180 protein-coding genes and 2 pseudogenes are annotated in these 213551 nt (G+C 73.7%); 96 read left to right on the forward strand and 86 right to left on the reverse strand.

Features of this window, described 5'->3' with window-relative positions:
• Positions 1-91: 91 nt before the first annotated feature.
• The 3 genes from ABZ449_RS03575 to ABZ449_RS03585 form a co-directional block, all read right to left on the reverse strand.
• Positions 92-646, reverse strand: a complete 555-nt coding sequence (locus ABZ449_RS03575; protein ID WP_360339488.1) for a hypothetical protein — start codon at positions 644-646, stop codon at positions 92-94.
• 5 nt (positions 647-651) lie between these two features.
• Positions 652-1911, reverse strand: coding sequence for an extracellular solute-binding protein (locus tag ABZ449_RS03580; RefSeq protein WP_360339491.1), 1260 nt, complete (start codon positions 1909-1911; stop codon positions 652-654).
• A gap of 367 nt (positions 1912-2278) precedes the next feature.
• Positions 2279-3064 (reverse strand): DeoR/GlpR family DNA-binding transcription regulator, encoded by a 786-nt coding sequence (locus tag ABZ449_RS03585; protein WP_360340006.1) that lies wholly within the window; start codon positions 3062-3064, stop codon positions 2279-2281.
• 214 nt (positions 3065-3278) lie between these two features.
• Between ABZ449_RS03585 and ABZ449_RS03590 the strand changes: the two genes are divergently transcribed.
• Genes ABZ449_RS03590 through ABZ449_RS03605 form a run of 4 tightly spaced genes read left to right on the forward strand, consistent with a single transcriptional unit; the run spans position 3279 to position 6842 of the window.
• On the forward strand, positions 3279-4151 hold the full coding sequence (locus ABZ449_RS03590) for a sugar isomerase (protein ID WP_360339494.1): 873 nt from the start codon (positions 3279-3281) through the stop codon (positions 4149-4151).
• Positions 4148-5062 (forward strand): ROK family protein, encoded by a 915-nt coding sequence (locus tag ABZ449_RS03595; RefSeq protein WP_360339497.1) that lies wholly within the window; start codon positions 4148-4150, stop codon positions 5060-5062. The genes ABZ449_RS03590 and ABZ449_RS03595 overlap by 4 nt, the downstream gene beginning before the upstream one ends.
• Positions 5059-6009, forward strand: coding sequence for a 1-phosphofructokinase family hexose kinase (locus ABZ449_RS03600; protein WP_360339500.1), 951 nt, complete (start codon positions 5059-5061; stop codon positions 6007-6009). Before ABZ449_RS03595 ends, ABZ449_RS03600 begins: the two co-directional genes overlap by 4 nt.
• Positions 6000-6842 carry a class II fructose-bisphosphate aldolase gene (locus ABZ449_RS03605; RefSeq protein WP_360339503.1) on the forward strand — a complete coding sequence of 281 codons (843 nt, stop codon included), beginning with the start codon at positions 6000-6002 and terminating at the stop codon, positions 6840-6842. Before ABZ449_RS03600 ends, ABZ449_RS03605 begins: the two co-directional genes overlap by 10 nt.
• A gap of 148 nt (positions 6843-6990) precedes the next feature.
• Here the strand turns inward: ABZ449_RS03605 and ABZ449_RS03610 are convergent, their stop codons facing one another.
• Positions 6991-8181, reverse strand: a complete 1191-nt coding sequence (locus tag ABZ449_RS03610) for a CapA family protein (protein ID WP_360339506.1) — start codon at positions 8179-8181, stop codon at positions 6991-6993.
• Between the two features lie 457 nt (positions 8182-8638).
• Between ABZ449_RS03610 and ABZ449_RS03615 the strand changes: the two genes are divergently transcribed.
• A complete protein-coding gene (locus ABZ449_RS03615) occupies positions 8639-10690 on the forward strand; it encodes a histidine kinase (RefSeq protein ID WP_360339509.1) in 2052 nt (683 codons plus the stop codon).
• Positions 10691-10905: 215 nt separating this feature from the next.
• The gene (locus ABZ449_RS03620) at positions 10906-11667 is read left to right on the forward strand and encodes a hypothetical protein (protein WP_360339512.1); all 762 of its coding nucleotides are present in this window, start codon (positions 10906-10908) and stop codon (positions 11665-11667) included.
• A gap of 52 nt (positions 11668-11719) precedes the next feature.
• On the opposite strand, the gene ABZ449_RS03625 is transcribed toward ABZ449_RS03620, so the two are convergent.
• On the reverse strand, positions 11720-12586 hold the full coding sequence (locus ABZ449_RS03625; protein ID WP_360339515.1) for an SAM-dependent methyltransferase: 867 nt from the start codon (positions 12584-12586) through the stop codon (positions 11720-11722).
• A 311-nt stretch (positions 12587-12897) separates the two neighbouring features.
• On the opposite strand from ABZ449_RS03625, the gene ABZ449_RS03630 reads away from it, so the two are divergent.
• From ABZ449_RS03630 to ABZ449_RS03660, 7 genes are all read left to right on the forward strand, one after another.
• Positions 12898-13350, forward strand: a complete 453-nt coding sequence (locus ABZ449_RS03630) for a hypothetical protein (protein WP_360339518.1) — start codon at positions 12898-12900, stop codon at positions 13348-13350.
• Positions 13351-13540: 190 nt separating this feature from the next.
• The gene (locus ABZ449_RS03635) at positions 13541-13813 is read left to right on the forward strand and encodes a DUF2087 domain-containing protein (protein WP_360339521.1); all 273 of its coding nucleotides are present in this window, start codon (positions 13541-13543) and stop codon (positions 13811-13813) included.
• 87 nt (positions 13814-13900) lie between these two features.
• Entirely contained in the window at positions 13901-14227 is a 327-nt protein-coding gene (locus ABZ449_RS03640) for a PadR family transcriptional regulator (RefSeq protein ID WP_360339524.1), read from the forward strand.
• Positions 14224-15132 (forward strand): hypothetical protein, encoded by a 909-nt coding sequence (locus ABZ449_RS03645; RefSeq protein ID WP_360339527.1) that lies wholly within the window; start codon positions 14224-14226, stop codon positions 15130-15132. Before ABZ449_RS03640 ends, ABZ449_RS03645 begins: the two co-directional genes overlap by 4 nt.
• Positions 15133-15282: 150 nt before the next feature.
• Entirely contained in the window at positions 15283-16140 is an 858-nt protein-coding gene (locus tag ABZ449_RS03650) for a DUF4184 family protein (protein ID WP_360339530.1), read from the forward strand.
• A gap of 161 nt (positions 16141-16301) precedes the next feature.
• Positions 16302-16949 carry a 2'-5' RNA ligase family protein gene (locus tag ABZ449_RS03655; protein ID WP_360339533.1) on the forward strand — a complete coding sequence of 216 codons (648 nt, stop codon included), beginning with the start codon at positions 16302-16304 and terminating at the stop codon, positions 16947-16949.
• A gap of 143 nt (positions 16950-17092) precedes the next feature.
• Positions 17093-18415, forward strand: coding sequence for a hypothetical protein (locus ABZ449_RS03660; RefSeq protein WP_360339536.1), 1323 nt, complete (start codon positions 17093-17095; stop codon positions 18413-18415).
• Positions 18416-18677: 262 nt separating this feature from the next.
• On the opposite strand, the gene ABZ449_RS03665 is transcribed toward ABZ449_RS03660, so the two are convergent.
• On the reverse strand, positions 18678-18845 hold the full coding sequence (locus ABZ449_RS03665; protein ID WP_360339539.1) for a hypothetical protein: 168 nt from the start codon (positions 18843-18845) through the stop codon (positions 18678-18680).
• Positions 18846-19470: 625 nt separating this feature from the next.
• Here ABZ449_RS03665 and ABZ449_RS03670 point away from each other — a divergent pair.
• The 4 genes from ABZ449_RS03670 (at position 19471) to ABZ449_RS03685 (ending at position 25903) form a co-directional block, all read left to right on the forward strand.
• On the forward strand, positions 19471-21405 hold the full coding sequence (locus ABZ449_RS03670) for an ABC transporter ATP-binding protein (protein WP_360339542.1): 1935 nt from the start codon (positions 19471-19473) through the stop codon (positions 21403-21405).
• A 275-nt stretch (positions 21406-21680) separates the two neighbouring features.
• Positions 21681-22475 carry an ADP-ribosyltransferase gene (locus tag ABZ449_RS03675; protein ID WP_360339545.1) on the forward strand — a complete coding sequence of 265 codons (795 nt, stop codon included), beginning with the start codon at positions 21681-21683 and terminating at the stop codon, positions 22473-22475.
• Between the two features lie 513 nt (positions 22476-22988).
• A complete protein-coding gene (locus tag ABZ449_RS03680) occupies positions 22989-23981 on the forward strand; it encodes a zinc metalloprotease (RefSeq protein ID WP_360339548.1) in 993 nt (330 codons plus the stop codon).
• A gap of 638 nt (positions 23982-24619) precedes the next feature.
• On the forward strand, positions 24620-25903 hold the full coding sequence (locus ABZ449_RS03685; RefSeq protein ID WP_360339551.1) for a DUF4241 domain-containing protein: 1284 nt from the start codon (positions 24620-24622) through the stop codon (positions 25901-25903).
• 107 nt (positions 25904-26010) lie between these two features.
• Here the strand turns inward: ABZ449_RS03685 and ABZ449_RS03690 are convergent, their stop codons facing one another.
• Positions 26011-27165 (reverse strand): hypothetical protein, encoded by a 1155-nt coding sequence (locus tag ABZ449_RS03690; protein WP_360339554.1) that lies wholly within the window; start codon positions 27163-27165, stop codon positions 26011-26013.
• Positions 27166-27380: 215 nt separating this feature from the next.
• Between ABZ449_RS03690 and ABZ449_RS03695 the strand changes: the two genes are divergently transcribed.
• The 3 genes from ABZ449_RS03695 to ABZ449_RS03705 all read left to right on the forward strand — a co-directional run bounded on the left by ABZ449_RS03695 (position 27381) and on the right by ABZ449_RS03705 (position 30894).
• The gene (locus ABZ449_RS03695; protein WP_360339557.1) at positions 27381-27551 is read left to right on the forward strand and encodes a hypothetical protein; all 171 of its coding nucleotides are present in this window, start codon (positions 27381-27383) and stop codon (positions 27549-27551) included.
• 96 nt (positions 27552-27647) lie between these two features.
• Entirely contained in the window at positions 27648-29039 is a 1392-nt protein-coding gene (locus ABZ449_RS03700; protein WP_360339560.1) for a carotenoid oxygenase family protein, read from the forward strand.
• Between the two features lie 361 nt (positions 29040-29400).
• On the forward strand, positions 29401-30894 hold the full coding sequence (locus ABZ449_RS03705) for an SDR family oxidoreductase (RefSeq protein ID WP_360339563.1): 1494 nt from the start codon (positions 29401-29403) through the stop codon (positions 30892-30894).
• An 826-nt stretch (positions 30895-31720) separates the two neighbouring features.
• On the opposite strand, the gene ABZ449_RS03710 is transcribed toward ABZ449_RS03705, so the two are convergent.
• Positions 31721-32644: a helix-turn-helix transcriptional regulator gene (locus tag ABZ449_RS03710; protein WP_360339566.1), complete on the reverse strand. Its 924-nt coding sequence runs from the start codon at positions 32642-32644 to the stop codon at positions 31721-31723.
• A 229-nt stretch (positions 32645-32873) separates the two neighbouring features.
• On the opposite strand from ABZ449_RS03710, the gene ABZ449_RS03715 reads away from it, so the two are divergent.
• Together ABZ449_RS03715 and ABZ449_RS03720 are read left to right on the forward strand one after the other, a co-directional pair.
• A complete protein-coding gene (locus tag ABZ449_RS03715) occupies positions 32874-33575 on the forward strand; it encodes a CHAP domain-containing protein (protein WP_360339569.1) in 702 nt (233 codons plus the stop codon).
• 494 nt (positions 33576-34069) lie between these two features.
• A complete protein-coding gene (locus ABZ449_RS03720) occupies positions 34070-34543 on the forward strand; it encodes a DUF6623 family protein (protein ID WP_360339572.1) in 474 nt (157 codons plus the stop codon).
• Between the two features lie 418 nt (positions 34544-34961).
• Here ABZ449_RS03720 and ABZ449_RS03725 read toward each other — a convergent pair whose 3' ends face one another.
• Positions 34962-35810 carry a hypothetical protein gene (locus ABZ449_RS03725; protein ID WP_360339575.1) on the reverse strand — a complete coding sequence of 283 codons (849 nt, stop codon included), beginning with the start codon at positions 35808-35810 and terminating at the stop codon, positions 34962-34964.
• 228 nt (positions 35811-36038) lie between these two features.
• Positions 36039-36452 carry a helix-turn-helix domain-containing protein gene (locus tag ABZ449_RS03730; RefSeq protein ID WP_360339578.1) on the reverse strand — a complete coding sequence of 138 codons (414 nt, stop codon included), beginning with the start codon at positions 36450-36452 and terminating at the stop codon, positions 36039-36041.
• A 53-nt stretch (positions 36453-36505) separates the two neighbouring features.
• Between ABZ449_RS03730 and ABZ449_RS03735 the strand changes: the two genes are divergently transcribed.
• A complete protein-coding gene (locus ABZ449_RS03735; RefSeq protein ID WP_360339581.1) occupies positions 36506-37318 on the forward strand; it encodes an SAM-dependent methyltransferase in 813 nt (270 codons plus the stop codon).
• A gap of 64 nt (positions 37319-37382) precedes the next feature.
• Here the strand turns inward: ABZ449_RS03735 and ABZ449_RS03740 are convergent, their stop codons facing one another.
• Positions 37383-38048, reverse strand: a complete 666-nt coding sequence (locus ABZ449_RS03740) for a LuxR C-terminal-related transcriptional regulator (protein WP_360339584.1) — start codon at positions 38046-38048, stop codon at positions 37383-37385.
• A gap of 182 nt (positions 38049-38230) precedes the next feature.
• Between ABZ449_RS03740 and ABZ449_RS03745 the strand changes: the two genes are divergently transcribed.
• Positions 38231-41410: a cytochrome P450 gene (locus ABZ449_RS03745; protein WP_360339587.1), complete on the forward strand. Its 3180-nt coding sequence runs from the start codon at positions 38231-38233 to the stop codon at positions 41408-41410.
• A 93-nt stretch (positions 41411-41503) separates the two neighbouring features.
• On the opposite strand, the gene ABZ449_RS03750 is transcribed toward ABZ449_RS03745, so the two are convergent.
• The 6 genes from ABZ449_RS03750 to ABZ449_RS03775 form a co-directional block, all read right to left on the reverse strand.
• Positions 41504-42403: a S1 family peptidase gene (locus ABZ449_RS03750; protein WP_360339590.1), complete on the reverse strand. Its 900-nt coding sequence runs from the start codon at positions 42401-42403 to the stop codon at positions 41504-41506.
• A gap of 229 nt (positions 42404-42632) precedes the next feature.
• On the reverse strand, positions 42633-43916 hold the full coding sequence (locus tag ABZ449_RS03755; RefSeq protein WP_360339593.1) for an MFS transporter: 1284 nt from the start codon (positions 43914-43916) through the stop codon (positions 42633-42635).
• Positions 43913-45004 carry a PLP-dependent cysteine synthase family protein gene (locus ABZ449_RS03760; RefSeq protein ID WP_360339596.1) on the reverse strand — a complete coding sequence of 364 codons (1092 nt, stop codon included), beginning with the start codon at positions 45002-45004 and terminating at the stop codon, positions 43913-43915. Before ABZ449_RS03760 ends, ABZ449_RS03755 begins: the two co-directional genes overlap by 4 nt.
• Before the next feature lie 61 nt (positions 45005-45065).
• Entirely contained in the window at positions 45066-45422 is a 357-nt protein-coding gene (locus ABZ449_RS03765) for a hypothetical protein (RefSeq protein WP_360339599.1), read from the reverse strand.
• A gap of 122 nt (positions 45423-45544) precedes the next feature.
• Positions 45545-45973 (reverse strand): hypothetical protein, encoded by a 429-nt coding sequence (locus ABZ449_RS03770; protein WP_360339602.1) that lies wholly within the window; start codon positions 45971-45973, stop codon positions 45545-45547.
• 317 nt (positions 45974-46290) lie between these two features.
• Positions 46291-47016, reverse strand: coding sequence for a phosphoribosyltransferase (locus ABZ449_RS03775; protein WP_360339605.1), 726 nt, complete (start codon positions 47014-47016; stop codon positions 46291-46293).
• A gap of 341 nt (positions 47017-47357) precedes the next feature.
• Between ABZ449_RS03775 and ABZ449_RS03780 the strand changes: the two genes are divergently transcribed.
• The 5 genes from ABZ449_RS03780 (at position 47358) to ABZ449_RS03800 (ending at position 55526) form a co-directional block, all read left to right on the forward strand.
• Positions 47358-47807: an STAS domain-containing protein gene (locus tag ABZ449_RS03780; protein ID WP_360339608.1), complete on the forward strand. Its 450-nt coding sequence runs from the start codon at positions 47358-47360 to the stop codon at positions 47805-47807.
• 11 nt (positions 47808-47818) lie between these two features.
• Entirely contained in the window at positions 47819-48325 is a 507-nt protein-coding gene (locus ABZ449_RS03785; protein WP_360339611.1) for an ATP-binding protein, read from the forward strand.
• A 139-nt stretch (positions 48326-48464) separates the two neighbouring features.
• Positions 48465-48836, forward strand: coding sequence for an STAS domain-containing protein (locus ABZ449_RS03790; RefSeq protein WP_360339614.1), 372 nt, complete (start codon positions 48465-48467; stop codon positions 48834-48836).
• A 164-nt stretch (positions 48837-49000) separates the two neighbouring features.
• A complete protein-coding gene (locus ABZ449_RS03795) occupies positions 49001-53122 on the forward strand; it encodes a HAMP domain-containing protein (protein ID WP_360339617.1) in 4122 nt (1373 codons plus the stop codon).
• A gap of 46 nt (positions 53123-53168) precedes the next feature.
• Positions 53169-55526, forward strand: a complete 2358-nt coding sequence (locus ABZ449_RS03800) for a SpoIIE family protein phosphatase (RefSeq protein ID WP_360339620.1) — start codon at positions 53169-53171, stop codon at positions 55524-55526.
• A 42-nt stretch (positions 55527-55568) separates the two neighbouring features.
• Here the strand turns inward: ABZ449_RS03800 and ABZ449_RS03805 are convergent, their stop codons facing one another.
• The 10 genes from ABZ449_RS03805 to ABZ449_RS03850 form a co-directional block, all read right to left on the reverse strand.
• Positions 55569-56870: an MFS transporter gene (locus tag ABZ449_RS03805; protein ID WP_360339623.1), complete on the reverse strand. Its 1302-nt coding sequence runs from the start codon at positions 56868-56870 to the stop codon at positions 55569-55571.
• The gene (locus ABZ449_RS03810; protein ID WP_360339626.1) at positions 56863-58062 is read right to left on the reverse strand and encodes a cytochrome P450; all 1200 of its coding nucleotides are present in this window, start codon (positions 58060-58062) and stop codon (positions 56863-56865) included. Before ABZ449_RS03810 ends, ABZ449_RS03805 begins: the two co-directional genes overlap by 8 nt.
• Before the next feature lie 63 nt (positions 58063-58125).
• On the reverse strand, positions 58126-58815 hold the full coding sequence (locus tag ABZ449_RS03815) for a DUF5825 family protein (RefSeq protein ID WP_360339629.1): 690 nt from the start codon (positions 58813-58815) through the stop codon (positions 58126-58128).
• A complete protein-coding gene (locus tag ABZ449_RS03820; protein ID WP_360339632.1) occupies positions 58796-60745 on the reverse strand; it encodes a RiPP maturation radical SAM C-methyltransferase in 1950 nt (649 codons plus the stop codon). The genes ABZ449_RS03815 and ABZ449_RS03820 overlap by 20 nt, the downstream gene beginning before the upstream one ends.
• Positions 60746-60823: 78 nt before the next feature.
• The gene (locus tag ABZ449_RS03825) at positions 60824-60985 is read right to left on the reverse strand and encodes a hypothetical protein (protein WP_360339635.1); all 162 of its coding nucleotides are present in this window, start codon (positions 60983-60985) and stop codon (positions 60824-60826) included.
• Complete coding sequence (locus ABZ449_RS03830) at positions 60982-62889, reverse strand: prolyl oligopeptidase family serine peptidase (RefSeq protein ID WP_360339638.1); 1908 nt, start codon at positions 62887-62889, stop codon at positions 60982-60984. The genes ABZ449_RS03825 and ABZ449_RS03830 overlap by 4 nt, the downstream gene beginning before the upstream one ends.
• 341 nt (positions 62890-63230) lie before the next feature.
• Positions 63231-64307 (reverse strand): glycerate kinase, encoded by a 1077-nt coding sequence (locus tag ABZ449_RS03835; RefSeq protein WP_360339641.1) that lies wholly within the window; start codon positions 64305-64307, stop codon positions 63231-63233.
• Positions 64304-65125 (reverse strand): sugar phosphate isomerase/epimerase, encoded by an 822-nt coding sequence (locus ABZ449_RS03840; protein WP_360339644.1) that lies wholly within the window; start codon positions 65123-65125, stop codon positions 64304-64306. The genes ABZ449_RS03835 and ABZ449_RS03840 overlap by 4 nt, the downstream gene beginning before the upstream one ends.
• A complete protein-coding gene (locus ABZ449_RS03845) occupies positions 65122-66321 on the reverse strand; it encodes a dihydrodipicolinate synthase family protein (RefSeq protein WP_360339647.1) in 1200 nt (399 codons plus the stop codon). The genes ABZ449_RS03840 and ABZ449_RS03845 overlap by 4 nt, the downstream gene beginning before the upstream one ends.
• Entirely contained in the window at positions 66318-67472 is a 1155-nt protein-coding gene (locus tag ABZ449_RS03850; RefSeq protein ID WP_360339650.1) for a Gfo/Idh/MocA family oxidoreductase, read from the reverse strand. Before ABZ449_RS03850 ends, ABZ449_RS03845 begins: the two co-directional genes overlap by 4 nt.
• A 109-nt stretch (positions 67473-67581) precedes the next feature.
• Between ABZ449_RS03850 and ABZ449_RS03855 the strand changes: the two genes are divergently transcribed.
• Both ABZ449_RS03855 and ABZ449_RS03860 read left to right on the forward strand, forming a co-directional pair.
• Complete coding sequence (locus ABZ449_RS03855) at positions 67582-68619, forward strand: LacI family DNA-binding transcriptional regulator (RefSeq protein ID WP_360339653.1); 1038 nt, start codon at positions 67582-67584, stop codon at positions 68617-68619.
• Positions 68620-68901: 282 nt separating this feature from the next.
• Positions 68902-69960 carry a substrate-binding domain-containing protein gene (locus ABZ449_RS03860; RefSeq protein WP_360339656.1) on the forward strand — a complete coding sequence of 353 codons (1059 nt, stop codon included), beginning with the start codon at positions 68902-68904 and terminating at the stop codon, positions 69958-69960.
• A 160-nt stretch (positions 69961-70120) separates the two neighbouring features.
• On the opposite strand, the gene ABZ449_RS03865 is transcribed toward ABZ449_RS03860, so the two are convergent.
• Entirely contained in the window at positions 70121-70900 is a 780-nt protein-coding gene (locus ABZ449_RS03865) for a sugar phosphate isomerase/epimerase (protein WP_360339659.1), read from the reverse strand.
• Between the two features lie 5 nt (positions 70901-70905).
• Entirely contained in the window at positions 70906-72846 is a 1941-nt protein-coding gene (locus tag ABZ449_RS03870; protein WP_360339662.1) for a DUF2264 domain-containing protein, read from the reverse strand.
• Positions 72847-73097: 251 nt separating this feature from the next.
• On the opposite strand from ABZ449_RS03870, the gene ABZ449_RS03875 reads away from it, so the two are divergent.
• The 4 genes from ABZ449_RS03875 (at position 73098) to ABZ449_RS03890 (ending at position 77399) form a co-directional block, all read left to right on the forward strand.
• Positions 73098-74429, forward strand: a complete 1332-nt coding sequence (locus ABZ449_RS03875; RefSeq protein WP_360339665.1) for a sugar ABC transporter substrate-binding protein — start codon at positions 73098-73100, stop codon at positions 74427-74429.
• Between the two features lie 89 nt (positions 74430-74518).
• A complete protein-coding gene (locus ABZ449_RS03880; RefSeq protein ID WP_360340009.1) occupies positions 74519-75385 on the forward strand; it encodes a sugar ABC transporter permease in 867 nt (288 codons plus the stop codon).
• A complete protein-coding gene (locus ABZ449_RS03885) occupies positions 75382-76296 on the forward strand; it encodes a carbohydrate ABC transporter permease (RefSeq protein WP_360339668.1) in 915 nt (304 codons plus the stop codon). The genes ABZ449_RS03880 and ABZ449_RS03885 overlap by 4 nt, the downstream gene beginning before the upstream one ends.
• A gap of 122 nt (positions 76297-76418) precedes the next feature.
• Positions 76419-77399 carry a hydroxyacid dehydrogenase gene (locus tag ABZ449_RS03890; protein WP_360340012.1) on the forward strand — a complete coding sequence of 327 codons (981 nt, stop codon included), beginning with the start codon at positions 76419-76421 and terminating at the stop codon, positions 77397-77399.
• A gap of 202 nt (positions 77400-77601) precedes the next feature.
• On the opposite strand, the gene ABZ449_RS03895 is transcribed toward ABZ449_RS03890, so the two are convergent.
• Positions 77602-79392, reverse strand: a complete 1791-nt coding sequence (locus ABZ449_RS03895) for a beta-galactosidase family protein (RefSeq protein ID WP_360339671.1) — start codon at positions 79390-79392, stop codon at positions 77602-77604.
• 410 nt (positions 79393-79802) lie between these two features.
• Here ABZ449_RS03895 and ABZ449_RS03900 point away from each other — a divergent pair, with 410 nt between their 5' ends.
• The 4 genes from ABZ449_RS03900 to ABZ449_RS03915 all read left to right on the forward strand — a co-directional run bounded on the left by ABZ449_RS03900 (position 79803) and on the right by ABZ449_RS03915 (position 84636).
• Positions 79803-80273, forward strand: a complete 471-nt coding sequence (locus ABZ449_RS03900; protein ID WP_360340015.1) for a DIP1984 family protein — start codon at positions 79803-79805, stop codon at positions 80271-80273.
• 537 nt (positions 80274-80810) lie between these two features.
• The gene (locus ABZ449_RS03905; protein WP_360339674.1) at positions 80811-81461 is read left to right on the forward strand and encodes a hypothetical protein; all 651 of its coding nucleotides are present in this window, start codon (positions 80811-80813) and stop codon (positions 81459-81461) included.
• Positions 81462-81952: 491 nt separating this feature from the next.
• The gene (locus ABZ449_RS03910) at positions 81953-82966 is read left to right on the forward strand and encodes a DUF4073 domain-containing protein (protein ID WP_360339676.1); all 1014 of its coding nucleotides are present in this window, start codon (positions 81953-81955) and stop codon (positions 82964-82966) included.
• Between the two features lie 512 nt (positions 82967-83478).
• Complete coding sequence (locus tag ABZ449_RS03915; RefSeq protein WP_360339679.1) at positions 83479-84636, forward strand: hypothetical protein; 1158 nt, start codon at positions 83479-83481, stop codon at positions 84634-84636.
• 65 nt (positions 84637-84701) lie between these two features.
• On the opposite strand, the gene tsaA is transcribed toward ABZ449_RS03915, so the two are convergent.
• Positions 84702-85118 (reverse strand): tRNA (N6-threonylcarbamoyladenosine(37)-N6)-methyltransferase TrmO, encoded by a 417-nt coding sequence (gene tsaA / locus ABZ449_RS03920; RefSeq protein WP_360339682.1) that lies wholly within the window; start codon positions 85116-85118, stop codon positions 84702-84704.
• A gap of 270 nt (positions 85119-85388) precedes the next feature.
• On the opposite strand from tsaA, the gene ABZ449_RS03925 reads away from it, so the two are divergent.
• Complete coding sequence (locus tag ABZ449_RS03925; RefSeq protein WP_360339685.1) at positions 85389-86984, forward strand: M4 family metallopeptidase; 1596 nt, start codon at positions 85389-85391, stop codon at positions 86982-86984.
• 203 nt (positions 86985-87187) lie between these two features.
• Here ABZ449_RS03925 and ABZ449_RS03930 read toward each other — a convergent pair whose 3' ends face one another.
• From ABZ449_RS03930 to gcvPA, 9 genes are all read right to left on the reverse strand, one after another.
• Entirely contained in the window at positions 87188-87670 is a 483-nt protein-coding gene (locus ABZ449_RS03930; protein WP_360339688.1) for a hypothetical protein, read from the reverse strand.
• Between the two features lie 8 nt (positions 87671-87678).
• Complete coding sequence (locus tag ABZ449_RS03935; protein WP_360339691.1) at positions 87679-87894, reverse strand: hypothetical protein; 216 nt, start codon at positions 87892-87894, stop codon at positions 87679-87681.
• 157 nt (positions 87895-88051) lie between these two features.
• Positions 88052-88822: a hypothetical protein gene (locus ABZ449_RS03940; protein WP_360339694.1), complete on the reverse strand. Its 771-nt coding sequence runs from the start codon at positions 88820-88822 to the stop codon at positions 88052-88054.
• Positions 88806-90035 carry a hypothetical protein gene (locus tag ABZ449_RS03945; protein ID WP_360339697.1) on the reverse strand — a complete coding sequence of 410 codons (1230 nt, stop codon included), beginning with the start codon at positions 90033-90035 and terminating at the stop codon, positions 88806-88808. Before ABZ449_RS03945 ends, ABZ449_RS03940 begins: the two co-directional genes overlap by 17 nt.
• An 89-nt stretch (positions 90036-90124) precedes the next feature.
• The gene (locus ABZ449_RS03950; RefSeq protein WP_360339700.1) at positions 90125-90778 is read right to left on the reverse strand and encodes a GntR family transcriptional regulator; all 654 of its coding nucleotides are present in this window, start codon (positions 90776-90778) and stop codon (positions 90125-90127) included.
• Between the two features lie 100 nt (positions 90779-90878).
• On the reverse strand, positions 90879-91625 hold the full coding sequence (locus ABZ449_RS03955) for an SDR family oxidoreductase (protein ID WP_360339703.1): 747 nt from the start codon (positions 91623-91625) through the stop codon (positions 90879-90881).
• 27 nt (positions 91626-91652) lie between these two features.
• The gene (locus ABZ449_RS03960; RefSeq protein WP_360339706.1) at positions 91653-92822 is read right to left on the reverse strand and encodes an NAD(+)/NADH kinase; all 1170 of its coding nucleotides are present in this window, start codon (positions 92820-92822) and stop codon (positions 91653-91655) included.
• Positions 92819-94417, reverse strand: coding sequence for an aminomethyl-transferring glycine dehydrogenase subunit GcvPB (gene gcvPB / locus ABZ449_RS03965; protein WP_360339709.1), 1599 nt, complete (start codon positions 94415-94417; stop codon positions 92819-92821). Before gcvPB ends, ABZ449_RS03960 begins: the two co-directional genes overlap by 4 nt.
• Entirely contained in the window at positions 94414-95772 is a 1359-nt protein-coding gene (gcvPA, locus tag ABZ449_RS03970) for an aminomethyl-transferring glycine dehydrogenase subunit GcvPA (protein WP_360339712.1), read from the reverse strand. Before gcvPA ends, gcvPB begins: the two co-directional genes overlap by 4 nt.
• A gap of 96 nt (positions 95773-95868) precedes the next feature.
• Here gcvPA and ABZ449_RS03975 point away from each other — a divergent pair, with 96 nt between their 5' ends.
• Genes ABZ449_RS03975 through ABZ449_RS04000 form a run of 6 tightly spaced genes read left to right on the forward strand, consistent with a single transcriptional unit; the run spans position 95869 to position 104003 of the window.
• Positions 95869-97260, forward strand: a complete 1392-nt coding sequence (locus tag ABZ449_RS03975) for a sugar ABC transporter substrate-binding protein (protein WP_360339715.1) — start codon at positions 95869-95871, stop codon at positions 97258-97260.
• An 11-nt stretch (positions 97261-97271) separates the two neighbouring features.
• The gene (locus ABZ449_RS03980; RefSeq protein ID WP_360339718.1) at positions 97272-98201 is read left to right on the forward strand and encodes a sugar ABC transporter permease; all 930 of its coding nucleotides are present in this window, start codon (positions 97272-97274) and stop codon (positions 98199-98201) included.
• A complete protein-coding gene (locus ABZ449_RS03985) occupies positions 98198-99058 on the forward strand; it encodes a carbohydrate ABC transporter permease (RefSeq protein ID WP_360339721.1) in 861 nt (286 codons plus the stop codon). The genes ABZ449_RS03980 and ABZ449_RS03985 overlap by 4 nt, the downstream gene beginning before the upstream one ends.
• Positions 99055-101088: a beta-galactosidase gene (locus ABZ449_RS03990; protein ID WP_360339724.1), complete on the forward strand. Its 2034-nt coding sequence runs from the start codon at positions 99055-99057 to the stop codon at positions 101086-101088. Before ABZ449_RS03985 ends, ABZ449_RS03990 begins: the two co-directional genes overlap by 4 nt.
• Positions 101085-103250: a trehalase family glycosidase gene (locus ABZ449_RS03995; RefSeq protein WP_360339727.1), complete on the forward strand. Its 2166-nt coding sequence runs from the start codon at positions 101085-101087 to the stop codon at positions 103248-103250. The genes ABZ449_RS03990 and ABZ449_RS03995 overlap by 4 nt, the downstream gene beginning before the upstream one ends.
• A 42-nt stretch (positions 103251-103292) precedes the next feature.
• Positions 103293-104003, forward strand: coding sequence for a ribonuclease H (locus tag ABZ449_RS04000; protein ID WP_360339730.1), 711 nt, complete (start codon positions 103293-103295; stop codon positions 104001-104003).
• Positions 104004-104212: 209 nt separating this feature from the next.
• Here the strand turns inward: ABZ449_RS04000 and ABZ449_RS04005 are convergent, their stop codons facing one another.
• Positions 104213-105508, reverse strand: coding sequence for a hypothetical protein (locus ABZ449_RS04005; RefSeq protein WP_360339733.1), 1296 nt, complete (start codon positions 105506-105508; stop codon positions 104213-104215).
• Between the two features lie 398 nt (positions 105509-105906).
• On the opposite strand from ABZ449_RS04005, the gene ABZ449_RS04010 reads away from it, so the two are divergent.
• Positions 105907-106662, forward strand: a complete 756-nt coding sequence (locus tag ABZ449_RS04010) for a hypothetical protein (protein WP_360339736.1) — start codon at positions 105907-105909, stop codon at positions 106660-106662.
• A gap of 123 nt (positions 106663-106785) precedes the next feature.
• The gene (locus ABZ449_RS04015; RefSeq protein WP_360339739.1) at positions 106786-107511 is read left to right on the forward strand and encodes a dienelactone hydrolase family protein; all 726 of its coding nucleotides are present in this window, start codon (positions 106786-106788) and stop codon (positions 107509-107511) included.
• A 76-nt stretch (positions 107512-107587) separates the two neighbouring features.
• Here ABZ449_RS04015 and ABZ449_RS04020 read toward each other — a convergent pair whose 3' ends face one another.
• On the reverse strand, positions 107588-107890 hold the full coding sequence (locus tag ABZ449_RS04020) for a hypothetical protein (RefSeq protein WP_360339741.1): 303 nt from the start codon (positions 107888-107890) through the stop codon (positions 107588-107590).
• Positions 107891-108372: 482 nt separating this feature from the next.
• Here ABZ449_RS04020 and ABZ449_RS04025 point away from each other — a divergent pair, with 482 nt between their 5' ends.
• Complete coding sequence (locus tag ABZ449_RS04025; protein ID WP_360339744.1) at positions 108373-109698, forward strand: hypothetical protein; 1326 nt, start codon at positions 108373-108375, stop codon at positions 109696-109698.
• Here ABZ449_RS04025 and ABZ449_RS04030 read toward each other — a convergent pair.
• Together ABZ449_RS04030 and ABZ449_RS04035 are read right to left on the reverse strand one after the other, a co-directional pair.
• The gene (locus ABZ449_RS04030) at positions 109680-110390 is read right to left on the reverse strand and encodes a hypothetical protein (protein ID WP_360339747.1); all 711 of its coding nucleotides are present in this window, start codon (positions 110388-110390) and stop codon (positions 109680-109682) included. The genes ABZ449_RS04025 and ABZ449_RS04030 overlap by 19 nt on opposite strands.
• Before the next feature lie 97 nt (positions 110391-110487).
• Positions 110488-112035: a Na+/H+ antiporter gene (locus ABZ449_RS04035; RefSeq protein WP_360339750.1), complete on the reverse strand. Its 1548-nt coding sequence runs from the start codon at positions 112033-112035 to the stop codon at positions 110488-110490.
• Positions 112036-112330: 295 nt separating this feature from the next.
• Here ABZ449_RS04035 and sph point away from each other — a divergent pair, with 295 nt between their 5' ends.
• Positions 112331-113308, forward strand: a complete 978-nt coding sequence (sph, locus tag ABZ449_RS04040; RefSeq protein WP_360339753.1) for a sphingomyelin phosphodiesterase — start codon at positions 112331-112333, stop codon at positions 113306-113308.
• A 152-nt stretch (positions 113309-113460) separates the two neighbouring features.
• Complete coding sequence (locus ABZ449_RS04045) at positions 113461-114279, forward strand: thioesterase family protein (RefSeq protein WP_360339756.1); 819 nt, start codon at positions 113461-113463, stop codon at positions 114277-114279.
• Positions 114280-114381: 102 nt separating this feature from the next.
• Here the strand turns inward: ABZ449_RS04045 and ABZ449_RS04050 are convergent, their stop codons facing one another.
• Both ABZ449_RS04050 and ABZ449_RS04055 read right to left on the reverse strand, forming a co-directional pair.
• The gene (locus ABZ449_RS04050) at positions 114382-115701 is read right to left on the reverse strand and encodes a radical SAM protein (protein WP_360339759.1); all 1320 of its coding nucleotides are present in this window, start codon (positions 115699-115701) and stop codon (positions 114382-114384) included.
• A 210-nt stretch (positions 115702-115911) separates the two neighbouring features.
• On the reverse strand, positions 115912-116496 hold the full coding sequence (locus ABZ449_RS04055) for a helix-turn-helix domain-containing protein (protein WP_360339762.1): 585 nt from the start codon (positions 116494-116496) through the stop codon (positions 115912-115914).
• 98 nt (positions 116497-116594) lie between these two features.
• Here ABZ449_RS04055 and ABZ449_RS04060 point away from each other — a divergent pair, with 98 nt between their 5' ends.
• On the forward strand, positions 116595-116882 hold the full coding sequence (locus ABZ449_RS04060; RefSeq protein WP_360339765.1) for an antibiotic biosynthesis monooxygenase: 288 nt from the start codon (positions 116595-116597) through the stop codon (positions 116880-116882).
• Here the strand turns inward: ABZ449_RS04060 and ABZ449_RS04065 are convergent.
• The 3 genes from ABZ449_RS04065 to ABZ449_RS04075 are packed head-to-tail and all read right to left on the reverse strand — an operon-like array spanning position 116845 to position 120930.
• A complete protein-coding gene (locus tag ABZ449_RS04065; RefSeq protein ID WP_360339768.1) occupies positions 116845-118527 on the reverse strand; it encodes a S41 family peptidase in 1683 nt (560 codons plus the stop codon). The genes ABZ449_RS04060 and ABZ449_RS04065 overlap by 38 nt on opposite strands.
• 13 nt (positions 118528-118540) lie before the next feature.
• Positions 118541-120160 carry an amidohydrolase family protein gene (locus ABZ449_RS04070; protein WP_360339771.1) on the reverse strand — a complete coding sequence of 540 codons (1620 nt, stop codon included), beginning with the start codon at positions 120158-120160 and terminating at the stop codon, positions 118541-118543.
• Positions 120160-120930, reverse strand: a complete 771-nt coding sequence (locus ABZ449_RS04075) for a uracil-DNA glycosylase family protein (RefSeq protein ID WP_360339774.1) — start codon at positions 120928-120930, stop codon at positions 120160-120162. Before ABZ449_RS04075 ends, ABZ449_RS04070 begins: the two co-directional genes overlap by 1 nt.
• Before the next feature lie 594 nt (positions 120931-121524).
• Between ABZ449_RS04075 and ABZ449_RS04080 the strand changes: the two genes are divergently transcribed.
• Together ABZ449_RS04080 and ABZ449_RS04085 are read left to right on the forward strand one after the other, a co-directional pair.
• Positions 121525-122781, forward strand: a complete 1257-nt coding sequence (locus ABZ449_RS04080; RefSeq protein ID WP_360339777.1) for a family 2 encapsulin nanocompartment cargo protein terpene cyclase — start codon at positions 121525-121527, stop codon at positions 122779-122781.
• Between the two features lie 87 nt (positions 122782-122868).
• Positions 122869-123747 (forward strand): geranyl diphosphate 2-C-methyltransferase, encoded by an 879-nt coding sequence (locus tag ABZ449_RS04085; RefSeq protein ID WP_360339780.1) that lies wholly within the window; start codon positions 122869-122871, stop codon positions 123745-123747.
• Positions 123748-123911: 164 nt separating this feature from the next.
• On the opposite strand, the gene ABZ449_RS04090 is transcribed toward ABZ449_RS04085, so the two are convergent.
• Positions 123912-124556 carry a dihydrofolate reductase family protein gene (locus ABZ449_RS04090; protein ID WP_360339783.1) on the reverse strand — a complete coding sequence of 215 codons (645 nt, stop codon included), beginning with the start codon at positions 124554-124556 and terminating at the stop codon, positions 123912-123914.
• Between the two features lie 361 nt (positions 124557-124917).
• Here ABZ449_RS04090 and ABZ449_RS04095 point away from each other — a divergent pair, with 361 nt between their 5' ends.
• From ABZ449_RS04095 to ABZ449_RS04105, 3 genes are all read left to right on the forward strand, one after another.
• The gene (locus ABZ449_RS04095) at positions 124918-125988 is read left to right on the forward strand and encodes a phosphatidylinositol-specific phospholipase C domain-containing protein (protein WP_360339786.1); all 1071 of its coding nucleotides are present in this window, start codon (positions 124918-124920) and stop codon (positions 125986-125988) included.
• Positions 125989-126102: 114 nt separating this feature from the next.
• Positions 126103-126495: a ribonuclease gene (locus tag ABZ449_RS04100; protein ID WP_360339789.1), complete on the forward strand. Its 393-nt coding sequence runs from the start codon at positions 126103-126105 to the stop codon at positions 126493-126495.
• 115 nt (positions 126496-126610) lie between these two features.
• Positions 126611-126961 carry an isomerase gene (locus ABZ449_RS04105; RefSeq protein WP_360339792.1) on the forward strand — a complete coding sequence of 117 codons (351 nt, stop codon included), beginning with the start codon at positions 126611-126613 and terminating at the stop codon, positions 126959-126961.
• Between the two features lie 73 nt (positions 126962-127034).
• On the opposite strand, the gene ABZ449_RS04110 is transcribed toward ABZ449_RS04105, so the two are convergent.
• On the reverse strand, positions 127035-128645 hold the full coding sequence (locus ABZ449_RS04110; protein WP_360339795.1) for an alpha/beta hydrolase: 1611 nt from the start codon (positions 128643-128645) through the stop codon (positions 127035-127037).
• Positions 128646-128802: 157 nt separating this feature from the next.
• On the opposite strand from ABZ449_RS04110, the gene ABZ449_RS04115 reads away from it, so the two are divergent.
• From ABZ449_RS04115 to ABZ449_RS04125, 3 genes are all read left to right on the forward strand, one after another.
• Positions 128803-130155: an MFS transporter gene (locus ABZ449_RS04115; protein WP_360339798.1), complete on the forward strand. Its 1353-nt coding sequence runs from the start codon at positions 128803-128805 to the stop codon at positions 130153-130155.
• A 60-nt stretch (positions 130156-130215) separates the two neighbouring features.
• The gene (locus ABZ449_RS04120; protein WP_360339801.1) at positions 130216-131154 is read left to right on the forward strand and encodes an SAM-dependent methyltransferase; all 939 of its coding nucleotides are present in this window, start codon (positions 130216-130218) and stop codon (positions 131152-131154) included.
• Positions 131155-131256: 102 nt separating this feature from the next.
• A complete protein-coding gene (locus tag ABZ449_RS04125) occupies positions 131257-132888 on the forward strand; it encodes a metallophosphoesterase family protein (RefSeq protein WP_360339804.1) in 1632 nt (543 codons plus the stop codon).
• A 61-nt stretch (positions 132889-132949) separates the two neighbouring features.
• On the opposite strand, the gene ABZ449_RS04130 is transcribed toward ABZ449_RS04125, so the two are convergent.
• The 5 genes from ABZ449_RS04130 to ABZ449_RS04150 all read right to left on the reverse strand — a co-directional run bounded on the left by ABZ449_RS04130 (position 132950) and on the right by ABZ449_RS04150 (position 137736).
• The gene (locus tag ABZ449_RS04130) at positions 132950-134470 is read right to left on the reverse strand and encodes a cytochrome P450 (RefSeq protein ID WP_360339807.1); all 1521 of its coding nucleotides are present in this window, start codon (positions 134468-134470) and stop codon (positions 132950-132952) included.
• A gap of 92 nt (positions 134471-134562) precedes the next feature.
• On the reverse strand, positions 134563-135180 hold the full coding sequence (locus ABZ449_RS04135) for an ATP/GTP-binding protein (protein ID WP_360339810.1): 618 nt from the start codon (positions 135178-135180) through the stop codon (positions 134563-134565).
• A complete protein-coding gene (locus ABZ449_RS04140; RefSeq protein ID WP_360339813.1) occupies positions 135161-135523 on the reverse strand; it encodes a DUF742 domain-containing protein in 363 nt (120 codons plus the stop codon). Before ABZ449_RS04140 ends, ABZ449_RS04135 begins: the two co-directional genes overlap by 20 nt.
• A gap of 78 nt (positions 135524-135601) precedes the next feature.
• Complete coding sequence (locus tag ABZ449_RS04145; protein WP_360339816.1) at positions 135602-136009, reverse strand: roadblock/LC7 domain-containing protein; 408 nt, start codon at positions 136007-136009, stop codon at positions 135602-135604.
• Positions 136006-137736, reverse strand: coding sequence for an ATP-binding protein (locus ABZ449_RS04150; protein ID WP_360339819.1), 1731 nt, complete (start codon positions 137734-137736; stop codon positions 136006-136008). Before ABZ449_RS04150 ends, ABZ449_RS04145 begins: the two co-directional genes overlap by 4 nt.
• A gap of 449 nt (positions 137737-138185) precedes the next feature.
• On the opposite strand from ABZ449_RS04150, the gene ABZ449_RS04155 reads away from it, so the two are divergent.
• The 8 genes and pseudogenes from ABZ449_RS04155 to ABZ449_RS04190 all read left to right on the forward strand — a co-directional run.
• Entirely contained in the window at positions 138186-138878 is a 693-nt protein-coding gene (locus ABZ449_RS04155; RefSeq protein WP_360339822.1) for a cyclic nucleotide-binding domain-containing protein, read from the forward strand.
• Positions 138879-139006: 128 nt separating this feature from the next.
• Positions 139007-139942 carry a hypothetical protein gene (locus tag ABZ449_RS04160; protein ID WP_360339825.1) on the forward strand — a complete coding sequence of 312 codons (936 nt, stop codon included), beginning with the start codon at positions 139007-139009 and terminating at the stop codon, positions 139940-139942.
• On the forward strand, positions 139939-142104 hold the full coding sequence (locus tag ABZ449_RS04165; RefSeq protein WP_360339828.1) for a hypothetical protein: 2166 nt from the start codon (positions 139939-139941) through the stop codon (positions 142102-142104). The genes ABZ449_RS04160 and ABZ449_RS04165 overlap by 4 nt, the downstream gene beginning before the upstream one ends.
• The gene (locus tag ABZ449_RS04170; protein ID WP_360339830.1) at positions 142101-143054 is read left to right on the forward strand and encodes a hypothetical protein; all 954 of its coding nucleotides are present in this window, start codon (positions 142101-142103) and stop codon (positions 143052-143054) included. Before ABZ449_RS04165 ends, ABZ449_RS04170 begins: the two co-directional genes overlap by 4 nt.
• A gap of 140 nt (positions 143055-143194) precedes the next feature.
• The gene (locus ABZ449_RS04175) at positions 143195-143650 is read left to right on the forward strand and encodes a Pycsar system effector family protein (RefSeq protein WP_360339833.1); all 456 of its coding nucleotides are present in this window, start codon (positions 143195-143197) and stop codon (positions 143648-143650) included.
• Positions 143651-143781: 131 nt separating this feature from the next.
• Entirely contained in the window at positions 143782-144717 is a 936-nt protein-coding gene (locus ABZ449_RS04180; protein WP_360339838.1) for a methyltransferase domain-containing protein, read from the forward strand.
• A gap of 43 nt (positions 144718-144760) precedes the next feature.
• Positions 144761-145192, forward strand: a pseudogene (locus ABZ449_RS04185) (GNAT family N-acetyltransferase); the annotation flags it as partial.
• Positions 145193-145279: 87 nt separating this feature from the next.
• Positions 145280-145576: pseudogene (locus ABZ449_RS04190) on the forward strand (response regulator transcription factor); the annotation flags it as partial.
• Between the two features lie 168 nt (positions 145577-145744).
• Here the strand turns inward: ABZ449_RS04190 and ABZ449_RS04195 are convergent.
• A complete protein-coding gene (locus tag ABZ449_RS04195) occupies positions 145745-146143 on the reverse strand; it encodes a VOC family protein (protein ID WP_360339841.1) in 399 nt (132 codons plus the stop codon).
• A 135-nt stretch (positions 146144-146278) separates the two neighbouring features.
• Between ABZ449_RS04195 and ABZ449_RS04200 the strand changes: the two genes are divergently transcribed.
• Together ABZ449_RS04200 and ABZ449_RS04205 are read left to right on the forward strand one after the other, a co-directional pair.
• Positions 146279-147370 carry a WYL domain-containing protein gene (locus ABZ449_RS04200; protein ID WP_360339844.1) on the forward strand — a complete coding sequence of 364 codons (1092 nt, stop codon included), beginning with the start codon at positions 146279-146281 and terminating at the stop codon, positions 147368-147370.
• Positions 147371-147583: 213 nt separating this feature from the next.
• Positions 147584-147937, forward strand: a complete 354-nt coding sequence (locus ABZ449_RS04205; RefSeq protein ID WP_360339847.1) for a hypothetical protein — start codon at positions 147584-147586, stop codon at positions 147935-147937.
• On the opposite strand, the gene ABZ449_RS04210 is transcribed toward ABZ449_RS04205, so the two are convergent.
• Entirely contained in the window at positions 147912-148259 is a 348-nt protein-coding gene (locus tag ABZ449_RS04210) for a hypothetical protein (RefSeq protein WP_360339850.1), read from the reverse strand. The genes ABZ449_RS04205 and ABZ449_RS04210 overlap by 26 nt on opposite strands.
• Positions 148260-148814: 555 nt before the next feature.
• Between ABZ449_RS04210 and ABZ449_RS04215 the strand changes: the two genes are divergently transcribed.
• From ABZ449_RS04215 to ABZ449_RS04225, 3 genes are all read left to right on the forward strand, one after another.
• Entirely contained in the window at positions 148815-150392 is a 1578-nt protein-coding gene (locus tag ABZ449_RS04215; RefSeq protein WP_360340018.1) for an SMI1/KNR4 family protein, read from the forward strand.
• Between the two features lie 212 nt (positions 150393-150604).
• Positions 150605-152686: a hypothetical protein gene (locus ABZ449_RS04220; protein WP_360339852.1), complete on the forward strand. Its 2082-nt coding sequence runs from the start codon at positions 150605-150607 to the stop codon at positions 152684-152686.
• 124 nt (positions 152687-152810) lie between these two features.
• Positions 152811-154259 carry a WGR domain-containing protein gene (locus ABZ449_RS04225; protein WP_360339854.1) on the forward strand — a complete coding sequence of 483 codons (1449 nt, stop codon included), beginning with the start codon at positions 152811-152813 and terminating at the stop codon, positions 154257-154259.
• Between the two features lie 66 nt (positions 154260-154325).
• Here the strand turns inward: ABZ449_RS04225 and ABZ449_RS04230 are convergent, their stop codons facing one another.
• Positions 154326-155342, reverse strand: a complete 1017-nt coding sequence (locus tag ABZ449_RS04230; RefSeq protein ID WP_360339857.1) for an NADP-dependent oxidoreductase — start codon at positions 155340-155342, stop codon at positions 154326-154328.
• A gap of 195 nt (positions 155343-155537) precedes the next feature.
• Here ABZ449_RS04230 and ABZ449_RS04235 point away from each other — a divergent pair, with 195 nt between their 5' ends.
• Positions 155538-156107 carry a Uma2 family endonuclease gene (locus ABZ449_RS04235; protein ID WP_360339860.1) on the forward strand — a complete coding sequence of 190 codons (570 nt, stop codon included), beginning with the start codon at positions 155538-155540 and terminating at the stop codon, positions 156105-156107.
• Between the two features lie 233 nt (positions 156108-156340).
• Here the strand turns inward: ABZ449_RS04235 and ABZ449_RS04240 are convergent, their stop codons facing one another.
• The 4 genes from ABZ449_RS04240 to ABZ449_RS04255 form a co-directional block, all read right to left on the reverse strand.
• A complete protein-coding gene (locus ABZ449_RS04240; protein WP_360339863.1) occupies positions 156341-156589 on the reverse strand; it encodes a hypothetical protein in 249 nt (82 codons plus the stop codon).
• Positions 156590-156646: 57 nt separating this feature from the next.
• Positions 156647-157690: an LLM class flavin-dependent oxidoreductase gene (locus ABZ449_RS04245; RefSeq protein WP_360339866.1), complete on the reverse strand. Its 1044-nt coding sequence runs from the start codon at positions 157688-157690 to the stop codon at positions 156647-156649.
• Positions 157691-157955: 265 nt separating this feature from the next.
• The gene (locus ABZ449_RS04250; RefSeq protein WP_360339869.1) at positions 157956-158345 is read right to left on the reverse strand and encodes an SCO5389 family protein; all 390 of its coding nucleotides are present in this window, start codon (positions 158343-158345) and stop codon (positions 157956-157958) included.
• Between the two features lie 163 nt (positions 158346-158508).
• Entirely contained in the window at positions 158509-160053 is a 1545-nt protein-coding gene (locus ABZ449_RS04255) for an MFS transporter (RefSeq protein ID WP_360339872.1), read from the reverse strand.
• A 283-nt stretch (positions 160054-160336) separates the two neighbouring features.
• On the opposite strand from ABZ449_RS04255, the gene ABZ449_RS04260 reads away from it, so the two are divergent.
• Together ABZ449_RS04260 and ABZ449_RS04265 are read left to right on the forward strand one after the other, a co-directional pair.
• Positions 160337-161068 carry a hypothetical protein gene (locus tag ABZ449_RS04260; RefSeq protein ID WP_360339875.1) on the forward strand — a complete coding sequence of 244 codons (732 nt, stop codon included), beginning with the start codon at positions 160337-160339 and terminating at the stop codon, positions 161066-161068.
• A gap of 133 nt (positions 161069-161201) precedes the next feature.
• Entirely contained in the window at positions 161202-163043 is a 1842-nt protein-coding gene (locus ABZ449_RS04265; RefSeq protein ID WP_360339878.1) for a S8 family serine peptidase, read from the forward strand.
• Between the two features lie 99 nt (positions 163044-163142).
• Here ABZ449_RS04265 and ABZ449_RS04270 read toward each other — a convergent pair whose 3' ends face one another.
• The 5 genes from ABZ449_RS04270 to ABZ449_RS04290 all read right to left on the reverse strand — a co-directional run bounded on the left by ABZ449_RS04270 (position 163143) and on the right by ABZ449_RS04290 (position 165923).
• Positions 163143-163421 carry a dsRBD fold-containing protein gene (locus ABZ449_RS04270; RefSeq protein WP_360339881.1) on the reverse strand — a complete coding sequence of 93 codons (279 nt, stop codon included), beginning with the start codon at positions 163419-163421 and terminating at the stop codon, positions 163143-163145.
• Between the two features lie 52 nt (positions 163422-163473).
• Positions 163474-163902: an Hsp20/alpha crystallin family protein gene (locus ABZ449_RS04275; RefSeq protein ID WP_360339884.1), complete on the reverse strand. Its 429-nt coding sequence runs from the start codon at positions 163900-163902 to the stop codon at positions 163474-163476.
• Between the two features lie 39 nt (positions 163903-163941).
• On the reverse strand, positions 163942-164367 hold the full coding sequence (locus ABZ449_RS04280) for a CBS domain-containing protein (RefSeq protein WP_360339887.1): 426 nt from the start codon (positions 164365-164367) through the stop codon (positions 163942-163944).
• Positions 164364-165026, reverse strand: coding sequence for an OsmC family protein (locus ABZ449_RS04285; RefSeq protein WP_360339890.1), 663 nt, complete (start codon positions 165024-165026; stop codon positions 164364-164366). Before ABZ449_RS04285 ends, ABZ449_RS04280 begins: the two co-directional genes overlap by 4 nt.
• Before the next feature lie 189 nt (positions 165027-165215).
• Positions 165216-165923, reverse strand: a complete 708-nt coding sequence (locus tag ABZ449_RS04290) for a pyridoxamine 5'-phosphate oxidase family protein (RefSeq protein ID WP_360339893.1) — start codon at positions 165921-165923, stop codon at positions 165216-165218.
• 260 nt (positions 165924-166183) lie between these two features.
• Here ABZ449_RS04290 and ABZ449_RS04295 point away from each other — a divergent pair, with 260 nt between their 5' ends.
• From ABZ449_RS04295 to ABZ449_RS04320, 6 genes are all read left to right on the forward strand, one after another.
• Entirely contained in the window at positions 166184-167329 is a 1146-nt protein-coding gene (locus ABZ449_RS04295) for a 4Fe-4S dicluster domain-containing protein (protein WP_360339896.1), read from the forward strand.
• Positions 167326-168135, forward strand: a complete 810-nt coding sequence (locus tag ABZ449_RS04300; RefSeq protein WP_360339898.1) for an FAD/NAD(P)-binding protein — start codon at positions 167326-167328, stop codon at positions 168133-168135. Before ABZ449_RS04295 ends, ABZ449_RS04300 begins: the two co-directional genes overlap by 4 nt.
• Before the next feature lie 5 nt (positions 168136-168140).
• Positions 168141-168920: an oxidoreductase gene (locus ABZ449_RS04305; protein WP_360339901.1), complete on the forward strand. Its 780-nt coding sequence runs from the start codon at positions 168141-168143 to the stop codon at positions 168918-168920.
• Complete coding sequence (locus tag ABZ449_RS04310) at positions 168917-170212, forward strand: nickel-dependent hydrogenase large subunit (protein WP_360339904.1); 1296 nt, start codon at positions 168917-168919, stop codon at positions 170210-170212. The genes ABZ449_RS04305 and ABZ449_RS04310 overlap by 4 nt, the downstream gene beginning before the upstream one ends.
• Positions 170209-170718, forward strand: coding sequence for a hydrogenase maturation protease (locus ABZ449_RS04315; protein WP_360339907.1), 510 nt, complete (start codon positions 170209-170211; stop codon positions 170716-170718). Before ABZ449_RS04310 ends, ABZ449_RS04315 begins: the two co-directional genes overlap by 4 nt.
• A 516-nt stretch (positions 170719-171234) precedes the next feature.
• Complete coding sequence (locus tag ABZ449_RS04320; protein ID WP_360339910.1) at positions 171235-171879, forward strand: ferritin family protein; 645 nt, start codon at positions 171235-171237, stop codon at positions 171877-171879.
• 188 nt (positions 171880-172067) lie between these two features.
• On the opposite strand, the gene ABZ449_RS04325 is transcribed toward ABZ449_RS04320, so the two are convergent.
• The 10 genes from ABZ449_RS04325 to ABZ449_RS04370 all read right to left on the reverse strand — a co-directional run bounded on the left by ABZ449_RS04325 (position 172068) and on the right by ABZ449_RS04370 (position 188639).
• Positions 172068-173108, reverse strand: a complete 1041-nt coding sequence (locus ABZ449_RS04325) for a zinc-binding alcohol dehydrogenase family protein (RefSeq protein WP_360339913.1) — start codon at positions 173106-173108, stop codon at positions 172068-172070.
• A 46-nt stretch (positions 173109-173154) separates the two neighbouring features.
• Positions 173155-175518, reverse strand: coding sequence for a phosphoenolpyruvate synthase (gene ppsA / locus ABZ449_RS04330; RefSeq protein WP_360339916.1), 2364 nt, complete (start codon positions 175516-175518; stop codon positions 173155-173157).
• A 229-nt stretch (positions 175519-175747) separates the two neighbouring features.
• The gene (locus ABZ449_RS04335) at positions 175748-178636 is read right to left on the reverse strand and encodes a cation-transporting P-type ATPase (protein ID WP_360339919.1); all 2889 of its coding nucleotides are present in this window, start codon (positions 178634-178636) and stop codon (positions 175748-175750) included.
• 53 nt (positions 178637-178689) lie between these two features.
• Positions 178690-178908: a hypothetical protein gene (locus ABZ449_RS04340; protein ID WP_360339922.1), complete on the reverse strand. Its 219-nt coding sequence runs from the start codon at positions 178906-178908 to the stop codon at positions 178690-178692.
• A gap of 134 nt (positions 178909-179042) precedes the next feature.
• Positions 179043-183146, reverse strand: coding sequence for a hydantoinase B/oxoprolinase family protein (locus ABZ449_RS04345; RefSeq protein ID WP_360339925.1), 4104 nt, complete (start codon positions 183144-183146; stop codon positions 179043-179045).
• Positions 183147-183171: 25 nt separating this feature from the next.
• Positions 183172-183792, reverse strand: coding sequence for a hypothetical protein (locus ABZ449_RS04350; protein WP_360339928.1), 621 nt, complete (start codon positions 183790-183792; stop codon positions 183172-183174).
• 229 nt (positions 183793-184021) lie between these two features.
• Positions 184022-184555: a flavodoxin domain-containing protein gene (locus tag ABZ449_RS04355; RefSeq protein WP_360339931.1), complete on the reverse strand. Its 534-nt coding sequence runs from the start codon at positions 184553-184555 to the stop codon at positions 184022-184024.
• 179 nt (positions 184556-184734) lie between these two features.
• The gene (locus tag ABZ449_RS04360; RefSeq protein WP_360339934.1) at positions 184735-185616 is read right to left on the reverse strand and encodes a universal stress protein; all 882 of its coding nucleotides are present in this window, start codon (positions 185614-185616) and stop codon (positions 184735-184737) included.
• Between the two features lie 209 nt (positions 185617-185825).
• Complete coding sequence (locus ABZ449_RS04365; RefSeq protein WP_360339937.1) at positions 185826-188369, reverse strand: cation-translocating P-type ATPase; 2544 nt, start codon at positions 188367-188369, stop codon at positions 185826-185828.
• 12 nt (positions 188370-188381) lie between these two features.
• Positions 188382-188639, reverse strand: coding sequence for a DUF1918 domain-containing protein (locus ABZ449_RS04370; protein ID WP_360339940.1), 258 nt, complete (start codon positions 188637-188639; stop codon positions 188382-188384).
• A gap of 260 nt (positions 188640-188899) precedes the next feature.
• On the opposite strand from ABZ449_RS04370, the gene ABZ449_RS04375 reads away from it, so the two are divergent.
• The gene (locus tag ABZ449_RS04375; protein WP_360339943.1) at positions 188900-189538 is read left to right on the forward strand and encodes a hypothetical protein; all 639 of its coding nucleotides are present in this window, start codon (positions 188900-188902) and stop codon (positions 189536-189538) included.
• A 1-nt stretch (position 189539) separates the two neighbouring features.
• Here the strand turns inward: ABZ449_RS04375 and ABZ449_RS04380 are convergent, their stop codons facing one another.
• A complete protein-coding gene (locus ABZ449_RS04380) occupies positions 189540-191903 on the reverse strand; it encodes a glycosyl hydrolase family 65 protein (protein ID WP_360339946.1) in 2364 nt (787 codons plus the stop codon).
• 195 nt (positions 191904-192098) lie between these two features.
• On the opposite strand from ABZ449_RS04380, the gene ABZ449_RS04385 reads away from it, so the two are divergent.
• From ABZ449_RS04385 to ABZ449_RS04410, 6 genes are all read left to right on the forward strand, one after another.
• Entirely contained in the window at positions 192099-194819 is a 2721-nt protein-coding gene (locus ABZ449_RS04385) for a bifunctional GNAT family N-acetyltransferase/acetate--CoA ligase family protein (protein ID WP_360339949.1), read from the forward strand.
• A 208-nt stretch (positions 194820-195027) separates the two neighbouring features.
• On the forward strand, positions 195028-195723 hold the full coding sequence (locus ABZ449_RS04390; RefSeq protein WP_360339952.1) for a CBS domain-containing protein: 696 nt from the start codon (positions 195028-195030) through the stop codon (positions 195721-195723).
• Positions 195724-195732: 9 nt separating this feature from the next.
• Positions 195733-196335, forward strand: coding sequence for a CBS domain-containing protein (locus ABZ449_RS04395; protein WP_360339955.1), 603 nt, complete (start codon positions 195733-195735; stop codon positions 196333-196335).
• A 204-nt stretch (positions 196336-196539) separates the two neighbouring features.
• Positions 196540-197223, forward strand: coding sequence for a response regulator transcription factor (locus tag ABZ449_RS04400; RefSeq protein WP_360339958.1), 684 nt, complete (start codon positions 196540-196542; stop codon positions 197221-197223).
• Between the two features lie 137 nt (positions 197224-197360).
• Positions 197361-197660, forward strand: a complete 300-nt coding sequence (locus tag ABZ449_RS04405) for an SHOCT domain-containing protein (RefSeq protein ID WP_360339961.1) — start codon at positions 197361-197363, stop codon at positions 197658-197660.
• A gap of 21 nt (positions 197661-197681) precedes the next feature.
• Positions 197682-198662: a nitroreductase family protein gene (locus tag ABZ449_RS04410; RefSeq protein WP_360339964.1), complete on the forward strand. Its 981-nt coding sequence runs from the start codon at positions 197682-197684 to the stop codon at positions 198660-198662.
• Between the two features lie 3 nt (positions 198663-198665).
• Here the strand turns inward: ABZ449_RS04410 and ABZ449_RS04415 are convergent, their stop codons facing one another.
• On the reverse strand, positions 198666-200375 hold the full coding sequence (locus ABZ449_RS04415) for a GAF domain-containing protein (protein ID WP_360339967.1): 1710 nt from the start codon (positions 200373-200375) through the stop codon (positions 198666-198668).
• Between the two features lie 197 nt (positions 200376-200572).
• Here ABZ449_RS04415 and ABZ449_RS04420 point away from each other — a divergent pair, with 197 nt between their 5' ends.
• Positions 200573-201616: a zinc-dependent alcohol dehydrogenase family protein gene (locus ABZ449_RS04420; protein WP_360339970.1), complete on the forward strand. Its 1044-nt coding sequence runs from the start codon at positions 200573-200575 to the stop codon at positions 201614-201616.
• Between the two features lie 26 nt (positions 201617-201642).
• On the forward strand, positions 201643-202296 hold the full coding sequence (locus ABZ449_RS04425) for a pyridoxamine 5'-phosphate oxidase family protein (RefSeq protein WP_360339973.1): 654 nt from the start codon (positions 201643-201645) through the stop codon (positions 202294-202296).
• Positions 202297-202411: 115 nt separating this feature from the next.
• Here ABZ449_RS04425 and ABZ449_RS04430 read toward each other — a convergent pair whose 3' ends face one another.
• The 4 genes from ABZ449_RS04430 to ABZ449_RS04445 all read right to left on the reverse strand — a co-directional run bounded on the left by ABZ449_RS04430 (position 202412) and on the right by ABZ449_RS04445 (position 206615).
• Positions 202412-203044 (reverse strand): class I SAM-dependent methyltransferase, encoded by a 633-nt coding sequence (locus ABZ449_RS04430; protein ID WP_360339976.1) that lies wholly within the window; start codon positions 203042-203044, stop codon positions 202412-202414.
• A gap of 146 nt (positions 203045-203190) precedes the next feature.
• Positions 203191-203682, reverse strand: a complete 492-nt coding sequence (locus ABZ449_RS04435) for a universal stress protein (protein ID WP_360339979.1) — start codon at positions 203680-203682, stop codon at positions 203191-203193.
• A gap of 218 nt (positions 203683-203900) precedes the next feature.
• Positions 203901-205298 carry an FAD-dependent oxidoreductase gene (locus ABZ449_RS04440; RefSeq protein WP_360339982.1) on the reverse strand — a complete coding sequence of 466 codons (1398 nt, stop codon included), beginning with the start codon at positions 205296-205298 and terminating at the stop codon, positions 203901-203903.
• Between the two features lie 207 nt (positions 205299-205505).
• Entirely contained in the window at positions 205506-206615 is a 1110-nt protein-coding gene (locus ABZ449_RS04445; RefSeq protein WP_360339985.1) for a LacI family DNA-binding transcriptional regulator, read from the reverse strand.
• A 161-nt stretch (positions 206616-206776) separates the two neighbouring features.
• Here ABZ449_RS04445 and ABZ449_RS04450 point away from each other — a divergent pair, with 161 nt between their 5' ends.
• Genes ABZ449_RS04450 through ABZ449_RS04470 form a run of 5 tightly spaced genes read left to right on the forward strand, consistent with a single transcriptional unit; the run spans position 206777 to position 212087 of the window.
• Entirely contained in the window at positions 206777-208432 is a 1656-nt protein-coding gene (locus tag ABZ449_RS04450; RefSeq protein WP_360339988.1) for an ABC transporter substrate-binding protein, read from the forward strand.
• Positions 208432-209385 (forward strand): ABC transporter permease, encoded by a 954-nt coding sequence (locus ABZ449_RS04455; RefSeq protein WP_360340021.1) that lies wholly within the window; start codon positions 208432-208434, stop codon positions 209383-209385. Before ABZ449_RS04450 ends, ABZ449_RS04455 begins: the two co-directional genes overlap by 1 nt.
• The gene (locus tag ABZ449_RS04460; RefSeq protein WP_360339991.1) at positions 209382-210248 is read left to right on the forward strand and encodes an ABC transporter permease; all 867 of its coding nucleotides are present in this window, start codon (positions 209382-209384) and stop codon (positions 210246-210248) included. The genes ABZ449_RS04455 and ABZ449_RS04460 overlap by 4 nt, the downstream gene beginning before the upstream one ends.
• Before the next feature lies 1 nt (position 210249).
• Positions 210250-211221, forward strand: coding sequence for an ABC transporter ATP-binding protein (locus ABZ449_RS04465; protein ID WP_360339994.1), 972 nt, complete (start codon positions 210250-210252; stop codon positions 211219-211221).
• The gene (locus tag ABZ449_RS04470) at positions 211221-212087 is read left to right on the forward strand and encodes an ATP-binding cassette domain-containing protein (RefSeq protein ID WP_360339997.1); all 867 of its coding nucleotides are present in this window, start codon (positions 211221-211223) and stop codon (positions 212085-212087) included. Before ABZ449_RS04465 ends, ABZ449_RS04470 begins: the two co-directional genes overlap by 1 nt.
• A 74-nt stretch (positions 212088-212161) precedes the next feature.
• Here the strand turns inward: ABZ449_RS04470 and ABZ449_RS04475 are convergent, their stop codons facing one another.
• Together ABZ449_RS04475 and ABZ449_RS04480 are read right to left on the reverse strand one after the other, a co-directional pair.
• On the reverse strand, positions 212162-212599 hold the full coding sequence (locus ABZ449_RS04475; RefSeq protein WP_360340000.1) for a universal stress protein: 438 nt from the start codon (positions 212597-212599) through the stop codon (positions 212162-212164).
• A 136-nt stretch (positions 212600-212735) separates the two neighbouring features.
• Positions 212736-213344, reverse strand: coding sequence for an ester cyclase (locus tag ABZ449_RS04480; RefSeq protein WP_360340003.1), 609 nt, complete (start codon positions 213342-213344; stop codon positions 212736-212738).
• Positions 213345-213551 lie beyond the last annotated feature (207 nt).

Consider the following 213551-nt stretch of genomic DNA (forward strand, 5'->3'; position numbering starts at 1 on the left):
GGGTACTTACGGGGTGCTGGCACTGCAGGTGGTTCTCCTTACGCCTGGATCGTAACCCAGGCTTCAAGGACTCCACGAAGATCAGTGCAGCTCAGAGCCAGGCCTGCGGGTGGTCGATCAGGCCGAGGTCGAGCAGGAGCCGGTTGAACACGCCGGCCACCTGGTCGAGCATCCAGCGGAAGCCGATCGCGGTCATCAGCACGGAGGCGGCCCAGGGGGCGATGAGCGCCCATCGGGTGACGCGGCGGCCGGGGAAGTTCTGGTTGAACAGCTGGGCCAGCGCGAGCGAGATCAGCATGGTCAGAGCGACGACGACGACCGTCCAGACGGCGGTCCAGGTGAGCACGGCGGGCAGGCGGGGGTCGTCGAAGAGCTTGTGGTACTTGACCAGGCCGGCCGGGCCGTGGTCGGTGCCGGTGGTGTCGATCCTGCGTAGTGAGGTGGTGACCATCTCGATGACCGGCCACACGACCACGCCGAGGATGAGCACGATGGCCGGGGCCAGCCAGGGCAGTGGCCCGAGCCGATCGAACAGGGGGCGGCGCCTGGACTTCGGGCCCGCGGGCGGGGCCGGCCGGGCGGGGGCGCCGGGCCGGGTGTCGGTACTGCCGGTGGAGGGCACGGTGGGGATTCCCTGCGCGGTCACCCGGGTCACTCGCCGGCCTGCCGGGCGGCTTGCTGGAGCGCGGCGAGGGCCTTCTTCGGGTCGCTGACCGCGCTGCCGATCTGGGTCTTGACCTGCGCGGAGACGGCCGGCCAGGTCGGGTCGCTGAGCGGGTAGAAGGTGGCGGAGGGCAGGATCTGCAGGAACGGCGCGAGCGCCTTCTCGTCCGGGTCGGCCTGGAGTGCGGTGAGCGCGGACCGGGTGACCGGCAGCAGGCTGTACTCCTTGTCGAACCTCACCGTGTTGTCCTTGCTGTAGGCGAAGTCGAGGAAGGCCTTGATCTGGTCCTTGTGGCCGCCCTTCTTGAAGGCCATCACCCAGTCGGCGACGCCGAGGGTGGCCTTGCCGGTGCCGTCCTTGCTCGGCATCGGGGCCCAGGTGACGTCCATGTCCTTGACGTCGTTCAGCTGGGTGGGGATGCCGTTGAGCATGCCGACCTTGCCGGAGGCGAAGTCCTTGGCCAGGTCGGTGCGGTTGACGGAGGCCGGACTCTGCTCGGTCAGGCCGGCGTCCACCCAGCTCTTGAGCTGGCCGAAGGTGTCGATGTTGGCCTGCGAGTCGATGGTGTACTTGCCCTTGGCGTCCTGGTAGCCGCCGTGGTTCTCCAGCATCCAGATGAACGCCTCGCCCTGCGCCTCCTCCTTGCCCAGCGGCACGCCGAGCGGGATCTCCACCCCGGCGTTCTTCATGGCGGTGGCGGCCGCGGTGAGGTCGGCCCAGGTCTTCGGCGGGTCGGCCGGGTCGAGGCCGGCCTTCCTGAAGAGGGCGTTGTTGAGCAGGAACATCCGGGCGCTGGAGACGAACGGGATGCCGTACTGGGTTCCGTCCTGTTCGCCGGCCTGTGCCATCGCGGGGAGGAGGTCCGCCGTGGTGGCGGCGGAGAGGACCTCCTGGGCCGGGTAGAGCTGGCCGTTCTTGGCGAAGTCGGCGTAGCCGCCGGTCTGCAGGACGTCCGGCTGGTTGCCGTTCTGCACCATGGTCTTGACCTGGGTGTCGATGTCGTTCCAGTTGATGACCTGCAGGTCGACCTTGATCCTGGGGTTCTGCTGCTCGAAGGCGGAGATCACGCCCTGCCAGTACGCCTGCGTCGGGTTCTGACCGTTGGATCCGTAGTCGGCGGCGACGAACCTGATCGTCGTCACCCCGTCGGCGGAGGTGGTGCCGGAGCCCGAGCCCTTGCTGCATCCCGACAGCGCGAGCGTTCCGGCCACAGTGGCCGCCGACAGGGCGAGAAGACGCTGCTTCATCTTTGATACCGCCTTTGCAGCTGGGGCCGACCCGGTGGCGGCCCGAGTGAGGGATGGCGCGAGTTGCGTGAATGTGCTCCATGTCGTCGTTATTCGCTCAACATCGAGCAGGGGTGCGAAGGAGAGTTTGCCCCGCCGTCATCGCGGCAGGCCAGCCGCGTTACCGAAGCGTTGCAGTTCGGCAGGAGGGGCGGATACGCGTCCTGGCGCGAGGCGCCCGGCCCCGAACGTCGCTCCGCCCATGATCGAATCTGCCGCGTGGAGCGGCTGTCGAATCAACATCAGTCAGCGCGAAGGGATCTCCCGCACCCCGACCGGACGGGTGCTGTCACGCCGGGCCGGCAGGCCCCGGTTCGCGCGCGGGCGCTCACGCGCGATGGACGTCCACTCCGCGGGCGGTGAACCGTTCCACCAGTTCGTCCGGGGCGTCGGTGTCGGTGACCAGCGCATCGATCGTGCCGGTGTCGCAGACCTGCGCGAACGCCCGCTTGCCGAGCTTGGTGGAGTCGGCCACCACGATCACCCGCTCCGCCCGCTCGGCCATGGCCCGGTTGGCGCCGGCCTCGCCCTCGTCGTGGGTGGCCGCGCCGAACCGCGGGTCGACGGCGTTGACGCCGAGGATCGCGTAGTCCAGTGAGATCGCCTGCAGCATCATGGTCGCCAGCGGGCCGATCAACTCGTAGGACTGGGGCCGGGCCACACCGCCGGTGACCACGGTCTTCACGTGCGGGCGCACCGCCAGCTCGTTGGCGATGTTGATCGCGTTGGTCACCACGGTCAGCGCGGTCCGGCCGCCCTGCCCGGCCAGGTCGGTGCGGGTGGCGAGCTCGCGGGCCACCTCGGAGGTGGTGGTGCCGCCGTTGAGCCCGACCACCGCGCCCGGCGGGACGAGTGCGGCGGCGGCCTTCGCGATGCGCTGCTTCTCGCCGGCCTGACGCGCGGTCTTGTAGCGGAGGGGCAGGTCGTACGCGACTTCGCTCGGCACCGCGCCACCGCGTGTGCGGGTCAGCAACTGCTGGCGGGCGAGTTCGTCCATGTCCCGGCGCACGGTGGCCGCGGAGACGCCCAGCAGCCCGGCCGCCGTCATGACGTCGATCCGGCCCCGATCACCGAGGATCTCCAGCAGCCGCGACCATCGCTCGTCCGGGCTCATCATCACTCCTCCTCGGTCGTCCCTGGTCACGAGCCTAGTCCGCCGGTCATCACCGACCGGGGTGCTGCGTGATCCTCCTGGTGGAGCAGTATTGCTCAGAGATGACGCGTTGAGCTATGAATAGAGCAGTTTCAAGCAGATGCTTGCAGCGTGGAGCAGTGCTCGGTGTGACCGATCCCGAGCACCATCCGTGCCCCCAGCGAGGAGAGCCCTGATGAGTCACGTCGAGCGGGAGATCGCCAGCCAGCCGGAGTGCTGGCGCAAGGCACTGGAACTGGAGCCCGCCGGGCTGCCGGAGCGCGGCGAGCGGGTGGCCGTGATCGGCTGCGGCACCTCGCTCTACATCGCGCAGGCCTACGCGGGCCTTCGCGAGGGCGCCGGCCTCGGCGAGACCGACGCCTTCGCCGCCTCCGAGTTCCCCGCCGCCCGCGGCTACGACCGCGTCGTCGCCGTCACCCGCTCGGGCATCACGACCGAGGTGCTGGCCGCCCTGGAGCACTGCGGTGCGACACCGACCGTCGCGCTCACCGGCGACCTCTCCACCCCGATCAGCACGGCCGCGAACACCGTGGTCGACCTGGAGTTCGCCGACGAGAAGTCGGTGGTGCAGACCCGCTTCGCCACCACCGCCCTGGCGCTGCTGCGCGGCCACCTCGGCCTCGCCCCCGCCGACCTGGCGGCGCACGCCGAGCGGGCCCTGACCGACCCGCTGCCCGAAGGGGCCACCGCGGCGGGCCAGTTCACCTTCCTCGGGGCCGGCTGGACGGTCGGTCTGGCGAACGAGGCGGCTCTCAAGCTGCGAGAGGCCTCGGGATCGTGGACCGAGTCCTACCCGGCGATGGAGTACCGGCACGGCCCGATCAGCGTCACCGGGCCCGAGAGCGTGGTGTGGTTCTTCGGCGAGCCGCCGACCGGACTGGTGGACCAGGTCCGGCCGACCGGCGCCGTGGTGTCGGTGAGCACGCTGGACCCGATGGCCGACCTGATCCGCGCCCAGCGGCTCGCCGTCGAACTGGCGAAGGGCCGCGGCCTGGACCCCGACCAGCCGCGCAACCTCACCCGATCCATCGTGCTCACCCGGCCGTGAGCGCCACGGCGATCGCCCTCGACGTAGGCGGCACCTCCATCAAGGGCGCGGCGGTGGCGCGGGACGGCGGACTGTGCCACACCGCGCGCTGGTACACCCGGGCCGAGCGCGGCCCCGAGGCCGTGCTGGAGACCGTCCTCGACTGCGCCGCCGAACTCGCCGAGCGGTTCCGCCCCGCCGCCGCGGGGGTCGCCGTGCCCGGCATCGTCGACGAGGCGGCCGGCACCGCGGTGCTGGCCGCCAACCTCGGCTGGCGCGACCTGCCCGTCCGGCAGAGGCTGTCCGAACACCTGGGCATCCCGGTCGCGTTCGGGCACGACGTACGGGCCGGCGGCATCGCCGAGGCCAGGGCCGGGGCCGGGCGCGGCAGCCGCGACTTCCTCTTCGTCCCCGTCGGCACCGGCATCGCGGCCGCGCTGATGGTCGACGGGCGGCCGCTGAGCGGCAGCCACACCCGCGCCGGCGAGCTCGGCCACCTGGTGATCCGCGCCGACGGGGAGCCCTGTGCCTGCGGTACCCGCGGCTGCGTGGAGACCCTCGCCTCGGCGGCCGCCGTCGCCCGCCGCTACGCCGCCGCCACCGGGGCGGCGGGCGTCACCGCCCGGCAGGTCGGCGAGCGCGCCGCCACCGGGGACCGCGTGGCCGCCACCGTCTGGCAGGAGGCCGTCGACGCGCTGGCCGACGGCCTGGCGAGCACGGTCACCCTGCTCGACCCCGAGCGGATCGTGATCGGCGGCGGCCTCGCCCGAGCGGGCGAGCCGTACCTCGGGGCCCTGCGGGCGGCTCTGGCGGCGCGACTCACCTTCCAGACGATGCCGGAACTCGTACCCGCCGAACTCGGGCACGAGGCGGGCTGCTTCGGCGCCGGACTGCTCGCACAGGACCTCCTGGACGAGGGAGCGGCGGCGTGATCCTCACCGTCACGCTCAACGCCGCGCTGGACATCACCCACCACCTGGACCGGCTGCGCCCGCACGGCAGCAACCGGGTCCGGGCGGTGGCCGAGCGCGCGGGCGGCAAGGGCGTCAACGTCGCCAGGATCCTGCACGCCCTCGGCCACCCGGCCGTGGTCACCGGCCTGGCCGGCGGACTCACCGGTCGGGCGATCCGCGCCGAACTGGCCTCCGCCGGTCTGGCCGACCGCATGCTGTCGATCGCGGGGGAGTCCCGGCGGACGGTGGCCGTGGTCGAGGAGAGCGCCGGGGACACCACGATCCTGCTAGAACCCGGTCCGGTGGTGGGAGCCGAGGAATGGGCGCGGTTCCTCGACCACCTGGACGCACTGCTGGCGGACGCCACGGCGGTGGTCCTCGCCGGCAGCCTGCCGCGCGGCGTCCCCGAGGACGCCTACGCCCGTCTGCTCGGGCTCGCGCACACCCGCGGCGTGCCGGCGGTGCTCGATGCCGACGGGGCGGCGCTGAGCACGGCGCTGTCGGCCGGACCGGCCCTGGTCAAGCCGAACGCGGACGAACTCGCCGCGGCCACCGGCCTGAGCGACCCGGTGGCCGCCGCCCGTGCGCTGCACGCCGCAGGAGCGGGCGCGGTGGTCGCCTCGCTCGGCCCGGACGGCCTCATCGCCGTGACGTCACAAGGGAGTTGGCGCGCCCGCCCGCCCGCGCGGCTGGCCGGCAACCCCACCGGCGCCGGTGACGCCGCGGTCGCCGCGCTCACCCTCGGCCTGGCGACCGGTGCCCCCTGGCCCGGCCGGCTGGCCGAGGCTGTGGCACTGTCCGCGGCCGCCGTCGCCGCACCGCTGGCCGGCGACTTCGACCCCGACGTCCACCGGGCCCTGCGGTCCCGTGTGGCCGTCCGCCCCTTCGCCCCCTTCGCAGCTGAGGAGCCGCACCCGTGCCCCTGACCGGAACCGGCGCGATCACCGCCACCGATGCCGTGCGCGGCGTCGGCGCGTTCAACGTCATCCAGCTCGAACACGCCCAGGCGATCGTCGCCGGTGCCGAGGCCGCCGGTGCCCCGGTCGTCCTGCAGATCAGCGAGAACGCCGTCCGCTACCACGGTGCCCTCGCACCGATCGCCGCTGCCACGCTCGCCGTCGCCCGCGCCGCCGAGGTGCCGGTCGCGGTCCACCTCGACCACGCCACCTCCGTCGAACTCGTCCACGAAGCAGTGGAGTTGGGCATGACCTCGGTGATGTTCGACGCCTCCGTGCTCACCTACGAGCAGAACGTGCGTGCCACTGCCGAGGTGGTCGCGCACTGCCACGCCGCCGGTGTCTGGGTCGAGGCCGAACTCGGCGAGGTCGGCGGCAAAGACGGCGTCCACGCACCGGGCGTGCGCACCGATCCCGCCGAGGCGGCGGCCTTCGTCGCCGCCACCGGCGTGGACGCGCTCGCGGTGGCCGTCGGCACCTCCCACGCCATGCTCACCCGTGACGCGGCCCTCGACTTCGAGCTCATCGGGAGGCTGCGCGAGGCCGTCCCCGTCCCGCTCGTGCTGCACGGCTCGTCGGGGGTGGCGGACGAGGACCTCACCGCCGCCGTGGAAGCGGGCATGACCAAGATCAACATCGCCACCCACCTCAACCGGGTGTTCAGCACCGCCGTCCGTCGGGCCCTGGCCGCAGACGCCCGACTGGTCGACACCCGCCGCTACCTCGGGCCGGCCCGGGAAGCCGTGGCCACGGAAGTCGCCCGCCTGCTCGGCGTGCTCAAGGCGGCGCCACCGGCGGCCTGAGCCGTGAGCGGCGTCGGCCGTCCGCAGCCCGAGCGGCGTCCGCCTCCTCCCGAAGTGGGGACGGGCGGACGCCGGCGTTGCTCCGGCGCGGTGCGGTGAGCGCCGTCGGCGGGCCTTGGAACGCCCGGAGGGTTCCTCTTCCGTCCGGTCAGGACGCCATGGTCAACCCGGCCGAGGCGCCGTCGCGGCTCAGCACGACCGACCGGATGTGGTCCAGGGCCCGGGCGTAGTCGCCGCGGCCGGGGTCGTGCCGGACGGCCTCGGCCAGGTCGAGGACTCGGTAGGGCGGGCCGAGGTCCGTCAGCTGCGGGAGGAACTCGGCTCTGGTGACGGCCCATCGTTCGCCGGGCCGCGCCGGCGGCGAGAAGGTGAACCGGGCGATCGAGCTCCAGTTCCCGCGCGGGTCCTCCGCGCCGGTGTAGTTGAACATGTGTCCGGCGAGCTGGTCGCCCAGGCCGTACACCGTCCAGGTGTCGTTGATCTTCTCGTACGCCTGCGGGATGTGGGCGTGGGTGCCGAGGACCAGATCGATGTCGGGCCGGCCGGGGCTCTGCCCGGCGGCCAGGTCCCGGGCGAGTGCGAGCTGCTGCTCGTTCGGGGCGTCCTGCCACTCGTTGCCCCAGTGGAGGCTGACCACCACGATGTCCGCGCCTCGCTCCCGGGCCGTCCTCGCGTCGCTGAGGATCCGCTCCCGGTCGATCAGATTGACCGCCCAGGGCCGTTCCTTCGGCAGCGGGATGCCGTTGGTGCCGTAGGTGTAGGCGAGCTGCGCCACCGTGGCGCCGCCTGCCGTGAGCAGCGCGGGCACGCCCGCCTCGTCGGCGCTGCGCGCGGAACCCGTGTGCTTCAGGCCGACGGCGTCCATGGCGTCGAGCGTGCGCCGGATGCCGTCCGGCCCGTCGTCGAGCGTGTGGTTGGAGGCGGTGTCGCAGGAGCTGTATCCGGCGTCCTTGAGCGCCCGGGCCACCTGCGGGGGCGACTTGAACGACGGGTAACCGCTGAAGGGCCCGCCGTCGGCGCCGTACACCGTCTCCATGTGGCAGATGGCCAGATCGGCGGCACCGATGACCGGTTTGATCCCGGCGAACATCCGGGTGAAGTCGTAGCCGTCGCCTCCGGCGTCCTCCTTGGCCTGCTGGATGATCTCGGTGTGCGGCAGGACGTCCCCCGTCGCGACCAGGGTGAACGCCTTCGGCCCCGACGGGGTCGGCGTGGCCGCGGAGCCCGGGTCCCGCGTCGGCGACGGCGCGGTCTGCCCTGTCCGGGGTGCCCCGCACCCCGGAAGGGCGAGCAGCAGGGCGGTGGCGGCTGTGAGAACCTCTCGGCACGGAAATCGCATGCTCGGCTCGTCCCATGATCGGCTGGTGTGACGGTCCGACTATGCGAGCCGTCGGCCGGACGATGCGGAACCCGCGCCCTGGGATCACCCGTCGGGGCCAGCCGACGTCACGTGACGTCGGGACGGCGCTGTGGACCGTGCGAGCCGGCCCTCCCGGGGCGGTGGCTCGACGCGGGCGGGCCGGGAGCGGGCCGGGGCAGGCCGGGGCCCTCGGGGAGGAGGCCGAACAGCAGACCCCGGTCGCCGGGGGTGGGTGGCCGTCACGGCGCTGAGGTGGCCGCCGACCGGGCCGCCGTGGAGAGTGGCTGTACGGTGCCCCGGCCGATGTGCTGTCCGAGAGGCGGGGGACGGGCCCGTGTCGGCGTCCCGGACCGGCCGGGCCGGTGCGGGACCGGTGGCCCGTGCGGCCGGGACGGCGGGCCGGGCAGCATGGGGCGGGTCACGGAGGTGGGTGCGGATGAAAGGGACCGGTGCCGGCGTCGCCACGGCCCTCGCGACCGCCGGGACCGCGCTGCTGTGCGCGGCCGTGTGGTCGCTCCTCGCACTCACCCACCCAGGGGTGCCGGGTGTCAGCGAGCGCTACTTCTTCGACGGCGTCTGGGTCGCGGTCGGCCTGACCTTCGCGCTCGCCGGCCTGTTCCTGGTGGTCAACCGGAACGGCCAGGCCCTGGGGGCGTTGCTGCTGGCCGCCGGTCTGCTGCAGGTGCTGCGCATGGTGCTGCTGCTGGCGGCCGCGCTCGCCGGAGCCGGGCCGGCGGTCGTCGCGGCCATCGCGGCGGTGGTGCTGGTCGCCGACATCGCCAACGCCTTCGTGGTGGTCGGCTTCCCGCTCTGGCTCCCCGACGCCCGGCTGCCCGGCGGGATCTGGCGCTGCGTCACCGTCCTCGTGGCCGCGTGGAGCGCCCTGCTCGCCTTCGCCGACACCGCCCGGGTGCCCGAGTGGTACGGTCTGCCGAACCCGCTCCACCGCACCGCGCTGTACGCCTGGCTGGACGGGTGGCTCAGCCCGTACACCTTCGACCTCTTCGCCGCGAGCCTCGTGCTCACCCTGACGGTGGCCGCGGTCCGCTGGTGGCGCCTGCCCGGACCGCACCCGTACCTCCGGGTGGTGATGGCCGCCTACGTCGTCTGGGCCGCGCTGGCCGCCGTCCCGCACTACGTCGGCGACTACCCCGCCTGGCTGCCCTACGCCGTCATCGTGGCCGGTGAGGCCGCCTGGATGCTGGTGCCGATCGTCGCCTTCCGCCGCGACCGCCAACTCTCCTTGGACCGGGTCACCCGGCGGTACCTGGCCGCCTTCGCGTACTGCGCGCTGCTGTTCGTCGTGGTTCTGCTCGCCGCCTACCTGACGCACCGCCTGCACGGCACCGGACCCGGTGCGCACTGGTGGCAGGTGGCGACGGCCGGGCTCCTGGGCGCCTCGCTGCGACCGGCCGCCCGGGGCGTGGGGCGTGCGGTGGACCGGTACTACTACGGCGAGCGGGCCCACCCCTATCAGCTGGTCCGGCAACTGGCCGAGCGGATGAGCCACGCCGTCAACCCGGCGGACGCGCCTCCGCTGCTCTGCCGGACCGTGGTGCAAGCCCTCGGACTGCCGGCCGCCGCGGTCCGGGTGCGGACCCGGAGCGGGTTGCGCGAGCTGGCCCGGCTCGGGACGCTCGACCCGCCCGGCGTGCGCTTTCCGCTCACCTACGAGGGCGCCGAGATCGGCGAGCTGCTGGTGCCGCCGCGCCTCGGGCAGTCCGAGCTGGACCGGCAGGACCGCGAGGTGCTGCGCCTCGTCGCGGACCAGGCCTCACCGGCGATCGCCTCGCTCGGCCTCTACGAGGATCTCCAGGCCAGCCGCGAGCAGCTCGTGCTGGCCCGCGAGGAGGAGCGCCGCCGCCTGCGCCACGACCTCCACGACGGCCTCGGCCCCGCCCTCTCCGGCCTGCGGTTGCGCATCGATGCCGCCAGTGCCGACCTGTCCGACGAGTCTGAGGTCGGAGCCTCGCTCACCGAGGCCTCCACGGGCATCGGCCAGGCGATCACCGAACTCCGGCGGATCACCGACGGCCTGAGTCCCGGCCCCCTCGACAGCAGGGACCTGGCCGACGCGCTCCGCCGGCTCGCCGACACCCTCGGCAGCCGGTCGCTGCGGGTCACCCTCGACCTGCGCCCCGACCCGCTGCCCGCGCTCTCCGCCGCCGTCGAGGTCGCCGTCTACCGGATCAGCGGCGAGGCCCTGAACAACGCGGTCCGTCACTCGGGTGCCACCGTCGCCCGGCTCGGCCTCCACGTCCTTCCCGACCGGGTCACCGTCGAGGTCGCCGACAACGGCACGGGCTTCCCCGACCACGCCTCCACCTCCGGCGTGGGCCTGCGTTCCATGGCCGAGCGTGCCGAGGAGCTCGGCGGCACCTTCACCGCCGGCAACGCCCCCGTGGGTGCCGTCGGCGCGGTCGTCCGCGCCGTCTTCCCGCGCGGCGAGGCCGACCGCGCCGCCGGGCGAGCGGGTGCGGAGTCCTGAGCCCCTGCCGCGCTGATCATTCACCCGTGACGGACGCCCCGCCCGCCGGATCGCAGGGCCGTGACCACGAGAACGGTTGCCGCCGGTGACACCTCCCAGGGAGGGTGGGGATGATCCGTCAACTGGCCGTCGGCGCACAGTTGTTGCCGTTCGCTGACGCTTCCCGGCCGCCGGTGCGGGAAGACTGGGGGAGAGTGCGGCGCGGGGGAGGCGCAGTGAGGCGGACGACGTGGGTGGCGGGGTGCGCGGCCGCGGTGCTGGCGCTGGGGGCTGCGGCCTGTACGGGGCAGGGCGGTGGCGACTGGGGTGACGGCGGGATGCCCTCGCCGACCGTCGTCGTGCGGCCGGCGCCGGCCGGACACGGGGTGGTGCTGTCGCCGGCGGCCCCGGACACGGCGCAGTGGATCGTGGACAGGCTGGCCGCACCGGGTGCGAGCCCGGACTCCTGCCCGGTGCCCGCTCTGACGGACATGGTGGTGCTCGAGAACGGCATCGGACGCAGCCACGCGGCCGTGCTGTGGCTGGGGGACGGCGAGGTGGAGTGCCTGGCCACGATCAGGAACGGTGACGGCATCACCCAGGTCGTCGTCGCCATGCCGCTCGACTCCCTGGTCGACCGGCCGGTACCGATGTGGCTCGGAGGGTGGGCGATCTTCACCGTCTTCCCGGGCGACGCGAGGAAGGTCGTGATCAAGGGCGACGACGACCACGTCTTCGGGCCGCTGCACCAGCGGTTCGTGGACTTCGGCGGCGGCCGGGAGCTCACGATCGTCGAATACGCCTACCTCCACACGGGCCCGGAGCGCGGGAAGCCGATCCTCTCCGCCCGGGCACAGGTGTGTCCGTCGGAATCCGGCCCGGCAGCCACCGGCGCGTGCCGCCCGGCTCGGTGGATCGAACCGCCGGCCATGCGGGTGTCGAGTCCGCCCGGTCCGGGGGACGGTGTGTCAGGCGGCTCTCGCGTCACCGTGGCGTGACCACCTGCCGGTGACCACGCCACGGACCGTCATGCGCCCGCCCCCGTGCGCATCAGGGCTTGATGGCGACGGCCGCGTAGAAGGAGACCTGGGCGTCGGTGACGGTCGCGGGGAGGGCGTCCGTGGGGGCGTCGGCCTCGTCGCCGTGCCAGCGGTGGGCGGGGACGATGCCGGGGCTGAGAAGGTCGAGGCCCTCGAAGAAGGTGGCGAACTCGGCCTTGTGGCGCAGGCGGAGGGAGGTGCCGGCCTGGTTGTAGATCTCCTGCACCTTGGTGGCGCCGGACGGGTCGAGTTCGGCGGTGGCGTGGGAGAGCACGAGCGCGGAGCCGGACGGCAGCGGGTCCAGGAGGTGCTTGACGATGGCGTGGGCGTCGGCGAGGTCGGGGACGAAGTGGAGCAGGGCCACCATCGACAGGACCACGGGCTGCGTGAGGTCGAGGGTCGCCGCGACCTGGGGAGTGGCCAGGATGGCGGCCGGGTCGTGGACGTCGCCGTGGACGTAGGCGGTACGGCCCTGGGGAGTGCTGGTCATCAGGGCGCGGGAGTGGGCCAGGACGACGGGGTCGTTGTCGGCGTAGACCACGCGGGCCGCCGGTTCCACGGTCTGGGCGACCTCGTGGAGGTTCGGCGAGGTGGGGATGCCGGTGCCGATGTCCAGCCACTGGCGCAACCCGCGCCGGGCGAGGGTCCGGGTTGCGCGGTGCATGAAGGCGCGGTTGGCGTGGACCGCGGTGCGCATGGTGGGGAAGACGGTCAGGACGCGTTCGGCGGCTTCGCGGTCGACCGCGAAGTTGTCCTTGCCGCCGAGGAAGTAGTCGTACATCCGGGCGCTGTGCGGAATGTCCTGACGTATGTGCAGGGCGGCCGACTCATCTGATCCGAACTCGGCGGCCGTCGCGACGGTCTCGTCGGTGCTCATTCCCTGCCCCTTCATTGGTGATCATGCCAGGCCCGCGGCATTCTAGCCAACTCGCCCGTGCCGCGCGGGAAGTCCGCTCGATCCCCTCGGCCGCACGGCCGCGACGACGGCCCGACCTCCGCCGATGCCCGCAGGGCCGGTGCGACCGATTCACCGGTCCGGACATCGGCCGACCAAATCGCCTACTGTTGCGCAGTGGTGACGTTTCGTCCACAACCCGAGTGGGGGCCGGGGCGTCTCCACAGATGACAGAGCCCGAGTCGCACCGATCGTGCCTTCGGGCCGGATCCTCCCCGGAAAGGGGTGCACCCGTGATCGTCTCCCAGCGGAACTCCCTGCGCCTGGCCGCCGTGGCCACCCTCAGCGCGATCTCCCTCGCCCTGGCGGGCACCGCCCTGGCGGCCGCCCCCGTCTCCCCGCCCGCCCCCGTCTCCCCGCCCGCCCCCGTCTCCCCGCCCGTGTCCGACTCCCAGCCCGCGGCCACCGCCGCGCAGGCCGGCATCACCGCCAAGCCGTCGGTCTCCACCGTCCTCGCGTGGGAGCTGTTCCGTGTCACCGGCACGACCACCGGCCTCGCCGCCGGAAGCACGGTGACCCTGCAGCAGAAGCAGAACGGCGCGTGGGTCACCCTGCCCGCCTCCGTCACCACGGCCCGCGACGGCTCCTACAACCTCGGCGTGAAGCTCGGCATCGAGGGCCTGAACGAGCTGCGCATCATCAGCGGAAGCACCGCCTCGCCCGTGTTCACCGTCACCGTGCGCTGACCCACAGCCCGCGGCGCCGGTCCATGCTCCGGCCCGTGCGGTCTGCCGAGGTGACACACCTTCGAGGTGCCGCCAGGAACCCTTCTGCCCTCCCGGGGCGGGAAAACCGGATGACCCACGGCTCGGCGGTCTGGCAGCCTCACGGGAAGAAGTGCCGAAGAACCGCCCACGACCTGCACAGGAGCGAACGATGTCCGAGCCGCCCGCGAACCTTGCCGCCCTGTTCCGGGACGGCCGGCTGACGGCGATCCCGCGCAGGACGGGCCCCCGCGCAGCGCTGCTCGACCACCTCGCCGCCACCCTCTTCGAACCGGCGCGGGAGTACGGCGAACCGGAGGTCAACGAGGCCCTGCGCACCGTGCACGACGACCACTCGGCGCTGCGCCGCTACCTGGTGGAGAGCGGCCGGCTCACCCGTACCCGCGACGGCCGCAGCTACCGGCGCGCGACCGGTGACGCCTGAGCGGCGCCGCCCCGCTCGGGCCTCACCGGTCGCCGCGTTGAGATGCTCCGGCGGAGTGACTATCTTCGTCGGGTGAGTGAGCGCGCGATGCAAGAGCCGACCGTGATGGTGATGACCGCCCTCGCCGACGCACCCCGGCACGGGTACGCCATCGCGCAGGAGGTCAAGTCAATGACCGGCGGCCGTGTCGCGTTGCGCACGGGCGCCCTGTACGGCGCCCTGGACCGCCTGCTGGCCGACGGCATGATCGAGATCGACCGCGAGGAGATCGTCGACGGCCGGGCCCGGCGGATCTTCACCCTGTCCCCGGCGGGGCGGGAGCGGTTGGCGGCGGAGGCCGAACGGCTGGCCGAGACGGCGAGGGAGGCCAGTCGCCGACTGTCCGCCGCGCGCCCGTCGCCGTCCGCCACGTGATCGACCACGTGGTGCGGCTGTATCCGGCCGCCTACCGGCAGGCCCACGGCGCGGAGATCGCCGCCACCTTTCGGGAGATGACGGCGGGTGAGCCGTTGGCATCGCGGCTGCGCGACGGCGCGGGTCTGGCGGCGCACGCGCTGCGGATGCGGCTGGGTCTCGGGCCGGCGGCTGCGGTCGCGCGGGTCCTGGGCCTGGCCTACCCCTTCGCCCTGGCCGCCGCTGCCGCCGCGTGCGGGCTGCACCTGCTGCGCTGGTACGCGAGCCTCGTCGCCTCCCCGGCCCCGGTGGGGCTGCAACTGGGAACGGACCTGTCGGGGGCGTGGGGCGTGCTGCTGGTGTCGTCCCTGTCGGTATTCGTGGGGGCGGCGTCGGCGCTTGCCGGACGGTGGCGGGTAGGGGTGCCGTGCACGGTGGCCGGGCTGCTCTCCTTCGCGCTGGCCGCGGTGGTCAGCGGGCCGGCCTTCGGCGATCCCGTCGCCACCCCGGCGGCGGCGGTGCTGGCGGCGGCCGTGGTGCTCGCCTGCCCGCCGGACCGGAGGGTGGAACGCGGTCGCGCCGGGCCGGTGGCGGGCACGGCCGGCGCCGTGATCGCGCTCGTGCTCGTGCCGCGGGCGCTCATCGATTCCCACGCGGTGCCGTGGGTCAGCACCGACTACGGGTGCTGGCCGCTGCTCGTCCTCGCCTCGGCCGGGGTCGTGCTGACCTGGCGCAGCGGGACGCGGGGCGGGCGCGAGTCGGCGGCGGTCGTCCTGGCGTCCCCGCCGCTGATCGCCCACGCCTGCGTCACGGCGTGGGGTGACCCGACTGCCCTCGCAGGCCTGTTGGCCGTGGTGTCGGCAGCCGTGGTGGCCACGCTGTTCGCCGGTCGGCTGCGGCGGACCCGGGAACGTTCCTCGGTCTGAGCTCCCGTCAGTCCGGGCGGTCGACGCTGTGGGTGGCCTGCCGCTGCCGAACACCGAGGTCGAAGAAGGCGGGGAGGGTCGCGCCCCTGATAGTCCGTTTGACGTAGCATTCCGTTCGACGGACCATTGGGTCCGCGCGAGAGGATGCCCATGCCGTTCACCCTGTCCCACCCCGCGGCGGTACTGCCCCTGATGCGGCGGCCCTTCAGGCGAACGGCGCTGGTCGCCGGAACCGTCGCACCCGACCTGCCGTACTTCCTCGCCACCACGGGCCTGCCCGTCAGTGCGCAGTCCTGGTACGAGCCTTTCGTCAACGCCACCACCACACACGGTGTTTCGGGCGCCGTCACCGTCACCCTGCCGTACGCGCTCCTGCTGTGGGCACTGCTCCGGGCCGCCCGGCGCCCGCTGGCGTCCCTGCTCCCAGGGCCCGGCGCCCCGCCGCCGTCGTCACGGCCACCCGGTGTCCCGGTCCGGCGGGTCGGTTGGGTCGTCCTGTCCGCGCTGATCGGCATCGCCACCCACCTGGTCTGGGACGCCTTCACCCACGTGGACGGCTTCGTGGTCGCCCGCACACCCTGGCTCACCGCCACGCTGGTGGGCGGCCTCACCTGGGCGCGGGTCCTGCAGCACGCGAGCACGATCGGCGGCCTGGCCGCCATCGCGCTGTACGCCTGGCGCGGACGGGGCCGCCTCCTGGCAGCGCCCGGGCCGGACCGCAGGCGGCCGACAGGCGTTCTGCGCCGCCAAGTCGTCCTCGCGATGGGTCTGTTCACGGTCGCCGGAGCCGTCGCCCACGCCTGGCGGTGGCTCGCCGGCCGGGAGACGGAGACGGCCGGGCTGTCCTCGGCCGCCCTGGTCGAAGGCGTGCTGTCCGATGCGGCGAAGGGCGCGGGCGCCGGCCTGATCGCCGCGCTGACCCTCTACGTCCTCGGGTGGTGGATCCGTCACGCCGTCACGGAAGCCCGGTCCGGTGCGAGCGGCGCCGGCCCCGTTCTCGGCGATTGACGAGACGTTGCTCGATCGGAGATCGGGTTCGTCCACGATCCGCCCGGGTACCGCGTTCTCGCGACGTCCGGCCGACTCGCGTGTTCTGCTGAGCACCGGGGAACCGACCGGGCCCGGCCCGCCCCCGCCGCGCCGCCACCGAACCCGACCCAGGAGGCGAAGTGAAAGCGTTCCACCCCACCTTCGGACGGCAGCCCTGGCCGGACGGCCTGCGGGCCCTCCAGGTGTACGCGCTGCCCGACCTGGCCGCCGGATCGGCCCTGCACGCCCTGCTCGCCGACCTGCGCAAGGCCCTGGTCGGCTACCCCGTCCTGGCGGTGCCGGACGACCGTACGCACATCACCCTGGACATGGTCACCTCCGCCCCGGCCGACGCCATCACCGGAACCGAGCGCCGCGACCTCGCTGCCGAACTGCGGGCCGGGGTAGCCGGATTCGGGGCGATCACCCTGCAGGCCGGCTCACCGATCGCCTACCGCACCGGCGTCCGGCTCGACCTCCATCCCGACGGCGAACCCGCCGCGCTCCAGCACCGCGTCCGCTCCGCCCTCCACCGGGTTCTCGGCCCCGACTCCACCGAGTACCCGCTCGGCATCCTCCACGCGACCGCCGCCTACGCGGCCGCCGACATCGACACCGACGGGCTGGCGCAGGCCATCCATCGCGTTCGGCCGGGCCACGCCCCGTTCACCGTGAGCCGGATCATCGTCAACGAGGTCTACTGGCAGCGCGTCCCGGTGGCCGGCGCGGACCTTCCCGGCTGGCAGATCTGTTGGGACACCGCGGCGACGATCCCGCTCGACGCGTAGGGCAGGGGTTCCCCGCGCCGGTTCGAGCGCCGTGCGGAACTGACCTGCGGAGACGCCGATTTGCGTGAGTGAGGCCGGAACCGCCCTCCACGTTCGGCGAACATCCCGCTATAAAGGGACGGAAGGGACCGAGGGGGATCCGCATGTACTCGAGGGAACAGGCGCACCAGGCCGGGCGTCCTCACCGCGACGCGAGCCCGGCCCGGCGGTCCGACGGCGGGGCACGGCGGCCCGAAGCCGGGGCGGTGCCACCGCGGGGCGCCGAGGCGCTGCAGCGCAGCGTCGGCAACGCGGCGGCGGCACGCATGATCGGGGAGCAGCGGGAGGGTGCCGGCACGGACGAGCGCCGGGCGGTGCTGGGAATCCAACGTGTGACGGGCGACCAGGCCGCCACGCCGCGAAGGCCGCGGGTGCAGATGGACCCGAACAACGTGCTGCGGATCTGTGGGGCCGCCACCTACGACGGGGAGACCGTCACACCGGGCACACGGTCGTCGGAGCTACAGAAGATCGTCTGGGAGAACCACTGGGCCGCCGTTTCCGAGGTCTGCAGGAAGCACAAGTACACCATCGCCGTCCGGGAGACCGGGGAGCACTCGATCCGGCGCATCGCGGAAGGGGCCAGGCCCAAGCCGCACACCATCCTGGAGAAGTCCATCAAGCCGTCGTCCGTGCGCAAGAAGTACGGCACCGGGCCGGGGCAGGCGCAGGGCGACCCCAAGCTCGTGCTGCGCTGGCTGGAGCAGCACGACCTGAGCGGTTTCGTCGGTCATTGGGGCGCAGACGGTCTGATCGGCTTACGGATCGACAATCCGCCTGACGGGATCCGGGACCTGGGGATCGTCGAGACCGGAGACGGGCACGAGGAGTACGTGCCGCTCAAGGTAGGCGCGGATGGTGACAAGAACCCGGAGCTGGCCCTGCTGAAGAGCTTCGCGGGGTGGAAGAAATACCTCTACACCGGGGACTACGACCTGCACGAGGTGTACTCCGCACAGGGCGGCACGGGCGGCGGCCAGATCCCGGAAGCCACTCCCGAGAAGGCCAAGCTGCTCAACCGGCTCAACAGCGGGATCGCTCGGAACTCCCCGGAGGAGGTGGTGCGCAGCGGCACTGTGGCGACCTCGGAGCACGGCACGCTGCACATGTCCGCCGACTCCGGGCACGCCATGTTCCAGCACGGCGACCAGGCCACCTACCGGATGAACCAGTACCTGGAGGCGCAGGCCGCCGCGCTGGAGAACCAGGTGGCCCGGCAGGCGGCGCAACTGGTGCGGGCGGTGGCCATGGAGGCCGACGAGCCGCTGGCGTGGTGTCGGATGGGGCAGTGGTACGTGACCAGGAACCGCGAGGAGCACGCGATCCTGCGGGCCCGCTGGAACCTGGCCGTGCCCCACACGTGGGGCGCCGCGGAGGTGGATCGTACGGCCCGCGGCGGCTACCGCACGGCCGGCTACCTGGACTGACCGCACTGTCGAAACCGTCGAACCGGCAGGACGTGTTCGAGGCAGAGGCGCGCGAGTGGAGTCGTGACGGTACGGACCTGGCGTGGCTGCAGGTCGGGCCACGGTCGGCCCCCGCGGAGCCGGGGTGGGTGGTGGCCCGGCCGCTGCCGAGCGGCCTCGCCGCGAACCTGCGCGTCTTCCACCGGTGCGAGGCTGCGGACGGTGCGGGCTGCGGACGGTGCGGGGCCACGGCGGCGGAACGGGCGGGGCGCTGCCGGTCGACTCAGCGCTTCGCGGGGGCCTGCGCGGCCGGGGACCGGGGGGCGGCCCACAGCGGGACCACCTCGACGGCCGCGGCGGAGCCATGGGCCGGGGTCTCGGTGGTGTGCCCGGCCACGATGGCCTGTCCGGCGGCCGTCGGGAAAGCGGTCATGGTGTTCACGGTGGTCATGCTCGGCAACATACCGGCGGGCACTGACATGGGTGCCGGGTCGCGCGGCCCGACCCAGCCCGGTCCGGCGTGCCCGGTCCCCGAAACCTGGCCGGGCGGCTGACCAGCCGAACGGATGAATCCGGCGACGGCCTCGCACTGCCCGGCCTCCTCATCCACCACGGCGTCCGCCGCCGCCTCGAACCCGGCCGGAAGCCCCCACTCGAACAGGCTCTCGCCGCCTGCGCACTGGGCTCCGCCGCCCTCCCGATCCCGTGCGCGAGCGGCCGGATCACGCTCCGGGCCGCATGCGGAACCTGCTCGAAAAGTCCCCGTTCGACCCGGGCTCGCCCGGAGGCAATCCGCTTGAACGCCGCCTTCGAACAGCACCATCATCGGACGCCATCCGCCCGCAACGACCCCCGGAACACCGTCAACTCAGCCTGAGGAAAGCAGACTTGGGCTTTCCTCTCGGAGGCCGGGTCCGGCGCTTCCGCGCGTCCGCGCACCGCTCCGCGTCTGGAGGATCTGTGGCCTGTCACCCCGACCCGGCGATCCACGTCCCGCCGCCCCTCACGGCAGCCCTGGTGGCTCTGTTGGCCCTCGCGGGCCTCGCGGGCCTCGCGTCGAGCAAGGAGGTGAACGTTTGAGCACCACGACCGCGGCGACCTCGGCCGAGGCCGCCGACGAGGAACTGCAGTGGCTCGCCGACGGACGCCGCATCGAGGCGATCGAAGCGATCAGCGTCAGCGCGATGGCCCGTCGCCTGCCCGCGCTCGTCGTCCGCGCGTTCCGCCTCGGCTGGCGCATCGACCGCACCTCCGTCACGCTGCTGCTGGTCTGCCAGGCCGTGTCCGCGGTGCTCGGTGCGGCCGGCCTGTTCGCGACCACCGGCACGATCTCGGCGCTGTTCGGCCCGGGCCGGGTCGAGGACAGGCTCGCCCACGCGGCACCGTCGATCCTCGTGATCGCGGCGGCGGCCGGCGCCCGTTCCCTGCTGGGCATCACCATCAGCACCATCACCATCCACCTGTCGCCGCGCATCTCCCGGGAGGCGGAAGCCGCGGTGCTGCGCGCCACCGTGGCGGCCGAACTGACCGCCTACGACCACGCCGGCTACAACGACGAGCTGGAAGCCGCGGACCGCGGCGCCGAGGTCTGCGTGGACATCGTCGGCGAGGCGCAGAACCTGCTCGCCTCCCTCGCCTCGCTCCTCGGCGCGGCCGGCGTGCTGACCGTGCTCCACCCGGCCCTCCTGCCGTTGCTGGTGCTCGCGGCACTGCCCCAGGGGATCGCGTCGGTGCACGCCGCCCGGGTGCAGTTCCTGGCGAACCGGTCCGCGATCGCCGACCGACGGATCATGGCCAACCTGCGCTGGTACATCCACCTCAAGCGCAACGCCGACCAGGTCCGCTCCGACACCATGGGCGAGTTCCTGCTCACCAAGTACGACCAGGTCGGCCGACGGCTCGACGCCACTTCGCGCCGGGCGGCGATGCAGAGCGCCCGGGTGTCGGTGATCGGGGCCGCCGCCTCCGGCCTCGGCAGCGCGGTGGTGTGGGCGGCGATGCTGTGGCTGGTCAGCACCGGCCGGATGAGCCTGCCGCGCGGCGGCGCGGCGGTGTTCGCCCTGACCGCGGTCGGCACCAGCCTGCGCGGCATCGTCGGCTACGGCGCGGACCTCTTCCGCACCGGCATGTACCTGGACGACTGGTCGAGCTTCCTCGACACCGCCGGTGGCCACCGGCCCCAACGCGGCACCGACGCCCCCGAGGCACCGCGGCGGATCGCGGTGGAGGACCTCGACTACGCCTACCCCGCCTCCGACCGCAAGGCACTGGACGGGGTGAACCTGCACGTCGAGCGCGGCGAGATCCTCGCCCTGGTGGGGGAGAACGGCTCCGGCAAGACCACCCTCTCCAAGCTCCTGGCCGGGCTCTACCTGCCCGACGCCGGATCGGTGCGCTGGGACGGGCACGACACCCGCGACCTCGACCCGCACGCCCTGTGGCGCCAGGTCGCCGTCGTACCCCAGGACTACGCGCGCTGGCCGCTCACCTGCCGTGAGAACATCACGCTGGGCCAGCCCACCGCCGAGGGCGACGCGGCGGTGCTGCGCGCCGCCGACGCCTCCGGCGCGGCCGACGTCGTCGCCAAGCTCCGCCGGGGCCTGTCCACCCTGCTGGCCGTGGAGTGGATGGGCGGCGAGGAGCTCTCCGGCGGCCAGTGGCAGCGCCTGGCCATCGCCCGGGCGTTCCACCGCGAGGCCGGACTGCTCGTCCTGGACGAGCCGACCGCCGCCCTCGACCCGCGCGCCGAGCACAGGATCTTCCAGAACCTGCGGGCGGTCGCGCGCGAACGGGCGGTGGTCCTGGTCACCCACCGGCTCACCAACGTGGCCGTCGCCGACCGGATCGTGGTGCTCGAAGACGGAAAGGTCCTCCAGGAGGGGACGTTCGCCGAGCTGGTCGCCGACGAGGCGGGCCGGTTCAGGGAGCTGTGGGACCTGCAGAACGAACGCACCGGTCTCCCGGCCCAGCGGACCCTGCCGGGCCAGGCGGACGAGGAGACCGGCCGGTGACCGACGTCGACGCGCCGAGCGACCCGGCTCCCCACGGCGGCGGCACCGTGGATGACCGCGTCGAGGAGAAGGGGGCGGCTGGATAGGGGGCGACGTCCCGGAGGCCCAGGGCCGTGCCCCCGACGGGCACGGCCCGGGCGGCCCCCGGGGGGCACACCATTGGTCGCTGCCTCCGGCAGCCAGGAGTGTCAACCGAGGCCGCGGACACGCCCTTGATCGGGTGAGTTGCGGTACCTCCGGGCCGACGGACGGCCAGGGTAGCGAACGTGATCAACATGCGAATTCGCGCCGCCTCCGGCGCAGTTGCCCTCGCCTGCGCCGTCGTGCTCACGCCCGAGATGCCGGCCGTCGCCGCCCCTGCGGCCGCGACCGGAGCCGCGCCGTTCAGCTGCCTCGACCCCAGCGGGGAGGGGCTCTGGAGCGGCCCCCAGTGCGACGGCGTCATCATCCACGAACTCGGTACCGAGGCCGTCGCCATCCTCCTGGACGGACGCCGGATCGACTACGCGGACGAGGCCGAACTGCGCGCCGAGGACTGCGCCGGGCGGCCGGCCATCACCCTCCCCGCCGGCACCTTCGAGAACCTCCCGCAGGGCCCGGACCCGCTGTACGCCGCGGTGGACCGCCGGGTGGACGTACCCCGCATCACCCCCGCCCCACCGCACTGGCGCAAGAACTGCCACCCGCTCTTCCGCTCGGACGGCCGCGATCCGTCCGTCATCTTCGAGCAGGGCTTCGCCCCGAAGGACACCGTCAACGGCCAGTACGACGTCACCAGTTACGTCCTGCAGAACCAGCCCTCACCGTACGTCAGCACCACCTACGACCCCGAGCTGTACAAGAAGTGGAAGAAGGTGCCCTGGGACTACTTCATCGACGCCCCCGGCGGCATCGACGTCAACAAGACCATCGGGGACCAGCACCAGTACGCCGACCAGCTCGAAGTCGCCTTCCCCGGCGGCGTGGACCGGCACTTCATCCGCCGGGCCTGCCCGGTCGACCGGGCCACCGTCTCCTTGGTCGAGTCCGGCTGCGTGGACAACCCCGACTACCAGCCCTGGCTGCACTGACCGCAGGCCATCCGCCGTCGGCCGGCGCGGTATCTCGGCCGACCGCCCAGTGGCGGCTCGTAGTCGGTCAACCGTCCCGGCTGCGAGCCGCCCGCGGTCCATGCCGACCTCGTCCGCGAGCGCACGCTCATCACGGCCATGCCGGAGGCCGTACCCGGGACCAACCGGTGCGGTTGGGTGCGTGCCTCACCACGGCCTGAAGTGCCGCGCGGTGATTGGGGAGGAGGCATCCGGCTGGTCGAGTTCGTCCCGTGCCGCCGGCCGTCGCGCTGCTCCACCGGGTAGACGTGGCGTCAACTTTTGGACATTCCGGGGCTCGTACCGTACGCATGGGCGACGCGGGAGAAACTCCATGTGTGGCTGGCGCGCGTCGCCAGAACTTCCGGATTATGTCCGATTTGCCGTGAGAACTTCCAGGCTGGAACGAGTCTGACGCGTACACGCACCTCTGCGTAGCCTTGGCGCGGCGGTCCCCCTCGGCCGTCGTCCCCCACAACTCCCTCAGGAGCGCAGATGCGTCGTTCCCTTCGCGTCCCCTCGCGTGCCGCCGGCAGATTCCTCAGCGCAGCGGCGCTGGTCGCAGCCCTCGGCCTCACCCAGTTCGCCGCCCCCACCACGGCCACCACCGCCGCCGCGGCCTCCACCGAGTGCGTCGGGGATGCGGGCCACGACGACGCCGCGGCCCGCAAGCCCGCCGGCAACCCCGGTGGCCACGAGCCCAACGCCGTCACCGACGCGCAGGCCAAGGCGATGGACGCGGACCTCAAGGCCCGCGTCGCCCAGCTGGCGAACTCCACCCAGGGCGGCGCCCTCGCCCCCGGCGCGCTGACGGCCACCACCATCCCGGTGTACATGCACGTCGTCCACTCGGGATCCACCGGCAAGCTGTCGGCCACCGACATCGCCAAGCAGATCGACGTCCTCAACGCGGCCTACGGCGGCCAGGGCGCGGGCAACACTCCCAGCCAGTTCCAGTTCCAGCTGGTCTCCACCGACTACACCGACAACGCGACCTGGTACTCCGGCGTCACGCCGGGTTCCACTGCCGAGAAGTCGATGAAGAGCACGCTGCGCAAGGGCGGCGCCAACGCCCTCAACATCTACAGCGCCAAGCTCGGGCAGTCGCTGCTCGGCTGGGCGACGTTCCCGAGCAGCTACCGGTCCAACCCGACCGATGACGGCGTGGTCATACTCGACGGTTCGTTCCCCGGCGGCTCGTCCTCCAACTACAACGAGGGCGACACCGCCACCCATGAGGTCGGCCACTGGCTCGGCCTGTACCACACCTTCCAGGGCGGCTGCAGCGGCCAGGGCGACTACGTCTCCGACACTCCGGCCGAGAAGAGCGCCGCCTACCAGTGCCCGGCCGGCCGGGACACCTGCACCGCCACCGGCGTCGACCCGATCCACAACTTCATGGACTACACCTACGACTCCTGCATGACGCAGTTCACCGCGGGCCAGGTCGCCCGGATGTCCACCGCCTGGGCCGCCTACCGGGCCTGACGACGGACCCGGTCCGGCGGTCCGCCCGGATCCGACGACCGCGCCCTGACGCTGGCGGGTGCGTGGCGATGACGCCGCGCACCCGCCAGTACCGGCCGTTCTCACGCTCCAACGGCGCCAACAGCCCCCGCGTACGGGCCGGAGCGGACTCCCGTGACTCGCTCCGGGCGAACCGGTGCGCAAGCCGTTCATGCGGCCGAGCCGGCCCGTCCGACCAGGGACGAGCGTGCGGCCTGGACGACCACCGGGTCCGCCGTCATCAGGGCTGGTACCGGCACATCACGCTCGCCATGGCGGTCCACGCCTACTTCGCCGTCCTGCGGGCCGAGCAGCTCGAAAGGGGGCCAGACCAAGTCGAACGCCAGACCTGGTTCCGCTGACGAAACGGCTGCGGACGCCTCGGCGGGCGGGGAGGCCGGGTGGCGTACCGCCGCCGCCCGTTCCACCCGTTCGGCCGGACAAGCGCTCGATCAGGTTTCGCGCACACCTGAACGGGCCGCCGGCCGGACCGGCGGCCAGGACGCCGCACGGTGCTCGACCTCGAAGGCGGCGCCGTCACCCCGGCTGTCGGACCTGTCGGACCCGGCCCCTAGGGTGATCCACACAGCGGACGGTCCGGTGGAAGGCAGGGATGACAGGTGTGCAGCGACGTGCTCGTCGAAGCGGTCTACGGTGACGGGTGGGACCCCTCGAACCGTTCGACGGTCCGTCCGATCTCCCGGGAGGAGGCCGCCCGCCGGGACGCGGCAGGCGAGCCGTACGCCGTCGTGCTCGCGGCCCCGGGGCAGGAGCTTCCCCTCGCGGTGCTGCACGTCGCCTGGGCCGAGCACTACCTGGGCTTGTGGCGGTTCGACGGCTCGGGTCGCCGCGTGTTCGAAGCCGACCTGCGCAGGCTGGAGCCGGGACGGCTGTTCCTGCGCCACCTGGCCGAGTGGTGCTACGAGCAGGAGGACCTCCCCGAGCTCTCGGACGGTGCCCTGAGGCGGACCGTCGACCTGTATCCGGACGGGAAGAACAGCGAGGGCCGCTACCCCCGCGGACGCGGTGGCGGATCGACGCGCACGCTGGTCGACCTGCCGCGTGACCAGTGGTGGCTGCCGGTTCCGGAATTCGGCTGCTGGGAAAGCCTGCTGGCGGCGCCCCAGTTCGGTTGGCAGGGAACGTTCGGGATCGTCGAGAGGGCTCCGGCCGTCGCACCACGGCCGGCCACCGGCGCAGCGGAGCCCTTCGGCTGGCGGCCGCCGGCGCCGGCGGCAGCGCCCCGGCTCGAGGAGCTGTTCACCCCCGGGTTCACGTTCACCCACCGGCACCGGCCGCAGCCGCTCACCATCGATCCGGTGAGGACGGTGACGGAGATAGCCCTGCCGACGGGTCGGCTGGCGGTCTGCGACCCGTCGTACCTGCCCGACGGCGCAGAGGGCGACCCGCTGGTGATCGACGTTCCGCCCGGCGTCCACCCGGTGCAGGAGACCGGTGCCGGCTACGAGGACGAGATGTTCGGCGAGCGCTTCACCGCCCGCGACACGTACGCCGTGCGCGTGCTGGTGAGCGAGAAGCCGGCCGTCCGCTGGACGATGGCGGTCCCGCCGGGCGACGACCCGCGGCTGCTGCGCGACGGCCAGTACTTCGGCTTCGGCGTCGATTCCGCCACCGGCTGTTTCGTCGAGTCCGCCGCGCGAACCGACCTGGGCCGCCGCTACATGCATGCCCGCACCTCCGGCGATCGCGACGACGTCCACGAGGTCGGCGGCGGCTACAGGAAGGTGACCGATCGCGCTGGCGGGGCCGAGCTGGTCACCTTCCTGCTGGGCGGAGACGGCGTCTACCCGGTCTGGGTGGGACATGACGACGCGGGTGAGGTCACGGCGGTCGTCGTGGCGGACCTCTACGAGGTCGGTTGCCTGGAACCGTCTGCCCCATGACGGCCTTTCGGTACACAGGACGTTCACGCGCCTGCCGAACCCCGGCCGGCTGCCCGGGCCCGGGGCGTCGCCCGGGCAGTGCCGGCGGGGCCGGGCGACGCCCGCCGCTAGCGCGAGCGGCCGGCGAGAGGGTTGGGGAGCGGCGCTCGGTACGGGGCGGCCGGGTGCCGGGTGGGGGTGACGCCCCGGGTGGTCCTGGTGGTCCGGGTGGGACGAGGGGGCCGGGCGGTTGTCGCCGAACGGGCCTTGGCCGAACCGACCAGGACGGTGGCCGCCGCGCAGTCCTCGGGCGTCGGCCGGTTCAGGGCGTCGGCGGCGGCGCGCACCAGGCGAGCGGCGAGGGAGGAGGTGGGGCCGGACTCCCAGCTGCGGTCACGCATCAGCCGTGTCAGGTGGTCCGGGACGGATCGGCCCTCGTCCTGCATCCGTGCCATGCGGGCCGCGAGCAGGGGCCACTGGCGGGAGTTCACCAGCAGAGCGGCCTCGCGTTCGCGCTTCGGCAGCGCCTCGTGGACCCACCGGACGAAGCGGGCGCTCTCCGACTGGCTCACCCCCAGCTGTGCCAGCGCCCTGAAGCGGCTTCCCAGCGCGAGGTCGTTCGGCACGTCCAGCCCGGCAGTGAGCGGGCCGTAGGAGCGCACCGGGTCCGGACCCGGCGAAGCAGCCGAACGGCGACCGGCACGCAGCACCCGGTCCACGGCCTGATCGACGCCGACGCCCTCCGCATGGGCGGCCGTCAGGATCCGCCGGACGTCGACGCCGCGCTGCCGCAGCGCCTGCATGGTGGCCGCGATCTCCGGCCAGGTGGGGGAGGACAGGATCGCCTCCCGCACAGCGCTCGCCGGCAGCGTCGAACGGAGCAGCCGCGCCCACTCCTGCGTTCCCTCGGCCGCGATCCGCGCCGCATTCGCCTCGACCGCGTTCCCGACGGATGCCGCGAGGTCGCCCACACGCGGTAGGAAGTCCTCCAGGTCGACACCGGCCCGCCGCAACGCGACCAACTGCCGCGCCATCACCGGCCAGTCCGCATCGGACATCAGCGCCCGGGCCACGGCGGGCGCCACCAGCGCCTTCACGTCCCCGGACGCTTCGGACACGGCCTGGTCCGCTGCGGGCAACGCCTGCTCCCCGCCCGCCCTGCGCTGCGCCGCGCGGCGCACGGCGTCCGCCACGGCCAGCACCAGGCGCACCGCGACCGCAGAGGTCTGCGCGGCCTCACCGACCGCCTCGGCGAACGGCTCACCCGGGTACGGCATCGACATCGTGGTCTCCCGTCTTTCAGTGAACCTGCTCGGTGACGCGGCCGCGTCGGGCAGCGGCGTGACGGCTGCCGGCGGAGCGGTCACCGGGGTGCTGTCACCCCGGTGTCCCCTCGGTCGTGCTCGCCGCGTCCCCCGGTTGGTCGGTCCACTGTGTTGCGTGGACGCATCCGGTGCCCGCAGATTCGCCGGGACGGCGGGCGAGTTCACCGACACGGGTGACGCCCACCTCCACCCCCACCTCCACCCCCACCTCCACCCCCACCTCCACCCCCACCTCCACCCCGCCCCCGCACGTGTCCGGACGCGCCGCCGCCACCCGCTACCGGGTCGGCGCCCGCACCGCGAACAGCCCGGACAGCTCCAGCGGACACACCGGATTCCGCTGAGCAGCGGCCGTCACCAGGCGGGCGGTCCGGTCGTTGATCCGGACGCGCCGCTCCGCGGGTGCGGCGGTAGTCGGAAGCGGCCTGGAGGAGTCTGCGGTGTCCACCGTCACCAATCCGTTCACCGGTGCCTACACGCCGGTGGGCGAGGAAGTCACCGCGTTCGACCTGCCGGTCACCGGCACGATCCCGGCCGAGCTCAACGGCCGGTACCTGCGCAACGGGCCCAACGGGATGCGGCCGGAGGACCCCAGGCCGCGGCACCTGTTCGCCGGGTACGCCATGGTGCACGGGGTCCGGCTGCTCGACGGGCGGGCCCGGTGGTACCGCAATCGGCTGGTGCGCAGCGCCGCCGTGGCCGAGGCCCTGGGGGAGCGGCCGCGCCCCGGCGCCGCGCCGCGGATCACCGACGTCGCGCCCAACACCCACGTCATCGGGCACGCCGACCGCACCTTCGCGCTGGTCGAGGGAGGCTTCCGCCCGTACGAACTCTCCTACGAGATCGAGACGGTGGGCGCCAGCGACTTCTGCGGCACACTGGCGGAAGGGTTCGCCGCCCATCCGAAGCTCGATCCGCTCACCGGCGAGCTGCACGCGATCACCTGGCAGCGGGACAGCGAGACCCTGCGGCACCTGGTGGTCTCCCCGCAGGGCGCCGTCGTCCGTGCCGTGGACGTCCCGGTCGCGCACCGGCCGGTGGTGCACGACATGGCGCTGACCCGGAACTTCGCCGTCGTCCTCGACCTCACGGCGCGCGTCAGCCCGTCCGACAACCGGGCGCGCAAGACGTATCCGGCGGTCTGGGACGAGTCCCGCGCCGCGCGGATCGGGCTGCTGCCGCGCGACGGCACCGAGGTCGCCTGGTTCGAGGTCGAGCCCTGCTTCGTCTTCCACACGCTCAACGCCTACGAGGAAACCCACCGGGTCGTCGTCGACGTGGTCCGCTACCCGCGGATGTTCGCCGGCGGCGCGCTGGACGGGCAGAGCCGCCCCACCCTGGACCGGTGGACCGTCGACACCGTCTCCGGCAAGGTCACCGAGACCCGACTGGACGACCGGCCGCAGGAGTTCCCGGCGGTCAGCCCGGGGGTGGTCGGCGGCGCCCACCGCTACGGCTACTCCACCGTCGCCACCGACCTGTTGCGCCACCTGGCCGACGCCGACGGCCTCGACGCGCTGCCCCCGGAGGCCGCCGGGGACGCCCTGATCAAGCACGACCTGCGCCGGCAGTCCAGCACCGTGCGGAAGTTCGGCGCCGGCCGCTACACCGGCGAGGTCTCCTTCGTCCCGAGGCAGGGCGCCCGCAGCGAGGACGACGGCTACCTGCTGGCCTACGTCCACGACCCCGAGCGCGGCGCGAGCGACCTGGTCGTCCTCTCCGCCGAGGACTTCACCGGCGCTCCGCTCGCCACCGTGCACCTGCCGGTTCGGGTGCCGGCCGGCTTCCACGGCAGCTGGATCCCCGACCTGGCCCGGGAGGACTCCGACTGAGCGGCCCGCCCGCGCCAAGCGCCCGTCAGCCTGAACCATCGGACACCGGGGCCGGTCGACCGCCCTTCCCACACGATCACCGCACGTCCGCCGCACGTCCGCCGCACGTCCGCAGGCCGATCCGCAGGCCAATCCGCACCCACGGTCGCTTCAGTCGCTTCGGTCGCTGCGACCGGGCTGCCCGACGAGGACACCGCGCCGAGGCCCGCCCCCGACTGGTGGGCGGGAGCCCGGACCGGTCACCCGCGCCTGCCGATCCGCCCGGTCGCGGGCTCCGGAGCGGATGCGCGATCCTGATCCCGCCGCTCCGGTCAGCCGCGGGACCGGGCAGGCGGGCCCGGCCTTCGGACGAGGAGTCGAGATGGACACACGGCGAGCCGGGGCGAGAAGTTGCCTGGTGACCGGTGCGAGCGGCTACATCGGTGGCCGCCTGGTTCCCGAACTGCTCGCCCGGGGACATCGCGTCCGCTGCCTGGTGCGCGATCCCGGCCGACTGCGGGACCAGCCGTGGCGGGCGGACGTCGACATCGCCACCGGCGACGTGAGCCGACCCGAGACCCTCGCGGCGGCCTTCGACGGCGTCGACGTGGCCTACTACCTGGTGCACTCCCTCGGCACCGGACTGGCTTTCGAGGCCACCGACCGCGCGGCAGCCCATGCCTTCGGAGCCGCCGCCGCGGCCGCAGGCGTCACCCGGCTCGTCTACCTCGGCGGTCTCGTTCCCGCCGACGTGCCCGGAGCGGACCTCTCACCCCACCTGCGCTCCCGCGCCGAGGTCGGCCGGATCCTGCGCGGCAGCGGTGTGCCCACGGCCGAGCTCCGTGCGGCCGTGATCATCGGCTCCGGCAGCGCCTCGTTCGAAATGCTCCGCTACCTCACCGAACGCCTGCCCGCGATGGTCACGCCGCACTGGGTCTCCACCCGGATCCAGCCGATCGCCGTCCGCGACGTCCTGCGCTACCTGGCCGGTGCCGCCGGACTGCCGCCGGACGTGAACCGCACCTTCGACATCGGCGGCCCCGACGTCCTGACGTACGCGCAGATGATGCACCGCTACGCCCGGATCGCCGGACTGCGCCGGCGCCTCATCGTCCCCGTGCCGGTCCTCACTCCCCGTCTCTCCAGCCTCTGGGTCGGCCTCGTGACTCCGGTGCCCAACTCCATCGCCCGTCCGCTCGTCGAGTCCCTGCGCCACGAGGTCGTCTGCGGCGAACACGACATCGCCCGGTGGGTGCCCGACCCGCCGGAGGGCCTGACCGGCTTCGACCAGGCCGTGACCCTCGCCCTGCGCCGGATCAAGGACGCCGACGTCGCCACCCGCTGGTCCTCCGCCTCCCTGCCCGGCGCCCCCAGCGACCCGCTGCCCACCGACCCCGACTGGGCCGGCGGCAGCCTTTACCAGGACCTCCGGGAACGCACCGTGGCCGCCTCACCCGCCGCCGTCTGGCGGGTGATCGAAGGCATCGGCGGCGACAACGGCTGGTACTCCTTTCCGCCCGCCTGGGCCCTGCGCGGGTGGCTCGACCGCCTGGTCGGCGGCGTCGGCCTGCGCCGGGGCCGCCGCGACCCGGCCCGGCTGCGGGTCGGGGACTCCCTCGACTTCTGGCGGGTCGAGGAGATCGAACCCGGTCGACTGCTGCGCCTGCGCGCCGAGATGCGGCTGCCCGGTCTGGCCTGGCTCGAACTGTCCGTCACACCGGACGGTGAGCACCGCACGCGCTACCGCCAGCGGGCGCTCTTCCACCCGCACGGCCTGGCCGGCCAGGCCTACTGGTGGTCGGTCGCACCGTTCCACGCGGTGGTGTTCGGCGGCATGGCCCGCAACATCACCGAACGCGCCCGCCAAGCGCCGTGACGCCGCCCCGGCGCGCGACGCGGTGGAGGGTGGAATCGACCGCCTGAAGCGACACCGGGCGGTGGCCACGAGGTATGACAAGTCGGCCATTCGCTACGAGGCAACCGTGGTGATCGCCGCGATATACGAGTGGCTGTGAGACACCCCCGGTGCGATCATGTGGCGGGTGAACGGTGGACTGCCCGACGGTTCGACGATCGAGCGAGTGCGCTTCGCAGCAGCGGATCCTAAGCCCTACTAGGGCCCGTATTCGGTCGTGATCAATGGGTCCGGGGGAGGTCCTTGGTCCAGATCATCGCGCCACGGAGGTGGAGGCCTGCGAGGTGGCTTTCCGGGGTCTTGTCATACCGGGTGGCGATGCCTCGGGAACCGCCAGATCACGTCCTCGAACTGCTGCCGCAGCCGCTCCGGGTACGGGCCGTACTTGCCGATCGGCAAGTACGGCCCGATCAACGCCCACTCCGCATCGTCAATTGCGCTCGCGTCACGCACCACGGTCTACCGGAACTGGACCCGCCGCGAAGGTGAATCGCGCAGATTGATCATGACCGAATACGCGCCATAGTCGTCCTCGGCGGCCGGCTCGGTTGCCGAGGGCAGGACGGTCACGTTCGTCATGGCCGGTGAACTCGCCAGGGCCGCGGAAGTCACGGGACGGCTGGTGGGTTTCGTCTCGCGAAGGTGCCGCTTTCGCCTCGCTGGACCCTTCCATCCCAGGTCGCGGCGATGGCCCGCCCCTCAACAAGAGAGCGGGCCGTCATGCGGACCGGAGCGGCCACGTCCTGGCGAGCCACCTGGCGGCGCACCCAGCGTCCACGGCCTGTTCTCAGGGGCGCCTGAAATCCTGGCACTTGAGCATGGCGGGCGGGGTGGCGCCGTCATCGAGGCAGATCCTGACGGTGAAGGCACCGCCGACAACATCCGCAGGGACGGTGACGTTGTAGTTCTTGCTCGCGCCGCAGATGACGCCGGTGTGCATGCTGCCCAGTTCGCTGCCGGAGCCGGAGTAGCTCGTCGCTGTGGTGCCCCGACAGCTGGCCGAGTCCTCGGACTTGCCTTGCCCGCTCAGGCCAACCGAGCGGTTGTACCAGGTCAGGGTGCCCTTCGTGGAGGTGGTTCCGTAGATGATGTCGAAGTCGGTGGTCGGGTAGGCGCTGGGAGGCGCGGCGGTGGGCGGGAGCGGGCGGGCCTCGTCCGCCTCGCCGGTCGTCGCCGTCGGGGCGAGCAGGTGGTGGACCAGCAGCCCGCCCGCGACCACCCCGGCCAGGGCCGCCGCCGCCCCCGCCGCCCAGGCGACCCAGTGCCGGCTCCGGCCCGCCGCCGGGGCCGCCGACGGCTCCCCGGCCCCGGCGACCACCACCGCCTCGACCACGGCCTCTCCGGCCGCCACCGCGACCGCCGCCACCGGCACCGGCACCGGGGCCGCCACTTCGGCGGACGCCGCCCCCGCCCGCAGCTCCTCGTCCACCCGCGCGCGCAGGGCGAGCGCCCGGTCGAGGTCCTCCTGCGCCAGCCGGTAGCAGGACCAGAGCGCGCGGACTGCCGCCTCCGGCGCCGGGTGCCGGCCGTCCGGGCTCTCGTAGCGGGAGACGGTGGTCTGGGCGATGTTGAGCCGCCGGGCCACCGTCTTCTGCGGCAGTTCCCCCGCCCGGGCCCGCCACTCGCGCAGCGTCCGCGCCAGCTCCACCCGCGCCGACGGCCCGGCTGCGACGCCCTCCGCCTCCGGCCCGGTGACTCCCCTGTCCGGCATCCGTCCGCTCCCCTCTCCTTCGGCCCGTGCATATCCGCAGCTCGGAGCGCATGCATACTCGACCGCATACGCATGAGTAACCATCTGATCGCGCAGCGTAGGAGTCGGCGGCCCGGCCGTGCAACGCTGATGACCAGCCGGTGAAGCCCCCGGCGAATCCCAACCCCTCCCGTACCCGGGCATTCGTATGCCGCCCCGGGGCACGGGGATGCACTCGAAGGAGTCACCGATGTACCCGACCCGTCACTTCACGCTCCCCACCCTCAAGCAGCGCACGGGCCGCGCCGTCGCCCTCGCCGTGCTGGCGGCGGCCGCGCTCACCGGGACCGGCGCGGCGGATGCGCTCGCCCTCCCGGCGACCCCGCCCGCCGCCACCTCCACCTCCACCTCCACCGCCGACAGCACCGCCACCGTCACCGGCGGGACCACTGCCGACGCCGACACCCTGCGCGAGGGTGCCGCGGCGCCGGCGGCGGCCACCCTGCGGGACCGGATCGTGGCGGCGGCGCGCGGTCAGATCGGGGTCACCGAGAGCAACTCGGCCTGCCAGAAGTACCTCACCGGAAAGGGCCAGACCTGCCGCAACACCTCCTGGTGCGCGGCGTTCGCCGAGTGGACCTGGCGGCACGCCGGGGTGAAGAGCGTCCCGACCACCCTGCTCGGGCGCGGGGTCGGCAAGTGGGGGCAGGAGCACCACCTGTTCCACACCGGCTCGCCGAAGCCCGGCGACCTCGTCGTCTACGGCCCGCCGGCCTCCGAGCGGGGCGGCCACGTGGGCGTGGTGGTCTCGGTGAACCGTGACGGCACCCTGGACACCGTCGAGGGCAACGTCAGCAACAAGGTGACCCACCGCCACATCGACCCGCACACCGCCAAGGGCGGCACGAAGAACTGGAAGATCTCCGGCTACGTGACCCCGCCCGGCGCCTGATCCCCACCTCCGCGCCCCGGCCCGGTGCCGCTCCTCCACCCCATGGAGGATGCGGCCCCGGGCCGGGGCCGTCCCGCGCCTCCGCCGCCGAGAGCCACCTCGCCGGCCTCCACCTCCGCGCCTCAACGATCTGGATCAAGAGTCTCACCAAAGCCACTCCTTGATCACGACCAAATAGGCTCCCTAGCCCCGCGCTTCCCAGCCGTCTCCACCGTTGCGTCGCCCACCCGGCGGCCGCGCGCACCTGTTGATGGATTCGGATCATGCGGGACGACTGGTGCCTGTCGCTGGCCAGTTCGCTACGGCCAGCGGCCAAGCCCTCACTTGGATGACCGACCAGCGCGGCCACACCGTCCCGGCGCAAAGGTGCGGCTATCGTTACCCTACGAATTGGAAAACGGGCTGTGATAGCGGAAAGTATGCAAGGTCCGGCCCTTGAAACTGCAACTGGAGAGTGGGAGACTGCAAGAAAATAGAAATAACCTGCCGAGGAGGTGGGTGATGTGACGCTCCATGCGAGCTGGATCCATGGGAACGCCATGGCGGTGGAAACTCCCGAAAATCTGAGCCGCAACGGGCACTTCGGATGGGGAGCCGATGTAGACATCATTCCGGGGCGGTCCAGTTGGTTCCACATCGCCGTACCCACGCCCGTCATTGTCTCGGACGTCCGAACGAGCTTAATCAAGGTCTTCGTCCTATTCAGCACTGATCCGGGGTTCGGCCAGCTGCGCCGGGTCCACGTGTGGGATGGTTCCGCGCAAGTCCAGCAATTCGAAGACCTTGCATCCGAGGGCGACCATCGTGGCGGACTGGACGGTCAGAATACCTTCGTCCTGTCCCAGCCCCATGTCGTGGCCTTCGGCATCGGAATTTCCTTCTTCGTCGTCGCAGCGATCGGATTCGACACGCCGATCGCCCCTTCGCGACTGATCCTCGGAACCGCGGGCGGTGATTTCGTGACCTGATCCAGCCCTGGGCGAACGCTCAGTTCACCAGCGATGAGCGGCATTCGCAGATCTCGGGATTGCGTGGTCGACGGCGGCGCCCGACAGCGAACAAGCTGGAGCGCCGAGGGTGGTCTGATGCGTTCCCATTTCCCTGGGACATCAAGGGAGAGGATGGTTCAAATGGTGGATGTCATTGGCGCCATTCGCGACAAGTGGGTCGCCCTGGGAGCGGAGAGCGGATTTCTCGGCCAGCCGCTCGACCTACCCATCTGATTGACACCACACACCGGTCCGTCGCGGACTCTGCCGACCAGGGGGAGCTCTGGGTGGCCGACCAGCGCGAGGCCCTGAGGTCAGGCCATCTCGGACTGTCGCAAGGCTGGACGGATCAAGGTATTTCCCAACGGAACTCCTTGATCCACTTTTGCAACAGGCCCTAGTGATCCCAGCAGATCGCGGTGGTGGCGGCGGTGAAGGCCAGCCAGCCGACGATCGCGAGGACGAGGGTGACGGCGGAGGACCAGTGGACGGTGACCAGGATGACGCCGCCGATGAAGGTGAAGAAGAAGAGGAACAGGCAGGCGGTGGCGGGGACGATCCAGCCGTCCCGGTGGCCCCGGAGCAGGGTGAAGACGACCAGGGCGGTTCCTGCGCCGACCAGGAGCGCCAGCTTGAGGTGGGTGTGCCAGGGGGTGTCGATGATCGGGGAGCGGTGGCCCTGGTAGGAGACCTCCACGACGCGGCCGCGCCAGAGGGTGAAGTCCACGTCGACGCCGGTCCGGACGCTGCCGTAGAGGCCGTCGGTGACGATGTACGTGGCGGTGGGAGCCGCCTCGCGGGAGATGGTCACCTCGTAGGAGATGGAATCGTCGTTCGATCTTCTCTTCTTGCCCGTCACCCGGCCGGTCTCGTGGGTGGTGCAGTCCGTGACGGGCGCGGAGGCGGAGCTGATACAGGCCGGGGCGCCGCGGTAGGCGAACGCCTCGTCGTAGGCGTCGACGAACCAGGAGAAGCCGAGGGCGACGGTGGCCAGGCCGGTCAGGACGAGCAGCAGGCGGGCCGCGACGCGGGCGACGGGATGGCCCTTCTGATGGGAGCGGACGTGGGGGCGGGGTGGTGGCGTTCGTACGGGCGGTGCCGGGACGCGGTCGGTCACGCGCCGGGCTCCGGCGGTGGGCGCGGTGGTGATGGTGACGGCGTCGGTGACCGCGGCAGGTTTCGCGTCGACGGGTTTCGCGTCGGCAGGTTCCGCGTCGGCGGGCTCGGGAAGCTCACTCGTCGTCATCGTGCACCACCTCGGTGCGGAGCAGGACGACGTCCCCGTGCCGCATCCGCCGCCCGCACGTTCATCGCGCTCCCCCCGTCGCTCCCGGGCAACTCCCGGGTCCCGCCGGGATGATGGCAGGGATCGGCCGTGGTGGGGGAGCAGCCGGGGAGGTTTGTCACCGACTTGTCGAACTCCGGGACGGGCCGGGAGGGGACGGCCCGGGAGGGGACGCAATCCGGGGGACGGTCAGGGCAGCAGCAGGCCGGCGAGCTCGTCCAGCAGCTCGGTGACCCTCCGGGCCTTCTCCGGGTCCGGGACGGCCCGGGCGATGACCGGCTCGGCGGGCCGGGCGACGTGGGCGCGGATGGCGCGCCGGGCGGGGTCGGAGACGGTCAGCAGGGTGCGCCGTCCGTCGGCCGGGTCGGGCGCGGCGTCGAGCAGGCCGCGTTCGCGCAGCCGGGCGACGGAGACGGAGACGTGGCTCTGGGCGAAGCCGGTCCGGACCCGGATCTCCTGGACGGAGGCGGCGGGGTGCCGGTACACGTCGGCGACCACGGCGATCTCCCCGGCGGTGAGGTGCTCGGAGGCCGGGTCGGTGATCATTGCGCGGCCGAGTTCGGTCAACCGCTTGCCGAGCCTGAGGAGTTGCACGCCGTCCATGTCCGAAGAATACATCTTCACCGATGCATCGGTAGCGATGTAGATTGCCGCACATGACGACCCCCGAACCGCTCAGCCCGGTCTCCCGCACCGCCCTGTCCGTCGCCCGGGTGCGGGCCTACGAGAGCTCCCGTCCCGACCCGCTCTTCGTCGACCCGTACGCCGCGGCGTTCGTCACCGCCGCCGGCCTCGAACTGGCTCCCTCCCACCCGGGCAGCAGCTTCGCCAGGGCCCTGATCGCCAACGGCATCCTGCGTACCCGCTTCTACGACGACCGGCTGCGAGCCGCCGGTGCCGACCAGGTGGTGCTGCTGGCGGCGGGCCTGGACACCCGCGCGTACCGGCTGGACTGGCCGGCCGGCACCCGGGTGTTCGAGCTCGACCTGGACCCGGTACTGGGCTTCAAGAAGCAGATCCTGGAGGGGCTCGGCGCCGTGCCGCAGGCCGAGCGCACCGCCCTGCCCGCCGACCTGCTGGACCCGACGTGGCCCGAGCGGCTGGTCGCGGCCGGGTTCGACCCGGCACGGCGCTCGGTCTGGCTGGCCGAGGGGCTGCTGGTCTACCTCACCCCCGAGGAGGCGGCCGCCGTGCTCACGGCGGTGACCGGGCTGGCCGCCCCGGGCAGTCGGCTGCTGCTGGAGCAGGGCCGCGACGTGAGCCGCACCCCGCACGACCCGGCGCTCGCCCACATGATCGCGCTCTGGCGCGGCGGCCTCGGCCCGGACACCGACGGATGGCTCGACGGGAACGGCTGGACGCCGGAGGTCACCACCCTCGTCCGGCTCGGTGAGGCCTACGGGCGCGCACTGCCGGACCCCTCCGCCACGTCGGCCTTCATCGAGGCCGTACGGCGCCCGGCGCACTGACCTCCCGGGCCCGGGCCGCCTGCTGCGGCGACCGGCGCCCCGGCCCCGCGCCGCCCCCGCCCGCTCAGCGGGCCGGTTGTGGCGGCCAGGTGTTCGGGGCCAGGACACCGGTGGCGTAGGCCCGGGCGACCAGGGCGGTGCGGTTGGGGACGCGCCAGCGGCGGGAGAGCCGGGCCAGATGGTAGTTGACCCCGTCCGGGGTGATGCCGATCTCCCGGGCGATCTGCGCCGTGGTGTCGCCCCGGGCCGCCGCGGCCAGGATCCGGGCCTCGACCGGGCTGGCCCCGGCCTGCGGGCCCGGGGGCGGGGCCGCACCCGTGAACTCCGCCGTCCGCAGTGACAGCAGCAGGCTCGGGGTCTGTTCCGGGGTGTCGCCGACCAGGGCGACGGTCATCTCGCCGTGCCGCTCGCGGCCGTCGGCGGCTGTCCAGGAGACCCGCGCCGCGTACTGCGAGCGACGGTGCAGCCGGACGGCCTCGGTGAGCGCCTCCAGGGTGCCACTGTCCTGCAGGGTGAAGAACTCCAGGATCTTACGGTTGTTCAACTGGCCCGGCAAACTGCCGAATTCGGCTGCCATGGCGCGGTTGACGATCAGGATGCCCCCGCCGAACTCGCACACCGCGATCGGCAGCGGCATGTGGTCCAGCAGTCGCAGCGCCCGGTTGCGCCAGATCACCGCCGCCTCCCGCGGGTTGTCCGGTACGGGGCCGCAGCCCCCGGTCGTCCGCATCTGTCGTTCTCCTTTCCCGGTGCCCGAGCTGACGGCCCGTAGCACGTTCGTAGCGCGCCCGTAGCAAGCCCGTAACCGCCCCAGGTACTACACAATCATGTAGTGAACGCTGCCGGCGTCCCCTCCCGGTGGGCGCACAGTGGTGGAAGACGAGAGTTTCCTGCCGTGGGAGGGGCACACCGATGACCGAGACCGTGGAGCGCACGACCGAGGACGAGCCGGCGGCCGGGGGCGAGAGCCGGGGCGTCCCCCTGGTGGACATCTCCTCGATGCCGCCGACCGCCACCCCGATGCTGCGCATCATGGAACTGGCCAGAGAGCACGGCCCGGCCTTCGTCCAGCGACTGTACGGCCGGGACACCCTGGTCGTCAGCGGCCTGGAGCTGGTGACGGAGCTGGCCGACGAGACCCGGTTCACCAAGTCGATCGGCCAGGCCCTGGAGAACGTCCGGCAGTTCACCGGCGACGGCCTGTTCACCGCCTACAACGACGAGCCCAACTGGGCCCGGGCGCACGACATCCTGATGCCCGCCTTCGCGCTCGGCTCGATGCGCACCTACCACCCGGTGATGCTGCGGGTGGCCCGCCGAATGATCGACTCCTGGGACCGCCGGGAGGCCGCCGGACAGCCGGTGGACGTGCCCGGTGACATGACCCGGATGACCCTGGACACCATCGGCCTGGCCGGCTTCGGCTTCGACTTCGGCTCCTTCGAGCGGGACGAGCCGCATCCCTTCGTCGAGGCGATGGTGCGCTGTCTGGACTGGGCGATGACCAGGCTGACCCGCGACCCGCAGGCGGACCACGGTGAGCGCGACGCGGCCTTCCGGGCCGACGCCGACTACCTGGCCGCCGTGGTGGACGAGGTGATCGCCACCCGGGCCGGGGAAGGCGTCCAGGGCCCGGCCGAGGACCTGCTCGGCCTGATGCTCGGCGCGGTCCGCCCCTCGGACGGCACCCGGCTGGATGCCGAGAACATCCGCAACCAGGTGATCACCTTCCTGATCGCCGGCCACGAGACCACCTCGGGCGCGCTCTCCTTCGCGCTGTACTACCTCGCCAAGAACCCGACCGTGCTGCGCCAGGTGCAGCGGGAGGTGGACGAGCTCTGGGGCGACCAGGCCGATCCGCAGCCCTCCTACGAGGACGTCGGACGGCTGCGCCACACCCGCCAGGTACTCAACGAGGCGCTGCGGCTGTGGCCGACGGCGCCCGCGTTCAGCCGCGAGGCGCGCGAGGACACCCTGCTCGGCGGGCGCATCCCGCTGCGCGCCGGGGAGACCGTCTTCGTCAGCACGCCGCTGCTGCACCGCGATCCGGCCTGGGGCGACAACCCGGAGCTGTTCGACCCGTCCCGGTTCGACCCCGACGTCGAGGAGGCCCGCTCCCCGCACGCCTTCAAGCCCTTCGGAACCGGCGAACGCGCCTGCATCGGGCGGCAGTTCGCGCTGCACGAGGCGGTCATGATGCTCGGCATGCTGGTCCACCGCTACCGGTTGATCGACCACGCCGACTACCGGCTGACCCTCAAGCAGACGCTCACCATCAAGCCCGACGGGTTCACCCTCGGTCTGGCCCGGCGCACGCCCGTCCAGGCCGCGGCCGCCCCGTCCGCCCAGGTCACGGCGGTCCAGGCGCCGGCCGCCGAGCGCCCCGGGCGGGTCCGCCAGGGCACCGGGCTGCTGCTCCTGCACGGCTCCAACTACGGTGCCTGCCGGGAGTTCACCCGGCAGCTCGCGGAGGCCGCCGCCGACCTCGGCTGCGAGACCGAGACCGCCCCGCTGGACGCGTACGCGGACGGGCTGCCCACCGACCGGCCGGCGGTGATCACCGCCGCCTCGTACAACGGGCAGCCGACCGACGACGCGGCCCGGTTCGTCCGCCGGCTCCAGGACTCCCTGGAGGGTGGTGAGGCCGAGGGCGTCGAGTACGCGGTGCTCGGCATCGGCGACCGCACCTACGCCGCAACCTACCAGCGCATCCCGGCGCTGATCGACGACCGGCTCGCCGAACTCGGCGGCACCCGGCTGCTGGACCGCGCCGAGGCCGACGCCTCCGGCGACCTCGCGGGCACCGTACGGCAGTTCACCGCGGCGCTGGGCGAGGCCCTGCTGGCGCGCTACGGGGACGCCGACGCCTCCGCCGGGGCGCGGCCCGAGGCCGCGTACTCGGTGACCGAGGTGATCGGCGGCCCGATGGCCGCGCTGGCCGCCCGGCACGACACGGCGGAACTGACCGTCACCGCCGTCGACAGCCTGACCGACCCCGGCTACCACCGGGTCAAGCGGCTGGTCCGCCTGGCCCTGCCGGAGGGCACCGGCTACCGGACCGCCGACCACCTCGCCGTGCTCCCGGCCAACGACCCGGTGCTGGTCGAGCGGGCCGCCAAGCTGTTCGGCGCCGACCCGGAGACGGTGCTCAACATCGTGGCGCACCGGCGCACCGGACTGGCCGTCGACCGCCCGCTGACCGTCCGTGAACTGCTCACCCGTCACATCGAGCTGCAGGACCGCCCGAGCGCCGAGCAGCGCGCCGCGCTGGCCGCCCTCAACCCCTGCCCGCCCGAGCAGGCCGCCCTGCGGGCCCTGTCCGAGGACGACCCGCGCACCCTGCTGGACCTGATCGAGGACCACCCGGCGGTGCAGGAGCGGCTGACCTGGCCGGTGCTGCTGGAGCTGCTGCCGCCGATCCGGCCGCGGCACTACTCGATCTCCTCCTCGCCCACCGGCGACCCCGGCCAGGTGGAGCTGATGGTCTCGGTGCTCAGCACCCCGGCCCGTTCGGGCCGCGGCACCTTCCGCGGCACCGGCTCCGGCTACCTCGACCGGGTGGCCGTCGGCGACACCGTGCTGGCCAGGGTCCAGCCCTGCCGGGAGGCGTTCCGGATCGGCCACCGCACCCCGGTGGTCATGATCGCGGCCGGCACCGGCCTGGCGCCCTTCCGCGGCGCCGTCGCCGACCGCCGGGCGCTGCTCGCGCAGGGGGCCGGCCTCGCCCCGGCGCTGCTGTACTTCGGCTGCGACGACGAGGCGGCGGACTACCTGCACCGCGGCGAGCTGGAGGCCGCCGAGCAGGCCGGCGCGGTCTCGCTGCGGCCCGCCTTCAGCGAGCGGCCCCAGCAGGGACGGCGCTACGTGCAGGACCGGATCGCCGCCGAGGCGGGCGAGGTCTGGGAACTGCTGGAAGCCGGCGCCGAGGTGTACGTGTGCGGCGACGGGGCCCGGATGGCGCCGGGCGTCCGGGCGGCCTTCCGGGCGCTGTACCGGGAGCGCACCCCGGGCGCCGACGAGCAGCGGGCCCTGGCCTGGCTGCAGGGGCTGATCGAGTCCGGACGGTACGTCGAGGACGTGTACGCGGGCTGATCCTCCCGCGCCCGGCACGACCGTGGGCCCCGCCTGGGTGGCAGGGCCCACGGTCGTGCCGGCCCGGTCGGCCGGTTCGGTCGGCCGGCCGGGTCAGTACACGCTGACCTGGTACGCGGAGAGCGCCGCGTTGGCCGGCTGGTAGAAGGTGGTGCCGCCGGTGGTGCAGTCGCCGCTGCCGCCGGAGGTGATGCCGAGGGCCTTGGCGCCGTCGTACAGCGGGCCGCCGGAGTCGCCGGGCTCGGCGCAGACGTTGGTCTGGATCATGCCGCGGACGGTGCTGCCGTCGGAGTAGCGCACGGTGACGTTGAGCGCGGTGACGGTGCCGCCGTGGGTGCCGGTGGTCGACCCGGTGCGCTTGACCGACTCGCCGACGACGGCGTTCGGGGCGGAGGTGAAGCCGCCCGGGTGGCTGAGCGCGCTGTTGTCGTAGCGGACCAGCGCGTAGTCGTGGTTGGGGAAGGTCGAGCTGATGGTCGGACCGATCCGGGTGTTGTGGGCGGCGTCGGTGTACCAGTCGGGGGCGATGTTGCCGCAGTGCCCGGCGGTGAGGAAGTAGTAGGTGCTGCCGCTCACCACGTTGAAGCCGAGTGAGCAGCGGTACGCGCCGCCGTAGATGGCGTCGCCGGCGGCGAGCAGCGGGGTGAAGACCCCGGGGACGCGGTGGACGTCGAGGGTGGACGCGTCGGGGCCGGCGGCGACCATCAGCCTGGCGAGCGAGGCCGGGGAGACGGTGCTGTCGGCGGTCACCACGACGCGCCCGGCGGCCTCGTCGACGTACCAGGCGGTGCCGTCGACCTCGGCGTTCAGGATGGCGTCGCTGATCGCCGAGAGCTGTCCCGGTTCGGCGCGGGTGGGAGCGGCGGCGGCGACCGGCGCGGCGACCGCGGTGGCGGTCAGCAGGCCGAGGGCTGCGGCGAGCAGACGGAAGCGGCGGGTGGTTCCGGGGCGGGGCGTGGTTCCGGTGCGGGGCGTGGTGCGCTTGATCCTCACCGATCTCCTCCTGAGGGGGTGACGGCCCTGGGGGTTGGGGCCGTGAAACGCGGTCAGGCGGTGGGCGGACCCCGGCCGGTGCTCTCCGGAAGCACGACGGATGATCAGCTCCTGACAGGCGCTGACCGGAAGTATGAGGAAACGGATAGTTCGGTACAAGCTTCCTGATGGGGTGTCGGCGGACCCGCGGGCTCGGGGGTGATCCCGCGGATCCGCCGTTCGGCGGCTCCTACAGGGCGGGCACCGGTTCGGGACCGGCCAGTCGCCGGCCGCGGTGGAGGGCGTGCAGCGAGAGCGCGCAGAGCACCCCGAGGGCGCACAGTGCCAGCCAGGGGAGCGCGGCGAGCCCGGCCGCGCGGGCGGCGTCCAGGGCCGCGCCGGTCAACAGGTTCCCCAGGGTGATGCCGATCCCGCAGACGGTGTTGTAGAGCCCGTAGTGGGTGGCGACCAGACGGTCCCCGGAGAGCCGGACCACGGTGTCCATCTCGAACGGGTAGGCCAGCATCGTGCCCAGCGCCAGCAGGAAGGCGGCCAGCGCGGGCGGCCCGGCCGCGAGCGCCCAGCGTCCGGGGCCCGCCGCGGGGACGGGCAGGGCCGAGGCGGCGAGCAGCGGCAGGAAGGCCGCGCCCATCACGGCCACCCCCGCGACCAGGGCGGTGCCCGGCGCGATCCGGGCCCGGCACCAGGCGGTGACCCTGGTCTGGAGCAGGATCGTGCCCAGCCCGGACACCGCGAACAGCAGCGCCGTGGCCGCCGTCCCGCCGGTGCCGTCGCCGCCCAGCCGTCGGACCTCCAGCGGCAGGGCCAGGTACACCTGGAAGGACAGCACGTAGGAGCCGGTCATCGCGCCCGCGAAGAGCAGGAACGGACGGTTGGCCAGCACCCCGCGCCACTGCGCGAGGACACCCGAACGCTCCGGGCCCCCGGCCGGCTCGGCACCCCGGCGGGCCGGCAGCGAACGGATCTGCACGGCGCTGAGCACCGCGAACACCGCGGCCGCGACCAGGCAGGTGGTGCGGAAGTCCACTGCGGTCAGCACCATGCCGACCAGCGGGCCCAACAGGATGCCCGCCTGGTAGAAGACGTTGAACAGCGCGAAGGCGGCGACCCGCTGCTCGCCCGCGTCGCGCGCCAGGTAGGCCCGGACGGCGGGGTTGAACAGCGCCCCGGCCAGGCCGGTGGCCGCCGAGGCGGCGATCAGGGTGGGCAGCGAGGAGGAGAGGCCGAGCGCGGCGAAGCCCGCGGTGCGCAGCAGGCAGCCCGCCACGATCAGCGGCTTGTAGCCGAACCGGTCGGCCAGCGTGCCGCCGACCAGGAACATCCCCTGCTGGGTGAAGTTGCGCACCCCGAGCACCAGCCCGACCGTCCAGCCGGCCAGGCCGAGGCCGCCGGACAGATGGGCGGCCAGGTAGGGCATCAGCATGTAGAAGCCCAGGTTGATGGTGAACTGGTTGACCATCAGCAGCCGGACGCTGTGCTCGTGGCCGCGGAACTGGGCGGTCAGCTCCCTCACTCGGCACCGCCGGGGGCGCTCGCGAGGGTCAGCGGGTCGACCACCTCGGCGCAGCGGGTCCAGCGGGTGACCTCCCGCTCGTCCGGCCGGGCGAGTTCGTCCGGGCCGTCCGCCGGCGGGTGGTCGAGCAGGTCGTGCGCGGCGCCGTACTCGTCGTCGTAGACGGTGCCGAGGTAGCGCTGCGGCCCGTCCGGGAAGATCGCGGCGATCCGGGTGCCGGCGGGCTGGGTACGGGCCAGCCAGCCGGCCACCAGGGCGACCGCGCCGACGCTCCAGCCGCCGGTGGCGTAGTGCGAGGCGGCGAGCCGGCGGCAGGTCCAGACGGCTTCGGCCGGGGCGACCCAGTGGACCTCGTCGAAGGTGCCGTAGGCGACGTTGCGCGGGTAGATGCTGGAGCCGAGGCCGCGCATCAGCCGGGTGCGGGCGGGCTGGCCGAAGATCGTGGAGCCGATGGTGTCGACCCCGACCACCCGCAGCTCCGGGTAGAGCTGGCGCAGCACCCGGGAGGTGCCGGCCGAGTGCCCGCCGGTGCCGACGCTGCACACCAGCACGTCCAGGTGGCCGAGCTGGGAGGCGAGTTCGAGCGCCAGCGGGGTGTAGGCGGTGGTGTTGTCGGGGTTGTTGTACTGGTCGGGGCACCAGGAGCCGGGGTGACGGGCCAGCAGCTCGGCCACCCGGTCGCGCCGGGCCTGCTGCCAGCCGCCCCGCGGGTGCGGGTTGGCGACGGCCTCCACCTCGGCGCCGTAGGCGGTGAGCAGCCTGGTCATGGTCGGCTCCAGCCCGGGGTCGGTGACCAGCGTGACCGGGTGCCGGTACACCATGCCGGCCAGCGCGAGGCCCAGACCCAGGGTGCCGCTGGTGGACTCCACGATCCGGCCGCCCGGGCGCAACTCGCCCCGGGCCCGGGCGCGCTGGACCATGTGCAGGGCCGGGCGGTCCTTGATGCCGCCGGGGTTGAAGCCCTCCAGCTTGGCCCAGAAGCCGCGGCCCGCCGGGGCGAGCGGTTCGCCGATCCGCAGGACCGGGGTGTTGCCGACCAGGCCGCCGAGGGCCGCGTGGTCGTCGGTGCGATGGGTGAGGGATGTCATGTCTGCTCTCCTGTCGGGAGGTTGGCGGAGGATTTCGGCAGCTCGGACGGACGCCGAGCCGCTATATCCGCCACCGACCGGTGACCAGGAGCAGGCCTCTCGGCCCGGGCGCACCGGCGGAGCGCACCTCGGTCGTCGCGAGGTGCCGCGCGGTGGGCTCCGCCCGCTCCCCGGCGGGCGCGGTGGCCGGGCACGGCGCGGGCAGGGCCGTCGACCGGACGGACCGCTGCGCGGGCGCGGCGGACTCCCCGGTGGTGCAGTGCCGTTCCAGGGAGTCGGCGGGGACGTCGCTCGGCTCGGCCGGGGCGGTGGCCGCGGTGGAGCGGAGCGGATGGGCGTCGAGGTGGTGCTGCGGGCAGCCGGCGGGCAGCAGGGAGAACAGGCCGAGCAGCAGCGCGGCCAGGAGCCGGATGGGCATGACGGGACTCCGCGCGGCCGCGCGAGGGCGGCAGCGGATCGGCGACGGCGGGGGAGGACGCGGGCGGCGCACGCCGGCCCGCACCGCGTGGGCGGGCGTGGCGGGGCGCGGCCCGGGCCGCTCTAGACCCTCAGCTGGGCGATCCGGTGCGGGAGTTCGGGTGTTCTGGCCTCGGTGTGCCCGGTCGCCGGGCGTGCCGGGCCGGGTGCCGCAGCCTGTTCGCCGAGGTCGGGCCGGACGGCGACGGCGGGCCAGGCGGCCTCGGCGCCCGGTCCGTCCTCGGGCTTTCCGGACAGGCAGTCGCCGCCGGGGTGGTCGGCGTCCTCACCGTGTTCCTGGTGGTGCGCGGGCTGCGTGGAGGGCGCGGACTGCGGGCCCTCCGGCGCGGACCAGACGATCCGGATCGGATCGGTGTGCCCCGCGCCGGTCTCCGCACCGAACCCGTGGGAGGCGAACACGGCCACCAGCAGGGCGCCCAGCCAGAACAGCCGCGTCGCCGCCCCTCGGGGGCGGGCGCGTCGTGCACGCAACGGCGACCGGGCGGTGACCATGTCGTGATCCTAACCCGACTTCCTGCTCCGCCGACAGCGCGTCTCGGGTGATGTGATGAACCGTCAATCCGATGTACCGGGATGAGATCTGAAGAAAGTGTTATCGCGGAGGGCGGGGCGAGTCTCCTGGGCGAGGGAGCGGACGCGCGATGCCGTGGGTGAGGTCCACGGCGGGATCGCGGAGTTCGAGATGGGGCACTCCGCGCGGAGCCGGAAGGCTCCGACCGCGTCCGCTCCCCACGCGCCGCCGGATCGTCCCGTCCGGCCGGCGCACCCGGCGGTCCGCACGCATCCCCCCTGGCTGCGGACCGCCGGGCTCACCCGGCAGGGGCCGTACGCCCCGGCTCCGTCCGTGCCTCGGCTCCGGGCTCCGGAGCGTGGTCGGCCCGGGGCCGGCCCGCCGGGGTGCGCCGCTGCAGCAGGACGGCCGCCTCGCGGTCGGAGACCTCGTGGAACTCGCCGTACCAGGGCCCGGCGGCGTGGGCGTAGCGGGGCAGGTGGAGGCAGACCACCGCGTCCACGTCCCGGCACAGGTCGGCCGCGATCCGGGCGTCGCAGACCGGTGCCGCGAGGATCAGCCGCGCCGGGTGGTCGGCGGCGAGGGCGTGGACGGCGGCCCGGGCGGTGAGGGCGTCGGTCAGGCCGTCGGAGACCAGCACGGCGGTGCGCCCCTCCAGTGGCAGTCGGTTCCGGCCCGGGCGGTAGAGCGCCTCGCGGCGGTGGAGTTCGACCCGTTCCCGTTTGACGCTCGCGCCCAGCTCGGCCGTGGTGACGCCGAGGCTCTCCAGGGTGTACCGGTCGATCAGCGGCGGGTCGTCGTCGGCGATGGCGCCGACCGGGCGGTCGTGGCCGGGCACGGCGAGGGGCCGGACCACCGTGGCGTCGAGCGGGGCGTCCAGGGCCTCGGCGACCTCGGCCGCCACCGGCAGCCCGCCGGGGGCGAGCCCGAGCACCACGACCCCGGCGTCGGCCCGCCCGGCCAGCAGCGGGACGAGCCTGCGGGCCAGCTGGTGTCCGGCGGTGCTGCGGTCGGGGAATCTCACGGGTCTGTCCTTGCTCTCCACGCGTTCGAGCGCCGCCACGGCCGCTCCCGGGGGCGGTACGAACCGGCGGTCGGCCTGCGGCCCCGCCCATCTGTGCTGCTTCCCCGTTGTGGCGGGCTCTAACGCCCGGGGCGCGATTCGAAGGCGATCCGGGCCCGGTGGCCCCGGCGGGTGTGCCCGCGCGGGGTCGGGGCAGGCGTACGGGCATGGACGACCGATCGACGACGCTTGCGCCCGTACCCGGGTGGCACGCGGGCGCGGCCGTTCGCGCGGCCCGGTACGGCGCACGCGATGATGGTCGGGACGGCGCCCCGCCGTCCCCACCGGACCCGGAGCGAGCCATGCCAGGGCCATCCGAGCACCCTCACGAGGCCGCGGGCCGGGCCGAACCCGGCGGCCCCGAAGCCGCCGCTCTGCGCGTCACGGTGGGCGACCGCGGGTTGCTGCGGATCGTCACGGTCTCCGGGGAGCTGGACCACGACAGCGCGGACGAACTGCGCGGCGCGCTCGCTCGGCCGCCCTCGGCGGACGGCATCGAGCGGATCGTGGTCGACCTCACCGGCCTGCGGTTCTGCGACTCGACCGGGCTGAACGTCCTGTTGCGCGCCCGGCTGGACACGCAGGCGGCCGGGCTGCGGCTGGAGCTGGCGGGCGCCGGGCCGCCGGTGGCCCGGCTGTTCGCGATCGCCGGGGCCGACAACGTGCTGGTCGTCCACCCCGACCTCCGTACCGCCCTGGCGGCTTCCGACGAGGGCCCCGCCGGGCCCGTCGCTCCGTCCGGACCGAGCTGAGGAGGCAGGCCATGGACCGCCTCGGGAACGGTGGGCCGCCAGGCCGGGAGCAGACCAGGAGCCTGGCGCTGGAGGGCAGCGCCGGCGCGGTGCAGCGCAGCCGCGACTTCAGCCGGCGGGCACTGGTGTCCTGGCACTGGCTGCCGGCCGTCGACGAGGACCGGCTGACCGCGGCCGAGGACGTCCTGCTGATGGTCTCCGAGCTGGTCACCAACGCCTGTCTGCACGCCCCCGGAGGCCCGCGCGAGGTGCGGCTCCACTGGGACGGCGCCCGGCTGCGGGTCGAGGTCGCGGACGCCAGCCCCGTCCCGCCGCGGCTGCGCCCGTCCGCCGAGGCCGGGCGCCCCGGCGGGCACGGGCTGCGGGTGGTGGACCGGCTCGCCGCCGCCTGGGGCTCCCGGCCCGAGGACGGCGGGAAGCTGGTCTGGCTGGAGGTGCCGCGTCCGCCGTCCCTGACGGCGGCGGCCGGGGCGGACGGGGGCCGGGCGGGGGAGCCGCGGCGGCCGGACCGGGGCTGACCGGCGTCCTTCCTCGCCCCGCGGGGGTTTCCGCCGCGCCGCAGCGGACAGGCGCGTGGTCGTGAGCGCCGGCCGTCGGCCGGTGCCGGACCCGGAGCGAGCGGGCCGGGCCCGGACGGGGCGAGAGGAGCGAGCAGCCATGACACAACACCCGTCGGAGTCCGGGAACCCGGCCGTCGACCGGGCCGAGGAGCTCACCGTCGAGACGCGGCCGTGGGCCCTGGGCACCGTGCTGGTGCTGTTCGGCGAGCTGGACCTCGACTCGGGCCCGGACCTGCGGGCCGCGCTCGACCGGGCCCTCGCCGAGCCGGCCAGCGTGGTCGTGGTGGACTGCGCCGGGCTGGAGTTCTGCGACTCCACCGGGCTCAACGTGCTGCTGCGGGCCAAGGCCCGGGCGGCGGCGGACGGCAGCCGGATCGAGCTGGCCCGGCCCCGGCCGCTGATCCTGCGGATGCTCGAACTCACCGGCGCCACCGACGCCTTTTCGATCCGCGAGACCGTCCCGGGCTGAGGCCTCGGGGCCCCGGGCCGCAGCGCGCGCCCGGGGCCGTCTCCCGAGTGTCGCCCCCGGCCCGCGGTGGCAGAGTGGGAGCAGGGCGGCAGGCCCGTCGCCCCCGGGACCGAGGTGGCCGGACGGCGCACCCCGGTCGTGCGAGCGATCCGGACGGTGGACGGATGGACGAGCAGCCGGTGGCCGGAGCCCCCGCGGCCGACCCGGCCGAGCAGGCGCTGCGGCAGCTGCTCGCCGGGCTGACGGCCGTGCGCGACGGGGATTTCCGGACCCGGCTCGCCCGGGACCGGCCGGGGGTGCTGGGGGAGATCGCCGAGGTCTTCGACGGCATGGCCGACCAGCTGGCCCGGGTGACCTCCGAGGTGACCAGGGTGGCCCGGGAGGTCGGCACCGACGGGCGGCTCGGTGGGCAGGCCCAGGTGCCGGACGCGGCCGGGACCTGGCTGGAGCTGACCGACGCGGTGAACGCGATGGCCGGCAACCTGACCTGGCAGGTGCGCAACATCGCCCAGGTCACCACGGCGGTGGCACGCGGGGACCTCACCCAGAAGATCGAGGTGGACGCGCGCGGGGAGATCCTGGAGCTCAAGAGCACCGTCAACACCATGGTGGACACCCTGTCCTCGTTCGCGGACGAGGTGACCAGGGTGGCCAGGGAGGTGGGCACCGAGGGCCGGCTCGGCGGCCAGGCCCAGGTGCCGGGCGTCGCCGGGACGTGGCGCGACCTGACGGACTCGGTGAACGCGATGGCCGGGAACCTGACCTGGCAGGTGCGCAACATCGCCCAGGTGGCGACCGCCGTGGCCGAGGGCGACCTCACCCAGAAGATCTCGGTCGACGCGCGTGGGGAGATCCTGGAGCTGAAGGAGACCATCAACACGATGGTGGACCAGCTGTCCTCGTTCGCCGCCGAGGTGACCAGGGTGGCCAGGGAGGTGGGCACCGAGGGCCGGCTCGGCGGCCAGGCGGACGTCCGGGATGTCTCCGGCACCTGGCGGGGCCTCACCGAGTCGGTCAACGTCATGGCCGACAACCTCACCGCCCAGGTCCGTGCGATCGCCGAAGTGACCACGGCCGTGGCGGAGGGGGACCTGACCCAGAAGATCCGGGTCGACGCGCGTGGGGAGATCCTGGAGCTGAAGGAGACCATCAACACGATGGTCGACCAGCTGTCCTCGTTCGCGGACGAGGTCACCAGGGTGGCCCGGGAGGTCGGCACCGCCGGGAACCTGGGTGGCCAGGCCACCGTCCGGGGGGTCTCCGGGACGTGGAAGGACCTCACCGACAACGTCAACGTGATGGCCTCCAACCTCACCGGCCAGGTCCGCTCGATGTCCGAGGTGGCGACGGCGGTGGCGCGCGGCGACCTGTCCCGGAAGATCATCGTCGAGTCCCAGGGCGAGGTCGCGGCCCTCGCCGACGCTATCAACACCATGGTGGACACCCTGTCCGTCTTCGCCGACGAGGTCACCAGGGTCGCCCGCGAGGTCGGCACCGAGGGCATCCTGGGCGGCCAGGCCCGGGTGCCCAACGTGGCCGGCACGTGGAAGGCCCTCACCGACAACGTCAACTTCATGGCGCACAACCTGACCAGCCAGGTGCGCAACATCGCCCAGGTCACCACCGCGGTCGCCGAGGGCGACCTGACCCGCAAGATCGACGTGGACGCGCGCGGGGAGATCCTGGAGCTCAAGACCACCGTCAACACGATGGTGGACCAGCTGTCCTCGTTCGCCGCCGAGGTGACCAGGGTGGCCCGGGAGGTCGGCAGCGAGGGCCGGCTCGGCGGGCAGGCCCGGGTGGAGGGCGTCTCCGGCACCTGGAAGCGGCTCACCGAGAACGTCAACGAGCTGGCCGGCAACCTCACCCGCCAGGTCCGCGCCATCGCCGAGGTCACCAGCGCCGTCGCGGCCGGAGACCTGACCCGCTCGATCAGCGTGGACGCCTCCGGGGAGGTCGCCGACCTCAAGGACAACATCAACGCGATGGTCGGATCGCTGCGCGAGACCACCCTGGCCAACCAGGAGCAGGACTGGCTCAAGACCAACCTGGCCCGCTTCTCCGCCGCCATCCAGGGCCGGCGGGACATCCGCGCCGTCGCCGAGATGATCACCGACGAGGTGACCCCGCTGGTCGGCGCCCAGTACGGCGGGTTCTTCCTCGCCGAAGAGGGCACGGACGGCACCGAACTGGCCCTGATCAGCGCCTACGGCCGCCCGGCCGGGGAGCGGCGGCGGCTGCGGCTGGGGGAGTCCCTGGTCGGCCAGGCGGCTCGGACCCGGCGGACCGTCACCGTGGACGAACTGCCGCCCGGCTACGCCACCGTCTCGTCCGGCGCGGGAAGCGCGGACGCCCGCTCGGTGGTCATCCTGCCGGTCGCCCTGGAGGAATGGCTGATCGGCGTGATGGAGTTCGCCTCAGTCCACCCCTTCACCCAGGCCCACCACGACTTCCTGGCCCAGTTCGCCGAGGCCTGCGGGGTCAACCTCGGCAACCTGCTGGCCAACGCCCGCACCGACGAGCTGCTCGGCGAGTCCCAGCGGCTCACCGCTGAACTCCAGGCCAGATCCGGGGAGTTGCAGAACGGGCAGGAGGAACTTCGGCGATCCAACGCCGAGTTGGAGGAGAAGGCCGCACTGCTCGCCCAGCGCAACCGGGACATCGAGGCGAAGAACCTGGAGATCGAGCAGGCTCGTCAGGAACTGGAGGAGCGGGCAAGGGAGTTGACACGTACCTCGTTGTACAAGTCGGAGTTCCTGGCCAACATGAGCCACGAGCTGCGCACCCCGCTGAACAGCCTGCTCATCCTCGCCCAACTGCTCGCCGAGAACAGTGGCGGCAACCTCACCGCCAAGCAGGTCGAGTACGCGGGCGTCATCCACTCGGCCGGCACCGACCTGCTCCAGCTCATCAACGACATCCTGGACCTCTCCAAGGTGGAGGCCGGGAAGATGGACCTGGCCATCGAGCCCTTCGCGGTGCGCGACCTGCTGGAGTACGTGGAGTCCGCCTTCCGGCCGCTCGCCGACGAGAAGGGGCTGGCGTTCGAGGTGTCCGTCGACCGGGCCGTGCCGGAGCGGATCGCCACCGATCAGGCGCGGCTGCGCCAGGTGCTGCGCAACCTGCTCTCCAACGCCGTCAAGTTCACCGACGTCGGCCGGGTCGAGCTGCGGATCGAGCACGTCGAGGAGGACGAGCTGCCGCCCGGGCTCGGGCGGACGCCGGCCGCGGTGGCCTTCCACGTCGACGACACCGGGATCGGCATCGACCCGGCCCACCTGGACACCATCTTCGGAGCCTTCCAGCAGGCCGACGGCTCCACCGCGCGGCGCTACGGCGGCACCGGCCTCGGCCTGTCGATCAGCCGGGAGCTCGCCCGGCTGCTCGGCGGCACCATCACCGTCCGCTCCGCGGCGGGGCAGGGCAGCCGGTTCACGCTGTACCTGCCGATGGGCGGGCGGAGCGCGGCGGCGGGCGGGGCCGACCTGCGGGTCCTCGTGGTGGAGTCCGACCCGCCGGGGCTGCTCACCCGGCTCGCCCGGGCGGTGACGGGGGCGCCGCAGGCCCCGTCGGGCGGCACGGGGGCGGGCGGGCCGACGGGGGCGGTGCGGGTCGACGCGGTGGGTGACGAGGCCGGGCTGCGGGCCGCGCTCACGGGCGGGCCGTACGGCTGCGTGCTGCTGGATCTGGTCGGCGCCGCCGACCTCGCCCCGCTGCTCGGGGAGCTCACGGCGGGCGGCACGCCGGTGCTCGGGTACGGGGGCGGCGGCGCGGCCCCCGAAGGCGTCGAGCGGGTCGGCGGACTGGACGAGCTACGCGCGCGGGTGGTCCGGGCGCTCGGCGGCGAGACGCCCCCGGCGGTGGGGGAGGCCGAGGAGACCGATCCGCCACCGGCCGCGGCGGGACCGCTCGTCGGACGGACCGTGCTGATCGTCGACGACGACATCCGCAATGTCTTCGCGCTCACCGCCGCCCTGGAACGGCACGGCCTGAACGTCCTGCAGGCCGCCGACGGCCGCGCCGGGCTCGACCTGCTGGGCGCCCATCCGGAGACCGCGCTGGTGCTGATGGACGTCATGATGCCGGGAATGGACGGCTACGCCGCAATCGCGGAGATCCGCTCCGACGAACGCTTCGAGGGGCTGCCGGTCGTCGCCGTCACCGCCAAGGCCATGCCCGGCGACCGGGACCGCAGCCTGGCCGCCGGGGCCGACGACCACATCACCAAACCGGTCGACACCGGCCGGCTGCTGGAGCGGATGCGGGACTGGCTGGACGCGTCATGACGGCTCCACGGCCCGGGGGAACCGCGGCCCGGCCCAGGGGCGCGACGTGACCTCCGCGCGGGATTCCTCCGAGTGGGACCCCTCGGCGCAGGAGGCCGCGGAGCGCACCGCCCGGGCGCTGGCCGAGACCGTCCGCCGTCTCCAGGCGGCCGCCGCCCGGGCGCACGCCGAGGCGCGGACCAGGTCCGCCGTCGACCTCGCCACCGGCATCCTGGCCGAGCGGCTCGGCCTGCCGGTCCCCGAGGCCGCCGCCCACCTCGCCCGGCTGGCCCGGGAGTCGGGCGTACCGGTGCTCGCGCTGGCGGCGGACATCGCTGGGCTGACGGGACCGCAGCCGGAACCGGGCCAGGAGCCGGAACCGGGCGCGGGAGCCGGGCCCGCGCCGTCGGCCTTCCGCCGCCCCGGCGCCGAGCCGCCCGAGGCCGGCCCGCCCGTCGCGCCCGCACTCGCCGCCGCGTCCGACCTGGAGCACGCCACCGGGGCCGTGCTGGACCAGGCCGCGGCGGCGTTCGGCGTTCGCGCCGTGGCCGTCTGGCAGCGGCTGCCCGGCGGTGCGCTCGCGCTCGCCGCGCACGCCGGGCTCTCCGCCGAGGAGGCGGCCGGCTGGTCCCGGGTGCCGCCCGGCGTGCCCACCCCGGCGCAGCTGGTCGTCGGCGGGGGAACCGAGCTGTGGCCCGGCGAGCCGGCGGCCGACGGGCCCTCGCCGGGCGGCCTCGTGGCCCGGGCGGTCGTCCCGCTGCTCGACCGGCGCCGCCGCAGGGGAGCGCTGGAGCTGCTCTGGCCGGCCACGGGCCCGGACGCCACTCCGGTGCTCGGCCCGGTCCAGCGCCGCGAGCTGTACGCCCTCGCCGACCTCTGCGTGACCCTGCTCGGCCCGCCCCCGGAGCCCCTGGCCCCCGAGCAGGCCGGCACCCTTCTGGAGAGCCTGCTCACCCCCGCACTGCTGCTGGCCCCCGCCGTGCGGGCCGAGCGGATCGCCGACTTCACGGTGCTGCGGGTCAACGCCCGGTTCCGCGACCCGCTCGGCCGCCCCCGGGAGGCCGTGGAGGGTGCCTCGCTGCTGGAGACCTACCCGGTCGCCTCCGCCGCCGGGCTGTTCGACCGGCTGTTGCGCGCGTACGAGACGGGCGTGCCGTCGACCGCCGAGCGGGTCCGGCTGGCCTTCCGGGAGCACGGGCCGGCCGTCCCGGTGGCCGTCCTGCTCTCGGTCGTCCCGCTCGGGGACCGGATGCTGGTCTGCTGGCGGCTGGACGACGAGCGGGAGGAGGACGAGCAGGTCGCCCTGCTGCGCCAGGCCCAGCGGCTGGCCCGGGTGGCCGGGTTCGAGGAGCGCCCCGCCGAGGGCCGGATCCGCTGGAGCGACGGGCTGCGCGAGCTGTACGGGCTGCCCTCGGACGCCCCGCCGGTACCGCTGGACCGCCTCGTCGGGCACACTCATCCGGACGACCGGCCGGCGATCCGGCGCCTGCTGGACACCGTCCGGCACCACCACCGCACCGCCTCCGCGGTGGTCCGGCTGGACCGTCCGGACGGCACCCACCGTTTCACCCGGGTGATCGCCGAGCCGGTGGTGGACGAGACCGGCCGGCTGGTCGCCGTCCGCGGCGCCTACCACGACGTCTCCGCCCAGCACTGGACGGAGGTCGCGCTCGGCGCCACGCGGGAGCGGCTGGCCGACAGCGAGCAGGAGTCGGCCGAGCGGGCACAGCTGGCACTGCGGCTGCAGCAGGCGATCCTGCCCGCCGCCCCTCCCCCGCTCGCCGTCACCGGCCTGCACGCCGCCGTCCGCTACCGGCCCGCCGCCCAGCAGGACCGGGTCGGCGGCGACTGGTACGACGTGCTGGTGCTGCCCGACCGGCGGGTGCTGCTCGCGGTCGGGGACGTGGCCGGGCACGGTGTCGGCGCGGCCACCGGGATGGTCGCACTGCGGCACGCGCTGCGCGGCCTGGCCGTCACCGGGGCCGGCCCGGGCCGGCTGCTGGCGTGGGCCAACACCGTCGCCCTGCGCGAACCGGGCCAGGTCACCGCGACGGCCGTCTGCGTGCTGGTGGACCCGGTCGGCGGCGAACTGCGCTGGGCCCGGGCCGGGCACCTGCCGCCGATCCGGCTCGGCGCGGCCGGTGCGCAGGTGCTGCCGCTGCCGCACGGGGTGCTGCTCGGCGCGCTGGACGACGCCGAGTACGAGGAGTACACCGCCCGGCTCGACCCGGGCGACGTCCTGCTGCTCTACACCGACGGGCTGGTCGAACGCCGGGACCGCCCGGTGGAGGAGTCGGTGGAGCAACTGCTCCGGGCGGCCGGCGCCCCCGGCCCGGACCTGGAGCAGTACCTGGACCGGCTGCTGGAACTCAGCCCGGCCGACACCGACGACGACACCTGCCTGATCGCCGTCCAGACCGAGTAGGCCGGAGTCCCGGTCCTCCGAGCGCCTCCGTCGCCCCCTGCTTCACAGTTCGCGGATCTCACGCCTGGTCAGCGCGTACCCGAACGCGCCCGTCAGGCACAGTCCGGCCGCGGCGAACACCCCCTGACTCCCGAACGCGTCCACCGCCGCGCCGGCCGCGATCACCGAGACCGGGAAGACTCCCAGCGCGCAGAAGGTGACGGCCGCCATGACCCGGGCCAGCAGCGCGGGCGGGGTGCTCCGCTGCACGCCGGTGACGACCAGGACGTTGGTCACCGTACTGGCGCCGCCGGCCACGCTGAGCAGCAGCACGGCGCCGACGAGGCCGGAGAACGGCACCAGGCCGATCGCCGCACCCATCACCAGGCCGGAGAGCATCGCCGTGCGGCCCCGCGAGCGCACCTCGGTGAGGCCGGCCGCGAACAGGCCGCCGACCAGCGCACCGCCGGTGAACGCGGCCAGCAGTACGCCCAGCCCGACGGCACCGGCGGCGAAACCGTCGGTGGCGAGCGTCGGCAGGGCGACCCGGGTGGCGCCTCCCACCGTCAGGTTCGCGATCACCGTCACCGTCAGCACCGCGCGCAGCAGCGGCGACTCCCGCAGCAGGCCGCGGAAGTTCTTCGGCACGGAGGCACGTTCGGAGATCGGGCTGGGAGGTGCGACGGGGCTGCCGCGCCCGATCAGCAGCAGCGTCGCCGCCGACACGGCGAAGGTCGCCGCGTCCAGGCCCAGTGCGGCGGCCGGGTTCAGCCAGGCGACCAGCGGGCCGGCCACCGCAGGGCCGAGCAGACCGGCGCCGAAGGTGACCGTACTGTTCAGGGCATTGCCCGCGTGCAGGTCCTGGGCGGGCAGCAGGGTCGGGGCGATCGCCCAGGCGGCCGGCAGGAACACCCCTGCCCCGAGGCCGACCAGCAGCGCGAGCCCGCCGATCAGCCGGAAGTCCGCCGCCCCGCCGGCGGCGACCGCGCACAGCCCGGCCGTGGCGAGCAGCCGGCCGAGGTCGGCGGTCAGCATCACCCGCCGGGCGCCGAACCGGTCGGCGAGCATCCCGCCGAGCGGGGTGGCGGCCAGCCGTCCGGCGCCGTAGGCGGCGACCACCAGGCTCAACTGCCGGGCGCCCCCGGCGAGGGAGTAGACCAGCAGCGGCAGGGCGACCACCTGGAACGCGTTGCCGAACTCCGAGGTGGCCTGCCCGATCACCAGCAGCCGAAAGCCGCGCGAGCGCAGCGGGGCGATTCCGAAACGGGGGCGGAACCGCCCCAACCCCGCCGCGCCGCCCGCCCCCGCGCCGCCTGTTCCCGCCTGGCCTGCTCCGGCGTCGCCCGCTCCCGTGCGGCTAGCCATCGAGCGAGACCGGCAGCGACTCCAGGCCGCGCAGCATGATCGTGTTGCGCCAGGGCAGGCTGTCCTCCGCGGCGGCCAGCTCGATCCGCCCGAAGCGCTCCAGCAGTCCGGTCAGCGCGACCTCGCTCTCCAGCTTGCCGAGGAAGGAGCCGAGGCACCGGTGCAGGCCCTGCCCGAAGGCCAGGTGGCCCGGATCGTTCCGGTCCAGGACCAGCCGGTCGGGATCGGTGAAGCGGGCCGGGTCCCGGTTGGCCGCGCCGAGCGAGAGCAGCACCAGCTCGTCCGCCGGGATCTCCACGTCGTCGACCATCACCTCGGCGTTGGTGAACCGCAGCGTGGCCATGCTCACCGGAGACTCGTAGCGCAGGAACTCGTCGATCGCGACCGGCATCGCCGCCGGGTTGGCGCGCAGCCAGGCGAGCTGCTCGGGGTGGTGGAGCAGTGCCAGGGTGGCGGTGCCGAGCAGGTTGACGGTGGTCTCGTGGCCGCCGATCAGCAGCAGGAAGACCATCGAGAACACCTCCTGCTCGGTGAGTTCGCCGGCGTCACTGGCCTGGACCAGGTCGGTCAGGATGTCCGGCTGCGGGGAGGACCGCCGCGCGGTCATCAACTCCCTCAGGTAGTCGTTCAGTTCGCCGGTGGCCTGGTCGAAGGTCATGTCGCCGCCCTGGGTGAGGATCGCCGTCGACCAGGTGCGGAAGGCCTGCATGTCCTCCGGTGGGAATCCCAGCAGCTCGCAGATGATCATGATCGGCAGCGGGAAGGCGAAGTCCGTCACGAGGTCGGCCGTCTCCCGCTCGCGCAGCCCGTCCAGCAGGCCGCCGGCGATGCGCTCGACCGTCGGTCGCATCAGATCGACCCGTCGACGGGTGAAGACGCCCTGGATCAGCCGGCGCAGCCGGGTGTGGTCCGGCGGGTCGCTGTTGAGCATGTGGACGACCTCCGAACCGAGCGTCAGGCCGGAGCCGCGTCCGCTCGCGATGGCCTGGCTGCGGCGTACGTCCTGCCCGAACCGCGGGTCCATCAGCGCGGCCCGGACGTCCTGGTAGCGCGTCACCAGGTAGACCGGCAGGCCCTCGCCGAACTCCACGACGGAGACCGCGCCGGCCTCGCGGATCCGGGCGAGCGTGGGGTAGGGGTCACGGATGAAGGCGGACATCCGCGCGGCGGCGTCGTCGACCGCGGTGGTCATCGATCTCTCCTCGGACTCGAAACTCTCACAGCTGTGCGGGCTGTGCGGCTGGCGGCTGCGCGGCTACACCGTCAGTGACGGGAACGGCCAGCGGCGCACCCGCATGGGCAGGAACCAGGCGCGGCCGGCCTGTTCGGCGATCAGACCGGCCTCGGCGAAGTCCCGGCGGACGGTGTCCGGCAGCCGGCCGACCTCGACGCCCGCGGCCAGCGCGTCCACCTGTGCCAGGTGGTCCGGCTCGTCGATGGTGAACAGCTCCAGCGTCCCGAACCGGCGGTCGCGCACCTCGACGAAGCCGGGGCCGCGCCGGTAGACGCACTTGCACGGGAAGTAGTCGGCGTGCCAGTCGTCGAGGACGTCCTGCGGGGCGCCGACCAACTGCTCGGGCGGGTACAGGTGGTGGAACCGGCGCTGCGCCGCACAGCCGTCCGTGCAGACCGCCCGCCAGAGCACGGCCAGTCCCTGCCCGGTCGCCTCCCGCAGCAGCATCAGCGCCCGCGCGGAGGCCGCCGGCGCGTCCGCGCAGAGCCGCACCGGCTCGGTCAGCCGCAGGCAGCGGACCCCGGAGCGGTGCAGGGCGGTGACCTCCGCCCCCGCCGGGCCGGACAGGGTGCGGCGGCCGAGCGCGAAGCCCGGCAGCTCGCGGGCGACGGGGTCCTGGTCGAGCCAGAGCTCGACCTCCGGGCCGGCCGCGCGCCAGGCGGCGTCGGTCCGTTCGGCCGATCGTGACCGCTCAGCCGATGGTGACGGCATCGAGCACCTCCTCGGGGCGCGGACGGGCGGCGGGGCCGTGGCGGTGCCGCATCCGCATCAGTACCTGGTTGTCGGACTCGACGGCGACCTGGAGGTAGCCGTCCCCGTCGTGGAACAGCAGGCCCAGCGCGGTGAAGCGCTCCAGCACCGATTCGACAGCCGCCGCGCCGCCGGGGACCCTGGCGGCCAGCGCGGCTTCCGAGCGGGGCCGCTCCAGCAGCCGGAAGGCGGCGATCTCCACCGGATCGGCCAGCTCCACCACCCGCCAGTCGTACCCGGGCCTGGTGTTGACCAGCACGATCCGCCCGCCCTCGTCCCGGTAGCTGAGCCTGCTGTCGGGGAACCGCGCGATCCAGGTGTCCACCGCCGCGCTCAGCCGCTCCGCGAGGGCGCCGCCGATGCCGCGCGGCGGCGCGGTGAACACATAGGCCAGTTCGGCGAGTTCGCTCTCCGGCAGGCGGTAGGTCGCGCGGTACTGGAAGGCCGGCCGGGTGATCGCGAAGCCCAGTTCGGGGCGGTCGAAGTACGGACTGAACCGCTCGATCGCGATCCGTCCGGCTCCGGTTGGCGGGTCCAGGTGGTGCAGCACGGGCAGCTGGCCGATCACCGACTCGTAGTCGTCCGGCTGCTCGCCCGGGAAGCCGTAGAGGTAGTTCCAGGTCACCGACACCCCGGCGCTCTGCGCGTCCCGCAGCGCGCGGACGTTCTGGCAGCCCGTCACCCCCTTGTCCATGATCCGCAGGACCCGGGTGCTCAGGCTCTCGATCCCGGGCTGCACCTGGGCCGCGCCCGAGTCGCCGAGGAGCTGGAACTGGTGGCGGCGCAGGTTGGCCTTGATCTCGAAGTGCAGCCGCAGATCGACCGGGAGCTCGGCCAGCGACTTCAGGACGGTGTCGAAGTAGCCCATGTCCAGGATGTTGTCGACCACGTAGACGTCCAGCAGCTGGTGGCGTTCGGCGAGCGTGAGCACCTCCTCGAGGAAGTCCGCCGGTGCCTTGGAGCGGAACTCCATCGAGGAGCCGTTGAGGCCGCAGAAGGTGCAGTGGTGCTTCTCGCCCCACCAGCAGCCCCGGGAGCCCTCGACGACCAGCTTGGGATCGACCCAGCCCGCCGCGACGGAGGCGTCGAGCCGCTCGAAGAAGCCCTCGTAGCGGGGCGCCAGGATCGCCGAGGGCGGCAGCGGGCGTCTGGACATCCCGTTGGCCGTGGACGTCCCCGAGTCGTCGCGCCAGCACAGCCCGGGGACGGTGGAGAGGTCGCCGCCCGCCCGGAGGGCTTCCAGGAGTGCCGGGAAGGCGGCCTCGCCCTCGCCGCGCACCACGTAGTCCAGGAAGGGGAAGTTGCGGTGCAGCGCGGCGCCCTGCGGGCCGTCGCAGTTGGCGCCGCCGAACACCGTGCGCACCTGCGGACACCGCTGCTTGAGCAGCCGCGCGGCGGCGAGGCTCGCGGTGTTCTGCTGGAAGGTGGTGGTGAAGCCGACCAGGTCCGGTGGGTCGGCGGCGAGTTCCTCGACCAGCCGGGTGATGAACGCGGGGGCGAGCGCCCGGGTGGCCCGGGTCAGCGCGATCTCCCGCTCGCTCGCGCCGCTGGTGGTCAGGTACGCGAAGTACCCCGCGAAGCCGTCGTCGGCGTTGCCACCGCCGTCGATGCCGTCGATGCCGTCGCGGTCGGGGGCCGGGGAGTCGTCGCCGTACAGCGCGCCGGCGAACGCCCAGTCGCCCGCGCCCTGGAAGTAGGACTTCTCGGAGAAGTACTGGTAGTCGTCCGCCCCGAAACCCGCGGTCTCGGCCGCCCAGTCCACGAAGTCCAGGTTGGCGTAGCGGACTTCGACCCGATGGCCGGCGCGTTCGGCGGCGGTGTGCAGGATCCCGAGCGCCAGCGACGGCACGTCGATCGCGCCCCAGGGCATGTGCAGCAGGACGATACGCATGGTGGCCACTTCTGTCGTTCGCAGGCGGTCGGTGGGGTGCCGCTCCGGGGCGCGCTGACGCCCCGGAGCGACGAAGGGTCACTTGCCCTTGGGTTCCGCCTTCGGCTTCGGCTGCCCCTTGAGGGCAGGCGCGACCGCTGCGGCCTTGGTGATGTCGAGCGCGAAGTTCTGGACCACCACGGCGCCCCGGTCACGCTCCGGGGTGCTGATCGGGTCGTTCTGAATGCTGCGACGCTTCATGGCTGTTCACCTCCTTCCGTCGACTCGGCGGGGACCCCGGGGCGATCGCCCCGAGGCGGTCGGGGGAGCGGTGGCGGCCAGGCGAGCCCGGCGAACCGGACCATCGCGGCCAGCACCGATCGGTGGTCGGCGGTCCGGCGGCTGTAGTGGCCGCCGTCCACCCAGAGCAACTCGTGCGGCACCGCCAGCCGGCGCAGGTCCGCCGCGTAGTCGGCGACCTGCTCGGGCGGGCACCGCTCGTCGGTGCGTGAGGCGACCAGCAGGACGGGCGAGCGGACCCGGTGCACGTACGAGCGCGGGTCGGCCGCGCGGTAGCGCTCGGGCACCTCCTCCGGGGTCCCGCCGAAGAGCTGCCGGTCGAGTTCGCGCAGCGCGGGGGTGGTGGCGCGGTAGGCGGCGGGGTAGTCCGCGATCGGCTGGGCGGCCATGCCGAGCGACCACAGCTGCGGCTGCGCGCCCAGCGCCAGCAGGGTCAGGTAGCCGCCCCACGAGAATCCGCACAGGCCGGTGCGCTCCGCGAGCGCCGTGCCGTCGGCGACCAGCTCCGCGCGGACGGCGGCCAGGTCCTCGATCTGGGCCAGGCCGACCCGGTGGCCGTACTCGTGCTGCCAGCGGGGGCCGTAGCCGGTGGAGCCGCGGTAGTTGGTGCGCACCACCGCGTAGCCGTGGTCCACCAGGGCGTTCACCCGAGGGTCGTAGGAGTCCCGGTCGTGGGTGGCGGGGCCGCCGTGGACCAGGAAGAGGGTCGGCCACGGGCCCGGGCCGGCCGGGGTGCTGACGAAGCTGTGGATCCGCCCGTACGGCCGGGGCGTCCAGCGCCGGCCGCGGGAGGTGCCGTCCTCACCCGGGGCGAGGACGTGCGCGGTGTCCGCGTCGGGGCGCAGCACCAGGGGGCGGGGCGGTGTCGACTCCCTGCTCCAGACGCAGTGCAGGGTGCCGTCCGGGGCGCAGGACAGGTCGTGGACGGTGCCGCCGGGTGTGCGGATCTCCCGGACGGACGGCGCCCGTTCCGTCGGTGCTCGGCCCGGTTGTCCCCGCCGCGCCGGCTCCTGGCCCTGTGCCGGGTCGAGGTCGGCGAGGAGCAGCCGGCTGCTCCCGGCCCGCTCGTGCTGGATCAGCACGTCGCGTGGCCCCCGGTACCAGCCTGCCGTGATCTGGGAGTCGAAGGACAGGCCCGGGTACCTGTGCAGCCCCGTGCTCGCCCGCCAGGTCGCGACGGTGTACCGCTCCTGGTCCTCGACCACCAGCAGCAGCTCCGGTTCGGCCTTCGCGAGCGGGTTGAACTCGATCGGCCAGAGCCGCAGGCGGTGGTTCCCGGCGAGCTGCCGCGGGCCGTCGGCCCGGTCATCTGCCCGGTCATCTGCCCGGCCGGCCGCCCGGTCGTCGGCCCGTCCGGCCGTGGGCCACAGGACCACGGCGTCCTCGCCGTCGGGCCGCCCGCCGAGGGCGAGCAGCCGGCCGTCGGGTGACAGGTCGGCCAGGCCGAGGTACCCCGGCGCCGCGCCGATGAGCCGGGCCTCGCCCGCGGGCGGTCCGACGTAGCAGTGTGAGGCGTCGCCGACCCCGACGGCCACCGCCGCGAGCGCGCCCGTCCGGTCGAAGGCGACCCCGTACGCCCGCCCGCGCGGCACGGAGTGCAGTGCCTCGCCACCCGCTCCGCCGGCGAACGGCTCGCGCCGCCACCGTCCCTCCCCGGCGTCGTCGGCGTCGAACCACCAGATGGCCTCGCCGTCCGGCTCGATCTCGCTCAGGTGGACGCCCTCCGGCCGGTCGGTGACCACCCGGCGCCGGTCGGTCGCCACGTCCCAGGCCACCGCCTGCCAGCGCTCCTCGACGAGCCGCGTCTCGACGGCGCGCCCGGGTGCCAGGGCGGCGAAGCCGGGGGACTGGAACGCCTGCGTCACGGACCCGGCCCTTCCGGTTCGATGGTGGGAACAGAGCGCGCTGAACGTCCGGGGCCGATGAACCCGCGTGAAGGTTCGGTGAAGTGGCGTGAAGAAATGGCCACTTGTGGAGGATGGCGGCCACTCTAGGGGCGCGCCGTGGCGGCGAACAGACCTTTCGCACAGATGGCCGAAAGACGGCTGAGGTGAACGCCGGTCGGCCATGGTGTGGATGCGGGAGCGTGCGAAGGAAGCAGGCGGCGCGATCGCGTCGAGGTGGCCGAGGGCGCGGGATGCCCGGACCGGAACGCCGGTCGTCGTCCCGCGCGACCGGACGGCCGGCCGCGCGGGACGACGGGAGTTCAGCCCCGCGCGTCCTGGGCGAGGCGGGCGCCGGCACGGACCAGCCACGCCCGGGCGTGCTCCCGGGCGGCGGCCGGGTCGCCCGCGAGCGCGCTGAGGGTCAGGACCCGGTCGTCGGCCGACTCGCCCGCGACGATCCGGGCGGGGACACCGGCCCGCGCGGCCCGGGCGAGCACCTCCCCGACCGCCTTGCCGCGCAGGCTGGTCGCGTCGAACCGGCCCTCACCGGTGATCACCAGGTCGGCCGTGGCGACGGCCCGGTCGAGGCCGAGGAGGTCGGCCACGGCGCGGGCGCCGGGCCGGACGACGGCGCCCCACACGGCCGCGAGGCCGTAGGCGGTGCCGCCCGCCGCACCGGAGCCGGTCCGCGCCGGGTCCGTGCCGAGGAGCTCGGCGAGCCGGGAGAGCCCCTGGTCGAGCAGGGCGACCTCGCCCGGGCCCGCGCCCTTCTGCGGGCCGTACACGGCGGCGGCGCCGTCCGGGCCGAGCAGCGGATTCGTGACGTCGGTGAGGAGCACCACGCCCTCGGACGGCGCCGGGCGCAGGCCCATGGTGTCGACCCGGTGGGCCCGCGCCAGCGCCCCGCCGCCGTCGGGCAGTTCCCGGCCCCGGGCGTCGGTCAGCCGCAGGCCGAGCGCTGAGAGCAGCCCGGCGCCGCCGTCCGTGGAGGCGGAGCCGCCGAGGGCGACCGTCAGCCGGCGCGCGCCCGCGTCGAGGGCCGCCGCGATGCTCTCGCCGGTGCCCCGGGTGGTCGCGGTCAGCGGTGCGGGGCGGGACATCAGCGGCAGCCCGCTGGCGACGGCGAGTTCCACCAGCGCGGTGCCGTCGGGGAGGAGGGCGTACCGCCCGGTGACCGGTCGGCCGTCGGGGCCGGTGCAGCCGGGGACCTCGTGCTCGGTGGTGCCGGGCAGGGCGGCCGCGACGGCGGCGGCGGTGCCCTCGCCGCCGTCCGCCATCGGACGCGCGATCAGCTCGTCGTCCGGCCGCACCGAGCGCCAGCCCTCGGCCAGCGCCCGGGTGGCGTCCGTCGCCGTGATCGTCCCCTTGAAGGAGTCCGGGGCGAGGACGACCCTCATGCGACCATCACGTGCGCGCGGTGGCGCTCGACGACCGTCGCGAGGGTCTCGTCCCCGGGGGTGTCCCAGATCTCCTGGTTGAAGATCTCGGTCTCGATCCAGCCGGTGTAGCCGGCGGCCGTGACCATCGCCGTCAGCGCGCCGAAGTCGATGTGGCCGTCGCCCACGTGGCCCCGACCGAGCAGAACGTCGGCGGGCAGGGGCAGCGTCCAGTCGCAGACCTGGTACGAGGCGATCCGGGCGCCCGCCCGGGCGATCTGCCCGGCGAGGTCCGGGTCCCACCACACGTGGTAGCTGTCGACCACGACGCCGACCTGCTCGACGGGGTGGCGCTCGGCCAGGTCGAGGGCCTGGCCGAGGGTGGAGACCACGGCCCGGTCGGCGCAGAACATCGGGTGCAGCGGCTCGATCGCCAGCCGCACGCCCAGGTCACCGGCGTACGGGGCGAGTTCGGCCAGCCGGTCGGCCACCCGCTCCCGTGCCCCGGCCAGGTCGCGGCTGCCTTCGGGCACCCCGCCGACGACCATCACCAGGGTGTCGGTGCCGAGTTCGGCCGCCTCCTCCAGGGCGCGGAGGTTGTCCGCGAGCGCCGCCCGGTGGGCCTCCGGCCCCTCGGCGGTGAGGAAGCCGCCCCGGCACAGGCTGCTGACGGCCAGTCCCGCCTCACGGACCAGCCGGGCCGCGGTCGCGACGCCGACCTCCTCGACCTTGTCGCGCCAGAGCCCGATCGCCGTGACACCGGCCGCCGCGCAGCCGCGCACCGCCTCCGGCAGGCTCCAGCCCTTGGTGGTGATCTGGTTCAGCGAGAGCCGGTTCACGCCTCCACCCCCGCCACCGCGAGGAACCGCCGCATCCGGTGCGCCGCCAGGTCCGGGTCGGGCAGCACCCCGGCGGCGTCCGCCAGCCGGAACAGCTCCACCAGGTGGACGACGGAACGGCCGCTCTGCGCCCCGCCGACCATGGTGAAGTGGCTCTGGTGACCGGCCAGCCAGGCGAGGAACACGATGCCCGTCTTGTAGTGGTACGTCGGCGCCGAGAACAGGTGACGGGCCAGCGGGAGCGTGGGGGCGAGCAGAGCGTCGTACCGGTCGGGGTCGCCGGCGTCCAGGGCGTGCAGGGCGGCCGCGGCACGGGTGGCGATCGGATCGAAGACGCCCAGCAGCGCGTCGCTGTGGCCGAGTTCGTCGCCCCGGATGAGCCGCGGGTAGTTGAAGTCGTCGCCCGTGTACAGTCGGACGCCCTCGGGCAGGGCGTGACGCAGCGCGATCTCCCGCTCGGCGTCGAGCAGCGAGACCTTGATGCCGTCGATGTGGGTGCGGTGCTCGCGGATCAGCGCGAGGACCGTCGCGGTGGCGGCGTCCAGGTCGGCGGAGCCCCAGTAGCCGGCCAGGGCCGGGTCGAACATCTCGCCGAGCCAGTGCAGGATCACCGGCCGACCGGCCTGGGCGATCAGCCGGCCGTAGACCGCCAGGTAGTCCTCCGGCCCGCGGGCCCGCGCGGCCAGGGCGCGGCTGGCCATCAGGACGGGCTGCGCACCGGCCTCCTCGACCACCGCGAGCTGTTCCTCGTAGGCGGCCGTGATGTCGGCGAGACCGGCGGCCGGGTCGGTGAGCTGGTCCGTGCCGACGCCGCAGGCGAGCCGGCCTCCCTCCCGTCGCCCGCCACCACCCTTGTCCGAAGCGCTTCGCGCTGCCTCCCTGAAGGCGCGGGCCTCCGCGCCGGAGCGGAGAATCAGCTCGCGGGTGGCGGCCCAGTCCAGGCCCATGCCGCGTTGGGCGGTGTCCATGGCGTCGGCGATGCCGAGGCCCAGGGACCAGAGGTGGTGGCGGAAGGCGAGGGTGGCGTCCCAGTCGACGGCCGCCGGGGCGCCGGGGGTGTTGTCTCCGAGCGGGTCGGCGACGACGTGCGCGGCGGCGAAGGCCGTGCGGCTCCGCGGCGGGTGCGCCGGGAGGTCCAGCGGTTCGGGGGTGCTCAGCCGGTGGCGGCCGAGGCCGGGGAGGTTCAGCTCGGTCATCGGATCTCCAGCTCGGGGACGTCGAGGCGGCGGCCCTCGCGGGCGGAGCGCAGGCCGAGTTCGGCCAGCTGGACGCCCTTGGCGCCCTCCAGCAGGTCCCAGGTGTACGGGGAGCCGGTGACGACGTGCCGCAGGAAGAGCTCCCACTGCGCCTTGAAGCCGTTGTCGAACTCGCCGTTGTCCGGGACCTGCTGCCACTGCTCGCGGAACCGCTCGGTGGCCGGCAGGTCAGGGTTCCACACCGGCTTCGGGGTGGCGGCCCGGTGCTGGATCCGGCAGTCGCGCAGCCCCGCGACCGCGCTGCCCTCGGTGCCGTCGACCTGGAACTCCACCAGTTCGTCGCGGTCGACCCGGACGGCCCAGGAGGAGTTGATCTGGGCGGTGATCCCGCCCTCCAGCCCGAAGATGCCGTAGGCGGCGTCGTCGGCCGTCGCCGGGTAGGCGCGGCCCTGCTCGTCCACCCGCTCGGGGATGTGCGTGGCGGTGTGCGCGTACACCGAGCGGACGGGTGCGATCACCTGGTCCAGCACGTACCGCCAGTGCGGGAACATGTCGAGGATCATGCCGCCGCCGTCCTGGGCGCGGTAGTTCCAGGAGGGGCGCTGCGCCTCCTGCCAGTCGCCCTCGAACACCCAGTAGCCGAACTCGCCGCGCACCGACAGGATGCGGCCGAAGAAGCCGCCGTCCACCAGCCGCTTGAGCTTGAGCAGGCCGGGCAGGAAGAGCTTGTCCTGCACCGCGCCGTTGCACACCCCGGCCTCCCGGGCCAGCCGGGCGAGTTCGAGTGCGGCGTCGAGGGACTCGGCGGTCGGCTTCTCGGTGTAGACGTGCTTGCCGGCCGCGATGGCGGCGCGCAGGGCCGGTTCGCGGGCCGGGGTGACCTGGGCGTCGAAGTAGATCTCCGCGAGCGGGTGGGCCAGTGCCTCGTCCAGCGAGGTCGTCCAGTGCGTCAGGCCGTGGCGGTCCGCCAGTTCCCGGAGCTTGTGGGCGTTGCGGCCGACGAGGATCGGCTCGGGCCACAGGGTGTCGCCTCCCTCCAGGGCGAGACCGCCCTGCTCGCGGATGGCCAGGATCGAGCGCACCAGGTGCTGGCGGTAGCCCATCCGTCCGGTGACGCCGTTCATCACGACGCCGATCGTCCTCTGAGTCATGCGTGGTCCTCCGCTGCTTGCGGCATCAGTGGGAAAGCGCTTTCCCGGAGGTTATGGAGATATGCTGCGCACGTCAATGCAGGTGGCGGAGGAAAGCGGGGAACGGTCGATGGGTGTCACCCTCAGTGAGGTCGCCCGTCACGCCGGCGTCTCGCTCGCGACGGCCTCCCGCGCGCTCAACGGCTCGGCCCGTACGGTCGGCGGGGAACTGGCCGCGAAGGTCCGCGCCAGTGCCGACGCCCTCGGGTACCTGCCGAACGCCCCCGCCCAGGCGCTCGCCCGGTCCGCCACGGCCAACGTCGGCGTGCTGCTGCACGACGTGGCCGACCCGTACTTCTCGGCCATCGCCCGCGGGGTCTCCGACGCGGCCGGGCAGGCCGGGCTGCTTCCGCTGGTGATCAACACGGACGGGGATCCGCAGACGCAGGTGCGGGGCATCCGCATGCTGCACGGCCAGCGGGTACGGGCCATCGTCCTGGCCGGATCCGCCCACACCGACCCGGCCGCCGTCCGGGCCGTCGACGCGGCACTCGCGGACTACCGGGCGGACGGCGGGCGGATCGCGACCATCACCGACCACGGCCCCGGCTACGACGCCGTCCTGCCGGACAACCGCGGTGGCGCGGCCGACCTGACCCGGGCTCTTCTCGCCCTGGGGCACCGCGAGTTCGCGGTGATCACGGGGCCGGAGCGGCTGCGGGTCCCGATGGAGCGGCTCGCCGGGGTGCGCGAGGCCCTCGCCGAGGCGGGCCTCGAGCCGGCCGAAGGCACCGTCCAGCACGTGGAGTTCACCCGCGAGGGGGGCCGCGAGGCGGTGCGGCGGTTGCTCGACCGCCCGCAGGCGCAGTGGCCGACCGCCGTGCTGGCGCTGTCCGACGTCTGCGCGGTCGGCGTGCTCGGCGAACTCCGGGAGCGCGGGGTGGACGTGCCGGGCCGGATGTCCGTGGCCGGCTTCGACGACATCCCGTTCGCCGCGGACGTGGCGCCGGCGCTCTCGACGGTGCGGATGCCGCTGGAACGGCTCGGCGCGAGTGCCGTCACCCTGGCGCTGGAGTCCGACGGGGGCGAGCGGCCCGACCGGCTGACCCTGCCGACCGAGGTCGTGCTGCGGGGGAGCACCGGGGCGCCGTTCCGGCAGGATCGGTGAACGGGGGAGCGGCCGGCCGCGCGACGGTGCCGGCCGCCCGGTGAGCCCACCGCCGGTGGGCGCCGGTGACCGGTCCCGGCGATCGGGGTGATCAGGGCGATCGGGTCGGTCCGGGAGGGGTTTCCGCAGGCCGGGAACGCGGGAGGAGCTGACCGGACGACCCTCCGACCGGTACGGTGGTTCTGATCGACTCGGCACAGCTGTGTTCGTTCGATCGAGTTTCGATTGAACGAACACAGATTGATCAGATGCCGTGCGGCACGGGGCATGCAGGAGGAAGCCATGACCATCACGGCCGAGGAGCGTCGGTCCCAGATCCTCGAGGTCGTGCGCGACCTCAGGACGGTACGCGTGGTGGACCTCGCCGCCCGGATGGGCCTCTCGGCCGTCACCGTGCGCCGCGACGTGGCGGTGCTCGCCGACGACGGGCTGCTGCACCGCTCGCACGGCGCCGTCTCGCTGCCGCGCCCCAAGCCCACCGCGGCCGAGGGCGCCCACCGGGTCCTGGGCATGCTCGTCCCCACCGTCGGCTCGTACTTCGACGAGGTGGTCGGCGGCGCCCGCGCGGCCGCCGCCGATGCCGGTGCGCGCCTGGTGCTCGCCATCGCCCCGTACGAGTCGGCCGACGACCGCGCCCAGGTCGGGCAGCTGCTCGACTCCGGGGTGGACGGCCTGCTGCTGACCCCCAACTGGCGTCCGGCCGGCGGCGAGAGCGGCCTGTGGACCGGCGGGCTCCCGGTGCCCGCCGTGCTCGTCGAGCGCCGCCCGCCCGCCGACGGGGAGGGCGCGCCGCTGGACTCGGTCGGCTCGGACCACCGGCACGGCGTCCTGCTCGCCCTGCGCCACCTGGTCGCGCTCGGGCACGGTTCGGTGCTGCTGGTCGCCCGGGAGGACACCTGGACGGCGCACCAGGTCCGGGCCGGCTACGCCGAGGGAACGGCGCTGCTGGGGCTGGAAGCGCAGCCGGTGATCGACATCCGCCGCCCCGGCGTCGACTCCGAGGCGGTCGCCGAGCGGATCGCCGAGGCCGTCGGCCGGGGAGTGCGGGCCGTCCTGGTGCACAACGACCAGGACGCCATCCAGCTGCCGCCACTGCTGCGGGCCCGGGGCCTCCAGGTGCCCGACGACGTGGCGTTGATCGCGTACGACGACGTGTTCGCCGCCCTCGCCGCGCCGCCGCTGACCGCTGTCGCGCCGCCCAAGCGGGCCGTCGGCGCGGCCGCCGTGGAACTGCTGCTGCGCCGCCTGGACCTCGGCTCCTCGCTGCCCGTCCACCGCCTCGAACTGCTGCCCTCGCTGGAGGTCCGCACCTCCTGCGGGGGTGCGGGCGAGTCCGGCTGAGGCGGGGCGGACCGGGCGCAGGGGCTCCCGGCCCGTCGGCCCGTGGGCCTGCCCGGGGCCGGACCAGCCATCACGGCCCAGCCCAGCCCAGCGCCGCCCGGACCAGCCCAGTGCAGTCCGGGTGCCGGGCCGCGAGCCGGGCGGTCCGGGCGGTCCGGCCTCAGGCCGTGAGCCCGGCGAGGTAGGCCGCGCCGGGGCCCAGCAGTGCGGGCAGCGGGGCCGCCGCCGGGTACCAGGGCGCCTCGTACTCCCAGGACACCCAGCAGTCCGCCGGCAGCGCGCGCACGCAGTCGCCGATGGGCAGCACGCCCGCCCCCAGTGCGATCGGCGTGAGGTCGTCCTCGCCCGCGACGTCCTTGACCTGGACGTAGCCGAGGTGGGGCGTGAGCGCGGCCAGGCTCTGTGCCGGGCTCTCGCCGGCCAGGTGGGTGTGCAGCAGGTCCCACAGCGCGCCGACGGCCGGGTGCCCGACGAGGTCGAGCACCCGCGCCACGTCGCGCCCGGTGCGGTGCGAGTCGTGGGTCTCCAGCAGGACGCGGATGCCGAGGGAGCGGGCGGTGTCGGCCACGGCGGCCAGCCGCCGGGCGGCCCGTCGGTCGTCCGCGTCCGGCGCGGACCCCGTGCCGTGCGGGAAGACGCGCAGGTGGCGCGCTCCGAGTTCGGCGGTCAGCCGCAGGTGGTCGACCAGGGCGGCGGCCTGCCGGTCGTCGTCGCCCGGCGCGGCGACGCCGAGGTAGGACGCCACGGCGAGCGGGGTGATCCCGTGGGCGGTGAACTCCCGCCGGGCGCTGCGCAGTTCGCCGGCCGTCATGGCGGGGTGCACCGGTTCGCCGGGCGCGCACCGCAGTTCGAGTCCCTGCCAGTGGTGCTCGGCCGCGAGCCGGAGGACTTCGCCGAGCGGGCGGCCGGGCAGGCCCAGGGTGGAGAGGGCGGGTCGCACGGCGGTCAGTCCTCCCGGCGGACGGTGACGGAGCCGGCGGTGATCAGGGCGGTGTGCCGCCCGCCGTCCGGCCAGCGGACGTGGAGCCGGTGGCCCCGCGCGGTCCGCTCGGTGCGGACCTCGACGGCCGTGCGGGGTGGCCGTGCGGTGCCCCGGGCGAGCCGTGCCGTGCTGACGAACAGCGCGGCGGGGCCGGCGGCCCGTCCGGAGACCCGGGGGACCGCGCCGGCCGGGCCGAAGGCGGTGCCGGAGGGCAGCGGGTCGGTGGCGGCCGTGGTGTAGCCGTCCAGGTGCCGCAGCAGCGAGACGAGCCGCCCGCCGTCCGGTCCGGTGGCGACGGCGGTCGCGAGCGGCCCGTCCACGGCGGTCTCGACGGAGTCGCCCGCCACCGCCCAGCCGCTGTGCCGGACCTCGGTGCCCGGCTCGGCCCCGGTGACCAGGTGGGCGTGCACCTCCTCGGCCCCGGCGGCGAGGAGGAGCGAGGTCACGACGACCCCGGGGAACTCCTCGCCGCAGGCCCGGGGCCGGTGCTCGGAGGCGGCCCAGCCGTCGCCGGCGCCGAGCGGCCGGATCCGGCCGCGTTCGGTGAGCGCGCCGTCGATCACCAGGCCGAAGTGGTTGTCCGGTGGCCCGTCCAGCACCGGGCCGGTCGCGGTGGAGTGGGCGAGGCGCGCGTACAGCGGGTCGTCGGGCAGCACCTCGTCCGCGGGCTGGTCGTCGCTGCCGTGGTTGTGCAGCCGGACGAGGCCGTCGGCGGCGGTGGACTGGATCAGCCAGCCGGGCCGGGGGAGGGGCCGCACGGCGTCCCCGAGCTCCGCCGGCCCGGGCTGTTCGACGGCCGTCCAGACCGGGTGGTCGGGCGGCAGCAGCAGCCCGAGGAAGCCCTTGCTCGCCCAGTACGGGGAGGCGGGACCGGAGTAGGGCTGGACCATCGGAGGGTAGGGCCCGTGCCAGCCCGGGGTGAGCAGGCCGTCGGCGTCGAGCGCGCCGCGGTCGAGGAAGTACCGCAGGGCGCCGGAGGCGAGCCGGCGGGTGGTGCCCGGGGGCAGCGGGGTGTGGCCGGTGAGCGCTCCGGCCCACAGCGGGGCCGCGGCGGCGAAGCGGTAGGTGAGCGAGCGGCCCTGGTGGACGGGGGCGCCGTCGGCGCCGAAGGCGTGGGCGCAGGCGTCGAGGTGGGCGGCGAGCCGGCCGCCGTACAGGTCGAGCAGCTGCCGGTCGCCGCCGAGGTGGGCGTGGAGGACGGGGTAGAGGTGGAAGGCCCAGCCGTTGTAGTGGTCGAAGGCGCGCGGGCGCCCGTCGGTGTACCAGCCGTCGCCCCGGTACCAGGTCTCGATCCGCGCCAGGCCGCGTTCGACGGCCCGTTCGGCGGCCGGGACGTCGATGCCCGCCTCGGCGAGGAAGCCGCCGACGGTCAGCGGGAACAGCCACCAGTTGTTGTCCACCGGCGTTCGGTGGAGCGCGCGGGCCAGCCAGGTGCCGGCCCGTTCGCGGACGTCGCGGTCCAGGCGGTCCCAGAGCCAGGGGCGGGTGATCCGCAGGGCCAGGGCGATCGAGGCGGCCTCGACCATGGCCTGGCCCCGGTCGGTGACGATCGGCCAGGAGACGGGGTCGGCGTCGGTGAGTCCGCGTTCGGTGGTCGGGCGGCGGGTGCCGGCGGCGAGCCCCTCGGCGTAGGCCGGGAGCAGCCCGTGGGGGTCGTGACCGCCGGCGCCCGCGACGCGGAAGGCGGCCAGCAGGAAGGTCCGGGCGTAGCCCTCCAGGCCGTCCGAGCGGGGGCCCGACCAGCTGGGACGGTCGCCGGGCAGCCCGATCAGCGCGTGCTCGGGGCCGGCGTGGCGGCGGACGGCGGCCAGCAGGCCGTCCGCGGCGGCCTCCCAGTGGACCCTGGTCCAGCCGGTGACGGGGCTGAGCGAGCGGTCTTCGGGCGGTGGCTCGAACGGAGGCATGCCGGGCTCCTCGGACGGGGGCGGGGATCGGATCCGGGCAGAACCCAGATCGATCGCCCATGATAATGATCAAATGATCTGAATGGACAGGGGTAAACATCGCGGAAAGGGTGCTTTCCCGTAAAGAAGCCTGAACGTTGCCGGGTGTGCCAGATCGAAACGGATCATTTGATCCATAGCCCTTGACTTCGATCGAAGCGCGGTCCCAGGATGGCCACACCCCTCACACCCCCTCCAACGGGAGACGAGCCATGTCCACCACCCCCACCCGTGTCCGCAGAGCCCTCCGCCTGGCCGCCGCGCTCGTCGCGTCCGCCCTCTGCGTGACGTCCCTCGCGGCCTGCGGCAGCGACGCCTCGAGCGGTGGTTCCGAGGACGGCAAGCCCGTCGCCCTCACCTTCTGGGGCTGGGCCAAGGGCACCAAGGAGGTCGTGGCCGCCTTCAACGCCACCCACCCGAACATCCAGGTGACCTACGAGGAGATCCCCTCCGGCGTCGCCGGCGGCTACGCGAAGATCTCCAACGCGGTCAAGGCGGGCAACGCGCCCGACGTGTTCAACGTCGAGTACTCGCAGCTGCCGGACTTCGTCAGCCAGGGCGCCGTGCAGGACATCGGCAAGCTCGTCACGGACGGCGTCAAGGCCAAGTACCTGAACCAGGCCCTGGAGCTGACCACCCTCGGCGGCACCACCTGGGCCCTGCCGCTGGACGCCTCGCCGCAGGCCTTCTACTACCGCAAGGACCTCTTCGACAAGGCCGGCATCACCGCGCCCAAGACCTGGGACGAGTTCCGCACCGCCGCCCAGAAGCTGAAGGAGGCCCAGCCGGACGCCCGCATCGCCACCTTCTTCCCCGACGACCCGACCACCTTCGAGGCCATGGCCTGGCAGGCCGACGCCCACTGGTTCAAGAGCTCGGGCGACGCCTGGAAGGTCGACGCCACCGGCCCGGAGAGCAAGAAGGTCGGCGACTACTGGCAGCAGCTCATCAGCGACGACCTCGTCCGGGTCATGCCGTCCTTCAGCCAGCAGTGGACGGCCTCCCTGCAGAAGGGCGAGACGGCCGGCTACCTCGGCGCCTCCTGGGGCGGCGGCGTCCTCAAGGGCACCGTCCCCGACGCCTCCGGCAAGTGGGCCGTCGCCCCCGTCCCCACCTGGGACGGCAGCCCCGCCAGCGGCATGGTCGGCGGCACCACCTTCGCGGTCTCCAAGAACAGCAAGAAGGCCAAGGCCGCGGTGGAGTTCGCCACCTGGGCCACCAGCACGCCCGAAGGCTTCAACGCCCGCATCGCCTCCGGCACCTCCTCGGCCTACCCGGCCGCCCCGGCCCTGGTCTCCGTCGCCCAGGCCGCTTTCAAGACCGACTTCTACGGCGGCCAGGACGTCTACGCGATCTACGCCGACGCCGCCAAGTCCATCAAGCCCGGCTGGCAGTGGGGCCCGGCCATGGGCGCCACCAACACCTCCCTCAAGGACGCCTTCGGCAAGCTCACCCAGGGCGGCACCATCCAGTCCGCCGTGGACGCCGCCCAGCAGGCCACCGTCGCCGAGCTGAAGAACCGCGGAATCAAGGTCGCCCAGTGACCACCGCTCCAACCGACCGCGCCGCCCGCACCGCGCCCGCCCGCCCCACCGGCGGGCGGCGCCGGCCGGGGCGGTACGGCGCGCCCGCCCTGCTGCTCGCGCCGTTCCTGATCCTCTTCACCGCCTGCACCCTCGTCCCGATCGGGTACGCCGTCCACCTCAGCCTCTACACGGAGCACCGCTCCGGCCTCGGCTTCGGCGGCATCGAGACGGTCTTCACCGGCCTCGGCAACTACACCCGCGCCCTCGGCGACCCGGCCTTCCTCGAGGGCTTCCGCACCACGGCCCTGTACTGCCTGCTGTACATCCCCCTGATGGTCGGCCTGTCCCTGGTGTTCGCGCTGCTGCTGGACTCCACGCTGGCCCGCGCCCGCCGCTTCTTCCAGCTCGCGCTGTTCCTGCCGCACGCCGTGCCGGGCATCATCGCCGCCCTGATCTGGATGTACCTGTACACCCCCGGCATCAGCCCGGTCATCGAGGCGCTGAACTCCGCCGGGAGCAGCCCCGACCTGCTCGGCAACCCGCTGCCCGCGGTGGTCAACATCGCGCTCTGGGAGTGGGTCGGCTACAACACCGTCATCTTCTACGCCGCGCTCCAGGCCGTCCCGCGCGAGGTCCTGGAGGCCGCGATCGTGGACGGCGCCGGCCCGCTGCGCACCGTCCTCAGCATCAAGATCCCGCTGATCCGCGCCTCGATCGTGATGGTCGGACTGTTCACCGTGATCGGATCCCTCCAGCTGTTCACCGAACCGATGATCCTGCACGGCGCCTCGCCCGGCGTCGTCAGCACCTGGACCCCCAACATGTACGCCTACACGGCCGCCTTCGACCGCGGCGACTACGGCCTCGCCGCCGCCTCCTCGGTGCTGCTCGCCCTCACCGCGGCCGTCCTGTCCTTCCTCGTCACCTGGGCGACCCGCACCCGCCCCGCCCGCCGGACGGAGGACTCGGCATGACCTCCCTCGCCCCCGAACGCGACACCCGCCCGCGCCAGCGCACCGCCCGGGCCGGCCGCGACCGCGCCCCGCGCACGCCCTGGACGCTCTCCAAGGCCGCCGTCAACGGCGCCCTCGTGCTGGCGGCCGCCTACACCCTGTTGCCGCTCGGCTGGCTGCTCACCGCCGCCGCCAAGAACACCGGCGACCTCCTCGGCGGCCACGGCCTCACGCCGTCCAACTGGAACCTCGGGGCCAACCTGCACGCCCTCGCCACCACCGGCGACGGCATCTACTTCCGCTGGTACCTCAACTCGCTGCTCTACGCCGGCATCGGGGCCCTGCTCTGCGCCCTCGTCTGCGTCGCCGCCGGCTACGCCTTCCACGTGTACGCCTTCCCCGGCAAGGAGAAGCTGTTCGGGCTGGTCCTGCTCGGCGTGCTGGTGCCGACCACGGCCCTGGCCCTGCCGATGTACCTGCTCGCCTCCGAACTCGGGCTCGCCAACACCTTCTGGGCGGTTTTCCTGCCCTCCCTGGTGAACCCCTTCGGCGTCTACCTCTCCCGGGTGTTCTGCGCCGGTTACATCCCCGGCGAGGTGCTGGAGGCCGCCCGCACGGACGGCGCGAGCGAACTGCGTGCCTTCTGGTCCATCGGGCTCCGGATGGTCATGCCCGGCTTCGTCACGGTGTTCCTGTTCCAGTTCACCGCGATCTGGAACAACTTCTTCCTGCCGCTGGTGATGCTCTCCGACAACCGGCTGTTCCCGGTCAGCCTCGGGCTCTACTCGTGGAACACCCAGACCCACGCGTTCCCCGAGTTCTACCCGCTGGTCGTCACCGGCTCGCTGCTGGCCGTCGTGCCGCTGGTCGTCGCGTTCGTCGCCCTCCAGCGCCACTGGAAGGCCGGCCTGACCGCGGGAAGCGTCAAGTGACCCACCAGACCGCCAACTCCCCGACCGCGCCGGAGAACCACGTGTCCAACCCGCCGAACCCGACCGCCGCGTACGGGAGTTCAGTCACCTCGCCGCGCCGGCGCCCGCGCGCCCTGCTGGCCATGACCCCGGACCTCGTCGGCCGACTGGTCGACGACGAGACCATGGACCGGCTCACCACCCTCGCCGAGCTCGACCCGGTTCTCGTCGTCGACGACTTCACCGGCCCCGAGGCGGCCGCGGTGCTCGCCGAGACCGAGGTGATCGTCAGCAGCTGGGGCTGCCCGCCGCTCGACGAGGCCGTCCTCGCCGCCGCGCCCCGGCTGCGCGCCGTCGTCCACGCCGCCGGATCGGTCAAGCACCACGTCACCGAGGCCTGCTGGGAGCGTGGCATCCAGGTCTCCTCGGCCGCCTGGGCCAACGCCCTGCCCGTCGCCGAGTACACCGTCGCCAACGTGCTGCTCGCCAACAAGCAACTGCTGCGGGTCAGCGCCGACTACCGCGAACGGCGGGCCCCGCACGACTGGCAGGCCGCCTACCCCGACGCCGGCAACTACCGGCGCACCACGGGCATCGTCGGAGCCTCCCGGATCGGGCGGCGCGTCCTCGAACTGCTCCGCCCCTTCGACCTGGAGCTGCTGCTCCACGACCCGTACGTGGACGAGGCCGAGGCGGCCGCACTGGGCGCCCGCTCGGTGACGCTCGACGAACTGTGCGAGCGCAGCGATGTGGTGAGCGTGCACGCGCCCGAACTGCCCGGCACCCGGCACATGATCGACCGCCGCCGGCTCGCCCTGATGCGCGACGGGGCGACGCTGGTCAACACCTCCCGAGGGTCGCTGATCGACCAGGACGCCCTGGTCGAGGAGCTGGTCGCGGGCCGTCTCGACGCCGTCCTGGACGTCACCGTCCCGGAGGTCCTGCCCGAGGACTCGCCGCTCTACGACCTGCCCAATGTGCTGCTCACCCCGCACGTCGCCGGCTCGCTCGGCGGCGAGCTGCGGCGGATGGCGGCCGCGGCGGCGGACGAGCTGGCCCGCTACGCGGACGGCAGCCCCTTCGCCCACCCGGTGCTGCGCGGCGACCTGGACCGCACCGCCTGACCGGGCGGCAGCCCCGTCCGGCGGTGCCCCGAGGGCCGCAGGAGTCTCCCGACTCCTGCGGCCCTCGGCTTCTCCCGGCGAAGTCCCCTGCCCGTAACGGCGCTCGGCGGCCGTACTCCCCGTAACGGCGGTCGGCGGCCGTGCTCCCCACAGGGGCACGACCGCCGACGGGCCGGTGGAGCGAGCCGGGGGGCCGCGGCGCTCAGAACTCGGAGCTGGGGGCGGCGGCGAGCGGCCCGAGGTCGGGCCGGTCGCACAGCTCGATCTCCTTGCCGTGGACGTCCAGTTCGAGCAGGACGAGCTCGTTGACGCCCTCCCGCCACAGTGGGGCCGGGGCGTAGAGGGTCCGCTGCGGGCCCTGGGCGGAGTAGCGGCCGAGCAGGAAGCCGTTGAGCCAGAGCAGTCCGTGGCCCCAGCCGGGCAGCGCCACGAAGGCGTCGGCGGGTTCGGCGAGCGAGGCCTCGAACCGGTGGAAGGCCGGGTCCGCGTCGACCGCCGCGTCCGTCTCCTCGTAGCGGACCCGGCCGAGGTCGGAGAGCGGCAGGGGGCGGATCTCCCAGTCGAACAGCCGCTGGTGGCCGTGGGAGACGCCACGGACGATGCCCTTGCGGTCGTCCAGCAGCGGGCCGTAGTTCACCCGGCCGAGCGCCTCGACCAGGATGTCGAGCACGACGCCCTCCGGCCCGACCTCCAGCGGCAGCGTCTGCTCCGGGGCGTCGCGGTGCAGGACGCCGAGCGGCCGGCCGTCCGCGAACACGTGGGCGCGGTCGCCGATGCCGTCGAGGCGCAGCGGCATGGACGGCCGCGGGCCGGAGATCCGGGTGCGGTAGTGGATGAGGCCGAGGGACTGGCCGACCTTCTCCATGGGCTCGGGCGCGGGGCGGCGCACCGGCTCGGACAGGGCGTCGAGGTTCGCCAGCAGCCGGGCGGAGGCCGCGCGGCGCCGCACGCGCTGCGGGGTGACACGCGGCGCGGGCGCGGGCAGTTCGCCCTCGGGCAGTGGTACGTACGTGCCGATGACGGCGCGGAAGGCGTGGAACTTCTCGGTCAGTTCGCCGGCCTCGCCGATCGGGGCGTCGTAGTCGTAGCTGGTGACGGTCGGCTGGTAGCCCGGGTCGAACGGGCGGGTGCCGGTGTGGTTGGCGCCGGCCCAGAAACCGAAGTTGGTGCCGCCGTGGGCCATGTAGAGGTTGACGGAGGCCCCGGTGGCGAGCAGGTCGTCCAGTGCCCGGGCGGACTCGGCGGCGTCGCGCACGTGGTGCGGCTCGCCCCAGTGGTCGAACCAGCCGATCCAGAACTCCATGGCCGTCAGCGGGCCCCGGGGCTGGTAGCGCCGCAGCACCTCGAAGCGCTCGGCGGGCCGGGAGCCGAAGGTGGCCGTGGCGAGGTGGCCCGGAACGCCGCCGCCCTGCTGCATCGCGTCCTCCGCGCCGTCCGCCGTGAACAGCAGGCAGTCGACGCCGCGTGCGAGCAGGCCGTCGCGCAGGTGGAGGAGGTAGGCGCGGTCGTCGCCGAAGCTGCCGTACTCGTTCTCGATCTGTACCGCCACCACCGGGCCGCCCCGGCTCACGAGCAGCGGCAGGATCTCCGGAACGACGGCGTCGAACCAGCCGTCCACCTCGGCCAGGTAGGCCGGGTCGGCGCAGCGCAGCCGCATCCCCTCGGCGGCGAGCAGCCGGGCCGGCAGGCCGCCGAACTCCCACTCCGCGCAGATGTAGGGGCCGGGGCGCAGGATGACATCGAGGCCCTGCTCCCCGGCGATGCGGCAGAAGCGGGCGAGGTCGCGCCAGCCGGTGAAGTCGTAGGCGCCGGAGGGCAGCTCGTGGAAGTTCCAGGGGATGTAGGTGTCGACGGTGTTGGCACCCATCGCGCGCAGCCGGCGCAGGCGGTCCTCCCAGAGGTCGGGGTGGACACGGAAGTAGTGCAGGGCACCGGAGACGACGCGGTGCGGTGCCCCGTCCCGGAGGTACCCGGTTTCGTCGTGGTCGAGCATCAGGGGCCAGCTTTCGGAGGGTTTCTGGGGAGGGCGCGGCGATCGGCCGGCCGGCCCCGCAGACGGGCGGGGCCGCGGCACGGCACGCTGCGGAAGGGCAGGCAGGGGGCCTGCCACGATGGCCGAGCCTACCCAGTCCGGGACGGCTTGGAAAGCGCTTTCCCTCAGTGTTCGCCCGTGCTGGGGCGACGAGTGACGGGAAACGACGAACGGCGGTGGTCCGTCGCCGGGCGGAGGGGGACCGGCGGGCCCGCCGCGTCGGACCGGGGCCATTCGCCCGGGGGGTGGCGTGCACGCCCGCTTCCGGTCCCATGGCTGGTCAGGGGGCAGGCGGGGCGAAAAACCAGGTGCGTACGGGCCGGGTCGCGCTCGTATACTCGTGCGAGTTCATGGAGTGGGAGGTGGGGACAGTGAAGCTTGCCGAGGCGCTGGCGGAACGCGCGGAGGCGACGCGCCGGGTGGAACAGCTGCGGGACCGCGTCGTCAGCAGTTCGCGGTACCAGGAGGGGGAGGCGCCCGCCGAGGACGCGACCCAGCTGCTGGCCGAGGCCGGCGAGGTGCTGGACACCCTGGAGTCGCTGATCCGGCGGATCAACCGGACCAACGCGACGGTGGAGATGGGCCCGGACGGCACGCTCACCGACGCCCTCGCGCGCCGGGACGTCCTGCGGCTGCGCCACTCCGTGCTCACCGCGGCGGCGGACGCGGCGGCGGGCAAGGGCGAGCGGGCCTACGGGCGCCAGCTCCGGTCCGAGCTGGTGATGCTCTCCGCGCTTCCGGTCGCGGAACTGCGCGGCCGGGCGGACGCGCTCGCCCGGGACATCCGCGAGGTCGACATGCGGATCCAGCACGCGAACTGGGAGGTCGACCTGCTGGACTGAGCGGTCCGGCCGAGGACGGCGATGTGGAGCAGGTAGCGGCTCCGGAGGCGTGCACACACCGAGGACCGGCGGTTTTCCGGTCCACTCCTGGCGCGTGAAGAGCAACGCGGGGGTTCGACTCCCCATCAACGGCGCAGCTCAGCACCGTGCACAGGTAAAGGTGCACAGCACACAGCACATCACCACGTGCAGATCCGGGGCGGCGAGGGCGGGTTCGGGGCTTTCCACATCGCAGCACCACCCGGGGGACGGCGACCGCCGGCGGACGCGTCCGCGAGTCGGCGGTCGCCTCCTCCGGATGTGCGGTCGTCGGTTCGGTACACCGTCGCTCGACCGGTCGGCAACGCAGGACGTCGTCTTCGGTCCGATGTTCGCTCTCTCGGGTGCCGTGGCCTCCTTCACCGGTCCGTCGTCCGTGCCCGGACGAACCCGCCCCTGACGGCGCGTACCGTGCGGCCCCGACCTCGGGAAACCGGGTGTCGGAGGCGCGGTCTAGGCTCCCGGTCACCGACGAGCACGAGTTCTGGGGAAGACCGGATGGACGACGAAGACTTCGAGTACCTGCCCGCACTGACCACGGCCCTGACCGATCCGTCCGAGGAGACGCGGACCATCGACGGCTGGCGGATCGAGCGGGCCGGCCTGATCCACGGCACCGCCGGCCACGGCACGATCTACGACCCGCTGGGGCCCGAGGCTTCGGGCTTCCCGATGCGGCCCGGCGGCACGCCGGTCTACCTGGTCTTCAGCGAGGATGCGCCCCGGTCTCCGGTGGCCGCCCTGGTGCACCCCGGCGAGACCGTTCCGGTCCGGACCGAGGAGTGCGGCGACCGGCAGGCGACCCCCTCGGGCCTGGCCGTGCTGCACGCCGACCCCAGCAGCGCCTGGATCGCACCGTCCACCGGCATGCTCAAGCGCGCCTGGGCCACCCTGCACGCGCGCGCCGCCGGGGGCGACGAATGGAGGCTGGAGAACCTCCGCGAAATGCTCCAGCGGGCCTCGATCGACCCGGCCGACTGGCCGGTGGAACCGGTCGAGGGCGACTTCGCCAACGGCTGGCTGATGATCCCGGACGAGGCCGGCACCGGGACGGTGCTGGGCATACTGGCCGACCCGGACGGGTCCAACACGATCCTCTGCCTGGACGCCGAGGGCAACACGGTGGCGACCCTCCTCGTCCTCGAGTAGTCACCCAGGGGCGGGCCACGCCCGCGTCGACGCAGCCGACCGCCCGGGCCGGCTGCCGGACGGGCCCTCGGCGGCCCTCCCGGAGGTCCGCTTCGCCGAGTGGGCCACCGTTCCGAGGGGTTCGCCCGGCCCGGTCCCCGGCCCCCGCCCGCCGAGGGGCCGGGGACCGGAGGGCCGGGGCGACGGCCAGTGCGCCCGGCGGTTCAGGCGCGGCAGCGCAGCATCTCCAGGGGCGGATGGGCGAGGAGGTCCGCCCAGAAGTCCGCGCCGAACGCGCGGATCCCGGCCTCGGACACCTCCAGGGGCACCCACTCCAGCGCGGTGAACCCGGCCGCCCGCAGGCTCTGCTCAACGTGTGAAATCCGCGCAGGGGCCGCCCGACAGTGCCCGTTCACCTGGCCGCCCACTTGATCGCTTATTGATAACGGGTCTGGTCCGAACCGCGCGGCCGACGCTCCCTCGAGCCCGCGCGACAGTCGAAAGGAACTTCCATGGAACGCAGGATCCTGCTCGGCGCCACCGCCGGAGCACTGGTTCTCGGAGGTCTCGCCCAGGGGACCGCCGAGGCGGACCCGGGCGACGGCAACGGCGGGCTGGTGAGCACGTTCAACGTCATCAGTGACATCCAGGGCGACCTCGGCGACTTCGCCCAGGCGCTGAAGGACATCAGGGCCACCAACCCGCAGTCGTCGGGCCTGGCCGTCGCCGGGGACATCACGCCGCGCGGCTACGACTTCGAGTACGCCGACGTGCAGAAGGTGCTGGACCACGGGCCGAAGCCGCCCGAGGTGGCCTGGGCGATCGGCAACCACGAGTTCTACGTCCCGAAGTGGGCCGACCCGAACACGCTCGCCCAGAGCACCTGGCCCAACGGCACCACCGAGGATTCCCTGTTCCGCGGTTTCCACCGGTTCGCCAAGCGGTCCACGATCTACGCGGAGACCACCTTCGGCGGCATCCCGGTCCTGACCCTCGGCACCGAGCGCTACATGAAGTACCACGACAACGCCCTGTGGGACGAGGTCTGGATCAGCGACGCGCAGTTCCAGTGGCTGGAGGACCGCCTGCAGTACTGGGCGCGGCGGCGGAAGCCGGTCATGGTGATCACCCACCACCCGCTGCCCGACACCGTCTCCGGCACCCGGAGCAAGATCTACATGAGCGACTACCTCCAGCCCGATCGCCTCCTCGGCCTCCTCGGGCGCTACCGCGACGTCTTCCTCTTCAGCGGCCACACCCACTGGGACCTGACCCTCTCCGACTGGTACGTGCGCCGCATCGTGCCGGGCACCGCGAACCTCGACGGCTTCTCGGTGATCAACACCGGCGCCGTGCAGACCGGCTTCGCCGACAACGGGCAGGGCGGAGAGGTCACCGTCCCCGGGCACTTCAACCAGGGGCTCCAGGTGGATGTGTACCGCGACCGGGTCGTCATCAGGGCTCGTGACTTCGCGACCGGCGCCTGGATGAAGCGGATATCCGTGCCGCTGTCCACGCGGATCTGACCAGCGGGCCCCGAGGGGGCGGCCGGAGCACGCTGCTTCGGGCCGTCCCCTCCTGCGTCGAGCTCGGCCTGAAGCTCACCGCCGCGCCGCCCGACCCGGCCTGCTCGACAGCCGCGGTTTCTCCGTTACGGGCCGCCTGGGGCGGGTAGGCGCGACGGAACGAGGGGGCCGGGATCAGGACGGAAGGGGGTCCCCGTGTTGCTGCTGGGACTTCTGCTGATGGCGGCGTCCGGCGCGACCGGTCTCTCCGCCCGCGGAACGTGCCAGGACCGGCCCCGTCGAGATGCCCGTGCCGCCCGAGGAGCGGCGCGCCGAGGCGGGCGGCCAGGAGACGGCGACGCACCCGGGAGGCCGGATCCGGCACCCTTTCGGGCGCTGAGCACAGGCCGCCGACCTGCCGATCCGCCCGGTCACCGGCCCCTTCCGTCAACCCTCTGACCACCGACCACCGACCACCTGCCCACCGACCACCTGACCACCGACGATTCGTCCATCGACCACGGGAAGTCGCCATGGACCTCGCGTTCCTCACTCCTCTGCTCGACCGTTCCGGCCCCTGGGCCTCCGTCTATCTCGACACCTCCCGCGCGACCGAGGACGCCGTCCGGCGCCGGGCCCTGATCGACCGCGCCGCCGTCCAGCGACTGGCCGACGCCGGGGCCGACGACTCCGCCTGCGCGGCCGTCCGCGACCACCTGGCCGGGGTGCCCGCCACCGGCTCCCCGCCCGGGCGGGCGCTGTTCGCGACGGACGGCGAGGTGGCACTGGACGTGCCGCTCGCCGCCTCACCACCCGACGTCTCGGCCACCTGGGCCGCGCTCGCGCACACCGGCCCACTGCTCGGCCTGCTGGACGACGCGGTCCCCGCCTGCCTGGTCGCCGCCGTCGACCGCACCGGGGTGCACCTGGAACGCTACGAACTCGGGCGCGGCGAGCCGATGGGCACGGTCAAGAGCCCGCAGTGGCAGGGCCGGGGGCACCGCGCCCCGCCCACCGACCGTTACGAGTGGCACTACCGGCACCGGGTCGAGGACACCTGGGAGCGCACCGCCGGGATCGTCGCCGAGCACCTCACCCGGACCTGGCCACACAGCGGAGCCCACCTGCTCGTCCTCACCGGCGGAGCCCGCGAGCGCCGCGCCGTCCACGACCGGCTCCCGCAGCAACTTCTGGTGGCAACGGTCGAGTTGGCCGGCGGCGCCGGGGCCGGCGGTGCCGCCAGGGACGCCTTCGATCGGCGCCTCGCCGACGCCTGGGCGGAGCACCGCACCCGGCACCTGGCCGCACTGCTGGACGTCTTCCACACCGGCGTCGGCCGCCCCGGCGAACACCGCACCGACGCCACCGGCACCGAGACCGCGCCTGGCCAGGCCGCCCAGGGCATCCCCGCCGTGGTGAGCGCCGCCCGCCAGCACCAGCTGGCCGCGCTGCTGCTCCAGACCGGCGGCCACGACCCGGAGCGACCGGTGTGGACCGGCCCCGAACCCGAACACCTCGGCGTCCACCGGGCCGACCTTCGCGACATGGGCGTCCGCCACCCGCAGCAGGCCCCCGCCGCCGACGCCCTGCTGCGCGCCGCCACGGCCTGCGCGGCCGAGGCCCTGTCCGTGCCGGAGACCCTCGACGGCCCGCCCGGCGGCCTCGGCGCGGTACTGCGCTGGCCCGCCTGATCCGCGGCCCGCCCGACCCGCCGCCGTCCCCCGCCCGACGTCCCCCGCCCGACGCCCTCCGGCGGCTACCGCTCGAAGGGCCCGGGCAGCACCGGCTTCACGTCCAGTACCGGGGTGCCGTCGATCGCCTCCAGCCCCCCGACCCGCAGCCGCGGACCGTCCACCGCCAGGACGGTGACCCGGTGCAACCCGATCGGATTGGGCCGGTCGGGCGAGCGGGTCGAGAAGACGCCGGTCTCCGGGCGGGAGCGGTCCCCTCGTGGATGGACCGCCAGCACCTCGCGGTCCGCACGGTGCAGCCAGGTCAGCAGCATGACCTCCTGCCCAACCGCCAGGTCCCGCAACCCCCGTTCCACTGCGGCTTCGAACACCACCCAGGCCTCCGGCCCGCCCTCGTCCCCCTGTCTCGGGGCCCTCGCCCGTTCCACCAGTGGCGACTCCACCCACCCGATCGCCCGCGCCTGGAACTCCCGCTCCGTCACCGCACCTCCCACTGACCTGCCGTCATCACAGCCTTCCCCGTTCCCGACGGGCGGCCGTTGACGCTTGCTGTCCGAGACGGTGAGCCGGGGCGCCAAGGGCGGCGTTCGATCGCCGCAGGGAAGCATGGGCTGGTTTGTGACGTTCCATCACTTTGGACACCAGGATACGACTTGGCAACGGTATGTCCGCCCCTCTGGTCAGACTTGACGAGTCGTCGTCACTCTCGGTGGTAGCTCTCTCCCCGCACCGCTACCACCCCTGGAGTCAGAGTGAGCACCACCCCCCTCTCCCGCCGCCCCCTCGCCGCCGTGGCCGTGGCGGTCGCCGCCGCCCTCGCCCTCGCGATCCCGACCACCACGGCCTCCGCCTCCGCCGCCCCCGGTCCGCGGGACACCGCGATCGCCCAGGCCCGCGCCAACGTCGCCCACAACGCTGAGGAGTTCGGCTTCGGGCCGAGCCAGGACCTCGTGCCCAAGGACGTCGTCCTCGACGCCGACGGCGCCTCGCACGTGCGCTTCGACCGCACCTACCAGGGCCTGCCGGTGGTCGGCGGCGACCTGGTCGTCCACCAGGACGCCCGCGGCCGGTTCAGGGACTCCACCCGTGCGGCCGCCCACGACCCCTCCGTGAAGTCCACCGTCCCGGTGGTGCCCGCCCAGGTCAGCGCCGCCCACGCGCTCGCCGCCGTCCCCGGCATCCAGGACGCCGTCAGCACCCCCGAACTCGTGATCTGGGCCGCCGACGGCACGCCCCACCTCGCCTGGCGCACCACCGTCGAGGGCAGCGGCGACCACGGCCGGCCCGCCGGACGGGTCGTCGTCACCGACGCCATCACCGACGACCCGATCGGAGCGTACGACGCCGACTACCAGGCCTCGGGCGTCGGCAACTCCGAGTACACCGGCAAGATCACCATCGACACCACCCCGATCAGCGGCGGCTACACCCTCACCGACCCGGTGCGCGGCCACATCACCAAGGACGCCAACAACGTCGCCGCCGGCTCGGTCAACGCAGGCTCCGGCACTCCGTTCACCAGCACCACCAACGTCTGGGGCGACGGGAAGAAGTTCTCCACCAACCGCGCCACCGCCGCCGTCGACGCCCACGCCAACACCGCCTGGACGTGGGACTACTACAAGAACGTCCACGGCCGCAACGGCATCAGGAACGACGGCAAGGCCGCCACCGTCTTCGTCCACGTCGGCACCAAGTGGGACAACGCCTCGTGGACCGACACCTGCTTCTGCATGAAGACCGGCGACGGCAACGGCACCACCGACCCCGAGCAGGTCGACCTCGACACCATGGGCCACGAGATGACCCACGGCGTCACCAGCGCCACCGCCGGGCTGATCTACAGCGGCGAGTCCGGCGGCCTCAACGAGTCCACCAGCGACATCTTCGGCACCATGGTCGAGTGGTACGCCAACAACCCGATCGACACCCCCGACTACCTCTTCAGCGACCAGTCCACCCCGCCGTGGCTGCGCCGCTTCGACAAGCCCTCGCTGGACGGCGGCTCGGCGGACTGCTGGAGCAGCGGCGTCGGCAACCTCGACGTGCACTACTCCTCGGGCGTCGGCAACCACTGGTTCTACCTCGCCAGCGAGGGTAGCGGCAGCAAGACCATCAACGGCGTCACCTACAACAGCCCGACCTGTAACCAGTCCATCGTGACGGGCATCGGCAACCAGAAGGTCGCCAGGATCTGGTACCGCGCGCTGACCGTCTACATGACCTCCACCACCACCTACAAGGGCGCCCGCACCGCCTCGCTGAACGCCGCCCGCGACCTGTACGGCGCCGGCAGCACCGAGTACAACGCGGTCGCCGCGGCCTGGAGCGCCGTCAGCGTCAACTAGCCACTGCGGACCGGTACGTGACGGTGCTCACCGTGACGAGGCCTCGGCTCTCGGGCTGCGGCCTCGTCGTCCGTCGTGGCGCCGCAGCCGGGCGGGTCCGCGCGGATCACTCAGCGAGCCCGACGACCGTCACAGCGAGCACTGCTGCCGATCCGGCGGGGCCGGGGCTCCCCACGGACCGGGGGAGGCATCGGGCGCAGGACCTAGTTGTTCTGACCACGGAGGTTGGTACCGGGGCTCCCGGGTGGGTCGCTCTCATCGACGATCCGCAGCATCTCCGACGAGGGCCGGCGCTGCTCCGTCACGATCTGCGGGCAGCGGCGGCAGAGCGCCGGCCCCTCCTGGTGGAACCAGCGGCACCGCGCACGGATCGGGCACGGCGGAAGCCGGTCGACCACCTCGTCCAGCAGTACGGTGCCGCGGGCGGCGATCTGGCAGGCCGCGTTCCTGAAGTGGACGCAGCGCGATTCGTGGCAGTCGCCGGCGAAGCGGAAGACCTCGCCGGGTGAGGCGGGCCGGGCCAGCTCGATGATCTCAAGGGTGACGGGCACCGCGTGCGTGGTCGGGACGACCCGCGGTGCCCCGGGTGTGCCCGACACGACTCCGATGAGGACCGATCCAGCCGGTTCGGCCGGCGCGCTCGGGCAGAGCAGCCCCGCGCCCTCGTCCGCCTCGTCCTGTGGCATCGCGGAGGCTATCGCTGCGCCGTGAACGGCTGGACGTCCTTCACCGCGAACCCGCCGTCGACCTGCTCCAGCGTGACCTGGAACAGATCCGTGGGGAAGCGCCCGGCGATGATCGGCTCGGAGAAGTCGAACTCGTCCGGAACGCCGCGGGCGGCGAGCGCGATCGCGACACCCTGGGCCGCGGCGTTGGCGAGCATGTGCGGTTCGATGCGTTTGGCAGTCATCTGTCTTGCCGGTGTTGTGCCGTTGCCCTGGCTGATGGGCGTAGCAACCGTCGCACGGGACCGCCCGCGCCGCACGACCACTGCTCTGTTCGAGTACGGACGACTTGTCCTCGGGAGGCCGCGCAACCCCCGACGGACTTTCGGAGCCGACCGAAGGTCAGACGGGCGGCATCAGATCGCTCTCGCTGATGGTGTACGTCAACAGGGGGTAGGTGAAGTCCGTTTCCTTGTTCTCGCGGCGCCGCAGTCGGTAGAACTCCTGGCGCTGCTCTTCGTCGGCGGACAGCAGGCGTGTGTCCTGCGGGAGGTACGCATGCCCGTCGCGGAACCGGACGAAGGTCTTCGACGTTCGAAACGTCACGCCCAGCCATCGGTTGTCCGTCGCCCGGGCGGGCGCGTCCAGCACGATCTTGTGCCTGAGCCGCCGATTCACGTCGGTGGAGAACGCGACGACACTGTTGTGGGCGAGGGGGATCTCGAACTTCTCGCCGTCGGACGGTTTCGATTCGAAGATCAGTTTCCTCGGCGGGATCGCTTCGGGATGCCGGTAGCAGGAGAAGAGGGCGATGAACGACCCGTCGGCCAGATCGAGGGCCTGGTCGGAATGGCTGCCCATGGTCGTGTAGTCGTTCGTGTAGCTCTCGACGAGGGCGTTGTTGAAGCCGACCGGAATCGCCGCGCGTTCCTGAACTTGCCGCGCCAGCCGTTCGTGCACTGCCCGGAATCGCTGCGCCGGGCTTCCGTACCGCGTGGTCGTGCGCACCAGGGGCACACTGCCCGCCTCGTCGGTCCTGGTCAGCACGGCGCCCCGCCGGCCTCTTCCCACGTCTTCCCAACGTGTCGACGCGGACAGCTCCGCGAAGAGGTCCTCCTCGGCAGGCAGGGCGCACGAGAGGATCCCGGCCGGAATCCTAGGCTCGAGGGGCAACGTAGTCTCCGGTGTTCATGCTGAAGAGGAGTTCGTCGCCGTAGTCGATGACGGACGAGGTCCTGTTCTCCTCGGCGTACAGCCTGCGCAGCTCGTCCATGCCGGCCGGCGTGGGCGGTTCCAGCTCCGCCAGGCCTCCGGCCACTTCGAGGAAGGTGCGACCGTTCTTGTGAACGGCTTCGGCGCTCGAACAGCGCACCACGTATCCCAGGCGGGTCGGGAGCAGTTCGGCGTCCAACGCCGAGGGCCGGATCTCGTGCGTGTAGAGGCGGTTGGTGGACAGCGGCATGAGGAACACGGAGCCGGGGTAGAGCGTCACGGTGAACTGCGGGGGGAACTCGGCCCCGTCGCGTGTCCCGGTCGGCTCCTTGAGGCGGAACTGGAGTCTGGTCAGCCCGCTGACACCCTTCAGCCCGTGGTCGAAGGCGTCTTCGGTCAGGGGCTGCAACCCGTCGAGTCGGTCGTAGAAGGTGCAGAAGGCCATGATGCCGTTGGCGGGCATGTCCTTGGTCTTGTCGGCGTGGGCCGAGATCCTGGCCTTGGACTGCTTGCGCTCGGCCGTCGCCCGGTTGTTGTGGTAGATCTGGGCGAGGACGTGGTTCAGCGGTGCGTGGTTCCGGAAGACGGTGGCGGCCTCACGGTTCAGTGCCTCGACGATCTGCGTGTCGGTCGGGCGAAAGCCCTCGGTCGGCCCCGAGAGGTTCGTGGAGCACCGGAGCAGGCGGAAGTGCAGTTCGTCATCGTTCCGGGTGACGGGCGTCAGGTAGATCCCGCTGCGATGGGCCGATCCGGGCTTGGTGGACTCCGTCAGGGACTGGAACACGTGCTCCGCACGGATGCGTTCGAAGTGATCGGTGCCGAGTCCGAAGAAGCGGCGGTAGTACACGCCGACGCCGTGGACCCGGACGGGAACCCGGCCGAGGTCGACCACGGTCCAGGACTCGTCGAGGTCCTCGTCGTCACCGTGCGACAGTTCCCGGATGACGAACACCCGGGCGGCCGTGCGCAGTCTGCGGCCGCTGAGCCCGGATATGTCGCCGCACAGGTAGACGGTCTTCCGCGCGAGGTCGGGCGTACCGGAGGCAAGGGCGTCCGGTGTGATCGTGGACCCGAAGAAGTCCCTGACCACATCGTTGTCGTTCAGCGTCGCCGGTGCGACCAGGACGTTGTCCGCACCGTCGATGCGGGCTTCTGTCGGCTCTGTCGTGTCCATCAAGCGGTACCTGTCATCTGCGGAATCTTCAGGGACTTCTCGAAGCCGTCGGCCTCCCGCGCCGCCCGGACGCGCGGGCTCCAGGCGGCTCAGACCGTGGCCACCGGTGGCAGGCGGTCGAGGATGCGCTCCATGCCGCTGGTCCAGTTGGCCTCCAGCGCGGTGACGGCCTGTTCGACGTCGCCGTCCAGCAGGCACTGGGCGATCCGCTCGTGCTCCTCGGCGGCGCGTTCCAGGATCTCGTGGTCGCCGACCACCACCCGCTCGTAGCGGTGCAGGGTGAGTTTCAGCGATTCGATCATCTCGCGCAGCCGGGCGTTGGAGCAGCCGGAGAGCAGCAGGGCGTGCCAGGCGTCGTCGTGGCGTTCTATCGTGCCGTGCGGGGCCTGGGGGGCGGAGAAGGCGCGGGCCTCGGCGAGCAGCCTGGGGGCGATCTCCGCCAGGTGGGCCGGGTCGGAGGTGCGCAGGGCCAGCGACTCCAGGGCGATCACGATCGCGGTGAGGTCGAGGAACTCCTGTTTCCCGGTGGGAGCGAAGCGGAAGCCCTTGCCGCGCTCGCTGGTGATGATGCCCTCGCGTTCCAGGCTGATCAGGGCCTCGCGCAGGGGGGTTCGGCTGACGCCCAGTTCCTCGGCGAGCTGGACCTCGTTGATCGACTCGCCGGGGGTGAACCGGCCGCGGCCGAGCTGCTCCAGGAGTTCGTCCTTCACCTGCTCGCGCAGCGGCCGCCGCTCGATCGCCATCGGGCTTCCCTTCTTCCTCGGTCCGTAGCGTACCGGCCGGGCGATGCGTGCCATCGCCCGGCCGCCGTACGGGATTGCGATGCCGTACGGTGTGCGGGCGTCAGGCGGTGCCGGCGCCGTCCACGGCGATGACGGCCCCGCTGACGAAGGCGGCGGCGTCGCTGGCCAGGAAGGCGACGGTCTGGGCGATGTCCCGGGGTTGGCCGATCCGGCCGAGCGGGCGGTCGGCGGCGTCGGTGTAGAAGGCGTCCGGGCTCTCGCCGAGTTGGCGGGCCTCCTCGGCGAGCATGCCGGTGTCGGTGTCGCCCGGGCAGACGCAGTTGACCCGGATGTTGTCCGGCCCGTGGTCGATGGCCATCGCCCGGGTCATGTTGACCACGGCGCCCTTGGAGGCGCAGTAGGAGACGGCCCGGCCGCCGCCCTTGATGCCCCAGCCGGAGCCGGTGTTGACGATGCTGCCGCCGCCGTTCGCGGCCATCAGCGGCACCACGAGCCCGCTGAGCAGCATGATCGAGCGGACGTTGACGGCCATCACCAGGTCCCAGTCCTCGTCGCTGATCTCGGTGACGGTGGAGCGGCGGATGATGCCGGCGTTGTTGAACAGCACGTCCACACCGCCGTGTTGCTCGACGGCGGTGCGTACGGCGCGCTCGCAGTCGGCGCGCCGGGAGACGTCGCAGTGGACGAAGGTGCCGCCGATCTCCTTGGCGGCCCGTTCGCCGCGCTCGGCGTCGAGGTCGGCGAGGACGACGGCCGCGCCGAGTTCGGCGAGCAGGGCGGCGGTGGCCCGGCCGATGCCGGAGGCGGCGCCGGTGACGATCGCGCGCTTGCCGTGCAGGTCGATCATGGGTGCTCCTCTGCGAGGGGTGGAGGGTCAGGCGGAGAGGCGGTACACGGCGCCGGAGCGGCGGCCGGTGATCACCCGGACGTGGCCGGTGAGGGCGTCGTCCAGGTCGGGGTCGCCGGTGTCCAGGAGCAGGGGCCGCCCCGCCAGGGCGGCGAGCTTCGCCTCGGTGGCGAGCACCAGCAGCCTGTCCCGGCCCGTGGCGCGTAGCAGTTCGGGGGTGAGCTGTTGGTTGCCGCGGCCGAGCAGGAAGCCCTGGCCGCCGATGGGGGAGAGGGCGATGTGGGGGGTGGCGGGCAGGGCGCGCAGCTGGTCCGCCCGGGCGTCGCGGATCAGGATCCGAGCGGCGGTGGCGGTGGCGGCGGCGGTGGCGTTGGCGTTGGCGGGTCCGAGCCTCAGCAGGTCGACGCCGGTCAGGCTGGCGCCGGGCGCACCGAGCGCGGCGGCCACCGCATAGGTGGTGGAGCCGGGCCCGAGGAGCAGCAGCCCGCCGGGGCCGACCCGTTCGGCGACCTCGGCGGCGATGCCGGCCGGCGCCCCCGGATCGGGCCCGGAGCTGCCGGTCTTGCGCTGTTGCACCCGGGCGGGCAGCACCGGCACGGTGAGCCGGCCGTACAGCCGGGCGGAGACCCGGCCGGCCCGCAGGGCGGCCTCGTCCCGGTCCACCACCTCGGCGTCCTCCAGGCGCACGCCCCGGCCGGCCGCCCAGGCCGCCGCGACCTCGGCGGCGGCCCGGGGGTGGACCGCGAACACGGCGGAGTGCATCTTGACCCCGGCCGGGATGCCGAGCACGGGCAGCCGTGGATCGGGCCCGAGGGCGTCCAGCACGTCGCGGGCCGTGCCGTCGCCGCCGCAGAACAGCAGCAGTCCGACGCCGGCGGCCGCCAGGGCGCGCACCGCCGCCCGGGTGTCGGCGGCGGTGGTGGCCGCCCCGGAGGGCCGGTGGACGATCCGCGCGGGCCGTCCGGCCGCCTGCGCCGAGGAGGCGCCCATCGGGCCGTCGACGGTGACCAGCTCCACGTCGGAGGGGAGTCGGCGGAGCGTCAGTGCCGCGCGGGCGACGGCCTGCGGGTGGGCCCCGAGTGCCAGGGCCCGTCGCTGGACCTCGGCGCCGTCGCTGCCCTTGAGGCCGACCCGGCCGCCGAGGCCGGCGACCGGGTTGACCACGAGCCCGATCCGGGCGCTCGGGGCGGAGGTCACGGCTGCTCGCCGAGGACCTTGCGGCGGTAGGCGCGCCAGCTGACGGCCCAGACCGCCGGATCGTCCAGCGGCTCGTGCCGGATGCGGTGCACGGTGGAGCGGTGCGGCGCGGTGCGGACGGTCTCCGGGTCCTCGTACGCCTCGCGGGCGACCTCGGCGAGGATCGCCGCGTACTCGTCCAGGTCGGCCCGGGAGTAGGACTCGGTGGGTTCCAGCGTCATCGGCTCGGGGACGACGTACGGGTGGTGGCTGGTCCAGTAGTGGGTGCCGAAGTCGGCGGCGCGGTAGCCGAGGTCCTCGCTGTGCAGGCCGGTGTCCTCGTTGAGCTGCTGCCAGCTGTAGCGGACCTGTTCGACCCGGGGCCGCCCCTCGGCGTACGGGACGGAGACGCCGGGGATCCGCCGCACCCGGTGCAGCAGGTAGTTGTTGTTGAGTACGGCGGTCTCGGCGGCCTCGCGCAGCCCCTCGGCGCCCAGGGCCATGATCCAGGCGTAGGCGCGCACCAGGTTCGGCACGACACCCAGATAGGGGCGGATCTTGCCGATCGAGTCCGGCCGGTCGTCGTCCAGGACGTAGCGTTCTCCGTCGAACTCGACGGTGGGACGGGGCAGGTAAGGAGCCAGCTCGGCGGTGACGCCGCAGGCGCCGGCCGCCGGGCCGCCGCAGGCGTGTGGCGTGGAGAAGGTCTTGTGCAGGTTGAAGTGGCACAGGTCGAAGCCGGCCTCGCGGGCGCGGGTGATGCCGAGGATGCCGTTGGCGTTGGCCTGGTCGTAGGCACACAGGCCACCGGCCTCGTGGACGATCCGGACGAACTCGGCGATCCGGGGGTTGTAGATGCCGGTGTCCTCGGGGTTGGTGATGAGCAGCGCGGCGGTGCGCGGGCCGACGGCGGCGCGCAGCGCCTCGATGTCGGGGTATCCGTCGGCGTCCGGGTGCAGGGTGATCACCCGGAAGCCGGCGGTCTTGGCGCAGGCGGCGTTGGAGGGGTGGGAGAACGCGGTGGTGATGATCTCGTCGCGCTGCTCCAGCTCGCCGCGCGCGGCGTGGTGGGCGCGGATCACCGAGACGTTGGTCCAGATCGCCGCCGAGCCCGCGCCGGGCTGGAGGCTGACCCGGTCCATGCCGGAGATCTCCTTGAGCAACTGCTCCAGCCGGTGGACGAGTTCGAGCACGCCCTGGACGGTGGAGGCGTCCTGTGCGGGGTGCAGGGCGGCGATCCGGGGGTCGCGGACGAAGGTGTCGTTGACCTTGGGGCTGTACTTCATGGTGCAGGTGCCCTGGCCGACGTCCACGTTGAGGTCGGCGCCGAGGTTCTCCTGGGAGAGCCGCAGGTAGTGCCGGAGCACCTGCTGCTGGCCGAGTTCGGGCAGGGCGGGCGGCGAACTGCGGCGCAGCGCGGCGGGCAGCAGTTCGGCCGGATCGCCGACGGCGGCGGTGACGGTGGGCTCGGGCAGCGGGGGCAGGACGCCGCGCTCGCCGGGGGTGCCCAGCTCGAAGATCAGTTTCTCGTCCCAGCGGGCCTGGTGGAAGCGGCGCAGGGCGGGCTTGGGGGCGATTCGCGGGTCCACGGAGCCGCTGGTCTGGTGGTCGGTCACTTGACGGTCTCCTCAAGCGCGTCGGCGAGGCGGTCGATGTCGGCCCGGGTGTGCAGCTCGGTCACGCAGTAGCGGCCCTCGTCGGCCCCGGCCGGGGTGCCGCCGTGCAGGCCGCGGGCGAGCAGCGCCTCGGCGATCTCGGCGGCGGTGCGCTCGCCGGTGTAGCGGACGGTGAAGTCGGCGAAGTGCACGGCCTGCGGGTCCGGCAGTTCCACGCCGGGGACGCTGGCGAGGCGCTGCCGGGCGTAGGCGGTGTTGGCGAGGATGGTCGCGCCGATCTCGCGCATGCCGTGCGGGCCCATCAGGGCGAGGTAGACCCCGGCGGCGATGCCGTGCAGGGCGGCGGCGGTGCCGACCCACTCCTTGCCCTCCTCGCGCAGCGCGAAGGAGGTGCGCTCGTACGCGACGTCGCCGAAGCCGTACTCGCCGGGGACGTCGGTGGGGGCGAGGCCGAACAGGCGGCTCGGGTACTCGGCGACCAGGCGTTCGTCGTCGGGGCTGCCGATGAAGCCGGCGTTGCCGCCGCCGTAGCCGGGGTGGATGCCGAGCGGCTGGAGGTCGCCGCAGGTGAGGTCGGCGCCGAGTTCGGCGGGCGGGGTGAGCACGCCGAGGCTGAGCGGGTTGACGTGGACGACGGCCAGCGCTTCGGCCTGGTGGGCGAGTTCGATGTACTGCGGCAGATCCTGGTCCACCCGGCCGTCGTGGTCGGTGAGTTGGGCGTAGACGGCGGCCGTGTCGCCCTCGGCCAGCGCCGCCCGGACGGCGGCGGGGTCGGCGGGGACGGGCACCAGCTCGTGGACGCCCCGGACGTAGTCGCGGATCCGGGAGAGCCGGTCCGGGTCGATCGCGCCGACCAGCACCAGCCGGCGCCGCCCGGTGGCCCGTCCGGCCATCCGCAGCGCGGTCGCGGCGGCCTGGAAGCCGTCGTACGTCGGCACGTTGACGACCTCGACGGACAGCAGCTCGGCCATCAGCGACTGGTACTCCCACAGGGCCTGGAAGCGACCGTGGTCCTCGTACGGCTCGCCCGCGTACGCCGTGAGGAACTCGCTGCGGTTGATGATCTCGTCCACCACGGCGGGCACGTGGTGGCGGTAGCAGCCGGCGCCGAGGAAGCTGCGGCCCGGCGGGACGGCGGTGTTGCGGGAGAGCAGCTCCTCCATGTGGGCGACCAGCCGCGCCTCGGAGCCGAGCGGTTCGGGCAGTCGCAGCGGGCGGTCCAGCCGCAGGGCCGCGGGGATGTCGGCGTAGAACTCCTCGACGTCCTGGGCGCCGATCGCCGCGAGCATCGCTTTTCGCACCTGCGGGGCGGAGTTGGGGATGTACGGGTGGGTTCGGGGGACGCGTGTGCTCATGCCGGCACCTTCCGCGATTTCCGTCACAAGCCTTGACGGGGTTGTGAATGCTGAGTTCTGTATACAGCATTCGGCATTCACCAGTCGGGAGGCAAGATGTCCGCACCAACCCGGCACGAAAAACATCCCCAACTCTCCTACGGCCAGGGCGGATTGGCGTCAGGCCCGTCCCGTCGCCGGATCCTCTCCGCCGGACTCGCGGGCGGCGCACTGCTGTTGACCGGCGCCACCGGCTGCGCGACCGGCGGAACCGGCGGCACCAGCGCCAAGCAGCTGACCGGCAGCCCGGGCGCCACCCTCTCCGGCAAGGTGACCATCTGGTCCTGGGACGTCGCCGCCAAGGCCGTGCAGCGGCTCGGCAAGGTCTTCGAACAGGCCCACCCCGGAACGACCGTCGAGGTGGTGGACATCGGGTACGACAACGCCTACGACAAGATCACCGTCGGCCTCGGCGCCGGCAGCGGACTACCCGACATCCTCACCGTCGAGGGCCACAAACTCCCCACCTACATCGGCAACTTCCCCAACGCCCTGGTCGACCTCACCAGCCGCGCCGCCAGCCTCAAGTCCCAGTACCCACAGGCCTCCTGGCGCACCGTGACGGACGCCAAGGGCCGGGTCCTCGGTCTGCCCTGGGACAGCGGGCCGTGCGCCCTGTTCTACCGGCGCGACCTGTTCCAGCAGGCCGGCATCGACCCTGCGGGCCTCGCCACCTGGGACGACTACGTCACCGCCGGCACCGCTCTCAAGGCCGCCACCGGCCGGAAGCTGCTCATCCTGGACGCCAAACAGGACAGCATGTTCGCCATGCTGCTCCAACAGCAGGGCCAGCGCTGGTTCGTCGACGGCAAGGTGGCCGTCGCCACCCCCACCGCCGAACGCGCCCTCACCCTGCTGAAACGGCTCGTCGACCACGACCTGGTGGACTTCGAGAACGGCTGGGACGGACTCGTCTCCGCCACCCACGACGGCAAGGCCGCCACCACCCCCACCGCCGCCTGGTGGGACGGCACCCTCACCGCCGAAATGGCCGACCTCAGCGGCAAGTTCGGCGTCGTCCCGCTGCCCGCCTTCACTCCCGGCGGCACCCGGACCTCCAACACCGGCGGCTCCACCCTGTGCGTCACCGCGCAGAGCGGCAACCCGGAGACGGCCTGGGCGTTCCTGTCCTTCCTGCTCGCCGACAAGGCCAACCAGGCCTCGATGATGGAACACGAAGGCCTCTTCCCCGCCTACCTGCCCGCCCTGGACGACCCGTACTTCCAGCAGCCCGCGCCCTACTACGGCGGCCAGCCCGCCATGCAGCTGTTCGCCGGGCTCACCCGCGCCATCCCCGCCGTCGAACTCACCGCCGACGACTCCAAGGCCGCCGACATCGTCACCATCGCCGTCAACGAGGTGCTGCACAACGGCGCCGACCCGGGCACCGTGCTGCGCTCCGCCGCCCGCCAGATCGCCACCGCGACCGGCCGCCAAACGGTCGCGTAGGGGCGGGCCCGATGACCAGTCCACCCGTGACCCTGCGCAAACCCGCGGCCCCGACCAAGGCCGCCCCCGCCCGCCGCCGGCGCCTCCCACGCACCGCCGCCTGGCTGTTCGCCGGGCCCACGACCGCACTCTTCGTCGCCTTCTTCGCCTACCCGCTCGGCGCCAGCCTCTACCAGAGCTTCACCGCCCGCCGCGACGGCGTCGACGTCTGGGTCGGCCTGGACCAGTACCGGCGGCTGCTGCACGACCCCGCCTTCCTGCACTCCCTGGTGAACACCGGCCTGATCCTCGCCGTCCAGGTGCCCGTGATGATCGGCCTCGCCCTGGTGCTCGCCGTCCTGCTCAACCAGTCCTGGCTGCGCTTCCGCACCGGCTGGCGGGCGGTGTTCTTCCTGCCCGCGATCACCACCCTGGTCGCCTACGCCGTGGTCTTCCAGGTCCTGCTGCGCACCGACGGCGGCCTCGCCAACCAGCTCCTCCAGGCACTGGGCCTCGGCCCGGTCGACTGGCTCAACTCGCCCACCTGGGCCCGGATCTCGCTGATCGGCTCGGTCACCTGGCGGTGGACCGGCTACAACGCGGTGATCCTGCTCGCCGGACTCCACGCCATCGGCCGCGACCAGTACGAGGCCGCCGCCCTCGACGGCGCCGGCCCCGTGCGCACCTACACCGGCGTGATCCTGCCGCAACTGCGCCCGGTGGTGCTGTTCTGCGTCATCACCTCCACCATCGGCACCCTCCAGCTCTTCGACGAGAACTACGTGCTCACCCGCGGCGGCCCCGGCGACGCCACGCTCACCCCGGTGGTCTACCTCTACAAGGTCGGCTTCCAACAGCTCGACTTCGGCTACGCGGCCGCCATCGCCTGGGTGGTGGTGCTGATCATCGCGGCGGTGTCACTGCTCCAGTTCCGGCTCTACGGAAGGGAACGCCGCCGATGACCGGCACCGTGCCGCCCCAACGCGGCCGCACCCCGCTGCCCGCCCGGCTCGGCCGCATCGCCGTGCTCGCCGCCCTCGTCCTCGGCGCCGTGCTCAGCCTGGTGCCCTTCGCCTGGATGCTGATCGCCAGCACCCACAGCAGCTCCGAACTGTTCCACTCCCCACCGCCGTTCCTGCCCGGCGGCAACCTGCTGCGCAACCTGGCGCACCTCCAGGAGACCATCGGCTTCGGCCGGGTGCTGCTCAACAGCCTCGGCATCGCCGTCGTCTACACCGCGCTCAGCTCGCTGCTGTCCGCGATGTGCGGCTACGGACTGGCCAAGTACCGCTTCCGCGGCCGCGGGCTGCTGCTCGCCCTGGTCCTGGCGACCATGATGATCCCCCTGCAGGTACTGCTCGTCCCGCTGTTCCAGATGATGGCCAGCCTCGGCTGGATCGACAGCTACCAGGCCGTGATCGTGCCGTTCCTGGCCAACTCCTTCGGCATCCTGCTGATGCGCCAGGGCTTCCTGGACTTCCCCGACGAACTGCTGGAGTCGGCCCGGATCGACGGCTCCGGCGAACTGCGCACCTTCTACCGGGTCGTCCTGCCCTGCGTGCGGCCCCAGCTGGGCGCGCTGGTGATCTTCACCTTCATGGGCCAGTGGAACAGCTTCATCTGGCCGCTGCTGATGCTCAACACCGAGGACCGGTACACCGTGCCGGTCGCGCTCAACACGCTGACCGGGCTGACCCACGTCGACTACTCCGGCCTGATGCTCGGCTCCTTCCTGGCCACGCTCCCGCTGATGGTGCTCTTCCTGCTCTTTCAGCGGCAGTTCGTGGCCGGCCTGCTGGGCGGAGCCCTGAAAGGATGACGATGGACCGTCTCACCCGGGTGCCCGGCCTGCTGTACGGCGGGGACTGGAACCCCGAGCAGTGGCCCGAGCAGGTGTGGGCCGAGGACGTGAAACTGATGGCCGAGGCCGGGGTCAACCTGGTCACCGTCGGCGTGTTCTCCTGGGCCCGGCTCCAACCCGACGCCCACAGCTGGGACTTCGGCTGGCTGGACCGCCTGCTCGACCTCGTGCACCGGCACGGCATCGCCGTCGACCTGGCCACCGCCACCGCCTCCCCGCCCGCCTGGCTGGTCCGCGCCCGCCCCGAACTGCTGCCGGTCACCGCGGACGGCGTACGGCTGGAGTTCGGTTCGCGCCAGCACTACTGCCCCTCCTCGCCCGCCTACCGGGACGCCGCCGTCCGGCTCACCCGCGCCCTCGCCGAGCGCTACCGCCACCACCCCGCCCTCGCCCTGTGGCACATCCACAACGAGTACGGCGACCACGTCCAGGAGTGCTTCTGCCCCGCCTCGGCCGCCGACTTCCGCCGCTGGCTGCGCGAACGGCACGGTGACATCGAGGAGTTGAACCGCTCCTGGGGCACCGCCTTCTGGTCGCAGCACTACAACTCCTTCGCGCAGATCGAGCCGCCGCGCACCGCGCCCGGCCCGGTCAACCCCACCCAGCTGCTGGACTGGCGCCGGTTCTGCTCGGACGCGCTGCTCGCCCTGCACCGTGCCGAGAAGGCCGTCCTGGACGAGGTCTCGCCCGGCGTCCCGGTCACCACCAACTTCATGTCGATGCTCAAGGCCCTGGACTACTGGGAGTGGAGCCGGCACGAGGACTTCGTCTCCGACGACGCCTACCCCGACCCGGCCGACCCGCGCGCCCACGTCACCGCCGCGATGAACTACGACCTGATGCGCTCCCTCAAGGGCGGCCGCCCCTGGCTGCTGATGGAACAGGCCCCCTCCGCGGTCAGCTGGCGGCCGGTCAACGTGCCCAAGCCCCCCGACCTCCACCGCCTCTGGTCGCTCCAGGCACTGGCCCGCGGCGCCGACGGAGTGCTGCACTTCCAGTGGCGCGCCTCGGTGGCCGGAGCCGAGAAGTTCCACAGCGCGATGCTCCCGCACCGGGGCACCGCCTCGCGCGGCTGGCGGGAGACCCTCCGCCTCGGCGCCGACCTGCGCCGCCTCGGCGAGATCGCCGGCAGCCGGCTGCGCGGGCAGGTGGCCGTCCCGCTCGACTGGGACAGCTGGTGGGCGCTGGAACTGGACGACCACCCCTCCGCCCGGATGCGCTGGCTCGACTTGCTCCGCCCGTGGTACGCGGCGCTGTACGAGCGCGGCGTCACCGTCGACTTCGTCCCGCCCACCGCCGCACTCGACGGCTACCCGCTGGTGCTCGCCCCCAACCTGTACCTGCTCGACACCGCCACCGCGGACCGGCTCACGGCCTACGTGCGGGGCGGCGGCCGACTGGTCTGCGGCCCGTTCAGCGGCATCGCCGACCGGCACGACCACATCCACCCCGGCGGACACCCCGGGCCGCTGCGCGAGCTCCTCGGCATCGTGGTGGACGAGCACTGGCCGATCCCGGACGGCGCGACCACCACCCTCGTCCTCGCCCCGGACGGCACCGGGCTGCGGGCCGAACACTGGAGCGAGTGGATCGAGACCGAGGCCGCCGAGGCCGTCGCCCACTACGACTCCGGCGAGCTGGCCGGCCTCCCGGCCGTCACCCGCAACCGCCTGGGCGCCGGCAGTGCCTGGTACCTGAGCTGCCACCTCGGCGCCGACACCGGCCCGGTGCTCGACCTGGCACTCGCCGAAGCCGGAGTGGGCGCCGAACCGCCCGGCCTGCCCGAGGACGTCGAGGCCACCCGCCGCGACGCCGCCGACGGCACCGGCTACCTCTTCCTGCTCAACCACGCCCGGACCGAACGCCGCGTCCCGCTGCGCACACCCGGCACCGACCTGCTCACCGGCACCGAAGCCGCCGAAGCCGTCACCCTCGCGCCGCTCGGCGCCGCCGTCCTCCGCCTCCCCGCCGCCCAGGAGCGAGCATGAACCCGCTGACCCGCCGCCACTTCCTGGCCGGCTCCGCCGCCCTCGCCGCGGCCGGCACCCTCACCGCCGCCCCGGCCGCCCACGCGGACACCCCCGGCGCGGACGCACGGCCGGACGAGCGCTACGCCGACGTCCTCGACCTGCACGGCACCCCGACCCAGGCCTACCCCGGCGACGCCCGCGGCAACAACCCGATCACCGTCTTCGCCGACCTCGGCGCCTGGCACGCCTACGCCCTGCCCCGCCCGGCCGACCGGCCCGGCGGCTTCACCGGCCCGCTGTACCTCGCCCAGGAATACCCCTGGTGGCTCAGCGACGGCCTGACCCGCCTCCAGCTCACCGAACAGGGCCGCCCCCTGGACCTCACCGCCGGCGCCCCCGCGCGCGGCACCTCGATGCCCGGCCTGCTCCGGCTGACCCACGACCTCGGTGACGGCCTCACCCTCACCCTCGAACTGCGCTTCGCCGGCAACCGCACCGCGCTGCTCCGGGCCCGCCTCGCCAACACCGGCCCGGCCGTACGGAGCCTGGCCGCCGCCTGGACCGGCCGGCTGCTGCGCCCCGCCACCGGCCCGCAGCGCGAGGCGCCGAAACTCGTCGCCGCCGAACGCGGCGTGGAAGTGCGCCTCGCCGAGGTCCGGCAGACCTGGGACTACCTCACCGACGGCACCGAGTGCTTCGCCGTCCGCCACGCGCGGCCCGTGCGGGTCGTGCTGAGCGCCGACGGCGACGGCCACCTCACCGAACTCACCGAGCCGCTACGGCTGGCACCGGGGGAGAGCCGCAGCCTGGACTGGACCGAGAGCTACACCTTCACCGCGGCCGAGTACGCCCGGGCGGCGAAGGAGGCCGACGCCGCGCTGCGCGCCCCGGAGCGGGTCGCCGCGGAGGGCACCGCCCGCTGGCACGGGTACGTCACCCGTGCCACCGAGGGCGTGCCCGCCGCCCGCCGGCGCACCGCCGTCAAGTGCGTGCAGACCCTGGTCACCAACTGGCGCAGCCCGGCCGGGATGATCCGGCACGACGCCGTCACCCCCACGCTCTCCTACAAGTGGTTCAGCGGGGTCTGGGCCTGGGACACCTGGAAGCAGGCCGTCGGCACCGCCGCCTTCGCCCCCGGCCTGGCCGCCGACCAGATCCGGGCGGTCTTCGACCACCAGAAGCCGACCGGCTCGCCGGACGCCGGCATGGTCCCCGACTGCGTCTTCTACAACGACCCCGGCACCGGCGGAGGCAACTGGAACGAGCGCAACTCCAAGCCCCCGCTGGCCGCCTGGGCCGTCTGGGAGGTCTACCGGCGCAGCGGCGACCGCGCCTTCCTGCGGGACATGCTGCCCAGGCTCACCGCCTACCAGGACTGGTGGTACCGCACCCGGGACCACCTCGGCGAGGGCCTGTGCGAGTACGGCGCCACCGTGGACCCGGCCAACGCCACCGCCGAGGACTGCCGGGAGGCGGCGGCCTGGGAGTCCGGCATGGACAACGCCCCGCGCTTCGACGCCGCCGCCGTCGTCCCCAACCGCGACGCGAACGGGACCCTGCTCGGCTGGTCGCTCGACCAGCGCTCGGTCGACCTCAACGCCTACCTGGCCGCCGACCACCGCCACCTGGCGCTGATCACCGCCGAACTGGGCGACCGGCCCGCCGCCGAACGGCTGCGCGCCCGCGCCGACCGGATCGACGCCGCCGTGCGGGACACCATGTACGACCCGGCCGACGGCTGGTTCCACGACACCGACCTGGCCACCGGCGCCCGGCTCACCGCCCGCGGCCGCGGCATCGAGGGCGCGATCCCGCTCTGGTCCGGCACCGCCACCGCCGCCCAGGCCCGCACCGTCCGCCGGCTGCTGCTCGACCCGGCGGAGTTCGGCACCGCCATGCCGTTCCCCACGGTGGCCCGCAGCTCGCCGTCCTTCGACCCGGCCGGCTACTGGCGCGGCCTGGCCTGGCTCGACCAGACCTACTTCGCCGTCGAGGGCCTGCGCCGGTACGGCTGGGAGCAGGACGCCCGCCGCACGGTCGAGCGGCTGCTGGCCACCGCCGGCGGGCTGGCCGGGGACGGCCCGGTGCGGGAGAACTACGACCCGCTGACGGGGGAGGGGCGCAGCTCGACCAACTTCAGCTGGTCGGCGGCGCTGCTGCTGCTCCTGCTGCGCACCTGAGCGACTTTGGCTCCGGGCCGTCCGACCAGGCATGATCGGGGCATGGTCGAACGAGTCATTGCAGCGTGTGACGGAGCAGCCAAGGGCAACCCCGGTCCGGCGGGCTGGGCCTACGTGGTCGCGGACGCCGGCGGGGCGCCCCAGCGCTGGCAGGCCGGCGCGCTCGGGCACAGCACCAACAACGTGGGCGAGCTGACGGCGCTCCGGCAGCTGCTGGCCGCGACGGACCCGGCGGTGCCGCTGGAGGTGCGGCTGGACAGCACCTACACCCGCGACTCGGTGACCAAGTGGCTGAAGGGCTGGAAGCGCAACGGCTGGAAGACGGCGGCCGGCAAGCCGGTCGCCAACCAGGAGCTGATCCAGGCGATCGACGCCCTGCTGGAGGGCCGGGACGTCACCTTCGTGTACGTGCCGGCCCACCAGGTGGACGGCGACCCGCTGAACGCCATCGCCGACAAGGCCGCCAGCGACGCCGCCCGCACCCAGCAGGACGCCTCGGGCACCGCCGCCGACCTGCCGGTCCCCGACCCGGCCGCCGCCACCAAGGCGCCCAGGGCGCGCTCCGCCCGGCCGGCCGGTTCCTCCTCCGCCGCGGCCGGCGGCGGTGCCGCCAAGCGCGGCGGAGGCTCGCGCACCCTGAACGCCCGCTTCCCCGGCACCTGCCCGTGCAGCCGCCCGTACGCCAAGGGTGACAAGATCACCAAGGTCGGCAGCTCCTGGGGGCACCCGGAGTGCGCCGCCGCCCACGCCTGACGGCGGGGACGTTCGGGCCCGGGATCAGGTACGTCCGTACGTGAGACCGGGTGCGCCGAGGCCGCCGGGCCGCCGGGCGGCCGGTGACCGCGCCCCGGGTGCGGTCGGACGCGGACCGGGAACGCGCGACCGGTCGAGAATGCGGGACCGGGTCGGAAACGCGGGACCGGCCGACCGCTGGTGGGCGGTCGGCCGGTCCCGGGTGGAGATCAGGCCTTGGGCGGGGTGGCCTCCTGGGCGATCTCCTTGATGTCCTCGTAGGTCAGGCCCGCCTTGTTGAAGGCACGCGCCTCGGTCGCCGTGATGCCGAGCCCGGCGAGCTCCTTGAGCTGGGCGTCGGTCAGCGGCGGGGCGATCGGGAGGTCGCCGAGGTCCTCGGGGTCGAGGCCCTCCTCGGCGGCCCCGGCGGTCAGGCCGAGCACCGCGTCCTTCAGCTGCTCGTTGGTCACCTTGACCGCGTCGCCCGGCACCTGGACGTTCGGGGCCGCCTGGTTGAAGGCGAGCTTCACCGGGAAGTTGACGCCCGGCTCGACCTTGTCGGCGAGCTGGGCGAGGTCGAAGGTGGCGGAGGAGAAGGCGCCGTTCTTCAGGTAGAGGTCGACGCCGATCCGGCGGTCCGGCACGTCGCTCGGGGCCTTGTCCGGGAACCCGCCCAGCTGCTTGGGGAACTTGGTGGACAGCGGCTTGACGGCCTTGTACATCTCGTCCACCAGCTGTCGGGCCGGGGCGCTGACCCAGAGGTGCTCGGTGCCGTCCTTCTTGCCCTTGTCCTCGTACGTGACGGTGCGGCCGAGCACGTCCTTGATCGAGTTGAGGAGCTGCTTGCCGAGCTCCGGGTCGGCGGTCGGCGCGGTGCTCGGAGCGGCCTTGTCGCCGTCGGACTCCTTCGCCTGGTCGGCGAGCGCCTGGAGGTCGAAGGACACCCACTTGCCGGCCAGCACGTCCCCGAGCGGCTTCATCGAGTCGGGCAGGTCCGTGCGGAGCTCGTCCACCGTGGACGGGTCCTCGCCGGCCAGCTTCATCAGGCCCTTGGCGTCGGCGTGCAGGTACCCCGTGGCGTCGACCTGGCGGTACTCCAGCAGCGCGGTGCCGCTGCGGTCGGCGAGCAGGTAGGAGACGCGCACCGACTTGTCGAGCGTCAGGTCGGTGTTCTTGCCCGCCTGGCCGGCGTTCTTGAAGGCCTCGATCTCCTTGAGCGGCTTGTCGGCGGAGACCGCGACCGAGATCGAGAGGCCGGAGATGGCCTTGGCGGTCTTCTCGTCCATGTCGTTCCTGCCGCCCCGGGCGGAGCCGACGAGCCCGCTGGCGCCCTTGTGCTCGCCGGAGTTGGCGAACGCGGCGACCTGCTCGGGGGTGGCGTCGATGGAGAGGGTGAACCCGGCCGACTTGCCGTCACGGACCTTGTCGAAGGCCTTCGACACCTTCTGCGCGGCGGACAGCTGCTCGACGGTGCCGCAGGCGGTGAGGCCGGTGGCGAGCACGGAGGCGGTGACGGCGACGGGCATCGCCCCACGGGCGGCCTTGCGGATGGCGGTGTTGATGGTGCGACTCCTGTTGATCGGGCCCGCTCGACGAAGCGGACCGGTCCCTCCCCTGCGACGTGCAACGTCACAGCGCCTGCACATGTGATCACATTATCGGCAAGTGGTCATCCGCATTTTTGGCCGGGACTTTAACCACTTCGGCCAAGAGCATGACCAAAAGCCGTAAAACCTCCCCTCGGAAGCCTGCCGCGCGGTCGCCTCCCTCCCGCTGGGCTGCCCCCGGGCGGGCCGGCGAGGACTCCCGTCGGCGGGGGAATTCCCGGATTTCCCGCACACGAGCCGGTCGCCGTTCGTACCATCGGCTCGGTCCGGGCCCCGCTGGAGTGGACGCCGGGCCGTCGGGGCTGCGGGAGGGATCGATGGGGCCTGTGGGCTGGATCGTGGTGGTCGTGCTGGCGGTCGCCACCGGGGTGCTCTGGCTGATGCTGCGCTACCCCGGGGGGTGGCGGTACGCCTTCACCGCGGAGTACGCCGACAACCGGCGTGACCTGGACGCCGCCCGCGGCCGGCTCCGCGCACTGGAGCACGAAGCCAGGCGCGAACGGGACCGGGCCCGTTCCGGGATCACCGCGGCCGAGCAGGCGCACCAGGACCGGGTCGGCCGGGCCCGGGAGCACCTCGACCGGCTCCGCTCCCCGGCCCGCGGCGACCTGCGCTCCTCACTCGGTGACGGCCTGCGGCTGTACGACCGGGCGCTGGAGGTGACGACTCAGGGGCGCACCGCGGAGTACCCGCTGCACGAGGTCTCGCTCCGCGACGAGTACTCGCGCGAGGAGGGCCACGTCTACGTCTCGCTGCCGACCGGCCGTCAGCAGATGGTGACCGTCCCGCTGGAGGAGACACCCCAGGCCGAGGTGCGGAAGTTCGTCGTCGAGGTGTTCAACGCCGTCACCGACGCCAAGGCGGCCGCGGTCGAACGCCTGGCACTCGTGCCCCGGGCCGAGGCCGACGTGCGCGAGGCGGAGGCGGACACGGCCGGTCAGGAGGAAGCCCGTCGGGAGCTCGCCGAACTCCTGGCCCGCCAGGAGTCGGACACACGCATTCCGCAGGCGCGCCGTGAGCTGGACGCGGAACGGGACCGCTGGCAGCGGCTCACCGGCAGCCGACCGCGGTAGCACCGGCGGGCGGGGGGAGCGGGGCGCCCGCCGGCCCGGCGTGGGGCCCGTGCCCGCGCCGGGTCCTCTGCCGACGGCGAAGTCCGGCCCGGCCGGGGTCCGATCCTCACTACAGTCCGTCCCATGACGACGGTCACCACACGCACGGTCGAGTACCCGGCCGACGGAATGACGATGATCGGGCACCTCGCGCTGCCCGCCGGCGCAGGGCGCCGCCCCGGGGTCCTGATCGGGCCCGAAGGGCCGGGCCTGAGCGACGTCCTGCGCCGACGGGCCGACGCCCTCGCCGAACTGGGCTACGTCGCCCTGGCCTTCGACCTCCACGGAGGACACTGGTTCACCGACCCGCAGGAGATGCTGGCGCGCGTCATGCCGCTGCTCGCCGACCCCGACCGGATGCGGGACATCGGCCACGCAGCCCTCGACGTGCTGCGCGCCGAACCGCGGACCGACCCGGGCCGCATCGCCGCCATCGGCTACGGCACCGGGGGCGCCATCGCGGTGGAACTCGGGCGCGCCGGCGTCGACCTGCGGGCGATCGGGACGATCAACGGATTCACCACCGGCAGGCCGGGCGAGGCGGCGCGCATCCGCTGTCCCGTCTGGGCCGGGGTCGGGTCGGAGGACCCGATCATGCCCGCCGAGCGACGGGAGGCCTTCACCGCCGAGATGCAGGCCGCGGGCGTCGACTGGCGCCTCGTGGTCTACGGCGGGGCCGAGCACGCCTTCCACCACCCGACGGTCGATCACGCCGTGCTCCCCGGCGTGGGCCACCACCCGCTGCACGCCCGGCGGGCCTGGCACGACGTCCTCGGCCTGCTCGCCGAGTGCCTGCCCGTGGAGGAGTGAGCCGCGCCGTGACGCTCTGAGTGCCGTGGCCGGCCCGCCCCGCCCGTCCGCGGTTCGGACGGGCGGGGCTCCGGGGCTACACGGTGCCGGCGATCCAGCCGATGGTCTCGGAGGTGTGCGGCCCGTCGGACAGCGCCCGGCCGGAGCCCACGAGTTCGTTCAGGCGGATCTTGAAGCCGGTGGTGGTGACGTCGGCGATCCGCAGGCCCGGGGTGTCGGGGCCGTTGAAGGTCTGGACGAACGGGACGACGATCACCGTCGTGTTGTCGGGGAAGGGCGTGGGGAAGGTGACCTGGGTGAAGGTCGACGTGGCGCCGCCGCTCAGCTCCGAGGCGTTGGCGGAGTTCAACTGCAGCTTGCCGGTCTGGATCAGGCTCATCTTTTCTGCCTTTCGCTCGACTGCCGTCGGCCGTCAGGCCGGGCGCGGTTGACGGGCGCGGGCTCGACGGCGCGGGAACTGCCTCCGTGCGGAGCAGCCGTGGGTGGGATGCCCGCTTGGATCCGTGTTTAGCGCGGATGGTGCCGGTTCGGGGCGTGCGCAACCGACTGCCACGGGTCGACGCGGCCCACCCCTCGCGGGGCCGGGGGCTCGCCCGCGGCGGGCCCCGGCTGGGCCTCGCACGGGGTCGGACCACCGACCGGGCCGGCAGCCTGGCAAAGGGCTCGCAAACGGCAGCTCCCGGGCTCTCGTGCCCGTCGCCATCCTTGTGTGACGGGTTCTCCCGGGGCGGCGGCCCGTGCGGGCGGTGCGTGCCTGCCGTGTGCAGGAGTTGGCGAAAACGTGCCCATGCCGCGGCGGCCGGGTTGACCGTGGGCACGACCCGAGGGTTGGCTCGGCCGGAGCGAAGGGGAGGGGAACCCATGAGGACGACGACGGTACGGGTGGTCTGTGCGCTGGCGGCGGCGCTGCTGGCGGGTACCGGGGCACCGGCGGCGCACGCCCGGACCGCGCCCGCGTCCGCCTCGGCTTCCGCGCCCGCGTTCGTGGCGACCGGCGGCGACCCGGTGCGGGTGAACGTGAGCTCCGACGGCGCGCCCGCCGACGACTGGTCCGAGCCGCTCGGGTTGAGCGCGGACGGCCGCTACGCCCTGTTCACCTCGCTGGCCTCGAACCTGGTGTCCGGCGACACCAACCGCCTCTACGACGTCTTCGTCCGCGACCTGTGGACGCGGCGGACCGAGCGGGTCAGCCTCGCCGACGACGGCGCCCAGCTGAGCGGCTCCAGCAGCCAGGCGGCGATCAGCGCCGACGGCCGGTACGTCGCCTTCAGCAGTGACGCCGTCAACGCCGTTGCCGGGCACGACAGCGGGCGCACCGACGTCTACGTCCGCGACCGCGTCACCGGCCGGACCGAGTTGGTCACCGCCGGCACCGGCACCGGGAACTCCGTCAGCCCCGCGATCAGTGCCGACGGCCGGTACGTCGCCTACTCCTCGGACCGCGCCGACCTCGCCCCCGGGGCGCGGGAGGGCACCGCCAACATCTACCTGACGGACCGCCGGACCGGCACCACCCGCCTGGTCACCGCCGGGCGGGGCGGCGCTCCCGCCGACGGCGGCTCGGTGGAGCCCTCGCTCAGTGCCGACGGCCGGACCGTCGCCTTCCGTTCGAAGGCGGCCAACCTGCCGGTGGCGACCCAGGCCACCCCGCCGACCCCGGCCGCGCCGCTCGTCGCGGCGCTCCCGAAGCCGCCGCCCACCCGGCAGCTGTTCCCGCTCTACGTCTACGACGCCCGCACCGGCCGGATCGAGGGCGCGAGCATCGACCCGAGCGGCGCCCTGCGCGACGCCGCGCGCCAGGGCCGGCTGAGCCCGGACGGGCGGTACGCGCTGTTCCGGGTGTTCCAGCCGGACCAGGGCGGGACCAGGGTCGCGCTCCACGCCCGCGATCTGCGCACGGGTACGGTGACGGAGGTGGCGCCCGCGGGCACCCAGCCGGCCGTCGTCACGGCGGACGACCGCTGGGTCTACTTCGTCTCGGACGCCGCCGGCCTGGTGCCCGAGGACACCGACGCCGCCCCGGACCTCTTCCGCCGGGATCTGCGGACCGGCCGGATCGAGCGGGTCGCCCAGGGTGTCGGCCCGTCCTTCGCTCCGGCCGTGGACGCGCTCGGCGTGACCGCGCTGTACGGCGCCCTGGACGGCACGCGAGCCGACGTCCTGGTGCGCTACCTGCCGCCCCGCTGACCGGCCGCGCCGCCCGGCTCCCGCAGGGTGCGGCGTGCCGCGACCAGGACGAGGAGGCTCCACAGGGCGGCCAGCGCGGCCGTCACGTAGACGCCGGTGCGGCGGAAGTCGAGGTCCTCGTCGAGCGGGACGGGCGGGGCCCAGCCCGCCGGGTCGACCAGCACGTTCTCGGTGTCGCCCACGTCGTACGCGCCCGAGCAGCCGTATCCGCCGACCTTGGCGTGCGGGAGCGGCTGGCCGTCGGCGCGGCGGATGTCGCAGGTCCAGCTGACGGTGCCGCTCCTGTCCTTCGCGCTGTGGGCCGCGGTGACCACCACCGCGGTCTCCACCCCGCGCTGCGCCATGAGCTGGGCGCGGATGCTCGGCGTCGGCAGCGCCAGCAGCAGCACGCCGAACAGGACGGCCGGCCAGATGATCCAGCCGCGGGGCCGGACGAAGCCGAGCCCGATGATGCCCGCCGAGAGCACCACGAACGCCAGGATGCCGCAGGGCAGTTGGTAGTCCGGGTTGCTGCCGAGCGCTGCCAGCCCGACCATCAGCACCGGGGTGAGCAGCCCGGTCAGCCACGCCGTCCGGCGGACCGCCTTGGGCGAGAGCTGTGGCGCCGGGCGCCGGCGGACCCGCTTCGGGCGCGGGACCACCCCCTCGGCGAGCGGCCTCTTCTGCTTCTTCCTGTTCTTCCCGCCGGTCATGCTCTCCCCGTTCGGTGGTGCGGTCCCGTGCTTGCGACAGTGTGACGGCTGCTGCGGACATCCGAACAGCCGAGGGGGAACTCCCGTCCGCCCCGGGTCAGTTCCGTCCGAGGGCGGCCTGCTCCAGGTCGAGGTCGCGCTGCAGCACCCGCAGTGTGGTGTCGCTGATCCGGTGCTCCTCGTAGAGCCGGTGCAGCCGGTCGTTCTGCACCGCGATCACCTCGTGGCGCAGCTGGCGGTAGGCGGCGTCGGCCGTGTTGCCGTCGGGGGCCCCGGGGGTGCGGTCGAGGCGGGCGGTGAGGCCGCGGCGGACCCGGTCGACGGCGGTGTCGGGGACGGCCTCCAGCTCGGCCAGGCCCTCGACGTGGTCGAGTGCGGCGCGGTTGAGCTCGTCCCGGGCCTCGTCCTCCTCGCGGGCGGTGTGCTCGGGCGCCAGCGCGAGGCCGGAGCGGTGGACCACGGCGGCGAGGGTGAGTCCCTGGACGACCAGGGTGAGCACCACGACGGAGGTGGTGAGCACCAGTACGAGCGGCCGCCCGGCGAGCGGTCCGCCGTCGTGGTCGAGCAGCGGGATCGACAGGGCGGCGGCGAGTGGCATCACGCCCCTGGTGCCGGCCCAGGTGACCACCCCGGCGACCCGCCAGGAGAGCCGTCCCCGGCTGGGCTTGACGGTGCGGGTCAGCGGCAGTGTCCAGAGCACCCGGACGGCGATCAGCACCGCGGCCAGCGCGAGCGCCTGGAGCGGCCACCAGCCGGTGCCGGCGGGCAGGTCGCGGACCAGGGCGGGCAGTTCCAGGCCGACGATCGCGAACACGACGCTCTCCAGCAGGAACACCACCACCGCGGACACGGCGTGCAGCTGGAGCCGGATGTGCGCGTCGGTGAGCCGGTGCCCGGAGCGGCCGAGCAGGACCCCGGCGACTACCACCGAGGTGACGCCCGAGGCATGCGCGGACTCCGCCAGGACGTACGCCGCGTACGGGGTGACCAGGGCGATCACCGTCTCCAGCACCGGGTCGGTGGTGCGCCGGCGCAGCAGTCCGACCAGCGTGGCGACGGTGGCGCCGACCAGGCTGCCGCCCCCGCCGAGCAGCAGCAGTTGGCCGACGGCCCCGGGAAGGTCGACGGCGCCGCCGACGGCGACGGCTATCCCGACCGCGACCTTGAACAGCACCAGTGAGGTCGCGTCGTTGAACAGGCTCTCCGCCTGCACCAGCACCTGGACCCGGCCAGGCAGGGCGAGGCGGCGGCCGAGCGCGGTGACGGCCACCGGGTCGGTGCTGGAGAGCACGGCGCCGAGCACGAAGGCCATCGCGGGTGGCAGCCCGGCGACGGTGACGGCGGCGAAGCCGACCGCGGCGGCGGAGGCGAAGACCAGTCCGAACGAGAGCACGGTGACCGGCCGCCACACCGCTCGCAGGTCGCGCAGCGAGAGATCCTCGGCGGAGGAGTGCAGCAGTGGTGGCAGCACCACCAGGCCGATCACCTCCGGCGGCACGTGCAGTGCGGGCACCCCGGGGACGAGGGCGACGACGATTCCGGCCAGGACCAGCAGTGAGGGCGCGGGCACCCGCCATCGCCGGGCGAAGGTGGCCACACCGGTGGCCAGGACGACCAGGACGAGAACGATTCCCACGGCGTGCATCTGCTCAGGACCCATCGCGACAGCGGGGTCGTCGCGGCACGGATCGCCGCGTCGTCCCCCGAGCCGACCAGACTTCCCGGCACACCGCAGGTCATCTTATCGGCGTTTTTGCGCAGCTCGGCAGAGTGCCGGTCCGGAACGGGCGCGGTGACCGCCCGTCAGGCCCGCGCGACGGTGTTACCGACGAGTTCACCGAATGCTCGCCCGATGTCTTGCGGACCGTGTCGACGGCCAAGTTGGATACACAACATCCCTTGACCCGACGGGTCCACGACAACGCCCTCACGGAGGCCCGATGCCCCTGTCGTCCGTTCGCCGCGTCCTCGCCGCCGGCGCCACCGCCACCGTCCTCGCCGTGCTCGGCGCCGTCCCGGCCTCGGCCGAGACCGCCCCCACCACCGCGCCTCCGCTCGACGTGCTGACGTACAACACGTTCCTGATGAGCACCTCGCTCTACCCCAACTGGGGCCAGCAGTACCGGGCGCAGGCCATCGCCTCGGCGGACTTCTTCCAGGGCCACGACGTGGTCGTGCTGGAGGAGGCCTTCGACAACTCGGCCTCCGACGCGCTGACCGCCAAGGCCTCGGCCGCCTACCCGTACCACACGCCGGTCGTCGGCCGCTCCACCAGCGGCTGGGACGCCACCTCCGGCAGCTACAGCTCCACCACCGCCGAGGACGGCGGCGTCACCCTGCTCAGCAAGTGGCCGATCCTGCGCAAGGAGCAGTACGTCTTCAAGGACGCCTGCGGCTCGGACTGGTTCTCCAACAAGGGCTTCGTCTACGCCGTCCTGGACGTCGACGGCCGCCGCACCCACGTGGTCGGCACCCACCTCCAGTCCACCGACTCGGGCTGCGCGAGCGGCCAGGCGGCGGACATCCGGGCCAAGCAGCTCACCGCGATGCGCTCCTTCCTGGACGCCAAGCGGATCCCCGCCGACGAGCCGGTCCTGGTCGCGGGCGACCTGAACATCGACTCCCACGGCCCCGAGTACCAGGCGCTGCTGACCAACGGCAACCTCGCCCCGGCCTCCGCCCGCACCGGCTGGCCGTACTCCTTCGACACCGTCGACAACTCCGTCGCCGCCTACCGCTACCCGGGCGAGCCCAAGGAGGACCTCGACTACGTGCTCTACCGGGCCGACCACGCCCGCCCGCAGCAGTACACCAATCAGGTGGTCCGGGTGCACAGCACGCCCTGGACGGTGAGCAGTTGGGGCAAGAGCTACACCTACACCGACCTCTCCGACCACTACCCGCTCGCCGCGCACTGACGGCCCGGACCCTCCGGGGGTGTGGGATGCGTCACCCATGAGGCCGCGCACGCGGTTCGGCCCCTTACGATCCTGAACGCCGAGTTCGGGCGCCGTCGTACCACGGCGGCGCCCGACCGGCAGTCAGCGATCCGGCCCGAGGAGAAGCGCACGTGACCACCCCCATCGCCGCGCCCGACAGCTACTACCAGCGCACCGGCGAGCACAGCTACAAGCCCACCGTGCAGGCGCAGGGCGCCTGGCATCCCGACGAGCAGCACTTCAGCCCGCTCGGCGGCCTGATCGTGCACGCCATCGACCGCCACCGGGCCGACCACCAGCAGGCCGGCCGCGCCGCCGACGGCCTGGCGCTGGCCCGGATCAGCTACGACATACTCGGCCTGATCGCCCTCGACGAGTTCGAGATCACGGTGGAGACCGTCCGCCCCGGGCGCACCATCGAGCTGGTCGAGGCCACCGTGGTGATCGGCGGGCGCGCCGTGGTGCGGGCCCGTGCCTGGTTCCTCGCCCAACTGGACACCACCGCCGTCGCCGGCACCCACGACGAGTCGCTGCCCGGGCCTGAGGAGTTCGAGCCCTGGGCGATGTCCGGGCTGTGGGGCGGCGGTTACATCGCCTCGATCGACGTCCGCCGCCGGGAGACCGCCCCCGGCCGCGCCGCCGCCTGGATCTCCAGCCCGGTCGAGCTGGTCGCCGGGGAGCCCAGCGGCCCGCACGCCTCCTTCGTCACGCTGGTGGACACCGCCAACGGCATCGCGGTGCGGCAGGACCCCACCGCGTGGATGTTCCCCAACACCGACCTGACGATCCACTTCCACCGCCGCCCCGAGGGCCGCTGGACGGGCCTGGACACGAGCGTCAGCTTCGGCCCGGCCGGGCACGGCGTCACCAGCACCGTGCTGCACGACGTCCACGGCCCGCTGGGCCGCGCCGAGCAGATCCTCACCGTCCGCCCGCTGAGCGGGAGCTGACGCGGCCGGCGGAGCCGACGGACCGGGCGGAGCCCGAGGGGTCGACGGATCGGGCGCCGCCGCCCGGGTGTCGGGCGGCGGCGCCGTCGGGGCGGGCCGTGCTCAGCCCGGCAGCGAGTCCATGAAGGAGCTCACCGAGAAGACCGCCTTGCCCGGGCCCGCCGGGCCGTAGCCGGGCGGGGAGGACAGGCCGAACTCCTCCAGGGTGGCCCGGTAGGTCTGCAGCAGCCGGATGTGGTACTCCAGCGGCGCGCCCTGCGGGTTGGCCTTGCCGAGCGGGGTGGTGGGCTCGGGGCACCAGGTGGTGAAGCGCGGCACCACGCCACGGGACATGAAGAAGCGCAGGCCCTCCTCGGTGGAGGCGATCGCCTCGTCCACCGTGGTGAAGCCGAAGGGCTCGGCCATCTCCACGCCCGCGACGAAGTTGGGGATCACGTTCTCCGGGCCGAACACCTCGGTGGAGTCGAGGATCCGGCGGTGCCACTCGTCCCGGCCGACGTAGCGCTCCTTGCCCGGGCAGTAGAGCTCGAACAGCCGCTTGTCCCACACCTCGAAGTTGGGGTGGTAGATCCGCACGCCGTAGTCGTGGAAGCGCTGGACGTCCTCGCGCGGCAGCGCCTGGGCCACCACCTTGCCGATCCAGCGGCCGGGGAAGCGCTCCTCGATGGCCTTGGCGTACTGCCCGTAGAAGTCGGCCTCGTCCCGGCCACCGACGTGCGAGGTGATCGCCCCGCCGGTGAGGGTGTACGCCTGGGAGGCGCGGGCGGTGTCGTACCGGTCGATCAGCGCCAGTGCCTCCAGCACCTCCTCGACCGGCTTGACCCCGGTGTACGGGCGGCCGGCGGCCTTGTGCTGGCGCCAGTTGTGGTTGATGTCGCAGTACTGGCACTCCTCCTTGGCGCCGAAGTACTGGCACACCCGGAACACCGTGAGGTAGATCAGGTAGCCCCACTGGATGGTCGGGGCGACCTCCATCACCGACTTCCCGTTGGCCAGCGTGTGCCGGTAGTAGTCCGGCATCGGCGGCAGGCCGACATCGGCGATCCGCGTGCCGTCCAGGTAGAGGCCGAGCGTGCCGTCCTCGCCCGCGCCGACCCGGTAGGGCGAGTCCGGGTTCACCCGCACCGACACCACCGTGCGGCGCAGCCCGTACGGCCCGCCGGTCAGCACGATCTCCTCCGGCGGCCGGTTGAGCGCGGCGGCGCCCAGCTCGGGCAGGGTGCGGTGGTCGAAGGAGAAGATGAAGTACGACTTCGGCTTGACCTCACCGCTCCCGTCGGCGCTGCCGCTGAGGGCCGATTCGTCGAAGGCCATGCCGCCGCGCAGCAGGTCCTCCTTGATCACCGCCTCCCGGGGCACGTCGGGATAGCGCTCCATGAGCTGCTCGACGAGTGCGGTGCGGCTGCGGGCCTGGCTCTCCATGCGCTGGTCTTCCTTCCTGGCCCCGTCCTCACGGCGCCCAGCCCATTCTGGTCCTCCTCACGGATGCGGTCGTGCACCGGGCCCGGAGCTGATCGCCCGGGCCGTGGTGCTTGGCCGGATCGCGCCTCCGCCCGCCGGTCGAGGGTCGGGGCCGGACGGCCGGGACACCCAGGGCCTGCGGTGACGGGCTTCGGCTCGCGGCCCCCGGCCTCATCGGTGGGGTCGATCCGGTTCGGCGGCCGCGGGCGGGCGGGCGAGGATGAGATCGCCGGCGCGGGCGAGGACCTCGGCGCGGGTGCGGCCGGGGTGGTCGGCGGCGAGGAAGTGGTTGCCGATGGCCACGCAGAAGGCCAGCAGGCTACGGGCCTCGATCTCGTCCGGGTCGGTGCAGACGGTGCCGATCGCCTCGCGCAGCAGGGCCATGCGGGTGTTGTCCACGCGGCGCAGGCGCTCGGCGACGGTCCGGTCCCGGCGGGCCCAGTCGCGGACGGCCAGATCGATGGGGCGCAGGCGCTCGGAGAAGGTGAGCTGCCCGGCCAGGCGCGCCTTGTCCCGGGTGTCCCCGTCCTCGTGCGCGATCCGGTCGAGGACCTCGTCGGTGGCCTCGCGCTCCCAGGTGTCCAGCATCTCCGTCAGCAGCGCGTCGCGGTCGGCGAAGTAGCCGTAGAACCCGCCCTTGGTCACGCCGAGGGACTTGGCCAGGGCCTCGACGCGGACGGCGTCCACGCCGCCCGAGGCCAGCGTCCGCAGGCCTTCCTCGACCCACTTCTCACGGGGTGTGCGCAACGCGCCCATGGGGTGACCCACCTCACGATCCAGCCCGTTGTACGGTGCCGTACATCGGATCTAACCTGCCGTTATACGGAATCGTACAATTCCTGGAGGGCACCGTCATGTCGGTCGGTTTCATCGCGTACCACTACCCCGCGCCCGAGCACGTCGAGGAGTTCGTCGGCCGCTGCCACCGGGTCCGCGCGGTGCTGCTCCCGCAGCCGGGATTCCTGCGCGCCGAGGTCTGGGTCACCCCCGAGGGCGACGCCGTCGTCACCACCGGCGAGTTCGACTCCCAGCAGGCGTTCGAGGGGGCGTTCGCCGCCGTGGTCCGCGACGCGGCCGACGAGGTGGTGTTCGACGAGCGCGAGGTCAGGCCCCGACTGGTCCACACCCTGCTGTCGCGGTGACGGAGGCCGGGAGGGCGTCGTCGCCGGAGCGGATCCGCTGCAGCAGCGGGACGGCCGAGGCGAGCAGGTCCTGGTTGCGGCCGAGGACGTCACGCCTGGTCAGCCGGTGCAGGGCGGCGGCCGCCACGCCGAAGTCCTCCAGCGGGACGCCGGCGCTCGCCCCGGCCCGGGTGGCGCGGCGCAGGGCGACGCGGAACCCGGCCCCGCGCGGCAGGGCGGGCAGCAGCTCGGGCAGCCAGACGCTCAGCAGCTCGTACGTCCACACGTTGGCACCGCCGGCGCCGGTGGTCGCGGCGGTCCCGAGCACCGGCACGGGCCCGCCGTCCGTCGCGGCGTCCGTCCCGGCCCTCGCTCCGTTGTCCGCGAATCCGGCGGCGAAGACGTCGGCGGCCGAGTACGTCAGGGCGTCGACGATCAGGACCTTCGGCCCCGCGTAGTGCGGCAGCCCGTCGGTGAGCGCCTCGGGATCGCTGAGCGGGAACGCCTGGGAGTACGGCTCGCCGGTCTCCACGGCGTCGCGGATCGAGTCCGTCCACCGCCGGAAGGCCGGGGCGGCGCGGACCAGGGCGAGCGCGGCCCGGGTGGTCGGCAGCGAGAACCGGACCGGGGCGACGGCGTCGGCGCTCAGCACCCGCAGGGCGGCCTCGGCGGCCAGGATGTTGCCGCCCGGGTTGCCGCGGACGTCCACGATCAGCCCCTGGTCCGGAGCCTTCGCCGCGATCGCCGCCACCTGCTCGGCGAACCGCCGCGCGCTCGCGACGTTGAAGGAGAAGATGCGCAGGTACCCGTACGGCCGCGCGCGGGCCCCGGAGTACGCGAGGACGTCCCGCGGCGCCCGCGCCGCCGACGTCCGGGCCGACCCGGGTGCGAACAGCGCGCGCTTGGCCCGGCGGGTGGCCTCGTTGCCGACGTCGATGCCGAGGTGTGCCCCGAGGGTCGGCACCGGGTCCTGCTCCCGCCCCCGGTAGCGCTCCGCGGCGCGCACGCGCCACGGCACCCGGGTCTCGCGCAGCCGGCCCTCCGGCGTGCGGTAGGTCAGCAGCACCCAGCGCTCGTCGGGCGGCGGAGCGGTGCGCAGCGGGCGCAGCGTCAGCGACTCCAGCCCGCGGGCCAGGCGCGCGTCGGGGCTGCAGCCCACCTGCGCGGCCGTACTCCGCTCGACGGCGCGCTCGACCGGGACGCCGTTCCACAGCTCCAGCGCCACGCCGGCGTCGAAGTCGGCGTGCCGGAGCGAGTCGTCGATCCGGGAGACCAGGTAGTGCGGTGTCCCGTCCGCGTCCTGGTAGCGCTCGACCAGGAAGCCGAGCACGGCGACCTTGCCCCGGTACGGCGCGGGGAGCTGGTAGACGGTGTGCAGGTCGCGCAGGTCCCGGAAGACGGCGGCGAGTTCGGCGTGGAACTGCAGCTCGCCGAGCGCGGGAACGCGCCGCTCCAGCAGGCGCAGGCGCTGCACCGGGTCGGTGGCGTACCGCGCGCGCTTGAGCGGGAGGTGGACGTAGAGCTCCTCGACGAGGATGCGGGCGGCGGCCACCAGCCGGTAGCGGTCGGCGAGCGGCAGCGGGTCGGCGGCGACCCGGGCCATGAACTCGTCGAGCCCGATCGAGTCCGGCAGCGTCCGGGCCGGTGCCGTGACCCGGGGGCTCATGTCCGTTCCCGCCTCATGCCGGTCCGCCTTCGTAGTACGTCCTCAGCCGTTCGAGCTCCGGTATCCCGGTGCGGTCCACGGCGGCGAAGAAGGCGTCGTCGTGGGTCAGGGTGTCGAGCTCCGGGATGACCAGGCCGGCCGGGACGTCGTCGGTGCCGGCGAGGGCCACCTCCTCGCCCTCGGGCATGTCGCCGAAGAGGGCGAGCGGCGCGTCCGGGTCGTCCAGCGGTCCGCCCCAGGCCGCGAGCCCCTCCTGGGCGTCGCGCCAGGCGGCCTGCGGGTCCCGGCGGACCTTCTCCAGCGCCCGCTTGACGGCGGGCCAGTCCAGCGTGGCGCCGGCTCCGGTGGCCCCGGTCCCGCCGGTCCGCCGCACCGCCACCCTGCGCCGGAGCCCGGCCACCGGCTCGATCGCATGGGTGTCCGCCGCCCCGGCGGCGGTCATCAGCGGCCCGGTCCCGTAGCGCGGCACGCCGCGGGCGACCACCAGGAGGACGTGCCGTTCGGTCGCGTCGATCAGGTTGCGGTACACGTCCTCGCCGGGCTCGTGGCGTTCCAGCACGAGCAGGTCGGCCAGGCTGCCGGCCGCCAGGCGTCCCACCTGTGGCCCCCAGGCGGTGCCGAGCGCGTCGCCGGGGTTCGCGGTGACCATGTCGCACAGGCCGCGGTCGTCGAAGTGGTCGCCGAGCTCGTGGTGGTTGATGCCGTCGGCGACCTTGAGCTCGCCGAGCACGTGCTTGGTCCCGGACGGCGACCAGTCGGAGCCGAGCGCGATCCGCAGCCCCTGCGCGGTGGCCGCCACCACGTCCGTCGTCTCGTGGTAGAGCCAGTGGTTGGAGAACGGTGACCACACCACGGTGCCCCGCTCGGCCGGGTCGATCGCCGTCACACCCTGCTGCCAGGCGGCGAACTCGGCGGGGGTCAGCGCGGTGCCGTGCACGCAGATCAGGCCCGGCTTCAGGCAGGGGGCGAGGTCCCGGAACTCGCGGTGGACGTGCGAGGCCGGTTCGTCCGGGTGCGGCTCCGTGACGTGCCGTCCCTCCGCGACGTGGTAGATCAGGACCTGGTGGCCTTGGAGCGCGTTCTCCCCGAGGTCGCGCAGTTCGTCGGGGGTCCTCTGGAGCGCGGCGGTCAGCACCACGTCCTGGCCGGCCGGAAGCTTCTCCAGGTCCACGATCCGCAGCAGCCCGCCGTCGATCGCGCGGGTCGAACGCGGCGCGCCCTGGACGGAGGTGGAGCCGCCGACCAGCGCCTTGACCTCGACGTAGGTGAGCAGCGCCTCCGGTGCGGCGGTGCCGAGAACCTTGGCGGGCCAGGTGACCGACGTCGAGTAGTCCGGCGGGTGCTTCTCGCCCACCCAGCGGTCATGGTTCAGGTACGGGACGCCGACCGCCTCCCAGAGCGGAAGGGTGTTGTACTGCAGGTGACCGTGGAGGTCGACCAGGCCGGGCAGGACCAGCGCGCCCGTGCCGACCAGGTCCACGACCGGTGCGGCGGCGAACCCGGCGGGGGCCGTCTGCCCGGCCGGCTGCACCGCGCCGAGGCGCCCGTCGTCACCGACGTACACCGCACCCGGGTCGAGGATCCGGTGTTCCTCGTCGAAGGTGACGACGGTGCCGCGCAGGACGAGCACCATCAGTGCGGAGCCTTCCAGACCAGGGTGTGCCCGTCGTCCGGGGACGGTCGGGTGACGGAGTTCAGTTCCTGGCCCCCCTGGGCCCGCACCCAGGTGTCGTCCCCCAGGAACGCCGGTGCGCCGAAGGGCAGGTCGCGCCGCGGGATCGCGCGGTAGTCGCTCTCCGTGAACTCGGCGCCGTAGTCGGGTCCGGTGTTGTCACCGTCCTCGTCCGGAGTGACGACCGCGCGCAGCGTGGTGATCGCCGCGCGCCAGCCGTCGAGCAGCGCCACCGGGTCGTGGCTCGACGGATGGGGGACCCGCACGAGCACCGCCTGCTGCGGTCGGGCGGTCCACAGCCGCACCGCCTCCTGCGCCATGAACCCCATCGCGACGACGGCCTGCAGCGGGAGGCCGGTCGTCGCGCCGTAGAGCTCGTTGCGCCACTGTGCCTGCTCGGGGTCGCCGAGCCGCTCCTTCATCGCCTCGGCGCGCGACGGGTGGACGGCGTACGCCCACGCGTTGAGGCAGAGGTACGACCTGGTCAGGCCAAGCTTGGCGAGGAAACCCTGCACCCGTTGCCCGGCGTTGCCGACGAGCGTGCGCCCGGCGATCCGCTCGGTCGGGCCGGGGTCGGAGGCGACGACCAGCACCCGAGCCGATCCGTCGAGCCGCCCCCGGTGGAACACCGGCCCCCAGTCGAACCAGAACGCCGTCTTGTCGGGCGGATCGGGCACCCGCGCGCACAGCTCCGCGAAGGCGTCCGTCGGCCCCCGGTCGAACTCGGCCATCGGTCATCACCTCACTCACCGGCGGCCACCCGGGCGCCGGCGCTCACGGACGGTGGCGGCTCCCGTGCTCGGCGGGGGCGGTACCGGGGCGTGTCGGCCGTTCCGGTGTCCCTCCCAATGCACCACACCGCCCCGGCCCGCGCAAAACGGTGCGCCCGGGTGCCGGGACCGGGCCGGCACCGCTCTTCGCATTCGAACAGTCCCGGCCGCGTCCGGCGTGCCGCGATCCGCCGGTGCGGGACACGGGCGGATCTCAACGGGTTGACGTGTCGGTCGGCGGTGCCGGGCGGTCGGTTCGCGACCCGGGCGCCGGGTTGCGGGGCGGCGCGATGCACGACTGCGGCTTGTCCAAACACCGTCAGGACAAACGTTCACCCTATCGGGTGATGAAGATCGTCCGTTGCGATGCGGAACGCGCCTTCGCGCCTACGGTGGGGACCCAAGCGGAACGGGCGATGCAGCCAGAGTTCCCCTTCGTGGCGGGTGGGATGACGACCCGTCATATTGTGCGATCCCCCTCAGAGGAGGCTCCATGCCCCTGCGTGCCAGACCGGACACTCCGTCCGGGCCCGTCACCGCCCCGGCGGTGGGCCCATGAGTTCCCCGGCGATCGATCGGATCCTGCGCGGGCCCAGCGGACTGGGCACCTCCGGGCTGCAGTTCCGGCCGCAGGTCCCGGTGCCCGAGGTCGCGACGCCCGAGGTCCCGGCTGCGGAGACCGCGGTGCCCGCGACCGTCGTGCCCGAGGTGCCGGTGCCCGAGGCCTCCGGGTTCCAAGCGCCGTCCGTCCCCGTTCTGCCCGTCCCGGCAGCCGTGCCGCCGGCCGTCGGTGGTTCGGCGGCCGAGGCGCCGAGCGGTGGCAGCCCCAGGCCCGGCGACCCCATTCCCGGTCTGTACCACCATCCGGTCGCCGAGCCCGACCCGGTGCGGGTGGAGGCGCTCAGTGCGGCCCTCAAGGTCTGGGCGATGGAGGAGATCGAGCTCTACCCGCCGGAGTGGGAGAAGGACTTCGACGGCTTCTCCACCGGGCGCTACATGGTGGCCTGCCACCCGGACGCGCCGAGCGTCGACCACCTGATGCTCGCGGCCCGCCTGATGGTGGCCGAGAACGCGGTGGACGACTGCTACTGCGAGGACCTCGGCGGTTCGCCGATCGGCCTGGGCAGCCGCCTGCTGCTCGCGCACACCGCGCTCGACCCGCTGCACACCACGCCGGAGTACCACCCGGCGTGGGAGGCCTCACTGTCCTCGGACCCGCCCCGGCGCGCCTACCACTCCGCGATGGAGTACTTCACCCGGGCCGCCACGCCCTCCCAGTCGGACCGGTTCCGGCACGACATGGCGCGGCTTCACCTCGGGTACCTGGCCGAGGCCGCCTGGGACCAGGCGGACCACGTCCCGGAGGTGTGGGAGTACCTGGCCATGCGCCAGTTCAACAACTTCCGCCCCTGCCCGACGATCACGGACACCGTCGGCGGCTACGAGCTGCCCGCCGAGCTGCACGCGCTGCCCGCGATGCAGCGGGTGATCGCACTGGCCTCCAACGCGACCACCATCGTCAACGACCTGTACTCGTACATGAAGGAGCTGGACAGCCCCGGACTGCACCTGAACCTGCCGGTGGTGATCTCCGAGCGCGAGGGCGTCTCCCGCAAGGAGGGCTACCTGAAGGCGGTCGAGGTGCACAACGAGCTGATGCTGGCCTTCGAGGCCGAGGCGGCGGCCCTGGCCGTGTCCTGCCCCGTGCCCACCCTCGTACGGTTCCTGCGCGGTGTGGCCGCGTGGGTCGACGGCAACCACTACTGGCACCAGACCAACACCTACCGCTACACGCTGCCCGATTTCTGGTGACACCACCCCTCCCGGTGGCGCCACCGCTCACCGGCAGTGAATCCCCTTTGATGACCGACCCCTTGACCATCCACTAGGAGCTGACCCATGTCCGTGACCGACGACATCACCACCCCCGGCAACGCCATCCCCGGCCCGGCGACCCCGTACCAGGGCGACATCGCACGCTACTGGGACCACGAGGCCCGTCCGGTCAACCTCCGCCTGGGTGACGTCGACGGCCTCTACCACCACCACTACGGGATCGGTGCGATCGACCAGGCCGCGATCGGCGACCCGGCCGACAGCGAGCGGGAGAAGAAGGTGATCGCCGAGCTGCACCGCCTGGAGTCCGCCCAGGCCGACGTGCTGCTCGACCACCTCGGCGACATCCGCGCCGACCACACCCTGGTCGACGCCGGCTGCGGCCGCGGCGGCTCGATGGTGATGGCCCACCAGCGCTTCGGCTGCAAGGTCGAGGGCTTGACGCTCTCCACCCAGCAGGCCGACTTCGGCAACAAGCGCGCCGCCGAGCTGGGCATCGGCGGGTTCGTCCGCTCCCGGGTCGCCAACATGCTGAACATGCCGATCGAGACCGGCTCGGTCGCGGGCTCCTGGAACAACGAGTCCAGCATGTACGTGGACCTGCACGACCTGTTCGCCGAGCACTCCCGGGTGCTGAGCGTCGGCGGCCGGTACGTGACCATCACGGGCTGCTGGAACCCGCGCTACGGCCAGCCGTCGAAGTGGGTCTCGCAGATCAACGCCCACTTCGAGTGCAACATCCACTCCCGCCGCGAGTACCTGCGGGCGATGGCCGACAACCGCCTGGTGCCGCAGGCCGTCATCGACCTGACCCCGGACACCCTGCCCTACTGGGAGCTGCGCGCCACCACCTCGCTGGTGACAGGTATCGAGGAGGCGTTCATCGAGTCCTACAAGGACGGCTCCTTCCAGTACGTGCTGATCGCGGCCGACCGGGTCTGATCCGGCGGCTCGGATCCGTAGCCGGTCGCTACGGCCCGGCGGCTCGCATCCGGTAGCTCCGAGCCGGTAGCTCCGAGCCGAGGGCGGCGACCCGGTGGCGGCGCATCATGACGGCGGCCTCCCCGCATCCGCGGGGAGGCCGCCGTCGTCCGTTCCGGGGCCGGCTACGGCCGGGTGAAGGTGATGTGGGTGACGCCGCTCGGGCTGGACACCACCTCGGTGCGGAAGCGCTGCTCCAGCCCTTCGAGTCCGGTCCAGAGCGGCTCTCCCCGCCCGAGCAGCACCGGCACCACGACCACGTGCAGGTGGTCGATCAGATCGGCCTCCAGGAAGGCCCGGACGGTGCTCGGACCGCCGCCGATCCGCACGTCCAGGCCGCCGGCCGCCTCCCGGGCCTGGCGCAGCGCCTCCTTGGGGGAGGCGTCGATGAAGTGGAACACCGTCCCGCCGTCCATCTCCAGCGAGGGGCGCGGGTGGTGGGTGAGGACGAAGACCGGGGTGTGGAACGGCGGGTTCGGCCCCCACCAGCCCCGCCAGTCCTCGTCCCGCCAGGGGCCGCGCTGCGGGCCGAACTTGTGGCGGCCCATGATCTCCGCGCCGATGCCGTCGCCCCAGGTGCGGGCCAGCGCGTCGTCCACGCCGGTCTCGCCGCCCTCCTTGCCCTGCATGCGCCGGAACGCCCGGGTTTCGAAGAACCAGCGGTGCAGCCGGTCGGCGGCGTGGCCGAACGGCGCGTCGAGGCTCTGGCCCTCGCCCGTGCCGTAACCGTCCAGGGAGATCGAGAAGTTGTGGACCCGGACCAGGGACATCGGTGCCTCCGCCGCTCTGCGCCTCACGCGTGTCTCGGGAACGGACCGCCCGCACCCCGCGCGCCGGCCACGTTAACCAGGGGTGGTCGATCCATGACGCACCGTCACCGTTTCCGGGGCGTGGCGGGGCGGGCGCGTTGACGGAGGCGGCGGGTGCGAGCGCGGGAGCGACGGGGTGCGGCGGCGGGAGCGACGGATGGGGTTCGTGTGGAGGAAGGGGAGGGCAGCGGGGGAGAAGCGGTGCAGCCGTCACGCTATTGTCGTGCCTTCTTCATCCTGAGCACGCCCGGACGGGCGATGCTTCGTCAGGCTGCCCGGGAGCAGGGCGGCCGGCATCCCACGACTTGGGGGGACCGTTCCGATGACCGTACGCCGCACCCTGACCGGATTCCTGGCAGCCGGCCTGCTCGCCGCCGCGGCGGCGCTGATCCCGACCGCCCCGGCCGACGCCACCACCGGCGGGCCGGGCGACCTGCCGTTCGGCTCCGCCACCACCGTCGGCCTGCACAACACCTACGACCCGGCCGCCTTCCCGTACCTCGCCCAGGGACTGGACACCGGCACCGGGATGATAGAGCTGGACCTCTGGCCGAACATCGTGACCAAGAAGTGGCAGGTCAGCCACTCGAACCCGTTCGGCAACTCCAACAACTGCACCGCCGCGAGCACCCCCGCACAGCTCTACGGCGGCAGCACCGACCAGTACCTGGAGAGCTGCCTGGACGACGTCCGGGTCTGGCTCGCCGCGCACCCGGGCGCCGGGCCGCTGGTGATCAAGCTGGAGCTCAAGCCGGGATACTCGGCCAACCTCGGGATGGGCCCGGACCAGCTGGACGGGCTGATCGCCCAGCACCTCGGCTCCGCGGTGCTGCGCCCGGCCGATCTCCTGGCCAGGCCCGGCGGCGGCTCCTACGCGAGCGTCGACGAGGCGGTGCGGGCGGGCAACTGGCCGAGCCGCTCGGCGCTGGCCGGGAAGGTGCTGCTGTACGCGATCCCGGGCACGGTCGAGCTGGGCAACCCCTTCGACACCCTGCACACCGACGTCGAGCAGGGCCGGCACCTGCGCGACCTGGCGGCGGCCGGTCGGATCGGCCAGGCGCAGGTGTTCCCGTCCGTGCTCGGGGCCGTCACCGGCGACCCGCGCGGTCAGTACGCCGGGGCGGACGCCTCGATCCGGCCCTGGTTCGTGGTCTTCGACGGTGACGCCTCCACCTACGTCAGGACCGTCGACGCCGCCTGGTACGACAATGCCCACTACCTCCTGGTGATGACGGACTCCCACCTGGTCGCCCCGGAGATCAGCGGCACGGACCCGACCGCCGACCAGGCGCGGGTCCGCACCGAGCAGCTGGCGAAGGCGCACGCGAGCATCGTCTCCAGCGACTGGCGCAGGCTCCCGGCGGTGCAGTCGCTGGTGCTGCCGCGCGGCTGAGGCCTGGGCGGCGGCTGGCCGGGCCGAGGCGTCGGCGGGTACGTCGAGTTGACCGGAGGTGAAGAGTTGGAACGGGGCTTCCGATGGCTCCCGGCCGTCGTCATCCTGGTTGTCATGACCCGAACTCTACGCGCGTGGAAGACCCGCGTCGCCGCCACCGCAGCCGTCGCCCTGGTGACCCTCGCGCCGATCGCCGTCGCCACCGAGGCGCAGGCCGCGGTGAGCGGCTCGGTGTGCCTGTCCGCCCTGCCCTCCCAGGCCCGCACCACCCTCGACCTGATCGCCTCCGGCGGTCCCTTCCCGTACAGCCAGGACGGCGTCGTCTTCCAGAACCGGGAGCGGGTGCTGCCTTCGCAGTCCACTGGCTACTACCACGAGTACACCGTGGTCACCCCGGGCTCGCCGACCCGCGGCGCCCGTCGCATCGTCACCGGCAAGCAGTACCACGAGGACTACTACACCGCCGACCACTACGCGACCTTCCGCAAGATCAACTTCGGCTGCTGACCCGGCCACCGCTCCACCGGACACCCCCGGGGCCCCGGCGCCGCACCCCGCGCCGGGGCCCCGCGGCGTGTCCGATAGCGTTCGGAGACGTCAGGCGACGACTCCTGGAGGTCCCGTGCCGCAGATCCTGGTCGACCACTCGGCCGAACTCGACTTCGACCGGGCGGCCCTGGCCGCCGAGGTCCACCAGGCGATCACCGAGGTGATCGACACGACGGTGGCGGACTGCAAGACGCTCTTCCGTCCCGCCGGCGGCCACCACGTCGGTGACGGGACGAGCGGCGAGGCCGTGGTGCTGGTCGAGGTGAAGATCCTGGCCGGCCGTAGCGCCGAGCAGCGCGCCGAACTGACCGCCCGGGTGCTCGCCGCCCTGCGCGCCCGGATCGACCGGCCCGCCGCCATCGGCGTCCAGGTCACCGAACTCGACCGGGACACCTACCGGTTCGTCCACCACCCCGGCCGCTGAGCGGCGCCCGGAAACAGCGGGCGGCGCCGGGCCCGTGAGCCCGGCGCCGCCCGCTGTGGAGGCGCGTCCGAGGTCAGTCCGTCGGGCAGTGGACGCCCGCGGCCGGGACGGTGCCGTCCAGCAGGAACGCGTCCACCGAGGCGCGGACGCACTTGCTCGCGCCGTACCCGGTGTGGCCCTCGCCGTCGCGGGTGAGCAGGACGGCGTTGCCGAGCTCGGCGGTGAGCTTCTCGGCCCAGGCGTACGGGGTGGCCGGATCGCCGGTGCTGCCGACGACCACGATCGGCGTGGTGGCGGCGGACTTGATCACGTGCGGCTTCTCGGTGGCGCGGAACGGCCAGATCCGGCAGTCCGGGTCGAACAGCGCGGCCGTCGGGTCGTGCTTGCTGACCAGCGGGGCCTTGGCGGCGAGCTCGGTCAACGCGGCCTGCAACTGCTCGCCGGCCGGGGCGTCGGTGGCGCCGTCGGCGCAGTGGATGGCGGTGTAGGCGTCCGCCGAGGGGCTGTAACGGCCGTCCTTGTCACGGCCGTTGTAGCCGTCGGCGAGGTCGAGCAGGTAGTCGCCCTTGCCGCGCACCATCGCCCAGCCGAGCGAGTTGCGCAGGCCGGTCCAGGCCTTCTCACCGCCGTAGAGCCGGCTGAGCACGGCGGTCCAGGCCGTGGCGGAGGTCAGGGTGCGGCCCTTCTCCGTCTTGAGCGGCTTGTCCTTCAGCCCGTCGAGGAACGCGGTGAGCTTCTGCATCGCCTGGTCGGGGTCCTTGCCGAGCGGGCACGCGTCCTTGGTGACGCAGTCCGCGGCGAAGGCCTTCAGGGCCCGCTCGAAGCCGGCCTGCTGCTCGATGTTGTGCTGGATCAGCGAGGTGGAGGCCGAGGTGGCGCCGTCCAGGACGAGCCGGCCGACCCGGTCCGGGAACTCCTCGGCGTAGAGCGAGCCGAGGTAGGTGCCGTAGGACATGCCGAGGTAGCTGAGCTTCTGGTCGCCGAGGGAGGCGCGCAGCACGTCCATGTCCCGGGCGCTGTTGCGGGTGCCGACGAACGGCAGGACCTGGGCGTACTTGGCCTGGCAGGCGTCGGCCAGCTGCTTGCCGTGGTCGTCGCCGGGCTGGTCGGTGTTCAGCCAGCCGTCGCGGGCCCGGTCGTCCAGGCAGTTGAGCGGGCTGGTGCCGTTGGTGCCGCGCGGGTCGAAGCCGACGATGTCGTAGCGGTCGTGCACCGGGCCGTCGAAGCGCTTGGGGTCGTAGGTGACCATCTGGACGCCGGAGCCGCCCGGGCCGCCGGGGTTGAGCAGCAGCGAGCCGATCCTCTGGTCGGGCTTGGTGGCCGGGTTGCGGACCACGGCGACGTCCAGCGTGCCGGCGGCCGGGGCGCTGTAGTCCAGCGGGACCTTGAGGGCGGCGCACTGGAGGGCGGAGGTGTCCTCCTCGTTCTGAGGGTCCTTCGCGCAGGGGCCCCAGGCGAGCTGCTGGCCGTAGAAGGCCTTGAGCGCGGGGTCGTTGGCGCCGGTGGGCTTGACCGTCGGTGTGGGCGTCGGCACCGGGGTGGCCGACGGCGTCGTGCCGGCGGCGGTGGTGGCCGCGGGCGCGGCGGCGGTGCCGTTCCCGCTGGTGCAGCCGGCCAGCAGGGCGGCGGTGGCGACGGCTGCGACGGCGGCGGGCAGGACGCGCCGCGGGTTTCTGGTGATCATGAAATGCACGGCACAGGAATATCACCTGCCTGTCACATCAGTCACATGGGATTCTCGGAGTTCTCCGGCAGAGGTGCTCGGCACGGTGCCGCGGGTGCTGTCGTGTGCCGGGTGCGGTGTGATTCCGCGGGGAGCCGAACGGTGCCATGCTGAGGCCATGACAGAAAGCAGCGCGGTGGTACCGCTCCGTGAGCAGGTGGAAACCGGCGGCCGGCGACGGGAGTTGGCCGCGGCAACGGTCGGGTCGGTGGTCGAGTCCTTCGACTGGAGCATCTACGCCGTCCTCGCGCCCTACTTCGCGGCCGACCTCTTCGGCCACGGCAAGCACGGCGTCAGCGGCGTGCTCGGCGCCTACGTCACCTTCGCCGTCGGCTTCGTCGCCCGGCCGGTCGGCTCCTACCTGATCGGGCGGCTCAGCGACACCCGTGGACGGCGCTTCGCACTGAGCCTCGGCATGGCGGTGATCGCCGCCGCCAGCCTGGGCATCGCCGCCGTGCCCGGCCAGCAGGCCATCGGGGTCTGGGCGGCGGTGCTGGCCGTGCTCGCCCGGGTGGTGCAGGGGCTCGCCTTCGGCGGCGAGGCGCCGAGCGTGGCCGCGTACGTGACCGAGACGGCCCCGCCGCGGCACCGCTTCGCGTTCAGCTCGATCTCCTACGGCGGGATCGTCCTCGGCTCGCTGCTCTCCTTCGGGGTGCTCACCCTGCTGCTCAACACCATCGGCAAATCCGGTCTGGAGAACGGTGGTTGGCGCCTCGGCTTCGTGGTCGCCGCACTGCTCGGGCTGGCCGCCGTCTGGGTGCGGCGATGGGCGCCGGAGAGTGCGGAGTTCCGCCGCACCCGGGAGCGCGTGCGGCGCACCGCCCGCCCGCCGTTCCTGCGGACACTGCGCGAGCACCGCTGGGCGGTGCTCACCGTCTTCCTCAACACCCTGGGCGGGACGGTCGGTTACTACTTCGCGCTGGCGTACCTGCCGCAGTACGCCGCGGCCTACCACGTGATCAGCAAGGAGGAGGCGGCCTCCTTCATGACCGTGGTGCTCGGCGTCGTGCTGGTCACCATGCTGCTCACCGGCGCCGCCGCCGACCGCTTCGGCCTGCTGCCGGTCGCCAGGATCGGCTTCGGCCTGCCGATCCCGCTGATCGGCATCCTGCTCGCCGGGCTGCGCCAGGGGTGGCTGCCGTTCCAGGTCGTCGCCGTGCTGCTGGGGATGCTGGTGGCCACGGTGCTCGGCACGCTCAACGTCTTCACCGGACTGCTGTTCCCGACCGAGGTGCGGGCGGTCGGCCTCGGCGTGGTCAACGCCACCACCATCGCCGCGTTCGGCGGCACCTTCCCGCTGCTCGCCGAGTGGCTGAACGGCCGTCACCTGCTGGGACTGATCCCCGGATACGTCACCGTCTGCACGGCCGGCCCGGCCCTCGCGCTGCTGACGGCGATGAAGGTGCCGTCCTTCGCCGCGGCCGTGCGGCAGGCGGACGGTTCGGTCCAGCGGACACCCGGAACCGCCTGACGGACAGTCATCCGCTGTGGTTGAGTGGTCCGGACCAGCGCTGAACGGGGAGGACGACGCATGGGCGCCGACGCATCGGGTGCGGACATACCGGACACCAACGGGCGGGACACCGACACATCGGAGGACTGGGTCTTCGACGACCGCCCGTCGGGGGCCGGCCTGTCGGAGAGCTGGCTGACCGAGGCCGGGTACGAGGAGCCCCCGCAGGTTGACCTGCGCACCGACCGAGCGCACTCCGCCCGGGTCTACGACTACCTGCTCGGCGGAAAGACCAACTTCCCGGCCGACCGCGAGGTCGGCGACCGCGTCCTGGCCGACCTGCCCGGAGTCCGCGCGGAGGCCGCCGCCGCCCGCGCCGTGATGCACCGGATGGTCCGCCGGCTCGCCGAGGTGCACGGCGTCCGCCAGTTCCTGGACGTCGGCACCGGCATCCCCACCGCGCCCAACCTCCACGAGATCGTGCAGGCCGTCGACCCGGCCTGCCGCGTGGTCTACGTCGACAACGACCCGATCGTGCTCGCCCACTCGCGGGCCCTGCTCAGCAGCACCCCGGAGGGCCGCACCGCCTACGTCCAGGGCGACCTGCGTGAACCGGAGCTGTTCCTCGGTGATCCGGCGGTGGCCGCCACCCTGGACCTGCGCCAGCCGGTCGCCCTGACGCTCATCAACATCGTCCACTTCCTCGACGACGAGACCGCGCACCCGCCCGTCCGCAGGATCCTGGACGCCCTGCCCGCCGGCAGCTTCCTCGCCCTCACGGCGGGGACGGACGAGGTCTCGCCGGAGCGCAGCGCGGCCGCCGTCCGCCGGTACGAGGAGGCCGGGATCAGGCTCCACCTCCGTTCGCGCGAGCGCGTCGAACGCTTCTTCACCGGGCTGGAGCTGGACGACCCGGGCGTGGTCATGGTCAGCGAGTGGCACCCGGATCCCGCCGGGGTCCGGGCCCCGGGTGAGGGCAAGGTCGCGGTGTACGGGGGAGTCGGCCGCAAGGTGTAGCCGGATCCTTTCGATCCAGACTTGTCAAAACGATCGTCTTTACGTGCTCATGTCATTAAAGTGACTGCCCGTCGAACCCCCCACTCGACAGGCGGAGATTTCATGACCATTGCACGCAGGTCCATCCTGAAGGGCACCTCGGCGGCCGGCGCCGCCCTCGTGGCAGGCACGGCGGCGGCCGCGCAACCCGCGGCCGCCCAGCCGGCCGACGACGCGCCCGCCGGCCCGCTCCTGCAGACCACCCCGCACCGCGCCGGAACGGCCTCGGTGACCGGGCTGCACCTGCAGTTCGGCAGCGACGCCAGCACGGAGATGACCGTCTCCTGGCTCACCCCGCAGTCCGTGCGCCGACCACAGGTGCGGTACGGCTCGCCGGACGGCGGGCTCGGCCGGGTCGTCCAGGCCGAGACCCGCACCTACCGGGACTCGATCGACAAGGTCGAGGTGTACGTCCATCACGCGCGGCTCACCGGCCTGCGCCCGGGCACCACCTACCTCTACAGCGCCGGCCACGACGGTGCCAACCCCGAGACCGGCACCTTCACCACCGCCCCGCGCGGCCGCAGCCCCTTCACCTTCACCAGCTTCGGCGACCAGGCCGCGCCCAACCTCCGCCGCCGGATCACCTTCCCCGACGGCATGCCCTCCCCGCTCGGCAAGTACCCGGTGTTCATGAGCAGCCAGGTCGGCACCGCGGCCTCCGCCGACATCGTCGCCGCCGTCGAACGGGTCGGACCGCTGTTCAACCTCATCAACGGCGACCTCTGCTACTCCTCCTACGCCGGCCGCCACGGCCAGAGCCGCACCGCCACCTGGGCGGACTGGTTCATCAGCAACAGCCGGTCCACCCGGCTGCGGCCCTGGATGCCCTGCGTCGGCAACCACGAGAACGAGGGCGGCAACGGCCCGATCGGTGCGACCGGCTACCAGGCCTACTTCACGCTCCCCGACTCCTCGGCCTCCTCCGACGAGGAGACCCGGGGCATGTGGTACGCCTTCACCGTCGGCTCGGTGCGCTTCATCAGCCTCGCCAACGACGACGAGGCCATCCAGAACTCCGGCGACGTCTACCTGCGCGGCTACTCCGGCGGCGCCCAACGGCGCTGGCTGGAGCGGGAGTTGCGCGCGGCGCGGAGCAGCCGGGCGATCGACTGGATCGTGGTCTGCATGCACCACCCGATGATCTCCAGCTCGATGCACGGCTCCGGCAGCGACCTCGGCCTCCGTGAGACCTGGGGCCCGCTCTTCGACGCCTACGGGGTCGACCTGGTGGTGTGCGGCCACGAGCACTACTACGAGCGCTCCCACCCCGTCCGCGGCACCCTGCCCAACGACACCCGCACCCCGGTGCCGACCGACACCCGCACCGACCTGGTCGACACCGGGCGGGGCACGGTCCACATGATCATCGGCGCCGGCGGCAACGCCGCCACCACCCAGGACGACCTCTTCGAGAAGCCCAAGGGCCGGGTGGTCGTCGGGCTGGAGGACCCGAAGCCGGGCGCGCCGTACCGGGAGTCGATCTGGGTCACCGAGGACGCGCCCTGGGCCGCCGTCCAGGACCGCACCCACGCCCACGGCTTCGCGGCCTTCGACGTCGACCCGGGCGACCGGCGCGGCGGCACGACCACCATGAAGGTCACCTACTACACCTTCGACGGGCCGCACGGCGACCTCACCCCGGTGGACACCTTCACCCTGCACCGGCGCCGGACCGACGGGCGCGACGGCTGATGGCCGACCGGGCTGCCCGGCGGCGGGCGGTTGACGGCCGGGTGGCCCGGTAGCGGGTGGCTCAGCGCCGGAACAGGCCGGTGAGCGCGCCCCACCAACCGCGGCGCTGAGCCGGGACCGTCGGGGCAACCGTCCCGGCCGTCCCGGCCTGCTCGGCGCCGCGAGGTGCCGGGACAGCCGGCTGCGCCGCCCCATCCTGTTGGGCCTGCTTCGCCTCGGCCTTCGCCTGGTCGGCCTCCGCCTGTTCCGCCTCGGCAACCGACACCGGGTCCGGCTCGATGTCACGGGCGGTGAACTCCACCGGCAGCGCCGTCAGGTGACGGGAGATCCAGGCCGAGCTCCAGGTCAGCTCCTCCTCGGGCACCGCGAGCCGGACGTCCGGCAGCAGGGTGAGCAGGATGTCGATCCCGGCCTCGGCGACGTGCCGCCCGATGTCCTGGCCGGGGCACTCGTGCGGGCCGGCACCGAAGGACAGGTGGGAGCGGTTGCCGTACAACGGGGCCGCCAGGTCGGGCCGGACCACCGGGTCGACGTTGCCCGCCGCGAGCCCGAGCAGCAGCATGTCCCCGGCGGCGATCCGCTGACCGCCCAGCTCGGTGTCCGCGGTCGCCCAGCGGCCGGCCACCAGGGACATCGGCGGGGAGTCCCAGAGCACCTGGTCCAGCGCCTCGCCCAGGGTCATCTGGCCGCCGGAGAGGTGGGCGCGGAACCGCGGGTCGGTGAGCACCATCTTCAGCGAGTCGGCGATCAGGTTGACGGTGGTCTCGTTCGCGGCCAGCAGCACCACCCGCAGGTGCTCCAACACCTCGTCCTCGGTCAGCCCGGCCGGGTGCGCCAGCAGACGGCTGGTCAGGTCGTCACCCGGGCTCTCGAGCCTGATGGCGATGGTCCGGCGCAGACCGGCGACCACGTACTCGTTGCTGGCGATCGCCGTCTCGGTGCCCTTCATCAGGTCCCGGGCGGCGGTCACCAGTTGCGGCCCGTACTCGTCCGGCATGCCGAGCAGCTTGGTCATCACCAGCATCGGCAGGTGCTCGGCGAACTGGGAGATCAGTTCGGCCCGGCCGGTCGGCCCGACCACCTGGACCAGGTCGGTGGTGAAACGGCGGACGTGCCGTCGGATTCCGCGCCGGTCGAAGCCGTTCAGGCCGTCCAACAGCGCGCCGCGCAGCCGGCGGTGCTCGTCGCCGTCCGCGAACACGCAGATCGGCTGCCAGGCGACCACCGGCAGCAGCGGGGAGTCCGACGGGACCTCGTTGTCGCGGAAGGCGTTCCACAGGCGCGAGTCCCGGGAGAACAGCGAGGGGGTGCGCATCGCGGCGATGTTGGCCCCATGGCCGAGCACCAGCCAGGCCCGGTGGTCGCCGTGCAGCAGCACCGGGGCCACCTCGCCGTGCTCGGCGCGCAGCTTCTCGTACAGGCCCGCCGGGTCGGTCTCGGCCTCGGGCCCGTACAGGCGGCGCAGGCCGTCGGGGCCGGTCGGGGCGGTGCCGCCGCCCGCGTGGGCCGGGCAGCCGGGCGGCGGGGCGCTGGGCGGCACGGGGCGTGCGGGGGTGGTGGGTTCGGGGAACGGGGTGGTCACGGGGGTCTCCGGTCGCGGGTGGGTTCGGTGACGGGCGGTCGGGGGAGGGGGAGGGGGCGGTCGGGCGGGCCGCGGGGGGACGGCCGATGGGCTCAGCCGGTGGACGGGGCGGCCAGCTCGTACAGGTAGTGCATCAGCGTCATCAGGGTGTCCCGGCTGGACTCCCGGCTGCGCGCGTCGCAGGTGACGATCGGTACCTCGGGCGGCAGGTCCAGCGCTTCCCGGAGCTCGTCGACCGGGACGGACGGCGCCTCCGGAAAACCGTTGACGGCCACCACGAAGGGCACGCCGCGCTCCTCCAGCCGTCCGATCACCTCGAAGCTGACCTCCAGCCGGCGGGTGTCCACCAGCACCACCGCGCCCAGCGCGCCCTCGAACAGTCCGTTCCAGAGGAACCAGAACCGCTCCTGGCCCGGGGTGCCGAAGACGTAGAGCACGAGCCGGTCGCTGATGCTGATCCGGCCGAAGTCCATGGCCACGGTGGTGGAGGTCTTCTGCTCGACCCCGGTCGGGTCGTCCACCCCGACCCCTGCCTGGGTCATGGTCTCCTCGGTGGTCAGCGGGCGGATCTCGCTGACCGCGCCGACCAGCGTCGTCTTGCCGACGCCGAAGCCGCCGACGACCACCACCTTGACCGCCGTGGTGACGGTGTCCGGCAGCAGGTCCTCGCCGGCCGGCCCGACCACCGTGTCAGAGCCGCTGAAGTCCATGGATCACCGCCTCCAACAGGGCACGGTCGGGGAGCTCCGCCGCTGGCACGGCGGAGCTGCGGGCCTCGATCAGCCCGTCGTCGAGCAGGTCCGCCAGCAGGACGGTGACCACGCTGACGGGGAGCTCCAGGTAGGCGGAGACCTCCGCGACCGAGAGCGGGGAGCGGCACAGCCGCAGGATGGCGGCCTGCTCCGGCTGGTGGGCGGGGGTCGGCTCGGCGCGCGAGACGATCAGGGTGACCAGGTCGAAGACCCCCGGCCCGGAGGGACCGCTGCGGCCCCGGGTGATGACGTACAGCCGGTCGGGCTCGGGGCCGTCCCAGCCACCCTTCTCGGCCGTCATGCCACCGCCTCACTGTGCTCGTTCATGTGCCCGTCCCGCGGTCGGAGCCCGCTGCGGCAGGCCGGGCCGGCGGCTGGTTCACGCCACCACCTCGGGGTTGCGCGGCGGGGTGGACAGGTGCTCGCCGATCCTGGCGACCAGGTCGCGCATCTGGTGGCTCACCAGCCCGGCGTCCACGCCCTCGTCCGCGAGCACCGCGAGGTAGGCGCGGTCGCCGGCCGCCATCAGGTAGAAGTAGCCGCCGTCCACCTCGATCACCACCAGCCGCATCGAGCCGTCGCCGTTCGGGAACTCGTGGCCGATCGCGCCGGCCAGGCTCTGCAGCCCGGCGCAGGCAGCGGCCAGGCGGTCGGCGGTGTCCGGGTCGGTGCCGTACTGGGCGATCCGCAGGCCGTCGGCGGACAGCACGATGACGTGGCGCACGCACGGGACGCTGTGCGCGAGATCGTTGAGGATCCAGTCCATGTTGTTGCGGTGCGGAATCACTGCTCGCCCTTCCCTGCCGTCTCTTCACTGGTGTGTGCGGCGCTGGTGTGTCCGGCACCCGCCTGCCCGGAGCCCGTCCGTCCGGAGCCCGTCCACCCGGGATCCGTGGTGCGTCCGCCGTCGCCGGCGGGTCCGGCACCCGCCGGAGCGGACGGGCTCGGCCCGGTTCCCTTGATGCCCTCCATGAACGCCTCCAGCCACAGGCCCGGCTGCTTCGGCTCCTTGGCCGGGCGCGTCGCCTGGGCCGGTGGCACGGCCATCGGCCCGGCCGGCTGGGCCATCGGCCCGGCGGGCTTCGCGGCGGCGCGCGAGGCCCCGCCGAAGCCACCCCGCGGCATCATCGGTCGGCTCCGCCGGCGCTGCGGCAGGCCGTTGGGCGTCCACTCGGTCACGATCACCTCGTCGTCCCCGGCGCCCGGACCGGCAGGCCCCCACGGGTTGGTCGAACCGTAGGACGGTCCGACGCCGGCCGAGGTCGTCCGGGTGCCCCAGGGGCGGCCCGGGGCCGCGTGCCGGGGCGGGTTCGCGGGGAGCGGGCGGGGGCCGGAGAAGGCGCCGATGCCGTGCGCCCGCCCGGTCGGCGGCGCCGTGGTGAGCAGTTCCTGCGGCACGACCAGCACCGCCCGCACGCCGCCGTACGCGGAGCGGCGCAGTGAGATCTGGAAGCCGTACGCCTGGCAGAGCCGGCCGACGATGGCGAAGCCCAGCCGGGGGGACTCGGTGAGGTCGTCGAAGTCCTTGGAGACCATCGCCTCGCGGATCGAGCGCTCGGCGCGGATCCGGGCCTCGTCGGTGAGTCCGAGACCGCCGTCCTCGATCTCGATCGCCATCCCGCTCTGCACCTCGGAGGCGCTCAGGTGCACGTGGGTGTGCGGCGGGGAGTAGCGGGTGGCGTTGTCGAGCAGCTCGGAGACGGCGTGGATCAGCGGCTCGACGGCCGGTCCGGTGACCGAGATCTGCGCCACCGGGTGCAGGTCCACCCGCTGGTACTCCAAGATCCGGGACATGCCGCCGCGCAGCACGCTGTAGAGCGCGATCGGCCTGGTCCACTGGCGGCCGGGACGGGCGCCGGACAGGACCGCGATGCTGTCGGCCAGGCGGCCGGTCAGGGCGTTGCCGTGGTCGAGGCGCAGCAGGTCGTCGAAGACCGCCGGGTCGTTGCCGTGCCGGTCCTCCATCTCCCGCAGGTCCTTGGCCTGCCGGTGGATGATGGCCTGCACCCGGCGGGCGATGTTGACGAAGGCCCGCTCGGCCGAGTCGCGGCGGCTGACCTCGTCGTCGACGGCCTTGGCGACGGCCTCGGCGACGGCGATCAGGGACCGGCGGAACCTCGGCGAGACGGGTGCGTCGCTCTCCTCCAGCGGGCGGGTCAGGACGTCGAAGGAGTACCCGTACCGGGCCCCGGCGACGATCCGGCGCATCTCGCGCCGGGCGAGCCGGTCCAGCTCGTCCTCCTGTCCGGCCAGCCGGCGTTGGAACTCCTCGACCTGCCGGGCGTGCCGGTCGCGCGTCTCGCGCAGCACCTGCCAGCGGCGTGCCGACTCGGCGGCCACCACGGCCACCAGCACGGTGGCCGTCGCCCCGCACCACAGCACCTCGGCCCGGGCCCCGGCGGACACCACCGCCGCGGCGACCGCCACGGCCGCCGCCATCACGGCCGTCGGCAACAACCAGCCGAGCAGGGGCGCTCGGCGCCGTCTGGCGAGTGACGATCCAGCTCGAAGCATTCAGCATCCTCAAACGATCGGAACAGCAGGGGGACAGAAAGGGGGACGGACAGGGGGACCGGCTCCGCGGGAGTGGTGGTGCAGCATAGCCAAGTTCAGGACATCCTGACCGAAAGTCAAAAATACCGTCCCGCAACCGACTTGCCGCAATCATCCGGGCAACACCGACATCTCGTACACCAGTTGCAACCCGGAGCGGAGACCGCCCTCCCACCAGGCTTCTCGCCCCGCCGCTCGCGCGCCGCCGACCCGCCCCGGATTCGCTCATGCGAAGGGTTTCCACGCCAAGTCCCGCCACATCGCGGCGAGTTCGTGCTAAGTGAGGTGAACCCGGTCAACCAGCGGCGTGACAATCACCCGGAAGAGGATTCGCGGCCGGGCCCGGCGATCCGCACCACGAGGCCCCGATTCCTCGGCGTGGGGTGCGCCACTCCTCTTAGGGTCGTCGCATGGACGATCACGACAGCCGAGCGCCGGGCCCACTCGGCCGGACCCTGCGCCACCTCATGGGCGACGCGGTCTGGACCGGCATGCTGGCGGACGCGTTCGAGCGCCGGCACCCGATCGGCACCACCCTGTTGCGCCAGGGCGAACCGGGCACCCACGTCCTCGCCCTGCTCGCCGGAGTGGCCAAGGTCAGCCGGCGGGAACGCAACGGGGACGTCCGGCTGCTGGCGTTCCGCGGCCCGGGTGAACTCCTCGGGGAGGTCGCCGTCCTGGACGACGGTGTCCGCTCGGCCAGCGTCGAGGCCATCTCGGACTGCACGGTCGCGGTCGTCGCCAGAGCGGCCTTCCTGCGCTTCGTCGCCGAGCGCGAGCTGTTCCCGGTGCTGGTCCGCTATGCCATGGGCCGGCTGCGGGAGTCCGACCTGGCCCGCGCCGGCGGCGACGTCGTACCCCGGCTCGCGGCCGCCCTGGTCGCCCTGGCCGACCTCTCCGCGGCCCCGACGCCGACGGCCGGCCGCCGCATCGAACTCGCCCTGACCCGGGACGAACTGGCCCAGCACCTCGGCGTCTCCCGCAACACCGTCACCGCGGCCCTGGCAGCCCTGGCCGCCCACCGCGTCGAAGCCGGCCGGAAGTCCATCGCCCTGGACGACCTCCCCGCCCTCCGCCGCGCCGTCTCCTCCCTGCGTGGCTGACGGCCTGTTGACCCGCCCATCGATGTGACCTCCGTCACCCGTCTTCTGCACTGAGTGAGCACACGGAACGACGCTGCGTCGCGAAGCTTGATGGCGCAAGGTCAGCACCGAACCAACGAGGAGCAGAGATGACGGAGTTCGACCAGCCGATGCCCGAGGCCAGCGCCCTGCCGTACAGCCGCAGCCGGCAGCTCCCGCCGTACCGGGGCATCGTCGCCGTGGACGCCAAGGACTTCACCGGGTACCCGGCGATCGAGCACGGAGTGATCAGCGAGGCCGTGCCGCAGCTGCTCGAGCGGTCCTTCGGGAAGGCCGGGCTGGGCGAGGTCTGGCGGGACCGGCGCTTCCCCAACTCGACCGGTGACGGGTACGTGTTCGGCTTCGACCCGGCCCGGATGCCCTTCCTGATCCACCCCTGGCTGAACACCCTCCAGGAGGTGCTCGCCGAGTTCAACGTGCAATCGGTCGGGGCGGTGCGGGTCCGGCTTCGGGTCAGCCTCCACATCGGCCCGCTCCCCGACGCCGGCGGCGAGTTCGACGGCAACGGCACCCCGCGCAACGACACCCACCGGCTGCTCGACTCCCGCCCGGTGAAGGCCGTGCTGGCCGCCTCCAGCGAGAGCATCACCCAGGTTGCCGCCATCCTGTCCGACCGGTGCTACCAGGACGCGGTGGCGAGCGGCTACACCGGGCGCCACCCCGACCACTTCATCGAGGTGCCGGCGACCGTCGAGGGCAAGCGCTTCGACCAGCGGGCGTGGCTGTACGTGCCCACGCCCTCCGGGAACCTGTACGACCGCCGGATCCTCGGCGACGCCGTCGTCGCGGAGCACGAGGGGCGGGACGGCCGGAAGGCGGACCGGCCGACGCAGGGGCGCCGGGCGCCGAGGGCGGTCGTGACGCAGCGGGGCGACGGCAGCAACCTGAACAGCGGCACGGTGTACGGCGGCCAGAGCGTCACCAACGCGGGACGCGACTCCTACGGCGGCTTCGGCGGCGACTTCGTCCAGGGCAACAAGAGCGGTGACACGGTCCACGGCGACAAGAACGAGCACCACCGGTGAGCGGTGACGAGCGCCCGGCCATCGAAGGGCCGTCGGGCGCACCGGACGACTTCGACCCCGACTTCGGCATCGACGACGACCTGGCGGACCGGTTCGCCGCCTGGAGAGGGGACCAGCCGTTCATCTTCGCGCCGGGCGGCAACATCAACACCGGTTCGGTGCACGGGGACCAGCGCGTCGAGAACGGCGGCGTCGGGGCCGCCCCGGGCGGCGGCGAGCGGGTCGAGGCGCAGGACGGACCCATCTCATCGACGGAGATCCTGGCCGCCCGGACCGGTTTCGCGGAGCCGGACTGCTTTCCCGAGGGGCTGAGCGCGCTCGGCACCCGGTTGCTCTTCCTCGCCGGTGAACCCGGCACGGGACGCCGCACCACAGCTCTCAACCTGCTGTTCACGGGCAGCGGGAACGCCATGGCCCTGCGCGCCCTCGACAGCGACTCGGACCTGTCGTCCTGGCGGCCCACCCACAGTGAGGCCAGCGGCTACCTGGTCCACGGGCTGTCGCCCGCCGTTCCGCTCGGTCCCACGGCGATCGCCAAGCTGCGCGCCCGCCTGGACGCGGCCGACGCCCGCATGGTGGTGCTGCTGCCGCACGACCCGGGTGTGCTCCGCCGTCTCATCCGCGAGATGGACATCAGTCCGGTGCGCTACCTGCCTCCGTCAGCGCGTGCGGTCTTCGACGCCCGGCTGGAGGCCGTACTGCCCGACGAGGGGCGACGCCGGGACCTGCTGGACCGGCTGGGGCCGGACCTTGACGAGCTGCTGGCGCCCCAGTTGGTGCCGGCCCAGGTCGCCGAGCTCGTCGACGAGGTGACCCGGGACGGTGAGGACGGCCCCGAACTGGCCGACCTCGGCCAGCGGCTCAGCTTCCGTGCGGAGACGGAGGTCCCCGACCTCCTGAATAAACTCCGTGAGGACCCCGACGCACTGGCTTTCCTACTGGTGACGAGCGTCCTGGAAGGGCTCGACCACCGCATCGTCCGGGAGGAGGCCGACCGCTTGCTCAAGCTGGCGGACGGCCGCCTGGACGCGGTGCTGCGGGCGGAAGCGAACGGGGAGGGTGAGCGGGGGCAGGCCGTGCGCGGGGAGCCCCCTCGACCGAATCCGCGGTTCGTCTTCCGGCGCTCGCTGGACGAACTGCTGGTGACGATCCGCGCCGAGTGTTCGCCGGTGGGGGTGCGGGAGACCGCGGGCTACGCCTACACGGTGGAACCGATCCGCTTCAAGCGGCATCGACAGGCGGAGACGGTGCTGCGACATGTGTGGCGGCAGTACGGCGAAGTCTCCGGTCTGCTGACCGAGTGGATGGACAAGGTACCGGGGGCCGAGCCCGAACTGGCCGGACCCGTGGGTCGTGTGATGGGGTTGGCCGCCGGCTGGAGCGGCGGGCGCCGGGCGCTGCGGCACATCCATGAGCTGGCCCGGTCCGACCGAGCGCAGAGCCGCAGCACGGCCGCTTATGCTCTGGGCATCGCGGCTCAGGACCCGATGCTCGCAGGTGAGGTGAAGCACCGGCTCAACACCTGGAGTCATAACGGTGGTTGGCGGCTCCGGTCGACTGTGGCCGACGCCTGTGGCAGGGATTACGGAGCGGCCCGGCCGGAGTTCGCGATCGAGCTGATCCGCCGTTGCTACCGCGGGGAGGAGGAGGACGAGCGCGCGGTTGCCATGGCGGCACGCGGGTCGCTGGAGAGCCTCTTCTCGGGAGGGAACCAGTCGGTGGCGTTCCGGCAGCTCATGAAATGGGCGGGCGAGCCGGGGCGCGACCAGGATCTTGCTCTCTCGGCCTTTCCGGGGTTGCTGTGGAACCCGGTCTGGTTTCAGCAGCAGCTGCGTCCCGAGGGCGAGTTCACCGATGCGGTGTTCTCCTTCATCCGGCGGTCCCTCAATGACGAAGTCCTCTTCCCCGCCACGAAGTACCGACTGCTCGCCTGGTGCGGTCGGGCGGTCTGGGACGAGGAGCTCCGCGCCGACGTGGAGAGGCTGCTCACGGTGCTCGCCGAGGAGATGCGGCCAGGTGAGCTGAGACTGCTGGTCGAGATCGACCGCAGCGACGACCCCGATCTGGTCGGCCGCGACATCGCCCACCGCGCCCTGGAGTCCTGGCGGCACGGCGCACCGCAATCCCACCACTCCGCCCCTGCGTTCGGAGGCCCTCGATGACCCTGGACAGTGACCCGCCCGTCTACACCCAGGCCACCCGTGCCCCCTGGCGGGAGATCCTCCGGCACCGCTGGTCCGGGCGGCGAGACAGCGCCCTGGTCCTGGTGGACCGAGCAGGGATGCACCATCAACTGGGGCCGAGCCGTCCGCGACCGGCTGACGTGGGGGAGGACGGCGGCTCCGCCCGGAGGTTGGGGCTGAGCGGCTTCGACCGGGCGTACCTGGTCAAGCTCGACGAGCGTCCGGGCCTCCGCACGGTCGGCCTGCCCACCCCGTACGGTACGGAGTCGGTGGAGGTCCACGTCCTGTGGCGGGTCCACGATGCCGCACAGGTCGTACGGACCGGGACCAGCCGGGGCTGGCTGCCGGTGCGGAAGGACCTCGACCGCCGCCTGCGTCAGCTCAGGGAGCAGTTCGCTGCCGCCCAGAGCAGACTGGGCCCCGACCAACTGCTGCAGTACCTCGCGGCGCCGTACGTTCTGCCCCACTTCGGTCTCAGCTACCGCGTTACGGACGTCTCAGAGCGCGAGCACGGCAACGAACTGCGGCTCGGGGCACCGGACGCGACGGACATGCCGTTCGACTGGATGGCGAAGAGCCAGGAGGAGTACGCGTTCTGCCGACGGTCCGTCCAGGACGGACCGCTCGCGCTTGCCGGGCTGTGGCTCGCCAGGAAGCCCGACGAGGTGCGCGATGTCCTGGACTGGGTGGTGAACCACGCCGACCTGCTCCGCGGCGAGACCACCTGGCAGGACCAGATGGCGCTGATGCTGGGCAAGTTGACGACGCAGGAACAGGAGGAGATCTCCAAGGTGCTGCGCGACCGCCTGGTGTCGCTCGGTCGGCACATCCCCGGGCCTCCTCCGCAGCCCCCGGGGCCGGGCTTCTCCAAGATCCACTCCCACGTCAACGGCTGGGCCGGTGACGTCCCGAACGGGAGCCCGCGGTGACCGGCGCGCGCCTGCGCCGACTGCCGTCCCGGCGACGCACGGGCGCTGGGCCCCGTCGGCGCGCTACGGGCGGGAGCCGCACGTCTGTCGCGCCGATAGCGGCGCCCAGTCCGTCCTCGCTGTCGGCGATGGAACGCCTGATGGCGGCCAACAGCGCGGAGCTCGTCCGGGCCGACACCAAGGCCGCTGTGTTCCTGGCCTTCACCGGGGCGGTGATCGCCACCTTCGTCCCCCTGGACGGCGGTGCCGGGTCCGACTCCCTGGTCTGGACGGTGCCGCTCCTGCGGTGGGGTGCCGTGGCCAGCGCCCTGTTGGCGGTCGGCTGCTTCGCCTCCGCGCTGGTGCCGCGTCACCGCAGGGGTCGGCGGGGTGGTGCGGCCGGGCCGGGGTACTTCGAGCACATCGCCCCGGGGGCGGGTGCGGACCGGCTGCGCCGCGCCTTCGAACGGGCCGGGCACGACCCGGCGGGTCCGCTGCTCTCGGCGTTGGCCGGCACCAGCGCGATCATCCGCGTGAAGTACCGCTGGATCGAGGCCGGTACGGTCCTGCTCCTGCTGGCGCTGCCGCAGTTCGCGCTCACCCTCCGGCCGCTGTGACGGCGGGCCGCTGACGGGCCCGGCCGCACCACCACGGCCGGGGCCGGTGGCACGATCGAAGGCAACACCTGTTGCGCGGTGAGGCAATGATGGTTGACGGGCTGCGGCACAGGTCCGTACAGTGCCGGGCCATGGACACGGACGATCTTGGTCGGCGGGTGGCGGAGGATGTGGCCGGTGGCGGCGGGGTGGAGGGACTGCGGCGGCTGTCAGGGGTGATCGAGGCGCTGGAGGAGCGGCGGACGGAGCTGGTGGAGGAGCTGCGGCGCGGGCGGGAGGCGACCTGGGAGGAGATCGGGCGGGCCTGCGGGATGACGCGGCAGGGCGCGACCAGGCGGTGGGCCGGGCGGCTGCGGGCGCGGTCGTTCGGGGTGGCGGCGGACGCGTACCAGCACGGACGGCCGGGCTATCCGCAGGCGCTGATCGGCTCGGCGGTGCCCCGGGATGCCCGCAGGGTGCTCGATCTGGGCGCCGGGACGGGCAAGTTGACTACTCTGCTGGTCGACGCGGGCCTGGACGTGGTCGCGGTCGAACCCGACGAGGGGATGCGGGCGCGGCTGGCCGCGGCGGTGCCGAAGGCGGCCGTCCGGGCGGGCTCGGCCGAGCGCATCCCGCTGCCGGACTCCAGCGTGGACGCCGTCGTGGTGGCGCAGGCCTGGCACTGGTTCGACCCGGCGGCCGCGGTGCCGGAGATCGCCCGGGTGCTCGCCCCCGGCGGCACCCTCGCACTGGTGTGGAACGTCCGGGACGAGTCCGAACCCTGGGCGGCCGCCCTCGGCGTGCTGATGCACCGTGCGGCGCCGCCGCGGATCGACACCAGGCCGGTCCTTCCGGCGCCGTTCGGTGCGCCCGAGCGGCTGGAGATCGGCTGGGAGCACGTCACCACCCGGGCCGGGATCGTCGACATGGTCGCCTCGCGCAGTTACGTCATCGCGCTGCCGGAGCAGGAGCGGGTGCGCCTGCTGGCCGACGTCGAGCAGCTGCTGGCCACCCACCCGGACCTGGCCGACCGCGAGGAGATCGCACTGCCGTACGTGACGAGGTGCACCCGTGTCCGTCTCGGCTGAGCGCGGTCGGCATCCCGCGGCGGGGCCTGCCGCACGGCCCGTGGTGCTGCGCCGTCTGCGCGTCGCGGACGCCGAACCGTACCGGGCCTTCCGGCTGTCGGCGCTGCGCGAGACACCGAGCGCCTTCACCTCCAGCCACGCCGAGGAGGCCGGCAAACCGCTGTCCGCGACGCTGCACCGGCTGGCCGGGGCCGAGCACGGGCCCGGCGCGCTGATCGGCGCCTTCGACGGCACCGGCGCGCTGGTCGGCACCGCCGGGCTGAAAGTCCCGCAGCGCCGCCAGGAGCGGCACAAGGGCACGCTGTACGGCATGGCGGTGGCCCGCAGCGCCGCCGGCCGGGGGATCGGCCGCGCCCTGGTGCGGGAGGTGCTGCGCACGGCGGAGCGGGACGGGCGGCTGCGGCAGGTGCTGCTGACCGTCTCGGAGGGCAACGAGCCCGCCCTGCGGCTCTACACCGCCTGCGGCTTCGAGGTGTGGGGGCGCGAGCCGAGGGCCGTCCTGGTCGACGGACGGGCGGTCGCGAAGCTGCACATGGTGCGCCTGCTGGACGGGGGCGAGGACGAGGACGCCCCGCCGGAGGTGCTGGCCGACGCGATCCGCCGGGTCGCGGCGGGGGAACGGGTGGTGGACCCGGAACTGGCCGCCGCGACCCTCGCGGCGGGCGTCTCCCCGCTCACCGCCCGGGAGCGCGACGTGCTGAACGCCTCCCGCTCGGGCGCCGGGGTGGCCGAGATCGCCGCCAAGCTCTACCTGTCCGAGGGGACGGTCCGCAACTACTCCTCCTCGGCCATCGCCAGGACCGGAACCCGCAACCGTACCGAGGCCCTGCGGGTCGCCGACGAGCGCGGCTGGCTCTGACCGTGTCCGGGGCGACGGCACCCGGCCGTCGGTCCTCGGCGATCGGTCTCCGTCGGCCTCCGGCCGTCGGCGAACTCAGGTCGCAACGGTCCGGATGGTATGGACAGGGCCAAGCGTGCCGAGCGTGCCGCGCGTCCGGCAGAGGCGGGCGGCACGCTCGGCGTCCGGTCAGCGGGCGAACTTCGCGATGGCCGCCGGGGTGACGGGGGTGAAGAAGTTGACGAGGTTCCCGTCGGGGTCGCGGAACAGCAGTGAACGGTTGCCCCAGGGCATCGTGGTGGGCTCGGTGACGAAGTCCGTGACGAACCCGGCCAGGTCGCGGGCGACCCGGTCCACGTCGTCGACGAGGAACTCGGTGATCACGCTCTGATTGGCTGCCGGCCGGGCGGAGCCGGGGGCGAACAGCGGGACGGTGCGGGTGCCGGCGATCGCGAGGGTCGCGCCCGTGGTCCGGAGTTCGGCGAAGTCCTCGGTGGCCCACTGCGCCCGGACCGCCAGGGCCCGCTCGTAGAAGTCGACCAGCCGGGCGACGTCGCCGGTGATGATGCGGATCGAGACGAATTCCATGGGTTGCTCTCCTCGGTCGTGCCGGACCGGAAGCGGCCGCGGTCGTGCGGCCGTCCGGGTGTCCGGTCGTGCGTTCGGCAGCGTAGGAGGAATAGTGGACAGAATCGGTCCTCTAATCGGCCTAGGCTGTCCTCCATGTCCAGACCCACCGGCCGTGTACTGACCCTGCTGGAACTGCTGCAGTCCGGCGGCACCCGTACGGTGGCCGAGCTCGCCGACCGGCTCGGCGTGGACGGCCGGACCGTGCGGCGCTACGTGGACCACCTGATCGACCTCGACGTGCCGGTGGAGTCCGTGCGCGGCCGGTACGGCGGCTACCGGCTCGCCTCCGGGCACCGGCTGCCCCCGCTCATGCTCGGCGACGACGAGGCCCTGGCGGTGCTGCTCGGCCTGCTCGCCGGCCCCCGGGCCGGACTGGCGACGGCCGAACGCACGGCAGGTGAGACCGCGGCGGCCAAGATTCGGCGGGTGCTGCCCCGGCACGTGGCCAGCCGGCTCGACAACCTTCTGGAGTCGCTCTACTTCACGGACCGGCCCGGTGAGGCGGTCCCGCCGGAGACCGGGGTACTGCTCACCCTCGCCGACGCGGTGCGTCACCGGAGGCCGGTCGCGGTCCGGTACACCGACCGCAACGGCCGCCCCAGCGAGCGCACCCTGCACCCGTACGGGATCGTCGCCCACGCGGGCCGGTGGTACGTCACCGGCGCGGACGCGGGGATCGGCGAGGACCGCACGCTCCGGCTGGACCGGATCACGGACGCGAGGGCCCTGCCCGGCGCCTTCGACCAGCCGACCGGGCCCGACCCGGCCGAACGCGTCGTCTCGGGCCTGGCCACGGCCGACTACCGGCACGAGGTGACGCTGCGTGTCCACGCGACGCCCGAGCGGATCCGCCGTCACCTCCCGGAGAGCGTCGCGATCCTGGCCGAGCCCGAGCCCGAGCCCGAGCCCGAGCCCGCGCACTTGCCCGAAGCCGAGCGCTTGCCCGAGCCCGCCGGGGAACACGAACACGAAGACGGACACGAGTACGGAAACGGACATGAACCGGAGGCGGAGGTCGGCCCCGCGCGCTGGGTGCGCGTAGAGCTCCGGGCGGAGCGGCTCGACTGGCTGCCTCCGGTGCTCGCCGCGATCGACCGGCCCTTCGTGATCGAACGCCCCGCAGAGCTGCGGGACCTCGTCGCGGCCCTCGCCGACCGCCTCGCCTCGCACGCCCGTCGGACCTGACGGAACCGCAGCACCCGTCCCCGGACCGACGCTGATCCTGCAACCGCATCTGCTGACGGATGTCGTGCGGGGCTCGTTGGTGTATCTGTGTGCCGATGAGTTGACGGTTGAGCAGGTCGAGTCGTGGTTCGAGGGGATAGCCGGGTTCCATGCCCGCATCGCGCATCGTTTTGGCAGGTCGGAGCCCCGCGATCGGGCGCTGAACTGAAATGGATGTTGCAGCGCGCGATCGACGCCCGCGTCCCGTTCGCCCGGGTGACCGCGGACGAGGCTTACGGCCAGGCCAAGCACCTCAGGTCCTGGCTGGAGGAACGCCGCATCGCGCACGTGCTCGCCACCAAGGTCAACGACACCGTGATCACCGCGGGCTGGGCCGAGGTCCGGGTGGACAAGCTGATCGCGACACTGCCGCGGCAGGCCTGGAAGCGCATCTCCGGAGGCCAGGGCTCCCACGGCGAGCGGATCTACGACTGGGCCCGAGCAGCGATCCAGCCCGTGTGGGAGAACGGCTTCGGACACTGGGTCCTCGCACGCCGCTCCGTCAGCAGTACGTCCGGGCCTTCTTGACTGCGGGTTCGGCCTGCTGGGGGTCGGAGGTCACGGAGAGCAGCTGCTGCGCCTCCCGCAGGGCATCGGCGAGCGGCTGGAACTTGGCGTCCGCCAGGGCAGCCGCCCTGGCCAGTTCCTCGGCGCCGACGAGGCGCGCCACCACGATGTCGAAGGCCTGCCCGCCATCGGTGCCCGGCAGCTGTTCCGGCAGCCGACTCACGGCCGCGCACGCCAACTCGGCGTCGGTGCCCTGGGCCTTACCGGACGCCGCCCCTGACTGGCAGGCCGTCAGGGCCAGCAGTAGACAGACTGCGGCCACAGCCCTTGCCGGACGCCTCATCAGTTCCCCCTGTTCGAAGGCTTCCGCCATCGTCGGGGCTTCGCCCAGGGGACATAAGTCCAATCCCGGCCAGTTTGCACGAAGCGGCAGCCTGCCACTCCACGTGACGTCGCTCTCGCCCGCGCCATACCTGACGAGCTCTACCTCAACCGCCTCGGCGCGTTCTGGCTGTACGGCGGCCACCCCGGGTACAGATCCCCCGGATGCGGTTGCAGTACTGAGCCCCGGTGACGCCCGTGGCCCGCTCCCCGTAGGCGAATTCGAGGGAGCGGGCCACGGTGTTTCCTCAGGGTGCCGGGAGCGTAGCGCGGGGCACTGACAATCCGACCTGGCAGCGTCCGCTCGGCCCCTTCGAGCGGCCCCGGCCCGCCGCGAGCAGGCGCCGTCTCGCCCGCCCGCTGCGGCAAGGGGCGGCGGCCGACTGCGCTCGTCCATGGTCGTCGGCCGAGCGGAGCCGAGCCGAGCCGACTGGGCCGGATCGTCGCAGTGCGCTGTCACAGCCCACTGCGATGATGATCGCCAGAACCGACAGGAGGGGCGCGGAACGTGAACGAGATGGCCGAGCAGGTCGTCCGGCGGATCGCCACGGAGGTCACCGAGCACGCGCCGGAGGGCTGGACCGAGGCGGTGGTGAACTGCACCGCGGGTGTGGGCGGTATCTCGATGTCCGGCAGGTACGCCGTCGACGGGGCGCCCGGGCAGCTGATCCGCCACTTCGGCTTCCACCCCGAGCTGCGGAGCCTGGCGGAGGCGATTCGCGACGCCCGGGGCTGGGAGTGCGTCAGCATGGAGGTCCGGTGGCGGCCGACGGGAGGGTTCGACCTGGTCGCGTTCTCGGACGTGGTCACCAGCGCCCACGGAGTCGGCGCAGGCTTCCAGGTGGTGCTCGACCACGGCTACCGGCTGCCCCAGCCGGGCTTCGCGCAGGAGCCGGGAACGGCCGGTCCGGCCGGCGATCCGGATCTGGCGGTGGCGCGGTTCCACGCGTATCTGGAACGCCGCGCGTCGATCCTGGGACAGCCCGAGGAACTGCCGCCTCCCGTTCCGGCCGCCGCGCTCGACGAGGCCGAACGCCGCCTCGGCCGCCCGCTGCCCGCCGATCTGCGGGCGTTGTACCTGATCGCCGACGGTGACGGCGTCGGCCACGAGAACCTCTGGCTGTTCGGCGACAACACCTGGCTGTCGCTGGAGAACCTGGTCCACGTCCAGGCCGAGTGGTGCGAACCGGACTGGTTCGGCTGGGACCTGGAGTGGGACGCGGTCGTCTTCGACGCCTACCCCGCCGACACCGTCCGGCGCTGTGGCGCGAACCCGGGCTGGCTTCCCTTCGGCTCCGGCCAGGACGCCAACTTCCTGGCCGTGGACACCGCTCCCGCCCGCAACGGCCGACCGGGTCAGGTCATCCGGATGGGCCGGGACCACGACCACGCCCCGCAGTACGTCGCGGACTCGGTGACCTCACTGCTCGGCCACTACCTGGACCTGCTGGAGCAGGGCGCCTACGAGGTGCGGGACGGCTCCATCCGCTTTCTGGATCCCGCCCGCGTCATCGAGCACAACGAGGTCGTGAACGACATGTCGGCGGAGATCCCGCCGACCCTCCAGGACATCCACATCAAGGACACGTCCGGCGCGCTCGACCTCACCCCGCTCACCGCAGCCGCCAACCTGCGACGGCTCCACCACTACGTCGGTGCCACCACCGACCTGGGCCCGATCCGCGCCCTGCCGATCGAGGCCCTGCGCGTCACCCTCGACACCCGCGACGGCGACGACCTGACCCCGCTGGCCGGCCACCGCCACCTCGTCGCCCTGAACCTGGGCACCACGGCCGCGACCGACCTCGCACCGCTGCGCACCGTCCCGAACCTGCGCTGCCTCGACCTCTCCCGAGCCGACGTCCGAGACCTCGCCGTCCTCGCGGATCTCCCCGACCTCCGCTACCTGGCTCTCACCGCACAGCAGTGGTCCGTCCTGCTGGACGAAGGCGACACACCGCCCCACCTCGCTGCCGCACGTCTGGCGGGCGACGACGTCGGCTTCGAGGACGCCCTGGCCTGGTCGGCCCGCCTCGGCCGCAGCAGCGGTGACGCCTTCCGCGTCTCCGGCACCCCCGGCCCCGAGGACGGTTGAGTCCTCCACGTGATCACCCCCGTGGACGGCAGTAGTGGTGGTAGATCCCGCTCCTGGTCACCTTGCCCCGGAAACCCCTCGGTCGACCACCATCGCTCGTCCGCCGCACAGGCGAAATCCCACTGGATCACGCCGGTACCGTTGTCGGTCCTTGCGGCGCCGGCGACATCCGCTCGCCGGGGATGTCGGTCCCGGCTGCGAGGATCGCGGCCATGGATCTCACCACGGCCCTCGCCGGGCTCGACGACCACCCCTGGGCCACCCTCTCGCACGCCTACGGCTGTGCCGAGGACCTGCCCGACCTGCTGCGCGCGCTCGCCGGGAGCGAGGACGAGGCGGCCGAGGGGGCGCTCTCCGAGCTGTACGGCAGCATCCTCCACCAGGGCACCGTGTACTCGGCCAGCGTGGAGGCCGTGCCGTACCTGGCCCGGATCGCCGCCGCCGGGAGACGGACGGCGGACGTGCTGTGCCTGCTGGGCGGGCTGGCCGAGAGCGAGGACGAGTGGCAGGTCCCGGAGGGTGCGGTCCGGGCCGCAGTGGCCGCCCAACTGTCGCTGCTGATACCGCTGTTGGCCGACCCGGACGAGACCATCCGGCTGACCGCCGCCTGGGCCGTCGGCCACACCCGGGACGGCGGAGCCGCGCCGGGCGCCCTGTGGGGGCGCCGGGCGGCCGAGGAGGATCCGGACGTGGCCGCCGAACTGCTCGTCGCCCTCGGCCGGGTGGACCTGAGCGCGGCCGCCGAGGAAGCCCGGGCGCTGCTCGGCGAGGAGACCCCGGTGCCGCTGCGGCTGGCCGCGGTCCTGGTCTGCCTGCGGAACGAGGAACGCTGGGAGGCCGTCCACCACACGGCCGTGCTCGGCCTGCTGCCCGCCCGCGAGCTCACCGTCGACCGCTACAGCATCCACCACGAGGAACTGCTGCACACCGTCGTCGACACCCTGCTGGAACGCGACACCGACGCCGACCGCGAGGCGGCCCTCGACCTGCTGGAGGCCGCCCTGGGCGACCCGCGCCCCGAGGTGCAGGCCGAGGCCCTGTGGGCGGCCGACCACGCCTGCCACATCTCGCGCGGCGCCCCGGCCCGGCTGCTCCCGGCCCTCGCCCCGCTCGCCGCCCAGGACACCGCGGCGAGCCTGCTGGCCAAGCTCGGCCCGCTCGCCGCCGAGGCCGTGCCCGTGCTGCTCGACCTCGCGGGCCGGCCGGAGGACGCGGCGGCCGACCAGGCCCTCGCCGCGCTGGTCCGGATCGATCCCCGGCGGGCCGCCCCGCTGCTGGCCCGCGCCCTGGAGCGGCGCCCCCGCGCCCGCCACGCCGCGGGTGACTCGCGCGCCCCGGCCTTCCCCTTCGACCGGGAACTGCTCGCCGCCGTCCGCGCCCGACTGGCCGTCGACGGGCTGGAGAACAACGAGACCGCCGACCTGGTCCACCTGCTGCGCCGGTGGGGCCCGCGGGCCGTCGCCGGCCTGCCCGAGCTGTGTGCCGTGCTGCCCCACTTCCCCCACGCCGCCTCCGCCGTGGCGGCCGTCGTCGCGGGCGGCCCGCCCGAGGCGCGCGAGCGGGCCGCCGAGGCGCTGCGGGCGGCGGGCGGTCCGCTCCAGGTGGCCCGTGCCCACTACGACGTCACCGGCGAACCCGACCTCCTGCTCGCCGCCGCCACCGAACGGCTGGCGGCCCCGCGTGAGCGGGCCGAGGTGGCCCAGGCGGCCGCCGACCTGGGCCCGGCCGCCGCCGGGCTGCTCCCGGCGCTGCTCGCGGCGGTCAGCGAGGACCCGGAGCCCACCGCCCCGCAGCTGGACGCCGACATCGCGACGGCCCGCGCCGTCTGGCAGATCGACGGCGACGCCGAGGAGGCCGTCCGGATCCTGGCGTCCGTCCTCGACCGCACTGCGGGGAGCCGGCTCTGGGCCCGCTGGACGGTGATCAGGGCGCTGCGCGTCGCCGCCTCCCTCGGGGCGGCCGGCCAGGACCTGATACTCCGCCTGGAGGCGCTGCTCGACGACCCGCAGAAGGCCGCCGGCGCCGCCCGTGCCCTGCTCGACATCGTCGACCCCGACACCGTCGAACTCGACCGCCTGGCCCGGGCCGCGCTCCACTCGGTGGAGACGGGCGCCGACGTCACGGGCGGCTGTGAGGTCCTGCACGCGCTGGGCGCCGCCGCCAGGGACACCGACCTGCACCGGTACGTCGGCGACCTCGTCGAGCGCGACGGCCGGATCGTCACCTCCGGCCTGGCGTACGAGATCATCGGCGAGGACGAGCGGCTGCGCGCCCTCCTGGCCGAGCTGCGCTGACCCGGCCGTGCCGGGCCGCCGGGGTGCCCACCTCCGCTGTCAGTCGCAGGCCGTAGCTTGGGAGGTGTCGGCGGGCCGGTCCCGAACCGACCTCCACCTCCATCGCCCGAAAGGGGACTCCGCCGTGTCCGTCGCCGTGGAAGAGCAGGTCACGTACCTCGAACTGTCCGAGGACGAGGGGAGCGCGCACAAGTTCTACGAAGTGCGGCTCGCCGGCCAGGTGGTGACCGTGCGGTACGGGCGGATAGGCGAGGACGGGCAGAGCAAGGCGACGACGTACCCGAGCCCGGAGAAGGCGGCCGCGTCGGCGGCCAAGAAGATCGGCGAGAAGGTCCGCAAGGGCTACGCCCCGGCCGTCCAGGGCGTGCGCCAGCGCCGGGCGGTGACCAGGCGGCAGATCGTCAGCAGCCGCTCGACCGCCCGTCAGGCACCGCTGCTGTGGCGCTTCCGCTCCGGCTCGCCCGCCTTCGGGATCTTCGTCGGCGAGGAGCACGCCTGGGTCGGCAACGAGCGCGGCGACGTCTACACCCTCACCCACGACGGCGAGGTGACGGCCCGCTACGGTCTGCCGGACGGCGTCAAGTGCATCGTCGCGGACGACTGGTGGATCTACGCCGGCTGCGACGACGGCAAGGTGTACGACCTCGGCGGCAAGGTCCCGCGGGTGGCGTACGAGATCGCCCAGGACGTGGACATCTTCTGGCTCGACATCCACGACGGTGTGCTCGGCGTCGCCGACGAGCGCGGCGGTCTCACCACGGTGGACCACGAGGACGAGTTCCAGTGGCGTCGCCAGGCCGACGGCCGGGCCGGCTGGATGGTCCGCTGCGACGCCGACGGCGTCTACCACGGCCACTCCCGCGGCGTCGCCCGCTACGACAACCGCAGCGGCGACCAGCGGTGGCACACCCCGACCAAGGGCGAGGTGCTGTTCGGCTGGCAGGAGGCCGACGAGGTGTTCGCCGGCACCGGGCGCGGCTGGGTGCACCGGCTGCGCAAGTCGGACGGCGCCGAGGTGGCCGCCTACCGCTGCGACGCCGCCGTCTTCTCCTGCGCGGCCTCCCCGGACGGCGAGTACGTCTTCGCCGGGGACAACCACTCCTCGGTGTACTGCTTCGCCGCCGACGGCACCCGGCTGTGGAAGCTCGCCACCGGCTGCGGCTCGGCGTACAGCATGCAGTACCGCGACGGCCGGCTCTACCTGGTGACCACCGACGGCTCGCTGGCCTGCCTGGACGCCAGCGAGCAGGCGGTGCGGGCGGCCGAGGACGGCACGCTGCCGAAGACCGCAGAGGTCAAGGGCGCGGACCGGGAGCCGGTGCTGGCCGGTGCCGGGCTGGAGACGGTCTCGGTGGCCACGGTCCGGACCGGCGGCGAGGTCGAGGTCGAATGCGTCCAGGACGGCGCCCGGCTGCGGGTGCGGGTGGTCTCGCAGGGCTACGACCCGTCGTGGCGGGTGCAGTTCCCCAAGGACGTCCGGATCGCCGGGGCCCGCTACCTGGTCGCCGAGGTGCGGGAGTCCGCCTCGGGCGGCTTCTACCGGGCGCGCGGTGAGATCAAGCGCCTGCTCTGACCGGGTGGATCCGGTCCGATCCGGTGCCGGGGCGGTCGCACGGGGGTGGCGGCCGCCCCGGGGGCCTCAGGCCAGCCGCAGCACCAGCTTTCCGGTGTTCCCGCCGCGGAAGAGCATCGCGAAGGTCTCCGGGAAGTCGTCCACGGTGCCCTCCACCACCTGCTCCTTGACCTTGATCCGGCCCTGCGCGATCCAGCCGGCGAGCTCGGCGGCCGCCTCCGGGTACCGGCGGGCGTAGTCGAACACCACGAAGCCCTCCATCCGGGCCCGCCGCACCAGCAGGGACAGGTAGTTGGACGGGCCCTGCACGGCGCCCTCGTTGTTGTACTGGCTGATGGCGCCGCAGACCACCACCCGGGCGTGCATCGCCAGGCGGGTCAGCGCGGCGTCCAGGACCGGGCCGCCGACGTTGTCGAAGTAGACGTCGATGCCGTCCGGGGCGTGGGTGCGCAGGGCCTTGCGGACGTCCTCGGCGCGGTAGTCGATCGCGGCGTCGAAGCCCAGCTCCCCGGTGAGCAGCGCGCACTTCTCGGGGCCGCCGGCGATGCCGACCACCCGGCAGCCCTTCACCTTGGCGATCTGGCCCACCAGGCTGCCGACCGCCCCGGCGGCGCCGGAGACGACGACGGTCTCGCCCTCCTTGAGCGCCCCGACCTCCAGCAGCCCGAAGTACGCCGTCATCCCGGGCATCCCGAGGGCGCCCAGGTACGTCGACAGCGGCGCCAGCGCGGGGTCGACCGTGAGCGCGCCCTTCCCGTCCGACACCGCGTACTCCTGCACCCCGAAGGCGCCGACCACGTGGTCCCCGACCCGGAACTCCGGGTGGTTCGAGGCGATGACCTCCACCACCGAACCGGCCCGCATCACCTCGCCCAGCCCCACCGGCGGCAGGTACGACGGCCGGTCGTCGAGCCATCCCCGCATCGCCGGATCCAGCGACACGTACCGCGTCCGCCCGAGGAACTCCCCGTCGCCCGGCTCCGGAACGGCCTCCTCCCCGTGCGCCCAGTCCTCCGGGCGCACCTCCCCGACCGGCCGACTGGCAAGGCGGATCTGACGGTTGACTCCGGGGGCTCCGGCCATGACGTCTCCTGTGGCGCGCTCGGGCTCGACGGTGAACGCGGCCGATTCTAAGCAAGCGCTTGTTCAATGACTAGAGATTGTCCGGATTCGGAGGGTGCGCCTGGTGGCGTGTGCATATGCAAGGGCAGGCGCCGGTAGTCTTTCCGCCGGGTAGCCCCTGAGCGCGGAGACCGGCGCCGGACAGGAGAGCACTACGTGAGCACAGCGCACATTGGCCCGGGCGACTACAGCCGCGTGCCGAACCCGGAACAAGCCCTCAAGTATGCGATTCAGCACATTGCGGGTGACCGCGTCGAGATCGTTGAGGGAGTCATCACCCCTGTGTCGCCGTCCTGGGAACATGAGAACACCGTCGACCTGATCCGGTTGCAGATCGGCCCCCGTCAGCGCGAACTCGGACTGCGCTCGGGCTCTGGCAACCTCGACCTGCCGGGTACCGAGAACTACTACATTCCCGACCTGGCCCTGGTGCCGGTGAAACTGGCCGTGAACAATCCCGGTGCGTTGCTTCCCGACCAGACCGTCCTCGTGGTCGAGGTCACCTCTCCGTCGAACGCTGACACCGACCGGACGGTGAAGCGCCGCCGCTACGCCCAGTTCGGTGCGCCGCTCTACCTCCTGGTGGACCGGCAGGAGCGGGCCTGCACGCTGTTCTCCCAGCCGGGCGCGCTCGGCTACACCCGGGTCGAGGGGCCGCATCCGTTCGGGGTGCCGGTGCGGTTGCCTGAGCCGTTCGAACTCGACCTGGACACCAGCGAGTTCTGAGCCGGTTCCGGTCCGTGAGGTCGGGCCCCGTCGCGAACTTCCCCCGTCACTGACGGAGATCATCGAACTCCCGGCACGGACCGCCCTCACGAAGCACTGCCGGCCGTCAGTGGCGAGGAGGAGAGTCGGGCCGACGGAGCCACTGAAGGAGTGCCGTGCCCGGAGCGGGAAGTCGGACCCGCCGACTTCCCGCTCCGGGTGATGGGTGGCGGCTTTCGGCCCGCCATGTCTGTCTACGGAAGGACAGCCCAGCGCTGGGTCTTGTCCGTGCTGCTCGCCTGCATGACGGTCGCCTGGGTGCTCATGGTGGTGAGGACGCGGCCGGTGGCCTGACAGGTGAAGGGCAGGGTGCCGCTGTCGTTCTGGGTGAGCGTCCACTTCTGCTTCGGGTCCGCGGCGGTGATCGTCTGGACGGCGACCGAGTCGTACTCCCCGAGGGAGGTGAGGGCCCGCGGGGTGGGGCAGCCGTCAAGGCTCGGCACCCGTCTCCGCACCGGTCCCGCCGGCGTGATCAGGATCCACCGCTGGAGTACCAGCGGTCAGCCCTCGCCGGGGGCGGGCTCCGGACGCCAGCCGAGGGCGGGCGCGAGGCGGGTCGCCAGGTCGATGAGTATCTGCACGTAGTCCTCATGCTCGAAGGTGAACGGCAGGGCGAAGGCGACCTCGTCCGCCTCGCGGTAGCCGGCGTGGGCGTGCAGCCGTTCGACGAGTTCCTCGGTCGTCCCGACCAGGTCGGGGGCGAACAGCAGCCGGGCCGGCCCCTGGGGGGCCAGGGTGCGCGGGGTGCGGGCGAGGGCGTAGGCCTGGTACTTGGCGCGCTGCTCGGGGGTGGCGCTGTCGGTGGGGATGACCACCAGGCCCTGGGAGACCCGGGCGCGTTCGCCGTCGGGGTGGCGCTCGCGGAAGGCGCGGATCTGGGCGGCCTGGATGGCGGCGAAGTCGAGCGGCCCCTCGGGGTCCTCCGGCTTCACCACGCTGCTGGTGAGCAGGTTGATCCCCTGCTCGCCGGCCCAGCGGGCCGAGCGCAGGCTGCCGGCGCCGCACCAGAGCCGGGAGGCCAGGCCGGGGGAGTGCGGCTGGACGCGGCGGGAGTACGCCTCGATGCCCTCGGTGCCGGCGAAGCCGGAGGCGTCCTCGCCACGGACCAGGGCGAGCAGCCGCTCGGCGCGCCGGGGGCCGAAGTCCTCCTGCTCGCCGGTGTCCGGGTAGAGCGCGCCGCGCACGTGCTCGTAGTGGGTGGGCCGGCCGACGCTGAAGCCGGGGTTGAGCCGACCGCCGGAGAGCACGTCCACGGTGGCCAGGTCCTCGGCGAGTCGCAGCGGGTTCTCCCAGCCGAGCGGGGTGACGGCGGTGCCGAGCTGGATGCGGCTGGTGCGCTGGGTGGCGGCGGCGAGCACCGCGATCGGGGAGGAGATGCCGTACTGCAGGTGGCGGTGGCGCAGCCAGGCGCTGTCGAAGCCGAGCTGCTCGCCGAGGGCGATGAGGTCGAGGGTGGACTCGTGGCCCCTGCGGGGGTCCGCCTCGTCGAAGAGCCCGATGGTCAGGAAGCCGAGTTTCCGCAGCGGGCGAGGGGTCGGCGACATGGTGGGCTCCGCGGGGTGAGGGGCGGCCCGGGAGGGGCCGGTCGGGGGGTGCTTTCCGAACGTAAGCAGCCGCCGTGGCGTCCGACAAGATCGACGCGCGATCCGGACACCGGCCCGCAACGCGGCGCAACGCTGAGCAATGCGGTGTCACGTGCGGCGGCCCGTGCCCCGTCGCGCGGCGGCTCCCACCCCGCCGCGCGAACGGGGTGGGAGCCGCCGCATCCGGGCCACGTCAGGCCCGCATCCGGCCCGCGCGCGGGAGCCGTCAGCAGCTGCGCAGTTCCGGGCTCTGGTTGCGGATCTGGTTGTGCAGCGAGGTGAACTCGCGGTACGCCGCGCCGTCCTCGGTGCCGGGTCGGAAGGCGCCGACCCGGTGGCAGTTGACGAAGGCGAGCTTCACCCCGAAGTGGTTCTCCAGGCTGCCCCGGATCGCGTTGCTGGCGAGCGCGCGCAGCAGCTGGGCGCGCTGCTCGTCGCTGGGCGTGGTGTTGTCGGTGGTGAACTCCTCCTGGCCGGCGGCGAGTTCGGTGCTGAGCCCGGCCACGACCTGGTAGGCATACGGGAGCGAGGCGCGGACGGTCGCGAGGAAGTCGGCCTCGTCGACGCGGCCCTGCCGGGCCTGGGCGAGGAGGGCGGGGGAGACGTCGAGCGACATGGAGGTCCTCTTTCGGGGTGCGTCGGGCTTCGACCGGTGGCAGGCGGTGGTGGCCCGCGGAACGGGCAGGGGCGACCCGCAGTACGGGCAGCGCTCACCCGCACCGGTTATCGAAGATGAAAACCATTGCAGGAAAGACTCTCCCGGTCACCCTGACGCCCTGTCAAGCACCACTCCCCGAAGGGCTGACGGCGGGCGGCGCCGGCAGTCGGCCGACCTTGATGACGAACACCGCGATCGTCGCCGCCAGCGCCGCGAAGACCAGGCCCATCTGGAACGCGCTGGCGATGCCGTGCACCAGCACCTGTGAGGAGTACGGCGCGGGGAGCCGGCCGGTGGCCCGGAACTGGGCGAGCTGCTGCGGGGTGGCCTGCCGCAGGAACGCCCCGGCCTGCTGCCGGGCCTCGTTGCGGCTGGCCGTGCCGAACACCGTGACCAGGATCGACAGGCCGAGGGAGCCGCCGACCTGCTGGGTGGTGTTGAGCATGCCGGTGGCCGCGCCCGTCTCGTGCGGGGCGACGTGGGAGACGGCGGTCAGCATCACCGGGACGAAGATCGAGCCCATGCCGAAGCCGAACAGCAGGGTCGGGCCGAGGATGCCGCCGACGTAGGTGCTGTCGATGTCGATCTGCGTCGCCCAGGCCACTCCGGCCAGCACCAGCAGCGAGCCGGTCACCAGGAAGGGCTTGGGACCCCAGCGCAGCTGGTTGCGGGCGGCGAACTGGGCGGCGGCGATGATCGCGACGCTGATCGGCAGGAACGCGAAGCCGGCCCGCAGCGGGCTGAACCCGAGGATCTCCTGCACGAACAGGGTGATGAAGAAGAAGATGCTGAACATCGTCGCGGTCACGCAGAGCATCAGCGCGTACGCGCCCGAGCGGTTGCGGTCGCGGAACAGGTGCAGCGGGGTGATCGGCTGCGGCACCCGCCGCTCGTTGAACAGGAAGCCGGCCAGCAGGGCGAGGGCGAGGCTGAACGCGGTCAGCGTCACGGCGTCCGTCCAGCCGTGGTCGGAGGCGCGGATGAAGCCGTACACCAGCGAGACCATGCCCGCCGTGGCGGTGAACGCGCCGGTCAGGTCGAAGCGCCCGGGGTGCCGTTCGGACTCGTTGATGTAGAGCGGCGCCAGCAGGGCGATGGCGATGCCGATCGGCACATTGACGAAGAACACCCAGCGCCAGGACAGCCAGGAGGTCAGCATGCCGCCGAGCAGCAGCCCGATCGCGCCGCCGGCCCCGGCGACGGCGGAGAACACCCCGAAGGCCCGGTTGCGCTCCGGGCCCTCCTTGAAGTTGGTGGCGATCAGCGCCAGCGCGGTCGGCGAGGCGATGGCACCGCCCAGGCCCTGGAGTGCCCGCGCGGCCAGCAGCCAGGCCGAGGACTGGGCGACGCCGCCGAGCAGTGAGGCCAGGCTGAACACCAGCACGCCGACCATGAACACCCGTCGCCGCCCGAGGATGTCGCCGGCGCGCCCGCCGAGCAGCAGCAGCCCGCCGAAGGTGAGGGTGTAGGCGTTGATGACCCAGGACAGTTCGGTGGTGTTGAACCCCAGTGCCTGCTGGATGTGCGGCAGGGCGATGTTCACGATCGTGATGTCCAGGACGACCATCAGCTGTGTCGCCGCGATGACGGTGAGTGCAATCCCCGGGTGCTGGCCCCGACGTGCGGTCGCGGGCGAAGCCTCGGCCAGGGCGCGCGAGGTGGCCATGGCAGGTCCCCCAATGGGTTCGGGGGTGAACGGCGGACAGGCGGCGGATTCGTTCACCACTACCGACGGTATCCCCGGGGCATAGGGAACACAATCGTTCATTACGGACATGTGCCCGCCTCGACCGTCACCGCGCGTAGAAGAGGTATGGGGCCGGTGCCCGCACCGCAGGGTCCGCCCGTCCTTCGAGGAGGCGCCGAAAGCCGTTCCGAAAGCCGTCCCGATGGCCGTAGATTTGCCCCGTGCCCACGACGGGGCAGTGGGCGGGACGGCTGGAGACGCTTTGCGGGACGGTTTTTCCGATGGATTCCTCACGCGGCTGGCGCGCGAGACGCATCCGGTGGACCTGATGTGCCTCTATCTGCTCCACGGCTCGGTCGAACGGATCCCCGGCCTGTTGGTCGATCGCGAGACGCTGTCGTTCGAGCACCTGAGTCGGCATGCCCGTGCGGAGGGCCGCTCCAGTTACGGCGACGCGGACATGTTCTCACTGTGCGTCAGGAGGAAGGTCCGCGGGCGGCTGTACGGCCTGGAGTTCAGAATCCACTTCATCGCCGGTGAGCCCTATGCCGACGCGGTGATTCCGTTCGGTGCCCCGGTCGACCTGCCCCGGTTCGTGCACCACCTTCGTGGGCATTACGGCTCGGGTGCGGCTCCGGGGGACTGGGACTTCGACGTGTACACCGATGTGCGTGATCTCCGCGAGAGCGTCGTGCTGTTCGGCAACCGGCGCGAGGTCTGGTTCCAGGTCGACCGCGGCCCGGTGGTCGCCGGTCGGTCCAGGTTGATTCCCCGGGGCCGGGGCCGGCTGGTGACCGGCCGTCTGCACGGCAACCAGTTCGGGACGCATTCCCGACCGCATGCGGGGGGAGTGATGTTCCCCGACCGCCTCGCCGCCGTCGAGGGCGTCTCGGCCGAGGCCCGGGCGTACCGGCGGTACGTGGCCAGGCTGCGCGATCCTCTTCCCCGGCGGGCGGGGCGGCCGGTCCGTCCAGGGGTGCCGTGGACCCGATGACATCAAAACGTAACGTCTCCATGAGAAGTCGTCAGGCGTAAAGCCTTCCCCAAGTCCTGTCCAATCTGGCATGTTTCCTTCAATTCCCGTGCGATCCCCATCCCCCTCACGCACGGGCCGAATCGGAGGACACGTGTCACCCCTGATATCCCGGCGGCTCGGCCGCCCGGCCGCAGCCCTCGCCGTGCTCTCGGCCATGGCGCTCGCCACCCCCACCGCCTTCGCGACCGCCGCCACCTCGACCACCACCCCCACGGTCCCCGGCGCCGTCTCCGCGCCCGCAGCCCAGGCCTCCGCGGCCCAGGCCCCCGCCGTCGCGGGCGCCGCGGCCGGCTGGGCCGCCGGCACCCGCGCCTACATGGTGATCAGCGCCCCCGCCGACATCGCCGCCGCCAAGGCCGCCGTCGCGGCCAACGGCGGTACGGTCTTCGCGAGTTACGACCAGATCGGCGTCATCGTCGCCCACTCCACCAGCGCCGGTTTCGCCGCCGCGCTGCGGACCGTCACCGGCATCCAGCAGGTCGGCGCGACCCGCACCTCCGACGTGCCGGCCGACGCCTACAGCCCGGCCCTGCCCGCCAACCCCGCCCAGGCGACCACCACGCTCACCGAGTCCAACCGCTGGGACATGACCCAGATCAAGGCCGACCAGGCCTGGAGCGTCACCACCGGCTCGCCGTCCGTCAAGGTGGGCGTGCTCGACACCGGCGTGGACGACCAGCACCAGGACCTCGCGCCGAACTTCGACGCCGCCGACTCGGTCTCCTGCGCCTACGGCAAGCCCGACACCCGCAGCGGCGCCTGGCGGGACGTGGACACCCACGGCACCCACGTCGCCGGCACCATCGCGGCCGCGAAGAACGGCAAGGGCGTCATCGGCGTCGCACCGGGCGTGAAGATCGCCTCGGTCCGGATCGCCGAGCCGACCAGCACCCTCTTCTACGCCGAGAACACCGTCTGCGGCTTCGTCTGGGCCGGCGACCACGGCTTCAAGGTCACCAACAACAGCTACTACACCGACCCCTGGCAGTTCAACTGCCCGAACGACCTCGACCAGGCGGCCATCATCGAGGGCGTCAAGCGCGCCCAGGAGTACGCCGAGGGCAAGGGCTCGCTGCAGGTCGCGGCGGCCGGCAACGCCGACTACGACCTGGCCAACAAGACCACCGACACCGAGAGTCCGAACGACTCCACCAAGGTCACCCGGACCATCACCAACGCCTGCCTCGACATCCCCACTGAACTCCCCGGAGTGGTGACCGTCGCTGCCACGGGCAGCGGCAGCGGCAAGGCCTCCTACTCCAACTTCGGCCGGGGCGTCATCGACGTCGCGGCGCCCGGCGGCGACGGCGCCACCGGCGTCTACTCGACCCTGCCCGGCGGCAAGTACGGCACCAAGAGCGGCACCTCGATGGCCTCCCCGCACGTCACCGGGGTGGCCGCGCTGATCGCGAGCACCGACCCGTCGCTCACCCCCGCCGACATCCGGTCCCGGCTGGCGAGCCAGGCCAACGACCTGGCCTGCCCCGCCTCCGACAGCCGCTGCACCGGCACCACCGCCAACAACGGCTTCTTCGGTGAGGGTCAGGTCGACGCGCTGAAGGCGGTCGGCGGCGGCACCCCGCCCACCGGCACGTACTTCGAGAACACCGCCGACGTGGCGATCCCCGACAACACCACGGTGGAGAGCCCGATCACCGTCACCGGCGTCAGCGGCAACGCCCCGGCGACGCTCAAGGTCGGCGTGGACATCAAGCACACCTACCGCGGCGACCTCGTCCTCTCCCTGGTCGCGCCCAACGGCACGGTCTACCTCCTGGAGGACTTCCCGAACAGCGACAGCACCGACAACGTCGCCAAGACCTACACCGTCAACGCCACGGCCAGTGCGGCGAACGGCACCTGGAAGCTCCGGGTGAAGGACGGCGCCTCCGGCGACACCGGCACGATCGACGCCTGGAACCTCACCTTCTGATCCCGCCGTTCCGACCGGCCGCCCGACGCCCGAGCGCGTCGGGCGGCCGGGCGCGCGCGGTCCGCCGAGGTGGGACCGGACCTTCGCGTTCGGGCGCCGTCAGCCGTCCCGGGTGGGCTCGTTGGCCGCCGAGTCGAGCCGGCCGGCCCGCAGGAGCTGCTGGCCGAGATCGATCAGGGCGCGGGCGGCGGCGTACTCGTCCCCGATCTCGGGTACGGGCGGGTCGTGGGGGTTGCGGCGGGCCGTGGTGCGGCTCTCCAGGGTGTTGTCACCGGTGTCCAGGACGGCGTGGACCTTGGTGGCGTCGCCCTCCTCGAAGAGGTCGAGGCGCAGGGTCCAGCGTTTGGTGCGCATCGGTGTCGGGGTCCTCGTGGTCACGTCCGGCTCCTCGGTGGTCGGGCTCGGCGCGGTCGCCGGGCCGGCGACGGGGTCAGCTGCCCCGGGTGATCTCGATCCTGCGGGCGGGTTTCGCGGTCTCGCCGATCGGTGCCCGGACGGTCAGGACGCCCTGCTCGTACGACGCGGTGACGTCCTCGTCGCGGACGCCGGCGGGCAGCCGGACACTGCGGCTGAAGGAGCCGTAGCGGAACTCGGAGTGCTGTTTGTCCTTCTTCTCCTCGACGCGTTCGGCCTGGACCGTCAGCACGCCGTCGTCGACGCTGATCGAGATGTCCTTGTCGGGGTCGACGCCGGGGAGTTCGGCCCTCAGCTGGTAGACGCCGTCGGCCTCGGACTCCTCGATGCGGATCACGTGTTCGCCGTGCGGCAGGCGGAATTCGGCGGGGAAGTCCTCGAAGAGGTCCGGCAGTGAGGACCACCGGCCTCCGAACGGGAACCTTCTGCGCAGGTCACTGGCCATGACGGCCTCCTGAGTGGGGATGTGGTCGTTTCCGGATGGTCAGGCGGCGGTCTCCGGCAGTGCGCTGCGGGAGACCGGCATCAACAGGTCCAGGAGCCGCTGGACGACATCGCGCAGCAGGTCGTCGACGGCGAGCACACCGACCGGGCGGTCGCCGTCGATCACGGGCAGTCGCCGGACGCCGGTGCTGCGGAAGGTGCGGTAGGCGGTGTCCAGGTCGGCGTCGGCGTCCACGGTGACGACCGGGACGGTCATCAGGTCGAGGACCGGCCGTTCGGGATCCGCGCCGTGCGCCAGGCCGCGGACGGTCAGGTCGCGGTCGGTGACGATCCCGAGCAGGCGCCCGTCCTCCGTGACGAGGACGCAGCCGACCGCCTCCTGCGCCATCAGGCGAGCCGCCTCGAAGGCCGTCGCAGTGGGGCCGATGGTCACCGCGGGCGCCGTCATGAGGTCCGAGGCCTTCACGGGGCCGCTGCCTTCGCGGCGTCGGCCAGCGAGACCGTGACGTCCGGCGGCCGGTCAAGCGTGTTCTTCACCGTGCACCGGCGGATGACCGCGAGCAGGCCGGGCGCCCGCTCGGGCGGCAGGCCGGGGACGGCGACCTCGATGGACACGGAGGAGATCCGGGCCGGGTGGTCCCGGGCCATGGTGTAGTCCGCGGTGACGTGCAGGCCGTCGCGGCTCAGGCCGTGCCGGTCGAGGTAGCCGCCGGCGTAGTGGGCGGTGCAGGAGGCCAGCGCGGAGGCGCACAGTTCGACCGGTGTCGGCGCGGTGTCGGCGCCGCCCGCGTCGAGCGGCTGGTCGACGGCCAGCGCGTGCGACCGGATGTCGATGGCGTACAGGTCCCCGTCGACCGGGTCCACGTCGATCCGGCCGGGTCGCGGCGCGTGTGGCCGACCGACGACGGCGGCCTGGCGGAGCAGCATTCCGGCGAGCCGTCTGGCCTCGTCCGCGGTGAGCGCGGTCCAGGCCTGGTCGGTGTCGTACGGTTCGCAGGCCGTGTCGAGGACGACGCGGCCGGTGTCCGGAAGGACCTCCGGCGCGAAGCGGGAGACCGACACCGTCCGCCCGGCGGCGGTGTGCAGCAACTGTTGGGTGGCGGTACGGGATTCGTCGGTGAGCACGGCGGTGGCCTCCGCTCGTCCGGGCCCGGGGCCGGGCCTCCGTTTCCAGCAGACCGCTGTCGGTGGCAGGGCGGCAGGGCCGTTGGGCCCACCACTGGACCCCATCGGGGGGACCGCCCGGGGCGGCGCGGGGCGGGCCGGGCGAAGCCGGATGCCACCGCGGCCCGTCACCCGGGAGGCGGACTGCCACTACTCGAACTCCGAACCGACGACCGGTGGCCCATCGGGCCGGATGATCCGGCCGGTGATTCCGGTGGGTTCGATGCGCATCCAGGTGTCCCGCTCGCCGCCCGCCCAGGGCAGGGGGTCGGCGAGCCGCTCGAACCGCTGGACGGCCTCCTCGTCGGAGACGGTCGAGGTGATGCCGTTCACCAGGACGCTCCAGCCGGTGGCGAACACCTCGTCCAGCCGGTCCACCTCGAAGGCGACCTCGCCGCCGTCCGCCCGGGCGAGGGTGCCGTCCGCGACGGTGCGGTAGAGGACGGCGGCGTCCAGTACCCGGTAGTTGACCGGCAGCGCCACCAGTCGTCCCTGCGGCGCGGTCAGCAGGACCCGGCCGACGCCACCCGCGCCGAGCCTGGCCCAGCAGGCCGCCGGGTCCAGCTCCTCCGTCCGCACCCGGGCGTTGGCCGGGGCCCGGCCGGGAGGGACGTCCCGCCCGCCGCCCAGCAGATCGGTGACCGTGGTGTCGAGGGCGTCCGCGAGCCGGGTGAGGGTGGTGACGCCGACCGGGACGGGATGCGTCTCCAGGTAGGCGACGAACCCCGCGTCCAAGCCGCCGCGCTCCGCGACCGCCTCACGGGTGAGGCCCAGCTCGGTCCGGCGGTGCGCGACGCGTCGGCCGAGATCGCCGGGGTCGACGGGCCGGGAGCCGGTCCGTTCGTCTGTGCTCTTCATGTCGACCTCCGTGGCCGGGCCGGGACATCGGGTGGCCGGGTTCTCCTCGGGCCGACCGGGGACACCACCCACCCGTTCCCATCGTCCGCCGCGGCCGAGCGGGCGGAGCAGGGCCGCTCGGACCACCTCGGCGGACCCGGAGGGCCCCGATCCGCCGCATCGGACCGACCGGCCCATGCGAGAACCCGGCGGGCGGCCGACAGTGGAAGGGCAGGGGCCGCCGACCGGGCGGCACCGGCGGTCAGGCCGAGGAGGGCGAGATGGGCACGACGGCACCGCTGCTGGACCTGGACGAGGCAGGCCTCGCCGAACTGGTCGCGGCCCTGCGGCAGCGGGACTACACCGTGATAGGGCCCACTGTCCGGGACGGTGCGATCGTGCTCGCCGAGCTGGCCTCGGCGGAGGACCTGCCGCACGGCTGGGGCATCGAGGCCGAGGCCGGCACCTACCGGGTGCGCCGGCGGGAGGACCGGGCGGCGTTCGCCCACTCCGCCGGGCCGCAGTCCTGGAAGACCTTCCTGCACCCGCCCCGGGCCCGCCTGTGGCAGGCGGACCGGGCAGGGGACGGGACCGTCACGGTCCGCGAGGACGGCGCGCCGCCGCCCCGCTACGCCTTCCTCGGCGTGCGCCCCTGCGACCTGCGCGCGATCGCCGTCCAGGACCGGGTGCTCACCGGCGGAACGTACCCCGACCCGGTGTACGGGCCGCGGCGCGCCCGCGCGTTCATCGTCGTGGCCGAGTGCACCGAGCCGAGCGCGGTCTGCTTCTGCACCTCGATGGGCACCGGCCCGGGCGTGCCCGGGGGATCGTCGTACGACCTGGCGCTCACCGAGACCGTCGAGCCGGACGGGGCGGCCCGCTACACCGTCCGCGCCGGAAGCCCGGCCGGCGAGGAAGTCCTCGCCGCACTCCCCACGCGCCCCACCGACGGCGAGCGCGCCCGGGCGGCCGTCGCCGGGGCCGCCGAACGGATGGGCCGGAGCATGGATCCGACCGACCTGCGCGCGCTGATGGCCGGCACGATGACGGCCGAGCGCTGGGACCAGGTCGCCAACCGCTGCCTGACCTGCGGGAACTGCACGATGGTCTGCCCCACCTGCTTCTGCACCACCACCGAGGAGGTCACCGACCTCACCGGCGACCACGCCGAGCGGTGGCGGCGCTGGGACTCCTGCTTCGACCTCGACTTCTCCCACCTGCACGGCACCGGCCCGGTCCGCAGCTCCGCGCGCAGCCGTTACCGGCAGTGGCTCACCCACAAGCTCGGAACCTGGCACGACCAGTTCGGTTCCTCGGGCTGCGTCGGTTGCGGCCGCTGCATCGCCTGGTGCCCGGTCGGCATCGACCTCACCGAGGAGGTCACCGCCCTGCGGGCCGAGGCGGCGAACCCCGGAGGAGCGCCATGACGCACGCGACCACCCCCGTGCCCTACCGGGTGCTGGCCCGCCGGCGCGAGACCGACGACACCGTCACCCTCGACCTGACACCGGCCGCCACCCCGATGAGCCCCTTCCGCCCCGGGCAGTACGCGATGCTGTACGCCTTCGGCACCGGTGAGATCCCGCTCTCCACCAGCCGGATCGACGGCACCGTGCTGAGCCACACCGTCCGTGCGGTCGGAAAGGTCAGCGAGGCGCTCTGCCGGGCCGAGCCCGGCGACTGGATCGGCACCCGCGGACCGTACGGCACGGCCTGGGGGAGTCCGCCGAAGGGCGGGGACGTGCTCGTCGTCGCCGGCGGGATCGGACTCGCCCCGCTGCGCCCGCTGATCGAGGAGGTCCTCGCCGAGCCGGAGTCGTACGGGACGGTCTCGGTGCTCACCGGGTACCGCGACCCCGGCGGGCAGCTGTTCCTCGACGACCTGCCGCGCTGGAGCACCCGCGCGCACGTGCGGGCCACCGTGGACGCCCCCGGGCCCGGCTGGCGCGGAGCGACCGGTCTGGTCACGGCCCTGTTGGACGGCGCGGACTTCCGGCCCGGGCACTGCGCGGCCTACCTCTGCGGCCCGGAGGCGATGATGCGGGCCACCGCCCGGGAACTGCGGCGCAGAGGCGTTCCCGCCGACCGGATCCGGGTCTCGCTGGAACGCAACATGCGCTGCGCCACCGCCTGGTGCGGGCACTGCCAGCTCGGCCCGGTGCTCGTCTGCCGGGACGGCCCGGTCCTCGACTGGGAGCGGGTGCAGGACCTGCTCTCCCTCCCCGAGCGGTGAGCGCCGTGGCCGCCCCGCGCCTGGCCGTGTGGAAGTTCTCCTCCTGCGACGGCTGCCAGCTGACCCTCCTCGACTGCGAGGACGAACTCGTCGCACTCGCGGGCGCGGTCGAGATCGGCTACTTCCTGGAGGCCTCCAGCCGGGAACTGCCGCCGCCCTACGACCTGTCCCTGGTCGAGGGCTCCATCGCGACGGCCGCCGACCTGGAGCGCATCCGGCAGGTCCGGGAGCAGTCCCGCCACCTGGTGACCATCGGCGCCTGCGCCACCGCCGGAGGGGTCCAGGCGCTGCGCAACCTGGTGAGCCTGCCCGAGTACCAGGCCACCGTCTACGCCCGGCCCGAGTACGTCGACAGCCTCCAGGACTCCACCCCGGTCTCCGCCCACGTCCCGGTCGACCTGGAACTGCGCGGCTGCCCGATCGACAGGCGGCAACTGCTGGAGGTCATCACCGCCTTCCTGGCGGACCGCAAGCCCGACGTCCCCACCCACAGCGTCTGCTTCGAGTGCAAGCTGCGCGGCACCACCTGCGTCACCGTCGCCCACGGCACCCCGTGCCTCGGTCCGGTCACCCAGGCCGGCTGCGGCGCGATCTGCCCGGCGTACGGGCGCGGCTGCTACGGCTGCTTCGGGCCGATGGAGACACCGAACACCCGTGCCCTGCTGCCACTGCTGCGCCGCGACGGCGTGGCGGACGAGGACGCGGCCCGGCTCTACCGTACGTTCAACGCCGAGGCCCCCGGCTTCGCGGAGGCGGCCCGAGAGGCGACGGAGGACAGCGGATGACCCACCGCACCGGGCGGACGCTCACCGTCGGTGCGCTGGCCCGCGTCGAGGGCGAGGGCGCGTTGCACGTGTCCGTCCGCGGCGACGAGGTCGAGAGCGTCCAGCTGGCGATCTACGAGCCCCCGCGGTACTTCGAGGCGCTGCTGCGCGGACGCCGGTACACCGAGCCGCCCGACCTCACCTCCCGGATCTGCGGGATCTGCCCGGTGGCGTACCAGCTGACCGCCTGCCGTGCCGTGGAGGACGCCTGCGGGGTCGCGGTGGACGGCCAACTCTCCCTACTGCGAAGACTGTTGTACTGCGGGGAGTGGATCGAGAGCCACGCCCTGCACATCCACCTCCTGCACGCCCCCGACTTCCTGGGCCTGCCGGACGGGCTCGCACTGGCGCGCAGCGACCCGGCCCCGCTGCGGCGCGGCCTTCGGCTGAAGAAGGCCGGCAACGAGATCGTCGAGGTCCTCGGCGGGCGGGCGATCCACCCGGTCAACGTCCGGCTCGGCGGCTTCCACCGGCTCCCGACGCGGGCCGAACTCGGCCACCTGTCGGCGGTCCTGGGCCAGGCCCGGGTCGACGCCGAGGACACCCTCGGCTGGGTGGCGGGCTTCGAGATCCCGCCGCTGGCGGTCCGGCACGAGCTGCTCGCGCTCAGTGACCCGGACGGCTACGCCATCGACTCCGGGACCCCCACCGGCGCCCAGGCGGGCCCGTTCGACGTGGCGGAGTTCGAGCGGCACGTCCGCGAGCACCAGGTGCGTCACTCCACCGCGCTGCACGCCGCGCTCGACGGCCGACCTCACCTCACCGGGCCGCTCGCCCGGTGGAACCTCAACAGCGGACGGCTGCCCGCCGGCCTGCGCGACCTGGCGGCCGAGGCCGGGCTCGGAGCGCACTGCGACAACCCCTTCCGCAGCATCGCGATCCGCGCGGTCGAGGTGCTGTGGGCCGTCACCGAAGCGCAGCGGATCATCGAGCGGTACGAGCCGCCGCCCGCCCCGGCCGTTCCGGTCCCGCCCAGGGCCGGTTCCGGATACGGCGCGACCGAGGCGCCGCGCGGGCTGCTCTACCACCGGTACGACATCGACGAGGAGGGGATCGTCCGGCTGGCCGTCATCGTCCCGCCCACCGCGCAGAACCAGACCGCCATCGAAGCCGACCTCCGCGCCTTCATCCAACCCCGACTGCACCTGGACGACGCCGAGTTGACCCGGCAGTGCGAGCGGGCGATCCGCAGCTACGACCCGTGCATCTCCTGCGCGGCGCACTTCCTCACCCTTGCCGTGGAGCGGAGGTGACGGCCGAGGGGGGCGGGCGGATCGTCGTGATCGGCGTCGGCAACGAGTACCGCCGCGACGACGGTGCCGCCGTGGCCGTCCTCGCGGAACTCTCGACCGCGGGCCTGGCCGCCGACCGGCTCACGCTGTGTGACGGTGAGTCCAGCCGGCTGATGGAGCTGTGGGACGGAGCCGACCTCGCCGTCGTCGTCGACGCGTTGCGCGTGGACCCGGGGGAGCCCGGCAGGATCCACCGCGTCAGCGTCGACGCCGACCGACTGCCCGCCGACGCCCCGGCGGACGGGACGGCCGCGGCGGGCACGCACGGCCTGGGGCTGGGCTACGGTGTCGCGCTGGCGGCCGCCCTGGGCAGGCTGCCGCGCGAACTGCTGATCGTCGCGGTCGAGGGAGCGGACTTCTCGATCGGCGAGGGCCTGAGCCCGGCCGTCGCCGCCGCGGTGCCGCGCCTCGTCGCCGAGGTCCGCGGGGCGGTGGACGCGCACCGGGGGCACGGCGTCCGGTCGTGATCGCGCGGGTCCGGAGCACCGAACGGAAGGCGTCGCTCCTGCCGGCCTGCCGCGCGAGCGGATGCGGACGCCCGCCCGGGACACACCCACGCACCGCGAATGGAGCACGGTATTCGATCGTCCACGACCGGCTTGTTTTCATGCGAGCACCATCACCCGTCGCCCGCTGGGAGACGAACGTGCCACCCTCCGCCCGGACCCTCATCGCGACCGCCGCCTGCCTGGCGGCCGTCGGCGCCCCCGCGCTCGCCGCCGCCACCCCCGCCGCCGCCACCCCCGCCGTCGCCGCCCCGCCCGCCGCCCGCTTCGCGGCGGTCGCCCGGCTTCAGCCACAGACCCTCGCCGACCTGCAGACCTCGATGCGTGGCGAGGCCTTCGCACACGCCTCCTACACCGTCTACGCGGACCAGGCGGACCGGGAGCACCTGCCCGCCGTCGGGGACCTCTACCGCCGTACGGCCGCCGTGGAACTGGGCGAGCACTTCCAGGAGGAGGCACAGCTCGCCGGCGTGATCGGTGAACGAGATCGCGAACCTGACGGTGTCAGCGGCGGGGGAGGTCAACGAGGCGACCTCGATGTATCCACGGTTCGCCCAGGAGGCGGAGGAGGACGGGGACCACAACGCCGCCGTCCTCTTCGCGGAGATCGCCGACGACGAGGCCCACCACAGCGAGGCGTTCAAAGCCGCTCTCGACGTGGTGAGGACCGGTCAGGGGCAGGTGCCCGCACCGCCCGAGGTCGACCCGGTGACGGCGCCGGCCGGTCCGCCCCAGGTGCGTTCGGCCCGCACCCTGGCCAACCTCGACACCGCCCTGCACGGTGAGGCGCTGGCGTTCGCCCGCTACACCGTGTTCGCGGAGCAGGCGGAGCAGAACGGTGACGAGGCGGTGGCCGCACTCTTCCGGGGTGCCGCCGCGGTGGAACTCCACGAGCACTTCACGGCCGAGGCCGTGCTGTTCGGGTTCGTCGACGAGACCCGGGCCAACCTGCGGAAGACCATCGCCGGGGAGCACTACGAGGCGACCGTCATGTACCCGACCTTCGCCAGCCGCGCCGGAGCGGTGGGCGACATCGAAGCGGCCGAGCTCTTCTGGGACAACGCCCGGGACGAGGACGGCCACGCCAGGGCCTTCGAGCAGGCCCTCGACCGGCTCGGCTGACAGGCCGCCGTGCCAAGCGCCGTGCCGACCGACGCGGTCGGCACGGCGCTTCGCCGGTGGCGGGCGGTTCGTGCGGCGCCCGGCCGGGACGCCGGCCGTCGCCGAACCCCCGCCGGTGTACAGCTGCCGTCAGTGCGACGGCTCCTTGTACGGGACCGGTCGGCGACCTCGGGGCAGCCCGGGACGCACTACTCCGGGACGAGCACCGCGACGCCCGTCACCCGGTCCGCGGCGAGGTCCGCGAGCGCCGCGTCCGCCCGGCGCAGGGGGTAGCGGGTCACATGGACGACCGGCCGGGCCCGGGCCGCCTCCGCCAGGAAGGCCAGCCCGTCGGCACGCGTGTTGGCGGTGACGCTGCGCAGGGTGCGTTCCTGGAACAGGTGCTGCTGGTAGTTCAGCACCGGGATGTCGGTGAGGTGGATGCCGGCCACCGCGAGCGTGCCGCCGCGGTCCAGCGCGGCGAGCGCGACGGGCACGAGTTCGCCGACCGGGGCGAACAGCACGGCGGCGTCCAGCGGTTGCGGGGGCGGGTCGTACGAGTCGCCGGCGAAGACGGCGCCGAGTTCCAGCGCCAGTCGGCGGGCCGCCGCGGCCCGGGTGAACACGGCCACCCGCGCGCCCCGGGCGAGGGCGACCTGCGCGGTCAGGTGCGCGGACGCGCCGAAGCCGTAGATGCCGAGCAGGCCGCCCGCCGGGAGTTCGGCCCGTTCCAGAGCCCGGTAGCCGATGATCCCGGCGCACAGCAGCGGGGCCAGCTCCTCGGCCGGCGGGCCCTCGGGCAGCCGGTAGGCGAAGCGGGCGTCCGCGGTGAGGTGCCCGGCGTAGCCGCCGTGCCGGTCCCAGCCGGTGTAGCGGGACTCGGGGCAGAGGTTCTCCCGCCCGCTGCGGCAGTACCCGCAGCCGCCGCAGGTCCGGGCCAGCCAGGCCACCCCGGCCCGGTCCCCGACGGCGAAACCCCCGACCCCGGCCCCCGCCGCCAGCACGCGCCCGACCACCTCGTGCCCCGGCGTGCACCGTGCCAGCCTGGGGGAGAGGTCTCCCTCCGCGAGATGGAGGTCGGTGCGGCAGACCCCGCAGGCCTCCACCTCCACCAGGATGTCCTGCGGTCCGGGCGCGCCGAGCGCTCGCCGCCCCCACGCCAGCGGGCCCGGCGGGGGCCCGCCGACCGGCCCGGGGTGCTCCACCGTCCAGGCCCGGGTCTCCGCCGGCAGGGGTTCCGTCGTGCTCATCGCCGTCTCCTGTACCGCTCGGTCCGTGGGGTCGGTGGGCCCGGGTTCAAGTCTCCCGCTCCGCGGCGGCCACCGCGTGCTTCACCGCGCTGAAGCTGTCCGGGGTGACGGAGATCGAGTCGATTCCGGCCTGCACCAGGAACCGGGTGAAGTCCGGGTCGTTGCTGGGGCGTTGGCCGCAGAGGCCGACGTGTCGGCCGGCTGCGTGGGCGGTGGCGATCAAGGACTCGACGCTGCGGGTGACAGCCGGGTTCCGTTCGTCGAAGAGGTGGGCGAGCAGGCCGGAGTCGCGGTCGACGCCGAGGGTGAGCTGGGTGAGGTCGTTGCTGCCGATCGAGAAGCCGTCGAAGCGCTCGGCGAACTGCTCGGCGAGCAGGATGTTGGCCGGGATCTCCGCCATGACGTACACCCGCAGGCCGTCGGCGCCACGGGTGAGCCCGTTGTCGGCCATCACGGCGAGGACGTGGTCGGCCTCCTGCGGGGTGCGGCAGAAGGGGATCATCACCACGACGTTGGTCAGGCCGAGTTCGTCCCGGGTCCGGCGCACCGCCCGGCACTCCAGCGCGAAGCCCTCGCGGTAGCCGGGGTCGTAGTAGCGGCTCGCGCCGCGCCAGCCGATCATCGGGTTCGCCTCGACCGGCTCGAAGGGCGCGCCGCCGATCAGCCGGGCGTACTCGTTGGTCTTGAAGTCGCTGGTGCGCACCACCACCGGGTCCGGCCAGCGGGAGGCGGCGATCCGGGCCACGCCGTGGGCGAGCCGGTCCACGAAGTAGTCGGTGCGGTCGGGGTAGCCGTACGTCAGCTCGTCGACCAGCCGCCGGTCCTCGGCGGACAGCCGCTCGGGGTGGACCAGCGCCATCGGGTGGACGCGCACCTGGTGGGCGACGACGAACTCGGTGCGGGCCAGGCCCACGCCGTCCGCCGGCAGCCGCCACCAGCGGAACGCGGCGCCGGGGTCGGCCAGGTTGAGCATCACCTTGGTGCGGGTGGGCGGCAGCGAGCCGAGGTCCGTCTCGGTCGCCTCGTACGCGACGCGGCCCGCGTAGACGTGCCCCTCCGCGCCCTCGGCACAGGAGACCGTCACCTCCTGCCCGTCGGTGAGCACGGCGGTCGCCGTGCCGGTGCCGACCAGGGCCGGCACGCCCAGCTCCCGGCTGACGATCGCCGCGTGAGAGGTCCGCCCGCCGTGGTCGGTGACGATCGCGGCGGCCCGCTTCATCAGCGGTTCCCAGTCCGGGTCGGTGATCTCCGTGACCAGCACCGCGCCCTGCGGGAACCGCTCCAGACCGACCGGTTCGGCCAGCGCGCACACCGGCCCGGCGCCGATCGCCTCACCGACGGCGATGCCGTCCACCAGGCGGTCGCCCGAACCGGTCAGCCGGAAGCGGCGCAGCACCTCGCCCCGGCGGCGGGACTGCACGGTCTCCGGCCGGGCCTGGACCAGGAACAGCTGCCCGGTGATGCCGTCCTTGGCCCACTCCAGATCCATCGGGCAGCCGTAGTGTTCCTCGACCGCCACCGCCCATTCGGCGAGCGTGCGGATGTCGCCCTCGCCGAGCACCGGGCGGGCGCGCTCCCGGGCGTCGGTGTCCACGACCCTCGTCGAGCCGTCCGCGGCGTACACGGCCTTGCGGCGCTTGGAGCCGAGCTGCACCTGGACCACCGGGTCGAGCCGGTGGTCCTTGAGCACGGGCTTGAACACGCTGTACTCGTCCGGGTCCACCCGGCCGCTGACCACCGTCTCGCCCAGACCCCAGGCGGCGCTGATCACGACCACGCCGGGGAAGCCGGTCTCGGTGTCCAGGGTGAACGCCACGCCCGCGCCCGCCAGGTCGGAGCGCACCATCAGCTGGACCCCGACCGAGAGCGCGAGCGAGAGGTGGTCGAAGCCCATCCGCTCCCGGTAGTCGATCGCCCGGTCGGTGAACAGCGAGGCGAAGCAGCGCCGGCAGGCGTCCAGCAGGGCGGGCGTGCCCCGGACGTTGAGGAAGGTCTCCTGCTGTCCGGCGAAGCTCGCCTCCGGCAGGTCCTCGGCGGTGGCGCTGCTGCGCACCGCGACGTCCGGGTCCTCCCGTCCTGATTCCGCGGCGAGCCGGCCGTACGCGTCGAGGACCTCCTGCTCCAGCGCGGGAGGCAGCGGGGCGGCCAGCACCGCAGACCGGATCGCGGAGCCGACCTCGGGCAGCGGGGCGCCCCGGTGGAGCCGGTCGACCTGCTCGGCGATCCGCTCGCGCAGGCCGTCGGCGTCGAGGAGTTCGCGATAGGCGTCCGCCGTGGTGGCGAAGCCGTCGGGGACCCGGACCCCGGCCGGGCCCAGGCCGTTGATCAGCTCGCCGAGCGAGGCATTCTTGCCGCCTACCAGGCCGACGTCCTCCCGCCGGAGGTCGCGGAAGCGGATGACACGGCGCATGGCTGCCTCCAGGCGCGCTGGCAGGGTGGCCCGTCGGCGCGGGAACCCGTCGTCGGACCCGTCCCTGCCACTGTCCGCCGGGCCGGCCGGAACGCCGAGAGGCGCACGGCCCTCGCATCCGGTCCGGTCGGCCGGGCTACCGGGGCCGGCCGACCCCATCGGGGCGAGCGGGGTCGGAGAGGCGGCCCTCCGCCGCCGGCGGCGGGACGAGGACACGGGGGAGCGGCGCTCACGGCGGCCGCCGACCGTGCTCCGCGGAGATCCGGCGGGCGTGCGCGACGATCTCGGCGGCCGCGTGTTCCCCGACGCCGAGGGCGTGGGCGAGGCGGTGCGCGTTCCAGCCGTGCCGGGCGAGGAGGGTGGGGAGCGGGTGGCGCGGACCCGGCAGAGCGGAACCCGGTACGGGAGCCGGCCGTGCCACGGGAGCCGGCCGTGCCACGGGCGAGGGCGAGGGCGTACGGCGGCGGACGACCGCGCGGCGCAGTTCGTCCGAGCCCCAGACCAGGAACGGGAACGGCGCCACGGTGAGCAGCTGGGTCGGGGAGAGGGCCGCGGTGCCGAACATCCTCTGCAGCACCGGCAGGTAGACCACCGCGGCGGCGAACGCGAGCGAGAAGCCGATCCCGCCGAGCAGTTGGCGGTTGCCGAACACACCGACGGCCCGCAGCGGGGCCCGGTCGGTCCGGGCGGCGAAGGCGGTACCGACCTGGCAGGCGACGATTCCCAGCCAGGCGACGGTGGTGGCCTGTTGGTAGGCGAGGTGGAGGGCGGTCCCGGGACCGGTCGGATCGCCGGGGTGCCAGCCGGCCCGCCCGAGGGTGAGGAAGAAGCCGCCCATGACCAGGGCGGCGGAGATCAGGCCGAGGAAGCCCCACGCCCGGGCGAGCATGCCCGGTCGGATGACCCGCTCCGAGCGGGGCCGGGGAGGTCGGTCCATCAGGCCGGGTTCGGCCCGCTCACGGCCGAGGGCGAGGGCTGGCAGGGTGTCGGTGCCGAGGTCGATGGCGAGGATCTGCATCACCGTCAAGGGCAGTGGGACGGCGCCTCCGGCGAGCGCGAAGACCAGGAAGGGCACGACCTCCGGAACCGCGTGGGTGAAGATGTAGACGATGAACTTGCGGATGTTGTCGTAGGTGCGCCGCCCCTCCTCGACGGCCGCGATGATGGTGGCGAAGTTGTCGTCGGTGAGCACCATCGTGGCGGCTTCCCGGGCGACCTCGGTCCCGGAGCGGCCCATGGCGACACCGATGTCGGCGCGTCGCAGGGCGGGCGCGTCGTTGACGCCGTCGCCGGTCATGGCGACGGTGTGGCCCTCGGCCCGCAGCGCGTCGGCGATGCGCAGCTTGGCCTCGGGCGACGCCCGGGCGAAGATCACCTCCTCGCCGCGGGACAGCAGCGCGTCCAGCCGGTCGTCGCCCATCGCGTCGAGTTCGGTGCCGGTGACGATGCGCATGCCGCGGTGGCCGATGCCGACCTGTTCGGCGACGGCCGCGGCGGTCAGGCCGTTGTCACCGGTGACCACGTGCACGGTGACACCGGCCCGGTGGGCCCTGCGGATGGCGTCCGGCACCTCGGGCCGGGGCGGGTCGGACATGGCGACCAGGCCGATCAGGCACAGGTCGTGTTCGGCGTCCTCGCGTCGGGCGGGGGGCGGTTGCCCGGGTGCGAGCGCCCGGCTCGCGACGGCGAGGACGCGCAGCCCCCGGGCCGCCAGCCCGCTGACGGTGTGCACCACCTCGGCGCGATCGGCCGGGACGATCGGGCGCTCGGAGCCGTGGTCGAGCAGCCGGGTGGCGTGGGTGAGCACCTCCTCGGGGGCTCCCTTGGTGTGCAGGACGACGGTGCCGTCACGGCTGTCCGCCGTGGTCATGAGCTTGAGGCGGGGGTCGAAGCGGAACAGCGCGCGGCGCTCCCGGTCCCGCCGGTGCGGGGTCCGGTCGGTGCCGAGGCGGGTGGCCAGGTCGAGGAGGGCGAGTTCGGTCGGGTCACCGTGGCCCGCCGCCGGGTCGGCGGTGGTGCAGAGGGCGGCGGCGTCGGCGAGCGTCAGGGCCTCGTCGTCCGGGACCGGGGCTCCGATCGCGCCGGTTCCGGGCGTCCACACCTGCGTCACCCGCATCCGGTTCTCGGTCAGCGTGCCGGTCTTGTCGGTGCAGATCGTGGTGGTCGAGCCGAGGGTCTCCACGGCGGACAGCCGCTTGACCACGGCGCCGCGCCGGGCGAGGTCCCGCACGCCGGAGGCGAGAGCGAGGGTGATCGTCGGCAGCAGGCCCTCGGGCACGTTGGCGACGAGCAGGCCGATGGCGAAGGCCACCGAGGCGGTCAGCGAGAGGCCGGCCGCCAGCCCCATCGGCAGGAACGCGAGCCCCACGCCGACCGCGATCACCGCGATCAGCCGGGCGACCCGCTTGACCTGCTGCTCCAGCGGGCTCTCCTCCCGCCGGGTGCGCTGGCTGAGCGCGGCGATCCGTCCGAGCTCGGTGTGCATCCCCGTGGCCGTCACCACCGCCACGGCCGTTCCCCCGGTACAGGCCGCGCCGGAGAACAGCAGGTCAGGGGCGTCCAGCAGCGGGCCGGAGCCGTCCGTGGACTCGGCGGAGCGGAACACCGGGGCGGACTCACCGGTGAGCGCCGAGAGGTCCACCTCCACCCCGCCGGAGAGCAGGCGGGCGTCGGCCGACACCCGGTCGCCCTCCTCGACCACGAGGACGTCGCCGGGCACCAGTTCCGTCGCGGGCACCGACCGCCGTCGGCCCTCGCGGACCACTGTGGCCTCGTCGGGCAGGAAGCCGGCCAGTGCTTCCACCGCGCGTTCGGCCTGGCGTTCCTGGGCGAAGGCGAGCAGGGCGTTGAGCCCGATCACCGCCAGGATCGCGCCGGTGAGGTTCGGGGCGCGGCTCACGGCCGCCAGCGTGGCGGCGCAGGCCAGCAACAGGGCCAGGGGGTGGGTGAACTGGCGGGCCAGTTCGTGCGGCCAGTGCCGTCCCTCGCGGCGCACGAGCGCGTTGGGCCCGTACACCGTCCGCCTGCGGGCGGCCTCGCGCTCGCCCAGGCCCTCCGGGGAGGTCCGCAGGTCGCGGAAGAGCAGATCGAGGGGCTCGCGCGGTTCGGGCGCGGGCACACCGGCGACGGGTGGGACGCTCCGGGGCCCGGCCCGGGCGTCGGAGGCCACGATCAGCCCCGGCCGGTCGTCCGGGCCGTCCCGAGGACGCCGGCAGCGGGTACTGCGGCCGGGTGCGCGCTGGTCGGTGTCATCACGTCCTCCACCGGGCCGGGCGCGTCCAGTGGCCGCCGCTCCCACACCAGCGGGCCCGGCGCCGGCCCACCGACCGGCCCGGGGTGCTCCACCGTCCAGGCCCGGGTGTCCGCGGGCAGGGGTTCCGTCGCGCTCATCGCCCTCTCCTGTGCCCTTCGGCCCGCCGGGTCGGTGGGCCCGGGTTCAAGTCTGCTGCTCCACGGCGGCCACCGCGTGCTCGACGGTGCCGACGTGTCCGGGGGCCCGGCGACATGCCCGGGGAGGCCGCCGGTCAGCCCCAGTACCCCGTGTGTACGGCGGTGGCCTCCTCGAAGAGGTGCGGGCCGGAGACCTCCACCGCGCTGCCGCCGGCCGCGAATACCTGGCGGCAGGGCAGGTCGAGCACCGGTTCGTCCGGGTCCACACCGGCGATCGCGTTCAGTTCGGTGGCGGCGAGCGCGTAGACGACCCGCCGGATGCCGCTCCAGTGGATCGCGCCGGCGCACATCGCGCACGGCTCGGTGCTGCTGTACAGGACGGCTGCGGTGAGCTGGTGCGGGGCCATGGAGCGGCAGGCCTGTCGGACCAGGTTGGTCTCCGCGTGCGCCGTGACGTCGTGGTCGGTCAGCACGGTGTTCTCGGCCGTGAGCAGGACGCTTCCGGACTCGTCGGTCAGCAGCGCTCCGAAGGGGTGGTTGCCGTGGGCGCGGGCGGAGGCGGCGAGTTCGATGGCCGCGAGCAGGTGGGGGCGGGTGAGGTCGGTCATCGGCGTGCTCCTCGGGGGTCGGACCGGACGGGAGGACAGGGACGTCGGCGTGAACGACGGGTGGTGTCGGCCACCGTAGCCGCCGCCGCCCGGGGTGCGGATCTCCAGCGCGTCACCGGCCGCGACCTCGGCGCTTCCGTACCCGGGCAGTTCCTCGGCGGTGCCGTCGGCGCGCAGGACGCGGTTGGCGCCGAGCGCGCCCGGGGACCCGCCGGCGAGGCCGTACGGAGGGACGCGGCGGTGGCCGGTGAGCAGGCTGACGGTCATGGGTTCGCGGAAGCGCAGCCGCCGCAGGACGCCGTTGCCGCCGTGGTGGCGCCCGTCGCCGCCGCTGTCAGGGCGGACGGAGAACTCCTCGACCAGGACCGGTAGGCGCCACTCCAGCACCTCCGGGTCGGTGAGGCGGGAGTTGGTCATGTGGGTCTGCACGGCGTCCGCCCCGTCGAAGCCCGGGCCGGCGCCGGAGCCGGAGGCGATGGTCTCGTAGTACTGGTGTTCCGCGTTGCCGAAACTGAGGTTGTTCATCGTGCCGGATCCCTCCGCCTGCACGCCGAGCGCCGCGTAGAGCGCGCCGACGATGGCCTGCGAGGTCTCGACGTTCCCGGCGGCGACGGCGGCCGGGTACTGCGGCGAGAGCATCGAGCCGGGCGGCACGACGATCCGCAGGGGGCGCAGGCAGCCGTCGTTGAGCGGGATGTCGTCGTCGACGAGGGTGCGGAAGACGTACAGGACGGCGGCGGTGACGACGGCGGAGGGGGCGTTGAGGTTGCTGTCGAGCTGGGGCGAGGTGCCGGTGAAGTCGATGGTGGCGCTGTGGTCCCGGCGGTCGACGCGCACCGAGACGGCGATCACGGCGCCGGAGTCGGTCTCGTAGCGGTACGAGCCGTCGGACAGCCCCTCGACGGCCCGCCGCACCGCCTGCTCGGCGTTGTCCTGGACGTGCCGCATGTAGGCGTGGACGACGTCGAGACCGAAGTGTTCGATCATCGCGTTGACCTCGTCGACGCCCTTGCGGTTGGCGGCGATCTGGGCGCGCAGGTCGGCGAGGTTGGTGTCGGGGTCGCGGGAGGGGTACGGCGCCTCGGTGAGCAGCCGTACGGTCTCCTCCTCGCGCAGCCGCCCGTCCGCCACCAGCGGCCAGTTGTCGAAGAGCACGCCCTCCTGGTGGATCTCGCGGCTGTCGGCGGGCATCGAGCCGGGGGAGGTGCCGCCGATCTCGGCGTGGTGGCCGCGCGAGGCGACGAAGAACAGGACCTGATCGCCGTCCGGGGCGAAGACCGGGGTCACCACGGTGACGTCGGGCAGGTGGGTGCCGCCGTGGTAGGGGTCGTTGACGGCGTAGGCGTCGCCGGGCCGCAGCCGTGGACCCTGCCGGCGCAGCACCTCCTTGACGGTGGCGCCCATCGAGCCGAGGTGGACGGGGATGTGCGGGGCGTTGGCGATCAGGTTGCCGTCCGGGTCGAAGAGTGCGCAGGAGAAGTCGAGCCGCTCCTTGATGTTGACGGACTGGGCGGTGGACTCCAGCCGGGCGCCCATCTGCTGGGCGATCGCCATGAAGAGGTTGTTGAAGACCTCCAGCAGCACCGGGTCGGCGGCGGTCGGGACGGCCTCCTCGGCGGTGGCCCGGACCTGTTCGACCCGCAGGTGCCCGGCGGCGGTGACGGTGGCCCGCCAGCCGGTGTCCACCACGGTGGTGGCGTTGGCCTCGGCGATCACGGCCGGGCCGGGGACGGTGTCGTCCGCGCGCAGCGACTCGCGTTCCAGCAGCGGGACCCGCCGCCACCGGCCGCCGGTGTACATCCCGACGGTGACCGGCTCGGCCGGGGTGTTCGAGGGTGAGAGGGCACCGCCGAGTTCCGGCTGTTCGGTGAGGCCGGTGCCCTCGACCGCGAGGGCCTCGATCACCAGCGGGCGGTCCATCAGGAAGGAGTAGGTGGAACGGTGCCGCTCCTCGAACTCGGCCCGCATACCGGCCGGTTCGCCGAGCGGGACGGCGATCGTGGTGTCGGTGCCCCGATAGCCCAGCCGGGCCCGGTGGGCGAGTCGGATCCGCTCCCGCGGGACGCCCTGGTCCAGCAGCTCTCCCGTGACCGCCTGCGCCAGGTCGTCGGCGAGCGCTCGTACGGCGCCCATCTCCTCCTCGGCCAGGGGGCGTTCGACGGCGTGCTCGCGCAGGACGGTGGTGTCGGCCAGGCCGATGCCGAGGGCGGACAGCACCCCGGCCATCGGCGGGACGAGGACGGTGCGGATGCCCAGCGCCTCCGCCACCGGGCAGGCGACCTGGCCGCCCGCACCGCCGAAGGTGGTCAGGGCGTAGCGGGTGACGTCGTGGCCCTGTTGGACGGAGATCCGCTTGACCGCGTTGGCGATGTTGCCCACCGCGATCCGCAGGAAGCCCTCGGCCGCCTCCTCGACCGACAGTCCGCCGATCTCCTCGGCGAGTTCGGCGAAGCGGCGCCGGGTCAGCCCGGTGTCGAGCGGCTGGTCGCCGTCCGCTCCGAAGACGTGGGGGAAGTGCTCGGCCTGGATGCGGCCGAGCAGCAGGTTGGCGTCGGTGACGGTCAGCGGCCCCCCGCCCCGGTAGCAGGCCGGGCCCGGGTCGGCGCCGGCCGAGTCGGGCCCGACGCGCAGGCGCTCGCCGTCGAAGCGCAGCACCGAGCCGCCGCCGGCCGCGACGGTGTGGATGGCCAGCATCGGTGCCCGCAGTCGCACCCCCGCGACCTGGGTGGTGACCACCCGCTCGTACTCGCCCGCGAAGTGCGAGACGTCCGTGGACGTGCCGCCCATGTCGAAGCCGATCACCCGCTCGTGGCCGGCCAGCGCGGACATCCGCACCATGCCGACGATCCCGCCGGCCGGGCCGGAGAGGATCGCGTCCTTGCCCCGGAAGTGCCCGGCCGCCGCGAGGCCGCCGTTGGACTGCATGAACATCAGCCGGACACCGGCGAGTTCCTCCGACACCTGCCGGACGTAGCGGCGCAGCCCGGGGTCGAGGTAGGCGTCCACCACGGCGGTGTCCCCGCGCGGCACCAGCTTCATCAGCGGGCTGGCCTCGCTGGACAGGGAGACCTGCCCGAAGCCCAGCCGCTCGGCGAGGCGCCCGATCTCCCGCTCGTGCTCGGGGTGCAGGTAGCTGTGCAGGCAGACCACCGCGACGGAGCGGATGCCCTCGCGCAGACAGGCGCGCAGGTCCTCGGTGAGCCGGTCGAGGTCGGGTGGCCGCAGCACGTCGCCGTCGGCGGCGATCCGCTCGTCCACCTCGACGACCCGGGTGTACAGCGGCTGCGGCAGCACGATCTCGCGGGCGAAGATCCGCGGCCGGTTCTGGTAGCCGATCCGCAGCGCGTCCGCGAAGCCGCGCGTGATGACCAGGGCGGTCGGCTCGCCGGTCCGTTCCAGCAGGGCGTTGGTGGCCACCGTGGTGCCCATCCGGACCGAGTCGACGTCCGTTTCGAGGTCGGCGTCGGGCGGCAGCAGGGCCCGGATCCCGGCCACGGCGGGGTCCCGGTAGCGGGCCGGGTCGTGCGACAGCAGCTTGTGGGTGAGCAGTCGGCCGTCCGGAGCCAGCGCGACCACGTCGGTGAAGGTCCCGCCCCGGTCCACCCAGAACTGCCAGCCCCTGGCCGCCATGACCGGCTCCCTCCGCCGTGCCGCGTCAGTTCTCCCGGAGCCCCGCGTGCGAGAAGAGCACGGCGTTCCGGGCGATCGCCCCGGCCCGGTCGGCGCACTGCTGGTAGCAGCAGGACAGCAGCACGAGATCGGTGGCGTCGACCGGGTCCGTCCCCGGCTCGCGGAGCAGCAGTTCGTACAGCAGCCGCTGCCGCCGCCCGATCTCGGGCAGCTCCGCCAGCACGTCCGCGACACCCTCGGCCGCCCCCGACTCCAGGGCGTCGGCGCTGCGGGCGACCAGGTCCAGTGCGGCGCTCGCGATCCCGTGCACCGGGGCCCGCAGCCGGTCGTCGAACGGCTCCCGCTCCTGGCGCGCCCAGGCCGCCTCCAGCAGCCGTCGTGCCAGCTGTTCGAGTGCCTCCACCTCGCACCCCACGTGGACGGCCACCACGACCCCGGCCCGTCCGCCGGGCGTCGCGGCGGCGTCCTCCTCGATCCGGGTGAGCAACTCCGCCAGGGCCTTCTCCGCGGCCGGGATCCCCTCCCCATCGTCGGCCGGGTCCGTCAGTACCGCCGTCACGCCGGACAGTGCGGTGTGTGCCAGCCGTACCAGAGCGGCCAGCTCACCGACCAGGGCGCGGTACTCGCCGTGTGCGCCGTCAGGCATCGCGTTCACTCCCGTCCTCCGGCTCCCCGACCAGTCTCACCCCGATCCGGCGGGGACGCCTGGGGCGCGGCGTTCCCGGACCGCACTCGCGGAGCGGACTCCCGGACCGGCCGGGCGCCCGGGCACCACCGGTGGGGTGCTGCCCGGGACCGGTTCCCGCGCGGGCGCGCAGGACAGCGGGGGCGACCCCGGGCACCGATACCCGCGCGCGACGTGCTCCGGGCGGGGATCAGACCAGGCGCGAGCCCCATGCGCGGGCCCGGTCGAGCTCGCCGGCGCGCAGCGGTCCGTCGTTGTCCTCCACGATGAAGCCCTCGGGTTCGGCGACCACGTCGTAGTGGTGGTGGGAGAGCCGGTGGGCGATGCCGTTGGCCGCGCCGCCGGCCCGCGGCATGTCGACCCGGGTGTCGAACGCGGCGGCGTGGGTGCCGGACTCGGTCGTCGGAAGGTCGTGGAACCAGGCCCGCAGGCCCGGACCCTCGACGGTCTTCCGCGCCTCGGCGGCGGCCTCCTCGTGGCCCTCCTTGTGCTTCTCGGCAGCGGCGGCCATCCGGCGGCTGAGGCCGGAGGACATGCCGTGCATGTGGGTCGGGCCGCCGACCACCAGCAGGTCCGCGGACCGCGTGGTGTCCGCGTCCGCCTCGGACACCGGGAGGCAGTCGACGGCCGCCTCGGGGTCGGTCTGGCGAACACCCTCGGCGATCGCCTCGGCGACCTCCCTGGTGTTGCCGTACATGCTCTCGTACACGATCACGGTGTGCATGGTCTCCACCTTTCGTCATTTCCAGGCTGGCTCGGGAACTCCGCCGTCGCGGTGGGCCGTTCGGCCCGACCGGGGCGCCGGACGGGCACGTCGGCCGACGCGCCGGGGGGCCGGGGTCGCGTCCGGTCGTGCCGTGGCGTCATGACGACGGCACCGGCGCCGGCCGCGAGCGGTCCGGGTCACTGCGGGTGGGCGGGCACCGTCACCACGGGGCAGTGGGAGCGGCGCAGCAGGCCGTGGGGCACGGAGCCGAGGCGCATACCGGTGAACCCGCCGTCGCCGCGTCGGCCGACGACCACCGCGAGGGCGTGCCCGGCGGCCCGGGCCAGCTCCTCGACCGGGTGGCCGTGCACGAGTTCGTGGGTCACGGTCACGTCCGGGTGGTGTTCGTGCCGGCCCGCGGTGGACTCGAAGAGCAGACGGCGCAGCAGCTGCCCGGCGGCGGGTTCGTCCGGGTTGCCGACCGGCGGGCGCTGCCAGACCCACAGGACGCGCAGCGCGGCCCGGCGCTCGTCCGCGTACGCGAAGGCGAAGTCGACGGCGGGTTCCGAGGACGGGCTGCCGTCCACACCGAGCACGACGTACGGCGGGTCCTGGGTGGTGTGTTCGGGCTCGCGGACGACGACCACCGGGCAGTGCGCCTGGGCGCTGACCGGGACGGCCACCGAGTAGGTGCTCAGCGCCTCCTCCATCCGGCTCAGCCGACGGGAGCCGAGGACGACGAGTGCGGCGCCGCGGGACTCCCGGCACAGTGCGGGTGCCGGAACGTCCTCCGCGACCAGGGTGGTCACCTCCAGCCCGGGGTGGCGCTCCCGGGCCACGGTGGCGGCCCGGTCGAGTGCCCGGTCGCCCCGCTCCCGCAGGGCCTTGTGGTAGCGGCCCTCGTCGAAGGGCCGGAACTCGCGGTACAGCGACGGGACGGCGTGCACCAGCCGCAGCGGCAGGCCCCTGCGGGCGGCTTCGTCGGCGGCCCAGGCGGCGGGCATCGAGCCGGTGTCGAGGGCGTCGACGCCGAGGACGACGGAACGGCCGGGGCGGCCGTCGGAGCTTGCGGACGTCATGGTGGTTCTCCTCGGTCCGGTGATCCCGATGGCTTCGGTGATGTCGATGACCTGGACCCTGCTCCCACGCTAGGCAGCCCCCACGGCCGCCGCGAGGGCCGACCGGCCCAGCCGCGGGAGTCCGGCGGTCCCACCCGGGACGGCCCCGTCCGGTGTCTGGGGCCCAGGGGCGGCCGGGCGGCTCCCGGTAGAGCCGGGCGACCCGGCCGTCACGTTCCGTGCCCGGGCAGCCTGGCGATCGCGAATCCCACGACCGCGGCCAGGACGGGCGCGACCAGGTCCGACCAGGTGAGCGGCACCGTGTCGAGCAGGTCGCGGAGGAACGGCAGGTAGAGGGCGGCGACCGCGAGTGCGGCGGAGGCGAGGACGGCCAGCGGGAGGAACGGGTTCGCGGGGGTCAGCAGCCGGTCGCGCAGCCCCAGGACGGTGCCGAGCTGGCCGGCCAGCAGGGTGAGGAACAGGACGGTCTGCCAGGGCCGGTCGTCCTCGCGGGCCCGGAGCGCCGCGCCGAGGGAGGCGGCCGCGAGCACCGCGGCGAGCAGCAGCACCCGCTGCCACAGGCCGGAGCCGAGGATGTGCTGGTCAGGAGGGCGCGGGGGACGGCTCATCGCGCCGGGGGAGGCGGGTTCCGCGCCCATGGCCACGCCGGTGAGGCCGTGGGTGAGCAGGTTGATCCAGAGGATCTGGCCCGCGCGCAGGGGCAGTGCGAGGCCGAACAGCGGGCCGGCCAGCATCACCAGGATCTCGGCGGCGCCGCCGGCCAGGCCGAAGACCAGGAACCGCCGGATGTTGTCGTAGACCCGGCGGCCCTCTTCCACGGCGCCGACCACGGTGGCGAGTTCGTCGTCGGCGAGGACCAGGTCCGCGGCCTGCCGGGCGACCTCGGTGCCGCGCCGGCCCATGGCCACGCCGATGTCCGCCTGCCGCAGGGCGGGGCCGTCGTTGACCCCGTCGCCGGTCATGGCGGTGACGGCGCCCCGGGCGCGCCACGCCTGGACGATGTCGAGTTTCTGCCGGGGGTCGGTTCGGGCGAACACCCGTGGTCGGGTCGGGTCGGCGACCGCGCCGGTGAGGAGGTCGCGCCCGGTCGCCACCGCCTCCGGCCCGGCGGCGGCGTCCAGCAGCCCGACCCGGACGGCGAGGGCGCGGGCGGTGGCCGGGTGGTCGCCGGTGATCAGGACGGGGAGGATGCCGGCGCTGCGACAGGCGGCCAGGGTGGCGGCCGCGGAGGGCTTGGGCGGGTCGGCCATCGCGACGAGGCCGAGCAGGCGCAGTGCGTGCTCCGCCGCCTCCGGCGGGTCGGGGAGGTGGTCGGCGCCCCGCTCCGCCACGGCGAGCACCCGGTAGCCCTCGGCGGCGAGTCGTGCGGCGGCCCGTCGGGCCCGCTCCAGCAGCGCCGGAGGCTCGGCCAGGACGGCGGGGTCGAGCACGGCCTCCGGGGCGCCCTTGAGGCAGACCACCAGGGTGCCGTCGGGCCTGCGGTGGAGGGTGCTCATCCGCTTGCGGGTGCTGTCGAACGGCGTCTCGGCGACCCGGGGGAGAGCCGTTCGCAGCCGTTCGTGGTCCAGGCCCGCCTTCCCGGCGGCGGTCAGCAGGGCGGCCTCGGTCGGATCGCCGAGCGCCCGCCACTCGCCGTCGTCGTCCCGCGGGGGCCGCAGCGTGGCGTCGTTGCACAGGGCGGCCGCCGTGAGCAGGGCCGTCGTCCCGTCCTCCTCGGGTCCGTCGGGCACGACCTCACCGGCGGGCCCGTACCCCGTGCCGGTCACGGTGGCCGTCGACTGCGGCGTCCAGAGCCGTTCGACCACCATCCGGCCCTCGGTGAGGGTGCCGGTCTTGTCGGTCGCCAGAACGGTGACCGAACCGAGGGTCTCCACGGCCGGCAGCCGCCGCACGACGGCACGGCGGGCGGCCATCCGGCGGGCGCCGAGGGCGAGGGCGAGCGTGACGACGGCGGGCAGCGACTCCGGCACGGCGGCGACCGCCAGGCTGATCGCCGTCACACCCATCTCGCCCGGCGGCTGGTGCCGGACCAGGCCGAACACGAAGACCAGCACGCACAGACCGACGGCCACCGCCGCCAGCACCCGGCCGAGCCCGGCCAGCCGCCGCTGGAGCGGGGTGGGTTCGGGCCGGGGCCGCAGCAGCGCGGCGATCCGGCCGAGCGCGCTGTCCGCCCCGGTGGCGGTGACCAGGGCCAGCGCCCGGCCGCGCAGGACGACCGTGCCCGCCCGCAGCGTTCCCTCGCCCGTCGCCCCGCCGGCCTCCTTGGCCACCGGCAGGGACTCTCCGGTCAGCATCGACTCGTCGACCAGGAGGGCGGCGGCCTCGAGGAGCCGGGCGTCGGCCGGCACGATGTCGCCCTCGCCGAGCGCCACCACGTCGCCGGGGACGACCTCGGCGGACGGCACCTTGTGCGGCTCCCCGTCGCGCACCACCCGGGCCGCGGGGGCGGAGAGCCGGGACAGCGCCGCGACGGCGCTCTCCGCCCGGACCTCCTGGACCACGCCCACGGTGGTGTTGACCACGATCACCAGCGCGATGACGACGGCGTCCGGGTGGTCGCCGATGGCCACGGTCAGCGCGACGGCCGCGATCAGCACCGTGATCAGCGGGTCGCGCAGCTGGGCGGCCACCCGGGCGCGGAGCGGCACCCGGCGGTCCGCGGCGACCTCGTTGCGGCCGTGCTCGGCGAGCAGCCGTGCGGCCTCGGTGTCGGTCAGCCCACGGGCGCGCGGACCGGCGGAGACGGTCACGGCGGTGGCCCGTCAGTCGGCGAACAGGTGCGGGTGCGGCGGGACGGACCCCGAGGCCGCGGGTTCCGAGGCCGCGGGCTCCTGGCCGAAGTGGTGGATCCGGGCGTCCGGCCCGGGGAAGTACTCGGTCACCCGGTCGTCGTCGGACCAGCGGACGTCGTACGGCGGGCTGCCGTCCGGATGGTGCAGCCCGACGATCTCGCCGTCCCGGCGGGCCGCGCCCGGCCGGGTGCCCTGGACGATGATGCGGTCTCCCACGGCGGCTTTCACGTCGGCCTCCCTGGCTCGGTGCGGGGCCGGGCCGCCGGCCCGGCCGTCCCTCCCCTTCCATGGCACCACCGAACGCGGCCCGCGGCAGGGGCCGGACGGTCCCCGCCGCGGGCCCGGCCGGCCCGCTCCGGGACGGGCGGCCCCCGGAGCCGGCCCCGCGCGGCCCGCGGCCCGGGCCGTCCGGCCCTCGCCGGACGGCGTCCGGCTCGGCAGACTGATCCGTGGGAGCAGAAGCCGACCCGGTACGGAGGAGGCGCGTCATGTCCGTCGCAGCCGCCACGCACGGGCGCCGCGCCCCGCACACGTCCCTGCGCGGGCATGCCCGAAGGGCCGTCGGCCGGGACCGGAACCCGCTCTGCCGCCCGGTCGACCGCGCGTACAGCCGCCTGGTGGCCGCCTCGGCGCTGATGGCGCTCGTGACCGTCCTCCTGGCGGCCGTGGCCGCCGTGCTGGTCCACCGCGCGGAGACGGACGACGCGCGGGACCTCGCCCGCCACCGGCACGCCGTCACCGCCGTCACCACGGGTCCGGCGCAGTCGGACGATCCCCGGGCGGGCAGCGTGCGGGAGCAGGCCCCGGCCCGGTGGACGTACCCGGTGGGGCCCGAGGCGGGCTACGTCCCCGTGCCGGAGGGAACGGTCACCGGGACGGCCGTCCCGGTCGTGCTGGACGACGCCGGACAGCCGAGCGGCCCGCCCAGGTCGGGCGACCTGATCGTCACGGACGCCGCGCTGGTCGGCCTGGGCGCCGTACTCGTGCTCGGGTCCTGCACGGAGGGCTGGTTCGTGCTGCGCCGCCGCCGGCTGGACCGCCGGGCCGACCGGAGCTGGGAGGCCGCCTGGGAGCGGGTGGAGCCGCACTGGTCCGGGCGGTGGGAGGGACCTGGCGCCCAGAGGTGAATCAGAGGTGGAACAGGCGCGTCTCACCGGGCCGGACGGTCGCCGTGGTGCCGCGCAGGCGGATGCGGACCGGCTCCTGCCGGTCCTGCCGGAGGCTCACCGTGACGGTGCGGCGGTCGACGGCGACGGTGAGGCCCCAGTGGCCCCGGTAGCGCAGGTCGAGCTCCAGCCGTCCGAGCGCGGAGGGCAGGTGCGGGTCCAGCCAGAGGGCGTCCTCGCGGACCTCCAGGCCGGTGTAGCAGCGTTGCAGCAGGTCCACGGCACCGGCCATGGCGCCCAGGTGGACGCCCTCGGCCGTGGTGCCGTGCTGGCTGTCCCGCAGGTCGGCCACCAGGGCGTCGCGGAAGTGGTGCCAGGACGCGCGGCGGTCGCAGCGGGTGAGCACCCAGGCGTGCACGACCGAGCTGAGCGTCGAGCCGTGGACGGTGCGCCGCAGGTAGTAGTCGGTGGTGCGGCGCAGCAGTTCGTGGCCGGCCGGGTGGCCGAGGCGGCGCAGCAGGTCGCGGACCTCGCGGGCGGAGAACAGGTACCAGAGCATCAGCGCGTCGGCCTGCTTGGAGGCCTTGTAGCGGTTGACGGTGTCGCCCTCGGCCTCCAGGATCCGGTCGAGCCGTCGCAGGTCCGGGTAGCGGCGCCGGTACTGCGGCCAGTCGAGTTCGGCGAGGCGTTCGTAGCCGGCGAACTGGCTCGGGACGCCGTCGTGGAAGGGGACGTGCAGGCGGCGGCCGACTTCCTGCCAGCGGTCGAGTTCCGCGGCGTCGAGCGCCAGGCGCTCGCGCAGCTCGTCGCGGCGGTATCCGGGCAGGACGTCCAGGGCGTCCTGGGCGCGGGCCAGCACCCAGGACGCCAGCACGTTGGTGTACGCGTTGTCGTCCAGGCCCGGCCGGGTCTCCCAGGGGTAGGCGTCGTGGTACTCGTCGGGGCCGAGCACCCCGCGGACGGACCAGCGGCCGAGGGCGGGGTCGTGGACGGCGGCGGAGGACCAGAACCGGGCGATCTCCAGCAGCGTCTCGGCGCCGGCGGTGGCGAGGAAGTCCCGGTCGCCGGTGGACTGGTAGTACTGCCAGATGTTGTAGGCGACGGCCGAGCCGACGTGCCGCTGGAGGTGGCTGTGGTCGGGCAGCCAGCGGCCGGACAGCGGGTTGAGGTGCAGTTGCTGGGACTCCTCGCGGCCGTCGCGGGCGCTCTGCCACGGGTAGACCGCGCCGCGCAGCCCGAGCGCCCGGGCCTCGCGGCGGGCGGCGTCCAGGCGCCGGTGGCGGTAGCGCAGCACGGCGCGGGCCAGCTCCGGGAACCGGAGGTTGAGCAGCCGGAGCACGAACAGCTCGTCCCAGAAGACGTGGCCCCGGTACGCCTCCCCGTGCAGCCCCCGGGCGGGGATGCCGACGTCCAGGTCGACGGAGTGCTCCGAGTAGGTCTGGAGCAGGTGGAACAGGTTCAGGTGCAGCGGTCCGGCCCCGTCGAAGTCCGCCTCGATCCGGCAGCGGCGCCACAACTCCTCCCAGCGCAGGGCGTGTTCGGCGAGCAGTCGGTCGAAGTCCCCGGCCTCGGCGGCGAGTCGCCGGGACGCGAGCAGCGGCGTCTCGATCGCCGGGTCGCGGGAGGTGTGCACGGCGACCGTCTTGGTCACGGTGACGGGCCGGTCGGGCGAGGCCTCCACGGTCAGGAGCTGGGCCACCCACCCCTCGCGGCACTCGGTCGTCGCGGTGTGCTCCCGGTCGGCCTCGGTCCGGGCGCAGAGGGCGATCCGCAGCGGTGAGGCGGCCGCATCGGCTTCGAGCCGGAGCAGCCCGGGCCCGTCCACCCCCTGACCGGCCGGGACGAGGTGGTGCTCGGTCAGGCCCCGGTAACGGGCGACCCCGGTGTTGGCGACGGCGCCGTCCAGCCCGGCGCGGACCTCCAGCGGGCCGGACCAGTTCTCCGGGGTGAAGGTGCTCTCCAGCGCCAGCAGGTGCGGCCGGGCCTGGCTGGCCAGGCGGCGCTGCACCAGCCGGGTCCGCCGACCCCGCGCGTCGACCACGAGCGCGGTGCGGGTCAGCAGCCCCCGGCGCAGGTCGAGTTCCAGCGTCTGCTCGGCGGGCGGGCCGGCGAACCACGATCCGCCGGCCGGGCGGAAGGTCAGCGGCAGCCAGTTCGGGCAGTTGACCAGGTCCTCGTTGCCGACCACGCGACCGGTCACGGTCGACTCGGCGCGGTCGTAGCAGCCGGCCAGGTACGTCCCCGGGTAGTGCACCCCGTCGGCGACCGACTCCGGCGCGGCGCCCCGGCTGACCAGGTAGCCGTTGCCGACGGCGCACAGCACCTCCCGCAGGCCCTCCTCGGCCGGGTCGAAGCCCCGGTAGCGGAGGGTCCACGCGTCCGGCATGTCGGGATACCCCGCGGGTGGGTCTGCTGCCACGACCTGACCTCCGTGCCGACGGGTCCGCCTTCCAGTCTGCGCACGGCGGCGCCGCGCCGCCTCACCGCGGCTCGCTCGTCGCGGCGGAACGGTCGGGGCCGGTCGGCCCTTCCGAGGGCCCGGACGAGTGCCGAGGCTGGGAGTGGAGACAGGAGGTGTGCCATGTCCACTGTCCGTTCGCCCGGTGGTGCCGAGGCCCTGCTGGCCGACGGCACCACCGTGGAGATCCGGCCGCTCGGGCCGGACGACCACGGCGCGGTGCTCGGCCTGCACGCCGACGGGATGTCCGAGGAGAGCCGCCGGATGCGGTTCTTCGGCGTCAGCCGCAACGCACCCCGGCAGGCCGCCGACCGGCTGTGCGGGCCGCCGCGCACCGGCCTGCTGGCACTCGGCGCCTGGGCGGGGGAGGAACTGGTCGGCGAGGCGGACTGCGAGCTGCTGGACGAGCCGCCGGACACGGCCGAGCTGGCCCTCGCGGTGGCCGACCGCTGGCACCACCGGGGCGTCGCCACCCTGCTGCTGGAACACCTCGTGCACGCCGCCAGGGCCGCCGGCGTCCGGTTCTTCGAGGCCGACACCCTGGGCGGAAACCACGCCGTGCACCAGGTCTTCGCGGACCTCGGCCTGCCCGTCGAGCGCCGGTACGCGCACGGCGAGCTCAGGGTCCGGGTGCCGCTGGACGAGAACGACGAGCGCTACCGCTCGGCCGTGGACGAACGCGGGCGCAGCGCCGACGTGGCCAGCCTCGCGGCGCTGCTGCGCCCCGCATCGGTCGCGGTGGTCGGCGCGTCCCGGCGGGAGGGCTCGGTCGGCCGGACCGTCCTGACCAGGATCCGGCGGGGCGGTTTCGCCGGTGCGCTCTGGGCGGTCAACCCGCATGCCGACGAGATCGGCGGAGTACCCGCCTACCCGTCCGTCGCCGCGTTGCCCGCCGTGCCGGACCTCGCCCTGCTGGCCGTTCCCGTCGGCGCCGTCCCCGGGGTGGCCGAGGAGTGCGGCGCCGCCGGGGTGCGGGCGCTGGTGGTGCTCACCTCCGGGCTCGGCGCCCAGGAGGCCCGCGGGCTGATGCGCGCCTGCCGCCGGCACAGCATGCGGCTGGTCGGACCGAACAGCCTGGGTATGGCGCAGACCGATCCGGCCGTCCGGCTGGACGCCGAGTTCGGCGGCGCCTTCCCCAGGCCCGGAACCGCCGGGGTGGCCGTGCAGAGCGGCGGCGTGGGCATCGCGCTGCTGTCCCGGCTGGCCTGGCTGGGCATCGGGGTGTCGAGCTTCGTGTCGCTCGGCGACAAGTACGACGTCAGCGGCAACGACCTGCTCCAGTGGTGGGAGTCGGACGACCGCACCGACCTCGCGCTGCTCCACCTGGAGTCCTTCGGCAGCCCGCGCGCCTTCGGCCGTACCGCCCGCCGGGTGACCAGGAGCATCCCGGTGCTGACCGTCGACGCCGGACGCTCGACCGCCGGTCGCCGCGGCGCCGCCTCGCACACCGCGGCCGCCGCCACCCCGACCGTCACCCGGGAGGCGCTGTTCCGGCAGGCCGGCATCACGGCCACCCGCAGCATCGACGAACTCGTCGAGACCGCCGCCCTGCTGCGCGCCCAGCCGCTGCCCGCCCCGCGCGGCGCGGTCGCCGTGGTCTCCAACGCCGGCGGCATCGGCGTTCTCGCCGCGGACGCCTGCGCCGAGGCCGGACTCGGACTGCCGGAACTCCCGGCCGAGCTCGGGAAGCTGCTGCCGCCCGGCGCCTCCGTCCGCAACCCCGTGGACACCACGGCGGCGATCGGACCGACCGAACTCGCCCTCTTCCTCCGGGCGTTGGAACGCGAGCCGGCCGTCGACGCGATCCTGGTGTGCCTGGTGCCGACGGCGCTCGGCACCACCCCCGCCCAGGACCCGGTGCGCGCCCTGCTGGAAGGCCCGGCCCGGCGCCGGGTCCCGATCGCCGCCGTGCTGCTCGACCAGCAGGTGCCCGTGCGCTACCGCACCTGCGCCGACGGCGGCGTGCTGCCCGCCTACTCGGACTCCGTCGCCGCCGCCCGGGCCCTCGGCCACGCCCGGGACCGCGCCCGGTGGCTCGCCGAGGCCCCCTCCGCCCTCGCGGTCGCCCCGGACTGCGACCGCCGTGCCGTCCGCAGCCTGGTCGACGGCTACCTCACCGCCCACCCCGACGGCGGCTGGCTCGACCCGCTGTCCACCGCCGACCTGCTGGGCGCGTACGGACTGCCGCTGACGGCCTCCGTCTGGGCCCACGACGAGCACATGGCGGTGGCCGCCGCGGACGGGCTGCGCCCGCTCGGGCACGAGGGGAAGGTGGCCCTGAAGGCCTACTGGCCGGGGCAGGTGCACAAGAGCGCGCTCGGCGCCGTCCGCACGGGGCTCGGCACCGAGGCCGAAGTGCGCGCCGCCTACCGCGAGTTCACGGAGAGGTTCGGCACGGAGCTGACCGGAGCGGTGGTCCAGCCGATGGCCGCGCCGGGTGTCGAACTGCTCGCGGGCGTCGTCCAGGACCAGGTCTTCGGGCCGCTGGTGGTGCTCGGGGCGGGCGGCACCGCCGCCGACGTGCTGGCCGACCGGTCGGCCCGGCTCGCCCCGCTGAGCGAGCACGACCTGACCGCCATGGTCGCCGAACTCCGCAGTGCGCCCCTGCTGTCGGGCGCCGCCGGGACACCCGCCGTGGACCTCGCGGCGGTCCGGTCCGTCCTGGCCCGGCTCTCCCGCCTCGCCGACGACTTCCCGGAACTCGTCGAGGCCGACCTCAACCCCGTCATCCTCCGCCCCGACGGCGCCGTCTGCGTGGACACCCGGGTACGCCTGGAACGCCGCCCGTCCTTCGACCCCTACCTGCGGCGGCTGCGACGCCCGGCGGCCGCGGAGGGGGAGTGAGGCCCGGAGAGCAGGCCGGGCCGGGGTGTGCCGGTGTCCGTCGTCATGGCCGCCTCCGGCGGGGTACGGAGTTCCTCCCGTGGTCCTGCCGATCGGCCGCACTGTCCCGGGGCCGGAGCGGCCCGACGGCATGGACCGATCGGCCCTGTCCGGCGGCTGCGGGCGGGCGGACAGTGAAGACGGGACCACCGGAGGAGGAGTGAGGACGATGCAGCACCGCAGCGTCAACGATGTGATGACCCACGAGGTCGTCACCGCGCGGCCCGACACGTCGGTCAAGGAGGTTGCGGTGCTGTTCCACCGCAACGACGTGACCGCGATCCCCGTCGTCGACGATCAGGGCCGCCCGCTCGGCATGGTGTCCGAGGCCGATCTGATCCGCAAGGAGGCCGTGCTGCCGGACCCGGAGGGCCGCTACCCGGGCCGCTGGCTCGCGGCGAAGGACCGGGCCCGCGCCGAGGCGGAGACCGCCGGCGGGCTGATGACCAGTCCGGCCGTCACCGCCCGCCCCGGCTGGTCGGTCCCCGAGGCCGCGCGCGCCATGGACAAGCACAGGGTCAAGCGCCTGCCCGTGGTCGACGAGGCCGGCCGTCTGGTCGGCATCGTCAGCCGCCGGGACCTGCTGCAGGTCTTCCTGCGCCATGACGCGGCGATCCGGGACGAGATCAACCACGACGTGCTGGGACAGACCCTCTGGGTCGCGCCCGGCGACGTCCGGGTGACGGTGCACGACGGCGTGGTCACCCTCGACGGCCGGCTGAGGTTTCGCAGTCTGGTCCCGATCGCCGAACAGCTGTGCCGCGCCGTGGACGGAGTGGTCGCCGTCCACGCCACACTCGACTGGACCGAGGACGACACCGACCCGTCCCTGGAACGCCCCCGCGCCTACCGCGCGGCGTCGTAGGAGGCCGTCATGAGCAGTACTCCGAGCACCGTCGCCGATGTGATGACCCATGCGGTGGTGGCCGTCGGCCGCGACGCCGACTTCCGCGAGGTCGCCGACACCCTCCAGCGCTGGCAGGTCAGCGCCGTCCCCGTCCTGACCGGCGACGGGCGGGTGATCGGCGTGGTCTCGGAGGCTGACCTGCTCACCGCCCGGGACCGTGACGGCGTTCGCGCCGACGCCCTGACCGCCAACCGGATGATGTCCGTGCCGGCGGTCACCGTGCACCCCGGCAGCCCGCTCAACGAGGCCGCCCGGGCGATGGCCCGGGGCCACCTCAAACGGCTCCCGGTGGTCGACGAGGAGGACTACCTGGTCGGCATCGTCAGCCGCGGCGACCTGCTGAAGGTCTACCTCGAGGACGACCGCGAACTCGCCGACCGGGTCCGCTTCGAACTGGTCGCCACCCTCGGCCCCGGTGCCGCGGTGGAAACCGACGTCCGCTCCGAGAACGGCCGGATCACCCTGGCGGGCGAGCTGCCGGACACCCTTTCCGGGCCCGTCCTGGAACGGCTGGTGCGCTCCGTGCCCGGCGTGGTCGACGTCGAACTGCGGCTCGCGGCGCCGGCCTGACCGGAGAGGCGGGCCCCTCCGTTCGGCCGGCCTGCCGGCACCCGGGCGCCGCGGTGACCACCCGGGTCTGGTCACCGCGGCGCGGCGGACCACCGCGCCGGGTGCACCGTCGCCGTCGGCCGCTCGGGCCTGCGCGCTGCGCGGGCAGGGGCGGGCGCGGAGAATCGGGGGTGGAAAACCCCACCGACCCCCAGGGAGCAGACCATGGGCGACCCCCGGCCAGAGCAGCCCGTACGGGTGTTCCTGCTGGACGACCACGAGGTGGTCCGCCGGGGCGTGCGCGACCTCCTGGAGGCCGAACCCGACATCGAGGTCGTCGGCGAGGCGGGTACCTGTGCCCAGGCACTGGCCCGGGCGCCCGCGCTGCGCCCGGACGTCGCCGTCCTCGACGTGCGGCTCCCGGACGGCGACGGGGTGTCCGTCTGCCGGGACCTGCGCGACCGGATGCCCGGGCTGGCCTGCCTGATGCTGACCTCCTTCGACGACGACGACGCCCTGCTCGACGCGATCATGGCGGGTGCGGCCGGCTACGTCCTCAAGCAGGTCAAGGGTGCCGAACTGGTCGGTGCGGTGCGGACGGTGGCCTCCGGTCAGTCCATGCTGGACCCGGCCACCACACGCAAGCTGATGGAGAGCCTGCGCCACCACGAGGAGAGCGGGCCCGACGCCGCGCTGGCCGGCCTCACCCCGCGCGAGCGGGAGATCCTCGCCCTGGTGGGGGAGGGCAGGACGAACCGCCAGATCGGCCGGGAGCTCTACCTCGCGGAGAAGACCGTGAAGAACCACGTCTCGCGCCTGCTCGCCAAGCTGGGCGTCGAAAGACGCCTCCAGGCCGCCGTCATCGCCGCCCACGCCGAGCCCGAGCAGCACCACCGGCGCCCCCACTGAGTCTCGGCGGGGCCCGGTGCGGGCCGGGCGGGGGCCGGGCGGGCCCGGAGGAGGAGTCGAACGGCCCAAGCGGCGTGCCGCGTCCCGGCCGCACGCTGGAGGTGATCCACCTCCCGTCACGGCCCGAGGAGACGGCGATGATGTACTGGAACGACGGTGGCATGAGCGGTTGGGGCGTCGGCCTGATGACCGTGAGCATGCTGCTCTTCTGGGCGCTGGTGGCCCTCGGGGTGATCGCCCTGGTCCGGTATCTCGGCCGACCGGCCCAGCACGGCCCGACCGCCCCGGTGCCGCCCCCGGCCGCGCCGCCGGCCCGGCCCACCCCGGAGCAACTGCTCGCCGAGCGCCTCGCCCGCGGCGAGATCGACCCCGACGAGTACCGGGCCCGACTGGCCACCCTGCGGGGCGGCACGGGCGACCCGCCCGTCGCCGGCTGACGACGCACCCTGGAGGCGGTCATGCCCACCCTCGCCCTCGACGCCGCCGCGCTGGAGAAGCTCGTCTCCGCGGCGGTCGCGGCGCCCTCGATCCACAACAGCCAGCCCTGGCGCTTCCGGCTCCAGCCGGACACCTCGACCCTGGAGGTCCGGGCCGACCGCAGCCGGGCCGTCCCGGCCGCCGACCCCCGGGGCCAGGCCCTGCACATCTCCGTCGGCGCGGCCGTGCTCAACCTGCGGGTCGCCGCCCGCCACCTCGGCTGGGCACCCGACGTCCGTCTGCTGCCCGACCCGGCCGAGCCCGACCTGCTCGCCGCCGTACGGCTCGACACCGCGGCCCCCGCACCGGCCCCCGGCGCGGAGAGCCTCTACGAGGCGATCTGGCGCCGGCACTCCATCCGCACTCCGTTCACCGACGTACCGGTCCCGACGGCCGTCCTCGACGAGCTGACCGACGCGGCCCGCTCCGAGGACGCCGAACTCCACCTGCCCGACCACACGGAGACCGCCCGGCTGCTGCACCTCACCGCCGAGGCCGAGCGCCGCAACACCACCGACGAGGCCCAGCGCACCGAGAGCCGCAGCTGGATCCGCACCGGCGAGGTGCCGCCCTACGGCATCCCGGCCGGGGCGCTCGGCCCCCAGGACGCGGCCGGCCGGCTGCCGATGCGCGACTTCTCCGCCATCCACGCCACCGAGCACAAGGCACCCGCGCTCTTCGAGCACGAGCCCCGCATCGCCGTCCTCACCACCCGCCGCGACGCCCCCGAGGACTGGCTGCGCGCCGGCCTCGCCCTGGAGCACGTGCTGCTCGCCGCCACCGTCCACGGCGTCCGGGCCTCGCTGCTGCACCAGGCCATGGAGTGGTCCTACCTGCGCTGGGAGGCCCGTGACCCGCACGACCGCCCCGGCCACGTCCAGATCCTGATCCGCCTCGGCTACGGCCCCGAGGGCGCTCCGACGCCCCGCCTCGCTCCCGGCGAGGTGCTGGACCGGGACTGACGGCTACCGCAGCGGCACCCGCCAGAGCAGCTCGGTGCCACCCTCGGGGCGGGTGCGGGCGGTGAAGGTGCCGTCCAGGGCGGCGGCGCGGTCGGCGAGGTTGGCGAGGCCGCCGCACCGGCCGCCCTCGGGGAGGCCGATCCCGTCGTCCGTGACGGTGAGCGTCAGGTCCGAGTCGGCGGTCACGGCCACCGTGACCGCGTCGGCCCCGGCATGGCGGGCGGCATTGGACAGGGCCTCCTCCAGGACGGCGACCGCCGCGTCCGCGACCTCCGCGGACACCGTGACGTCCAGCAGGCCGGCCATCCGCAGGGCCGGGGCGAAGCCGAGCGAGCGGGCGGCCCGGTCGACCACCTCGACGATGCGGGCGCGCAGGCCGACCGCCGCCGGACCGCTCTCGCGCAGGCGCAGGCCGAAGATGGTGGCGCGGATGGTCCTGACGGTCTCGTCCAGGTCGTCGATCGCCCGCAGCACGCGCTCGGTCGCCTCGGGATGCTCGATGAAACGGGTGGCGCCCTGGAGGGTCATGCCGGTGGCGAAGAGCCGCTGGATGGCCAGGTCGTGCAGGTCGCGGGCGATCCGGTCGCGCTCCCGCAGCAGCGCCACCTGCTCGGAGTCCCGGCGGCGCTCGGCCAGCTCCATGGCCACCGCGGCCTGGCCGGCGAAGCCCAGCAGCGGACCGGACTCGTCCTCCTCGAACAGCGGCGAACCCGCGGCCCGGGCCAGCAGCAGCACACCCCGGATGCCGCGTTCCGCGGTGCCGACGGGCACCGCGACCGCCGGGCCCAGCCCCTGCCAGCGGGGCGGCCCCGCCGTGATCCGGGGATCCTTCCGGACGTCGGGGCTCACCACGAGTCCACCCGTGCGCAACGCCGCGCCCATGAACGAGCCCTCGACCGGCAGCACCAGGCCGCGGTGCTCCTGCTCGCCGAGGCCGATGGCGATCCGCACCTCCAGCTCGACGGCCCCGGGAAGCGGGACGGCGACGACGGCGAGGTCCGCTCCGGCGATCCCGCTCGCCCGGGCGAGCAGCAGGTCCAGGACTTCGCCCTCCGCGGCCCCCGACAGCAGACTGCTGGTCACCTCCGCGCCGGCCTCCAGCCAGCGCTGCCGCCGGCGGGCCCGGTCGTACAGCCGGGCGTTGTCGATGGCCACCCCGGCGGCGACGGCGAGGGTGGCGAGCACCGACTCGTCCTCGGCGTCGAAGTCGCCCCCGCCCCGCTTCTCGGTCAGGTAGAGGTTGCCGAACACCTTGTCCCGGATCCGGATCGGCACCCCCAGGAAGCTGCGCATCGGCGGGTGGTGGGCCGGGAAGCCGTAGGAGGCCGGGTGGTCGGAGAGCCGGGTGAGCCGCAGCGGCACCGGGTGGCGGATCAGCTCGCCGAGGATCCCGTGCCCGGAGGGCAGCTCGCCGATCAGCTTCACCTGCTCGTCGGTGACCCCGACCGGGACGAACTGGGACAGCCGCTGGTCCTCGCCGATCACGCCGAGCGCGCCGTACTCGGCGTCCACCAGGGTGACCGCCGCCTCCACGATGTGTTGGAGCGCCTGGGCCAGCTCCAGGTCGCGTCCGACCGCCAGCACGGCCTCCAGCAGGCTGTGCACCCGGTCCCGGGTGCCGCGGGCGGCGTCCAGGCGGGCCTGGAGCTCCTCCAGGAGCTCGTCCAGCCTCAGCTTCGGTACGGGGGCGGGGCCCTCCGACGCGTTGCCCAAGGAATCCTCCAAGGCTCGCCCCCCGATGCCCACTGACCAGCGTAGGCGCGCCCGCGCCGCCCCGGCTGGTGCAAGGGGGTCCATCGGCCCACCGGGAGCACCCCCCGCGGCCCCTGGTGACGGGAGTGGTCGGGGACAACGGTGGAAGTGCGGGCGGAACCGCCCCGGCTCCGCCCTCCGAGAGGAGTGATCGCGGCATGAAGGCGCTCACCTACCACGGACCCGGCCGCCGTACCTGGGGCGAGGTCCCCGACCCGACCCTCCGGGACCCGGAGGACGCCGTCGTCCGGGTGGACGCGGTGACCATCTGCGGCACCGACCTGCACATCCTCAAGGGCGACGTCCCCGAGGTCGAGCAGGGCCGCGTCCTCGGCCACGAGGCCCTCGGCACCGTCACCGGGACCGGCCCGGGCGTGCGCACCCTCGCCCCCGGCGACCGCGTGCTGATCTCCTGCGTCTCCGCCTGCGGCCGCTGTTCCTACTGCCGCGCCGCGGCCTACGGGCAGTGCACCGGCGGTGGCGGCTGGGTCCTCGGACACCTGATCGACGGCTGCCAGGCCGAGTACGTCCGCACCCCCTTCGCGGACACCTCCCTGTACAAGCTCCCCGAGGGCGTGCGGGACGAGGCCGCCCTCCTGCTCGCCGACATCCTGCCCACCTCGTACGAGGTCGGCGTCCGCAACGGCCGCGTCCGCCCGGGCGACACCGTCGCGATCGTCGGCGCCGGGCCGATCGGACTCGCCGCCGTCCTGACCGCGCGGCTCTACAGCCCCGCCAGGATCATCGTCGTCGACCTCACCCGGAGCCGTCTCGACGCCGCCAAGGCCTTCGGCGCCGACACGGTCCTGACCTCCGCCGAGGCCACCCCCGAGGCCGTCCGGCGGCTGAGCCGGGACGGGCTCGGCGTGGACGTCGCGATCGAGGCGGTCGGCGTGCCCGAGACCTTCGAACTCTGCACCCGCCTGGTGCGCCCCGGCGGCCGGGTCGCCAACGTCGGTGTGCACGGCAAACCGGCGGTGCTGCACCTGGAGGACCTCTGGATACGGAACGTCACCATCACCACCGGCCTGGTCGACACCGCCAGCACCCCGATGCTGCTCGACATGCTGGCCGTCGGGCGACTCGACACCGGCGGGCTGGTCACCCACCGTCTCGGCCTCGACGAGATGCAGGAGGCCTACGACGTCTTCGCGGACGCGGCCGGCACCGGCGCCCTCAAAGTCGCGCTGTTCCGGACGTGACCGCCGTGTACGCAGGAGCCGCCATCATGAGCGTCAACCCCGACTGCGACGACGTCGCCCGCCGGATCCTCCGGCGGCGCGACCAGCTCGGCCTGAGCGAAGGGATGCTGGCCCACCGGGCCGCCATGTCACCCGCCTACCTCCGGCAACTCCTGTGTTCGGGGCCGGAGTTCGATCCGCCGGGGTTCGTCCGGATCACCGCCGTGCTCGGGATGGCCTGGCCGGAGCTGCTGTCCGGTCGCCGCCCGGACGCCCCACCGGGGCAGACCGACACCGGTCGGCGGGGGCTGCTCCTGCGACTCACCGAACCGCAGTGCTGGGAACTGCTCGGCACCCGCGGTATCGGACGGGTCGGCCTGCCCGGTTCCTCGGCGCCCGTCGTGCTCCCGGTCAACTACGTGGTGGATGCCAGGACGATCGCCTACCGGACGGCCCCCCGGGGCGCCGCCGCCCCGGCGGACGGCTCGCCCGTCTCGTTCGAGGTGGACCGGATCGACGAGCACCGGAGCGTGGGCTGGAGCGTCCTGATCCTCGGCCAGGTCCACCTGGTCGACACCCGGGACGAGGAACAGCACCTCGCGGCACTCCCGGGCTCCACCCCCTGGGCGCGCGGATCCCGCCCGCTCTGGGTGCGCATCCGTCCGGTGGCCGTCACCGGGCGTCGCATCGATGAGGGGTGACGGCCACCGGAGGGCGGGTGCCAGGGCGAGCCGTCCTCCGGGGCGGTGGGTGGGCGCGGCCGGTCCGCATCCGGCTCGGACGGCGATCCGCGGACCGGACCTCCGCGGACCGGACCTAGGCGCGGCTGAGGACCCAGACGCCGTAGGAGTCGTTCGCGGGGTGCAACTGGTAGCTGCCCGCGTGCAGGTCGACGCGGAGCCCCACGGCGGCCAGGTCCGCTTCGAACTCCGCCGGCGGGTAGGCCCGGGCGTGCGGCGGCGCGTCCCGCAGGTGGAAGCCGACCAGGATCCGGCCGTTCTCGCCGAGCACGTCGCGCATCGCCCCCAGCGCCCCGCGCTCCGTGCCGTCGGCCAGGTAGAGGACGACGTTGCCCACGCAGACGACCAGGTCGAACGGGCCGTCGTCGGGGCCCAGGTCGAGGATGTCGCGTTCCTCGATCGGCAGCCCGGGGTAGGTCTGCCGGGCCTGCCGGACCAGGGCCCCGTCGGGCTCGATCGCCACCACGTCGTGCCCTCGCCGCAGGAGCGCCGCGGCCACCCGGCCCATGCCCGCACCGGCGTCGAGCACACGGGCTCCGCGCGGCAGGAGCGTGTCGGCGAGCCGGGCCTCACCGTCGACGTCCTCGCCGGCGGAGATGAGTTCGGCGAACCGCTTTCCGTAGTTCCCGCTCTGCCCGGCCTCCTGCCAGCGGGTCCGCCGCGTCGTCATCGGTACGAGTTCTCTCTGCGGCAGCGTGATCCTGTCCATGTCCCGCATCCTAAGGCGATGCCGCCGGCGACGGTCACGGCCGCCGGAGCGCTGCCGGAAGGCTGCCCGCGGAACCCCTGCCGAACGGTTCCGCCGTGTACGATCCGTCCTGCTTCTGGGGCTCCGGCGGTCCGCGGGCGCACGGGTCAGCCGCTCGTGCCCTTGGGGGCGGGCGGCACCACGACCACGGGGAGGTGGGCGTGGTGGACGACCTCGGTGCTGGTCGAGCCGAGCGAGAGCCGGCCCCAGAGGCCGGCGCCGCGGGAGCCCACCACCAGCAGGCTGGCGTCCTGGCTCTCCTCCAGCAGGACCTGGGCGGGGCGGCCGTGCTCGCAGCGCACCTCGACTTCGACGTACGGCTCGCCGACCTGTTGCCGGAGTTCCTCGATCGAGTCCGTCACCTCGCGGGCGACGGCGTCGCTCAGGTGTGGCGACGGTCCGCCGCCCGCGCCCCAGCCCGTCATGGCCCGGTCCGGCGACTCGGCGTGGCGGCCGCCGTAGGCACAGACGGCCCGCACGCCGACCCCGCGCAGCTGTGCCTCGCGAAGAGCGAAGGCCACAGCCCTGCGGGCGGGCTCCGAACCGTCCGTGCCGACGACGATCGGACCGGTGGGACCTGATGCGGGAGTGGTGTCCACGGGAACCTCCAGGACGGGCGACCCGACTGCGGCCCGCCGGGCTCGGCGGGCCAGGGAGAGCGGTACGGGTCGGCGCCCTGACTTTCATGATCCTCCGGGAGCGGCCCGGCGGCACGTCCGTCCTCGCGCGACCTGCCCGGGAACGGGAGTTGCCGGACAGGAAGGAGGGGCCGGGCAACGGAGGGACGAGGTGGCGTCCGCCCCTCCGCTCCCGGCCGTCAGCTGTCGAAACCCAGGCCGAAGCGGTCCAGGGTGCGCAGCCAGAGGTTGCGGTGGCCGGCGTTGGCGTCGGCGCGGGTGAGGGCCCACTGGGTGATGCCGATGCCGATCGAGCGGGCCGGCTCGGGCGGGAAGGGCAGGGGCTTGCGGCGGACCAGGTCCAGGGCGGTGCGCTCGGTGCGGGCACCGTTCAGGAGGTCGAGCATCACCTCGGCGCCGAAGCGGGTCGCGCCGACGCCCAGGCCGGTGTAGCCGGCGGCGTAGGCGACCCGGCCGTCGTGGGAGAGGTCGAAGAAGGCGCTGAACCGGGTGCAGGTGTCGATGGCGCCGCCCCAGGCGTGGCTGAACCGCAGGCCCTCCAGCTGGGGGAAGGTCCGGAAGAAGTGTCGGGCGAGGGTGGCGAAGGTCTCCGGCCGCTGGTCGCGCTCGGCCCGTACCCGGCTGCGGTACTGGTGGACCACGTCGTACCCGCCGAACAGGATGCGGTTGTCGGCGGAGAGCCGTACGTAGTGGAAGTGGTTGGCGCTGTCGGAGAAGCCCTGGCGGCCCCGCCAGCCGACCGAGGCGAGCTGCGCCGCGCTCAGCGGCTCGGTCATCAGCGCGTAGTCGTAGACCGGCACGGTGTACGGGCGGTGGCGGCGCAGGAGCGACGGGAAGGCGTTGGTGGCGAGCGCGACGCGGTGGGCGCCGACGCGGCCGTACGGGGTGCGGATGGTGATCCCGCTCGGGGAGGAGGCCAGGTCGGTCGCGCGGGTGTGCTCGAAGATCCGCACGCCCTGGTCGAGGCAGGCCCGCTTGAGGCCCCAGGCGAGCCGGGCGGGGTTGAGCATGGCGACGCCCTCGCGGTCCCAGAGGGCGCCGAGGAAGGTGGGGGAGTCGATCTCGGCGCGGACGGCCTCTCGGTCGAGGACGTCGAGCCGGCTGTCGTACTGGGCGGCGAGTTCGGCGAACTCGCGCAGCTCGTCGACCTGGTGGGGCTCGGTGGCGACGACGAGGGAGCCGGTGCGCTCCCAGTCGCAGTCGATGCCGTGGCGCTCGACGGTGTCCTGCATCGCCTGGAGGTTGGCGGCACCGAGCCGTTCCAGGGTGCCGAGCTGGTGGGGCCAGCGCTGGTGGCCGTTGGCCAGGCCGTGCGTGAGGCTGGCCTCGCAGAAGCCGCCGTTGCGGCCGGAGGCGGCCCAGCCGACCTCCTGGGCCTCGATGAGGACGACGTCGAGCGAGGGGTCGCGTTCCTTGGCGATGAGCGCCGTCCACAGCCCGCTGTAGCCGCCGCCGACCACGAGCAGGTCGCAGCGGACGTCGCCGACCAGGGCGGAGGCGGGTGCGGGCCGGGCTGGGTCGTCGAGCCAGAACGGTACGGGCTGGGCGTCCTGGAGGGCGCGGACGGGGTCGGCCATGGCGGTGGCTCCTTCGGTGCATGGCGTCGGTGCGGGGAGGGGCGGGCCTCCGTATGCCGCCATCAGACCGTTGCGCCGGGATCAACGTCAATGGTGTTGACATAAGCCTCGGAGGCCGGGGTGCGCCGGCCGAGGCCCGCGCGGCCCTGCTCCCGCCGCCGTGCTGAGCGGCTCTGCTCCCGCCGCTGTACGAGGCGGCCCGGGCGATCAGCGCCGACCTCGCCCCGACGGACCGTCGGCCCGGGGTGCGGCCCGCCCGAGGGCGGCACCGCGGCTGCTCGAAGCCCGGACCTCCAGGCGGGTCGGGACGAGCGCGCCGGTCGGCTCCCGGCTGCCGGTCTCCAGGGCCGCCATCAGCAGCTCGATGCCCTTCTCCGCGACGAGGGCGGGCTGGAGGCTGAGCGTGGTGACGGGCGGATGGGTGTGCGCGGCGGCGCCGTCCTCGCTCGCGCAGACCAGCAGCAGGTCGTCGGGGACGCCGAATCCGGCCCGTCGGATCGCGTCGAGGACGAGCGGAGGGCTGGCCTCGGCGAGGACGAAGAGGGCGTCGGGGCCGCTCCCGTGGCCGCTCCCGGCGGTGGTCAGCAGTCCTTCGACGGCGGCGACCACCGGCCCGTCGCCGGGTCCGTCGGTGCGGACCAGCCGGGGTGTCGAGCCGTGCTCGCCGCACCACCGCCGGTAGGTCTCGGCGACGGCGAGGTGGAAGCGGATGTCGGTGCCGGGCAGGACGACGGCGGGCCGCCGCGCGCCCTGGTCCCGCAGGTGGTCGAGTACTTCACGGACCGCGCGGTCGGCGTCCACGTCCACCCAGTGGGTGCCGGGGCGACCCTCGACGGAGCGGTCGGTGAACAGCGGAACGCGGGCGGCGATGAAGTCCTCGACGAGCGGATCGTCGTCGAGCGGGTCGGCGACGATGGCGGCGTCCAGCGGCAGGTCGGCCCATTCCTCCGGTCCGCAGCGGGCGGGCAACAGGACCAGGGCGTAGCCGCGTTGGAGGGCCGCGGTGGCGGTGGCGCTGGTGAGCCGGGCGAAGTAGGGGGAGTCCATGTACGAGCCGCGGTCGCGCGCGTACTCGCCGACGGCGTAGCCGATCAGCCGGGCGTGCCCGGCCCGTAGCAGCCGGGCGGTGGCGTTGGGCCGGTAGCCGAGGCGGCGGGCGGCCTCGCGGGCGCGTTCGCGCACGGTGTCGGACATCCGGCCGGTGCCGTTGAGTGCGGCGGAGACGGTGGTCTTGGACAGGCCGGCCTCGCGGGCCACGTCGACCAGGCGGATCCGGGGCGTGGCGGCCGCGTCGCCGCCGTACGGGGTGTCGCTCATGCGCCGAATGCTGCCAGCCCGACAGGGAGTTCGTCAGTAGTCGGGGCAGCGGAACGACCTCTGGAAAATCGTTCCCGCAAAGGCTTGTGCGGGAACGTTCCCGCATCAATACTCCACTGCAACTCCCAGCCCCCACGACTCAGAAAGGGGTGGGCTTCGCCGTGCGCCTCCTCCCGCGCCGCCCCGCAACCACCACCCTGCTCGCCATCGGAGCGCTGCTGGTCGCCACGACCGCGACCTCCTGCTCCGGCGCCACCACCAAGCGCACCGACGGCACCGACGGCACCTCCGGCTACCAGGTCACCGCGCTCACCCCGGCGGCCAAGGGCACCATCCCGTCCTTCAGTTGGTCGCTCTACGCGGAGCCGCAGTCGCTCGACTACGCGCTCGCCTACGACTACCCGCCGAACACCGTGCTCGCCAACGTCTGCGAGCAACTCTTCCGCGTCACACCGGACATGAGGATCGAGCCCGGTCTGGCCCTGAAGTCCGCCAACCCGGACCCGCTGACCTGGGTGTACACCCTGCGCGAGGGCGTGAGGTTCCACGACGGCGGGACGATGACCGCCGAGGACGTGGTCGCCTCGCTGAACCGGCAGATGGACCCGGCCACCGGTTCCTCCTGGGCCAGCGCCTTCAAGAACGTCGCCTCGATCAGCGCGTCCGGCCCGCTGGAAGTCACCATCAGGCTCACCAAGTCCGACGTCCTGCTCGACGAACTGCTCGCCGCCTCGCCCGGCACCATCGAGAGCGCCGCCTACCTCGCCCGGGCCGGAAAGGACTACGGCAGCCCCAAGGGCGGCGTCGACTGCACCGGCCCGTACGCGATCGACAACTGGTCCCAGGGCGAGAGCATCACGCTGAAGAGGAACCCGGCCTACTGGGACAAGTCCCTCACCCCGAAGGCCGACAGCGTGAAGTTCGTGTTCATCCCGGACTCCGCGGCCCGCGCCAACGGCTGGCTCTCCAGCGCCGTGGACGGCGGCTACATGGTGCCGTCCAGCTCCCTGACACAGCTGCGGGGATCCTCCCAGGGCAAGGTCTGGTTCGGCCCCAACACCGCCGCCGCCGACCTCGCCGTGCTCAGCCTCCAGGGCGCTCTCGGCGACCTGAAGGTCCGTCAGGCGCTCTCCATGGCACTGGACCGCGACGGCATCGTCAAGTCCGCCGCCGGCGGCATCGGCGTTCCCGCCAAGGCCCCCGCGGCACAGGGCGCCTGGGCCCTCGTACCGGAGCGCACGGCCGGCTACTACGCCGACCTGCCGGCCCCCGTCCACGACGTGGACGCCGCCCGCAGGCTCGTCCAGGAGGCGGGCGCGAGCGGCCGCAAGGTGGTGATGGCGACCAGCTCGCTCGCCCCCGAGATCAGCGTCGTCGGCAACGCCGTCCAGGCCGCCGGCCGGCAGATCGGACTGGACGTGGAGCTCCGGCCGGTCTCCCCGGACGCCTACTCGGCACTGTTCACCGACCCCGCCGCCCGGGCCGGCATCGACCTGGTGGTCACCAACGGCTACGACAACACCCCGGACCCGCTGGAGTTCTACCAGTCCCTGCACACCGGCGACTTCGGCAACTACGCCAACTGGTCGAACCCCGAGTTCGACGCCCTCTACGACCAGGCCGTCGCCGCCGCCGACCCGGCCGCCCGCGCCGACCTCACCGCCAGGCTGCAGCAGATCGCCGTCCGCGAACTGCCCTCCATCCCGCTCTACGAGGCCCCCTTCTCCGTCTTCCTCGGCAGCAGGGTCACCGGTGCCCCCGCCGGCATCGCCCAGCTCTACTACCCGTGGGCCGCGACGATCGGCTCCGCCCGCTGATGGCCCGGTACCTGCTCGGCCGGCTCCTCGGGCTGGCGGCGGTGCTGCTGGTGACCTCCTTCCTGGTCTTCAGCGCCGTGCACCTCGCCCCCGGGGACCCGGTCTCCTTCCTCCTCAAGGGCCACCCGGCCACACCCGAGGCCAGAGCCGCGATCACCGCCCAGTACCACCTGGACCAGCCGTTCCTCGTGCAGTACCTGAAGTGGCTCGGCAACGTGCTGAACGGCGACTTCGGCCGTTCGGTGCAGTTCCGCCAGGACGTCGGCCCGCTGATCGGCTCCCGGCTGCCCGGCACCGCGCTGCTGATCGGGTACGCGGCGGTGCTGGTCTGCGTCGGCGGTGTGCTGACCGGCGTCCTCGCGGCGCTTCGCCCCGGCCTCGTCGACCGGGTGGTGCTGATCGGCACCGGCGTGGCCACCGCGACCCCGCCGTTCGTCACCGCCATCGGCCTGGTCTCGCTGTTCGCGGTCCAGCTCGGCTGGTTCCCCGGCCCCGGCTCCACCGGCACCGGGCTCGGCGGCCGGCTCCACCAGCTCACGCTGCCCGCCGTCGCCCTCGCCGTCACCCTCGCCGGGCTGCTCGCCCGGGTGACCCGCTCGGCCATGCTGGACGAACTCGCCCGCGAGCACGTGGAGGTGGCCCGCTCGCGCGGCGTCCCCGAGCGCGTGGTGATCCGCCGGCACGTGCTGCGGGGCGCCCTCGGCCCGATCGTCACCGTCGGCGGGACGACGCTGGCCGGGCTCCTGGTCAGCACCTCGATCGTGGAGACGGCGTTCAACGTCACCGGCGTCGGCCAACTGCTGGTGCAGTCCGTGACGGCCAAGGACTTCCCGGTCGTCCAGGCCGTCACCCTGCTGACCGTCCTCGGCTTCGTCCTGGTCAACCTCGCCGTCGACCTGCTCGCCCCGTTGATCGACCCGCGGGTCTCCCTGACCCGGGCAGGTGCCGCGTGACCTCCCTCCTCACCCGGCCGGTGCGCCGCCCACTGCTGCGCCGGCTCCGACTGCTCGGCAACGGGCCGCTGTTCACCGCCGCCGTTCTGCTGCTCGGCGCGCTCGTCCTGGTCGCCGTGCTGGCGCCGCTGATCGCCCCCTACGACCCGGAGGCGCTCGACCTCCGCTCCTCCCTGGTCGGCACCGGAGCCGACCACCTGCTCGGCACCGACCAGTCGGGGCGGGACGTGCTCTCCCGGCTGCTGTACGGCGCGCGCACCGGACTGCTCGGCCCGCTGCTGGTGGTCGGCCTCTCCACGGTGCTCGGCCTCCTGGTGGGCACGCTGGCCGGCTGGCGCGGCGGCTGGGTGGACGCGCTGCTGTCCCGGGCGTTCGACCTGGTCTTCTCCGTCCCCGGGCTGCTGGTGGCGATCATGTTCGTGGCCGTCAGCGGGCCGGGCCTGACCGCCCCCGTGGTCGCCATGGCCGTCGCCTACACCCCGTACGTGGGCCGCCTGGTGCGCGGACTCGCCCGGCAGGAGAAGGCCCGGCCGTACCTGGAGTCCTACCGGGTCCAGGGCTGGTCGGACTGGACGATCTGCACCCGGCACCTGCTGCCCAACATCGCGCCGACCGTGCTCGCGCAGTCGGCGATCAACTTCGGTTACGCCCTGATGGACCTCGCGGCGCTCTCCTTCCTCGGCTTCGGCGTGCAGCCGCCCGCCGCCGACTGGGGCGCGATGATCAACGACGGTGAGTCGGCGCTCCAGCAGGGCGCCATGCTGCCGGCGCTCGCACCCTCGGTGTGCATCGTGCTGGCCGTGGTGGCCTTCGGCATCGTCGGCGAGGGCATCGCCGACCGGCTCGCACGACGGGAGCGCTGACATGGCCCCACCCCTGTTGGAGATCGACCGGCTGACGGTGCGCCTGCCCGCCGGCCGGGCCGCCCGGCCGATCCTGGACGGCGTCTCGCTGAGCGTGGCACCGGGGGAGACGGTCGGCCTGGTCGGCGAGTCCGGTTCCGGCAAGTCCGTCGCCTGCCGCAGCATCCTCGGCCTGCTGCCGCAGGGCGCCCGCACCGAGGGCGAGGTCCGGGTCCGCGGCGCCGACGTGCTCACCCGCGACCGCGCGGCACTGCGCCGACTCCGCTCCCGCCAGGTGGCCATGGTGTTCCAGGACCCGCGCGCCGCCGTCAACCCGCTGCACCGGATCGGCGACTTCCTCACCGAGGGCCTGCGCGCCGCGGGCACCCCCGCCGAGCGGGCCACCGCCCGGGCGACCGAACTCCTGGAGGCCGTCGGCATCCAGGACCCGCGCGCCGCCCTGCGCCGCCACCCGCACGAGTTCTCCGGTGGCATGCTCCAACGCGTGGTCATCGCCGCCGCGCTCGCCGGCGAGCCCGAGCTGCTGATCGCCGACGAACCCACCACCGCCCTGGACGTCACCACCCAGGCCGAGGTGATCGCCGTCCTCACCCGCCTCCAGGCCGAGCGGGGCACCGGACTGCTGTTCGTCACCCACGACCTGGAACTCGCGGCCGCCGTCTGCGACCGGATCCACGTCATGTACGCCGGGCGGATCGTCGAGACCCGGGCCACCGACGACCTGTTCGCGCACCCGCGCCACCCCTACACCGCCGGACTGCTCGCCTGCACCCCGCGGATCGATCCGCACGCACCACCCCCGAGGCCCGTCCCCGGCCGGCCGCTCTCGCTCGCCGAGGCGCCGCCCGGCTGCGCCTTCGCCCCGCGCTGCGCCTTCGCCGAGCCCCGCTGCTCGGCCGAGCCGCCCGAGCTGCGCCCGCACGGCGACGGCCTCGCCGCCTGCCTGCGCGCCGACGAAGGGATCCTGCCCTGATGGACTCGACAAGACTGGAACCAGCAGGACCGGAATCAACGGGGCTGGAATCAACGGGACTGGTGGTCAAGGGACTTCGCAAGAGCTACGGCGGCCGCACGGTGGTGGACGGGGTCTCCTTCGCCCTCCCGCGCGGCGGCTCGCTCGGCATCGTCGGGGAGTCCGGCTGCGGCAAGACCACCACCGCCCGCATGCTCGTCGGGCTGGAGAGGCCCGACGGGGGCACCGTCCACCTGGACGGCGCGGACCGCTCGGCGCGTCCCAGGGCCCGCGCCGAGCGGTTGGCCCGGGCGCGTGGCATCCAACTGGTCTTCCAGGACCCGTACCTGTCGCTCGACCCGAGGATCCCGGTCGGAGCGTGCGTCGAGGAGGTGCTGCGGCTGCACTTCGCGCTCGACCCGGCCGCCCGACGGCACCGGGTCGCCGACCTCCTCGACCAGGTCGGCCTCGGCGAACGCGAGGCCGCCGCACTGCCCCGGGCGCTCTCCGGCGGGCAACGCCAACGCGTCGCCATCGCCCGGGCGTTGGCCGCCGAACCGAAGGTGCTGATCCTGGACGAGGCGGTGGCCGCGCTCGACGTGTCGATCCAGGCACAGATCCTCGACCTGCTCGGCGCGATCCGCCGCGAGTCGGGCGTCGCCTTCCTCTTCGTCAGCCACGACCTCGCGGTGGTGCGGCACCTGACCGACGAGGTGGCCGTCCTGCGGGGCGGCCGCGTGGTCGAGACGGGGCCGACCGTCCGGGTGCTCGGCGAGCCGCAGCACCCGTACACCCGGCTGCTGCTGGACTCCGTCCCCCGACGGGGATGGGATCCGGGCCGGATCGCCGAGGGCCGCCGGGCCCTGGCCCGGGCCGAGTCGCCGTGATCCGGCCCGCGGCGCACGGACCGCCGGGCCCCTTCAGTGGGGGAGGGGCCCGGCCACCCGTGTGTCCGTCGGCGTCACCGGGCCCGGACGATCACCACCGGGCAGTCGGCGTGCTGCGCGCAGTGGATGCTCACCGAGCCGAGCAGGGTGCGGGTGAAGCCGCCGTGGCCGTGGCTGCCGACCACCAGCAGTTCGGCGCCCCGGGCAGCGTCCAGGAGGGCCTCGGCGGGGTCGCCCATGACCATCGTCTGGCGGACCTCCGCCCGGCAGTTTTCGCCGAGCACCGTGTGCAGTTCGTCGGCGAAACGCCGCTCGGCCAGCTCCCGGTCGAAGGTGGTGTCGACCACGGGAGCCGACCAGCCGAAGTGGCTCGGCGGCTCCCAGGCGCCGATCGCGTCCACCACCCCGCCGATCAGCGTGGCGTGCCGGGCGGCCCAGCGCAGGGCGGCGTACGACGACGGCGAGCCGTCGACGCCGACCACGACGCGGGGCGCGGAGTCGTTCGCGTTCATCTGCACCGTCCTGACCGTCCGCGGATCGTCGCCCCCTGACCACGGTGCTGGGCACCGGACGCCGCCGCCACCACGGCCCGGCACCCGGGTGACGCCCGGGTGCCGGGCCGTGGTGGCGGTGGCCGGTCCGACGGCGTCAGGAGTGGACGCCCAGCTGGGCCAGCAGCGTCGCGTTGTCCTCGATGTGCCAGTCCTCGGTGATCCGGTCGGTCCCGACGTGCTGGATGTCGATGGCGTTGAACTCGACGCGCTGGCCCTGGCCCCGCACGCCGTCGAAGGTGCCGGTGAAGTGGCCGCGGAAGACCAGCCGGGCGGTGATCTTGTCGCCGCTGATCAGCACGTCGGACAGCTCGCAGGTGAGGTCCGGCACCGCGGCGCGGAAGTTCTTCGAGGCGAAGAGCGGCCCGGAGGGGCCCTGCGGACGGCCCGGCGGCAGCGTGTTGTCCCGGAACTGCGGGCTGACCGCCGCGTCCAGGTACCGCTGCTGGCCCGTGTTCCAGAAGGTGTACAACTGCTGCGCCAGGCGGACCTCCTGGGCGGCGCGCCGGGCGCCGATCGAACGGTCCACGGTGAGCGCCTTCGGCTGGACGAGATCGGGCGAACGGTCGACCAGCCGCTGCGGCCAGTCGTGGGCGGACTGGTGGCTGGCGCTCTCGTGGACGGGGGCGGCCGCGGCGGTGCCGCCCGCCAGGCCGGCCGCGGCGACGAGGACGGCGGCGGTACGGATCAGGGTGTGCGAACGCATGGGAACTGCTCCTCGGTTCGGGTGGGTCGTGCCCGTGGGTGTGCCCGTGGGTGTGCCCGTGGGTGTGGGTGTGGGTGTCGGTGCGGGGGTGCGGGCGTGCGGGGCCGGCCGATCGGTCGTTTCCACCGGTCGGCCGACCGGGGCAGGGGGCGCCGACCCCGGAAAGGCCGGAAGGACCCGCCCGGCCGGAGGAGGAGCGCGCCCCCC

The organism is Kitasatospora sp. NPDC005856 (assembly GCF_040629945.1).
In the GTDB taxonomy this organism is placed as follows: domain Bacteria; phylum Actinomycetota; class Actinomycetes; order Streptomycetales; family Streptomycetaceae; genus Kitasatospora.

Excerpts from the sequence above, each read along its gene's own strand:
- ABZ449_RS04385 (WP_360339949.1), top strand. The coding sequence starts at position 192,099 with ATGTCCACTGTCCGTTCGCCCGGTGGTGCCGAGGCCCTGCTGGCCGAC.
- ABZ449_RS04005 (WP_360339733.1), bottom strand. The coding sequence starts at position 105,508 with ATGCCCGTCGCCGTCACCGCCTCCGTGCTCGCCACCGGCCTCACCGCC.
- ABZ449_RS03935 (WP_360339691.1), bottom strand. The coding sequence starts at position 87,894 with ATGACTGCCAAACGCATCGAACCGCACATGCTCGCCAACGCCGCGGCC.
- ABZ449_RS04220 (WP_360339852.1), top strand. The coding sequence starts at position 150,605 with ATGGATCTCACCACGGCCCTCGCCGGGCTCGACGACCACCCCTGGGCC.
- ABZ449_RS04090 (WP_360339783.1), bottom strand. The coding sequence starts at position 124,556 with ATGTCCCTGGTCCGGGTCCACAACTTCTCGATCTCCCTGGACGGTTAC.
- ABZ449_RS04010 (WP_360339736.1), top strand. The coding sequence starts at position 105,907 with ATGGGGCCTGTGGGCTGGATCGTGGTGGTCGTGCTGGCGGTCGCCACC.
- ABZ449_RS04360 (WP_360339934.1), bottom strand. The coding sequence starts at position 185,616 with ATGACGTCCGCAAGCTCCGACGGCCGCCCCGGCCGTTCCGTCGTCCTC.
- ABZ449_RS04355 (WP_360339931.1), bottom strand. The coding sequence starts at position 184,555 with ATGCACACCGTGATCGTGTACGAGAGCATGTACGGCAACACCAGGGAG.
- ABZ449_RS03855 (WP_360339653.1), top strand. The coding sequence starts at position 67,582 with ATGGGTGTCACCCTCAGTGAGGTCGCCCGTCACGCCGGCGTCTCGCTC.
- ABZ449_RS04425 (WP_360339973.1), top strand. The coding sequence starts at position 201,643 with ATGAGCGTCAACCCCGACTGCGACGACGTCGCCCGCCGGATCCTCCGG.
- ABZ449_RS04110 (WP_360339795.1), bottom strand. The coding sequence starts at position 128,645 with ATGATCACCAGAAACCCGCGGCGCGTCCTGCCCGCCGCCGTCGCAGCC.
- ABZ449_RS04065 (WP_360339768.1), bottom strand. The coding sequence starts at position 118,527 with ATGAGCCCCCGGGTCACGGCACCGGCCCGGACGCTGCCGGACTCGATC.
- ABZ449_RS03675 (WP_360339545.1), top strand. The coding sequence starts at position 21,681 with ATGCGAATTCGCGCCGCCTCCGGCGCAGTTGCCCTCGCCTGCGCCGTC.
- ABZ449_RS03805 (WP_360339623.1), bottom strand. The coding sequence starts at position 56,870 with ATGGCTAGCCGCACGGGAGCGGGCGACGCCGGAGCAGGCCAGGCGGGA.
- ABZ449_RS04015 (WP_360339739.1), top strand. The coding sequence starts at position 106,786 with ATGACGACGGTCACCACACGCACGGTCGAGTACCCGGCCGACGGAATG.
- ABZ449_RS03785 (WP_360339611.1), top strand. The coding sequence starts at position 47,819 with ATGGACCGCCTCGGGAACGGTGGGCCGCCAGGCCGGGAGCAGACCAGG.
- ABZ449_RS04445 (WP_360339985.1), bottom strand. The coding sequence starts at position 206,615 with ATGAGCGACACCCCGTACGGCGGCGACGCGGCCGCCACGCCCCGGATC.
- ABZ449_RS04160 (WP_360339825.1), top strand. The coding sequence starts at position 139,007 with ATGACGGAGTTCGACCAGCCGATGCCCGAGGCCAGCGCCCTGCCGTAC.
- ABZ449_RS04210 (WP_360339850.1), bottom strand. The coding sequence starts at position 148,259 with ATGAGGCGTCCGGCAAGGGCTGTGGCCGCAGTCTGTCTACTGCTGGCC.
- ABZ449_RS04230 (WP_360339857.1), bottom strand. The coding sequence starts at position 155,342 with ATGGCCGGAGCCCCCGGAGTCAACCGTCAGATCCGCCTTGCCAGTCGG.
- ABZ449_RS03905 (WP_360339674.1), top strand. The coding sequence starts at position 80,811 with ATGGACGACGAAGACTTCGAGTACCTGCCCGCACTGACCACGGCCCTG.
- ABZ449_RS04340 (WP_360339922.1), bottom strand. The coding sequence starts at position 178,908 with ATGAGCGCGACGGAACCCCTGCCCGCGGACACCCGGGCCTGGACGGTG.
- ABZ449_RS03910 (WP_360339676.1), top strand. The coding sequence starts at position 81,953 with ATGGAACGCAGGATCCTGCTCGGCGCCACCGCCGGAGCACTGGTTCTC.
- ABZ449_RS03795 (WP_360339617.1), top strand. The coding sequence starts at position 49,001 with ATGGACGAGCAGCCGGTGGCCGGAGCCCCCGCGGCCGACCCGGCCGAG.
- ABZ449_RS04345 (WP_360339925.1), bottom strand. The coding sequence starts at position 183,146 with ATGGCGGCCAGGGGCTGGCAGTTCTGGGTGGACCGGGGCGGGACCTTC.
- ABZ449_RS04205 (WP_360339847.1), top strand. The coding sequence starts at position 147,584 with ATGTTGCAGCGCGCGATCGACGCCCGCGTCCCGTTCGCCCGGGTGACC.
- ABZ449_RS04035 (WP_360339750.1), bottom strand. The coding sequence starts at position 112,035 with ATGCACGCCGTGGGAATCGTTCTCGTCCTGGTCGTCCTGGCCACCGGT.
- ABZ449_RS04175 (WP_360339833.1), top strand. The coding sequence starts at position 143,195 with ATGGCGGCCAACAGCGCGGAGCTCGTCCGGGCCGACACCAAGGCCGCT.
- ABZ449_RS03870 (WP_360339662.1), bottom strand. The coding sequence starts at position 72,846 with ATGCCTCCGTTCGAGCCACCGCCCGAAGACCGCTCGCTCAGCCCCGTC.
- ABZ449_RS04325 (WP_360339913.1), bottom strand. The coding sequence starts at position 173,108 with ATGAGCACGACGGAACCCCTGCCGGCGGAGACCCGGGCCTGGACGGTG.
- ABZ449_RS04100 (WP_360339789.1), top strand. The coding sequence starts at position 126,103 with ATGACCCGAACTCTACGCGCGTGGAAGACCCGCGTCGCCGCCACCGCA.
- ABZ449_RS04350 (WP_360339928.1), bottom strand. The coding sequence starts at position 183,792 with ATGCCTGACGGCGCACACGGCGAGTACCGCGCCCTGGTCGGTGAGCTG.
- ABZ449_RS04475 (WP_360340000.1), bottom strand. The coding sequence starts at position 212,599 with ATGAACGCGAACGACTCCGCGCCCCGCGTCGTGGTCGGCGTCGACGGC.
- ABZ449_RS03815 (WP_360339629.1), bottom strand. The coding sequence starts at position 58,815 with ATGCCGTCACCATCGGCTGAGCGGTCACGATCGGCCGAACGGACCGAC.
- ABZ449_RS03790 (WP_360339614.1), top strand. The coding sequence starts at position 48,465 with ATGACACAACACCCGTCGGAGTCCGGGAACCCGGCCGTCGACCGGGCC.
- ABZ449_RS04380 (WP_360339946.1), bottom strand. The coding sequence starts at position 191,903 with ATGCCGGACGCGTGGACCCTCCGCTACCGGGGCTTCGACCCGGCCGAG.
- ABZ449_RS04400 (WP_360339958.1), top strand. The coding sequence starts at position 196,540 with ATGGGCGACCCCCGGCCAGAGCAGCCCGTACGGGTGTTCCTGCTGGAC.
- ABZ449_RS03690 (WP_360339554.1), bottom strand. The coding sequence starts at position 27,165 with ATGTCGATGCCGTACCCGGGTGAGCCGTTCGCCGAGGCGGTCGGTGAG.
- ABZ449_RS04070 (WP_360339771.1), bottom strand. The coding sequence starts at position 120,160 with ATGGTGCTCGTCCTGCGCGGCACCGTCGTCACCTTCGACGAGGAACAC.
- ABZ449_RS04245 (WP_360339866.1), bottom strand. The coding sequence starts at position 157,690 with ATGTCGCCGACCCCTCGCCCGCTGCGGAAACTCGGCTTCCTGACCATC.
- ABZ449_RS03770 (WP_360339602.1), bottom strand. The coding sequence starts at position 45,973 with ATGGTCACCGCCCGGTCGCCGTTGCGTGCACGACGCGCCCGCCCCCGA.
- ABZ449_RS04310 (WP_360339904.1), top strand. The coding sequence starts at position 168,917 with ATGACCCACCGCACCGGGCGGACGCTCACCGTCGGTGCGCTGGCCCGC.
- ABZ449_RS04275 (WP_360339884.1), bottom strand. The coding sequence starts at position 163,902 with ATGGCCAGTGACCTGCGCAGAAGGTTCCCGTTCGGAGGCCGGTGGTCC.
- ABZ449_RS03615 (WP_360339509.1), top strand. The coding sequence starts at position 8,639 with ATGAAAGGGACCGGTGCCGGCGTCGCCACGGCCCTCGCGACCGCCGGG.
- ABZ449_RS04250 (WP_360339869.1), bottom strand. The coding sequence starts at position 158,345 with ATGTCGCTCGACGTCTCCCCCGCCCTCCTCGCCCAGGCCCGGCAGGGC.
- ABZ449_RS04290 (WP_360339893.1), bottom strand. The coding sequence starts at position 165,923 with ATGAAGAGCACAGACGAACGGACCGGCTCCCGGCCCGTCGACCCCGGC.
- ppsA (WP_360339916.1), bottom strand. The coding sequence starts at position 175,518 with ATGCGCCGTGTCATCCGCTTCCGCGACCTCCGGCGGGAGGACGTCGGC.
- ABZ449_RS03660 (WP_360339536.1), top strand. The coding sequence starts at position 17,093 with ATGTACTCGAGGGAACAGGCGCACCAGGCCGGGCGTCCTCACCGCGAC.
- ABZ449_RS03725 (WP_360339575.1), bottom strand. The coding sequence starts at position 35,810 with ATGACGACGAGTGAGCTTCCCGAGCCCGCCGACGCGGAACCTGCCGAC.
- ABZ449_RS03895 (WP_360339671.1), bottom strand. The coding sequence starts at position 79,392 with ATGCTCGACCACGACGAAACCGGGTACCTCCGGGACGGGGCACCGCAC.
- ABZ449_RS04430 (WP_360339976.1), bottom strand. The coding sequence starts at position 203,044 with ATGGACAGGATCACGCTGCCGCAGAGAGAACTCGTACCGATGACGACG.
- ABZ449_RS04215 (WP_360340018.1), top strand. The coding sequence starts at position 148,815 with ATGGCCGAGCAGGTCGTCCGGCGGATCGCCACGGAGGTCACCGAGCAC.
- ABZ449_RS04405 (WP_360339961.1), top strand. The coding sequence starts at position 197,361 with ATGATGTACTGGAACGACGGTGGCATGAGCGGTTGGGGCGTCGGCCTG.
- ABZ449_RS03710 (WP_360339566.1), bottom strand. The coding sequence starts at position 32,644 with ATGCCGGACAGGGGAGTCACCGGGCCGGAGGCGGAGGGCGTCGCAGCC.
- ABZ449_RS03835 (WP_360339641.1), bottom strand. The coding sequence starts at position 64,307 with ATGAGGGTCGTCCTCGCCCCGGACTCCTTCAAGGGGACGATCACGGCG.
- ABZ449_RS04050 (WP_360339759.1), bottom strand. The coding sequence starts at position 115,701 with ATGGAGAGCCAGGCCCGCAGCCGCACCGCACTCGTCGAGCAGCTCATG.
- ABZ449_RS03845 (WP_360339647.1), bottom strand. The coding sequence starts at position 66,321 with ATGACCGAGCTGAACCTCCCCGGCCTCGGCCGCCACCGGCTGAGCACC.
- ABZ449_RS04020 (WP_360339741.1), bottom strand. The coding sequence starts at position 107,890 with ATGAGCCTGATCCAGACCGGCAAGCTGCAGTTGAACTCCGCCAACGCC.
- ABZ449_RS04000 (WP_360339730.1), top strand. The coding sequence starts at position 103,293 with ATGGTCGAACGAGTCATTGCAGCGTGTGACGGAGCAGCCAAGGGCAAC.
- ABZ449_RS03860 (WP_360339656.1), top strand. The coding sequence starts at position 68,902 with ATGACCATCACGGCCGAGGAGCGTCGGTCCCAGATCCTCGAGGTCGTG.
- ABZ449_RS04060 (WP_360339765.1), top strand. The coding sequence starts at position 116,595 with ATGTCGGTCGGTTTCATCGCGTACCACTACCCCGCGCCCGAGCACGTC.
- ABZ449_RS03820 (WP_360339632.1), bottom strand. The coding sequence starts at position 60,745 with ATGCGTATCGTCCTGCTGCACATGCCCTGGGGCGCGATCGACGTGCCG.
- sph (WP_360339753.1), top strand. The coding sequence starts at position 112,331 with ATGCCCCTGTCGTCCGTTCGCCGCGTCCTCGCCGCCGGCGCCACCGCC.
- ABZ449_RS03915 (WP_360339679.1), top strand. The coding sequence starts at position 83,479 with ATGGACCTCGCGTTCCTCACTCCTCTGCTCGACCGTTCCGGCCCCTGG.
- ABZ449_RS04390 (WP_360339952.1), top strand. The coding sequence starts at position 195,028 with ATGCAGCACCGCAGCGTCAACGATGTGATGACCCACGAGGTCGTCACC.
- ABZ449_RS04195 (WP_360339841.1), bottom strand. The coding sequence starts at position 146,143 with ATGGAATTCGTCTCGATCCGCATCATCACCGGCGACGTCGCCCGGCTG.
- gcvPA (WP_360339712.1), bottom strand. The coding sequence starts at position 95,772 with ATGAGCACACGCGTCCCCCGAACCCACCCGTACATCCCCAACTCCGCC.
- ABZ449_RS03705 (WP_360339563.1), top strand. The coding sequence starts at position 29,401 with ATGGACACACGGCGAGCCGGGGCGAGAAGTTGCCTGGTGACCGGTGCG.
- ABZ449_RS04125 (WP_360339804.1), top strand. The coding sequence starts at position 131,257 with ATGACCATTGCACGCAGGTCCATCCTGAAGGGCACCTCGGCGGCCGGC.
- ABZ449_RS03990 (WP_360339724.1), top strand. The coding sequence starts at position 99,055 with ATGACGATGGACCGTCTCACCCGGGTGCCCGGCCTGCTGTACGGCGGG.
- ABZ449_RS03945 (WP_360339697.1), bottom strand. The coding sequence starts at position 90,035 with ATGGACACGACAGAGCCGACAGAAGCCCGCATCGACGGTGCGGACAAC.
- ABZ449_RS03730 (WP_360339578.1), bottom strand. The coding sequence starts at position 36,452 with ATGGACGGCGTGCAACTCCTCAGGCTCGGCAAGCGGTTGACCGAACTC.
- ABZ449_RS04085 (WP_360339780.1), top strand. The coding sequence starts at position 122,869 with ATGTCCGTGACCGACGACATCACCACCCCCGGCAACGCCATCCCCGGC.
- ABZ449_RS04300 (WP_360339898.1), top strand. The coding sequence starts at position 167,326 with ATGACGCACGCGACCACCCCCGTGCCCTACCGGGTGCTGGCCCGCCGG.
- ABZ449_RS04120 (WP_360339801.1), top strand. The coding sequence starts at position 130,216 with ATGGGCGCCGACGCATCGGGTGCGGACATACCGGACACCAACGGGCGG.
- ABZ449_RS03950 (WP_360339700.1), bottom strand. The coding sequence starts at position 90,778 with ATGGCGATCGAGCGGCGGCCGCTGCGCGAGCAGGTGAAGGACGAACTC.
- ABZ449_RS03930 (WP_360339688.1), bottom strand. The coding sequence starts at position 87,670 with ATGCCACAGGACGAGGCGGACGAGGGCGCGGGGCTGCTCTGCCCGAGC.
- ABZ449_RS04465 (WP_360339994.1), top strand. The coding sequence starts at position 210,250 with ATGGCCCCACCCCTGTTGGAGATCGACCGGCTGACGGTGCGCCTGCCC.
- ABZ449_RS03665 (WP_360339539.1), bottom strand. The coding sequence starts at position 18,845 with ATGACCACCGTGAACACCATGACCGCTTTCCCGACGGCCGCCGGACAG.
- ABZ449_RS03890 (WP_360340012.1), top strand. The coding sequence starts at position 76,419 with ATGACCCCGGACCTCGTCGGCCGACTGGTCGACGACGAGACCATGGAC.
- ABZ449_RS04395 (WP_360339955.1), top strand. The coding sequence starts at position 195,733 with ATGAGCAGTACTCCGAGCACCGTCGCCGATGTGATGACCCATGCGGTG.
- ABZ449_RS04420 (WP_360339970.1), top strand. The coding sequence starts at position 200,573 with ATGAAGGCGCTCACCTACCACGGACCCGGCCGCCGTACCTGGGGCGAG.
- ABZ449_RS03585 (WP_360340006.1), bottom strand. The coding sequence starts at position 3,064 with ATGAGCCCGGACGAGCGATGGTCGCGGCTGCTGGAGATCCTCGGTGAT.
- ABZ449_RS03735 (WP_360339581.1), top strand. The coding sequence starts at position 36,506 with ATGACGACCCCCGAACCGCTCAGCCCGGTCTCCCGCACCGCCCTGTCC.
- ABZ449_RS04295 (WP_360339896.1), top strand. The coding sequence starts at position 166,184 with ATGGGCACGACGGCACCGCTGCTGGACCTGGACGAGGCAGGCCTCGCC.
- ABZ449_RS04470 (WP_360339997.1), top strand. The coding sequence starts at position 211,221 with ATGGACTCGACAAGACTGGAACCAGCAGGACCGGAATCAACGGGGCTG.
- ABZ449_RS03650 (WP_360339530.1), top strand. The coding sequence starts at position 15,283 with ATGCCGTTCACCCTGTCCCACCCCGCGGCGGTACTGCCCCTGATGCGG.
- ABZ449_RS04170 (WP_360339830.1), top strand. The coding sequence starts at position 142,101 with ATGACCCTGGACAGTGACCCGCCCGTCTACACCCAGGCCACCCGTGCC.
- ABZ449_RS03715 (WP_360339569.1), top strand. The coding sequence starts at position 32,874 with ATGTACCCGACCCGTCACTTCACGCTCCCCACCCTCAAGCAGCGCACG.
- ABZ449_RS04410 (WP_360339964.1), top strand. The coding sequence starts at position 197,682 with ATGCCCACCCTCGCCCTCGACGCCGCCGCGCTGGAGAAGCTCGTCTCC.
- ABZ449_RS03885 (WP_360339668.1), top strand. The coding sequence starts at position 75,382 with ATGACCTCCCTCGCCCCCGAACGCGACACCCGCCCGCGCCAGCGCACC.
- ABZ449_RS03680 (WP_360339548.1), top strand. The coding sequence starts at position 22,989 with ATGCGTCGTTCCCTTCGCGTCCCCTCGCGTGCCGCCGGCAGATTCCTC.
- ABZ449_RS04375 (WP_360339943.1), top strand. The coding sequence starts at position 188,900 with ATGTCCGTCGCAGCCGCCACGCACGGGCGCCGCGCCCCGCACACGTCC.
- ABZ449_RS03765 (WP_360339599.1), bottom strand. The coding sequence starts at position 45,422 with ATGCCCATCCGGCTCCTGGCCGCGCTGCTGCTCGGCCTGTTCTCCCTG.
- ABZ449_RS04440 (WP_360339982.1), bottom strand. The coding sequence starts at position 205,298 with ATGGCCGACCCCGTCCGCGCCCTCCAGGACGCCCAGCCCGTACCGTTC.
- ABZ449_RS04115 (WP_360339798.1), top strand. The coding sequence starts at position 128,803 with ATGACAGAAAGCAGCGCGGTGGTACCGCTCCGTGAGCAGGTGGAAACC.
- ABZ449_RS04025 (WP_360339744.1), top strand. The coding sequence starts at position 108,373 with ATGAGGACGACGACGGTACGGGTGGTCTGTGCGCTGGCGGCGGCGCTG.
- ABZ449_RS04155 (WP_360339822.1), top strand. The coding sequence starts at position 138,186 with ATGGACGATCACGACAGCCGAGCGCCGGGCCCACTCGGCCGGACCCTG.
- ABZ449_RS04455 (WP_360340021.1), top strand. The coding sequence starts at position 208,432 with ATGGCCCGGTACCTGCTCGGCCGGCTCCTCGGGCTGGCGGCGGTGCTG.
- ABZ449_RS04080 (WP_360339777.1), top strand. The coding sequence starts at position 121,525 with ATGAGTTCCCCGGCGATCGATCGGATCCTGCGCGGGCCCAGCGGACTG.
- ABZ449_RS03875 (WP_360339665.1), top strand. The coding sequence starts at position 73,098 with ATGTCCACCACCCCCACCCGTGTCCGCAGAGCCCTCCGCCTGGCCGCC.
- ABZ449_RS04030 (WP_360339747.1), bottom strand. The coding sequence starts at position 110,390 with ATGACCGGCGGGAAGAACAGGAAGAAGCAGAAGAGGCCGCTCGCCGAG.
- ABZ449_RS03635 (WP_360339521.1), top strand. The coding sequence starts at position 13,541 with ATGTCCGAGCCGCCCGCGAACCTTGCCGCCCTGTTCCGGGACGGCCGG.
- ABZ449_RS03995 (WP_360339727.1), top strand. The coding sequence starts at position 101,085 with ATGAACCCGCTGACCCGCCGCCACTTCCTGGCCGGCTCCGCCGCCCTC.
- ABZ449_RS03745 (WP_360339587.1), top strand. The coding sequence starts at position 38,231 with ATGACCGAGACCGTGGAGCGCACGACCGAGGACGAGCCGGCGGCCGGG.
- ABZ449_RS04150 (WP_360339819.1), bottom strand. The coding sequence starts at position 137,736 with ATGCTTCGAGCTGGATCGTCACTCGCCAGACGGCGCCGAGCGCCCCTG.
- ABZ449_RS03610 (WP_360339506.1), bottom strand. The coding sequence starts at position 8,181 with ATGCGATTTCCGTGCCGAGAGGTTCTCACAGCCGCCACCGCCCTGCTG.
- ABZ449_RS03850 (WP_360339650.1), bottom strand. The coding sequence starts at position 67,472 with ATGACTCAGAGGACGATCGGCGTCGTGATGAACGGCGTCACCGGACGG.
- ABZ449_RS03980 (WP_360339718.1), top strand. The coding sequence starts at position 97,272 with ATGACCAGTCCACCCGTGACCCTGCGCAAACCCGCGGCCCCGACCAAG.
- ABZ449_RS04055 (WP_360339762.1), bottom strand. The coding sequence starts at position 116,496 with ATGGGCGCGTTGCGCACACCCCGTGAGAAGTGGGTCGAGGAAGGCCTG.
- ABZ449_RS03780 (WP_360339608.1), top strand. The coding sequence starts at position 47,358 with ATGCCAGGGCCATCCGAGCACCCTCACGAGGCCGCGGGCCGGGCCGAA.
- ABZ449_RS04135 (WP_360339810.1), bottom strand. The coding sequence starts at position 135,180 with ATGGACTTCAGCGGCTCTGACACGGTGGTCGGGCCGGCCGGCGAGGAC.
- ABZ449_RS04075 (WP_360339774.1), bottom strand. The coding sequence starts at position 120,930 with ATGGCCGAGTTCGACCGGGGGCCGACGGACGCCTTCGCGGAGCTGTGC.
- ABZ449_RS03590 (WP_360339494.1), top strand. The coding sequence starts at position 3,279 with ATGAGTCACGTCGAGCGGGAGATCGCCAGCCAGCCGGAGTGCTGGCGC.
- ABZ449_RS03640 (WP_360339524.1), top strand. The coding sequence starts at position 13,901 with ATGCAAGAGCCGACCGTGATGGTGATGACCGCCCTCGCCGACGCACCC.
- ABZ449_RS03740 (WP_360339584.1), bottom strand. The coding sequence starts at position 38,048 with ATGCGGACGACCGGGGGCTGCGGCCCCGTACCGGACAACCCGCGGGAG.
- ABZ449_RS03975 (WP_360339715.1), top strand. The coding sequence starts at position 95,869 with ATGTCCGCACCAACCCGGCACGAAAAACATCCCCAACTCTCCTACGGC.
- ABZ449_RS03955 (WP_360339703.1), bottom strand. The coding sequence starts at position 91,625 with ATGATCGACCTGCACGGCAAGCGCGCGATCGTCACCGGCGCCGCCTCC.
- ABZ449_RS03580 (WP_360339491.1), bottom strand. The coding sequence starts at position 1,911 with ATGAAGCAGCGTCTTCTCGCCCTGTCGGCGGCCACTGTGGCCGGAACG.
- ABZ449_RS04480 (WP_360340003.1), bottom strand. The coding sequence starts at position 213,344 with ATGCGTTCGCACACCCTGATCCGTACCGCCGCCGTCCTCGTCGCCGCG.
- ABZ449_RS04255 (WP_360339872.1), bottom strand. The coding sequence starts at position 160,053 with ATGGCCACCTCGCGCGCCCTGGCCGAGGCTTCGCCCGCGACCGCACGT.
- ABZ449_RS04200 (WP_360339844.1), top strand. The coding sequence starts at position 146,279 with ATGTCCAGACCCACCGGCCGTGTACTGACCCTGCTGGAACTGCTGCAG.
- ABZ449_RS03810 (WP_360339626.1), bottom strand. The coding sequence starts at position 58,062 with ATGACCACCGCGGTCGACGACGCCGCCGCGCGGATGTCCGCCTTCATC.
- ABZ449_RS04140 (WP_360339813.1), bottom strand. The coding sequence starts at position 135,523 with ATGACGGCCGAGAAGGGTGGCTGGGACGGCCCCGAGCCCGACCGGCTG.
- ABZ449_RS03825 (WP_360339635.1), bottom strand. The coding sequence starts at position 60,985 with ATGAAGCGTCGCAGCATTCAGAACGACCCGATCAGCACCCCGGAGCGT.
- ABZ449_RS04180 (WP_360339838.1), top strand. The coding sequence starts at position 143,782 with ATGGACACGGACGATCTTGGTCGGCGGGTGGCGGAGGATGTGGCCGGT.
- ABZ449_RS03985 (WP_360339721.1), top strand. The coding sequence starts at position 98,198 with ATGACCGGCACCGTGCCGCCCCAACGCGGCCGCACCCCGCTGCCCGCC.
- ABZ449_RS03625 (WP_360339515.1), bottom strand. The coding sequence starts at position 12,586 with ATGAGCACCGACGAGACCGTCGCGACGGCCGCCGAGTTCGGATCAGAT.
- ABZ449_RS03760 (WP_360339596.1), bottom strand. The coding sequence starts at position 45,004 with ATGACATCCCTCACCCATCGCACCGACGACCACGCGGCCCTCGGCGGC.
- ABZ449_RS04095 (WP_360339786.1), top strand. The coding sequence starts at position 124,918 with ATGACCGTACGCCGCACCCTGACCGGATTCCTGGCAGCCGGCCTGCTC.